Annotated in this window: 225 protein-coding genes, 3 tRNA genes and 4 pseudogenes (1 of these 232 only partly in view); 144 read left to right on the forward strand and 88 right to left on the reverse strand. The window is 61.7% G+C overall.

The features are described from left to right. The 4 genes and pseudogenes from HCZ30_RS08480 to recN all read left to right on the forward strand — a co-directional run. Positions 1-239 (forward strand): annotated as a pseudogene (locus HCZ30_RS08480) (cell division protein FtsZ); the annotation flags it as partial. A gap of 165 nt (positions 240-404) precedes the next feature. Then, positions 405-1,322 carry a UDP-3-O-acyl-N-acetylglucosamine deacetylase gene (lpxC, locus tag HCZ30_RS08485; RefSeq protein WP_167637864.1) on the forward strand — a complete coding sequence of 306 codons (918 nt, stop codon included), beginning with the start codon at positions 405-407 and terminating at the stop codon, positions 1,320-1,322. 131 nt (positions 1,323-1,453) lie between these two features. After that, positions 1,454-2,308, forward strand: coding sequence for an outer membrane protein assembly factor BamD (locus HCZ30_RS08490; RefSeq protein WP_167637865.1), 855 nt, complete (start codon positions 1,454-1,456; stop codon positions 2,306-2,308). 36 nt (positions 2,309-2,344) lie between these two features. After that, complete coding sequence (gene recN / locus HCZ30_RS08495; protein ID WP_167637866.1) at positions 2,345-3,991, forward strand: DNA repair protein RecN; 1,647 nt, start codon at positions 2,345-2,347, stop codon at positions 3,989-3,991. A gap of 245 nt (positions 3,992-4,236) precedes the next feature. On the opposite strand, the gene HCZ30_RS08500 is transcribed toward recN, so the two are convergent. Continuing rightward, positions 4,237-5,613, reverse strand: a complete 1,377-nt coding sequence (locus HCZ30_RS08500) for an FAD-binding oxidoreductase (RefSeq protein WP_167637867.1) — start codon at positions 5,611-5,613, stop codon at positions 4,237-4,239. Between the two features lie 107 nt (positions 5,614-5,720). On the opposite strand from HCZ30_RS08500, the gene HCZ30_RS08505 reads away from it, so the two are divergent. After that, entirely contained in the window at positions 5,721-7,361 is a 1,641-nt protein-coding gene (locus tag HCZ30_RS08505; RefSeq protein ID WP_167638121.1) for a chloride channel protein, read from the forward strand. Here the strand turns inward: HCZ30_RS08505 and HCZ30_RS08510 are convergent, their stop codons facing one another. The 5 genes from HCZ30_RS08510 to cobS all read right to left on the reverse strand — a co-directional run bounded on the left by HCZ30_RS08510 (position 7,362) and on the right by cobS (position 13,078). Continuing rightward, positions 7,362-7,703, reverse strand: a complete 342-nt coding sequence (locus tag HCZ30_RS08510) for a DUF427 domain-containing protein (RefSeq protein WP_167637868.1) — start codon at positions 7,701-7,703, stop codon at positions 7,362-7,364. It lies immediately after the preceding gene. Between the two features lie 62 nt (positions 7,704-7,765). After that, positions 7,766-9,553: an aminopeptidase P family protein gene (locus HCZ30_RS08515; RefSeq protein ID WP_167637869.1), complete on the reverse strand. Its 1,788-nt coding sequence runs from the start codon at positions 9,551-9,553 to the stop codon at positions 7,766-7,768. Between the two features lie 77 nt (positions 9,554-9,630). After that, the gene (cobT, locus tag HCZ30_RS08520) at positions 9,631-11,505 is read right to left on the reverse strand and encodes a cobaltochelatase subunit CobT (protein ID WP_167637870.1); all 1,875 of its coding nucleotides are present in this window, start codon (positions 11,503-11,505) and stop codon (positions 9,631-9,633) included. Positions 11,506-11,584: 79 nt separating this feature from the next. Next, positions 11,585-11,944, reverse strand: coding sequence for a hypothetical protein (locus HCZ30_RS08525; protein WP_167637871.1), 360 nt, complete (start codon positions 11,942-11,944; stop codon positions 11,585-11,587). Positions 11,945-12,106: 162 nt separating this feature from the next. Continuing rightward, entirely contained in the window at positions 12,107-13,078 is a 972-nt protein-coding gene (cobS, locus tag HCZ30_RS08530) for a cobaltochelatase subunit CobS (RefSeq protein ID WP_167637872.1), read from the reverse strand. A 172-nt stretch (positions 13,079-13,250) separates the two neighbouring features. On the opposite strand from cobS, the gene HCZ30_RS08535 reads away from it, so the two are divergent. Continuing rightward, positions 13,251-13,841, forward strand: coding sequence for a hypothetical protein (locus HCZ30_RS08535; RefSeq protein ID WP_167637873.1), 591 nt, complete (start codon positions 13,251-13,253; stop codon positions 13,839-13,841). Here the strand turns inward: HCZ30_RS08535 and HCZ30_RS08540 are convergent. Then, positions 13,831-14,472 (reverse strand): J domain-containing protein, encoded by a 642-nt coding sequence (locus tag HCZ30_RS08540; protein ID WP_167637874.1) that lies wholly within the window; start codon positions 14,470-14,472, stop codon positions 13,831-13,833. The two genes, HCZ30_RS08535 and HCZ30_RS08540, sit on opposite strands and share 11 nt — an antisense overlap. Before the next feature lie 77 nt (positions 14,473-14,549). On the opposite strand from HCZ30_RS08540, the gene HCZ30_RS08545 reads away from it, so the two are divergent. Further along, positions 14,550-14,804 (forward strand): BolA family protein, encoded by a 255-nt coding sequence (locus HCZ30_RS08545; protein ID WP_167637875.1) that lies wholly within the window; start codon positions 14,550-14,552, stop codon positions 14,802-14,804. On the opposite strand, the gene HCZ30_RS08550 is transcribed toward HCZ30_RS08545, so the two are convergent. Together HCZ30_RS08550 and HCZ30_RS08555 are read right to left on the reverse strand one after the other, a co-directional pair. Further along, positions 14,805-15,188 carry a DUF4177 domain-containing protein gene (locus HCZ30_RS08550; RefSeq protein ID WP_167637876.1) on the reverse strand — a complete coding sequence of 128 codons (384 nt, stop codon included), beginning with the start codon at positions 15,186-15,188 and terminating at the stop codon, positions 14,805-14,807. Between the two features lie 162 nt (positions 15,189-15,350). Beyond that, entirely contained in the window at positions 15,351-15,806 is a 456-nt protein-coding gene (locus HCZ30_RS08555; RefSeq protein WP_167637877.1) for a c-type cytochrome, read from the reverse strand. Positions 15,807-15,960: 154 nt separating this feature from the next. On the opposite strand from HCZ30_RS08555, the gene idi reads away from it, so the two are divergent. Both idi and HCZ30_RS08565 read left to right on the forward strand, forming a co-directional pair. Next, positions 15,961-16,470: an isopentenyl-diphosphate Delta-isomerase gene (gene idi, locus HCZ30_RS08560; RefSeq protein WP_167637878.1), complete on the forward strand. Its 510-nt coding sequence runs from the start codon at positions 15,961-15,963 to the stop codon at positions 16,468-16,470. A gap of 64 nt (positions 16,471-16,534) precedes the next feature. After that, positions 16,535-17,098 carry a hypothetical protein gene (locus tag HCZ30_RS08565; RefSeq protein WP_246212696.1) on the forward strand — a complete coding sequence of 188 codons (564 nt, stop codon included), beginning with the start codon at positions 16,535-16,537 and terminating at the stop codon, positions 17,096-17,098. Positions 17,099-17,167: 69 nt separating this feature from the next. Here HCZ30_RS08565 and gatB read toward each other — a convergent pair whose 3' ends face one another. After that, positions 17,168-18,679: an Asp-tRNA(Asn)/Glu-tRNA(Gln) amidotransferase subunit GatB gene (gatB, locus tag HCZ30_RS08570; RefSeq protein WP_167637879.1), complete on the reverse strand. Its 1,512-nt coding sequence runs from the start codon at positions 18,677-18,679 to the stop codon at positions 17,168-17,170. 181 nt (positions 18,680-18,860) lie between these two features. Between gatB and HCZ30_RS08575 the strand changes: the two genes are divergently transcribed. Together HCZ30_RS08575 and HCZ30_RS08580 are read left to right on the forward strand one after the other, a co-directional pair. Further along, complete coding sequence (locus tag HCZ30_RS08575) at positions 18,861-19,457, forward strand: transglycosylase SLT domain-containing protein (protein ID WP_167637880.1); 597 nt, start codon at positions 18,861-18,863, stop codon at positions 19,455-19,457. Positions 19,458-19,499: 42 nt separating this feature from the next. Next, complete coding sequence (locus tag HCZ30_RS08580) at positions 19,500-20,285, forward strand: transglycosylase SLT domain-containing protein (RefSeq protein ID WP_167637881.1); 786 nt, start codon at positions 19,500-19,502, stop codon at positions 20,283-20,285. On the opposite strand, the gene pepN is transcribed toward HCZ30_RS08580, so the two are convergent. Then, a complete protein-coding gene (gene pepN / locus HCZ30_RS08585; protein WP_167637882.1) occupies positions 20,282-22,834 on the reverse strand; it encodes an aminopeptidase N in 2,553 nt (850 codons plus the stop codon). The two genes, HCZ30_RS08580 and pepN, sit on opposite strands and share 4 nt — an antisense overlap. Positions 22,835-22,957: 123 nt before the next feature. Between pepN and HCZ30_RS08590 the strand changes: the two genes are divergently transcribed. Both HCZ30_RS08590 and HCZ30_RS08595 read left to right on the forward strand, forming a co-directional pair. Beyond that, positions 22,958-23,164, forward strand: a complete 207-nt coding sequence (locus HCZ30_RS08590; protein ID WP_167637863.1) for a hypothetical protein — start codon at positions 22,958-22,960, stop codon at positions 23,162-23,164. A 4-nt stretch (positions 23,165-23,168) separates the two neighbouring features. Beyond that, positions 23,169-23,321, forward strand: coding sequence for a DUF2256 domain-containing protein (locus HCZ30_RS08595; protein ID WP_167637883.1), 153 nt, complete (start codon positions 23,169-23,171; stop codon positions 23,319-23,321). Here HCZ30_RS08595 and HCZ30_RS08600 read toward each other — a convergent pair. Beyond that, complete coding sequence (locus tag HCZ30_RS08600; RefSeq protein ID WP_246212697.1) at positions 23,318-23,779, reverse strand: SRPBCC family protein; 462 nt, start codon at positions 23,777-23,779, stop codon at positions 23,318-23,320. The two genes, HCZ30_RS08595 and HCZ30_RS08600, sit on opposite strands and share 4 nt — an antisense overlap. Before the next feature lie 127 nt (positions 23,780-23,906). Between HCZ30_RS08600 and HCZ30_RS08605 the strand changes: the two genes are divergently transcribed. Together HCZ30_RS08605 and HCZ30_RS08610 are read left to right on the forward strand one after the other, a co-directional pair. Beyond that, on the forward strand, positions 23,907-24,335 hold the full coding sequence (locus HCZ30_RS08605; protein WP_167637885.1) for a GlcG/HbpS family heme-binding protein: 429 nt from the start codon (positions 23,907-23,909) through the stop codon (positions 24,333-24,335). Positions 24,336-24,436: 101 nt separating this feature from the next. Then, positions 24,437-25,210 (forward strand): gamma-glutamyl-gamma-aminobutyrate hydrolase family protein, encoded by a 774-nt coding sequence (locus HCZ30_RS08610; RefSeq protein ID WP_167637886.1) that lies wholly within the window; start codon positions 24,437-24,439, stop codon positions 25,208-25,210. On the opposite strand, the gene HCZ30_RS08615 is transcribed toward HCZ30_RS08610, so the two are convergent. The 3 genes from HCZ30_RS08615 to HCZ30_RS08625 all read right to left on the reverse strand — a co-directional run bounded on the left by HCZ30_RS08615 (position 25,207) and on the right by HCZ30_RS08625 (position 31,525). After that, positions 25,207-28,677 carry a Hint domain-containing protein gene (locus tag HCZ30_RS08615; protein WP_167637887.1) on the reverse strand — a complete coding sequence of 1,157 codons (3,471 nt, stop codon included), beginning with the start codon at positions 28,675-28,677 and terminating at the stop codon, positions 25,207-25,209. The genes HCZ30_RS08610 and HCZ30_RS08615 overlap by 4 nt on opposite strands. Before the next feature lie 150 nt (positions 28,678-28,827). Beyond that, positions 28,828-31,059 (reverse strand): xanthine dehydrogenase family protein molybdopterin-binding subunit, encoded by a 2,232-nt coding sequence (locus tag HCZ30_RS08620; RefSeq protein WP_167637888.1) that lies wholly within the window; start codon positions 31,057-31,059, stop codon positions 28,828-28,830. Position 31,060: 1 nt separating this feature from the next. Next, complete coding sequence (locus tag HCZ30_RS08625) at positions 31,061-31,525, reverse strand: (2Fe-2S)-binding protein (RefSeq protein WP_167637889.1); 465 nt, start codon at positions 31,523-31,525, stop codon at positions 31,061-31,063. Between the two features lie 64 nt (positions 31,526-31,589). Between HCZ30_RS08625 and HCZ30_RS08630 the strand changes: the two genes are divergently transcribed. Continuing rightward, on the forward strand, positions 31,590-32,210 hold the full coding sequence (locus HCZ30_RS08630; protein ID WP_217703041.1) for a TetR/AcrR family transcriptional regulator: 621 nt from the start codon (positions 31,590-31,592) through the stop codon (positions 32,208-32,210). On the opposite strand, the gene kynU is transcribed toward HCZ30_RS08630, so the two are convergent. After that, positions 32,207-33,400, reverse strand: a complete 1,194-nt coding sequence (kynU, locus tag HCZ30_RS08635; protein ID WP_167637891.1) for a kynureninase — start codon at positions 33,398-33,400, stop codon at positions 32,207-32,209. The two genes, HCZ30_RS08630 and kynU, sit on opposite strands and share 4 nt — an antisense overlap. 93 nt (positions 33,401-33,493) lie before the next feature. On the opposite strand from kynU, the gene HCZ30_RS08640 reads away from it, so the two are divergent. The 5 genes from HCZ30_RS08640 (at position 33,494) to HCZ30_RS08660 (ending at position 39,049) form a co-directional block, all read left to right on the forward strand. Beyond that, positions 33,494-33,943 (forward strand): methyltransferase family protein, encoded by a 450-nt coding sequence (locus HCZ30_RS08640; protein WP_167637892.1) that lies wholly within the window; start codon positions 33,494-33,496, stop codon positions 33,941-33,943. Positions 33,944-34,060: 117 nt separating this feature from the next. Continuing rightward, entirely contained in the window at positions 34,061-35,632 is a 1,572-nt protein-coding gene (locus HCZ30_RS08645) for a Re/Si-specific NAD(P)(+) transhydrogenase subunit alpha (RefSeq protein WP_167637893.1), read from the forward strand. Between the two features lie 13 nt (positions 35,633-35,645). After that, positions 35,646-37,121: an NAD(P)(+) transhydrogenase (Re/Si-specific) subunit beta gene (locus HCZ30_RS08650; RefSeq protein ID WP_167637894.1), complete on the forward strand. Its 1,476-nt coding sequence runs from the start codon at positions 35,646-35,648 to the stop codon at positions 37,119-37,121. 240 nt (positions 37,122-37,361) lie between these two features. Continuing rightward, the gene (locus HCZ30_RS08655; RefSeq protein ID WP_167637895.1) at positions 37,362-38,408 is read left to right on the forward strand and encodes a YeeE/YedE family protein; all 1,047 of its coding nucleotides are present in this window, start codon (positions 37,362-37,364) and stop codon (positions 38,406-38,408) included. A gap of 65 nt (positions 38,409-38,473) precedes the next feature. Beyond that, entirely contained in the window at positions 38,474-39,049 is a 576-nt protein-coding gene (locus HCZ30_RS08660) for a thioredoxin family protein (protein ID WP_167637896.1), read from the forward strand. Here HCZ30_RS08660 and HCZ30_RS08665 read toward each other — a convergent pair whose 3' ends face one another. Beyond that, the gene (locus HCZ30_RS08665; RefSeq protein WP_167637897.1) at positions 39,050-39,643 is read right to left on the reverse strand and encodes a pseudouridine synthase; all 594 of its coding nucleotides are present in this window, start codon (positions 39,641-39,643) and stop codon (positions 39,050-39,052) included. A gap of 294 nt (positions 39,644-39,937) precedes the next feature. Here HCZ30_RS08665 and HCZ30_RS08670 point away from each other — a divergent pair, with 294 nt between their 5' ends. The 7 genes from HCZ30_RS08670 (at position 39,938) to HCZ30_RS08700 (ending at position 47,578) form a co-directional block, all read left to right on the forward strand. Beyond that, positions 39,938-41,116: a type III PLP-dependent enzyme gene (locus HCZ30_RS08670; protein ID WP_167637898.1), complete on the forward strand. Its 1,179-nt coding sequence runs from the start codon at positions 39,938-39,940 to the stop codon at positions 41,114-41,116. 132 nt (positions 41,117-41,248) lie between these two features. Then, the gene (locus HCZ30_RS08675) at positions 41,249-42,532 is read left to right on the forward strand and encodes a DUF3422 family protein (protein ID WP_167638123.1); all 1,284 of its coding nucleotides are present in this window, start codon (positions 41,249-41,251) and stop codon (positions 42,530-42,532) included. Between the two features lie 57 nt (positions 42,533-42,589). Continuing rightward, positions 42,590-43,927 carry an NAD(P)/FAD-dependent oxidoreductase gene (locus HCZ30_RS08680; protein ID WP_167637899.1) on the forward strand — a complete coding sequence of 446 codons (1,338 nt, stop codon included), beginning with the start codon at positions 42,590-42,592 and terminating at the stop codon, positions 43,925-43,927. Between the two features lie 65 nt (positions 43,928-43,992). Continuing rightward, entirely contained in the window at positions 43,993-45,156 is a 1,164-nt protein-coding gene (locus HCZ30_RS08685) for a M20 aminoacylase family protein (RefSeq protein ID WP_167637900.1), read from the forward strand. Between the two features lie 10 nt (positions 45,157-45,166). After that, positions 45,167-46,090 (forward strand): Gfo/Idh/MocA family protein, encoded by a 924-nt coding sequence (locus HCZ30_RS08690; RefSeq protein WP_167637901.1) that lies wholly within the window; start codon positions 45,167-45,169, stop codon positions 46,088-46,090. Further along, the gene (locus tag HCZ30_RS08695) at positions 46,087-46,794 is read left to right on the forward strand and encodes a cytidylyltransferase domain-containing protein (RefSeq protein ID WP_167637902.1); all 708 of its coding nucleotides are present in this window, start codon (positions 46,087-46,089) and stop codon (positions 46,792-46,794) included. The genes HCZ30_RS08690 and HCZ30_RS08695 overlap by 4 nt, the downstream gene beginning before the upstream one ends. Next, entirely contained in the window at positions 46,787-47,578 is a 792-nt protein-coding gene (locus HCZ30_RS08700) for an SDR family NAD(P)-dependent oxidoreductase (protein WP_167637903.1), read from the forward strand. The genes HCZ30_RS08695 and HCZ30_RS08700 overlap by 8 nt, the downstream gene beginning before the upstream one ends. Here HCZ30_RS08700 and HCZ30_RS08705 read toward each other — a convergent pair. Genes HCZ30_RS08705 through neuC form a run of 3 tightly spaced genes read right to left on the reverse strand, consistent with a single transcriptional unit; the run spans position 47,565 to position 51,211 of the window. Then, positions 47,565-48,860, reverse strand: coding sequence for a 3-deoxy-D-manno-octulosonic acid transferase (locus HCZ30_RS08705; protein ID WP_167637904.1), 1,296 nt, complete (start codon positions 48,858-48,860; stop codon positions 47,565-47,567). The genes HCZ30_RS08700 and HCZ30_RS08705 overlap by 14 nt on opposite strands. Next, on the reverse strand, positions 48,853-50,097 hold the full coding sequence (locus HCZ30_RS08710; RefSeq protein ID WP_348640363.1) for a 3-deoxy-D-manno-octulosonic acid transferase: 1,245 nt from the start codon (positions 50,095-50,097) through the stop codon (positions 48,853-48,855). The genes HCZ30_RS08705 and HCZ30_RS08710 overlap by 8 nt, the downstream gene beginning before the upstream one ends. Next, the gene (gene neuC, locus HCZ30_RS08715) at positions 50,090-51,211 is read right to left on the reverse strand and encodes a UDP-N-acetylglucosamine 2-epimerase (RefSeq protein WP_167637906.1); all 1,122 of its coding nucleotides are present in this window, start codon (positions 51,209-51,211) and stop codon (positions 50,090-50,092) included. The genes HCZ30_RS08710 and neuC overlap by 8 nt, the downstream gene beginning before the upstream one ends. A 117-nt stretch (positions 51,212-51,328) precedes the next feature. Between neuC and HCZ30_RS08720 the strand changes: the two genes are divergently transcribed. Then, the gene (locus HCZ30_RS08720; protein WP_167637907.1) at positions 51,329-52,093 is read left to right on the forward strand and encodes a glycosyltransferase; all 765 of its coding nucleotides are present in this window, start codon (positions 51,329-51,331) and stop codon (positions 52,091-52,093) included. Continuing rightward, a complete protein-coding gene (locus tag HCZ30_RS08725; protein WP_167637908.1) occupies positions 52,090-52,725 on the forward strand; it encodes a glycosyltransferase family 29 protein in 636 nt (211 codons plus the stop codon). Before HCZ30_RS08720 ends, HCZ30_RS08725 begins: the two co-directional genes overlap by 4 nt. Here the strand turns inward: HCZ30_RS08725 and HCZ30_RS08730 are convergent, their stop codons facing one another. Together HCZ30_RS08730 and HCZ30_RS08735 are read right to left on the reverse strand one after the other, a co-directional pair. Beyond that, a complete protein-coding gene (locus tag HCZ30_RS08730; protein ID WP_167637909.1) occupies positions 52,726-54,192 on the reverse strand; it encodes a hypothetical protein in 1,467 nt (488 codons plus the stop codon). A gap of 62 nt (positions 54,193-54,254) precedes the next feature. Then, positions 54,255-55,283, reverse strand: a complete 1,029-nt coding sequence (locus HCZ30_RS08735) for an N-acetylneuraminate synthase family protein (protein ID WP_167637910.1) — start codon at positions 55,281-55,283, stop codon at positions 54,255-54,257. Positions 55,284-55,419: 136 nt separating this feature from the next. On the opposite strand from HCZ30_RS08735, the gene HCZ30_RS08740 reads away from it, so the two are divergent. After that, complete coding sequence (locus HCZ30_RS08740) at positions 55,420-56,094, forward strand: tyrosine-protein phosphatase (protein ID WP_167637911.1); 675 nt, start codon at positions 55,420-55,422, stop codon at positions 56,092-56,094. Here HCZ30_RS08740 and moaA read toward each other — a convergent pair. Then, complete coding sequence (gene moaA, locus HCZ30_RS08745; RefSeq protein ID WP_167637912.1) at positions 56,091-57,095, reverse strand: GTP 3',8-cyclase MoaA; 1,005 nt, start codon at positions 57,093-57,095, stop codon at positions 56,091-56,093. The genes HCZ30_RS08740 and moaA overlap by 4 nt on opposite strands. Positions 57,096-57,203: 108 nt before the next feature. Here moaA and HCZ30_RS08750 point away from each other — a divergent pair, with 108 nt between their 5' ends. After that, positions 57,204-57,704, forward strand: a complete 501-nt coding sequence (locus HCZ30_RS08750; RefSeq protein ID WP_167637913.1) for a D-galactarate dehydratase — start codon at positions 57,204-57,206, stop codon at positions 57,702-57,704. Here the strand turns inward: HCZ30_RS08750 and HCZ30_RS08755 are convergent. Genes HCZ30_RS08755 through glmU form a run of 5 tightly spaced genes read right to left on the reverse strand, consistent with a single transcriptional unit; the run spans position 57,692 to position 62,693 of the window. Then, a complete protein-coding gene (locus HCZ30_RS08755) occupies positions 57,692-58,384 on the reverse strand; it encodes a DNA alkylation repair protein (RefSeq protein ID WP_167638124.1) in 693 nt (230 codons plus the stop codon). The genes HCZ30_RS08750 and HCZ30_RS08755 overlap by 13 nt on opposite strands. Then, on the reverse strand, positions 58,377-58,970 hold the full coding sequence (locus HCZ30_RS08760) for a GNAT family N-acetyltransferase (RefSeq protein ID WP_217703042.1): 594 nt from the start codon (positions 58,968-58,970) through the stop codon (positions 58,377-58,379). Before HCZ30_RS08760 ends, HCZ30_RS08755 begins: the two co-directional genes overlap by 8 nt. Beyond that, positions 58,970-59,518: a pyridoxamine 5'-phosphate oxidase family protein gene (locus HCZ30_RS08765; protein ID WP_167637914.1), complete on the reverse strand. Its 549-nt coding sequence runs from the start codon at positions 59,516-59,518 to the stop codon at positions 58,970-58,972. The genes HCZ30_RS08760 and HCZ30_RS08765 overlap by 1 nt, the downstream gene beginning before the upstream one ends. After that, a complete protein-coding gene (gene glmS / locus HCZ30_RS08770; protein WP_167637915.1) occupies positions 59,519-61,336 on the reverse strand; it encodes a glutamine--fructose-6-phosphate transaminase (isomerizing) in 1,818 nt (605 codons plus the stop codon). It lies immediately after the preceding gene. A gap of 1 nt (position 61,337) precedes the next feature. Then, the gene (gene glmU / locus HCZ30_RS08775; protein ID WP_167637916.1) at positions 61,338-62,693 is read right to left on the reverse strand and encodes a bifunctional UDP-N-acetylglucosamine diphosphorylase/glucosamine-1-phosphate N-acetyltransferase GlmU; all 1,356 of its coding nucleotides are present in this window, start codon (positions 62,691-62,693) and stop codon (positions 61,338-61,340) included. Between the two features lie 114 nt (positions 62,694-62,807). On the opposite strand from glmU, the gene HCZ30_RS08780 reads away from it, so the two are divergent. The 4 genes from HCZ30_RS08780 (at position 62,808) to HCZ30_RS08795 (ending at position 65,753) form a co-directional block, all read left to right on the forward strand. Continuing rightward, positions 62,808-63,470, forward strand: a complete 663-nt coding sequence (locus HCZ30_RS08780) for an HAD-IA family hydrolase (protein ID WP_167637917.1) — start codon at positions 62,808-62,810, stop codon at positions 63,468-63,470. A 39-nt stretch (positions 63,471-63,509) separates the two neighbouring features. Next, positions 63,510-64,715, forward strand: a complete 1,206-nt coding sequence (locus HCZ30_RS08785; RefSeq protein ID WP_167638126.1) for a DegT/DnrJ/EryC1/StrS family aminotransferase — start codon at positions 63,510-63,512, stop codon at positions 64,713-64,715. Then, entirely contained in the window at positions 64,712-65,197 is a 486-nt protein-coding gene (locus HCZ30_RS08790) for a hypothetical protein (RefSeq protein ID WP_167637918.1), read from the forward strand. Before HCZ30_RS08785 ends, HCZ30_RS08790 begins: the two co-directional genes overlap by 4 nt. Positions 65,198-65,267: 70 nt before the next feature. Next, complete coding sequence (locus HCZ30_RS08795; RefSeq protein ID WP_167637919.1) at positions 65,268-65,753, forward strand: hypothetical protein; 486 nt, start codon at positions 65,268-65,270, stop codon at positions 65,751-65,753. Here the strand turns inward: HCZ30_RS08795 and HCZ30_RS08800 are convergent. Next, on the reverse strand, positions 65,750-66,487 hold the full coding sequence (locus HCZ30_RS08800; protein WP_167637920.1) for a GGDEF domain-containing protein: 738 nt from the start codon (positions 66,485-66,487) through the stop codon (positions 65,750-65,752). The two genes, HCZ30_RS08795 and HCZ30_RS08800, sit on opposite strands and share 4 nt — an antisense overlap. A gap of 169 nt (positions 66,488-66,656) precedes the next feature. On the opposite strand from HCZ30_RS08800, the gene HCZ30_RS08805 reads away from it, so the two are divergent. The 23 genes from HCZ30_RS08805 (at position 66,657) to HCZ30_RS08915 (ending at position 87,795) form a co-directional block, all read left to right on the forward strand. Then, entirely contained in the window at positions 66,657-67,022 is a 366-nt protein-coding gene (locus HCZ30_RS08805; protein WP_167637921.1) for an NADH-quinone oxidoreductase subunit A, read from the forward strand. Next, positions 67,022-67,546 (forward strand): NuoB/complex I 20 kDa subunit family protein, encoded by a 525-nt coding sequence (locus HCZ30_RS08810; protein WP_167638127.1) that lies wholly within the window; start codon positions 67,022-67,024, stop codon positions 67,544-67,546. The genes HCZ30_RS08805 and HCZ30_RS08810 overlap by 1 nt, the downstream gene beginning before the upstream one ends. Before the next feature lie 9 nt (positions 67,547-67,555). After that, the gene (locus tag HCZ30_RS08815) at positions 67,556-68,161 is read left to right on the forward strand and encodes an NADH-quinone oxidoreductase subunit C (RefSeq protein WP_167637922.1); all 606 of its coding nucleotides are present in this window, start codon (positions 67,556-67,558) and stop codon (positions 68,159-68,161) included. After that, entirely contained in the window at positions 68,161-69,375 is a 1,215-nt protein-coding gene (locus HCZ30_RS08820; RefSeq protein ID WP_167637923.1) for an NADH-quinone oxidoreductase subunit D, read from the forward strand. The genes HCZ30_RS08815 and HCZ30_RS08820 overlap by 1 nt, the downstream gene beginning before the upstream one ends. Before the next feature lie 62 nt (positions 69,376-69,437). Then, entirely contained in the window at positions 69,438-69,707 is a 270-nt protein-coding gene (locus HCZ30_RS08825) for a hypothetical protein (protein ID WP_167637924.1), read from the forward strand. Positions 69,708-69,765: 58 nt separating this feature from the next. Further along, a complete protein-coding gene (gene nuoE / locus HCZ30_RS08830; RefSeq protein WP_167637925.1) occupies positions 69,766-70,860 on the forward strand; it encodes an NADH-quinone oxidoreductase subunit NuoE in 1,095 nt (364 codons plus the stop codon). Between the two features lie 118 nt (positions 70,861-70,978). Next, the gene (locus tag HCZ30_RS08835) at positions 70,979-71,620 is read left to right on the forward strand and encodes a hypothetical protein (protein WP_167637926.1); all 642 of its coding nucleotides are present in this window, start codon (positions 70,979-70,981) and stop codon (positions 71,618-71,620) included. Next, positions 71,620-71,844 (forward strand): DUF5337 domain-containing protein, encoded by a 225-nt coding sequence (locus HCZ30_RS08840; RefSeq protein ID WP_167637927.1) that lies wholly within the window; start codon positions 71,620-71,622, stop codon positions 71,842-71,844. Before HCZ30_RS08835 ends, HCZ30_RS08840 begins: the two co-directional genes overlap by 1 nt. A gap of 3 nt (positions 71,845-71,847) precedes the next feature. Continuing rightward, the gene (gene nuoF, locus HCZ30_RS08845) at positions 71,848-73,128 is read left to right on the forward strand and encodes an NADH-quinone oxidoreductase subunit NuoF (RefSeq protein WP_167637928.1); all 1,281 of its coding nucleotides are present in this window, start codon (positions 71,848-71,850) and stop codon (positions 73,126-73,128) included. Positions 73,129-73,421: 293 nt separating this feature from the next. Then, the gene (locus HCZ30_RS08850) at positions 73,422-73,817 is read left to right on the forward strand and encodes a DUF5333 domain-containing protein (protein WP_167637929.1); all 396 of its coding nucleotides are present in this window, start codon (positions 73,422-73,424) and stop codon (positions 73,815-73,817) included. 298 nt (positions 73,818-74,115) lie between these two features. Continuing rightward, on the forward strand, positions 74,116-76,137 hold the full coding sequence (gene nuoG / locus HCZ30_RS08855) for an NADH-quinone oxidoreductase subunit NuoG (protein ID WP_167637930.1): 2,022 nt from the start codon (positions 74,116-74,118) through the stop codon (positions 76,135-76,137). Between the two features lie 4 nt (positions 76,138-76,141). Beyond that, positions 76,142-76,531, forward strand: a complete 390-nt coding sequence (locus tag HCZ30_RS16615; RefSeq protein ID WP_167637931.1) for a hypothetical protein — start codon at positions 76,142-76,144, stop codon at positions 76,529-76,531. Positions 76,532-76,541: 10 nt separating this feature from the next. Continuing rightward, entirely contained in the window at positions 76,542-77,579 is a 1,038-nt protein-coding gene (gene nuoH, locus HCZ30_RS08865) for an NADH-quinone oxidoreductase subunit NuoH (protein ID WP_167637932.1), read from the forward strand. A 3-nt stretch (positions 77,580-77,582) separates the two neighbouring features. Beyond that, positions 77,583-78,077, forward strand: a complete 495-nt coding sequence (gene nuoI / locus HCZ30_RS08870; RefSeq protein WP_167637933.1) for an NADH-quinone oxidoreductase subunit NuoI — start codon at positions 77,583-77,585, stop codon at positions 78,075-78,077. Next, complete coding sequence (locus HCZ30_RS08875; protein ID WP_167637934.1) at positions 78,074-78,487, forward strand: carboxymuconolactone decarboxylase family protein; 414 nt, start codon at positions 78,074-78,076, stop codon at positions 78,485-78,487. Before nuoI ends, HCZ30_RS08875 begins: the two co-directional genes overlap by 4 nt. Further along, complete coding sequence (locus HCZ30_RS08880) at positions 78,484-79,089, forward strand: NADH-quinone oxidoreductase subunit J (RefSeq protein WP_167637935.1); 606 nt, start codon at positions 78,484-78,486, stop codon at positions 79,087-79,089. Before HCZ30_RS08875 ends, HCZ30_RS08880 begins: the two co-directional genes overlap by 4 nt. Positions 79,090-79,129: 40 nt before the next feature. Further along, positions 79,130-79,435, forward strand: coding sequence for an NADH-quinone oxidoreductase subunit NuoK (gene nuoK / locus HCZ30_RS08885; protein WP_167637936.1), 306 nt, complete (start codon positions 79,130-79,132; stop codon positions 79,433-79,435). A 6-nt stretch (positions 79,436-79,441) separates the two neighbouring features. Then, on the forward strand, positions 79,442-81,556 hold the full coding sequence (gene nuoL / locus HCZ30_RS08890) for an NADH-quinone oxidoreductase subunit L (RefSeq protein ID WP_167637937.1): 2,115 nt from the start codon (positions 79,442-79,444) through the stop codon (positions 81,554-81,556). Further along, positions 81,556-83,145: an NADH-quinone oxidoreductase subunit M gene (locus HCZ30_RS08895; protein ID WP_167637938.1), complete on the forward strand. Its 1,590-nt coding sequence runs from the start codon at positions 81,556-81,558 to the stop codon at positions 83,143-83,145. The genes nuoL and HCZ30_RS08895 overlap by 1 nt, the downstream gene beginning before the upstream one ends. A gap of 12 nt (positions 83,146-83,157) precedes the next feature. Next, positions 83,158-84,594, forward strand: a complete 1,437-nt coding sequence (gene nuoN, locus HCZ30_RS08900) for an NADH-quinone oxidoreductase subunit NuoN (RefSeq protein ID WP_175581004.1) — start codon at positions 83,158-83,160, stop codon at positions 84,592-84,594. Next, positions 84,584-85,345: a biotin--[acetyl-CoA-carboxylase] ligase gene (locus HCZ30_RS08905; protein ID WP_167637939.1), complete on the forward strand. Its 762-nt coding sequence runs from the start codon at positions 84,584-84,586 to the stop codon at positions 85,343-85,345. The genes nuoN and HCZ30_RS08905 overlap by 11 nt, the downstream gene beginning before the upstream one ends. 12 nt (positions 85,346-85,357) lie before the next feature. Further along, positions 85,358-86,131 carry a type III pantothenate kinase gene (locus HCZ30_RS08910; RefSeq protein ID WP_167637940.1) on the forward strand — a complete coding sequence of 258 codons (774 nt, stop codon included), beginning with the start codon at positions 85,358-85,360 and terminating at the stop codon, positions 86,129-86,131. Continuing rightward, a complete protein-coding gene (locus tag HCZ30_RS08915) occupies positions 86,128-87,795 on the forward strand; it encodes a ribonuclease J (RefSeq protein ID WP_167637941.1) in 1,668 nt (555 codons plus the stop codon). The genes HCZ30_RS08910 and HCZ30_RS08915 overlap by 4 nt, the downstream gene beginning before the upstream one ends. On the opposite strand, the gene HCZ30_RS08920 is transcribed toward HCZ30_RS08915, so the two are convergent. Both HCZ30_RS08920 and HCZ30_RS08925 read right to left on the reverse strand, forming a co-directional pair. Beyond that, entirely contained in the window at positions 87,792-88,415 is a 624-nt protein-coding gene (locus HCZ30_RS08920; protein ID WP_167637942.1) for a hypothetical protein, read from the reverse strand. The genes HCZ30_RS08915 and HCZ30_RS08920 overlap by 4 nt on opposite strands. 2 nt (positions 88,416-88,417) lie before the next feature. Next, positions 88,418-89,884, reverse strand: coding sequence for a DEAD/DEAH box helicase (locus tag HCZ30_RS08925; RefSeq protein WP_167637943.1), 1,467 nt, complete (start codon positions 89,882-89,884; stop codon positions 88,418-88,420). A 275-nt stretch (positions 89,885-90,159) separates the two neighbouring features. On the opposite strand from HCZ30_RS08925, the gene HCZ30_RS08930 reads away from it, so the two are divergent. Continuing rightward, positions 90,160-90,822 (forward strand): hypothetical protein, encoded by a 663-nt coding sequence (locus tag HCZ30_RS08930; protein ID WP_167637944.1) that lies wholly within the window; start codon positions 90,160-90,162, stop codon positions 90,820-90,822. Here HCZ30_RS08930 and HCZ30_RS08935 read toward each other — a convergent pair. The 3 genes from HCZ30_RS08935 to HCZ30_RS08945 form a co-directional block, all read right to left on the reverse strand. Continuing rightward, complete coding sequence (locus HCZ30_RS08935; protein ID WP_167637945.1) at positions 90,819-92,426, reverse strand: peptide chain release factor 3; 1,608 nt, start codon at positions 92,424-92,426, stop codon at positions 90,819-90,821. The genes HCZ30_RS08930 and HCZ30_RS08935 overlap by 4 nt on opposite strands. A gap of 55 nt (positions 92,427-92,481) precedes the next feature. Beyond that, positions 92,482-93,669, reverse strand: a complete 1,188-nt coding sequence (locus HCZ30_RS08940; protein WP_167637946.1) for a globin-coupled sensor protein — start codon at positions 93,667-93,669, stop codon at positions 92,482-92,484. Between the two features lie 77 nt (positions 93,670-93,746). After that, positions 93,747-94,745, reverse strand: a complete 999-nt coding sequence (locus tag HCZ30_RS08945) for a Hint domain-containing protein (RefSeq protein WP_167637947.1) — start codon at positions 94,743-94,745, stop codon at positions 93,747-93,749. Positions 94,746-94,906: 161 nt separating this feature from the next. Here HCZ30_RS08945 and HCZ30_RS08950 point away from each other — a divergent pair, with 161 nt between their 5' ends. Further along, the gene (locus tag HCZ30_RS08950; RefSeq protein ID WP_246212698.1) at positions 94,907-95,992 is read left to right on the forward strand and encodes an ABC transporter ATP-binding protein; all 1,086 of its coding nucleotides are present in this window, start codon (positions 94,907-94,909) and stop codon (positions 95,990-95,992) included. Here the strand turns inward: HCZ30_RS08950 and HCZ30_RS08955 are convergent. Then, positions 95,989-96,627: a helix-turn-helix transcriptional regulator gene (locus HCZ30_RS08955; protein WP_167637948.1), complete on the reverse strand. Its 639-nt coding sequence runs from the start codon at positions 96,625-96,627 to the stop codon at positions 95,989-95,991. The two genes, HCZ30_RS08950 and HCZ30_RS08955, sit on opposite strands and share 4 nt — an antisense overlap. A 309-nt stretch (positions 96,628-96,936) precedes the next feature. On the opposite strand from HCZ30_RS08955, the gene HCZ30_RS08960 reads away from it, so the two are divergent. The 6 genes and pseudogenes from HCZ30_RS08960 (at position 96,937) to HCZ30_RS16620 (ending at position 102,055) form a co-directional block, all read left to right on the forward strand. After that, positions 96,937-97,728, forward strand: coding sequence for an ion transporter (locus HCZ30_RS08960; protein WP_348640364.1), 792 nt, complete (start codon positions 96,937-96,939; stop codon positions 97,726-97,728). Positions 97,729-97,847: 119 nt separating this feature from the next. Then, a complete protein-coding gene (locus HCZ30_RS16735) occupies positions 97,848-98,240 on the forward strand; it encodes a transporter substrate-binding domain-containing protein (RefSeq protein WP_167637949.1) in 393 nt (130 codons plus the stop codon). Beyond that, complete coding sequence (locus tag HCZ30_RS16740; protein WP_281352626.1) at positions 98,240-98,683, forward strand: substrate-binding periplasmic protein; 444 nt, start codon at positions 98,240-98,242, stop codon at positions 98,681-98,683. Before HCZ30_RS16735 ends, HCZ30_RS16740 begins: the two co-directional genes overlap by 1 nt. 28 nt (positions 98,684-98,711) lie before the next feature. Beyond that, a pseudogene (locus HCZ30_RS08980) lies at positions 98,712-99,803 on the forward strand (dicarboxylate/amino acid:cation symporter). Between the two features lie 205 nt (positions 99,804-100,008). Continuing rightward, the gene (locus HCZ30_RS08985; protein ID WP_167637953.1) at positions 100,009-100,743 is read left to right on the forward strand and encodes an aspartate/glutamate racemase family protein; all 735 of its coding nucleotides are present in this window, start codon (positions 100,009-100,011) and stop codon (positions 100,741-100,743) included. Then, positions 100,733-102,055, forward strand: a pseudogene (locus HCZ30_RS16620) (cation:dicarboxylate symporter family transporter). The gene HCZ30_RS08985 and the pseudogene HCZ30_RS16620 overlap by 11 nt, the downstream one beginning before the upstream one ends. Here HCZ30_RS16620 and HCZ30_RS09000 read toward each other — a convergent pair. Further along, a complete protein-coding gene (locus HCZ30_RS09000; RefSeq protein ID WP_167637956.1) occupies positions 102,052-103,077 on the reverse strand; it encodes a LacI family DNA-binding transcriptional regulator in 1,026 nt (341 codons plus the stop codon). The pseudogene HCZ30_RS16620 and the gene HCZ30_RS09000 overlap by 4 nt on opposite strands. Positions 103,078-103,216: 139 nt before the next feature. Between HCZ30_RS09000 and HCZ30_RS09005 the strand changes: the two genes are divergently transcribed. The 10 genes from HCZ30_RS09005 (at position 103,217) to HCZ30_RS09050 (ending at position 111,871) form a co-directional block, all read left to right on the forward strand. Next, positions 103,217-104,254 (forward strand): Gfo/Idh/MocA family protein, encoded by a 1,038-nt coding sequence (locus HCZ30_RS09005; RefSeq protein ID WP_167637957.1) that lies wholly within the window; start codon positions 103,217-103,219, stop codon positions 104,252-104,254. Beyond that, positions 104,251-105,183, forward strand: a complete 933-nt coding sequence (locus HCZ30_RS09010) for a sugar phosphate isomerase/epimerase family protein (RefSeq protein ID WP_167637958.1) — start codon at positions 104,251-104,253, stop codon at positions 105,181-105,183. Before HCZ30_RS09005 ends, HCZ30_RS09010 begins: the two co-directional genes overlap by 4 nt. A gap of 54 nt (positions 105,184-105,237) precedes the next feature. Then, on the forward strand, positions 105,238-106,446 hold the full coding sequence (locus HCZ30_RS09015) for an ABC transporter substrate-binding protein (protein WP_167637959.1): 1,209 nt from the start codon (positions 105,238-105,240) through the stop codon (positions 106,444-106,446). A gap of 66 nt (positions 106,447-106,512) precedes the next feature. After that, complete coding sequence (locus HCZ30_RS09020) at positions 106,513-107,415, forward strand: ABC transporter permease subunit (protein ID WP_167637960.1); 903 nt, start codon at positions 106,513-106,515, stop codon at positions 107,413-107,415. Positions 107,416-107,418: 3 nt separating this feature from the next. Beyond that, a complete protein-coding gene (locus tag HCZ30_RS09025) occupies positions 107,419-108,234 on the forward strand; it encodes a carbohydrate ABC transporter permease (RefSeq protein WP_167637961.1) in 816 nt (271 codons plus the stop codon). Further along, positions 108,231-109,295, forward strand: a complete 1,065-nt coding sequence (locus HCZ30_RS09030; protein WP_167637962.1) for an ABC transporter ATP-binding protein — start codon at positions 108,231-108,233, stop codon at positions 109,293-109,295. Before HCZ30_RS09025 ends, HCZ30_RS09030 begins: the two co-directional genes overlap by 4 nt. 213 nt (positions 109,296-109,508) lie before the next feature. Then, positions 109,509-109,718 (forward strand): twin-arginine translocase TatA/TatE family subunit, encoded by a 210-nt coding sequence (gene tatA, locus HCZ30_RS09035; protein WP_167637963.1) that lies wholly within the window; start codon positions 109,509-109,511, stop codon positions 109,716-109,718. Between the two features lie 25 nt (positions 109,719-109,743). Then, positions 109,744-110,208 carry a Sec-independent protein translocase protein TatB gene (gene tatB, locus HCZ30_RS09040; RefSeq protein ID WP_167637964.1) on the forward strand — a complete coding sequence of 155 codons (465 nt, stop codon included), beginning with the start codon at positions 109,744-109,746 and terminating at the stop codon, positions 110,206-110,208. Further along, positions 110,205-111,035, forward strand: a complete 831-nt coding sequence (tatC, locus tag HCZ30_RS09045; RefSeq protein WP_167637965.1) for a twin-arginine translocase subunit TatC — start codon at positions 110,205-110,207, stop codon at positions 111,033-111,035. The genes tatB and tatC overlap by 4 nt, the downstream gene beginning before the upstream one ends. 41 nt (positions 111,036-111,076) lie before the next feature. After that, positions 111,077-111,871, forward strand: coding sequence for an ATP-binding protein (locus tag HCZ30_RS09050; protein ID WP_167638130.1), 795 nt, complete (start codon positions 111,077-111,079; stop codon positions 111,869-111,871). A 32-nt stretch (positions 111,872-111,903) separates the two neighbouring features. Here the strand turns inward: HCZ30_RS09050 and HCZ30_RS09055 are convergent, their stop codons facing one another. From HCZ30_RS09055 to pyrC, 17 genes are all read right to left on the reverse strand, one after another. Beyond that, entirely contained in the window at positions 111,904-113,103 is a 1,200-nt protein-coding gene (locus tag HCZ30_RS09055) for a peptidoglycan DD-metalloendopeptidase family protein (protein ID WP_167637966.1), read from the reverse strand. A gap of 46 nt (positions 113,104-113,149) precedes the next feature. Further along, complete coding sequence (locus HCZ30_RS09060; RefSeq protein WP_348640366.1) at positions 113,150-113,788, reverse strand: protein-L-isoaspartate(D-aspartate) O-methyltransferase; 639 nt, start codon at positions 113,786-113,788, stop codon at positions 113,150-113,152. Then, complete coding sequence (gene surE / locus HCZ30_RS09065; RefSeq protein WP_167637967.1) at positions 113,785-114,570, reverse strand: 5'/3'-nucleotidase SurE; 786 nt, start codon at positions 114,568-114,570, stop codon at positions 113,785-113,787. Before surE ends, HCZ30_RS09060 begins: the two co-directional genes overlap by 4 nt. 126 nt (positions 114,571-114,696) lie before the next feature. Next, positions 114,697-115,350, reverse strand: a complete 654-nt coding sequence (locus HCZ30_RS09070) for an SDR family NAD(P)-dependent oxidoreductase (RefSeq protein WP_167637968.1) — start codon at positions 115,348-115,350, stop codon at positions 114,697-114,699. A 55-nt stretch (positions 115,351-115,405) separates the two neighbouring features. After that, positions 115,406-115,660: a pilus assembly protein PilP gene (locus HCZ30_RS09075; protein WP_167637969.1), complete on the reverse strand. Its 255-nt coding sequence runs from the start codon at positions 115,658-115,660 to the stop codon at positions 115,406-115,408. Positions 115,661-115,840: 180 nt separating this feature from the next. After that, the gene (gene purF, locus HCZ30_RS09080) at positions 115,841-117,295 is read right to left on the reverse strand and encodes an amidophosphoribosyltransferase (RefSeq protein WP_167638132.1); all 1,455 of its coding nucleotides are present in this window, start codon (positions 117,293-117,295) and stop codon (positions 115,841-115,843) included. A 111-nt stretch (positions 117,296-117,406) separates the two neighbouring features. Then, entirely contained in the window at positions 117,407-117,964 is a 558-nt protein-coding gene (locus HCZ30_RS09085; RefSeq protein WP_167637970.1) for a CvpA family protein, read from the reverse strand. 7 nt (positions 117,965-117,971) lie between these two features. After that, positions 117,972-119,348: a DNA repair protein RadA gene (radA, locus tag HCZ30_RS09090; protein WP_167637971.1), complete on the reverse strand. Its 1,377-nt coding sequence runs from the start codon at positions 119,346-119,348 to the stop codon at positions 117,972-117,974. Positions 119,349-119,390: 42 nt separating this feature from the next. Continuing rightward, entirely contained in the window at positions 119,391-119,837 is a 447-nt protein-coding gene (locus HCZ30_RS09095) for a paraquat-inducible protein A (protein WP_167637972.1), read from the reverse strand. 37 nt (positions 119,838-119,874) lie between these two features. Then, the gene (locus HCZ30_RS09100; protein ID WP_246212699.1) at positions 119,875-120,567 is read right to left on the reverse strand and encodes a DNA repair protein; all 693 of its coding nucleotides are present in this window, start codon (positions 120,565-120,567) and stop codon (positions 119,875-119,877) included. A gap of 166 nt (positions 120,568-120,733) precedes the next feature. Then, the gene (locus HCZ30_RS09105) at positions 120,734-121,480 is read right to left on the reverse strand and encodes an ABC transporter ATP-binding protein (protein WP_167637974.1); all 747 of its coding nucleotides are present in this window, start codon (positions 121,478-121,480) and stop codon (positions 120,734-120,736) included. Then, entirely contained in the window at positions 121,477-122,250 is a 774-nt protein-coding gene (locus HCZ30_RS09110; RefSeq protein WP_175581005.1) for an MlaE family ABC transporter permease, read from the reverse strand. Before HCZ30_RS09110 ends, HCZ30_RS09105 begins: the two co-directional genes overlap by 4 nt. 2 nt (positions 122,251-122,252) lie before the next feature. Next, a complete protein-coding gene (gene alr / locus HCZ30_RS09115) occupies positions 122,253-123,290 on the reverse strand; it encodes an alanine racemase (protein ID WP_167637975.1) in 1,038 nt (345 codons plus the stop codon). A 44-nt stretch (positions 123,291-123,334) separates the two neighbouring features. After that, positions 123,335-124,825 (reverse strand): replicative DNA helicase, encoded by a 1,491-nt coding sequence (locus HCZ30_RS09120; protein WP_167637976.1) that lies wholly within the window; start codon positions 124,823-124,825, stop codon positions 123,335-123,337. 196 nt (positions 124,826-125,021) lie between these two features. Then, positions 125,022-125,696 carry an orotate phosphoribosyltransferase gene (locus HCZ30_RS09125; protein WP_167637977.1) on the reverse strand — a complete coding sequence of 225 codons (675 nt, stop codon included), beginning with the start codon at positions 125,694-125,696 and terminating at the stop codon, positions 125,022-125,024. 103 nt (positions 125,697-125,799) lie between these two features. Beyond that, positions 125,800-127,143 (reverse strand): hypothetical protein, encoded by a 1,344-nt coding sequence (locus tag HCZ30_RS09130; protein ID WP_167637978.1) that lies wholly within the window; start codon positions 127,141-127,143, stop codon positions 125,800-125,802. 115 nt (positions 127,144-127,258) lie between these two features. Beyond that, a complete protein-coding gene (gene pyrC, locus HCZ30_RS09135) occupies positions 127,259-128,308 on the reverse strand; it encodes a dihydroorotase (RefSeq protein ID WP_167637979.1) in 1,050 nt (349 codons plus the stop codon). Between the two features lie 164 nt (positions 128,309-128,472). On the opposite strand from pyrC, the gene HCZ30_RS09140 reads away from it, so the two are divergent. Further along, entirely contained in the window at positions 128,473-128,697 is a 225-nt protein-coding gene (locus HCZ30_RS09140) for a DUF1127 domain-containing protein (RefSeq protein WP_167637980.1), read from the forward strand. 68 nt (positions 128,698-128,765) lie between these two features. Here HCZ30_RS09140 and HCZ30_RS09145 read toward each other — a convergent pair whose 3' ends face one another. Next, on the reverse strand, positions 128,766-129,719 hold the full coding sequence (locus tag HCZ30_RS09145; RefSeq protein WP_167637981.1) for a hypothetical protein: 954 nt from the start codon (positions 129,717-129,719) through the stop codon (positions 128,766-128,768). 182 nt (positions 129,720-129,901) lie between these two features. Between HCZ30_RS09145 and HCZ30_RS09150 the strand changes: the two genes are divergently transcribed. The 5 genes from HCZ30_RS09150 (at position 129,902) to HCZ30_RS09170 (ending at position 136,477) form a co-directional block, all read left to right on the forward strand. Continuing rightward, positions 129,902-130,807 (forward strand): AAA family ATPase, encoded by a 906-nt coding sequence (locus HCZ30_RS09150; protein WP_167637982.1) that lies wholly within the window; start codon positions 129,902-129,904, stop codon positions 130,805-130,807. A gap of 66 nt (positions 130,808-130,873) precedes the next feature. Then, positions 130,874-132,142, forward strand: a complete 1,269-nt coding sequence (locus HCZ30_RS09155) for a vWA domain-containing protein (RefSeq protein WP_167637983.1) — start codon at positions 130,874-130,876, stop codon at positions 132,140-132,142. A 120-nt stretch (positions 132,143-132,262) separates the two neighbouring features. Then, on the forward strand, positions 132,263-134,404 hold the full coding sequence (locus HCZ30_RS09160; RefSeq protein ID WP_167637984.1) for an OmpA family protein: 2,142 nt from the start codon (positions 132,263-132,265) through the stop codon (positions 134,402-134,404). A gap of 112 nt (positions 134,405-134,516) precedes the next feature. Then, positions 134,517-135,488, forward strand: coding sequence for an XdhC family protein (locus tag HCZ30_RS09165; protein WP_167637985.1), 972 nt, complete (start codon positions 134,517-134,519; stop codon positions 135,486-135,488). After that, entirely contained in the window at positions 135,485-136,477 is a 993-nt protein-coding gene (locus HCZ30_RS09170) for a molybdopterin-binding protein (RefSeq protein WP_167637986.1), read from the forward strand. The genes HCZ30_RS09165 and HCZ30_RS09170 overlap by 4 nt, the downstream gene beginning before the upstream one ends. 50 nt (positions 136,478-136,527) lie before the next feature. Here the strand turns inward: HCZ30_RS09170 and infC are convergent, their stop codons facing one another. Then, positions 136,528-137,043, reverse strand: a complete 516-nt coding sequence (infC, locus tag HCZ30_RS09175; protein ID WP_348640367.1) for a translation initiation factor IF-3 — start codon at positions 137,041-137,043, stop codon at positions 136,528-136,530. 449 nt (positions 137,044-137,492) lie between these two features. On the opposite strand from infC, the gene HCZ30_RS09180 reads away from it, so the two are divergent. Together HCZ30_RS09180 and HCZ30_RS09185 are read left to right on the forward strand one after the other, a co-directional pair. Then, positions 137,493-137,569 (forward strand) — tRNA-Asp (locus HCZ30_RS09180). 29 nt (positions 137,570-137,598) lie between these two features. Beyond that, positions 137,599-137,675 (forward strand) — tRNA-Asp (locus tag HCZ30_RS09185). 200 nt (positions 137,676-137,875) lie between these two features. Here HCZ30_RS09185 and HCZ30_RS09190 read toward each other — a convergent pair. Then, on the reverse strand, positions 137,876-139,732 hold the full coding sequence (locus tag HCZ30_RS09190; RefSeq protein ID WP_167637987.1) for an ABC-F family ATP-binding cassette domain-containing protein: 1,857 nt from the start codon (positions 139,730-139,732) through the stop codon (positions 137,876-137,878). A 196-nt stretch (positions 139,733-139,928) separates the two neighbouring features. On the opposite strand from HCZ30_RS09190, the gene ndk reads away from it, so the two are divergent. Beyond that, complete coding sequence (ndk, locus tag HCZ30_RS09195; protein WP_167637988.1) at positions 139,929-140,351, forward strand: nucleoside-diphosphate kinase; 423 nt, start codon at positions 139,929-139,931, stop codon at positions 140,349-140,351. 61 nt (positions 140,352-140,412) lie between these two features. Here the strand turns inward: ndk and HCZ30_RS09200 are convergent, their stop codons facing one another. From HCZ30_RS09200 to HCZ30_RS09210, 3 genes are all read right to left on the reverse strand, one after another. After that, entirely contained in the window at positions 140,413-140,811 is a 399-nt protein-coding gene (locus HCZ30_RS09200; protein WP_167637989.1) for a DUF4112 domain-containing protein, read from the reverse strand. Then, on the reverse strand, positions 140,783-140,941 hold the full coding sequence (locus tag HCZ30_RS09205) for a YqaE/Pmp3 family membrane protein (RefSeq protein ID WP_167637990.1): 159 nt from the start codon (positions 140,939-140,941) through the stop codon (positions 140,783-140,785). The genes HCZ30_RS09200 and HCZ30_RS09205 overlap by 29 nt, the downstream gene beginning before the upstream one ends. Before the next feature lie 92 nt (positions 140,942-141,033). Further along, positions 141,034-143,637: a hybrid sensor histidine kinase/response regulator gene (locus HCZ30_RS09210; RefSeq protein ID WP_167637991.1), complete on the reverse strand. Its 2,604-nt coding sequence runs from the start codon at positions 143,635-143,637 to the stop codon at positions 141,034-141,036. A gap of 639 nt (positions 143,638-144,276) precedes the next feature. On the opposite strand from HCZ30_RS09210, the gene urtA reads away from it, so the two are divergent. The 6 genes from urtA (at position 144,277) to kdsA (ending at position 151,265) form a co-directional block, all read left to right on the forward strand. Next, entirely contained in the window at positions 144,277-145,566 is a 1,290-nt protein-coding gene (gene urtA / locus HCZ30_RS09215; protein ID WP_167637992.1) for an urea ABC transporter substrate-binding protein, read from the forward strand. 73 nt (positions 145,567-145,639) lie between these two features. Further along, positions 145,640-147,574: an urea ABC transporter permease subunit UrtB gene (gene urtB, locus HCZ30_RS09220; protein ID WP_167637993.1), complete on the forward strand. Its 1,935-nt coding sequence runs from the start codon at positions 145,640-145,642 to the stop codon at positions 147,572-147,574. A 103-nt stretch (positions 147,575-147,677) separates the two neighbouring features. Next, positions 147,678-148,895 (forward strand): urea ABC transporter permease subunit UrtC, encoded by a 1,218-nt coding sequence (urtC, locus tag HCZ30_RS09225; protein ID WP_167637994.1) that lies wholly within the window; start codon positions 147,678-147,680, stop codon positions 148,893-148,895. After that, positions 148,892-149,632, forward strand: coding sequence for an urea ABC transporter ATP-binding protein UrtD (urtD, locus tag HCZ30_RS09230; RefSeq protein ID WP_167637995.1), 741 nt, complete (start codon positions 148,892-148,894; stop codon positions 149,630-149,632). The genes urtC and urtD overlap by 4 nt, the downstream gene beginning before the upstream one ends. A 2-nt stretch (positions 149,633-149,634) precedes the next feature. Continuing rightward, positions 149,635-150,330, forward strand: a complete 696-nt coding sequence (urtE, locus tag HCZ30_RS09235; RefSeq protein ID WP_167637996.1) for an urea ABC transporter ATP-binding subunit UrtE — start codon at positions 149,635-149,637, stop codon at positions 150,328-150,330. 116 nt (positions 150,331-150,446) lie between these two features. Continuing rightward, a complete protein-coding gene (gene kdsA, locus HCZ30_RS09240; protein ID WP_167637997.1) occupies positions 150,447-151,265 on the forward strand; it encodes a 3-deoxy-8-phosphooctulonate synthase in 819 nt (272 codons plus the stop codon). Here kdsA and HCZ30_RS16885 read toward each other — a convergent pair. Beyond that, positions 151,262-151,803: pseudogene (locus HCZ30_RS16885) on the reverse strand (RBBP9/YdeN family alpha/beta hydrolase). The gene kdsA and the pseudogene HCZ30_RS16885 overlap by 4 nt on opposite strands. A gap of 291 nt (positions 151,804-152,094) precedes the next feature. Between HCZ30_RS16885 and yajC the strand changes: the two are divergent. From yajC to HCZ30_RS09290, 9 genes are all read left to right on the forward strand, one after another. Continuing rightward, entirely contained in the window at positions 152,095-152,376 is a 282-nt protein-coding gene (yajC, locus tag HCZ30_RS09250) for a preprotein translocase subunit YajC (RefSeq protein ID WP_167637998.1), read from the forward strand. Between the two features lie 18 nt (positions 152,377-152,394). Next, positions 152,395-154,056, forward strand: coding sequence for a protein translocase subunit SecD (secD, locus tag HCZ30_RS09255; protein WP_167637999.1), 1,662 nt, complete (start codon positions 152,395-152,397; stop codon positions 154,054-154,056). Between the two features lies 1 nt (position 154,057). Beyond that, a complete protein-coding gene (gene secF / locus HCZ30_RS09260; protein ID WP_167638000.1) occupies positions 154,058-155,026 on the forward strand; it encodes a protein translocase subunit SecF in 969 nt (322 codons plus the stop codon). A gap of 67 nt (positions 155,027-155,093) precedes the next feature. After that, the gene (locus HCZ30_RS09265) at positions 155,094-155,447 is read left to right on the forward strand and encodes an Mth938-like domain-containing protein (protein WP_167638001.1); all 354 of its coding nucleotides are present in this window, start codon (positions 155,094-155,096) and stop codon (positions 155,445-155,447) included. 37 nt (positions 155,448-155,484) lie between these two features. Next, positions 155,485-156,102, forward strand: coding sequence for a heme ABC exporter ATP-binding protein CcmA (gene ccmA / locus HCZ30_RS09270; RefSeq protein WP_167638002.1), 618 nt, complete (start codon positions 155,485-155,487; stop codon positions 156,100-156,102). Beyond that, positions 156,099-156,755, forward strand: coding sequence for a heme exporter protein CcmB (gene ccmB, locus HCZ30_RS09275; RefSeq protein WP_167638003.1), 657 nt, complete (start codon positions 156,099-156,101; stop codon positions 156,753-156,755). Before ccmA ends, ccmB begins: the two co-directional genes overlap by 4 nt. Positions 156,756-156,799: 44 nt before the next feature. Continuing rightward, entirely contained in the window at positions 156,800-157,531 is a 732-nt protein-coding gene (gene ccmC / locus HCZ30_RS09280) for a heme ABC transporter permease CcmC (protein WP_167638004.1), read from the forward strand. Beyond that, entirely contained in the window at positions 157,528-157,674 is a 147-nt protein-coding gene (gene ccmD, locus HCZ30_RS09285) for a heme exporter protein CcmD (protein ID WP_167638005.1), read from the forward strand. Before ccmC ends, ccmD begins: the two co-directional genes overlap by 4 nt. Then, positions 157,667-158,206: a DsbE family thiol:disulfide interchange protein gene (locus HCZ30_RS09290; protein WP_167638006.1), complete on the forward strand. Its 540-nt coding sequence runs from the start codon at positions 157,667-157,669 to the stop codon at positions 158,204-158,206. The genes ccmD and HCZ30_RS09290 overlap by 8 nt, the downstream gene beginning before the upstream one ends. 3 nt (positions 158,207-158,209) lie before the next feature. On the opposite strand, the gene HCZ30_RS09295 is transcribed toward HCZ30_RS09290, so the two are convergent. Continuing rightward, positions 158,210-158,677 (reverse strand): DUF7684 family protein, encoded by a 468-nt coding sequence (locus HCZ30_RS09295; protein ID WP_167638007.1) that lies wholly within the window; start codon positions 158,675-158,677, stop codon positions 158,210-158,212. A 503-nt stretch (positions 158,678-159,180) separates the two neighbouring features. Then, entirely contained in the window at positions 159,181-161,934 is a 2,754-nt protein-coding gene (gene acnA, locus HCZ30_RS09300; RefSeq protein WP_167638008.1) for an aconitate hydratase AcnA, read from the reverse strand. Between the two features lie 235 nt (positions 161,935-162,169). On the opposite strand from acnA, the gene HCZ30_RS09305 reads away from it, so the two are divergent. After that, a complete protein-coding gene (locus HCZ30_RS09305) occupies positions 162,170-162,871 on the forward strand; it encodes a DUF1223 domain-containing protein (RefSeq protein ID WP_167638009.1) in 702 nt (233 codons plus the stop codon). Here HCZ30_RS09305 and HCZ30_RS09310 read toward each other — a convergent pair. The 3 genes from HCZ30_RS09310 to HCZ30_RS09320 all read right to left on the reverse strand — a co-directional run bounded on the left by HCZ30_RS09310 (position 162,823) and on the right by HCZ30_RS09320 (position 165,375). Next, entirely contained in the window at positions 162,823-163,740 is a 918-nt protein-coding gene (locus tag HCZ30_RS09310; RefSeq protein ID WP_167638010.1) for a lysophospholipid acyltransferase family protein, read from the reverse strand. The two genes, HCZ30_RS09305 and HCZ30_RS09310, sit on opposite strands and share 49 nt — an antisense overlap. A 66-nt stretch (positions 163,741-163,806) precedes the next feature. Continuing rightward, on the reverse strand, positions 163,807-164,823 hold the full coding sequence (locus HCZ30_RS09315; RefSeq protein ID WP_167638011.1) for a FliG C-terminal domain-containing protein: 1,017 nt from the start codon (positions 164,821-164,823) through the stop codon (positions 163,807-163,809). 69 nt (positions 164,824-164,892) lie between these two features. Further along, complete coding sequence (locus tag HCZ30_RS09320; protein WP_167638012.1) at positions 164,893-165,375, reverse strand: autoinducer binding domain-containing protein; 483 nt, start codon at positions 165,373-165,375, stop codon at positions 164,893-164,895. Positions 165,376-165,495: 120 nt separating this feature from the next. Here HCZ30_RS09320 and HCZ30_RS09325 point away from each other — a divergent pair, with 120 nt between their 5' ends. After that, positions 165,496-166,104, forward strand: coding sequence for a helix-turn-helix transcriptional regulator (locus HCZ30_RS09325; protein ID WP_348640369.1), 609 nt, complete (start codon positions 165,496-165,498; stop codon positions 166,102-166,104). 3 nt (positions 166,105-166,107) lie between these two features. Here the strand turns inward: HCZ30_RS09325 and argC are convergent, their stop codons facing one another. Beyond that, positions 166,108-167,010 (reverse strand): N-acetyl-gamma-glutamyl-phosphate reductase, encoded by a 903-nt coding sequence (gene argC / locus HCZ30_RS09330; RefSeq protein WP_167638013.1) that lies wholly within the window; start codon positions 167,008-167,010, stop codon positions 166,108-166,110. Positions 167,011-167,061: 51 nt separating this feature from the next. After that, entirely contained in the window at positions 167,062-168,366 is a 1,305-nt protein-coding gene (gene purB / locus HCZ30_RS09335; protein ID WP_167638014.1) for an adenylosuccinate lyase, read from the reverse strand. A gap of 177 nt (positions 168,367-168,543) precedes the next feature. On the opposite strand from purB, the gene HCZ30_RS09340 reads away from it, so the two are divergent. From HCZ30_RS09340 to HCZ30_RS09350, 3 genes are all read left to right on the forward strand, one after another. Next, positions 168,544-168,969 (forward strand): DUF6314 family protein, encoded by a 426-nt coding sequence (locus tag HCZ30_RS09340; protein ID WP_167638015.1) that lies wholly within the window; start codon positions 168,544-168,546, stop codon positions 168,967-168,969. Positions 168,970-169,041: 72 nt separating this feature from the next. After that, positions 169,042-169,926, forward strand: coding sequence for an endonuclease/exonuclease/phosphatase family protein (locus tag HCZ30_RS09345; RefSeq protein ID WP_167638016.1), 885 nt, complete (start codon positions 169,042-169,044; stop codon positions 169,924-169,926). Positions 169,927-169,957: 31 nt separating this feature from the next. Further along, positions 169,958-170,689, forward strand: a complete 732-nt coding sequence (locus HCZ30_RS09350; protein WP_167638017.1) for a heme-dependent oxidative N-demethylase family protein — start codon at positions 169,958-169,960, stop codon at positions 170,687-170,689. 55 nt (positions 170,690-170,744) lie between these two features. Here the strand turns inward: HCZ30_RS09350 and glnA are convergent, their stop codons facing one another. Then, positions 170,745-172,151: a type I glutamate--ammonia ligase gene (gene glnA, locus HCZ30_RS09355; protein ID WP_167638018.1), complete on the reverse strand. Its 1,407-nt coding sequence runs from the start codon at positions 172,149-172,151 to the stop codon at positions 170,745-170,747. 53 nt (positions 172,152-172,204) lie between these two features. Continuing rightward, a complete protein-coding gene (locus HCZ30_RS09360) occupies positions 172,205-172,543 on the reverse strand; it encodes a P-II family nitrogen regulator (RefSeq protein ID WP_167638019.1) in 339 nt (112 codons plus the stop codon). 175 nt (positions 172,544-172,718) lie between these two features. Between HCZ30_RS09360 and HCZ30_RS09365 the strand changes: the two genes are divergently transcribed. Further along, the gene (locus HCZ30_RS09365; protein ID WP_167638020.1) at positions 172,719-174,308 is read left to right on the forward strand and encodes an NAD(P)H-hydrate dehydratase; all 1,590 of its coding nucleotides are present in this window, start codon (positions 172,719-172,721) and stop codon (positions 174,306-174,308) included. Between the two features lie 91 nt (positions 174,309-174,399). On the opposite strand, the gene HCZ30_RS09370 is transcribed toward HCZ30_RS09365, so the two are convergent. After that, positions 174,400-174,804: a Hint domain-containing protein gene (locus HCZ30_RS09370; RefSeq protein WP_246212701.1), complete on the reverse strand. Its 405-nt coding sequence runs from the start codon at positions 174,802-174,804 to the stop codon at positions 174,400-174,402. Between the two features lie 246 nt (positions 174,805-175,050). On the opposite strand from HCZ30_RS09370, the gene HCZ30_RS09375 reads away from it, so the two are divergent. From HCZ30_RS09375 to HCZ30_RS09385, 3 genes are all read left to right on the forward strand, one after another. Continuing rightward, positions 175,051-175,135: transfer RNA gene (locus tag HCZ30_RS09375), tRNA-Leu, on the forward strand. Between the two features lie 125 nt (positions 175,136-175,260). Beyond that, positions 175,261-176,589 carry a trigger factor gene (gene tig / locus HCZ30_RS09380; protein WP_167638022.1) on the forward strand — a complete coding sequence of 443 codons (1,329 nt, stop codon included), beginning with the start codon at positions 175,261-175,263 and terminating at the stop codon, positions 176,587-176,589. 179 nt (positions 176,590-176,768) lie between these two features. Continuing rightward, positions 176,769-177,245, forward strand: coding sequence for a hypothetical protein (locus HCZ30_RS09385; RefSeq protein ID WP_167638023.1), 477 nt, complete (start codon positions 176,769-176,771; stop codon positions 177,243-177,245). A gap of 58 nt (positions 177,246-177,303) precedes the next feature. Here HCZ30_RS09385 and HCZ30_RS09390 read toward each other — a convergent pair whose 3' ends face one another. The 4 genes from HCZ30_RS09390 to rpsF all read right to left on the reverse strand — a co-directional run bounded on the left by HCZ30_RS09390 (position 177,304) and on the right by rpsF (position 180,628). After that, entirely contained in the window at positions 177,304-179,262 is a 1,959-nt protein-coding gene (locus tag HCZ30_RS09390; protein WP_167638024.1) for a bifunctional 2',3'-cyclic-nucleotide 2'-phosphodiesterase/3'-nucleotidase, read from the reverse strand. Between the two features lie 173 nt (positions 179,263-179,435). Continuing rightward, complete coding sequence (gene rplI, locus HCZ30_RS09395; protein WP_167638025.1) at positions 179,436-180,014, reverse strand: 50S ribosomal protein L9; 579 nt, start codon at positions 180,012-180,014, stop codon at positions 179,436-179,438. 13 nt (positions 180,015-180,027) lie between these two features. Next, complete coding sequence (gene rpsR / locus HCZ30_RS09400; protein WP_167638026.1) at positions 180,028-180,255, reverse strand: 30S ribosomal protein S18; 228 nt, start codon at positions 180,253-180,255, stop codon at positions 180,028-180,030. 19 nt (positions 180,256-180,274) lie between these two features. Further along, positions 180,275-180,628: a 30S ribosomal protein S6 gene (gene rpsF, locus HCZ30_RS09405; RefSeq protein ID WP_167638027.1), complete on the reverse strand. Its 354-nt coding sequence runs from the start codon at positions 180,626-180,628 to the stop codon at positions 180,275-180,277. 312 nt (positions 180,629-180,940) lie between these two features. On the opposite strand from rpsF, the gene HCZ30_RS09410 reads away from it, so the two are divergent. The 5 genes from HCZ30_RS09410 to HCZ30_RS09430 all read left to right on the forward strand — a co-directional run bounded on the left by HCZ30_RS09410 (position 180,941) and on the right by HCZ30_RS09430 (position 184,364). Further along, entirely contained in the window at positions 180,941-181,477 is a 537-nt protein-coding gene (locus tag HCZ30_RS09410) for a hypothetical protein (protein ID WP_167638028.1), read from the forward strand. Positions 181,478-181,562: 85 nt separating this feature from the next. After that, positions 181,563-182,501 (forward strand): ACP S-malonyltransferase, encoded by a 939-nt coding sequence (gene fabD / locus HCZ30_RS09415; RefSeq protein ID WP_167638029.1) that lies wholly within the window; start codon positions 181,563-181,565, stop codon positions 182,499-182,501. Between the two features lie 16 nt (positions 182,502-182,517). Further along, the gene (gene fabG / locus HCZ30_RS09420; RefSeq protein ID WP_167638030.1) at positions 182,518-183,255 is read left to right on the forward strand and encodes a 3-oxoacyl-[acyl-carrier-protein] reductase; all 738 of its coding nucleotides are present in this window, start codon (positions 182,518-182,520) and stop codon (positions 183,253-183,255) included. Positions 183,256-183,381: 126 nt separating this feature from the next. Further along, the gene (locus tag HCZ30_RS09425) at positions 183,382-183,972 is read left to right on the forward strand and encodes a TetR/AcrR family transcriptional regulator (protein WP_167638031.1); all 591 of its coding nucleotides are present in this window, start codon (positions 183,382-183,384) and stop codon (positions 183,970-183,972) included. Positions 183,973-184,130: 158 nt separating this feature from the next. Next, positions 184,131-184,364: an acyl carrier protein gene (locus HCZ30_RS09430; protein ID WP_167638032.1), complete on the forward strand. Its 234-nt coding sequence runs from the start codon at positions 184,131-184,133 to the stop codon at positions 184,362-184,364. A 72-nt stretch (positions 184,365-184,436) separates the two neighbouring features. Here the strand turns inward: HCZ30_RS09430 and HCZ30_RS09435 are convergent, their stop codons facing one another. Next, entirely contained in the window at positions 184,437-185,285 is an 849-nt protein-coding gene (locus tag HCZ30_RS09435; protein ID WP_167638033.1) for a PilZ domain-containing protein, read from the reverse strand. Between the two features lie 153 nt (positions 185,286-185,438). Here HCZ30_RS09435 and fabF point away from each other — a divergent pair, with 153 nt between their 5' ends. The 21 genes from fabF (at position 185,439) to cysE (ending at position 202,783) form a co-directional block, all read left to right on the forward strand. Next, positions 185,439-186,698 (forward strand): beta-ketoacyl-ACP synthase II, encoded by a 1,260-nt coding sequence (gene fabF / locus HCZ30_RS09440; RefSeq protein WP_167638034.1) that lies wholly within the window; start codon positions 185,439-185,441, stop codon positions 186,696-186,698. Continuing rightward, positions 186,699-187,856, forward strand: coding sequence for an endolytic transglycosylase MltG (gene mltG, locus HCZ30_RS09445; protein ID WP_167638035.1), 1,158 nt, complete (start codon positions 186,699-186,701; stop codon positions 187,854-187,856). Between the two features lie 132 nt (positions 187,857-187,988). Continuing rightward, complete coding sequence (locus HCZ30_RS09450; RefSeq protein ID WP_167638036.1) at positions 187,989-188,291, forward strand: hypothetical protein; 303 nt, start codon at positions 187,989-187,991, stop codon at positions 188,289-188,291. Further along, entirely contained in the window at positions 188,248-189,573 is a 1,326-nt protein-coding gene (locus HCZ30_RS09455; RefSeq protein ID WP_167638037.1) for a DNA-packaging protein, read from the forward strand. The genes HCZ30_RS09450 and HCZ30_RS09455 overlap by 44 nt, the downstream gene beginning before the upstream one ends. 145 nt (positions 189,574-189,718) lie before the next feature. After that, entirely contained in the window at positions 189,719-190,888 is a 1,170-nt protein-coding gene (locus HCZ30_RS09460; RefSeq protein ID WP_167638038.1) for a phage portal protein, read from the forward strand. Beyond that, positions 190,881-191,069 (forward strand): hypothetical protein, encoded by a 189-nt coding sequence (locus HCZ30_RS09465; RefSeq protein ID WP_167638039.1) that lies wholly within the window; start codon positions 190,881-190,883, stop codon positions 191,067-191,069. The genes HCZ30_RS09460 and HCZ30_RS09465 overlap by 8 nt, the downstream gene beginning before the upstream one ends. Positions 191,070-191,078: 9 nt before the next feature. Then, the gene (locus HCZ30_RS09470) at positions 191,079-191,618 is read left to right on the forward strand and encodes an HK97 family phage prohead protease (protein WP_167638040.1); all 540 of its coding nucleotides are present in this window, start codon (positions 191,079-191,081) and stop codon (positions 191,616-191,618) included. A 22-nt stretch (positions 191,619-191,640) separates the two neighbouring features. After that, positions 191,641-192,819, forward strand: a complete 1,179-nt coding sequence (locus tag HCZ30_RS09475; protein WP_167638041.1) for a phage major capsid protein — start codon at positions 191,641-191,643, stop codon at positions 192,817-192,819. 133 nt (positions 192,820-192,952) lie between these two features. Continuing rightward, a complete protein-coding gene (locus tag HCZ30_RS09480; RefSeq protein WP_167638042.1) occupies positions 192,953-193,546 on the forward strand; it encodes a head-tail connector protein in 594 nt (197 codons plus the stop codon). Continuing rightward, positions 193,543-193,827: a phage head completion protein gene (locus HCZ30_RS09485; RefSeq protein ID WP_167638043.1), complete on the forward strand. Its 285-nt coding sequence runs from the start codon at positions 193,543-193,545 to the stop codon at positions 193,825-193,827. Before HCZ30_RS09480 ends, HCZ30_RS09485 begins: the two co-directional genes overlap by 4 nt. Continuing rightward, positions 193,824-194,228, forward strand: coding sequence for a DUF3168 domain-containing protein (locus HCZ30_RS09490; protein ID WP_167638044.1), 405 nt, complete (start codon positions 193,824-193,826; stop codon positions 194,226-194,228). The genes HCZ30_RS09485 and HCZ30_RS09490 overlap by 4 nt, the downstream gene beginning before the upstream one ends. A gap of 33 nt (positions 194,229-194,261) precedes the next feature. Beyond that, on the forward strand, positions 194,262-194,678 hold the full coding sequence (locus tag HCZ30_RS09495; RefSeq protein WP_167638045.1) for a phage major tail protein, TP901-1 family: 417 nt from the start codon (positions 194,262-194,264) through the stop codon (positions 194,676-194,678). Next, the gene (locus HCZ30_RS09500; protein WP_167638046.1) at positions 194,678-194,992 is read left to right on the forward strand and encodes a gene transfer agent family protein; all 315 of its coding nucleotides are present in this window, start codon (positions 194,678-194,680) and stop codon (positions 194,990-194,992) included. Before HCZ30_RS09495 ends, HCZ30_RS09500 begins: the two co-directional genes overlap by 1 nt. Then, positions 194,992-195,186: a rcc01693 family protein gene (locus HCZ30_RS09505; RefSeq protein ID WP_167638047.1), complete on the forward strand. Its 195-nt coding sequence runs from the start codon at positions 194,992-194,994 to the stop codon at positions 195,184-195,186. The genes HCZ30_RS09500 and HCZ30_RS09505 overlap by 1 nt, the downstream gene beginning before the upstream one ends. Then, positions 195,179-195,808: a phage tail tape measure protein gene (locus HCZ30_RS09510; protein WP_167638048.1), complete on the forward strand. Its 630-nt coding sequence runs from the start codon at positions 195,179-195,181 to the stop codon at positions 195,806-195,808. The genes HCZ30_RS09505 and HCZ30_RS09510 overlap by 8 nt, the downstream gene beginning before the upstream one ends. Before the next feature lie 12 nt (positions 195,809-195,820). Further along, positions 195,821-196,450, forward strand: coding sequence for a DUF2460 domain-containing protein (locus HCZ30_RS09515; protein WP_167638049.1), 630 nt, complete (start codon positions 195,821-195,823; stop codon positions 196,448-196,450). Further along, on the forward strand, positions 196,447-197,310 hold the full coding sequence (locus HCZ30_RS09520) for a DUF2163 domain-containing protein (protein WP_167638050.1): 864 nt from the start codon (positions 196,447-196,449) through the stop codon (positions 197,308-197,310). Before HCZ30_RS09515 ends, HCZ30_RS09520 begins: the two co-directional genes overlap by 4 nt. Further along, positions 197,307-197,720: an NlpC/P60 family protein gene (locus tag HCZ30_RS09525; RefSeq protein WP_167638051.1), complete on the forward strand. Its 414-nt coding sequence runs from the start codon at positions 197,307-197,309 to the stop codon at positions 197,718-197,720. Before HCZ30_RS09520 ends, HCZ30_RS09525 begins: the two co-directional genes overlap by 4 nt. Further along, entirely contained in the window at positions 197,720-201,574 is a 3,855-nt protein-coding gene (locus HCZ30_RS09530; protein ID WP_167638052.1) for a baseplate multidomain protein megatron, read from the forward strand. Before HCZ30_RS09525 ends, HCZ30_RS09530 begins: the two co-directional genes overlap by 1 nt. Beyond that, complete coding sequence (locus HCZ30_RS09535) at positions 201,574-201,867, forward strand: hypothetical protein (protein ID WP_167638053.1); 294 nt, start codon at positions 201,574-201,576, stop codon at positions 201,865-201,867. The genes HCZ30_RS09530 and HCZ30_RS09535 overlap by 1 nt, the downstream gene beginning before the upstream one ends. A gap of 82 nt (positions 201,868-201,949) precedes the next feature. Further along, positions 201,950-202,783, forward strand: coding sequence for a serine O-acetyltransferase (cysE, locus tag HCZ30_RS09540; protein ID WP_167638054.1), 834 nt, complete (start codon positions 201,950-201,952; stop codon positions 202,781-202,783). Here the strand turns inward: cysE and HCZ30_RS09545 are convergent. Continuing rightward, entirely contained in the window at positions 202,780-203,109 is a 330-nt protein-coding gene (locus HCZ30_RS09545; RefSeq protein WP_167638055.1) for a carboxymuconolactone decarboxylase family protein, read from the reverse strand. The genes cysE and HCZ30_RS09545 overlap by 4 nt on opposite strands. A 117-nt stretch (positions 203,110-203,226) precedes the next feature. On the opposite strand from HCZ30_RS09545, the gene HCZ30_RS09550 reads away from it, so the two are divergent. Further along, complete coding sequence (locus tag HCZ30_RS09550; protein ID WP_167638056.1) at positions 203,227-203,733, forward strand: GNAT family N-acetyltransferase; 507 nt, start codon at positions 203,227-203,229, stop codon at positions 203,731-203,733. Positions 203,734-204,102: 369 nt separating this feature from the next. Here the strand turns inward: HCZ30_RS09550 and HCZ30_RS09555 are convergent, their stop codons facing one another. The 6 genes from HCZ30_RS09555 to HCZ30_RS09580 form a co-directional block, all read right to left on the reverse strand. Continuing rightward, positions 204,103-205,431 (reverse strand): pyruvate dehydrogenase complex dihydrolipoamide acetyltransferase, encoded by a 1,329-nt coding sequence (locus HCZ30_RS09555; RefSeq protein ID WP_167638057.1) that lies wholly within the window; start codon positions 205,429-205,431, stop codon positions 204,103-204,105. A gap of 12 nt (positions 205,432-205,443) precedes the next feature. Beyond that, complete coding sequence (locus HCZ30_RS09560) at positions 205,444-206,826, reverse strand: pyruvate dehydrogenase complex E1 component subunit beta (protein ID WP_167638058.1); 1,383 nt, start codon at positions 206,824-206,826, stop codon at positions 205,444-205,446. A 21-nt stretch (positions 206,827-206,847) separates the two neighbouring features. Then, positions 206,848-207,837 carry a pyruvate dehydrogenase (acetyl-transferring) E1 component subunit alpha gene (gene pdhA, locus HCZ30_RS09565; protein WP_167638059.1) on the reverse strand — a complete coding sequence of 330 codons (990 nt, stop codon included), beginning with the start codon at positions 207,835-207,837 and terminating at the stop codon, positions 206,848-206,850. Between the two features lie 252 nt (positions 207,838-208,089). Beyond that, entirely contained in the window at positions 208,090-208,392 is a 303-nt protein-coding gene (locus HCZ30_RS09570) for an FtsB family cell division protein (protein WP_167638060.1), read from the reverse strand. A gap of 152 nt (positions 208,393-208,544) precedes the next feature. Next, positions 208,545-209,432 (reverse strand): fructose bisphosphate aldolase, encoded by an 888-nt coding sequence (locus tag HCZ30_RS09575; RefSeq protein WP_167638061.1) that lies wholly within the window; start codon positions 209,430-209,432, stop codon positions 208,545-208,547. A gap of 116 nt (positions 209,433-209,548) precedes the next feature. Next, positions 209,549-210,730 (reverse strand): phosphoglycerate kinase, encoded by a 1,182-nt coding sequence (locus HCZ30_RS09580; protein ID WP_167638062.1) that lies wholly within the window; start codon positions 210,728-210,730, stop codon positions 209,549-209,551. 129 nt (positions 210,731-210,859) lie between these two features. Between HCZ30_RS09580 and HCZ30_RS09585 the strand changes: the two genes are divergently transcribed. Together HCZ30_RS09585 and HCZ30_RS09590 are read left to right on the forward strand one after the other, a co-directional pair. Continuing rightward, a complete protein-coding gene (locus tag HCZ30_RS09585; RefSeq protein ID WP_167638063.1) occupies positions 210,860-211,369 on the forward strand; it encodes a peptidylprolyl isomerase in 510 nt (169 codons plus the stop codon). Next, positions 211,362-211,916: a peptidylprolyl isomerase gene (locus HCZ30_RS09590; RefSeq protein ID WP_167638064.1), complete on the forward strand. Its 555-nt coding sequence runs from the start codon at positions 211,362-211,364 to the stop codon at positions 211,914-211,916. The genes HCZ30_RS09585 and HCZ30_RS09590 overlap by 8 nt, the downstream gene beginning before the upstream one ends. 124 nt (positions 211,917-212,040) lie before the next feature. On the opposite strand, the gene HCZ30_RS09595 is transcribed toward HCZ30_RS09590, so the two are convergent. Beyond that, positions 212,041-212,787: a DsbA family protein gene (locus tag HCZ30_RS09595; protein ID WP_167638065.1), complete on the reverse strand. Its 747-nt coding sequence runs from the start codon at positions 212,785-212,787 to the stop codon at positions 212,041-212,043. A gap of 127 nt (positions 212,788-212,914) precedes the next feature. On the opposite strand from HCZ30_RS09595, the gene HCZ30_RS09600 reads away from it, so the two are divergent. Both HCZ30_RS09600 and HCZ30_RS09605 read left to right on the forward strand, forming a co-directional pair. Continuing rightward, positions 212,915-214,060: a pyridoxal phosphate-dependent aminotransferase gene (locus HCZ30_RS09600; protein ID WP_167638066.1), complete on the forward strand. Its 1,146-nt coding sequence runs from the start codon at positions 212,915-212,917 to the stop codon at positions 214,058-214,060. Further along, on the forward strand, positions 214,057-215,277 hold the full coding sequence (locus HCZ30_RS09605; protein ID WP_246212703.1) for an N-acetylmuramoyl-L-alanine amidase: 1,221 nt from the start codon (positions 214,057-214,059) through the stop codon (positions 215,275-215,277). The genes HCZ30_RS09600 and HCZ30_RS09605 overlap by 4 nt, the downstream gene beginning before the upstream one ends. Here the strand turns inward: HCZ30_RS09605 and HCZ30_RS09610 are convergent. Further along, positions 215,264-215,878: a class I SAM-dependent DNA methyltransferase gene (locus tag HCZ30_RS09610; RefSeq protein ID WP_167638067.1), complete on the reverse strand. Its 615-nt coding sequence runs from the start codon at positions 215,876-215,878 to the stop codon at positions 215,264-215,266. The two genes, HCZ30_RS09605 and HCZ30_RS09610, sit on opposite strands and share 14 nt — an antisense overlap. 153 nt (positions 215,879-216,031) lie before the next feature. Here HCZ30_RS09610 and HCZ30_RS09615 point away from each other — a divergent pair, with 153 nt between their 5' ends. The 3 genes from HCZ30_RS09615 (at position 216,032) to HCZ30_RS09625 (ending at position 220,656) form a co-directional block, all read left to right on the forward strand. Then, complete coding sequence (locus tag HCZ30_RS09615) at positions 216,032-218,548, forward strand: penicillin-binding protein 1A (protein ID WP_348640370.1); 2,517 nt, start codon at positions 216,032-216,034, stop codon at positions 218,546-218,548. 96 nt (positions 218,549-218,644) lie between these two features. Then, positions 218,645-219,772 (forward strand): peptide chain release factor 2, encoded by a 1,128-nt coding sequence (gene prfB / locus HCZ30_RS09620; RefSeq protein WP_167638068.1) that lies wholly within the window; start codon positions 218,645-218,647, stop codon positions 219,770-219,772. A 101-nt stretch (positions 219,773-219,873) separates the two neighbouring features. Further along, positions 219,874-220,656 (forward strand): DUF2189 domain-containing protein, encoded by a 783-nt coding sequence (locus tag HCZ30_RS09625; RefSeq protein WP_167638069.1) that lies wholly within the window; start codon positions 219,874-219,876, stop codon positions 220,654-220,656. 55 nt (positions 220,657-220,711) lie between these two features. On the opposite strand, the gene HCZ30_RS09630 is transcribed toward HCZ30_RS09625, so the two are convergent. The 4 genes from HCZ30_RS09630 to bcp form a co-directional block, all read right to left on the reverse strand. Further along, a complete protein-coding gene (locus HCZ30_RS09630) occupies positions 220,712-221,224 on the reverse strand; it encodes a bactofilin family protein (protein ID WP_167638070.1) in 513 nt (170 codons plus the stop codon). Continuing rightward, positions 221,214-222,518, reverse strand: coding sequence for a M23 family metallopeptidase (locus tag HCZ30_RS09635; RefSeq protein ID WP_246212705.1), 1,305 nt, complete (start codon positions 222,516-222,518; stop codon positions 221,214-221,216). The genes HCZ30_RS09630 and HCZ30_RS09635 overlap by 11 nt, the downstream gene beginning before the upstream one ends. Before the next feature lie 126 nt (positions 222,519-222,644). Next, on the reverse strand, positions 222,645-223,505 hold the full coding sequence (locus tag HCZ30_RS09640; RefSeq protein WP_246212707.1) for a ferritin-like domain-containing protein: 861 nt from the start codon (positions 223,503-223,505) through the stop codon (positions 222,645-222,647). Between the two features lie 62 nt (positions 223,506-223,567). Then, positions 223,568-223,761: the 3' portion of a thioredoxin-dependent thiol peroxidase gene (bcp, locus tag HCZ30_RS09645; RefSeq protein WP_167638071.1), read on the reverse strand. Its footprint extends 280 nt past the window's final position; only the last 194 of its 474 coding nucleotides appear in the window; its start codon lies beyond the right edge, outside the window; its stop codon occupies positions 223,568-223,570.

Consider the following 223,761-nt stretch of genomic DNA (forward strand, 5'->3'; position numbering starts at 1 on the left):
CACCGAAGCCCGCAGCAGAGCCCGAACAGCGCCGTGGTTTCGGCCTGAACAACCTGCTTCACCGCATGGCTGGCCACAACGAAGGCCAACAGCAGCCGCGCGCGCCGCAGCAACCGCAGCCGCAAGTGCGTCAGGCACAGCAGCCGCAGGTCGCTCCGCCGCGCGAAGAAGCCTATGACAACGATGACGAGCAGGAACGGATCGAAATTCCCGCATTCCTGCGTCGCCAAGCCAACTAAGGCTGTTGCAATAGCTGAAACAAAGGCCGCCCACCGGGCGGCCTTTTGCTTTGAAAACAAGGTGTTTCGCCCATGTTTCGGAATGTTACAGCGCGTTGCAAAGAGTGAGTTGTACCTCCGCGCAAGTTTCCTTACCTGAAAGGAAAGTTAACGCGCGAGGAAGCCTTGCAGAAGACTCTGAACGAACTAGTGACCCTTGATGGTGTCGGACTCCACTCCGGCAAACCGGCGCGCCTTGTATTGAATCCGGCGCCGGCGGGGCATGGTATTGTCTTCCGTCGTAGCGATCTGACCGCCGACAACGAGATCGCCGCCCTTTGGTCCAACGTGAACCAAGAGCCGCTGAACACGCGCCTCGTGAACGAAGCAGGCGTTTCCGTTGCCACGATCGAGCACCTCATGGCTGCTCTCGCAGGTACGGGCATCAACAACGTCCTCGTTGAAATCGACGGTCCCGAAGTTCCGATCCTCGACGGTTCTGCCGCGCCCTTCGTCAAAGCGATCATGACCACCGGCATCAAGCGTCAGCCCGCGCCGCTCCGCGTCATCGAAGTGCTGGACACCATCGAAGTATTGAACGGCGACGCGGTTGCCCGCCTGTCGCCCGCGACGTCGCTCCAGATCGACTTCAGCATCGAATTCCCTGACGAGGCCATTGGCGCCCAAGCCAAGCAGCTCAACATGGCCAACGGCGCGTTCGTGCGCGAGCTGTGCGATAGCCGCACGTTCTGCCGCAACAGCGATGTCATCGCCATGCACAAAGCGGGGCTGGCCCTTGGCGGCTCGCTCGACAACGCTGTCGTCGTCGAAGGCGATCAGGTTCTGACGCCGGGCGGTCTGCGCCATGACGACGAAGCCGTCCGTCACAAGATGCTCGACGCTCTGGGTGACCTTTACACTGCTGGCGCACCGATCATTGGCCGCTACACCGGTGTTCGCGCCGGTCACGCGCTGACCAACAAGCTGCTGCGCGCGATGTTCGACACTCCGGGCGCTTGGCGCTGGGTGCATTGCGACGCAACCCTGTCGTCCCGCCTGCCGGGTGTTGGCGTTCGTCTCACCGACCTTGCGGCTGTTGCCTGACCTCTGTGCTTTGCGCCACAGATGCGTGATGCCAAAAGGCATTTTGCGCGGCATTTTTCTATGCTAGACCAACGCTGAACCGCGGCTATATGTCTGCGGACCAGTTAGCTAATTCACTTTGGGGGATGTTCATGTCAGGCCGAATTCGGGGCGTCACGTTGAGAACTTTCCTCGGTACTGCTGCTCTTTCGCTGACCGTGCTTGCAGGCTGCGGCGACTTTGATCCGCGTAGCGAAGGCGCGCTCGAAACCTACACCGCTGATGAAATCTTCGAGCGCGGCGAGTACGAGCTTGAACGGGGGCAGGCCGATAACGCCGCCTTTTACTTCGGTGAGATCGAGCGTCTCTATCCCTACGCGCAAATTACCCAGCGCGCGCTGATCATGCAGGCCTATGCGTACCACCGCGACAAGGATTACGAGGCAAGCCGCGCCGCTGCGCAGCGCTACCTCGATTTCTATCCGCGCACCGAAGATGCGGCCTACGCCCAGTACCTGCTGGCGCTGTCCTTCTACGACCAGATCGACGAGATCGGCCGCGATCAGGGTCTGACCTTCCAAGCGCTTCAGGCACTGCGCACCGTGATCGAACAGTATCCCGACAGCGAATACGCCAGCTCGGCCATGCTGAAATTCGACCTCGCGTTCGACCATCTCGCCGCCAAAGAGATGGAGATCGGTCGCTACTATCTCAAGCGCGGGCACTATATGGCTGCGGTTAACCGCTTCCGCGTGGTTGTCGAAAGCTTCCAGACCACTACCCACACGCCCGAGGCGCTGCACCGTCTGGTGGAAAGCTACCTCGCGCTTGGCTTGAACGACGAAGCCCGCACCGCCGGTGCGATCCTTGGTCATAACTATCAGGCGACGGCGTGGTATCAGGACAGCTACGATCTGCTCTCGGGGCAGGGGCTGGAGCCGAGCCTTGTCGGTGATAGCTGGCTTGCCGCTATCTACCGTCAGATGATCCGTGGCGAATGGCTGTAAGGAGCGGCGGTAAGTACGCCGCCGGACAAAATCACCATGCTGCGTGGTCTTGATATCAGAGACATGCTCATTATCGACCGGTTGGAGCTTGAGTTCCAGCCGGGTCTGAACGTGCTCACAGGTGAAACGGGCGCGGGCAAGTCGATCCTGCTGGACTCGCTCGGCTTTGTGCTCGGCTGGCGCGGACGTGCAGATCTGGTGCGTCAGGGTGCCGATCAGGGCGAAGTTGTCGCTGTGTTCGATATGCCCCGTGGTCACGCGGCCGAGGCTGTGCTGGACGAGGCTGGCATCGAGCATGAGGGCGAGCTGATCCTGCGCCGCGTCAATACCGCCGACGGACGAAAGACCGCGTGGGTCAACGACCGCCGCGTATCGGGCGAGGTGCTGCGCCAACTGTCCGAGACGTTGATCGAACTGCACGGCCAGCACGACGATCGCGGCCTGCTGAACCCGCGCGGGCATCGCCTGCTGCTGGACGATTTCGCGGGTGTCGGGCCGCTGCTCGATGCGTCCCGTGCTGCTTGGCGCGGCCTTGCAACTGCGCGCAAGGCACTGAACGCTGCCGAGGCGAAGATTGCCGAAACCAAGGCCGAGGAAGAGTTCCTACGCCACGCAGTAGGCGAGTTGGACAAGCTCGACCCGCAGCAGGGCGAGGAAGCCGAACTCGACCAGCGCCGCCGCCTGATGCAAGCGGCTGAAAAGATCCGCGCCGATGTCGCGCAGGCGTTGAACGCCGTTGGCAGCGACGGGGCAGAGGGCATGGCCGCCTCCGCGATCCGTTGGCTCGATGGCGCGGCGGACAAGGCCGAGGGCCGTCTGGACGAGCCGCTCGCCGCGCTGGCCCGCGCGATGGATGAACTCGACGCTGCGCAGCGTGGGATCGAAGATTGCCTCGACGCGCTCGAATTCAATCCCGCAGAGCTGGAGATGGCCGAGGAGCGCCTTTTTGCGATCCGTGGCCTCGCCCGCAAGCATGGCGTCATGCCGGACGAGCTGGCGACCTTTGCCGACAACTTGCGTGCCAAGCTTAATGTCCTCGACGGCGGCGAGCGCGATCTGGCTGCGCTGCGCGATGCCGTCGCAAAGGCTGAAAAAGACTACCAAGCCGCCGCCAACGCGCTGTCCGCCGCCCGTACCGAGGCCGCCGGTCGTCTGGATGCCGCGATGTCCGCAGAACTCGCGCCGCTCAAGATGGAGCGCGCCGTTTTCCGCACCAACGTCACCGAAGGCGAAGCCGGCCCTGATGGACGGGACGAAGTGGCCTTTACCGTCGCGACCAACCCCGGTGCGCCTGCTGGTCCGCTGAACAAGATCGCATCGGGCGGCGAACTCAGCCGTTTCCTTCTCGCGCTCAAGGTCTGCCTGTCCGAGGGCAACAGCGGCATCACGATGATCTTTGACGAGATCGACCGTGGTGTGGGCGGTGCGACCGCCGATGCGGTTGGGCGCCGTCTGGCCGAGCTCGCGAGTGGCGGACAGGTTCTGGTCGTCACGCACTCGCCGCAGGTCGCCGCGTTGGGCGGTCATCACTGGCGCGTGGAAAAACGCCAAACGGATACGCAAACCCTATCTACGGTGGTGCCGCTCGGAGAGGGTGATCGCGTCGACGAAATCGCGCGAATGATCTCGGGCGACCGTATCACGGACGAGGCACGCGCGGCCGCTCGTTCGCTGCTCGGCTAACGTCCGAAAATACGCCCGTTTTGAATGAAAAAGGCGGAGCCCGGGGGCCCCGCCGTTATTCAAAAAACTTTCCAGCACGCCACTCACGCATAACCGGTATAAAATTTGCCAACCCGTGGGTCGGAATACGTATTCTGTTCAACACGTTCTAGATAGCAGATTCGTGTAACGGTTTTCCAACGCAAACTGCACCTTCGGTTACAATCGACTAACCTTGTGAGTAGTTTTGCCTATTCTTTGTGCAATTACTCGCCTTGCGGGATTATCTTGCCTGGATTCAGGACACCTTTAGGGTCGAGTGACTGCTTCAGCGTTCCCATCACATCCCACGCTTCGCCATGCTCTGCCCGCATATAGCCGAGCTTACCCATGCCGATTCCGTGCTCACCCGTGACAGTGCCGCCCAGACGTAGCGCGCGTTCAGCCATGCGGTGTGACAGCGCCTTGGCCGCTGCCCGTTCGTCAGGGTTCGTCTCGTCGATCAGGATGGCGGAGTGGAAATTGCCATCGCCAACGTGCCCGAGGATCGGGGCAGGGATGCCGGTTTCCTCGATATCCGCGATGGTTTCGGTGACCGCTTCGGCAAGGCGGGAGATCGGCACGCACACATCTGTGACGATCGCGCGGCTTCCCGGACGGCTGGCGAGCATGGCGTAGTAAGCCTTGTGGCGGATGTCCCAGAGGCGCTTGCGGTCTTCCTCGCTCGTCGCCCAGTCGAAGTTCGTCGCACCGTGTTCACGGGCAATCTCGCCGAACTCTTCGGCTTGCTCGGCAACCGCGCTGTCCGAACCGTGGAATTCGACCAGAAGGTGCGGGACGGCGGGGAAATCGGTGCCGGAGTAGGCGTTGACGGCCTGCGTGCCTGCGGCGTCGACAAATTCGATCCGTGCCATCGGAATGCCCATCTGGATCGTCTCGATCACCGCATTCACCGCGCCGTCGATCGTGTCGAACGCACAAACGGCCGAAGACATCGCCATCGGCTGGCCATGAAGGCGCAGCGTCAGTTCGGTGATCAGGCCAAGCGTCCCTTCGGAGCCGACGAACATCGCGGTCAGGTCATAGCCGGCGGATGATTTGCGGGCGCGGGTGCCGGTGCGGATGATGCGGCCGTCGGCCAGCACGACCTCTAGGCCGATCACGTTGTCGCGCATGGTTCCGTAGCGCACGGCAGTCGTGCCGCTGGCGCGGGTCGCGGCCATACCGCCGAGAGTGGCGTTGGCTCCCGGATCGACCGGGAAAAACAGGCCTGTGGCCCGCAGGTCCACGTTCAGGTCTTCGCGGGTGACGCCCGGCTGGACGCGGACGTCCATATCCTCGGGCGAGACCTCGATAATCTTGTTCATGCGGGTGAAGTCGACGACCACGCCGCCCTTCACCGCCAGCGCGTGCCCTTCGAGGCTGGTGCCGACGCCCCAGCCCACCACGGGGCATTCGTGCTCGTTACAGATCTTCATGATCTGCGAGACTTCCTCGGTGCTATCGGGGTAGGCGACCGCATCGGGAGGCGTGAGTGGGAAATGGGACTCCGAACGTCCGTGATTATCCAGATCGCTCTTGGAGCGGCTAAGGCGTTCGCCTAGTAATTCGGATAGGGCGTCGACTGCTGCACTAATATTCATGGTTCCTCCCGTCGTCGTTGTACTTGTAAGTCAGGCTCAGGACAGGGAAAAGGGATCTCGTGACCGATCCGAAACCCAAATGGTTGAAATCCCAGCTCGACACGGCGATGGCCGAGGTTCGATCCTCGATCCGTACCGTCAGGACGAAGGGACCGAGCCAGGTGCAGTTCTGGTTGATCGCGCTTCTGATGGGGATTCTTGGCGGTCTTGCGGCTTTGGGCTTCCGCCTTAGCATCGATGCCATCCAGCGGTTCGTCTACCGCACCCACGAGCCGTCGACGTTGCACCGTTTCGCGTTCGATCTGCCGTGGTGGTGGCTCGTGCTGGTTGCGACCTGCGGCGGTCTGCTGGTGGGTCTGATCCTGCACTTCTTCACGCCCGATGGCCGCGTCCGCGCGGTGGCCGACGTCATCGAAGGCGCCGCGCTGCGGGAAGGCCGCGTGGACCGGAAAGCAGGCATCGCCTCCGCCTTTGCCAGCTTGATCACCCTCGGAACGGGCGGTTCGGCCGGCCGCGAAGGTCCGGTTGTCCACCTCGCCGCTGTGATCTCTACCTACATCTGCCGCCTGATGAACGCGAACGCGGTCAATTCGCGAGACCTCTTGGGCTGCGCCGTCGCCGCCGGTGTGTCCGCCAGTTTCAACGCCCCGATTGCCGGAGCAATCTTTGCGCTCGAAGTCGTCCTTCGCCACTTTGCCGTTCGTGCGTTCGCGCCCATCGCGATTGCCAGCGTCGCGGGCACTGTCATTTCGCGCATCATCCACGGCGATCTAACCGAGTACCAACTCTCTGCCGCGACGACGTTCGAGTTCTACGTCGAACTGCCCGCCTTCATGCTGCTCGGGCTCTTCAGCGGGATCATCGCGTTCGTTCTGATGAAGTCGATCTTCTTCATGGATACGCTCGGCACCAAGCTGCAAACTGCGACCAAGATGCCGCGCTATCTGCGTCCCGCCATCGCGGGGATGCTGCTCGGGCTGATCGCGACCCAGTACCCGCATATCATCGGCGTCGGCTACGGCATCACGTCGGACGCGCTGACGGGGCGGATCCTGTTCTGGCAGGCAATCATCTTTGTCATTGTCAAGATCATTGCGGTCGCCATCACCATGGGTGGCCGTATGGGCGGCGGCGTGTTCTCGCCCGCGCTGGGGATCGGTGCGATGTCGGGGCTGGCTTTCGGCATCGTGGCGACGGGCCTGCTGCCGACCTATTCGGGCAGCGCCACGCTTTATGCGCTGGCAGGCATGGGCGCAGTAGCCGCCGCTGTGCTCGGCGCGCCGATCTCGACCACGCTCATCGTGTTCGAACTCACCGGCGACTGGCAGACGGGTCTTGCGGTGATGGTGGCCGTGTCGCTGTCCACCGCAATTTCCTCGCGGCTGGTGGAGAAGTCGTTCTTCCTCACGCAGCTTGAACGCCGCAACATCCACGTCTCCGCCGGTCCACAGGCGTATCTGCTGTCAACGATCCGCGTAGGCGCGATGCTCCGTGCGACCGACACGCCAAACGGCGGCGATCCCGAACGGTGCGAGGCGCTGGTGAAAGAGGGGGCCTACATCGAATTCGGCGCGACGCTCGACCAAGCCATGCCGCTCTTTGATCGCACGGGCGAGGAATACATTCCTATCGTCATGCCCGCAAAAAACGGGGCGCTTCCCGAAGTGAGAGGCGCCCTGTTCCATGTTGATGCGCTCCGCGCGCTGAACCGCGCCATGGCAGCGGTTTCAGCGGAAGAACATTCCTGATCAGACTTGTTCGATGGTCACTTTCGACGGGTAGAACGCCATGTGTTCGGCGATCTGCTCCAGACCATCGCGGGTTTCTTCGAACGACCATGCTGCGTCGGCAATCGGGCCGCTTTTCGCGATGATCGAGAAGTAACGCGCCGTGCCCTTGTACGGGTCGGTGCTGACGGAGTCGTTGGGCTCGAAGAAAGCCATAGCGATGTCGCCGCGCGGGAAATAGATGACGGGGGTGTTTTCGCCCTCGGTCAGCTCCAACGCATTTTCGGTTTCGCCAATAACCGCACCACCGGCGCGAACGACCCACGTTCCGCCCGCGGGGCGGATTTTAATATGATCGACCACTTCGGTCTCCTTCCCTGAACTGTAACAGGCGGATAATAGTCCGCCTCTATATCAGTTTGACGTCAAAGCGGCGCACAGGCCGCTGACAGCCATCCTCGGGTGGGAAGATCGAGATGCGGACCCACTTTGTCCAGCACCTTCGCATGATATGCGTCAATCCACGCCACCTCCTCTTTGGAGAGGAGGGCCTTATCTATCAGCTTTCTTTCGAAAGGAACATAGGTAAGTGTCTCGAACCCCAACAAGTTGCGGTGGGCGTCGATGCCACCCTCTACATTTGCAACGAAGATGAGGTTTTCTACGCGGATACCGAACGCGCCGTTACGGTAGTATCCAGGCTCGTTCGACAACACCATGCCCGGCTGAAGAGGGATCTGCGCGGCGCGGCGCGAGATGCCGCAGGGGCCTTCGTGCACGCCGAGGTAAGCGCCGACGCCGTGACCGGTCCCATGGTCGTAGTCCATGCCCTCGGCCCAGAGGAACTGACGCGCCAGCGCATCGAGGTGCCCGCCGTTCACGCCGACGGGGAACCGCGCGCGGCTGACGGCGACCATGCCGCGCAGCACTTGGGTGTAGCAGTGACGCTCGTCCGCGCCTGCCTCACCAATGGCGAGCGTGCGGGTGATGTCCGTGGTGCCGTCCTGATATTGCGCACCGGAGTCGACGACGATCAGTTCGCCTGTCCCCAACGTACGGTTAGTTTCCTCGGTCACGCGGTAGTGGATCACCGCGCCGTTCGGACCTGCGCCCGAGATCGTATCGAAGCTGATGTCGCGCAGCGCGTTGGTGTCGCGGCGGAACCCTTCGAGCGTTTTCACAACGTCGATTTCAGTGATGCCGCTGGTGCTGTTCGCCTCGAACCACGCAAGGAAACGGCACATCGCAATCGCGTCGCGGTCGTGCGCGGCCTGCATTCCTGCAAGTTCGGTTGCGTTCTTGAGCGCCTTGGGCAGAACGCAAGGATCGCGGCCCTCGAAGGTCTCGACTTCGGCACCCGCCAGCGCCTCTGCCACGATCTGTGGGCAGGAGTTGGCGTCGATCAGCACGGGGCTGGATAGTTGGAGCAGCGCTGCTTCGAACCCTTCGAACGGTAGGACTGCAACGTCCTCGCCAAGGTGGTCCATGATCTCGTCCGCTTTGCCTTCGCGGGCGAACAGATCGCAGCGACCGGTGTCGTGCAGGATCGCGAAGGCGTGCGGGGCAGGGGTATGCGATACGTCCTCGCCGCGGATATTCAGCAGCCACGCAATCGAATCCGGTAGCGTGATGACCGCAGCGGTGGTGCCTGCCTCGCGCAGTCCTTCGGCAAGGCGTGTGCGCTTCGACGCGGCGCTTTCGCCCGCGAATTCCTCGGGCTGGGCAAAGAATTTGGCAGCGGGCGGGGCGGGTCGGTCGGTCCAGATTTTGTCGACCAGATTGTCCACGGCGCGTAGCTCGACGTCCGCTTTGTTATCGCGGAGCGTTTTGATCTCGTTCACTGGATGCAACCACGCGTCAAAGCCGATGATTTTGCCCGCAGCGTTCTGCTCCAGCCAGTCGCGGAGTGTCACTTCGGGCCAGTCGATGGGGGTGTAACAATCCTCAACCTGCTCGCGGACCTGCAAACGGTAGCGGCCATCGACGAATACGCCCGCCTGATCGGCAAGGATAATCGCGTAACCAGCCGAGCCGCTGAACCCCGTCAGCCACGCCAGACGGTCGTCGCAATCGGCCACGGTCTCACCTTGAAACATGTCCGAGCGCGGGACGATGAACCCGTCCAGCCCCTCTGTCTGCATCTGTTCGCGCAGCGCCGCCAGACGTTCGGGACCGTGTTTGCCGGAGTGGGTGTTGGTGAATTGCTGGAACATAATGTGCCCCTTTCAGAATAGAAGAAGGCCCCCGATTTGATGCCGAGGGCCTTATGATCAGGCTGTATGTGCCTGTATTATCGTGCTTTCGCCATGCCGAGGACCTGTGCCTTTTTGCGCGGGTCGCTGTCGAACAGGTTGGCGAGTTGTTCCGTCATCGCGCCTGCCAGCTGCTCGGCGTCGGTGATCGTCACCGCGCGCTGGTAGTAGCGGGTGACGTCGTGGCCGATACCGATGGCGTTGAGTTCCACCGCGCCGCGCTTTTCGATCATGGCGATCACGTCGCGCAGGTGCTTTTCAAGGTAGTTCGCGGGGTTGACCGACAGGGTGCTGTCATCGACCGGTGCGCCGTCCGAAATCACCATCAGGATCTTGCGCTGCTCGCGGCGTGCTAGCGTCCGGCGGTACGCCCATTCCAGCGCCTCGCCATCGATGTTTTCCTTCAGCAGACCCTCTTTCATCATCAGACCGAGGTTCGCACGGGTGCGGCGCATCGGGGCGTCTGCGGATTTATAGACGATGTGGCGCAGATCGTTGAGACGGCCCGGTTGCTGCGGACGGCCTTCGGCCAGCCACTTCTCGCGGCTCTGCCCGCCTTTCCACGCTTTGGTGGTGAAGCCCAGAACCTCGACCTTGACCGAGCAACGCTCCAGCGTGCGGGCCAGAACATCCGCACAGATCGCCGCGATCGAAATCGGACGGCCACGCATGGAGCCCGAGTTATCGAGCAGCAGCGTCACCACGGTATCGCGGAATTCGGTGTCCTTTTCCCACTTGAACGACAGTGGGGTGGTCGGGTTCGCAACGACGCGGGCAAGGCGGCCAGCGTCGAGGATGCCTTCTTCCTTGTCGAACTCCCACGAACGGTTCTGCTGTGCCTGAAGGCGGCGTTGCAGTTTGTTCGCAAGGCGCGACACGGCACCCTTCAGCGGCTCGAGCTGCTGGTCGAGGTAGGCGCGGAGACGCTCCAGTTCGGCAGCCTCGGCAAGCTCTTCGGCGCCGATCTCTTCATCGAAATCAGTGCGATAGACCTGATAGTTCGGGTCTGCATCGGAATAGGACGGCGGCGGAGGCGGGTCCATTGGAGCCTCGCTCTCGGGCATCTCGGACTCTTCGTCGAACTCGCTGTCGGCCATGTCGTCGGCGCTGACTTTGGCCTGCGACTGGTCCTGCTGCTGTTCCTGCTCCTGCTCGGGGCTGGCTTCGGTTTCCTCGTCGTCCGAGTTCTCCTCGCCCGGCGAATCCTGATCTTCCTCGTCCTGATCCTGTTCCTGCGCTTCGTCCTGCTGGTCTTCGTCTTCCTGATCGGGATCGTCGCCCAGCTGGTCGCCGTAGCCGAGGTCTTCGATCACCTGACGTGCGAATTTCGCGAATGCCTTCTGGTCGCCCAGCGAGCCTTGCAGGTTCTCCAGCGTCTCGCCTGCCTGATCCTCGATAAAGCCGCGCCACAGCTCCATCACGTTGTCCGCGCCTTTGGGCAGCGGGCGTCCGGTGGCGAGGTGACGGATCAGATAACCGGCAGCGACCGACAGCGGCGCGCCCGACGGTTCGGTGACTTGTTCGTAGCCCTTGCGGCGAGCTTCGGCGCCGATCTTGGCGTCAATGTTGCTCGCGGTGCCAGGCATGTAGCGGGCGCCCATCGCTTCGATCCGCGCGGTTTCCATCGCGTCATAGATATCGCGGGCCAGTTGGCCTTGCGGCAGATAGCGGTTCGACACGGCGGGGTCGTGGAATTTGTGACGCAGCGCGAGCGCATCGGCCGTGCCGCGGGCCAGCAGCACTTCGTCGCGGGTCATGCGGCGGCTGATTTGGGGCAGGCGGACCGAGTCCTTGGACAGCCCCGGAGGGTCCACCGAATAGGTGACCGCAAGCTCCGGATCGTCAGCCATTACCTTGGTGGCTTCGGCCAAAGCTTTCTTGAACGGATCAGCGGGATTGTCGCTCGGTTTCATGCAGTCTGCCTTGCGGATAGTGTTCCGCTGCAACCTAGACCGCGCCAAAGGGGATTGCCAGTGGGACCGCGCCTTTTCCTCAGCTCAGCATGAGCGCGCGGCACTCGGAAATCATGCGCTCCGCCTGCTCTGCCGCCCACGTCGCATCACGGCTGTCGCTGGCAAAGCGCGCACGGGTCAAAAGCCGCGATTGCGCGTATTTGGCGTTGATGCGCCACGCCAGTACATCGCGGCCCTTTTCGGGCGGCATAATCGCGTCGATCAGCCCGATCATGCGGGCGCGTTCAGCCTCGGTCTGTTCGGACAGCGGGCCGTCGAACATCCACTGGAATTCCATCAGGGCCGAGAGCCTGCCGGTGCATGTGGCGAAGATACGCAGGGGATCGCCGCTCAGGCCGACCGTCTGCGCCTGTCCCGAAAGGGGCAGCGAGAGGGCCATTGCAGTGGCCAACGCCAAAGTTCGCAAACTGCTCATACTTTAAGCATGTAGCGCGGCGCGCATGCACGCAAAGGTCCGGCGGGATAGCTATCCTTTTGCCCTGCCCAACGAAAAAGGCCCGCGCGGATCGCACGGGCCTTTCGTCAATTCTGGAGTGCCTGATCAGATCGCGATGCTGGCAGCCGATTCCGGCAGCTCTTCGTCAAAGCAGCGCTGGTAGAACTCGGCCACGGTCTGGCGTTCCAGCTCGTCACACTTGTTGAGGAAGGTGAGGCGGAACGCATAGCCGATGTCGCGGAAGATTTCCGCGTTCTGGGCCCAAGCGATAACGGTACGCGGCGACATGACGGTCGACAGATCGCCGTTCATGAACGCGGTACGGGTCAGGTCGGCAACGGTCACCATCTGGCTGATGTCCTTGCGGCCCCTTTCGTTGTTGTAGTGCGGCGCTTTCGACAGGATGATCGCGGTTTCCGCGTCGTGGCTGAGGTAGTTCAGCGTCGCGACAAGCGACCAGCGGTCCATCTGCGCTTGGTTGATCTGCTGGGTGCCGTGGTAGAGGCCGGTGGTGTCGCCCAGACCGACGGTGTTCGCGGTGGCGAACAGACGGAAGAACGGGTTCGGCGTGATGATCTCGTTCTGGTCGAGCAGGGTCAGCTTACCGTCGGTTTCCAGAACGCGCTGAATAACGAACATCACGTCGGCGCGGCCTGCATCGTACTCGTCGAACACGATCGCAGTCGGGTTGCGCAGCGCCCACGGCAGGATGCCTTCGTGGAATTCGGTGACCTGCTTGCCGTCTTTCAGCTTGATCGCGTCCTTACCGATGAGGTCGATACGGCTGATGTGGCTGTCGAGGTTCACGCGAACGGTCGGCCAGTTCAGGCGGGCGGCAACCTGTTCGATGTGAGTCGATTTACCCGTACCATGGTAGCCCTGAACCATGACGCGGCGATTGTAGCCGAAGCCTGCAAGAATGGCCAAAGTGGTGTCGGGATCGAATTTGTAGGTCGGATCAATGGCGGGGACGCGTTCGGTGCGTTCGGCAAAACCCTTGATCTTCATATCGGAGTCGATGCCGAAAACATCGCGGACATTGATTTCTTCGGTCGGCTTGGCGTTCTGGTCCAGCATGGAGCGCGGCTTTCGTTACGTCTTGGTTTCGGATGCAACATACAGCCGCAAACGACGAGGAAAAGGGGGGCGCTGACTATTTGGCAGAATTGCGGCAATAGGCACGTTTCGGAAACACTGAGTTTCACCTGATCTTGTCGCTATTCGTGCGGCGATCTGGCAAAGGTAGAACATGTTTTCTAGTGCTCGCTCCCTTTTCCGGATGACCCGCAACGGGTCGCTCACGCCGTTCCGCATTATTGTGGACGGCCAATGCGTGTGGCTGGCCCACGGTGCTGTCTTCGGCTTTTCGGCTGTGGCCGGTCTGCTGACGGCCCTGCGGCTTAAGCATTCGGGCGGGTTCCCCGATTTCGGCGCGTTTGATCTGTGGGTCACGCTGGCTTGCGGCTTCGGCGGTCTCGCTGCGCTTGTGCTCGCGGGTAACAAGATGGGTGGCAGCGGCGTGCGCGGTCTGGTGCGGGCGTTCTACGGTGCGCTCTGGATTACCTGCGTTGGTGCGATCATCGCTGGGACGCTGGCACTTCCGCTCTACGGTACGATGTTCGCGCCGCTGATGCTGGGCATCACCTTTGTCGGCTCGCCCGAACTGGCGCTTCTGTGGTTCGCGAACTTCCTCGCCATCCACGTTCTGATGTGGGGCTATCGTAGCAAGCAGGACCGCTTCTTCGAGCGCATAAAAGAAGCGGCGGCCGAACCCCGGCGCGCCGCTCCCAAATCCGATATTGCAGCGAAGTTTCCTCCGCTGACACCGGTCAATCCTTGAAGCTTCGGCTCGCTTTGATCTGATCCCAAGCCCAGACAACCTCGGTCAGCTGCTCTTCCTGAGAGCGGTCGCCGCCGTTCATGTCGGGGTGCAGAACCTTGATAAGGCCTTTGTAGATCTTGCGGATCTCGGCCTTGGTCATGGTGTCCCTCGCATCCAGCACCTCAAGCGCACGGCGCTCGGTCGAGGGCAGGCGGCGGGTGTGGCCGTTGCCGGCGGCATTGCCTTTGCCCGGATTGCGGGTCGCGTTTTCGCCCAGCACGGTGTGAGCGTCGTCGATACCCAGACGCGCCCACGCCTGTTCTTCCACGGACTTCTTGAACGCCTTGGTCTCACGACCCCAGACGCGATCCTTGTCGACCTGAGCCATATATTCGGCTTCGGTGGCAGTCTCGAAGAAGTTCCACTTCAGGTTATATTCGCGAACGTGCTCTTTGCAGAACCAGTAGAATTCATCCAGCACGTCCGGGCTTTTAGGAGCACGGAACTGGCCTGCTTCTTCGCAACCCTCGTGTTCACATACACGGGTCGACGTCTCAAACGCGCCCGTCATACCGCGCCGACCGCGCGGATTTTTCTTTTTGGAGCTCGACACGGACATGTCGAAACCAAAGGGGTCAGTCTTAGCCATGTGCAGCCTCATCTTTCCGACTCGGACACAGCACTTTAATAGATGGGTCCGAATATTGAAGGGGAATTGCGAAAATAATGGGTATTGCCAAAGAGATGGAAACGCGTCTGAGCGAAACTTTTGCGCCGACGCAACTCGAAGTTCATGACGAAAGCGAACAGCACATCGGACACGCCGGTTATCAGGAAGGCGGTGAGAGCCACTGGCGCATCGTCATCGCCGCCGAAGCGCTGAACGACATGAGCCGTATTGCCCGCCACCGCGCGATTCACGCGGCGCTGGGAAAGGACATCATCGACCGCATCCACGCACTGTCCATCGACGTGCGTTGATCAATCCTCGCTATCGTCCGCGGCGTGCTCCATACGGGGCTCATCGCGGCCGATGTGCGACGGCTTCGCAGCGATCTGCGGCTCGCTCGGTGCTTTCTTCTTCGCGGTGGCATCGACAGCCGACAGCGAACGCGCGGCAGAGCTGGTTTCGGTCAACTCGCGGCGAAACACCAGCACGGTGTGCACGATGGTTGCGCGCGAAAACAGACCCTTACGTTCATCACAAGGCAGGCTCTCGGAGCGTTGGAATTCCCAGCCACCACGGGCCATTTCATTGATTGCGGTCTCGACGGTCTGCGCAAAACGGTCGTCGCCCGACTTGGCGGATTTGATCTTTGCCGCGCGCTTGGGCGCAGGCACGACCTTGTATTCGTAATTCGACATCAAATGCCCTTTCAATGAACCGAGCCGGATTTACCAGCAAAGCGCGGCGCGACCAAGACCGGATCACCCTTCATTGAACCGATTGTCATCCCGCTGCACATGGAAAAGGCGACCCGAAGGCCGCCTCTCGAAACATAGAATGCCAATAATCCGTTTCGAGGATTATTGAGCCGATTCCTCGGCTTCTTCCGGTGCCGGAGCGAGCGAAGCGAGGTAAGCGATGATGTCTTCGGCATCCTCGGCCTTGCGCACGCGGAACGACATCTTCGAACGGGCACCACTGTCGCCGGTGGCGTCACGCAGCCAAGCGGTCGGGTCCTGAACGTAGGCCACCAGATCCTCGACGGTCCACTCAAGGCCGGCTTCGTTCGCAGCAAGAATGCCGTCGCCGTAGTTGAAGTCCGCGCCCATGTGCGCGACCGGAGCACCAACGATCCCGTAAAGGTTCGGACCGGTTTTGGTGTTGGCGCGACCGGCCAGAACTTCGCCTTCGTCGTCGACAACATGGTGGCAGCTTGCACACTGACGGAAAGCACGCTCGCCGGCGGCCGCGTCACCTTCGGCAAAAGCCGGAGCGGCGGCAATTGCCAGCAGGGCGGACAGTTTCAAAATTTGCATAAGAGTCTCCTCATCCGAGCCGGTCTTTTCGCGTCCGGCGTGCGTTGTTGCCTAGGTTAGTCCTTGCAGGAATGCACCGAAAGCCCCCGCGCCATTACGTCGCGTATGCAGTGGGGGCTGGAAAATCCTGCGGTAACTTGGCATAGCGCCACATATGGATACGCGCATACCTGCTTGGCTTGAAGACAACCTTCGTCCCCTTGACAAACTCGAGGTGCATCGTCGTGGCCTGCGCCATCCCGCGATCAGCGTTTTCATCGTATCCGAGCGCGGCATCCTCCTCCAGCGCCGCGCGGCGAGCAAGTATCACACCCCCGGTCTGTGGGCGAACACCTGCTGTACGCACCCCCATTGGGGCGAAAGCCCTGAACAATGTGCGGACCGCCGTCTGAAGGAAGAGCTAGGTATCTCGGGTGTCGACCTCGAATGGCGCGAGCAGATCGAGTACCGCGCCGATGTGGGCGGCGGGCTGATCGAGCACGAAGTCGTTGACGTCTACGTCGGCCACGGTGAGCCAAAGATCACCATCAATCCCGATGAGGTGTGGGAAACCCGCTGGATGCCGCTGGCGGAGCTTGAAGCGGATATCGCCGCTAACCCTTCGATCTACACCCCTTGGCTGCGCATCTATCTTGCGGAGCATAAGGATAAGATCCTCGGCTGAATTGCCGCATATACATTCACAAAATTAAATGTGATTGCTCTCTTCGCCTCATGAGGAGATCGCCATGTTCGCATCGTTTCATAACATCGCTTTAGTCACGGCCCTCGCCGGCAGTGCTGTCAGCAGCGTTCAGGCGGAGGGCATGGGCGATCACAAGGCGATGCACGACCGGATGCACGCAGGCGGCGGCCACGACATGACCAACATGCCGGGGCTGCGCGGGGTCGATGCAACGCCCGAGGAAAGCGCCGAGCTTGCGGTGATGTTCAACAACTTCGAAACCATCACCCGCATGGTCGAGGAACTGCCGAACGGCATCCGCACCGTCACCGCGTCGTCTGATCCCGAAGTCATGGACACGCTGGTCAGCCACGTCGTCGGCATGATCGCCCGCGTCGAGGATGGCCGCGATCCGCAGATCCTGATCCAGAGCCCGACGCTCGACATCTTCTTCGAACGCCCCGAAGCGATCACCACCGATATCGAAGTGACAGAGGAAGGCATCGTCGTCACCCAAACATCCGACGATCCCGAAATGGTCGCCGCACTGCACACCCACGCAGGCGAGGTGAGCGCGATGGCCGATCGCGGCATGGATGCGGTCCACGAGATGATGATGAACCGCTAAGAGCGCACCCCATTAAATGAAAACGGCGGCCCCGAGAGGCCGCCGTTCTGCATTCTAGCGTTGGAAAACTCAGATACCGAGCTTCTGCGCCACGATCTGGTTCACCGCAGCAGGATTCGCCTTGCCGCCGGTGGCCTTCATGACCTGACCGACGAACCAGCCAGCCAGCTTGGGGTTCTGCTTGGCCTTTTCGACCTGCGCGGGGTTGGCCGCGATGACTTCGTCAACGGCGGTCTCGATGGCGCCGGTGTCGGTGACCTGCTTCATGCCGCGCTCTTCGACCAGAGCTTCGGGGTCGCCGCCTTCGGTGTAGACGATCTCGAACAGGTCCTTGGCGATCTTGCCCGAGATGTCGCCCTTCGAAATCAGGCCGACGATCTTGCCGAGCTGTTCGGGCGACACGGGGCTGTCTTCGATGCCCTTGTCGTCCTTCTTCAGACGGCCGAACAGTTCGTTGATCACCCAGTTTGCCGACAGCTTGCCGTCGCGGCCTTCTGCGACCTTTTCAAAGAAGTTCGCATTCGCGACTTCTGCGGTCAGAACAGAAGCGTCGTAGTCCGACAGACCCATGTCGTTGATGAAACGGGCTTTCTTCTCGTCCGGCAGTTCCGGCAGCGATGCCGCGATGTCATCAACCCAAGCCTGCTCGATTTCGAGCGGCAGCAGGTCGGGGTCGGGGAAGTAGCGGTAATCGTGTGCTTCTTCCTTCGAACGCATCGAACGGGTTTCGTTTTTGTCCGGATCGTAGAGGCGGGTCTCCTGAACGATGGAACCGCCGTCCTCGATGATCGCGATCTGGCGACGGGCTTCATAGTCGATAGCCGCCTGGATAAAGCGCATCGAGTTCATGTTCTTGATCTCGCAGCGGGTGCCGAGAACACCGAAATCGCCGGTTTCCATGAACTTCTCGTAGTCACCCGGCTTGCAGACCGACACGTTGACGTCGGCGCGCAGGTTGCCGTTCTGCATGTTGCCATCGCAGGTGCCGAGGTAGCGCATGATCTGGCGCAGCTTGCCCACATAGCCAGCGGCTTCTTCGGGACCACGGATATCGGGGCGCGAGACGATTTCCATCAGCGCGACGCCGGTACGGTTGAGATCGACGAAGGACATGTTCGGGTCCATGTCGTGGATCGATTTACCAGCGTCCTGTTCGAGGTGGATACGCTCGATACGGACGAGGCGGGCCTTGCCGTCACCCATTTCGACCAGCACTTCACCTTCGCCCACGATGGGGTGGTAAAGCTGGGAAATCTGGTAACCCTGCGGAAGGTCCGGATAGAAGTAGTTCTTGCGGTCGAAAGCGGACCACAGATTGATCTCTGCCTTCAGGCCGAGGCCGGTACGGACAGCCTGCGCCACGCAACCTTCGTTGATGACAGGCAGCATACCCGGCATACCGGCATCCACGAATGCCACGTTCGAATTCGGCTCTGCGCCGAACTGGGTGGATGCGCCCGAGAAGAGCTTGGCTTTGGTCGCCACCTGGGCGTGGACCTCGAGACCGATAACAAGTTCCCAGTCGCCTTTTGCACCGGCGATTACCTTGGGTTTCGGGGCTTCATAGGTCAGGTCGAGCATATTTCGTTCCTTTTCCGCGTCGAAACTCTCTTAGAAGCTCGCTCGCACGTGGGCAAGGGGGGAGACCCGCCTATCGCTCGGCTATTCCCCGCCCATTGTCGCCGGTTTGGAACCAAATGACTCGACCGTTCTAAAATACCTGTCAGAACTCGGCGCCGGAGAAACTACGCTTGGTAGGAAAATGCGTTATTCTGGTGTCATTCTGTCCCTCGCTCTGTTGGCCGGCTGTGCCGAAAACATCCAGCAGCAGCCAGTTGTCGATGTCGCGGCGCCCGATGCACTCCCGCTGATGCGGTGGGATCACAGGCCTGAAGCTGACGAATGGACGGAGACGACGCTCGATGCGCTCCATACCTACGGCGCGACCCTTCTGTCCGAAGTTCCCAATGATATCGGCGAATGGTGCCCGCACTACGTCGAAGCCGACGCCGATGAACGCGCTGCATTCTGGTCCGGTGTTTTGTCCACCCTCGCCAAGCATGAAAGCACGTGGAACCCCGCAGCCTCGGGTGGCGGTGGCAAGTGGATCGGCCTCGTCCAGATCGCTCCGTCGACCGCGCGCGCCTATGGCTGCGACGCGACCACCGCTGCGGAACTGAAAGACGGCGCTGCGAACCTTGCCTGCGCGGTCAAGATCGCCGCAGTGACCGTGCCCCGTGACGGCTACGTCGGTTCGGGCCGCGAAGGGCTTGCCGCCGACTGGGCGCCATTCCTGAGCAGCCGCAAGCGCAGCGATATGGTCGAATGGACCCGCAATCAGGACTATTGTAGCGGCTAACAAGGATTGCCCGATGCGTCTTCTATCGGGCAAACTTGCCCTATGTTGACCAGAGCTCTCTGCCTCGCCGCGGCTTTACTGCCGATGGCCAATCAGGTTCGTGCCATACCGGACGAGGCTGTTTCGGGGATTCATCTTATCGACAATGCGCCTATTGCTGTCAGCGCACCGCAATTGCGACCGGAGCCGCCGCAGCTTGTCGCCGGTCCCGTGGTATCCGCGCAGCCGCCATTGCCGCGTCCGTTCTACGTGCCGCGCGCCCGTTGGGTCGGTCATGCGGACGGGGACGGGGACATGTGGACGATGGCGATGCTGACGGCGCTGGGCAATCATCCGCGCCCGCTGGAGTCCGTCATTCCCCGCGACATCGACCGCTTCTGCCCTGCCTACGCGGAAAACAATGATGCCAAGCGCAATGCGTTCTGGGTCGGTTTGATGTCTGCGCTCACGCGGTACGAAAGCACCTACAATCCCGAAGCGGTCGGCGGAGGCGGGCTGTGGTTCGGCCTTTTGCAGATCGCACCGCCGACAGCCCAGCACTTCGATTGCAAAGCCACCACTGGCGACGCGCTAAAACGTCCCATGGCGAACCTGCGCTGCGCCGCGCGGATCATGTCGTACACGGTGCGCCGCGATAACGCGATTGCGCTGCATGACGGGCGTTGGAGGGGGCTGGCCGCAGATTGGGGGCCGATGCGCAACGAAGCGATGGTCGATGCGATTGCGTCGTGGACGCGCGAGCAGGACTATTGCGTATCCTACAATATGCCTGCGCCGAGGGCGCGACCCGACTTCATCGAAGCCATGGCCGCGCCGCCCGAAGGTTAGGCTTTGAGCATACGCGACACCATCTCGTAGGTGTCGCGGCTCAGGTTTTCGGTTCCCAGAATACGTTCCAGCTCGCCGCGCATCTGCGCCTGACGCTCGGCGTCATAACGCTTCCATGTGTCGAACGCGGTGGTCATGCGGGCCGTCGTCTGCGGGTTGATCGCATCGAGCTTGATCAGCCAGTCGGCCAGCAGCGCATAGCCCGAACCGTCCGGATTGTGGAAACCGGCGGTGTTCGAGGTCAGGCCGCCGAACAGCGAACGGAAGCGGTTGGGGTTCTTCCAGTCGAACGCAGCGTGCTCGGTGAGGCGGCGGGCAATCCCGCTCGCGTCCTCGGGCGCGGCCAGCGCGGTCTGGAGGCTGAACCACTTGTCCATGACAAGGCGGTCGTTCTGCCAGCGGTGATGGAAGTCCGTGAGTTCTTCCTCACCCATGCCGATGGTGATCAGTGCAGAGAGCGCAGCCAGTTCCTGCGTCATGTTGTTGGCCGCAGCAAACTGGCGCTGGGCCGTCTGACCGCCGTCGACCAGCGTGATGTAGGCCAGCGCCGCGTTGGTCAGCGACCGCTTGCCGCTGCTGACGGCATCGGGCGAGTACTCACCCTGCACCTGATGGGCAAAGTAGAGGTCTGCCAGCGTGTCGTTGCAGTGCTCCGCAATCGCGCGCTTCAGGCGGTCACGCTCGGCGTGGATTTCCCACGGATCGGGCGTCTCGCCAGCACCGGCGAGGGTCTGGGCAAGGTCATCGACGCTCGGAAGACCCAAAAGCAGGGCGCGGAACGCGGGCTCGAGGCTCTCGTCCTTGATTGCGCTTTCCAGCGCGGCAAGGAAATCGGCGTTCGGCTCGGCGTTGTTGGTGATCATGTCGATCAGCGTGTTACGCGCCAGCGTTCGCCCCGCTTCCCACTTGTTGAACGCATCGGTGTCGTGGGCGAGCAGGAACTCGCGATCCTTGTCCGACTGGTCGATGTGCAGCACGACGGGGGCCGAGAAGTCGCGCAGGACCGACGGAATCGGCTTTGCGCCCAGACCGTCAAACGTGAAGGTCTGCTCTTCTTCGGTCAGTTCCAGCACGGTGGTCGGAACAATTTCGTCACCGTTGGGGGACAGAAGGCCGACGGCCACAGGAATGACCATCGGTTTCTTGGTGTCCTGACCCGGCGACGGCTTGTGAACCTGGCGGAGCGTCAGCGCATAGGTGCCGTCCTCGAAGCTGTCGCTGACGTGGACGTGCGGGGTGCCCGCTTGGCTGTACCACAGCTTGAACTGGGACAGATCGCGGCCGGTCGAATCCTCGAACACCTTGATCCAGTCTTCGATGGTCGCAGCCTCGCCGTCGTGACGGTCGAAGTACAGGTCGAGCGCCTTTTTATACGCCTCGTCACCCACCAGACGCTTGAGCATACCGATAACTTCGGCGCCCTTTTCGTAGACGGTGACGGTGTAGAAGTTGTTGATCTCGACAAAGCTTTCGGGACGCACGGGGTGCGCCAGCGGGCCTTGGTCCTCGCGGAACTGGCGCGCGCGCAACATGATCGCGTCGTCGATGCGCTTGACCGCGTGCGAGCGCATGTCGCCAGTGAAGGACTGGTCGCGGAATACGGTCAGACCTTCCTTCAGGCACAGCTGGAACCAGTCGCGGCAGGTGATGCGGTTGCCGGTCCAGTTATGGAAATACTCGTGCGCGATGATCGCCTCGATCCGCTCGAAGTTCGCATCGGTCGACGTCTCGGGCGAGGCCAGAACGCAGGACGAGTTGAAGATATTGAGACCCTTGTTCTCCATCGCGCCCATGTTGAAATCGTCAACGGCCACAATGTTGAACACGTCGAGGTCGTACTCGCGACCGTAGACGTCTTCGTCCCATTTCATCGAACGCTTCAGCGCCTCGAGGCCGAAGGCACACTTGCCCAGATCGGCTTCGCGGACCCAGATGTTCAGGTCGACTTTCTTGCCCGACATGGTGGTGAAATCGCCCGAATAGTTGACGAGCTCACCAGCAACGAGCGCGAAGAGGTACGCGGGCTTCGGCCACGGGTCGTGCCACTCGGCAACGCCATTATCCATCTTCACTGGGTTGCCGTTCGACAGCAGCACCGGCAGATCGCTTTCGATGCGGACGGTAAAGACGCTCATCACATCGGGGCGGTCGGGGTAGTAGGTGATTTTGCGGAAACCCTCGGCCTCGCACTGGGTGCAGTACATGCCGTTCGACATATAGAGACCTTCGAGCGCGGTATTGGTCTCGGGGCTGATTTCAACCTCGGATTCCCAAACGAACGGATCGTTCGGTGCGTTGGCGCGCAGACCCTCAGCGGAGATCTCGGGCGAGATGTCGGCGCCGTTAATCTTGGCCGAAATCAGCGTCATATTCTCGCCATGCAAGAAAAACTCGCCGTCTTTCGCATCAGGGTTGGGGCTGAACTTGATTTTCGAAATTACGCGGGTCTGAGTCGGGTGAAGCCGGAACGTCAGCTCGACGGCTTCGACAATGTAACCGAACGGTTTGTAATCGCTCAGATAAATAGTCTGCGGGGTAGCATCTTTCATTCAAATCTCCTGCTGCGATCTCGCACGAGCGAGTTGATTGCAGTTCTTATTGTCCTAGCTAGGTAGGCCGTAACCAGATGGCCTTCAACGGGCCGGGATCATATGAATTAAAGAGGTCAATCCATGTCAGCTCCTGACACCAATCTCAAGAAACAGGAAAAGCGTCATAGCGGTCCGCTCATCGGTATGGGCATCGCAGTCGCCATTGTCGTCGTCGTCTTCTTTGCGTGGATGGGCGGCGTGTTCTCGGGTGGTATGCCTGCCGACACCGTCGCGCCGGGTACCGATACCGAAGCCACGACGGTCGATCCGGTCACCAACGGCGGCTGACACCATGGCGCGTATGCGCAAAAAATCCGACCTGCCGCAGAAAGTCTGCGAATCCTGCGGCAGGCCATTCTCGTGGCGCAAGAAGTGGGCAAAGGACTGGGAAAACGTCCGTTATTGCTCCGACCGTTGCCGCGCCGAGCGTAGACCCAAGGCCTAGTCCAGCGTTTGCGCGTATTCGACCAACTGGTCGACCACCGTTCCCCAACCTTCAAAGAACCCCATCTCTTTGTGCTTTGCCGCGCTTTCGGCGTTCCGGTGACGGACGGTGATCGTATAAATCGTGCCGCCATCGTCGGCGTCCGACAGCTCTACGATCGCGGTCATGAACGGCTCTGGCGACGGTTTCCATCCGGTCGTGTAAGCATCGGTAAACACCAGCTTTTCATTGGGAATGACTTCCAGCCACACGCCGCCGTTTTCCATCACGGTGCCGTCGATATCGAACGTCGTGTTGAACGCGCCGCCGGGGCGCAGGTCGATCACGCAGTCGATCACCTTGTGAGGGCGCGGGACGAAGAACTGTTTGAGGTGCTCGGGCGTGGTCCAGCAAGCAAAGACTTTCTCGCGCGAAACGGGCAGGGTGCGGGTAAAGGAAAGGTCGGTTTCTTCGGCCATTTTGGCCTCCATCAAATGTAACGCGCAAACTGTCGCACAGGTTGAAGAACTTGCAAACGAAACTTGCCGCTGGCGCCTGACGTCGGCGGTGATAGGCTCTTCCAAAATCTGACTGGAGGACCCGCTTATGACCGCTCTCAACCTCGCCGCTGCCCGCAAAATCGTCGAAGTGACGCTGCAAACCGCCCGCGACCACGGCTTCAAGCCGATGTCCGTCGTTGTTCTGGATGCAGGCGGCCACGTCGTCGCGTTCGAGCGTGAGGACGGCTCTTCCGCTGGCCGCTTCGAAATCGCCCGCGGTAAGGCCAACGGCTGCATCATGCTTGGCATGGGCGGACGTGCGCAAATGGCTCGCGCCGAACAGCAGGCGTATTTCATGGGCGCGATCAACGGCCTCTTTGACGGCAAAGTCGTTCCGGTTCCGGGCGGCGTTCTGGTCCGCGACGGCGAAGGCACCCTGATCGGCGCGGTCGGCGTGACCGGCGATACCAGCGACAACGATGCAACTTGTGCCCTCGCAGGCATCAAAGCTGCGGGTTTTGTGGGCGAAGACTGATCCACTCAGTGCTTTGACGCAGACTAACCGCGCATTTCAAAGTCCTTTTGCGTGCGTCGTTTCATGGTTATTTCTGCTGTAAGAGCGAAAGGACCACGTAAATGGCGCGCCCAATCATCGGGATCATCAGCAACAACGAACTCGTCAACGGCCAGTACCCCGCCCACACCGGCGGGCAGATGAACAGTCAGGCGATCTCCAAGGTCGCGGACTGCATCCCGTTCCTCATTCCCGCCGACCCCACGGTCGTCACAGTCGAGGAACTGCTGGAAACCTGTGACGGCTTTCTGCTGACGGGTGGTCGCCCGAACGTGCACCCCAGCCAGTACGGCGAAGATCCCACGCCCGCGTATGGCGATTTCGACGAAAACCGCGATGCGATCACGCTGCCGCTGGTGCGTGCCTGCGTCGAGCGCGGCCAGCCGATCATGGGCATCTGCCGCGGTTTCCAAGAGGTGAATGTCGCGATGGGCGGGTCCTTGTATCCCGAAATCCGCGACCTTCCCGGACGCGATAACCACCGTATGCCGCCCGACGGCACGCTGGAGGAGAAGTTCGCCCTCCGCCATTGCGTATCGCTCAGCGAAGACGGCCCGTTTGCCGCGCTGCTCGGGAGTGCGAAGGTGATGACCAACACGCTGCACGGGCAGGGCATCAAGGAACCCGGCAGCCGCGTGGTGGTCGACGGCTACGCGCCCGACGGCACGCCCGAGGCGATCTACATCAAGGACGCGCCGGGCTTTACCATGTCGGTCCAGTGGCACCCCGAATGGAACGCTGCGAACGATCCGGTGTCCCGCCCGCTGTTCGAAGCGCTGGGCGATGCGGCCCGCAAGTGGCAGGCCGCAAAAACCGCAGTCCTCGCCTCAGCCTAAGCCGCGTAAATCCCAGCCGGCAGCTTCGGTTTCGCTGGCATGATGAGCTGGGCTTCGTGACGCTTCAGGCAGCGACGCGCGGTATCACCATAGGCGTCGGGACTGGCGCGCAGTTCGGGGAACAGACCGAAGAGTTCTTCGCGCGCGGCATCCGTAACAGCCGACAGACCGATTTCACCCGGATGGAAGCTCTCGCTCGCCGCGCCGTTGGCATAGACGATCTCGTGCTGGTCGAACATCATGTGGAAATAGGTGACAAAGCCGCCTTGCTGCACGGTCACATGCGCGTCGTCGATCATGTGCTTCGCCGTGACGAGAACCTCGTCATCGCCAAAGTGCAGTTCAGCCAGATAGCCGTCCAGCAGCATCCGGTGCTGCGGTGACACCAGCAGATCACGCTCCAGCGTCGGCAGAGCATCCTTGCTAATCCGGATCGGTGCAAAGTTGTCGAACGCGGGCACGGTACGGTGCTGGATCCAGCGGATCGGCTGGATGCCGTTGTCGCGGGTGATGACCAGATCGCCTTGCTCCAGCGTTTCGATCGCGCGCGCACCGAAAGGCGTAAGGATCATCGTGCCGGGGGTGAAGCAGATGATGTTCTCGATGTTGTCATAGGTGAGGGTCGAGCCGTTCTTGAGCTGGACCGAACCGCTATAGCTGCCGTCGGGATTCTGGTTGCGCACCAGCGTCGACATATCGGCCATTTCGCCGAGGTAGAGCGTATCACCGTCGCCGTCGTCATCCTCGGACCCGCCGTAGATGTGGATATCAGCGGGCTCATCGCCGGTGTCGGTGACGTAGAGATCGTCGTTGCCGCGCTGGCCGTAGGCACTGTCACCCGAGCCGACGTAAATATCGTCGTCACCGGTGTTTCCATAGAGCGTATCCGCGCCCGCGCCGCCGTAGATCGTATCCGCACCGCCGCCGCCGTAGACAACGTCGTCGCCTGCGCCCGCATAGACGATGTCATCACCGCCCTGAGCGTCGATGGTGTCGGCGTTGCGCTCGCCGCCTTTGAAGTTGTCGTCGTGATCGACGCGGTCGCCGTCGGGGTCACCGGCGTAGTCAAAGTCGATGACGTCCGCGCCGTCGGAGCCTTCAATCGTGCCGTCGGTGTCGGGAATCCCGACTGAGAGCAGCGCGACGGGGTCCTGCATCGTCGCGGGCGAGACGCCGTAGAGCGTCAGGGATTCGCCGTTCGGGAACAGCAGACGGGCGTTGCCGCCGTAGTCTTCGACCGTGACGTCCCAGATGTTTACCGGATTGCCGTTGGCGTCGTGCATGCCCGAGACGTCGATCTTGTCCTGGGCATAGTAGGTGCCGTCGGGCTGTAGCTGCGGCGAGGCAAAGCCGTAGATCAGGTCGTGGCCGTCGCCATCGGCAAAGTAGATGGTGTCCGACGAATTGTCCGCGCCGCCCGTGAGCGTGTTGCCGATCACGAAAATGTCGTCGCCCGCGCCGCCGTCGACGTAGTCGCTGCCCGCGCCGGTGGACACGTAGTCCGCGCCGTCCGAGGCAAGCACCGTGTCGTCGCCAGCCCCGAGGAGTAGCGCCTCGATTTCCGAGAAGTCGGCCTCGTTCGTGCCGTCGGAAATTGTGCCGGTTTCGGGAGCCGAGAAATCGACCGTGACGCCGTTCGAAAGGCCCGTCGCGTCGATGGCGTCGCCGAAATCGACCTCGGCTCCTTCGCCGCCGACCAGTGTGTCATGGCCGAAGTTGTCGCTCAGTCGGAAAACGTCCGAGCCGTCGCCACCATAGACGCGGTCGTCGCCCGTGCCGCCGTCCAGCGTATCGTTCTGGGTGCCGCCGTCGATATAGTCGTTGCCCGCGCCGCCCGCGATGGAGTCCGCGCCGACCTCCCCGATGAGGTTATCGTTGCCGTCTCCGCCGTCGATGGAATCGCCGCCCGAGGTACCCCAGACCTGGTCGTTGCCTGCGCCCGCGTAGATGGTCGACGCCGTGTTGTGGGCATATCCGCCAACGTCATCGATGGTGTCGTCGCCGTCACCGCCGTAGACGGTATCCGCGCCTTCGCCGTAGAAAATGCGGTCATTGCCCGCGCCGCCGTAGATCGTGTCCGCACCGTCGCCCGCATAGATCAGGTCGGCATCGTTGCCACCCGAAATCCAGTCCGCACCGGCACCGGCGTAGATCGTATCCTGACCGAGGCCGCCTTCGACGGTGTCGCCGATGGTGGTGTCTGGCAGGGTCTCGAAGTGGACATCGGTGATATAGATCGCGTTCTGGTCGCCCGTGCCGGAGACCTGATTGAACTCGATCTCGATACGGCTAACGGGGCCCGCGATTTCAACCTTGACCGAGCCAGTCCCACTCCATTGCGTGGTGCTCGGGTTGTTCGCCGTGACAGTCGCGGTCGTGCCGTCGGTGACGATGTGGCCCGAGGCGCCGGTCAGGTCGACATAGACCGGATTGCCGTTGGCATCATAGGCGCGGATAATCACCTGATCGGTAAATTCGGCCGTGTCGATATCGTTGATGCGGAAGTTGACGTTGGAGACGTTGTCCTGAAGGCCGGAGCCGTCCTGCGCGTCGAACGTCAGCGTCGAGGTGGAAACATTCTCGCCGCCCTGACCGCGAATATACACGGCAGAGTAGGGGTCATACGGTTCACCGTTCTCGGTATAGAGCGGCGAAATGCTCCTGGCAGAGTCGCCGACATATGTCTTCGTTTCCTGAAGGACGCCGTCGTTCTTCTGCGTGAACGTGACGTTCATCGAGCCGGTGTTCTGCGTGAACCCGCCTGAAATATCCTGTTGGGCGCCGGACTGATCGAAGTTAGTCCAGCTGAAGTATTCCTTTTCGCCCACGGTATGGGCGTCGATCACGTCATTGCCAGCGCCGCCGTCGATCGAATCCTGACCTGCACCGCCGTAGATGGAGTCGTTGCCCGCGCCGCCGAAAATCGTGTCCTGACCCGCGCCGCCGTAGACAGTGTCGTCACCGTCGCCCGCAATAACGCGGTCGTTGCCGCCGCCCGCGCGGACCAAGTCTTTGCCCGTGCCCGCGTTGATCGTGTCATTGCCCTTGCCAGAGAACACGCGGTCATTGCCGCCGTAGGTGTTGATGACGTCGTTGCCGCCGCCGGAGGCTTGCTCGACGCCTCGGCCATCCCAGTAGTAGTCGGCGTCGTTGCTGCCGTTGAACGTGTTGTTCGACGCATCACCCTTGGGAATGGAGTTCAGATAGTCCCGCGTCGCATCATCCAGCGTGACGTAAACAAGGTTTTGCGGGAACGATGATGAGGGGACGAACACGACTTCGCCAGTTGAGGCCACATGATACGTGCCGCTGACGGTTGTCGCGACCGTTTGGCCGCTGCTGTTGACGTAGTAGACCGTGACGTTGCCAGAATAAATAGGCTCGAGCGCGTCGTAGGTCGCGTTCTTGAGGTTCAGGTAAGGACCAAGCGATCCATTATTGAGCTTAAAACCGGTAATATCGGCCATGCGTCTTCCATCCTTTGTGTGCCTAAGAATGAGGTGGCACACCTATTCATTTGGATGGGTATTAAGCGCGAAAGGCGTAAATATGAGGCTAATGGGGCGATTCAGTGGCAGCGGAAAACGCTCCGCCACCACAGATTTTTATCTACAATCTTAATTAATTAGAGCGTATTCTTCAGAAAGCGGTAGGCTCCGCGCCCGCTTGCCCGTTAGAGCGAACAGCGCATTGGCCAGCGCCGCCGCCGCAGGGGGAGTGCCCGGCTCGCCGACACCGCTGACGCGGCCCGCGTTCTCCAGAACGCGCACCTCGAATGCGGGGGCGTTGTACATCCGCACCGCATCATAGTCGGGGAAGTTGTACTGCTGCACCTCGCCGTCCTCGAAAGTGATCCGCCCGTGGAGCGCCGCCGAAAGGCCGTAGATACAACCGCCGGTCATCTGCGCTTCGATATTGCGCGGGTCCAGCGCAACGCCGGGATCGCAAGCAATCCAGACCTTGTTCATCCTGATGCCCGAGTCTGTCTCCGCAATCTCCATTACCTGCGCGACGGGCGTGCCGAAGGAGTAGGTGAACGCCACACCCCGCGCCGTGCCTGCGGGTAGGGCGCTGCCCCAGTTGGACATCTCCGCGACGGCCTCGATCACCTTGGCAGAAGGTGCGTGCTCGGGGCGGACCATATCCAGACGGAACTGCAGCGGATCTGCACCCGCCGCAACTGCCAACTCGTCGATGAAGCAATCGGTGAAGAAGCCGTTGTAGCTCGCACCGACCGACCGCCAGAAGCCCATCGGAACGCTGATATCCGCGATATGCGCCGTGGTGCGGTAGTTGGGGATCGCGAAGGGCTGGTCGTGCATGCCTGCCGTGAGCTCGGCATCCGGACCGCTCATGTTCATGCCCATCATGCGGCCAATCGCCTGATGGGTGGCGGACGGCGAGGACACCTTGGCATCCAGCAGCACCGGCTTCCCGCCGTCGACAACCCCGCGCATCCGCGCGATCGCGGCGGGACGATAGTAGTCGTGGCGCATGTCTTCTTCACGCGACCACGTCACCTGAACGGGGACATCCGGCATTTCGTGCGCGACGCGGGCCGCGATAACGGCATAGTCAAACTCGCCGCGCCGCCCGAAACCGCCGCCCATGAGCGTGGTGTGAACGGTCACTGCATCCGCATCCAGACCGACCGCCTCGGCGCAGCCGTCGCGCACCCTGACGGGGGCTTGGGTCGGGGCCCAGACCTCCAGCGCGTCGCCGGTATAGAGAGCGGTGGCGTTCATCGGCTCCATCGTCGCGTGGGCGAGGAACGGCACGGTGTATTCCGCCATGACTTCGGTGCCGGCGACGTCCTGCGTGACATCGCCTTCGTCGCGGCCCGTGTTGTTCGGCTCGGTATCAAAACCCGCGACCAGCGCGGCATTGTGCTGCTCGGTGCTGCCGTCATAACTCGCATCCGCCCAAGTGATCGACACGGCCTCTGCTGCCTGAATGGCAAGCCAAGTGTTCTGCGCGATGACAGCGATGCCGTCTCCGAGGTCGATGATTTTCTCTACCCCGTCCATCAGGATCGCGTCCGAGGCATCGAACGTCACCATCCCTGCGCGGCGCGGGCTCATGCGGACGGTGGCGAACTTCATCCCCGGAACGCGCACGTCGATGCCGAACGTCGCGGTGCCGGTGGACTTGCCGACCATATCGGTGCGCGGCTGCGAGGTGCGTAGGACCTTCCAATCGGACGGATCGCGCAGCGCAACCTCGCGCGGCTCCAGTCCCGCGACCTCACCCGCCAGATCGGCATAGGGAATGCGGGTGCCGTCGGGCGCGACGACGGCGCCGTTATCGGTGCCGAGGCGGTCTGCTGCCACGTTCAAGCGCTTCGCTGCGGCCTCTTTCAGCATCTCGCGGGCCTGCGCGCCTGCCTCGCGCATCTTCACATAGCCGTCCTTGGTCGAGGACGAGCCGCCGGTGATCTGCATGTTGAAGAACTTGGCCGCATTACCGATGAAATGCGCCGCGTCCTCCTGCCAGTCCTTGCGCTTGTACTCGAGGACGGGGAAGGCGGCGCCCATGATTGCTTGGTTAAAGTAGGCCTTCGCGGGCGGGCCGTGAATGACGGTGACATCCTCGACAGCCACGTCGAGCTCTTCGGCCACCAGCGCGGCGAGGGTGGTGGAAATGCCCTGACCCATTTCAGCGCGCGGAGCCACGACGGTCACGCCATTGCCATCCACGATGACATAGGGGTTCAGCGCCGCGCCTTCGGTGGGCTTCAGCGGGTTCGGAGGCGTTTCGACCAGTTTGTAATAGCCGAAGGCCGCGCCACCGGTGACGGCGACAGCGCCGAACAGGAACGTGCGGCGGGCGATTTTACCGATGCGGGACATCTTATGCCTCCTTCATGCGCTGGGCGGCGTCATGGATTGCGGCGCGGATGCGCGGATAGGTTCCGCAGCGGCAGAGGTTGCCTTGCATCGCATCGTCGATGTCCTGATCGCTGGGGGCGGGGTTCTCGGCCAGCAGGGCGGCGGCTTGCATGATCTGGCCCGACTGGCAGTAGCCGCATTGGGCGACCTGATGATCGATCCACGCCTGCTGGATGGTCGCGACATTGTCCGGCGTGCCCACGCCTTCGATCGTGGTGACTTCGCCCCAGACATCGGCCACGGCGACCTGACAGGACCGCACGGCCTCACCGTCGATCTGCACCGTGCAGGCGCCGCAAGCGGCAACGCCGCAGCCGTATTTGGTGCCGGTCATGCCCAGCTCGTCGCGCAGCACCCACAAAAGGGGCACGTTGTCCGGCGTGTCGACGCGGTGCGTCCGGCCGTTGATTGTCAGCGAATGGGCCATCTGTCCCTCCGTTATCCCGTTTCTGACAAAATGGGCGCAAAGTGTCACGGTGTCAATTGACAAAATGAACGCGAAATGTCAGTTGGTCGGTATGGACACGATATCACTCAAATCAGATCCGCGCGTGCAGGCGATCATGGACGCCGCCATCGTTGCGTTCAGCCAGTACGGTTATCGGCGGACCTCGATGGAGGATATCGCCAAGGGCGCGGGCATGTCGCGGGCTGCGCTGTACCTGCATTACCGCAATAAAGAAGACATTTTCCGCTCTCTGACCGTGCTCTACCTCGCGCATGGAGCGGAGGCGCTAGAACGGGAACTGACCCCAGCCCGCGACCCGTCGGAGGCGATCCTTGCCGTGTTCGAGGCGGCTGGTGGTCCCGCGATTGAACTGATGCTGTCCACGACTCACGGGCAGGAACTGCTGGAGGCGAAGAGCTCCGTCGCGGCGGCAGAAATCGCCGAGTGGGCGGCGCTCTTGCGCACCAAGGTCGCCGCATGGCTGACCAAAGAGGCGGGGGCCAACCGCATCAGCCTGCGTGAGACGGACAACAGCGCCGAGGATATGGCGCTGCTGATCCAGCGTCTGTGGTTCGGGATTAAGGAGCAGGTTGACAACTTTGACGCCTATCAAGCCTCGATCCGCCAGATTGCGGGCCTTCTGGGGCGCGGGCTGAAGGTTTAAGTGACTGCGGCGCGGGTCTGGTACTTCGCGTCTTTCCACAGCTCGTTGTTCATGACGTCCGCGATGATCTCGACCGCTTTGTCGATGTCGTCCTCATTCAGATACAGAGGCGTGATGCCGAAGCGCATGATGTCGGGCGCGCGGAAATCGCCGATCACACCGCGATCAATGACGGCCTGCATCGCGGCGTAGCCGTCGGGGAAGGCGAAGGACACCTGCGAGCCGCGCGCCTGCGGGTCGCGCGGGCTGACGAGGGTGAGGGCAGGGCAGGCGGCCTCGACACCTTTGATGAAACGTTCGGACAGTTCGATGGACCGCGCGCGCAGGTCGGCCATATCCACCTGATCCCAGACATCCAGTGCAGCCCCCAGCGCGGCGAGCGCCAGTACGGGTGGGGTGCCGCAGCGCATCCGGTCGATGCCATCGCCTGCGCGGTAGTCCAGATCGAAGGCGAACGGCGCCTCGTGGCCCAGCCAGCCCGACAGCGCGGGGCGGCACTGGTCGGCCAGATCGGGGCGGACATAGATGAATGCGGGCGCGCCCGGACCGCCGTTGATGAATTTGTAGGTGCAGCCCACGGCGAAATCGACGCCGGTGCCGCCAAGGTCGACCTCGATCGCGCCGGCGGAATGCGCGAGATCCCAGATGACCAGAGCGCCCGCGTCATGGGCGCGCTCGATGATCGCTGCCATGTCGTGCTTGCGGCCCGTGCGGTAGTCGACCTCGGTGATCATGACGACGGCGACGGTCTCGTCGATGTTTGCCAGCACGTCTTCGGGCGCGACGGTTTTGAGCTCGTGCCCTTTGTCGAGCGTCCGCGCGATGCCCTGCGCCATATAGAGGTCGGACGGGAAGTTGCCCGTGTCCGACAGGATCACGCGGCGACCCTCACGCAGTTCCAGCGCAGAGGCCAGCGCCTGATGCACCTTGATCGAGAGCGTGTCGCCCATGACGATGGACCCCTTCGGGGCGCCAACCAACTTTCCAACGCGGTCGCCGATCAGACGCGGCTCTTCCATCCAGCCCGCGCGATTCCACGCGGTGATGAGCATTTCGCCCCATTCATCCTGCATTCTGGCTGCAACTTTGGTCTTCGCTGCGGTCGGGAGTGGCCCGAGCGAATTTCCGTCCAGATAAATCACCCCCTCGGGCAGGTCGAAGGCTTTACGGGTTGCTGCAAAATCGGTCATCGGGCGGCTACTTTCGTCATAAGGGTATTTGGCCGCACCCTCATACGTCTTTGATCCCGTGACAAGGCACACGTCGCGTTGCACTGTGCACGTATGAAGTGGATCGACATACCGCCCATCTGGTGGGCCGCCTTCGTTGCCCTGTCCTGGTGGATCGGGCGCGCAGAGCTTTTCGGGCTGTCATTCGGCGGTGACTGGATCGGCCTTCTGGCCGGCATTTTCATCGGTGGCGGCCTTATTCTTATTGCTCTTGCAGCATTGGAGATGCGCAAGCAGCGCACCACGATCATCCCGCATATGGAGGCCGACAGGCTCGTTCAGTCGGGCATCTTCAGGCGTACGCGCAATCCGATTTACCTTGGTGACGCGCTGATGCTGCTGGGGTTCATCCTGCGGTTCGACGCGCCCTTGGCGCTGCCGCTTCTGCCGGTGTTTGTGTGGATCATCGAACGTCGCTTCATCATTCCCGAAGAAGACAGACTGCGCAGAAAGTTCAGAATGGACTTCGCACGGTACTGCGAAAAGACCCGCCGTTGGTTGTGAGCGCAAACATGTGACACATTTCGCGGCATACTAAAGAATACAGGTAAGCACGTTCTTGTGAAATATAATTACCTTCGCTAATTCGTCTGTGATGCAAATATTTTAAGGGGGACTGTCGTGAAAATCGGCGCACCTAAGGAGATACTCGACGGCGAGAACCGGGTCGCAATGACTCCGGCCTCGGCCAAGGATCTGCAGAAACTAGGCTACGATTGCCTTATCCAGTCCGGAGCCGGTGAGAACGCGGGCTTTTCCGACGATCTGTATCGTGAAGCCGGTGTTGAAGTTGTCGACGGTGCCAAGGCGCTGTTCGATGCCGCCGACGTCGTGGCCAAGGTCCGCATTCCGACCACCGAAGAAATCGGTATGCTCCGCAAGGACCAGCTGCTGATCACCTTCTTCAACCCCGGTGCCAACGAAGAGGGCCTCAAGCTCGCTTCGGAAAAGGGTGCCAGCGTTATCGCTATGGAAATGGTGCCGCGTATCTCGCGCGCGCAGAAAATGGACGCCCTGTCGTCGATGGCGAACATCGCGGGTTACCGCGCTGTTATCGAAGCCGGTAACAACTTTGGCCGCTTCTTCACCGGTCAGGTCACTGCCGCCGGTAAGGTCCCGCCCGCTAAGGTTCTGGTTGTAGGCGCCGGTGTTGCCGGTCTGGCCGCAATCGGTACGTCGACCTCGCTAGGCGCAATCACCTACGCATTCGACGTTCGTCCCGAAGTGGCCGAGCAGGTTGAATCGATGGGCGCAGAGTTCGTCTACCTCGACTTCGAGGAAGAACAGCAGGACGGCGCTTCGACGGGTGGTTACGCTTCGGTCCAGTCCGAAGAGTTCCGCAACGCACAGCTCAAGAAGTTCCGCGAACTGGCTCCTGAAGTCGATATCGTCATCACCACCGCGCTGATCCCGAACCGCGAAGCTCCCGAGCTTTGGACCAAGGACATGGTGGAAGCCATGAAGCCGGGTTCGGTTATCGTCGACCTCGCCGCCGAAAAGGGCGGTAACTGCAAGATGACCGTCGCGGACGAGAAGTTCGTCACCGAGAACGGCGTCACCATCATCGGCTACACCGACTTCCCGTCGCGTATGGCTGCGCAGGCGTCGACGCTCTACGCGACCAACATCCGCCACATGATGTCTGACCTCACCCCCGAGAAGGACGGTGTGGTTAACCACAACATGGAAGACGACGTGATCCGTTCGTCGACTGTGACCCATGACGGCGCGATCACCTTCCCGCCGCCGCCGCTGAAGGTTCAGGCGATTGCTGCCAAGTCGCAGGAAAAGCCGAAAGAGCTGACGCCGGACGAAAAGAAGGCCAAGGAAGCAGCCGCTTTCAAAGCCCAGACCAAGAGCCAAGTTACGCTTCTCGCCGTCGGCGGCGCGCTGATGCTGCTGGCCGGTCTCTATGCTCCGGCCTCGTTCATGCAGCACTTCATCGTATTCGTGCTGTCGGTCTTCATCGGCTTCCAGGTCATCTGGAACGTTGCGCACTCGCTGCACACCCCGCTGATGGCTGTGACCAACGCGATTTCGTCGATCATCATCCTTGGTGCTCTGATGCAGATCGGGTCGGGTTCGTTCCTCGTTATCATCCTCGCTGCCCTGTCGGTCTTCATGGCCGGTATCAACATCTTCGGCGGCTTCCTCGTGACACGGCGTATGCTCGCCATGTTCCAGAAATCGTAAGGAGTAGGGGACAATGGAATTCGGTTTCACCATCGCGGCCTACGTCGTCGCCGCTGTTCTCTTCATCCTGTCGCTGGGCGGTCTGTCCGGTCAGGAAAGCGCCAAGCGCGCTGTCTGGTACGGCATTGTGGGCATGGGACTCGCCATTGCCGCAACGCTCGTCGGTCCGGGTTCGGGCTTCTGGCTGCTGTCGCTGATCCTCATAGCTGCCGGCGGTGCAATTGGTTATCAGGTCGCCACGAAGGTCCAGATGACCGAGATGCCGCAGCTTGTGGCTGCCATGCACTCGCTCGTCGGTCTGGCTGCGGTTTTTGTGGGCTATGTCGCGCACTTTGAACTGAGCCACGTCATGGACGTCATGGCCGGCATGTCCTCGACCCTGTCGGAAGAGGGCAAGCAGATCATGCTGCACGAAATGGACCTCGGTGCATTCGCGGAGCTTCTGGCACACAAGACCGCCGTCGAGCAGAACATCCTGCGCGTCGAGCTGTTCCTCGGTATCTTCATCGGTGCCGTGACCTTTACCGGTTCGGTCATCGCCTACGGCAAGCTGGCTGGCAAAGTCACCTCGAAGGCCGAAAAGCTGCCGGGTGGTCACATCCTGAACGCCGCTGCGGCTGCGCTCTCGGTGATCTGTCTGATCTGGTACTTCAACACCGGCGGCTTCTTCCCGCTGTTCCTGATGACGCTCGCTGCGCTGTTCATCGGCTATCACCTGATCATGGGCATCGGCGGCGCCGACATGCCGGTCGTGGTGTCGATGCTCAACTCCTACTCGGGCTGGGCGGCGGCTGCTATCGGCTTCAGCCTTGGCAACGACCTTCTGATCGTTGTTGGTGCTCTGGTCGGCTCGTCGGGTGCGATCCTGTCGTACATCATGTGTAAGGCAATGAACCGTTCGTTCGTATCGGTAATCCTCGGCGGCTTCGGTGGCACCACCGGTCCGGCAATGGAAGTCGAAGGCGAGCAGATCGCAATCGACGCCGACGGCGTTGCACAGTCGCTCGAAGATGCCGACAGCGTTGTCATCGTTCCGGGTTACGGTATGGCCGTTGCGCAAGCACAGCAGAATGTCGCTGAACTGACCCGCCGCCTGCGTGCGAAGGGCAAGGAAGTCCGCTTTGCGATCCACCCCGTTGCCGGTCGTCTGCCGGGTCACATGAACGTGCTTCTCGCCGAAGCCAAGGTGCCCTACGACATCGTGCTGGAAATGGACGAGATCAACGACGACTTCCCCGAGACCGACGTTGTGATCGTTATCGGCTCGAACGACATCGTGAATCCGGCCGCTCAGGAAGATCCGAACTCGCCCATCGCTGGTATGCCGGTTCTAGAAGTCTGGAAAGCGAAACAGGTGTTCGTGTCCAAGCGCGGTCAGGGCACCGGTTACTCGGGCATCGAGAACCCGCTGTTCTACAAGGAAAACACCCGCATGTTCTACGGCGACGCGAAGAAGTCGCTGGACGAGCTGCTCGGCAAAATCCAGTAAGACAAGCGCAATCAAGACAGGAAAGCCCCGCTCCGGCGGGGCTTTTTCTTTGTGCGGGGCAAATTAGGGAGCCTTTACCACCGGGGCGGAACAATCACTTCTGACCGTTGGTATTCATATTTATGAATTAGTGATTCCGTTCTGCCTGTACGGCCATACCGAAACATTTGTTCTTTGCGCGGCCCTTGCGCGTCCGAAAGGATAGCCCTAGGTGGTCCTCCGAATTTTCGGAGAATACCCATGTACGAAACTCTGCCTTTCGAAAACTATACTCCCGCCGAACTGTCGGTTTGGCTCGGTCTGATTGTCGGTGTTCTGTTTGGTGCGCTGGCGCTCGTCAGCGGTTTCTGTCTGCGTCGCGCAATTGCAGGTGACAAAGGCGAGCGTGCGGCGGCTGGTGCGGCTTGGGCGTTGGCCCTCGCGGTCGCTGTGATCGGCACGCAGTATGTTGTGTCCCTCGGTGTGCTGGACCTCGGCGGTCACCGCTTCATGACCGGCGATCTGCCGATTGTCGCGATTGTCGGCGGCGGTCTGCTGTTCGGTATCGGCATGGTGCTGGCCCGTGGTTGCGCCGCCCGTCTGACCGTTCTGGCGGCATCGGGGAACCTGCGCGCGGCAACTGTCGTGCTGGTGTTCGCCGTTGTGGCCCACGCCACGCTCAAGGGCCTGCTGTCCTCTTGGCGCGTTGCTGCGGGGTCGGTGACTGTGCCTTACGGCGGCACCCTTCCGCTACCGGGTTGGCTCTGGGGTGTTGCCTTTGCTGCGCTGGCCATCGCGCTGATCGTGAAATCGCGCGCAAGCTGGACCACCCTCGTGCCTGCCGCGCTGCTGGGCCTGCTGGTGCCAGCCGCTTGGGCCGGTACGGGTTACGTGCTGAACGATCCCTTCGACCCTATCACCATCGAGAGCCTCGCTTTCACCTCCACTTGGACCGAGAGCCTGTTCTACGTCATCGCCTCGACCGCCGTTGCGCCGACCTTCGGCACCGCGCTGATCGCTGGTACGCTAGTCGGATCGCTGGTCATCTCGCTGCTGACGGGCCGTTTCCAGTGGCAGAGCTTCGAAAGCGCGGGCCAGACCGGTCGCTACCTCGCGGGTGCTGCGCTGATGGGCTTCGGCGGTGTTCTGGCTGGCGGCTGCACCATCGGTGCGGGTCTGGCTGGCGTGCCGCTTCTGTCGGTCGCTGCGGTCCTCGCGCTGGTCTCCATGATTGCAGGTGCGCGTATTACCGCAGTCCTGCTTGAGCGCCGCGCGTCGATCTCCCCCGCGCTGGTGCCCGCCGAATAAGCCCGCATTTCGGGAAATTCGATAAACGTGCTATGATCCTCCCCGCGATAGGGGAGGATTTTTTCATGAAGCGTAGACGTTTTGTGATGGGCGCGGCTGCCACTGTTCTCGCTGGCTCCGCGCGCGCCGACGTGGTTATGAGGGATGACGGGCTGCACGATCAGCCGTTTTTCCTCGATAGCTTTCTCGAACTGCAATACGACCTCGAAGACGCCGACGCCGCAGGGAAGGGGCTGATTATCCTCGTCGAGCAGCGCGGCTGCCCGTATTGCAAGGAACTGCACGAGGTAAACTTCGAGCGGCCAGAGATCACCGACTACCTCACCGCCAATTTCGACGTGGTGCAACTCGACCTGTGGGGCTCGCGCGGGATGGTTGGGTTCGATGGTGTGGAGCGCGAGGAGAAGAGCCAGATCGCCTCATGGGGCGTCAGTTTTACGCCCACCCAGATGTTCTACACGCTGGAGGACGGCGCCCCGAAAGAGGTGTTCCGGATGCCCGGTTACTTCAAACCGTTCCACCATATGTCCGCGCTGGAATACGTGGCGACGGGTGCTTACGCGGACCAGCCTTTCCAGCGGTTCTTGCAGGACAAGTTCGCAGCATTGGCAGAGCAGGGGATCGACCCAGAGGTCTGGTGATCAGTATTTGCGCTTGAAACGGCGTTTGGGCTGCGGTTTGGGCGCGGCCACTTCGACCTCGCGCCATTCACCAGGGGCGAGGCCAGCCACGCTCCATTCCCCAATCTGCCACCGCACGAGCCGCAGCGTCGGCAGACCCACGGCGGCGGTCATGCGGCGAACCTGACGGTTGCGGCCTTCGGTGATCGTCATCTCGATCCAGCGGTCGGGAATCGACTTGCGGAAACGGACGGGCGGATTGCGCTCCCACAGATCGGGCGGGTCGATCAGGCGGACCTTCGCAGGGCGGCAGGGGCCGTCGTTCAGCGCAACGCCATCGCGCAGCGGCTGGAGGTCGGCGTCGCTCGGATCGCCCTCGACCTGCACCAGATAGGTCTTCGGCTCTTTGTACTTCGGATTGCTGATCGCCGCCTGAAGCGGTCCGTGATCCGTCAGCAGCAAAAGCCCCTCGGAATCGCGGTCGAGTCGCCCCGCCGGATAGACCGATGGAATCGTCAGATGGTCGCTGAGCGTCGCGCGCGGTGTCGGATTCTTGGTATCCGTGAACTGCGAGAGCACATCGAAGGGTTTGTTGAACAGGATCAGTCTGGCCATACCATTCCTCTACACGGAGCAGCTGCGGTTTGGCGAGGGGATCTTTTGATCAAAACCGACGGAAAAATGACGGTTTTGATCATAAAAACCAGTGCTTTGGCGCCGACCGGAAAGTTTTTTCGGGGCGCACCAAAATTTTTGTTGAAAACGCACTACGTTTAGATCAAACGCCCGCTCCAAGACGCCAACGCACGCGCCTCTGGCCGGTAAAGCAGTTACGCTGAACGTGTTACAGCAGCGACGGTAACGTCTCCATTGGAAGTGAGCGGTCATATATGGCCGGGTCTATAGGAGATGACCATGACTTATGCTGTAGCAGGGGCGCAATCCGCCTCTCAGCACCCCATGTCCGCACGTCTGGACGCTTACGTCGCCAATAACGAATTCGACCGTCCGACCCTGATCGTCGACGTCGATCGCGTGGAAGAGCAGTTCAACGCTCTCAAAGCAGGTCTGGGCCGCGCTGACATCCACTACGCTGTCAAAGCCAACCCCGCTCTGGAAATCATCAGCCGCCTCGTGTCGCTCGGCTCGCACTTCGATGCCGCATCGCGCGGCGAGATCGAAATCTGCCTGTCGCAGGGTGCCCGTCCCGAGACCATCTCGTTCGGCAACACCATCAAGCGTCCGGCGGACATCGCGTGGGCTTACAACGCTGGCATCCGCCTGTTCGCCGCCGACGCCGACGAAGAGCTGGAAAAGATCGCAGAGCACGCACCCGGCTCTGACGTATACATCCGCCTGATCGTCGAAGTCAGCCAGGCCGACTGGCCGCTGACCCGCAAGTTCGGCTGCGACAAGGACACCGCGATCCGCCTTCTGGACGTCGCCAAGTCGCTCGGCCTGAACCCTGTCGGTTTCTCGTTCCACGTCGGTTCGCAGACCCGCAAGGCAGAGATGTGGGAGCCGTCGCTCGACGCGCTCGCAGAGATCTGGCACGCAGGCAAAGCAGCCGGTCACGACCTGACCCTGCTGAACATCGGTGGCGGTTTCCCTGCCTTCTACGGCGAGGCCATTCAGGCACCGACCGACTACGCCGCTGCGGTCATGGAAATGATCAACGCCAAGTTCGGCGACGTTGCCACCATCATGGCAGAGCCGGGCCGCGGCATGGTTGCCGAAGCCGGTGTGATCGCCTGCGAAGTGCTGCTCGTGTCCCGCAAGTCGGACCGCGACGTTCACCGCTGGGTCTACCTGTCGATCGGCCGTTTCTCGGGTCTGGCAGAGACCGAAGGCGAGGCGATCCGCTACCAGTTCGAAACCCCGCGTGACAACGACGCAATGGGTCCGTGCATCATGGCCGGTCCGTCCTGCGACTCCGCCGACGTTCTGTACGAAAAGCGCCCGATGCCGCTGCCGCTGACCCTGAAGGCCGGCGACCGCGTTCTGATCCGCAACACGGGTGCCTACACCTCGACCTACTCGTCGGTCTGTTTCAACGGCTTCCCTCCGCTGGACGTGGTTTGCATCTGACCACCTGACATGAAAAGCGGCACACGGTATACCATCGTGTGCCGCTAAATATTTAAAAACACTGCAAAAATCGTTTTGCGTGCGCGGGAAGCCCCGCTAGTGTCCATCGTTATAGACTGAGCGCTGATGACGATGACACCGATCCAAGACCACGACCTCCGCTATCCTTTGTCGAACGAGCTTCACGCCCGTCCGTTTCCCGTCATGTCCGCACCGGGCCGTGCGGCCTATCTCGCGATCAAACCCGCGAACGGCAACAAAGGCCGCGACAGGGATGCGGAACGCGCGCACCTCATCGCGCTGCTCGACCGTTTCGGCGCGTCGCATCCGCAGCCGGGGGCGACGCACTATTTCGGCCAGATCGGAAAGCACTGGCTGAAGTGGGAAAGCCACACCGAATTCGTGACCTACACCATCATCGGTGACGGCGTGGCCGAGCGTCCGTTCGACGCCGGAACCTTCCGCCTGTTCCCCGACGACTGGCTCGCGGGTGCGCCGGGGGTGCGGATCACCTCGGCCCTTATCCGCATCGAAGCGATGCCGACCGAGGACGACATGGTGCAGCGCATCGACGACTGGTTCGTGGGCGAGAGCCTCGCCGTCAGCTGGTGCGTCGACCGTCATCTGGTGATCGCGGGCGATTACCGCATCGACTCCGCCGGTCACATGCGTTTCGCGGTCTTCGCCGCCCCGCATTGCGGCAAGCGCCGTATCGGACGCGTGGTGCAGCGGCTGTGCGAGATCGAAACCTACAAGACGATGGCGATGCTCGGCTTTGCGGAAGCGCGGGAGATCTCTCCCAAACTAGGCGACACCGAAACGCGGCTGCTGGACCTTGTGACAGGCATGACGTCGGACCAGATCGAACCGTCGGAGACGCTCCATGCGCTGCTCGGCGTGTCGGCTGAACTGGAAAAGATGGTCGCCCAGACCTCGTTCCGTTTCGGCGCGACGGCGGCTTATGAAAACATCGTCAACGACCGGATCGAGGTCCTGCGCGAAGAACGCTTCGGCGGGCGCCAGATGTTCAGCGAGTTCATGAAACGCCGTTTCGATCCCGCGATGCGCACCGTCAAATCGACCGAAGCGCGGATGCGCGACGTCTCGACCCGCGCCATGCGCGCCGCCGACCTGCTGCGCACCCGTGTGGACGTGGACCGCTCGGCCCAGAACCAAGCGCTGCTGACCAGCATGGACCGCCGTTCGGACCTGCAACTGCGGCTCCAGCACACGGTTGAAGGGCTCTCTGTCGTAGCGATCAGCTACTACGCGCTAAACCTCGTGCTCTACATGCTCGCCCCAGCGGAGAAGCTGCTGCACATCGAGAAATACTGGCTCTACGCCACTGTCACGCCCGTCGTGGTGATTGCGGTGTGGTTGACGCTGCGGCGCATCCAGAAGTCGATGGCCCACTAAGTAATTGTGCTTGCGGGCTTTCACGGCGCGGGGCAGCCTGAGCGTGGAGGCCCCGCCATGATTTTCCCGATTCACGACAAATCCCCGATTGAACACGATGCACCGCTGCCCGTTGCGGCGGACTGCGTTGTCATTGGCGGCGGCGTTGTCGGCGTCATGACCGCGTGGGAACTGGCGCGAAAGAACCTGCGCGTGGTGCTCTTGGAAAAAGGCCGCGTGGCGGGAGAGCAGTCCTCGCGAAACTGGGGTTGGATCAGGGCGCAGGGGCGCGATCCGGCGGAACTGCCGATTGTCCTTGAAGCGCAAACGATGTGGCGCGAGATGGCAGAGGAAGCGGGCGAGAATATCGGCCTGCGCCAAGGCGGCACCGCCTACATGGCCCGCACAGAAGACGAGATGCAGGCTTACGAGAAATGGATCGGCTACGCCCGCGATGTGGGGCTGGACACCCGCATGGTCACGCTGGGCGAGGTCGGCAAGTTTATCCCGTCGAAGCGCTGGATCGGCGCGATGTACACCCCGTCCGACATGAAGGCCGAACCTTGGAAGGCCGTCCCCGCGATGGCCCGCGCCGCCGTCAGGGCAGGGGTGACGATCATCGAAAACTGCGCTGTACGCGGGCTGGATATGGCGACGGGCAAGGTCGCGGGCGTTGCGACCGAAAAGGGCCGCATCAGAGCGGATGCCGTGGTGCTGGCCGGCGGGGCGTGGTCCTCGCTGTTCCTGCGCAAGCATGGCGTTTCGGTCCCGCAGTTGTCGGTCCGCGCGACGGTCTCCGCAACCAAACCTCTGCCCGAGGTTTTCGCGGGCGGAGGGGTCGATGACGAATTCGCGTTCCGCCACCGCGCCGACGGGGGCTATTCGCTGGCCGCCTCGGATAACCACACGTTCTTCATCGGGCCGGATGCATTCCGCGCGCTGCCGAAGTACCTCAAGCAGCTCGCCGCCGATCCCAAGGGGAACAGCTATCGCCCGACCGCGCCCAAGGGCTTCCCCGATGCGTGGACGACGCAGCGCAAGTGGGCCGATGACGAGGTCACGCCGTTCGAGCGGATGCGCATCCTCAACCCCGCGCCGGATATGGAGCGCGTTGAACTCACCCGCGCCCGTTTCGAGCGCGCATTCCCGCAGCTCGGCAAGGTCGAGATCGCGACCGCTTGGGCGGGAATGATCGACACGATGCCGGACGTGGTGCCGATCATCGACCACGTCCCAATGCTCCCCGGCCTGACGCTGGCGACAGGGATGAGCGGCCACGGTTTCGGAATCGGACCTGGCGTCGGGCGGGTGACGGCGCGGCTCGTGGCGGGCGAGGACCCGCAGTACGACCTCACGCGCTTCCGTTTTGACCGGTTCAGCGACGGATCGCCCATCGAACTGGGCCCGAGCCTCTGATCCCGCTTGCGGCTAGGGCGGCCATGCTTCACCCTATAGGCAAATTTTAAGAAATGGAGGGCACCTTGCCCGTCAAAAACCGCCTTGCCGAACTGCATTCCGAAATCACCGAATGGCGACGTGATTTCCATGAGAACCCCGAAATCCTGTTCGAGACGCACCGCACCTCGGCGCGCGTGGCCGAACTGCTGACCGCGTTCGGTTGTGACGAAGTCACGACCGGCATCGGGCGCACGGGCGTGGTTGGCGTCATCAAAGGCAAAACCGACACGCGCGGCGCTGTCATCGGCCTGCGCGCCGATATGGACGCGCTGCCGATCCTTGAGGCGACCAATCTGCCCTACGCGTCCAAGACCGAGGGCGCGATGCATGCCTGCGGCCACGATGGTCACACCGCAATGCTGCTGGGCGCTGCGAAGTACCTGACCGAGACTCGCAATTTCGACGGCACGGTCGTGGTGATCTTCCAGCCCGCCGAAGAAGGCGGCGGGGGTGGCCGCGAGATGTGCGAAGACGGCATGATGGACCGCTGGGGCGTTCAGGAAGTCTACGGCATGCACAACTGGCCCGGAATGCCGCTCGGCAAATTCGCGATCCGTCCGGGATCGTTCTTTGCCGCGACCGACCAGTTCGAGATCTTCGTCAAAGGCAAAGGCGGCCACGCTGCCAAGCCTCACGAGGGCATCGACCCCGTTGTGACCGCTTCGCAGATCGTCTCGTCCCTGCAATCCATCGCGTCCCGCAACGTCGATCCGGTGGAGCAGGTGGTCGTCTCTGTGACGTCGGTCGAAACCAGCTCCAAGGCGTTCAACGTCATCCCGCAGCAGGTCCACCTCAAGGGCACCGTCCGCACGCTGACCGCCGAGAACCGCGATCTGGCGCAGGCGCGTCTGACCAAGCTCGCGCAGTCGGTGGCCGAAGGCTTCGGCGCGGAAGCAGAGGTCAAATACTATCGCGGCTATCCGGTCATGGTGAACCACGAAGAGCAGACCGAGTTCGCGGCCGAGGTCGCCAAGGGTATCTCCGGCCAGTGTGATGAGGCTCCGCTCATCATGGGCGGCGAGGATTTCGCCTACATGCTGGAGGAACGTCCGGGGGCGTACATCCTTGTGGGTAACGGCGATACCGCGCCCGTCCACCACCCCGAGTATAACTTCAACGACGATGCCATTCCCGCCGGCACCAGCTGGTGGGCAGAGATCGTCGAGCGGCGGATGCCGGCAGCCTGACGGGGGAGCCATGCGGATCAAGGTCATCGGTGCGGGCTCCATCGGGCGCCGCCATCACGACAACCTTTTGTCGCTGGGCATCGACAGCACGCTGGTGCCGTGGCGCGAGTACAGCCCTGCGGTGATGGACGATGCGGACGCGGTGGTGATCGCCACCGCGACCGACGTACGTGTCGGCCCGATCGGTGACGCAGCAGAGCGCAATCTGCCGATGTACATCGAAAAGCCCGTCGCCTTCCGCCCCGAAGACCTCGTGCGGATCGAGCATATGAGCCGCGAGGTCGCTGAAAAGTCGGTTGTGGGCCTGATGATGCGCTATCACCCCGCGTTCCGCCTCCTCGCCGATCAGGATGTCAGCGACGCAGTGCGGTTCTCGCTCGATATCGGGCATGACGTGACGCAGTGGCGGCAGAACTGGCTGTTTTCCGAAAGCTACGCGGCAAAGCCCAACGGCGGCGGCGTGCTGCTCGACCTCTGCCACGAGATCGACATGGCCTCCGTCCTGTTTCCGGGACTGATGCTGGAGGGCGTCTATTGCCTCGGCCACGACAGCTATCCCGAGGTCGATATGTCCTCTCGTCTGACGCTCGTGTCGCCCAAGGGAGCGGCGGGCAGTGTGGGGATGGATTATCTGACGCCGAAGCTGCACCGCCGTGCGGTCGTTTATGGTTATGAGCGGATGTACGACTTCGACTTTGCAGCGCAACACTATGTCATCACTGACGAAAACGGCCCGCGCACGGTTGGCCGCGAGATGGAGCGCAACGAGATGTTCGTCGGCATCACCGGCGACTGGCTGCGTATCCTGCGCGGTGAAGAACCCGAAAACAGGCTCGTTCCCCGTCTTGACCGTGTGAGTGAAAGCACGGCACTGACGGCAACAGCATGGGCTGCGCGGCAGTTCTACGGGACGATTGAAAAGGAAATTCCATGATCCTCGGTCATATCGGCGTGCGGGCAGGCTCCAAGGGCGTGCCGCGCAAGAATTTCAAACCGATTTGCGGCAAGCCCCTGATCGACTGGTCGCTGGAGCAACTGCTGGAGCACGCGCAGGTGGACGCCGTTGTCGTTTCGACCGACGACGAAGAGATCTACGAACACGCGGTTGCCAAGGGCACGCTCGCCATCGGTCTGCGCCCCGACCACCTCGCCACGGATGGCGCGGGCAAATGGGGCGTCTGGCAGCACGCGCTGGAAGCGTCCGAGGCGCTGATCGGCAAGGTCGACGCGTTCCTCGACCTTGATGCCACATCGCCGCTGCGGTTGCCGTCGGACATCACGGACGCGCTGGCGCTCTATGAGGCGGAAAAGCCCGACATGGTGATGTCCTGCTGCGAGGCGCGCAAGAACCCGTATTTCAACCTCGTCGAACCTGACGAGACAGGGGCGCTACATGTGTCCAAACCGCTCCCCGGCGGTGTGGTGGCGCGTCAGGCGGCGCCGACCGTCTTTGAGCATGCGGCGAGCACCTATGTCGTCAAACCCGACTATCTGAAGACCGAGAAGTCGCTCTACGAGGGCCGCGTGATCCCCTACATCATGCCGACCGAGCGCTGTGTCGACATCGACAGCCCGTTCGATTTCAAGCTCGTCGAATTCCTGCTGACTGAACAACTGAAAGAGGCCGCGAATGGCTGATCAACTCAAAGGCCGCACCGTATTCATCACCGGCTCGGGCGGCGTGCTCGGCTCGACCTATGTGCGCCGCATGCTGGACGAGGGCGCGCGCGTCATCGCCTCCGACCTCAAGGGCCACCGCGCCGACGCGCTGATCGAAAAGCACGGCGCGAACGAGAACTTCCGTTTCTATGACCTCGATGTGGGCGACGAAGACGGCTGCACCGAGATTTTCCAGCGCATCCTCAAGGACGGTTGGGAGCCGAACGTGGTCCTCAACAACGCTGCGATTACAGGCGAGCTGTTGATGGGCGCGGGCAAGCCGTTCCCCGATTTCGCCGACACCAGTGTCGAGGATTTCGAGCGCACTCTGCGCACCAACCTCACCGGCGCGTTCATGATCGCCCGCCAGATGGACCGCGATATCGTCGGCAAATGGCCGTGCACGCTGGTCAACGTCGCGTCGATGTACGCGCTGAACGGTGCGCACCACCCGATCTATGACGGGATGCCATTCAAGAACTTCTCGGCCTACGGCGTGACCAAAGCGGGTATCCACGGCCTGACCGTCTGGCTCGCGGGCTACTGGGCGCCGCGCAAGGCGACCGTGAACACCATCGCGCCGGGTGCGGTGTTCAACAACCACTCCGAAGAATTCCAGAAGCGCGTGGGCGAGCTGATCATGGCTGGCCGCATGTGCGAACCGGACGAAATCGCGGACGTAATGCTGTTCCTCGCCAGCCCGCAGTCGGGCTACATGACGGGCCAGCTCGTGAATGTGGACGGCGGCTTCAGCGCGTGGTGAACTGTTTCACCGCTTGAAGCGTTTTCTTCACAGCGCCCGTATGGGCCGCGAAAAATGCGTTGATAGTATCGGCGCTGGCTTTCGGGCCGGCCTCGATTGCTTTGATAAGCTCGGCTTCGGTCTGGACGTGCGTGCAGACGCCCGCCGCGATGGCTTCGACGGCGGGATACTCGATGGTCCAGATCTCAGGGCCGACGATGACAGGTTTCTTGAGCGCGAGCGGCTCGATCACGTTATGCGCGCCGTGGGGCGTGAAGCCGCCGCCGACAATCGCTTCGTCCGACATGGCAAGGTAGAAGTACATCTCGCCGAGGCTGTCACCAAGCAGCACATCAATCTCGGGCGCTTGGCCGGAATACATCAAATCCGCATCGAAAGTCGTTGATCTCTCAGCCACTTTTAGGCCCGCCGCGCGGAGCATCTCGCCCACCTCGGCGAACCGTTCGGGCTTGCGCGGGACATAGACAAAGAGCGGCGCGTCGGGGCCGCGCGTGGCTTTGATCGCGGCGACGTAGGTGTCGTCTTCGCCCTCGACGGCTGAGGTGATGGTGATCACGCGGCGGTGCGGCGCGAGCCATTGGCGGGCGGTTTCGCCGCGCTCCACCAGATGCGGCGGGATGGGTTGTTCGAACCGTGTCTCGCCCGTCACCGCGATATGCTCGACGCCGATAGAGGCGAAGCGGTCGCGTTGCAGATCGGATTTGACCAGCGCGCCCGCAAAGCCGCGCATCAGATCCGCGCGGGCTTTGGTTTTGGTGGTGTCGCGCAGGTAGCTTTTCGATGGGTACTGGGCGTTGCACATGAAGAGCGGCACGCCCTTGCGGCGGCACTCCATAATCATGACGGGCCAGATTTCGATCTCCATCACCAGCCCGTATTTGGGGGCGAAGGCGTTGAAAAAACGGCGGAACGTCCAGCGATATTCGAACGGTACCCAGACGGGGCGGAGGTTGCCTGACGCAATGTCGGCGGCAAACACACGCTCCGCCTCGCGGCGACCGGCGGGGGTGAAATGGGTGGTGACGACCTTTTCGCCGCGATCCAGAAGCTCGCGGATCAGCGGCACGGCGGATCGCAGCTCGCCCAGCGATACGGCATGGACCCAGACGGCATTCGGCATCGGGGCGTAGCTGCCGAAACGTTCGCCGAGGTGCTGGCCGTAGAGGGCATCCTTGCGCGCACGCCGCCAGAGGTAGACCATGATCAGCGGGAAGCCGACGATCCAGATCAGACGATAGAGCAGCATCCAGCGGCGCAAACGGAAGGTCGGAAAATCAGCCATCGATCAGTTCCAGCAGGCGAGCGGCGAGCGCGGCCTTTCGGTCGAATTCGGCACTGCGGGTGGCTTCGGCCTTGGCGCGGGTGCGGGTAGTGTCGGCGAGGGCCGCGATGATCTCCTGCGCGCTGGTGGCCAGCGTTGCGCCGCCGTCCGACAGCGCGGCGTAGTCGTTGGCAAAGTTCGCCGTGCGCGGGCCGTGGATGACCGCGCAGCCGAGTGCGATGGCCTCCCACGGGTTATGGCCTTCGATGTCCGAAAACGTGCCGCCGATCAGCGCGGCGTCGGCGAGGCGATACCACAGGCCAAGCTGCCCAAAGGTATCGGCAACGATCACGTCGACGGCGGTGTCGGGCAGGCCATCCGACCAACGCGCGGCGGTCAGACCCTCGGCGCGGCAGGTCGTCAGGATGTCATCAACGCGGCCAAGAAGGCGCGGCGCGATGACCAGAGTGCGTTGGCCTTTAAGCTGCTTTTGCGCGGCAATCGCCAGCGCCTCGTCTGCCGGATGGGACGGCGCGTTGACCCAGAACGGGCCGCGCGGGGCAAGCTGCGCGCGCGCCTCCGGCCAATCGGCGAGGGGCGGGGCCACGGGTTTAAGCGAGCCGGAAACGGAAACCTCAGCCGCACCGAGCGCCTTCAGGTTCTGCGCTGTGTCGTCCTCCTGCGCGTCGATCAGCGACATGCAGTCCAGCGCGGCTTTGTAGAGCTTGTGCGCCCGCTGCCGCTTTGCCAGCGCTGCGCCGTTCAGGCGGGCGTTGACCATCGCTTGCGGAATGCCGCGCGCGGCAGCGTCCCAGACGATACCCGGCCAGAGGTCCTGCTCGGCCCAGATGCCCAAGTTCGGCTGCCAGTAGTCCAGAAACGCGCCAGAGGCTTTGGGCGTGTCCAGCGGCAGGAACTGGTGGATCGTGCCCTCGATCGGGTTGTTCGCGAAGGCCGTAGCGGAGGACGCCGCCGAGGACGTGATGAGCACGTTCAAATCCGGCCGCGCCGAGCGCATGAGTGAAACCAGACCGCGCAGGGCCAGCACCTCGCCCACGCCGACGCCGTGCATCCAGACCAGCGGCCCGTTGGGGCGGCCCGTCGACGGCTGGCCGAGCTTTTCGTGCCAGCGGTCGGGGTCCTCTTTGCCCTTCGCGAGCCGCGACCGCAGAATGCGCGGCGCGAAGGGTTCGATCAGGCGCGTGGAGGTGCGGTAAAACCGCATCGCACGCGGCATGGTGCGGTGGGGGTCAGCCACGGTCCGCAAATGCCTTTTGCATGTCGAGCGCCCAGAAGTCGGGGTCGTTCAGGATCTCGACAAAGCGGTCGGCGGCGCGGCCTTCGCCAAACGCATCGTGACGCGGGAAACGCTTGCCCCAGATGTCCGACAGGAAGCCGCTGATCGTCTCGGTATCGTAGGCCGACACATGCGTGATGCTGTCCGCGACCGAGCGGTTGGTCTGGCGCGTGCCGACATCGAGCGACGGCGTGCCGAGGAACGGGGCCTCGCGGACGCCCGCGCTGGAGTTGCCGATCATCGCGGATGCGTTCTTCATCAGCTCCGAGAAATGCGCGAAACGCATCGACGGCAGGACGTGGAAACGGTCTCGGGGCAGGGTGTCGATCACCGCGCGGATGTCGTCCGAACCGGGGTCGTTGTTCGGCGCGATCAAAACGAAGTTCCGGCCCGAAGCGGTCAGCGCCTCGTAAAGCGACTTGGCCTGCGCGCCCATCGTGTCCGCTTCGGACGTGACGGGGTGGAAAACCACGATGCCGAAGTCGTCGAACGGAATGCCGTAGCGCGCCTTCACGTCTTCCATCGACACGCCCGAGGGCTTCGAATGGAAATCCAGCTCCGGAGAGCCGATGACGTGGATCGCCTGTTCCGGCTCGCCCAGTGCCATCACGCGGCGGCCAGCATCGGCCGAGGACACGAAGTGGTAGGTCGAAAGCTTCGAATTACAGTGGCGGAAAATCTCGTCGATGGTGCCCGACACCTCGCCGCCTTCGATATGGGCGGAGCGGTAGTAGTTCGTCGCGCAGACAAGAGCGCAGGCCAACGCCTCCACGCGGTCGCCGTGAAGGACCACCAGATCGGGCTGGAATTCGAGGCAGTAGTCCGAAAACCCGATGACCGTCTTGGCAAGGATCATGTCCTGCGGATCGCCTTCGCGCTGGTTCAGGAATTCGTGGACAGCGACGCCCGGCACGCGGTGAACCTCGATTTTGGTCAGACCGTACTGGCGCAGCATGTGCATACCAGTGACAAAGAACGACACGTCGAAACCCGCATCGCGGGCCGCGATGGCAAGGGGTTCGAGTTTGCCGAAATCGGCGCGGGTGCCGGTTACAAACAGGATCTTACGGGTCATGGCGCCTCGGTCATCAGTTGCTTGGAACATAGGAAAATCGGGCAGCAACGGCAATCACTTGCGGTAGACAATCCGCCCCCTCGTGCCTAAGTTCGCCGCAAACCGGACGGAGGCGTTATGGAACGCGTAGTGATGTGCATGAAATGGGGTACGCTTTACGGCCCCGACTACGTGAACGTGCTGTACCGCGCGGCAAAGGCCAATATCACCGGCCCGTTCCGCTTTGTCTGTCTGACCGACGACACCGACGGCTTCCTGCCCGAGATCGAAGCCTTTCCGATCCCCGATCTGGGCCTTACCGATTTCGACTGGAAAAAAGGTGGCTGGCCGAAAATTTCGGTGTTCCAGCGTGACCTCTACGGTCTGACGGGACGCTGCCTGTTCGTTGACCTCGACACGGTGATTTGCGGATCGCTCGACGAGATGTTCGACTACCCCGCCGATTTCGTGGGCATCGACACCGGCCCGACGTGGGGCAAGCCGACGTCGGACGGAAAGCCTCTGCTTGGCACCGGTATCTTCGTGTTCAACCTCGGCCAGTACCCCGAGATCGTGGACGAATTCGTGGCCGATCCGCAGGCGGTTGTGACCAAATACCGGATCGAACAGATCTACGTGCAGGACCGTATCGAGGGCATTGAATATTGGCCTGCCGACTGGGTGCGCAGCTTCAAATACCACCAGCGCCAGCCCGCGCTGGTCGGCCTCGTCGTGCCGCCCAAAGCGCCGACCGCCAAGAACAAGATCATCGCGTTCCACGGCGATCCTCGCCCGATCGAGTTGGTCAATGGCGGTCTGTGGGGGATTGCGCCGCACCTCGGCTATGGCCGCGTGAAGTGGGCCTACGACTACTGGACCGGCAACGGCGGAAAGCCTCAATGAGCAAGCTGAGCGCATGGCCTCGCCGCTATCTTTGGCAAGCGCCGCGCGGCTGGGTTCTGAAACTGACCGGCAATTCGGACGCGCGGATGCGCGATGCCATCGCAGGTAAATCGGTGTGCATCGTGGGGAACGCGAAATCTCTTCTGGCGACCGACTTCGGCGCGGAGATCGACGCGCATGACGTGATCATCCGCCTGAACAAAGGCTTTGTCACCACGCCTGCCGCCCAAGGCACCCGCACCGATATGGTCGGCCTGACGCCCGAATTGACCGAGGCCGAAACGGCCGAGAAATTCCAGCCGCGCTATTTCCTGATGCTGATCCCCAAGATGCGGCATTACCGTTTTTACGGGCGGCAAAACGTGCGGAACACGCTGTTCTACCGCTTCCGCGACTGGCTGGACGACCGTAACCTGATCGGTCGCCGTCCGTCTTCGGGCTTTATGGCGATCAGCTGGATGGTCCGTCTGGGCGCTGCGAAGTCGATCACGCTCTACGGTTTCGACTTCGGCGCGACGCCGACCTACTACAATCCCGACGGCTACAAGACGCCGCACAACTACGACCGCGAACGCGAGATCGTGCTGGGCTGGGAAAAGGAAGGGCGGATCAGGATCGTCCGCCCCGCCTGATCATTTGTGGAACGTCAGCGGCACGTCGCCCTTGAGCAGGCCGAGCGTGGTGCGAGCGACTTCTTCGAGGTTCTCCTCGGCGTCATAGCTTTCGGTATTCTCCAGATACACCTGTTCGATCACGCCGTGGTGGCAGCGGGCGAGTAGCGCGCCCGCTTCCTTGCACAGCTGGTCGTGGTCGAAGGTCGACGCGGCGACGGCCTCGAAATCCATGCCTTCCTCGAAACGGTGAATACCAGGCAGGCGCTTGTACCACGCGTTGCCGAAGATCACCGCAGGGCGCCCCTTGCGGACGGCTTCCCACGCGGCGGTGCCGGTGACGGTCGCGACGAACTGCGCGCGGTCGGAGAGTTCATGCGTCGACAGGTCGGACGGCACAAACTTCACGCCCTTTATCCGGTTCAGGCGGTGCCAGAACAGCGGTCCGCGGGCATATGCGCCCTGACGCGGGTTCTCTTTGACGAGGATTTCCCAGCCATCGGGCAGATGGCGGGCGAGCGCTTCGATCATCAAGACCTGATCGCGCCACGGCCCGCCGAGCGCCGAGGTCGACATCTCCGGCTGGTTATGGAGCGGGACGTAGATGAACTTGCCCGACAGGTCGATGTCCTGATTTTCATACTGCGCGAGGTGCTCGAAATAGGCCAGTTCGCTCTCGTGGAAGAACTTCGCGAAAGGATCGCGCCAGTCGGGTAGGGCGCCGTAGATCGCCTTCATCCGCTTGAGTGTCCGCACGATGTAAGCGGGGTTCAGCAGTTTCGCGGGGTCTTTGCGCAGCATGTAGGTTATGAAGTTGCCGACAGCCTTGCGGTTCAGTTTGCCGCGCGTGGATTCTTTCTGCCAGCGGTCGTCCATGTAGAACAGATGCGGCTTGGAGCCTTTCTCGATCTCCATCGGGGGCGCGTCCGAGCCCGCAGCCTCGAAATCACCGAGGTCTTCGATCTTTTCGACCGAGAAATAGAGCGAGGGGAAAATCGTCTGGCACAGCACGATGGTCTTCAGCCCCATCGCCTTCGCGACCTGATAGAGCACCGTGTCATAGCCGAGGTGCGGGACGTTGTAGAACAGCGCGTGCGTCGCGCCGCTGTCCGCGATCTGCTGGGCCACGGCGTCGGTCAGGATGTGATAGTAATCCAGATAATCCTGAAGGTTGTTCAGGTCATGCGAGCGGTACTGGTAGGCGGGACCGGTGCGGTGGAACTGGTCCACGGCGGTTTCCATCATGCGGCGGAATTCGTCGGAGCCGAGAAGTTCGAAATTCGCGCCTTTGACGACGTGATCCTTCATCAGATGGCCCATCTTTCCGTCGCGGACTTCCATCCGTTGCAGGCAGGGCGCGTGGAAATCGGCATCGCGGTCGCCGAAGTGGAGGGCGATTTCCACCTCTCCGTTCGACATTTCGACCAGCCGGTCCATGAAGGCTTTACGGTGTTTGCCGCGCGCGTCGCAAAGAAGTCGGATGGTCATATGTCACACTGCCGATTGGTCTCGGCAGTGTGGATAGCATAGCTCATTGCGGATTAAACTGATTAATCCAGAAATTCCCAACGAAGTTGCTGGTTGCGCGTCACGGCGCGGTTCAGCTTTTTACCGACGACTTCGTCGAACTTGTAACCGGGGATTTCGCCCGAACCCGGACGGCGGGCCCAGATGTCCTCTTCGCCGATAACGTGCCCTTCGGGAAGGTCCTTATCGGCGACGACCGATGCGCGGGCAAAGGCGTAGACGGGCTCTTCAGCCTCGGTGCGCTGCTTGGGATTGTTGGCTGCGACCCAGATTTCCTTGGAGCGGTCAACGATGTGGCGCAGTTCCGACGGGTCCATCGAATTGATGATGTCGGGGCCCTTGCGGTAGCGCGTATCGGTGTAGTGACGTTCGAGGATGCAGGCACCCAGCGCGACGGAAGCCAGCGCCATTTCCGGCCCGATCGAGTGGTCGGAGAAGCCGACGACAGCATTCGGGAATGCGTTTTTGAGGTCGGTGACACCGCGCAGTGACACGATCTCTGCAGGCGAGGGGTAGAGGTTGGTGCATTCGAGCAGCGCGTACTCGACGCCTTCGTCCTCGAGGATCTGGACCGACGCACGGATGGTTTCGATCGTCTGCATACCGGTCGACATGATGACCGGCTTTCCCTTGCGGGCGATGTGACGGATGAGCGGCAGGTTGTCCGCTTCGCCCGAACCGATCTTGTAGGCAGGCACGTCCAGCGTTTCGAGGAAATCACATGCCGCGCGGCTGAACGGGGTCGAAATCCAGATCATGCCGAGCTCTTCGGTGTAGCGCTTAAGCTCCGCTTCGTCCTCCTGCGACAGGGCGCAGGCTTCCATGACGTGCCAGATCGACACATCGGCGTTCGGCGGAAAGATCGACTTGGCCTCTTCGGTCATTTCGTCTTCGATTATGTGGGTCTGGTGCTTGATCATCTCGCAACCGGCTCCGGCAGCGAGGCGCACCATTTCCTTGGCCACGGACAGGTCGCCGCCGTGGTTGATGCCGATTTCGGCTATAACGAGCGGGGGATGATCGGGTCCGATCTTGCGGCCTGCGATTTCCATGAAATGCCTCCATTCAATGTTGCGTTCAGGAGTATGTGCTAACGCTGCGCTCTTCAATTGCGTTTTCGTTGCGCAGCGGTTGCAATTCAAAGCCATGTACCTCATGTGACACCCGCAACTGCAAAGAGGGGCCGCAATGGTCAAAAAGCTCGTCCAGAGGATCAAGGCTTGGGAGAAAGCCAAGCATAAATCCTACGAACGGCCCATCGAAACCGACGAGGACCGCGCCCGCGCGCAGTTTTTCGCCAAGTGGATCGACCACGGTTTCCTGCGCACGCGCTGGACCAACTTTGTGCAGATTGCCCCCGGTGTTTACCGCTCCAACCACCCGCATCCCGAAAGGGTCGAGGGGTTCAAGGCGATCGGCATCAAGACGCTGCTGAACCTGCGCGGCGGTAAATTGATCCCGACATCGCTGCTGTCGGCAGAGGCCGCGACCAAGCACGGCATCACCCCGATCACCGTCGGCATGTCCGCGCGCGCCGCGCCGCGGGCCGAGACGGTTCTTCAATTGCTCGACGTGTTCGAGACCATCGAAAAGCCGTTCGTGATGCACTGCAAATCGGGCGCGGACCGCACGGGGCTGGCGTCTGTCATCTACCTCTACGAATTCGAGAAGCTGCCGAAAGAAGTCGCGATGAAGCAGCTCAGCGCGCGCTACTGGCACTTCAAATGGTCGAAAACGGGCGTGCTGGACCTGTTCCTCGAAAGCTACTTCAAACGGCACGAGGAAACGGGCATCTCCATGCGGGACTGGCTCCAGGCGGAGTACGACCGCGAAGCGACCGACAGGGCGTTCCGGAAAGGTTAACCGCCCGTGTGGCTCATGTGGCGGGACACGCGGCCATCGACGCTCTGACGTGAGTAGTCGAAATCGTGGCCTTTGGGCTTCAGCCCGATGGCGCGGCGGATCGCGGCTTCGAGGTGCGCATCATCGTCCGATGCACGGAGCGGAGCGCGCAGGTCCGAATGGCCTTCCTGACCAAGGCAGGTGTAGATCTCTCCGGTACAGGTGATCCGCACGCGGTTGCAGCTTTCGCAGAAATTATGGGACAGCGGCGTGATGAAACCGATCTTCTGGCCGGTCTCCTCAAGACGGACATAGCGGGCAGGGCCGCCCGACCGTTCGGCCAGATCTGTGACGGTGAAGTTCTTCTCCAGCTCGCCGCGCAGATCGCGCAGGGACCAGTACTGGCCAAGACGGTCCTCGTTCCCGATATCGCCCATCGGCATGACCTCGATAAAGGTCAGGTCAATGTCACGCTCGGCGCACCACGACTGGATGTCGAACAGCTCGTCTTCGTTGAAGCCCTTGAGCGCCACGCAGTTCAGTTTGACACGCAGACCCGCAGCCTGCGCCGCGTCGATGCCCTTCAGCACTTGGGGCAGGCGGCCCCAGCGGGTGATGTCGGCGAATTTCTTTTCGTCCAGCGTATCGAGCGACACGTTGATCCGTTTGACCCCCGCATCCGCCAGATCCTGCGCGTATTTCGCAAGCTGGCTGCCGTTGGTCGTGACGGTCAGTTCCTTCAGCGCGCCCGAGTCCAGATGGCGGGTCATCGAGCGGAAGAACGTCATGATATCGCGGCGCACCAGAGGCTCGCCGCCAGTGATGCGCAGCTTCTCGACTCCGAGGCCGATGAAGGTGCTGCACAAACGGTCGAGTTCTTCGAGCGTCAGCAGGTCTTTCTTGGGCAGAAACTGCATGTTTTCGGACATGCAATACACGCAGCGAAAGTCGCACCGGTCCGTGACGGAAACACGGAGGTAGCGGATGGCACGGTCGAAGGGATCAAGGAGTGGCTGCGTCATGGAACGAAGGTAGGGCCGCCCTATGTGGGGTGCAAGGAAGAAGATTGCACGATGGGCTGGACTTAGGTCGGGCGCGCCTCACATCTTGGCTACCGGAGGTTACATATAATGAATTTCAAACCTGTTTTTGCCGCAACTGCATTTGCACTCACCGTTGCCGGCTGTACCAATATGGCGGTCGAAGAGCCCGCTCCCGCCCCAGAACCGGCACCCGTTCTGGAGCCGATGCCCGAGCCGCCCGTCATGACCGAAAGCGGCTTCCCGTCCCGCGCGCCGTCCGCACTGCCGGGCACCAGCGCAACACCGATCGGCAGCTACGACACCGCATCGAACGAAGAGCGCGCAGCTGCGACCTCCGAACCGACCGGCAATGCCGCTCTGGGCACCACGCTCGCAACGCTCGGCTCGCCGACCGAAACGGGCTACTGGGTCAAAACGGACCTCGTGGCCTCCGCCCAATCGGGCAGCGTGGCCTACAACGGCAAGACCGTGAACGTCGAACTGCGTCCGCTCACCGGTAGCGGCGGCAGCCAGCTCAGCCTGTCGGCGATGCGCGAGTTGGGCGCACCGCTCACCGATATCGTGGAAGTTCAGGTTTACGCGGGCTGATCTTTCTTGATCAGGCGCAGCGCCTCCTTGCGGGCAAAGGCTTTCATGTCCTGCCCGTGCTCGTCGATAAATGCGCGGACCCGCTCAGGGTCGCGCTTCGACAGATCGCGAAGCCACCAGCCGATGGCCTTCTGGATGAACCAGTCGCGATCCTCGACATAGCCAGCCGCCCAGCCCAGAACGCGCTCGCGGATGGCGATGTCTTCTTCCTTCGGAAACTTGATCTTGGTCCACGGCAGCGTCATTACGAGCGCTGCACGTTTGGTCCACATATGCTCCGAGGTCGTCCATGCCTCCAGATCGTCGATGCGTGACGGATCGGCGACGAGGCGCTTTTCGCCCGCCTTGCTAACGTGATCGGCAATCGCCCAGCCGTCGAAATCGGGCACCCACGATTTGATCAGGTCCCACGCGCCTTCATCCTCTGGACGGATGCGCGCCTGTTCCAGCATCTTGGCCGCCAGAATGCGGGCTTCGTGGATGTTTGACTCCCAAAGGCCCTGACAGATCTCCAGACGCTCCTCGAGCGTGACCTGTTCGCGGATTTCCTTGGCGATGTCCGTCAGCAACGGCACCTTCACAGCCAGAACATCGCGGTTCGTTTTGTGGTAGGCTTTCAGCTCGGGCACATCGGCAGGTTCGCCAAGGGCGCGCAGGCGGATGATCAGGGTTTTATGCATCACGCGGCTTTTCCAGTTTGTAGGTGAGGTGCTGGCGGATGGTCGGCCATTCGTGGTTCAGGATCGAATAGACCGCCGTGTCGCGGATCATGCCGTCCTTGCCGATCTTGTGCGAGCGCAGGATGCCGTCGAGCTTTGCGCCGAGGCGTTCGATCGCCGCACGGCTCTGGTGGTTCATGAAGTGTGTGCGGAATTCGACCGCGATGCAGTCCAGTTCCTCGAACGCGTGACCGAGCAGCAGGCGCTTGGCCTCGGTGTTCATTGGGCCGCGCTGGACGGCCTTGCGATAGAATGTGTGACCAATTTCCAAGCGGCGGTTGGTGGCGTCGATGTTCACGTATGTCGTCATGCCGACCGCTTTGCCATCGGGGGTGCAGATGACGAAAGGCAGCATCGCGCCGGCCTCTTGCAGACCCAGACGGCGCTCGATTTCGGCGTCGACACCTGCGACGGCCGGAATGGCGGTGTACCAGAGGTTCCACAGCTCGCCGTCGGCAACGGCCTCACGGATATCGTCAGCGTGGTCGCGCGAAAGGGGTTCGAGCACGACGTGCGTGCCGCGAAGCGTGACAGGTTGTGGCCACATCAGAGGTGTTCTTTCATTCCGGTGTCTTTGTTGTCGATCGTCAGGAGGTTCTTCTCCTCCCAGTAATCGTGGATGCCTTCGGCGCCCTTGGTCTCGCTCCATTTGTCGAGCGTGTCGCGCTGACCTTTGAAGTCGAAGTAGGGGACGGCGTAGCCACAGGAGGTCTGCACCATCTCCACGGTCATGTCGTAGATCTGGCGCGCGCCGATGTGCGGCGTGAAGTGCGCGTCAAGCTCTGCCCATTCCGCATCGTCGCGGTGGATGGTCTTGGCCGAGCCGTAGGCGCGCAGGATCAGCGGCTGGCTTTCAAAGCCGCACCACATCACGGTCATGCGGTTGACGCCCCGCAGGTGCGCCGCGGTTTCGTTGCCCGAACCGGTCAGGTTCCGCCAGATCAGGCGGTTCGGACCGAGGATGCGAAGCGCGTCGCTGCCCTTGGGCGAGACGTTGACGCGTCCATCTACATCGGCGCTGCCGACAAAGAACATGTGCTGCTTTTCAACGAACTTGCGGGTGTGATCTTCGAAACCTGCGAACTGTTTTGCCATTTACTCCACCGTGACCGACTTTGCGAGGTTACGCGGCTGGTCCACATCGGTGCCTTTGGCGACAGCCGTATAGTAGGCGAGCATCTGCGCGGGCAGCGCATAGAGGACGGGCGACAGGAACGGGTCGACCTCGGGCATGACGAGGCTTTCCCACACGCCGTCACCGGCTTCTTCGATGCCCTTCGCGTCCGAAATCAGCAGCACACGTCCGCCGCGCGCCATGACCTCCTGCATGTTGGAAATCGTCTTGTCGAACAGACCGTCACGCGGCGCCATCACGATAACCGGAACGTGCTTGTCCACCAGCGCGATAGGGCCGTGCTTCAGTTCGCCCGACGCATAGGCTTCGGCGTGGATGTAGCTGATTTCCTTGAGTTTCAGCGCGCCTTCAAGGGCCAGCGGATACATGATGCCGCGACCGAGGAAAAGGATGTCCTTCGCCTCCGCCAGCTTCAGCGCCAGCGCCTCGCAGCGGCTTTCGATGGTCAGGGCGGAGTTCATCAGACCCGGCAGCGAACGGAGCGCGGCGATGCGCTCGGCCAGTTGTTCGTCATTCAGACGGCCACGCTGGCGGGCCGCTTCGAGCGCCAGAACCGCAAGCGTCATCAGCTGGTTGGTGAACGCTTTGGTCGAGGCCACGCCGACCTCGACGCCAGCGAGGATCGGCAGCACCAGATCGCTTTCACGCGCGATGGAGCTTTCGGTCGAGTTCACGGCTGCAACGATCTTGTCCGCTTTGCCCGCGCAGTAGCGCAGCGCGGCGAGGGTATCGGCGGTCTCGCCCGACTGGCTGACGAACAGCGCTACGGTGCCGTCGGTGATCGGGGGCTCGCGGTAGCGGAATTCGGAGGCCACGTCGATTTCGACCGGAATGCCGGCGACCTGCTCGAACCAGTATTTGGCGACGTAGCAGGCATAGAACGCCGTGCCGCAAGCGACCATGGTCAGGCGGTTGATCGCGGTGAAGTCGAGGCCCGCGTCAGGCAGGACGATTTCATTGCGGCGGATGTAGTGGTTCAGAACCTCGGTCGAAACGGTCGGCTGCTCGGCGATTTCCTTCGCCATGAAGTGCTTGTAGCCACCTTTGTCGATGTTGGTGTTCGCGATGCTGACCTTCTTGACGGCGCGGGAGACCTGCTCGCCGTTCAGATCACGGATTTCCAGCGTCTCGCGGGTCAGGATCGCCCAGTCACCTTCTTCGAGGTAGGTGATGCGGTCGGTGAGCGGGGACAGCGCAATCGCGTCCGAGCCGACGAACATCTCGCCGTCGCCGTGACCGATGGCTAGCGGAGAGCCCTGACGGGCGGCAATCATCAGATCGTTTTCGCCCTCAAACAGCAGACAGATCGCATAGGCGCCTTCGAGGCGGCCGATGGTTTCCTTCGCGGCTTCACGCGGGGCAAGCCCCTGATCGAGGTAATACTGCGCCAGCATCGCCACGGTTTCTGTATCCGTGTCGGTCGCGTGGCCCATTCCGGCCTTGGCGAGGAACTCACGCAGTTCGCGGAAGTTCTCGATGATGCCGTTGTGGACGACAGCCACAGGGCCCGAACGGTGCGGGTGCGCGTTTTCGATGGTCGCAGCGCCGTGGGTTGCCCAGCGGGTGTGACCGATGCCCGATTTGCCCGCGAGCGGTTCGTGCACCAGAAGGTCCGACAGGTTCGCCAGCTTGCCGACGGCGCGGCGGCGATCCAGATGACCTTCGCAAACAGTCGCGATGCCCGCGCTGTCATAGCCGCGATATTCGAGCCGCTTGAGGGCTTCGACCAGCAGAGGGGCAGCCTCGTGGTTGCCCAGAACTCCTACGATGCCACACATATCAGGCTCCTTTGGTCTGCTTGGCTTTCTTGGCCAGCAGCATATCGAAAAGTTTGCTTGCGAAACCGGCTTTGTTTTCCTGATGGGTGCGGCCGATGGCCATTGCGTCGTCGGGAATGTCCTTGGTCACGACGGTGCCGGTCGCGGTCATGGCGCGGTTGCCGACGGTGACGGGGGCGACCAGCATGGTGTCCGAGCCGATGAAGGCGTCAGCACCGATGGTGGTCTTGTGCTTGAAGACACCATCGTAGTTACAGGTGATCGTGCCTGCGCCGACGTTGGTGCGGCGACCGATGGAGGCATCACCGATGTAGGACAGGTGGTTCACCTTCGCGCCTTCGTCGATAACGGCGTTCTTGATCTCGACGAAGTTGCCGATGTGGGTGTCCTCGTTCAGCTCCGCACCGGGGCGGAGGCGGGCGAAGGGGCCGACCATCGCGCCGCGGCTGACGTGGCACCCTTCGAGGTGCGAGAACGCGCGAATTCGGGCACCCGATTCAATGGTGACGCGCGGGCCGAAGACCACGTTGGGCTCGATGATCGCGTCGCGACCGATGACGGTGTCATGGGCGAAAATCACGGTCTCGGGCGCGTGCATGGTGACGCCGTTGTCCATCGCCTCGTTGCGCATGTTGGTCTGGAACATGACCTCTGCGCGGGCCAGTTCGGCGCGGGTGTTGACGCCCAGTGTTTCTTCTTCGGGGCAGCGGACCACGGTGGCGTTCAGGCCGTCCTCGCGGGCGAGGCCTACGACGTCGGTCAGGTAGTATTCGCCCGACGCGTTGTCGTTGCCGACCTTGTCGAGAAGGCCAAAAAGCGTGACCGCGTCAGCGCAAAGAACGCCGGAGTTACAAAGGCTTATGGCGCGCTGTTCGTCCGTTGCGTCCTTGAATTCGACGATGGCCTTGAGGTCGTCGCCTTCGGTTTCCAGACGGCCATAGCGGACGGTCGGATCGAACACGTCGAAGCCCAGCACGACGACATCATGGGTGCGGCGCGCCCACAGCATCTTCTCCAGCGTTTCGGTCGTGATGAACGGCGTGTCACCATAAAGAACAAAGACGTCGCCTTCGAAGCCCTCCAGCGCCTCGCGGGCTTGCAGCACAGCGTGGCCGGTGCCGAGCTGTTCGGCCTGAAGCGCCACAGCGGTATCGGGGTTCCAGTCCTTCACGGCCTTCTCGACGCGTTCGGCACCGTTGCCGGTGACGACGACGATGCGTTCGGGGTCCAGAGCCTCTCCGGCCTTCATGGCGTGTACGACGAGCGGGGCGCCGGCGACTTCGTGCAGAACCTTCGGGGTGTCCGAGTTCATGCGCGTGCCCATGCCGGCAGCCAGAACGATAAGTGAAATGCTCATATCGGCCTCTAAATAATTTTGCCTGTGTATGGCGTCAGCCATCCCATACCGCAAGGTTTGGGGGTTCACATCACCTTTCCGTTCGTTACACCTAGGAAAAAATACAGGATCATCATGCCTACAGTAGTTTTCGACCTCGATGGAACGCTGGCCGATACGAGCCGCGATCTGGTGAATGCGGCCAACCACTGCTTCCGCGGTCTGGGCCTTGGCGATGTGCTCGACCCTGTATCGGATGCGGGAACGGCGCTGCGGGGCGGGCGGGCGATGCTGACGCTCGGGTTTTCGCGCACCCAGAGCCATCCGCCCGAAGAGATCGACCGCCAGTATCCGATCCTGCTGGAGGCGTACGGCAATGATATCTGTACCCACACGGTGCTCTATCCCAATGCGATGCAGGCAGTGTCCGAGCTGAAGGACGCGGGTTTCAAGGTGTCGATCTGCACCAACAAACCGCAGGGTCTGGCGATTGATGTGCTGACCAAGCTGGGCGTGCTGAGCGAGTTCCATTCGCTGATCGGCGCGGACACGCTGCCCGTTCGCAAACCCGACCCCGAGCCCCTGCGCGAAGCGGTCCGCCGTGCTGGCGGTGATCCTGCGCGATGCCTGCTCGTGGGCGATTCCGATACCGACTTCAAAACCGCCCGGGCGGCAGGTGTTCCGTCGGTGCTGGTGACGTTCTCGCCCGCGGGCCGCTCGGTTGCCGCATTGGGGCCTGATGCTTTGCTGGACGATTTTTCCGACCTTCCGGCAATTGCGGCGCGGCTGATCGGCTGAGCCCTTGACCGTATCGGGCGGATGATCCACCGTCCGCCCATGGACGAGATTTTCAAAGGTAAATTCACCCAGCAGGAGCCGATCCCCAACGAGGGGATCGCAGCCGCCATCGACGTCATGCAAAGCGGTCGCTTGCACCGCTACAACACGATCGACGGAGAGATCGCGCAGGCCGCCCAGTTGGAAGAGGAGTTCGCCGCGCAGGTCGGTTCCCGCTACTGTCTCGCGGTCGCTTCGGGCGGCTACGCGCTGACCACGGCGATGCGCGCTTCGGGCGTGAAGCCGGGCGATACGGTCCTGACGAATGCCTTCACCTTGGCCCCGGTGCCGGGCGCGATTGCCTCGATTGGCGCGACCCCGATCTATGTCGGCGTGACCGAAGGTCTGGTCATCGACCTCGACGATCTGCGGGCCAAGGTCAGCCGCTCGAAATACCTACTGCTCTCCCACATGCGCGGGCATATCTGTGACATGGACGAGCTGATGCGCATCTGCGGCGCGGCTGGTGTTACCGTGATCGAGGACTGTGCGCACACGATGGGCGCCAACTGGAACGGCACGCCGTCGGGGCGCTTCGGGCATTTCGGCTGCTATTCGACGCAGACCTACAAGCACATGAACTCGGGCGAGGGCGGTCTGCTGGTGTCCGATGATGCCGAAGCGATGGCCCGCGCGATTATGCTCTCGGGCAGCTACATGCTGTTCGACCGCCACCGCGCCGCGCCGCCGCCCGAGACGTTCAAGCGGATCAAATACGAAACGCCGAATATCTCTGGCCGGATGGACAACCTGCGCGCCGCGATCCTGCGGCCTCAGTTGCGCAGGCTCTCCGAGCAATGCGGCAAGTGGAACGCCCGTTATCGCGTGGTCGAGGCGGGGCTGAAAGCGACCCCCGGTCTGTCACTGATCGAAAGACCCGAGGAAGAGGGCTTTGTCGCCTCATCCTTCCAGTTCCTGCTGCTCGACTGGGATGCGCGCCAGATCAAAGAGGTCGTCGACCGCTGCGCCAAGCGCGGGGTCGAGATCAAATGGTTCGGCGGGGCGGAGCCCACGGGCTTTACCTCTCGCTATGACAGTTGGCAGTACGCGCCCTATGAACGGATGCCCGCGACCGACCGCGTGCTGAGCGGCATTCTGGACCTCAGGTTGCCGTTGACCTTTTCCCTCGATGATTGTGCAATGATCGCCCGTATCATTCGCGCCGAAGTGAGCGCTGTCTGGCAACAGGAGGCCGCCGACCAGTGACCCGTGAGGAGGTAGAGGAGGAAATCCGCGCCGATCTGGCGAAGCTGAACTGTGCCCAGAGTAACTTCAGCCTTCCCGATTGCGCGCCCGCCGATCCGCATGTGCTGGGGCAGGGGCCTGAATTCACATATGTCTATCGCGATACCCGGCGCACTGTGGACGGGGCCGAGCTGGTGTTTCTGTTCGTCGAACAGATGACTGTAAAGCTGGTGCGTGATGCCGAAGAACTGACCCGCGCGGCGAAAAAAGCCGGACTGTTGGCGCGACTTCGCACGAAGCGCGGCGGGTTCGGGTGCGGGGCGGATAACTACTCGCGCCAGACTTGGATGGAGGGCCACGTCCGCCTGATGTCCGCCGTTCACGAAGGCTGGGGCACCCGCGTTGCGCTGAACTACGAGATGATGCTGCGCAAATTCCCCCTCACGCAAGAAGAGCGGACGAACAGCCGCAAGCTCGATCTGTCGGCCTACGGCGTCGAATGACGATTCGAATTGCCGCATTGATCGCGCTGGGTAATTCGCGGATATAGCGGCAACTGACCGAGAGGACGCTATGGCCAAGATGCCCGAAGAGGGCCGTTTCGAATACGGCAAGATGGACAAGCACACCGGCGCGCAGTGGGTTCACGTCACGCCCGAAATGGCGCGCGCGCATCCTCAGGGGCGTCTGAACCTCGCGCTGTGGCTGATCGTGATGGTCTTCGCGCTGATCGGTTTCACTTTCATCTATGGCTTTTTCGTCGCCGGCGGTGTCACGAGCCTGATCCAAGGGCTGCTCGCGCTCTTCACTGCAATCACGCTGGCCATGCGTGCGCCGATTGCGGTTATGCTGGCTGCCGCGCAGATCTTCCTCAATATTCTGCTCCAGCTTTTAGGCGGTACGTTGAAGGACCTGAGCAACATGAGTCCCGAATACGGCATTCTGACGCTCGTGATCCTCATCTTCTCCGGCCTTTCTCTGTTCTACCTGATCGAAGGCGAGCGTCCGAACCTGATCTATCGCCATCGGTTCCGCTCCTATCGCGGCAAGCAGGACTAAGCGGCCCTGTAGCACGCGCGGCCTTCGGATTTGGCGCGAGTCAGCGCCGAGTCGGCCGCGTTGAGCGCTTCGTCCAGCGTCGTGTGCGGGCCGGCGCGCGTCATCCCGACCGAAAAGGTGAGCGGCACGCGGCTCGATCCGCAGTTGATCGACGTGCCTTCGCTCAGCCGCTTTGCCACTTTCTCAGCATCGGCCACCGATAGCCCCGGCATGAAGATTGCGAATTCTTCGCCGCCGAGCCGTCCGATCTCGTCGGTGTGACGGATAAACCCGCGGATATGTTCGGCCAGCGTTTCGAGGCACATGTCCCCCACCGTATGCCCGTATTCATCGTTGATGCGCCTGAAATTGTCGGCGTTGAGCAACAGCATCGTGCCCGTCGAACGGGTCAGCGCCTCTGCCGCGCGCTTCACGAACGTGGGGCGGTTGGGAAAGCGGGTCAGCAGGTCGGTCTCGGATAGCAGCGCCATCCGGTCGACCATTTGCAGGTGATTGTTGCGCTGCCAGACCACCAGAGCCACGAGGGGCAGGGCGGTCAGGGCGCAAAGGACCAGCCATCCGAGCTCTCCGCCGCCGAAGATGTGGGTGATCCTGTGGCCCCCGCCGACCGTAGAAATGAACAAAGCCAGCAGGCAGAGCCCTGCGGCGATCATGGTCATCGGTGTGCGCGGCGAGAGGAGGGTGTGAATGACTCGCAATTCGATGGTCTCCGTCGAAACTTGAGCCGAAAGCATAGCAATTGTTCCTTAATGCCTGATTACCGGCAAGGAATCTGTGTTTAGGGATCAAAAACCGGCCCTCCGGAGCCGCGCCTTGGTTGACCCTCTGCCGCCCTAGCGGTAAAGCCATGACAAACATACGGACCCGCAGCGGTGCGGGGCGTGCCTTGAGAAAGGACAAATCGTGGAAGACATGCTTCGCGAATATCTCCCCATCGTCGTTTTTATCGGCCTGGCAATCGTGCTCGGCCTGATTCTGGTGCTTGCAGCGGTGATTGTCGCTGTGCGTAACCCCGATCCGGAAAAAGTGTCGGCCTACGAATGCGGCTTTAACGCATTCGACGACGCGCGGATGAAATTCGACGTGCGCTTCTACCTCGTCTCGATTCTTTTCATCATCTTCGACCTCGAAGTCGCGTTCCTGTTCCCTTGGGCGGTCGCATTCAAGGATCTGAGCATGGTTGGTTTCTGGTCGATGATGGTGTTCCTCGCCGTGCTCACCGCCGGCTTTGCATATGAATGGAAGAAGGGAGCTCTGGAATGGGAGTGATGACCGGCGCCAACACGGCTGGCGTGGACAAGGAAGTCGTCACGCAGGGCCTGAACCGCGAGCTGCAGGACAAGGGTTTCCTTGTCACCTCGACGGCTGACGTTATCAACTGGGCCCGTACCGGCTCGCTGCACTGGATGACCTTCGGTCTGGCCTGCTGCGCTGTCGAGATGATGCACACCTCGATGCCGCGCTACGACATCGAACGTTACGGTACCGCACCGCGCGCATCCCCGCGCCAGTCGGACCTGATGATCGTTGCAGGCACGCTGACCAACAAGATGGCTCCGGCGCTCCGCAAGGTGTACGACCAGATGCCGGAACCGCGCTACGTGATCTCGATGGGGTCGTGCGCGAACGGCGGTGGGTACTACCACTATTCCTACTCGGTGGTTCGCGGCTGTGACCGCATTGTTCCGGTCGACGTTTACGTTCCGGGCTGCCCTCCGACCGCCGAAGCTCTGATGTATGGTATCCTCCAGCTTCAGCGCAAAATCCGCCGCACCGGCACAATCGTGCGTTAAGGAGCCGATATGTCCGAAGCACTCAAAGAGCTGGGCGCACTGCTCGAACTGAAAAAGACCGACGCCGTCGTGTCGTGGGATGTCACCCACGGCGAGCTGAACGTCGATGTCGCCCCGTCGCAACTGGTGGCCTTCGTCGAGTTTCTGAAGACCGACGCGTCCTGCCAATTCTCGTCGCTGGTCGACATCACTGCGGTCGACTATCCGGGCCGTGCCAAGCGTTTCGACGTCGTTTACCACTTCCTGTCGATGTACCAGAACCACCGCATCCGCCTGCGCGTTTCGGTGCGCGAGGACCAGATGGTTCCGTCGATCGTCGACGTTCACCCCTCGGCCAACTGGTTCGAGCGTGAAGTGTTCGACATGTTCGGCATTCTCTTCTCGGGTCACCCCGACCTGCGCCGCATCCTGACCGACTACGGTTTCCGTGGTTATCCGCTGCGCAAGGACTTCCCGACCACCGGTTACACCGAAGTTCGCTACGACGAAGCGCAGAAGCGCGTTGTCTACGAGCCGGTAAAGCTGGTTCAGGAATACCGTCAGTTCGATTTCATGTCCCCGTGGGAAGGTGCTGAATACATCCTTCCGGGCGACGAAAAGGAAGGGGCCAAGTGATGGACGGCGCCAAAGGTTTCGAAGACGCCCTGACCGGCGAACAGAAAATCCGCAACTTCAACATCAACTTCGGTCCGCAGCACCCTGCGGCACACGGCGTTCTGCGTCTGGTGCTCGAACTTGACGGCGAGATCGTCGAGCGTTGCGACCCGCATATCGGCCTGCTGCACCGTGGCACCGAAAAGCTGATGGAAAGCCGCACGTACCTGCAAAACCTGCCGTACTTCGACCGCCTCGACTACGTGGCGCCGATGAACCAGGAGCACGCATGGTGCCTCGCGATCGAAAAGCTGACCGGCGTCGAAGTTCCGCGCCGCGCTTCGCTGATCCGTGTTCTCTACTCAGAAATCGGCCGCGTTCTGAACCACCTTCTGAACGTGACCACTCAGGCTATGGACGTTGGTGCGCTGACGCCGCCGCTCTGGGGCTTCGAAGAGCGCGAAAAGCTGATGATCTTCTACGAACGCGCCTGCGGTGCCCGCCTCCACGCGGCGTACTTCCGTCCCGGCGGTGTTCACCAGGATTTGCCTGACGCGCTGCTCGACGACATCGATGCTTGGGCCGATCACTTCCCGAACGTTCTGGACGATATCGACGGCCTGCTGACTGAAAACCGCATTTTCAAGCAGCGTAACGTCAACATCGGCATCGTGAACGAGCAGGAAATCCAGGATTGGGGCTTCTCGGGCGTTATGGTCCGTGGTTCGGGCCTCGCTTGGGACCTTCGCCGTGCGCAGCCTTACGAATGCTACGACGAGTTCGAGTTCCAGATCCCCGTCGGCAAGAACGGCGACTGCTATGACCGCTACCTCGTCCGTATGGAAGAGATGCGCCAGTCGACCTCGATCATCAAGCAGGCCACTGCCAAGCTGCGCGTCGAGCGCGGTGACGTTCTGGCCCGCGGCAAGATCACTCCGCCGAAGCGTAGCGATATGAAGACCTCGATGGAATCGCTGATCCATCACTTCAAGCTCTACACCGAAGGCTTCCACGTCCCCGAGGGCGAGGTTTACGCTTGCGTTGAAGCCCCGAAGGGTGAATTCGGCGTCTACCTCAAGGCCGACGGCACCAACAAGCCGTACCGCGCCAAGCTGCGCGCACCGGGTTACCTGCACCTGCAGGCGATGGACCACATCGCGACCGGTCACCAGCTGGCCGACGTGGCTGCGATCATCGGTACGATGGACGTCGTGTTCGGCGAGATCGACCGCTAAACAGTTTGCGCCGCCGACCTTTCGGGGTCGGCGGTCTTCTGTCCTACGGAAAGGGCAGTGAAATGAGAAAGAACATCGCCGGTATCGCGCTTGCCCTCGTGGCGACTGCGGCGCTGGCCGGAAGTCAGGAAAACGTTGACGCGCTGGTCGTTGCGATAGAAAACGGCGGCTGTGTCATGACCAACGAAAACCGCGCCACCATTCTGGCGGCATCGCGGTTGACCGAGGAAGAGGCTTTCGACGCGGAACAGACGCTTTATGCCGAAGGTCTCGCGGTTCTCGAACCAAACGGGAGCATGTCGCTCCAGACAGGGACGTGTAGCGCGTCCTGACACTTAGAAACCAAGGCTGTGCGCAGCGCGCCGCCGCCAAGACCGGAGCCAGAGCCTGATGCTTCGCCGTTTGCACCACGAACAGCCCGCTTCTTTTGCCTTTACGGCTGAAAACCAAGCCTGGGCCGAAGCCCAGATGACCAAATATCCCGAAGGCCGTCAGGCTTCGGCGATCATTCCGCTTCTGTGGCGTGCCCAAGAACAAGAAGGCTGGCTGACCCGTCCGGCAATCGAATACATCGCGGACATGCTCGGCATGGCGTACATTCGTGCGCTCGAAGTCGCGACCTTCTACTTCATGTTCCAGCTCCAGCCGACCGGTTCGATCGCTCACATCCAGATCTGCGGCACCCTGTCGTGCATGATCTGCGGTGCGGAAGACTTGATCGCCGTCTGCAAAGAGAAGATCAACGCTCATCCGTTCACGCTGTCGGCTGACGGCAAGTTCACGTGGGAAGAGGTCGAATGCCTCGGTTCCTGCACGAACGCGCCGATGGCCCAGATCGGCAAGGACTATTACGAAGACCTCACCGCCGACAAACTGCGCTGGCTGCTCGACGAGCTGGCCGCCGGTAACGTTCCGGTTCCGGGACCGCAGAACGGCCGCTATGCAGCAGAGCCGCTGTCCGGCCTGACCTCGCTGACCGACCACGAAAGCGGCAAGCAGCAGTACAACGCTTCGGCCCAGCTGGCTGTCGACATCGGCGACACCGTCAAGCGTATCGACGGCACCGAAGTTCCGCTGCTGACCCCGTGGCTCGGCAAGCAGGGCACCGCGAAGGCGACCCAGAAGCAGATCGAAGAAAACGAACCGAAGCCTGCCGAAGGCAAGCCGGTCGACGAAACCGGTGTGACCGTTCAGGAAGCCACCGTCGACGGCAACGGCCGTCCGGAAGCCGACGTTCAGGTCGAAGGCACCCAGCCCGAACTGCTCGACGCTCCGCGTGACGGCGGCGCCGACGATCTGAAAAAGATCGCCGGCATCGGTCCGAAAGCCGAAGAGCAGCTGAACGGCATCGGTGTCTACCACTACGCCCAGATCGCTTCGTGGAGCGAAGACGAGGCGACCTGGATCAACACCCGCCTGAACTACAAAGGCCGCGTCGAGCGTGAAAACTGGATCGGCCAAGCCAAGGATCTGGCTGGTAACTGATTGGTAGGGCAGGGAAAACTCTGCCCCGTTCCATCGGGCCGCTTTTCACAGGAGTAGGATCATAACCCGTTCCGCATCGACCACTGCCTGCCAGCGCAACTGCTGGATCGCCGCTGCGGTGATCGGGCTGATCGCTGCTGTCTTGTCGGGTTTCGGTCTGGTGATGGCGATCATCGCTGGCATCATCGTCGGCGCGGTCGCGGGTTTCTTGCTGAACTACTTCTTTTGTGACGACGAAGCGCCAGAGGCCGAAGAGCCTGTGGAAGTCGCCGAACCCGAAGTGGTGGTGGAACCCGAAGTGGTTGCCGAGCCCGATCCGGAGCTTCCAGAAAGCGATGAGACAGGCATCGCACCCGAGGTCTCCGAAGCCGCCGAAGCTATCACGACCGAAGTCGAAATCGAGCCCGCGCAAGGCACCGACGATGGCGAGGACGAAGGCACGACCGCTGACGAAGTGACAGGCGAAGGAGTCCGCCCTGCTGCGCTCGACGAGCCGCGTGAAGGCGATGCCGACGACCTCAAGGTCATCGAAGGCATCGGCCCGAAGCTCGAAGCGACGCTGAATATGAACGGCATCTATCATTACGATCAGATTGCCGCGTGGACCGACGAAGAAGTCGTGTGGATGGACAACAACCTCCCCCGCTTTAAAGGCCGCGTGACCCGCGACAACTGGGTCGAACAAGCTAAACTGGTGCTGAAACTCGGCGTTGCCGGTTTCCGCGCTCGCGCCAAAACCAACGATGTTGAAGGTCAGTAATGCCGAACGACCCGAAAAATGCTAGTGGTGCAGACGGACGGCGCGCGGCGCTGTTTCTCGCCGGTGTCGGCATCTTCTGGATCGTCGCGACTTTTGTTGGCCGGCAACTGGGGCTGTCCCAAAGGACGCGCGCCCTTTTCGATCTTATAGCCCTTGCAGGTTTTGTCTGGGCTTTATGGATGACTTATGGCATCTGGCGCTCACGCCAGAATGATGAAGGATGAGCCATGCTCAAGGATCAGGACCGGATTTTCACCAATATCTATGGTATGCATGAACGCACTCTGAAGGGTGCGATGTCTCGTGGCCATTGGGACGGTACGGCAGGTATCATCCAGAAGGGCCGTGACTGGATCATCGACGAGATGAAGGCTTCGGGTCTTCGCGGCCGTGGCGGTGCGGGCTTCCCCACCGGTCTGAAGTGGTCCTTCATGCCCAAGGAATCGGACGGTCGTCCGTCGTACCTCGTCGTGAACGCCGACGAATCGGAGCCGGGCACCTGTAAGGACCGCGAGATCATGCGCCATGATCCGCACACCCTGATCGAAGGCTGCCTGATCGCGTCCTTCGCAATGAACGCACACGCTTGCTACATCTACCTGCGCGGCGAATACATCCGTGAGCGCGAGGCGCTTCAGGCTGCTATCGACGAAGCCTACGACGCGGGTCTTCTGGGCAAGAACGCTGCCGGTTCGGGCTATGACTTTGATCTCTACCTGCACCACGGTGCTGGCGCTTACATCTGCGGCGAAGAAACCGCGCTTATCGAAAGCCTCGAAGGCAAGAAGGGTATGCCCCGCATGAAGCCGCCGTTCCCGGCTGGCGCGGGCCTCTACGGCTGCCCGACCACCGTGAACAACGTCGAATCGATTGCTGTTGTGCCGACTATCCTGCGCCGCGGCGCGTCGTGGTTCTCGGGCTTCGGTCGTCAGAACAACGCTGGCACCAAACTGTTCGCGATCTCGGGCCATGTGAACAATCCGTGCGTCGTCGAAGAAGAGATGTCGATCTCCTTTGAAGAGCTGATCGAAAAGCACTGCGGCGGCATCCGTGGCGGCTGGGACAACCTGCTGGCCGTTATTCCGGGTGGCTCGTCCGTTCCCTGCGTTCGCGGCGAGAAAATGAAAGACGCCATCATGGACTTCGACTACCTGCGCGGCGAACTCGGTTCGGGCCTCGGCACCGCAGCCGTCATCGTGATGGACAAGTCGACCGACATCATCAAAGCGATCTGGCGCCTGTCGAAGTTCTACAAGCACGAGAGCTGCGGCCAGTGCACCCCGTGCCGTGAAGGCACCGGCTGGATGATGCGCGTGATGGAGCGTCTCGTTCAGGGCAACGCTTCGGTCGAAGAAATTGATATGCTGTTCAACGTGACCAAGCAGGTCGAAGGACACACGATTTGTGCGCTCGGCGACGCTGCTGCATGGCCGATTCAGGGTCTGATCCGCAACTTCCGCGACGTGATCGAAGACCGCGTGAATGGCAAGAGCATCGCTGCTGAATAATTAAGCAGAACAGTGACTTACCGTAAGGCAGCCTTCGGGCTGCCTTTTGCGTTTCTGTGCATTCTCGCAGGTCGGGAAAACCACTATCGTATTCAGATGCTCTGATGTGTAGTGACGTCTGGTTCGTCTTGCGACGGGCGCTAGTCCACTCACGGACCAAGCGGCCTGCACTCTGGAAAACAGGGGCAGGCCGCGGCTCCTTTCGGCCTCTGCAATCACGTTTTGGCGGGGTGATATTGAATAGCGGTAGGTGTCGCTCCATTTCTTGCCCCGCATTCAACGAAAGGACGACCATGCGCAGACTCATTCTTCCGACCCTGCTTGCAGCGACTATCGCAACGGCGTCGGGCGCGCAGACGCCGCTCAAGGACGTGACTGAAATCAGCGAGGGCCTGATTGCCGCCGGTATGGCAATCGAAATCGCCGACAATTGCGACAACATCAGCGTTCGCCTGATCCGTGGGTATTCCTACCTCAACGGCCTTAAAAGCCGTGCCCGCGATCTGGGCTACAGCGCTGACGAGATTGATGCCTACGTGGACGACAAGGTTGAGAAAGCCCGCCTCGAAGACATCGCCCGCGAGCGCCTTGCCACAAAGGGTGCAGTGTCCGGAAACAACGCGACCTATTGCGCCGTAGGGCAGGCCGAAATGGCCGCGAACACGACCGTCGGTTCGTTAATCCACTGAATCAGTCGGATAAAAGGCCCGCCCCATCGGCGGGCCTTTTTGTATCTTAGCCGAGTCTTTCGGTAACATGCTGTAAATCTAATATATTTGCGGCAACTGCTTCGAAAGGCCGATGCAAGCCATATTCTCGGGTATTTGGTGCGCTCTTTTCGGATATGCCGTGAATTTTCCACGCCTTTTGGTGTCGTAACGACTGGCGTAGCGCGGCAAGCCGCGTTAGAACGCCCGCGACCGAGTGCCTAATCGTGCATTGCGCGATCGGCATTGCGTCGGAGCGACAAGAACCAAAAGGCTGGCCATGTCCGATTTGAAAAAAATCATCATCGACGGGATTGAGCTGGAAGTACCGGGTGCCATGACGCTGATTCAGGCTTGTGAAGAAGCCGGAATCGAAGTCCCGCGCTTCTGCTACCACGAGCGTCTGTCCATCGCGGGCAACTGCCGCATGTGCCTCGTCGAGGTCGTAGGTGGTCCGCCGAAGCCCGCTGCTTCGTGCGCGATGCAGGTCAAAGACCTCCGTCCTGGACCGGAAGGTCAGCCGCCGGTCGTCAAGACGAACTCTCCGATGGTGAAGAAAGCACGCGAAGGCGTGATGGAATTCCTTCTCATCAACCACCCGCTGGATTGCCCGATCTGCGACCAAGGTGGTGAATGTGACCTTCAGGACCAGGCGATGGCCTACGGTGTCGACTTCTCGCGTTTCCGCGAACCGAAGCGCGCTGTGGACGACCTCGATCTGGGCCCGCTGGTCGAAACCCACATGACTCGCTGCATCAGCTGCACCCGCTGCGTCCGTTTCACTTCGGAAGTCGCAGGCATCACCCAGATGGGCCAGACCGGCCGAGGTGAAGATGCAGAGATCACCAGCTACCTGAACCAGACCCTCGATTCGAACATGCAGGGTAACATCATCGACCTCTGCCCGGTCGGTGCGCTGGTTTCCAAGCCCTACGCTTTTACCGCCCGTCCGTGGGAACTGACCAAGACCGAAACCATCGACGTGATGGACGCTCTGGGGTCGAACATCCGCGTCGATACCAAAGGCCGTCAGGTCATGCGTATCCTGCCGCGTAACCACGACGGCGTGAACGAAGAATGGATTTCGGACAAGTCGCGCTTCGTCTGGGACGGTCTACGTCGCCAGCGTCTCGATACGCCGTACATCCGTGAGAACGGCAAGCTCCGCAAAGCAACATGGGGCGAGGCTCTCGAAGCCGCCGCTGCTGCGATGAAGGGCAAGAAGGTTGCGGGCCTTGTCGGCGATCTCGCACCGGTCGAAGCGGCTTACAGCCTCAAGCAGCTTGTTGAATCGCTCGGCGGCACAGTCGAATCGCGCACCGACAACGCGAAGCTTCCCGCAGACAACCGCTCGGCTTATGTCGGCACCGCGTCGATCGAAGATATCGACAGCGCCGATATGATCTTCCTCATCGGCACCAACCCGCGTGTCGAAGCTCCGGTTCTGAACGCCCGTATCCGCAAGGCATGGCTTCGTGGTGCGACGGTCGGAATGATCGGTGAAGCCGCAGATCTGACCTATGACTACACCCATATCGGCACCGACCGCGCAGCGCTCGACAAGCTGATGGGAATGGACCATTCGGACAAGAAGGACCTCAAGGGCGTTATGATCATCGGTCAGGGCGCGCTTCAGGAAGCAGACGGGACTGCCGTTCTCGGCACCGCAATGCAGCTTGCAGAGAAGGGAAGTTCCAAGTTCCTTGTTCTGCACACCGCTGCAAGCCGCGTAGGCGCACTTGATGTCGGCGCTGTCACCGAAGGCGGCCTCGACGCTGCGCTAAACGGTGCCGAAGTCGTCTACAACCTCGGCGCTGACGAAGTTGAAGTCGGCGAAGGTGCGACCGTGATCTATCAGGGCTCGCATGGCGACCGCGGTGCACACCGCGCCGACATCATCCTGCCGGCTGCTGCCTACACCGAAGAAAACGGCCTGTTCGTGAACACCGAAGGCCGCCCGCAGCTCGCGCTCCGCGCTTGCTTCGCTCCGGGTGAAGCCAAAGAAAACTGGGCGATCCTTCGCGCACTGTCCGCCGAGCTCGGCGCGACCCTGCCGTGGGACAGCCTCGCACAGCTCCGCCAGAAGCTGGTTGCCGACGTTCCGCACCTCGCTCAGATCGACGAAGTTGTCGAAAACGAGTGGGCACCGCTGGAAACCGGCAAACTGGGCGACGCGACCTTCCGCAATGTGGTCAAGGATTTCTACCTGACCAATCCGATTGCACGCGCATCGCAGCTGATGGCCGAACTTTCCGCGCAGGCCAAAGCCCGCGCTGCCGAGCCCAAGGTTGCGGCTGAATAAGATAATGCGGGCAGCGGTCATCGCATCGCTGTTTCTCGCGGGGTGCACAGCATCCCAAAGCGCTATCGGTGGGGCAGGCGATTTTCGCCCGGACTACCAGGGGGCCGAAACACGGCTCCTCGACGGCGACCTGGTGAATTTCCGGGTCAGGATGTCAGGCGCTCGCGGGCCTTCGGACGTCACGAAGTACGCCGAATGCGCCGCTGCACAATATGCGTTGATCCGTGGCTACGGGTTTGCGCGGCACATACGCACCACGGTCGAAGAAGACTTCGGGATCTGGGTCGCGGATGCTGTCTACACTATCTCGCCGGCGCTTCCGCGCGGGCTCAGGACAATAGACGCCGAAGTTACGGTAGCCGATTGTGGCGTATCGGGAATACCGACGGTGTAAGGGGACGAATATGGTTGAATTCTTCACCACGACCAACCTTGGGATCCTGCTGCTGACTCTCGGTCAGTGCCTTCTGGTCCTCGTGCCGCTTCTGGTGGCACTGGCCTTCCTGATGTACGCGGACCGCAAGGTCTGGGCTGCTGTCCAGATGCGCAAGGGCCCGAACATCGTTGGCGCGTTCGGTCTGCTGCAGTCCTTTGCGGACTTTTTGAAGTACATCGTTAAAGAGGTCGTCGTACCGGCCGGCGCGGACAAGTTTGTCTTCTTCCTCGCGCCGCTGATTTCGTTCGTTATGGCCGTGATCGCCTGGGCGGTTATCCCGTTCAACGACGGTTGGGTGCTGGCCGACATCAACGTCGCCATCCTCTACGTCTTTGCGATCTCGTCGCTCGAAGTTTACGGCGTCATCATGGGCGGCTGGGCTTCGAACTCGAAGTATCCGTTCCTCGGCTCGCTGCGTTCGGCAGCACAGATGATTTCTTACGAAGTCTCGATCGGTCTGATCATCGTTGGTGTGATCATCTCGACCGGTTCGATGAACTTCGGCGACATCGTTCGTGCGCAGGACGGCTACGGTATCCTGTCGTGGTACTGGCTGCCGCACTTCCCGATGCTTTTCCTCTTCTTCATCTCGGCTCTGGCTGAAACCAACCGTCCGCCGTTCGACCTTCCCGAAGCGGAATCGGAACTGGTTGCCGGTTATCAGGTGGAATACTCGTCGACCCCGTTCCTGCTGTTCATGATCGGCGAACTGACCGCAGTCGTGCTGATGTGCGCACTCGTGTCGCTGCTGTTCCTCGGCGGCTGGCTGTCCCCGATCGAGTTCCTGCCGGACGGCATCCTGTGGATGATTATCAAGATGGTGTTCTGCTTCTTCATCTTCGCGATGGTGAAGGCGATCACTCCGCGCTACCGCTACGACCAGCTGATGCGTCTGGGTTGGAAAGTCTTCCTGCCGATGTCGCTGGCTTGGGTGGTGCTCGTTTCCTTCCTCGCAAAATACGAAGTCCTCGGTGCTTTCTGGGCCCGCTGGACGATCGGAGGCTGATCCATGACGCAGATCGATTACGGCCGCGCCGCCAAATACTTCCTGCTGGCGGACTTCGCAAAAGGCTTCAAGCTGGGGTTCAAGTACTTCTTCGCTCCCAAGGCGACGATCAACTACCCGCACGAAAAAGGCCCGCTGTCCCCGCGTTTCCGCGGCGAGCACGCGCTGCGTCGCTACCCGAACGGCGAAGAACGCTGCATTGCATGTAAGCTGTGCGAAGCAATCTGTCCGGCTCAGGCGATCACCATCGACGCGGAACCCCGCGAAGACGGCTCGCGCCGCACCACGCGCTATGACATCGACATGACCAAGTGCATCTACTGCGGCTTCTGTCAGGAAGCCTGCCCGGTGGATGCGATTGTCGAAGGTCCGAACTTCGAATTCTCGACCGAGACTCGCGAAGAGCTCTTCTACGACAAAGAGAAGCTGCTTTCGAACGGCGAACGTTGGGAAGCCGAAATCGCCCGCAATCTCGAAATGGATGCGCCGTACCGATGACCGACTCCAAGAACCCCTTTGAAGCCATGATGAAGGCGGGGCAGGACTGGGCCAAGTCGCTCAATCCGGCGCTGGAATCGTTTATGCCCAAGGGGTTCGAGACGCTCTGGCCCACCATGCCTTCCGAAATGATGGAAGCGATGATGGGCAAGACCTTCAACCCTGAAGGTCTGGATGCCAAGACACGCCTTCTGCTGACCCTGATGGGCCTGACCATTCTGGGCGCTCAAGCAGAATCGCAAATTCGCCTGACCGTCCGCCATGCGCGCGAGGCGGGGGCAACCAAACAGGAGATCGCCGAGACCATCGCACAAGCCGCGATGTTCGGAGGCGTCCCCGCAATGACCAAGGCCATGACACTCGCGAACGAAGCGATGGCCGAGGACACGAAAAAGGACCGCGACGAATGAGTGTAGCTGATATCGCATTTTACGCCTTTGCGCTGACGACTGTCGCGGGCGGGCTGTTCACGGTGCTGAGCCGTAACCCCGTCCACTCGGTGCTCTGGCTGATCCTCGCCTTCCTTTCGTCGGCGGGGCTTTTCGTCCTGCTGGGCGCGGAATTCATCGCCATGCTGCTGATAATCGTCTACGTCGGCGCCGTCGCGGTTCTGTTCCTCTTCGTGGTCATGATGCTCGACATCGACTTTGCCGCACTGAAGGCAGAGATGGCCCGCTACATGCCGCTCGCTCTGCTGATCGGCTTGGTCATCATCATCCAGCTCGCCATGGCTTACGGCGCTTGGGATTACTCCACCGGCTTCGAGACGCGCCTCGCTGCGCCCGCCGGTGACGTTCACAACACCGCCGCACTGGGCCTGCTGGTCTACGATAAATACCTGATGCTCTTCCAACTGGCCGGTCTGATCCTGTTGGTCGCCATGATCGGCGCCATCGTTCTGACCCTTCGCCACCGCAAGGACGTCAAGCGTCAGGACGTGCTCGCCCAGCTCTACCGTGACCCTGCTAAGGCCATGGAGCTGAAAGACATCAAACCGGGGCAGGGCCTGTAATGCCAAATTTCGCGCACAAGCAAAGCGAGGGACGGAACAAATGATCGGAATTGAACACTATCTGACGGTGGCTGCGGCCCTGTTCGTGATCGGGATCTTCGGCCTGTTCCTGAACCGCAAGAATATCATCATCCTGCTGATGTCGATCGAACTGATCCTGCTGGCCTGCAACATCAACTTCGTCGCGTTCTCGTCCTACCTGAACGACCTCGTGGGCCAGGTGTTCACGCTGTTCGTCCTGACCGTCGCTGCTGCCGAAGCGGCCATCGGTCTGGCCATTCTGGTTTGTTTCTTCCGCAACCGCGGGACCATCGACGTTGAAGACGTCAACGTGATGAAAGGCTGATCCGACATGGAAAAGATTGTTCTTCTTGCTCCTCTTGTCGGAGCCCTTATCGCCGGCTTCGGCTGGCGACTGACCGGTGAAAAGGCCGCTCAGATCATTACGACCGGTATTCTGTTTCTCTGTGCGCTGCTGAGCTGGATCCTGTTCCTCGGCTTCGACGGAAACGCCTACCACATCAACCTGCTGCGCTGGATCGAATCCGGCGACCTTCAGACGTCGTGGGCGATCCGCATCGACCGTCTGACGCTGATCATGCTGATCGTCGTCAACACCGTGTCGTCGCTCGTTCACCTCTACTCGATGGGCTACATGGCCCACGACGAGAACTGGGGCCATCACGAACACTACAAGGCACGCTTCTTTGCGTACCTGTCGTTCTTTACCTTCGCCATGCTCATGCTGGTCACCTCGGACAACCTCGTCCAGATGTTCTTCGGCTGGGAAGGCGTAGGTGTCGCATCCTACCTGCTGATCGGCTTCTACTATAAGAAGCCGAGCGCGAACGCTGCGGCGATGAAAGCATTCGTCGTCAACCGCGTCGGTGACTTCGGCTTCGCTCTGGGCATCTTCGGTCTGTTCATGCTGACCGGCTCGATCGACTTCGACACCATCTTCGCGAATGTCGGCACCATCGCAGACACCGAGATCAGCTTCCTGTGGCGCGAGTGGAATGCGGCAAACCTTCTGGCCTTCCTGCTCTTCGTAGGTGCCATGGGTAAGTCGGCGCAGCTCATCCTGCACACTTGGCTGCCGGACGCGATGGAAGGCCCCACCCCTGTTTCGGCCCTCATCCACGCAGCGACCATGGTGACCGCGGGCGTCTTCCTCGTCTGCCGCATGTCGCCGCTGTTCGAATATGCACCGGAAACCAAGTCGTTCATCATGTACCTCGGCGCGACCACTGCGTTCTTCGCAGCCACCGTCGGCCTCGTGCAGAACGACATCAAGCGCGTCATCGCTTACTCGACCTGTTCGCAGCTCGGCTACATGTTCGTAGCTGCTGGTGCTGGCGTCTACGGTGCGGCGATGTTCCACCTCTTCACGCACGCTTTCTTCAAGGCGATGCTGTTCCTCGGCGCCGGTTCGGTCATCCACGCGATGCACCACGAACAGGACATGCGGAACTACGGCGGTCTGCGTAAGAAGATCCCGCTGACCTTCTGGGCCATGGTTATCGGTACTCTCGCCATCACCGGCGTCGGCATCCCGCTCACCACCATCGGTTTCGCTGGCTTCCTCTCGAAGGACGCTATCATCGAAAGCGCCCACGCTTCGGGTAACGGCTACGCCTTCTGGATGTTGGTCATCGCGGCTCTGTTCACCTCGTTCTACTCTTGGCGTCTGATCTTCATGACGTTCTTCGGTAAGCCGCGCGGTGATCACCATGCACACGACCACGCTCACGAAAGCCCGCTGGTCATGACCATTCCGCTCGGCGTGCTGGCTCTGGGTGCGATCTTCGCTGGTATGATCTGGCTGAACCCGTTCTTCGGTGATCATGACAAGATGACCAAGTTCTTCGGTATGCCGCACCATGAAGTTGCCGCAGCTGAAGGCCACGGCGAAGAAGCTGCCGCCGACGATCACGGCGCTGTCGCTACCGAAGAGGTCGCCGCTGCTGATCACGGCGAAGAAGCTGCTCACGGCGATGCCGGTCACGAGGCTGCATTCGGCGCGATCTACATGTCGGAAGCTTCGAACGAAGTTCTCGACGAAGCGCACCACTCGCCGGTCTGGGTGAAGACGAGCCCGTTCTTCGCCATGCTGATCGGTCTGTTCGTCGCTTGGCTGTTCTACATCCGCGACACGTCGCTGCCGCGCAAGCTCGCTGCGAACCAGCCGATGCTTTACAACTTCCTGCTCAATAAATGGTACTTCGACGAACTCTATGACGCCATGTTCGTACGTCCGTCGAAGCGCATCGGTGCCTTCCTCTGGAAGAAGGGCGACGAGGCCACCATCGACGGCGGGATTAACGGTGTAGCTCTGGGCATCGTCCCGTGGCTGACCCGCCTCGCAGGCCGCGCCCAGTCCGGCTATGTGTTCACTTACGCCTTCGCGATGGTTCTGGGCATCGCAGTAATTCTGACCTGGGTGACGCTCACCGGGGGATCGCACTAATGGAAAACCTTCTCTCGATCGTAACCTTCATTCCGCTGCTGGCAGCAGGCATTCTGGCCCTGTTCCTGCGCGGTGACGACGAAGGCGCCCGCCGGAATGCAAAGTGGGTGGCGATGATCGCCACTCTCGCAACCTTCTTCGTGTCGCTGTTCATCCTCGGCGGCTTCGACAGCTCGAACACCGGTTTCCAGTTCGTAGAAGACCACGAATGGCTGATGGGCCTGCACTACCGCATGGGTGTTGACGGGATTTCGGTCCTGTTCGTGATTCTCACCACGTTCCTCATGCCGCTGGTCATCTGGTCGGCCTGGGATGTGACCCACCGCGTCAAGGAATACATGATTGCGTTCCTCGTGCTCGAAGCGCTGATGCTCGGCGTGTTCATGGCACTGGACCTCGTTCTCTTCTACGTCTTCTTCGAAGCTGGCCTGATCCCGATGTTCCTCATCATCGGCATCTGGGGCGGTGCGAACCGTATCTACGCTTCGTTCAAGTTCTTCCTCTACACCTTCCTCGGCTCGATCCTGATGCTGGTCGCCATGATCGTCATGTACGCTCAGGCTGGCACCACCTGTATCGGTGCTTGCGGTGAAGGCACGACCGCGCTGCTCGACTACGAGTTCGCTTCGACCACTTTCTCGGTTCTGGGCATCACCGTCACCGGCGGCCTCCAGACCATGCTGTTCCTTGCGTTCTTCGCATCGTTCGCGGTGAAGATGCCGATGTGGCCGGTTCACACTTGGCTGCCGGACGCCCACGTTCAGGCGCCGACCGCTGGCTCGGTTATCCTTGCTGCGATCCTGCTGAAGATGGGCGGCTACGGCTTCCTGCGCTTCTCGCTGCCGATGTTCCCCGTTGGCGCTGACGTGCTGCAGGACTTCGTCCTCTGGATCTCGGCTATCGCGATTGTCTACACCTCGCTGGTCGCTCTGGTGCAGGAAGACATGAAGAAGCTGATCGCTTACTCGTCCGTTGCCCACATGGGTTACGTGACCATGGGTATCTTCGCGATGAACCAGCAGGGCCTTGACGGCGCGATCTTCCAGATGCTGTCGCACGGCTTCATCTCGGGCGCCCTCTTCCTCTGCGTCGGCGTGATCTACGACCGTATGCACACCCGCGACATCGACGCCTACGGCGGTCTCGTGAACAAGATGCCGGCCTATGCGCTCGTGTTCATGTTCTTCACTATGGCGAACGTCGGCCTTCCGGGCACCTCGGGTTTCGTCGGTGAATTCCTGACGCTTATGGGTACCTTCAAGGTCAACACCTGGGTCGCTGCGGTTGCTGCGCTCGGCGTGATCTTCTCGGCGGCTTATGCGCTGTGGCTCTACCGCCGCGTCGTCATGGGCGAGCTGATCAAGGAAAGCCTGAAGTCGATCAAGGACATGACCCGCCGCGAAAAGCTGATCTTTGCACCGCTCGTCTTCATGACCCTTCTGCTGGGTATCTATCCGGCGTCCGTCACCAACATTATCAGCCCGAGCGTCGCCGCTCTGGTCGAGCAAGTTGAAACCGCGAAGGCCGATGCAGGCCTGATGCATGAAACCGCCGAAGCCGACCACGCCGCGCCGGCAGCCGCGCACTAAGGAGCAGGGAAAATGATCTCTCAAGACCTTCAGATCGTTCTGCCGGAGATTCTTCTGGCGCTCTACGCGATGGCCGCGCTGCTCATTGCTGTCTACACCGGCAAGGACAAGGTCGCCTCGGTCGTCAACTGGGCTACGGTCGCTGTCTTCCTCGTGCTGGCCTTCTGGATCGGTGTTTCCGGTTCGGGCGATCAGACCGCCTTCGACGGCATGTTCAACGACGACGCCTTCGCACGCTTCGGCAAGGTAACGATCCTCATCTCCGCCGCTGCGGTGCTGGCGATCAGCCGTGATTACATGTCGCGCCGCGGTCTGCTGCGCTTCGAATACCCGGTGCTCGTCGCTCTCGCGACCGTCGGTATGATGGTCATGGTTTCGGCTGGCGACCTGATGGCGCTCTACATGGGCCTCGAACTGCAATCTCTCGCGCTCTACGTCGTGGCTTCGCTGCGTCGTGACAGCGTGAAGTCGACCGAAGCGGGTATGAAGTACTTCGTCCTCGGCGCGCTGTCGTCGGGTCTGCTGCTCTACGGTGCATCGCTGACCTACGGCTTCACCGGCACCACGCTGTTCTCGGGCATCATTGCGGCGACCGGCGACGAAGTGTCGATCGGCCTGCTGTTCGGCCTCGTGTTCATGTTCGCTGCCTTCGCCTTCAAGGTTTCGGCCGCACCGTTCCACATGTGGACCCCGGACGTTTACGAAGGTTCGCCGACCCCGGTCACCGCGTTCTTCGCAACCGCACCGAAGGTTGCCGCAATGGGCCTCTTCGCCCGCGTTGCATTCGACGCATTCGGCGGCATCGTCGGTGACTGGCAGCAGATCGTGTCGCTCGTTGCGATCCTGTCGATGTTCATCGGTGGTATCGCGGCTATCGGTCAGCGCAACATCAAGCGCCTGATGGCTTACTCGTCGATCGCTCACATGGGCTTCGCGCTGATGGGCCTCGCTGCCGGTACAGCCGCTGGCGTCCAGTCGATGCTGATCTACATGGCGATCTACGTGACCATGAACATCGGTACCTTCGCGTTCATCCTGTCGATGGAGAAGGACGGCACCCCCGTCGCCGACATCAACATGCTGAAGATGTACTCGCGCCAGCAACCGCTCCGCGCCATGGCTCTGCTGTTCCTGATGTTCAGCCTTGCCGGCGTGCCGCCGTTCCTCGGCTTCTTCGCCAAGTTCGGCGTGTTCACCGCAGCGCTGTCGTCGGGCCTCGTCTGGCTCGCCGTTCTGGGCGGTATCGCGTCGGTCATCGGTGCGTTCTACTACCTGCGCATCGTGTTCTACATGTACTTCGGTGAAGAGAAGGACGGTCTGGACAGCACCATGTCGCCGGTCGCCTGGGCTGCTCTGATGGCATCGGCTGCGATCATGCTGCTGGGTCTGTTCAACCTCTTCGGTATCGAAGGCATTGCAGCCGCTGCGGCGCAGTCGCTTGTCAACTGAACTTGATGCTGGGCCGCACTGGCCCGAAGGCTACGACCTCGTTGTTCTGGACGAGGTCGACAGCACAATGGCCGAGGCTGCCCGTAGGGCGGCCTCGATCCGTGTTCCGACATGGATCATGGCGCTGCGTCAGACCGCTGGCCGCGGTCGCAGGGGCAGGGCGTGGGACAACCCCGTTGGCAACCTCGCCGCCACTTTAATTTCCAAGCCCGACCTGACCCCGATGGACGCCGCCCTGCGGTCGTTTCTCGCGGCCAACGCGCTGTTCGAGGCGCTCGCGCTTTATGTCGACCGCACGCGGCTCGCGACCAAGTGGCCCAACGACGTACTGCTCGACGGCGGCAAGGTCGCTGGCATCCTGCTGGAGAGCAGCGGGGCAGGGAGCCGCATCAGCTGGTTGTCGATCGGGATCGGTGTGAACCTCGCCCACACACCCCGCGCGGCAGAAGGCGCGACCTTCGCGCCCGTGAGCCTGTTCGAGGCCATCGAAAAAACCATCGAGCCCGAAGAGTTCCTCGCCGCGCTCGCCAATGCCTACGCCACTCAGGAACAGAAGCTGCTCTACTTCGGTTTCGAACGCATTCGCCGCGATTGGCTGTCGCAAGCGGCCCGCCTCGGCGAACAGATCACCGCCCGCACCACCAACGACGAATTCACCGGCACGTTCGACGGGATCGACGACGACGGCAACCTCATCCTTGTCACCGCCAAAGGCCCTAAGGTCATCGCGGCTGCGGACGTCTATTTCTAACGGAGGATCGCCGTGCTTCTGACGATTGATTGCGGCAACACCAACACTGTCTTCTCGATCTGGAACGGGTCGGAGTTCATCGCCACATGGCGCACCTCGACCGAGCACCAGCGGACTGCGGACCAGTACTTCGTCTGGCTTTCGACGCTGATGGGCCACAAGAAGATCGACGTGAATATCAACTCCGTCATCATCTCGTCCACCGTGCCGCGCGTGGTGTTCAACCTGCGTGTCCTTGCCGACCGCTACTTCAACTGCCGACCGCTCGTGGTGGGTAGACCCGACTGCCTGCTGCCCGTGATGCCCCGCGTTGACGAAGGCACGACGGTCGGTCCTGACCGGCTTGTGAACTCCGCCGGTGCCTATGATCGATTTGGTGGCAACCTGATCGTTGTAGATTTCGGAACCGCCACTACATTCGATGTTGTAGCCGATGACGGCGCTTATGTTGGCGGGGTCATTGCGCCCGGTGTGAACCTTAGTCTAGAGGCGTTGCACCGCGCTGCTGCTGCGCTACCTCACGTCGATATCAGCCGCCCGCAAGGCGTGGTCGGCACGAACACCGTGAGCTGTATGCAGTCGGGTATTTTTTGGGGCTACGTTGGCCTCGTCAAAGAGATTTGCGCTCGCATCCGCGCCGAACGGGATGCGCCGATGAAAATCATCGGAACGGGTGGATTGGCTCGGCTCTTCGAGCAGGCCGATCTGCTTTTTGATGAAATCGAAGATGATCTGACCATGCACGGTCTGACGGTCATCCATGAGTTTAATAAGGATAACACATGAGCAGTGAACGCTTGATTTACCTCCCCCTCGGCGGGGCAGGAGAGATCGGGATGAATGCCTACGTCTACGGCTACGGCAAGCCCGATCAGGAACGCCTGATCGTCGTGGACCTCGGCGTGACCTTCCCCGATATGGACAGCACCCCCGGTGTTGATCTGATTTTCCCCGATATGACCTGGCTCGAAGAGCGCAAGGACCGGATCGAGGGTATCTTCATCACCCACGCGCACGAAGACCACGTCGGCGCTGTAGGTCTGCTGTGGGAGCGTCTGGGCGCGCCGATCTATGCGCGCACCTTCACGTCGAACATCGCGCGCCGCAAGCTGGACGAAAAGATGCTGCCCGACGGCATCGTCCACGTCGTTGGTGCCTATCCGGCCGTGACCGAGCTTGGCCCGTTCAAGGTCTCCGTCGCGCCGATCAGCCACTCGATCCCCGAAAGCGGCGGTCTGGTGATCGACACGCCTGCGGGCCGCGTCGTGCACTCGGGCGACTTCAAGATCGACCACACCCCCGTCGTCGGCGAGCCCTTCGACGAAGAGATGTGGGCGGAGATCGCCAAGGACGGCGTCAAGGCGCTCGTCTGCGACTCGACCAACGTGTTCTCGCCCAATCCGGGCCGCAGCGAGGCCGAGCTTGCGGGACCGCTGACCGACTTCATCAAGGACCAGCCGGGCATGGTCGTCGCGACCACCTTCGCGTCGAACATCGCACGTCTGAAGACGCTGGCGATTGCGGCCAAGAAAGCCGGTCGTTCGATCTGTCTGCTGGGCCGCGCCATGCGCCGTATGGTCGAAGCGGGTATCGAGACGGGCATCCTTCAGGATTTCCCGTCGGTCATCAGCCCAGAGGACGCGCATCACGTCCCGCGCGAAAACCTCATGCTGATCGTCACCGGTTCGCAGGGTGAACGCCGCGCGGCATCGGCTCAGTTGTCGCAGGGCAAATACCTCGGCCTCTCGCTGAAAGAGGGCGACACGTTCCTGTTCTCGTCCAAGGTCATTCCGGGTAACGAGCGCGGCGTGATCCGCATCATGAACAACCTGTCCGAAAAGGGCGTCGAGGTTGTCGATGATCGCGGCGGTCTCTACCACGTTTCGGGCCACGCGAACCGTCCCGACCTGCAAAAGATGCACGAGATCATCCATCCGGAGATCATCATCCCGATGCACGGCGAACACCGCCACCTGCGTGAACACGCGAAGATCGCAGAGGCCAACGGCTATGCCTCGACCGTCGCGGTCAACGGCACGATGATCGACCTGACCGGCCACAAACCGAGCGTTTGCGGCTTTGTCGAAACGGGCCGTACCTATCTCGACGGTACGGTTCAGATCGGTGCGATGGATGGTATCGTCCGCGACCGTATCCGCATGGCGCTGAATGGGCAGGTGACGGTCACGCTGCTGATCGACGAAAACGACGAACCGCTGGGTGATCCGTGGTGCGAACTGAACGGTGTGGCCGAACTGGGCCGCTCCTCTGCGCCGCTCGTTGACGTGCTGGAAGAGGATCTGTCGCAGTACCTCAACCGTGCCGACGACAAGACGCTGTTGAACGATGACGCGCTCGAAAAAGAGCTGTCGCGTATTGTGCGCAACGTTTGCAACAACGAGATCGGCAAAAAGCCCGAAGTCACGGTGATCATCAGCCGACTGGCTTAAAGCCCGCAAGCAAAGGCGGCACCGTTGACAGCGATCAGCGCAACGGTGCCGGCTGTCGCCAGTTCAGGCGCATTCAGCGCAGCGAGCATCACCTTGGACGCAATCGCGTTCGCTTGGCTCTGCGCAAAAGCCTCCGACCCCATGACCATCGTCGCGCCGAGCGTTTCCGCGCGGGCGATTTCGCCTATGGATGGCGGCTCTCCGAAAAGGTGAGTCAGGCGGCCAGATATGTCGTTGAGCTCGTCCGCGGTGCCTTCGATGCGCTCGCAGACGGTTTTGACGCACATTCCGCGAAAATTGCGCTCTCCTGGCACCAGCAGGTAGCCGACGTCGCTGTCCTCCAGGTCGAGGCAGTAGCCGTTCGGCGTATAGGTCTCGGTCAAGCTCGCCATGAACGTCAGTGTGACGTCGGACGTGCAAGTCGGTTCGCGGTCGGTGAGGGAGCGGAAGAGGTTGCTGGGGGCGCGATACCACGCCTCGCCCGAGCTGACTTCGAGGTCATCATCGACAAACTGGTCGCTGTCGATGGAGATATCCATGCCGTGGACGCGGACAGTGCAGGTTTCGGCCTGCACCGCCGATCCAATCAGAACTGCCAGCAAAATTGCCAGCCAGCGCATCATTAGCTCGCGAGAGCCCGACGCTCGGCAAAGCTCAGACGGATAAAGGTCGGAGCATCGTCGCCCATACCGATAATCATGTCTTCGCGCTTGCCGCGACGATTGTTGTTGTGCTTCGGACGGTCGTTCTTGTGCTCGTGCTGCTTCGGAGCGTCGGCCTTCTTTTCAGGCTTCGGCTGCTCGGCTGCTTGCTGCGGCTTGGCCTCTTCGGCCTGCTGCTGCGGAGCGTCGTCCTTCTTGGCGCGGCGCGAACGGCTGCGCTTGGGCTTTTCGCGCTGTTCCTGATCCGCGTTCTCGTCGACCTTGCCGGAGGACTCCGACTTGGCCGGATTTTCGATGCGCGGGATTTCCATCTGCACGAGCTTTTCGACGGCCTCGAAATACTTCTCGTCACGCGGCGTACAGATCATCATCGCGGTGCCCTTGCGGCCAGCGCGGCCGGTACGGCCGATGCGGTGCACGTAGTCTTCGGCGTGCGACGGAACGTCAAAGTTGAAGACGTGGCTCACAGCAGGGATGTCGAGGCCGCGTGCAGCAACGTCGGAGGCGCAGAGGATGCGCAGATCGCCGTTGCGGAACTTGTCGAGCGTTTCCATACGCTGCTTCTGTTCCAGATCGCCGTGGATCGCAGCGGCGTTATAGCCGTACTTGCGCAGCGACTTGGCCGTGATGTCCACGTCGGTCTTGCGGTTGCAGAACACGATTGCGTTGGTGCAGGCGTCGCCTTCGGCATCGATCAGCGCGCGCAGGACGCGGCGTTTCTCGCTGCCTTCACGGTCGCGGCGGCTGGCTTTGAACATGCAGACGGACTGCTTGATGTTCTCGGACGTCGTCGCCTGACGGGCAACCTCGATCCGCTCGGGCGCCTGAAGGAAGGTGTTGGTGATGCGTTCGATCTCCGGCGCCATGGTGGCCGAGAAGAACAACGTCTGACGGGTGAACGGCGTCAGTTGGAAGATGCGTTCGATGTCGGGAATGAAGCCCATGTCGAGCATACGGTCGGCTTCGTCGACGACCATGATCTGGACGCCGGTCAGCAGCAGCTTGCCACGCTCGAAATGGTCAAGCAGGCGGCCGGGGGTGGCGATCAGAACGTCCACACCGCGATCAATCGCAGCGTCCTGTTCCTTGAAGCTCACACCGCCAATCAGCAGCGCCTTGGTCAGTTTGGTGTTCTTGGCGTAAACGTCGAAGTTCTCTGCCACCTGAGCCGCGAGTTCGCGCGTCGGGCAGAGAACGAGGCTGCGGGGCATACGCGCACGTGCGCGGCCACGGCCAAGAAGGGTAATCATCGGCAGCGTGAAGCTGGCGGTTTTGCCGGTGCCCGTCTGGGCGATGCCGAGAACATCGCGGCCCTGAAGGGCGGGCGGAATCGCTCCTGCCTGAATTGGGGTCGGGCTTTCGTATCCGGCGTCTGCGACAGCCTTGAGAACCTTAGGATCAAGGTTCAGATCGGTAAATTTGGTCATGCGTGTCCATTGCTGCGGTCGGGCGGTCCAGACCAGCGGGTTTATGGGACGCAACTTGCCAACGCGCCCCGCGGCGTAAAATCCCCTTTGGGATTGGGCTCACTTATCGTTTTTGCGATGCAACGTCAATAAAACTGAGTTTTACCCCAGGTTAGGGGTAGCAATCGCCCCGATACGCACCAGTTTTAGAATGGTTGGTCTATTAGCGGCAGCAGAAAACTTCCCGTTTCGGTTGTCGATTTTACAGTCAAAGGAGAGAAGAGAGGCCGGAATAGATGGGATTAGGCATTACGAAACCAGCAGGGTTTGCGATTGCTGCGGCATTCATCGCACTGGTTGGACTCGTGCTCAACATCTTCTTCCCGCACTACGCTTCAGCTCTGCAACTCCGAGCTGACTGGCCGCCGTTCCTGTCGATCACCGCGTTCGGATTGCTTCTGGCGTCCCTTGCGACGCTGACGATTTCGCGGTTTTCGATGCTGGACAACGTGATCTTCTACACGGCCTCGATCTGGATTCTGGTGATGGCGAAGCTGCGGATCATCCTGCAATTCGCCTATCCCGAGATGCCGTGGAACGCGGCCTATAGCTTTGACAACAGCCCGTTCGTGCTGATGTCCGTCACTTCGGCTATCGCGTTCTTGTTCCTTGCGCTGTCGCTGCTGATGTTCGCATTGCCGTTCGTGCACCGCCTGTTTTACGCCTACGTCCTGGCGGTCCTGTCCTGCGTCGCGCTGACGGGATACGCGATCGGGCGATATTTCGTGTTCCCCGCAACGGGCGAGGAGTTTGCAACGGGTCTGTCGCTCTGCGGGCTGGTCAGTTTCGTGCTGTTGTTCGGCGCTATCGCCATTCAGGCCAAGCGCCGCCGCCGCGAGGACAAGAACGAGGTCAAAGAAAAAGCCGTCGAGGTTCCCGACGGCTTTGAGTGGCGTTAGACCATCATTTCCTTGGTCGCTGTCAGCTTGATGTCGGGATAGTCCCGCTCGACGCGGTCGATGTCCCACTGGAGGCGCGTCAGGAAGACCACATCGCCGTCGTTGTCGTGGCTGATGTGCTGCTTGTTCGCGCTGATGAATTTCTCCACCGCCATCTTGTCACCATTCACCCAGCGGGCCGAGGTGAACTGCGACGGCTCGAATCGGACGGGCAGGCCGTATTCCAGCTCGATGCGGCTAGCGAGAACCTCGAACTGGAGCGCGCCGACAACACCCACGATAAAGCCGGAGCCGAAGGCGGGTTTGAACACCTTCGCAGCGCCTTCTTCGGCGAACTGCATCAGCGCCTTTTCGAGGTGCTTGGCCTTCATCGGGTCGCCCGCACGGCAGTTTTGCAGCAATTCCGGCGCGAACGACGGGATGCCGGTGACTTTGAGGCTCTCGCCCTCGGTCAGCGTGTCACCGATGCGCAGCTGGCCGTGGTTCGGGATGCCGATAATGTCGCCGGCCCAAGCCTCTTCGGCAAGCTCGCGGTCGGAGGCGAGGAATAGCACGGGGTTCGAAATCGCCATCGGCTTTTTCGTGCGGACGTGGGTCATTTTCATGCCGCGCTCGAAATGGCCAGAGGCCAGACGCACGAACGCCACGCGGTCGCGGTGCTTGGGGTCCATGTTGGCCTGCACCTTGAAGACAAAGCCGGTGACTTTGGTCTCGTCGGGGGCGATCTGGCGGGGATCGGCCGACTGGGGCTGCGGCTCTGGGCCGTAGTTGCCGATGCCGGTCATGAGTTCCTTGACACCGAACGAGTTGATGGCCGAACCGAACCAGATCGGGGTCATCGTCCCTTCGAGCACCGCCTGCGGGTCCAGCTTGGGCAGCAGTTCGCGGGCCATCTCGACCTCTTCGCGGAGCTGTTCGACCAAGTGCGCAGGGACGTGCTCTTCGAGCTTGGGGTCGTCCAGACCTTCGATCTTGATCGAATCCGCCACGCGGTTGCGATCCGAGCGGTCCATCAGTTCGAGGCGGTTGTTCAGCATGTCGTAGCAACCGAGGAAATCGCGGCCGACACCGATGGGCCACGACGCGGGTGTCACGTCGATGGCGAGGTTTTCCTGAATTTCGTCGATGATTTCGAAGGTGTCGCGGCTTTCGCGGTCCATCTTGTTACAGAAGGTCAGGATCGGCAGGTCGCGCAGGCGGCACACCTCGAACAGCTTCTGCGTCTGGCTTTCCACACCCTTCGCGCCGTCGATCACCATGACCGCAGCGTCCACCGCCGTCAGCGTGCGGTAGGTGTCTTCGGAGAAGTCCGAGTGACCGGGCGTATCGACGAGGTTGAAGCGGTAGTTGCCGAAATCGAACGACATTGCCGACGCGGAGACCGAGATACCGCGGTCCTTTTCCATCTGCATGAAGTCCGAACGCGTGCGGCGCGCTTCGCCTTTTGCACGGACCTGACCCGCCATCTGGATCGCGCCACCGAAAAGCAGGAACTTTTCGGTCAGAGTCGTCTTACCGGCGTCGGGGTGCGAAATAATCGCGAACGTCCGGCGGCGGGCGATCTCGGGCGGAAGGGCGGGGCGGTTCGAGGCGGTGTCCAACATGCCCGCGCATATATTCTCGCGGGCATGTTCTGGCAAGCGACTGTGTGCTGTCGCGTCAGTTTGAGGTGCTGATGCTGCGCAGGAAACGCTCTGCCGTGCTGCGCAGATTGCGCGCCTGTTCGGCGACGTTCTGGCTGCCGACGCGCGACTGGTCGACGCCCGAACGCACGATGGTGCCGAGGGTCGAGCTCTGATCTTCGAGCGCCTTGCTGATGTCGGTCGAGGTGGAGTTCACCTCTTGCACGCGGGTGAGGATGTTGGTGACGTTCTCGACGGCCTTATCGGTCTCGCTGCGGATTTCGCCGATCTGGTTGTTGATATTCTCGGTCACCGTCGTGGTCTGGGCCGCAAGGTTCTTCACCTCACCCGCAACCACATTAAAGCCGCGACCGACAGCACCGGCGCGTGCCGCCTCGATCGAGGCGTTCAGCGCAAGGAGGTTGGTCTGGTTGGCAATGTCCGAGATCAAGCGGACCGCATCGGAAATCGTGTCCACCTTCTTTGCCAGACGGGTCATCTGTTCGTTGGCGTTCTGGGCGAGGGACGCAGCACTGTCGGACTTTATGTTCGCATCGCGCATCCGGCCGCGAATTTCCTGCATGGAGGTCGTCAGGTCATTCGCCGCTTCGGCCGCTTCGCACACCACGTCCGAGGTCTGCTGCGCCGTGCCTGCTAGCGTGTCGACGATGTTGCCTAGCGTGGAGTTGAACTCGTCACCCAGCTTCTGGCGCACTTCATTGGCGACATTGTTGACCTGCGCGAAATACGCGGCGGTCATCATGTCCATATCCAGCGAAATCGCGCAGGAAATGGCAGTCGCAAGTTTCTTGTTCACGATGCCAAACCGGCCATAACCGCCATATCTGATGAAGCGCGCACGCAGGAGGTTGTAGGACGCGTTCTGGATCGACGGGTCGAGTTTGATCTTGGTGTGCAGATGCGCGATCTTTTTCACCGACTCCTGATAGCCCTCACCGAAGTCGCCGTTGATGACGAACGTCCAGTGTTCCTTGAAGCGATTCACAACGTGGTCCGTCTTGTTCTCGGTCACGGTGATGCGCGGCATGAAGTCGGTATGCTCTGCGATATACGCGAGCAGGTCGCTCAGGACCGGGTCGATAGCCTTGGTCAGTCTGGCGGAGTTCTTACGAAGAACCGCGCAAGTCGCATCGTCCAGACCGTGAAGTCGCAGGCGGCGACGCATGTCGATCTGGTTAAAATGTCCGCTATCCAGCATACTCATTCCGTTGTCTTAGGCTTCGTCAGCCCTGAAAACGGCAGTTTCCAAAGAAATTTCAGTATACTTATGGGTAAGTGACCCTAGGTAGAGGACGCTTTGCGCAGTCGCTCAACCGCCTTGGCGTCCTTCATCAGCTCTTCTTCGATCTCGTAATCGAGGTGATGACGGTGCTTGTGACCAAGGCTGCGGATCTCGTTGGGGAGCGCCGCACGGGTACGCGGGTCGATCATCAGGGATTCTGCGGCGATGCCTTCGGCGTAGATGATCTGGTGGTCGTCGAACAGCAGCTGGAAGTAATCCACGTAGCCGCCATCCTGCTGGACGACGCTATCACCGTTGATAAGGTGACGGACCTTGACCAGCACCTCTGCGCGGCCTGCGCCGACCTGATCCTGACGCTGATAGACGAACAGGCGGTGCTCTGGGCTGAGCAGCAGGTCGTTGGCGTTGTTCAGCGCGCCCTTGCGGATCAGCACCGGCGCGAACTGGCCCGTCGCGCGGAGCGTTGTTTGACCAACCCAGCGGATTTGTTGCGCGCCGTCGTCGCGGGTCAGCAGGCGGTCACCGACCTTGAGGTCTTCGATCGGTCGCTGCTCGCCCGACGCCATCGTGATGCGGGTGCCGCGCGCAAAGGACACGCAGGCCATTTCGGCAAAACGGGGCAGGGCGGCGTTCCGGTCGATGCCGACAAGGCGGTATTCGGTGTCGGGCACCATCTTGGACAGCGGGAGGAGGTAGATCGCCTCCACCTCGTCATCCTCAACCTCGACCAGCACGACGGCTTCGTGCGTGTGACTGTCCGACCCCATCAGCGTGAGCATACAATCAAGGAAGATACGGTTGCCCGCGCCGCCCGTTTCGCTCTGCCCGTCGATAGTCAGGATCTTGCCATCGGCGCTGTAAACCACGGTCAGCATCGACCGCTGCGCCGAGTGGGCCAGTTGGTAGATGTCGTCCATCAGCAGCTCGTCGGCAAAGGACAGGCTGTCACCCTCGGCCACGCCGTTTACCACGACAAACTCTTCGGCACGGAAAACCGGAAGGGTCTGCGATGTATTCGGCTCGGGCGTTTTGGGCATAAGTGAAGTGCTACTGCTGTTGTCTCAACGGGAATTACGTCGTTCTCCCAGTGATAGATCAAAGGTTCCCAATGGAAAAGGGAGCAGTGCGGCTTGCTCTTGGATAGGGGGATTGCTACGAGGTCTAAACCCGATCTCTTCTGTCGGAATAGGATAGGCCTTTGCCCGAGCAACAGCACCCGCGTCTGGAAATTCGGAACATCAAGCGACAGTTCGACGGCGAATCGGTCGTGGATGACGTGTCGCTCAAGGTGATGCCGGGGCAGGTGACCTGTCTTTTGGGGCCGTCCGGCTGCGGTAAATCCACGACGCTGCGCATCATCGCGGGCGTGGACATGCAGGACAGCGGGCAAATCTACGTCGACGGCAATCTGGTCTGCGACACCGTGTTCCGTGTCCCGCCCGAGGGTCGCTCTATCGGGCTCATGTTTCAGGACTTCGCGCTGTTCCCGCACCTGTCGGTCGCTGGTAACATCGCGTTCGGCCTCAAGGGCGGTATCCGTCCGAACCGCGCGCGGATCGAAGAACTGCTGAGCAAGGTCGATCTGCTGCGCCACATCGACAGCTACCCTCACGAGCTTTCGGGCGGCGAACAGCAGCGTGTCGCTCTGGCCCGTGCGCTCGCGCCGCGTCCGCGCATCATGCTCATGGACGAGCCGTTCAGCGGCCTCGACAACCGCCTGCGTGACGGCATCCGTGACCAGACGCTCGAAGTGCTCAAGGACGAAGGCACCGCTGTTCTGCTCGTCACCCACGAGCCAGCCGAAGCGATGCGCATGGCGGACGAGATCGCGCTGATGCGCAACGGCCGCATCGTCCAGCAAGGCGCACCGTATAACATCTATAACGCGCCGAAGGACCGTGCCGCTGCGGCTTTCTTCAGCGATGTCAACGTGATCACGGGCAAAGTGAAAGGCGCGCTCACCGAAACGCCCTTTGGCCAGTTCCTGACGCCTGGTGTGCCAGACGGCACCGAGGTGGAGATCGTCATCCGCCCGCAGCACCTGCGCATCGACTTCGACCGCAATGGCCGCGGTCCGAATCCGACGACCACCGACGGCGTGCCTGCGCGCGGCGTTGTCGTTCGTTCGCGCTTCATGGGGGCCGAAAGCCTTGTGGAGTTCAAGATGGACTTCGACGGCTCGATCCTGAAGGCACAGGTGCCGAACGTGTTCATGCCCAAGCCCGGCACCGCGCTGTGGCTGATGATCAAACGCGACCGCTGCTTCGTCTTCCCGAAGGTCTAGCGCTTGTAGTCGGAGAGGCGCTTGCCGTCCTCTTCGATAAAGAGCTGTGGGAGCGTTTTCAGCGCCGTGATCTGGTCCAGCCGGACCTCGTCGAAATCACGCTTCACCTCGCACCAAACCAGCACCGTCCAGAGCCGCCCCCAGTAATCCAACCTTAGCGGGCGTGCCGTCCGCGTGCCGGTGTCCGTCGTGACGGACAGCTTCTGCCGCGCGCGGATCGCCTGACGGATGAACGGGAGCCAGCGATACCCGAGCGCCGCATCCGCAAAGGGATAGATCGTCCGATCGCCCGTCGTCGCATCCTCCGGCAGCACCTCGTCGATCTTCCCAGCCAAGGACTGCGCCGCCCGCTCAAGGTCGGGATCGCCCGACTGCCCGAGCGCCGCCAGCCCGAGGTGCAGCGCCTCCAGCTCATCCATCGTCATGTTGATCGGGGGCAGGGTGATCTGCGAGGTGATGTGATACCCCACGCCGCGCTCGCCCTCCACCGGCACGCCGGAGGCTGCGAGTTTGTCCATGTCGCGATAGATCGTCCGCAGGCTGACATCGAGCGCCTCCGCAAGGTCTTCACCCTTATGAAGCTTCCCGTCCCTGAGCATAGTGACGAGCTGCATGAGACGGTCGTTGCGGCGCATGATTCCCCCTTGGTGCCGCCCATTAGACCACGGATTTGGCCGAGCGCCAGATTAGACGCACCGAAAGCTGTGGTCGTTCAAATTCGGGGTGACGGTTTTCGGGAATGCAATTAGAAGAAGATTTCTCACCAGTCCCGCATGCGTCGTTAAATGAACTTCGATTGGTGGACGTAAATCCACCAGCTAACGTTCTTGAAAAATAGCCAGTTCATTCGCTCGGATCAAAAGGCAAAGAAAATGATCAGTCAATTCCGGTAGCGTCTTTATCGCGCTCTCGAAATTCCGAGCCATTCGGACCGCGCATTTCTGGTGATCGAAATTACGCTCGTCGTGATGATCCTGACGAGCGTCGTCGCCGCCGCGCTGGAAACCGTGCCGCAGCTAATGACGCTCTTCGCGCCCGAGTTCATGATCTTCGACATCGGCGTCACGATGATTTTTACTGCCGAATACATCGCCCGCGTCTGGGTCGCGGCAGAGGCTGATCCTGATCGGCCCGCGTGGCGCGTCCGGCTGGAGTATATGCGCTCCCCCATGGCGCTGATCGACCTGATCGCGATCCTGCCGTTCTACCTGACGCTCTTTCTGCCCGCCGACCTTCAGGTGCTCCGCGTTCTGCGGCTGCTCCGTATCTATAAACTCGCGCGCTATTCACCCGCGCTTACGGGGCTGATGACGGTCATTCGCGACGAAGCGGCCACACTTCTTGCGGCGTTCTCGGTCCTGACGATCCTCCTCATCCTCGCCGCCGTGACAAGCTCCGCGAGGAGTTCCGCGAAGCCCTTGAGGACGGCCAGATCGACATCACCGAAGGCCGCGCCACCGAGGCGTTGCGCCGCGAGCTCGGCATCAACAAAGAGGTCGCGCAGGGCATCTATAAAGAGGTCCAGCGCAAGCAGAAAAACCGCACCTGCACGTGTCCGGAGTGCGGCCACGAATTCTAGCCTCGGCGGGCCCTGCGGCTCACAATACTCATTCCATGGTATTGCCGCGGTGCGAAAGTATTCTGATCCACTCACTATTCTTCGAGGACGATCAATAAATCTGCCCGCGCTACCCGTAAGGGCCAAGGCGCTTGCGCAAGAAATAGAGGCATCATGAAAACAGGGCGACATTCTTAGAGTTTCCAAAGAGATTCCGGTTTAGAAATCCGGCCGGAAACATTTTGCGGAGTTGCCCGAAACTTGACCATCAGCGAACGAGTTAAGGCGGACGAACCTATGCAAATTCGGCAACTTTTCGCAGCCATTTTTTCGACTAGTTTCATTCTTGCGGCTCCGCCGGACGCCAAAGCGCAGGACGGCCTGCCCGACCTCGCCGCAATAAAGGAAGCCGGACAGCTCGTTGTCGCGATGACCTCTTTCGATAATGCCCCGTTCTATGTTGAGGACCACGGCCACGTCACCGGCATCGACGCCGAACTGGCAGAGGCCATCGCCTCCGCGCTGGGCGTCGAGGTGGAATTCGACCGCTCTGCCGAAACGTTCAACGGCGTGGTCGACCTTGTCCATAGCGGAGAGGCAGATATCGCGATTTCCAAAATTAGCCGCACATATCCCGCGCTCAAATCGTTGCCTTTTCATACCCTTACGTGCGTTTGCGGAACGCGCTGATGTTCAGCCGCCTCAAGCTCGCGCAGAACCTTCAGGGCCGCGATCTCGGTTATTACATCCGCCATTTCGACGGCTCGCTTGGTGTGATCCAGAATTCCTCCTTCGCGACGTTCGCGCGGACTGACTTCCCCGATGCGAACATTGTGGCCTATCCGACATGGGAGCAGGTGGTCGAAGCGACGACCTACGGTGATGTCGATGCCGCTTACGGCGACGAGTTCGAGATCCGCCGGATTACCGTAGACCACCCCGAAACCTCGATTAGTCTGCGAACTGTCGCGATCACCGATGCGCAGGACGCAATTTCGGTTGTGGTGCCGTGGGACGCGCCGCGTCTTCTGGCCATCGTGAACCAGGTGATTGACAACCAGCCCGAGGCGATGACGGCCGACGATGTGAACGATCTCTACCGGTTGTCGGTCGAAACGGAAGGAGGACACTGACATGGCGTTCTCGTTCCCCAAACTGCTGATGAACCCGATTTTCATCCTTGCGGTGCTTGTCCTCGCGGTAGTCGCGGGCCTGAATTTCCCCGAGTTTTCACTCAGCCTCGGCCAGATCGGTGGCTATTATATCAGTCTGCTAAAGATGATCGTTCTGCCCTATCTGTTCGTCTCCATCACCTCGGGTATTGCCCGCGTGGTCGCTAATCCGAACTCCGCCCGCTACACGTGGTGACTGGTTGTGAACTATCCGCTGGCCATGCTGCTGGCCGCGCTTATTGCCCTCGGCGCCAGCCTGATCGTCGCGCTTGCGGGTAATGTCGACCGCAATACGATGATGGAGCTCGGCAGCATTCTGATCGGCGAGCAAACCGTCCATATCGAGACCGACACAGAGGTCACTTTTGCGGACACCGGCCACGATAGCGAAGGTCACGGCGGCCCGCCGTTTGTCGAACATTTCGTGCCGAACAACATCTTCGAGGCTTTGAGCGTAGGCGACAGCCTGAAGGTCGTGATCTTCTGCATCATCTTCGGTTGGGCGCTGGCGCGTATTGTCGATGAGGGCAGAAATTCGATCCTCGAACTGTTCGACATCGTCCAATTGGCCTGCACGCAGGTGATCAGGTGGCTCAACCTGTTGCTGCCGCTCGCACTGTTTTCGATGGTGTCGTCGCAGGTCGCAGGATTTGGCCTCAGTACGTTGGAGTCGCTGGGCGCTTTCGTCACGGTGCAGTACGCGACGGGAATCGCGATCATCCTGCTCTGCGCGCTGCTGATTTCAAACCGCGCGGGCGTGTCGCCGATGGCTGCAATCAGCAACCTGCGCGAAACGATCGTACTGGCGATCTCGACCCGTTCGAGCTTTGCCTGCATCCCGATTGCAGTGAATGAACTGACGGAAAAGCTCCGTTTCGACCGCTCGGGAACCGACCTCGTCATGCCGCTCGGCATTACGATCTGCCGCATTGGTGCGGTGCCTTACTTCGTCATCGGCACCATATTCATCTCCGAGGTTTACAACGTCGAAATGGGGTTCGAGCAATACTTCATCCTCGTTACCGCTTCGGTCGCTGCGGGTTTTTCGTCCAGCGGCGCGACGGGGCCGATGGGGGGCTGATCAGTATCGTGGCCGATGGCCTCGGTCTGCCTGTTTAAGCCGCGATTGTCCTCTTTATCGCGGTCGACCCGATCATCGACGTCATCCGCACCCTCGTGCTGGTCTACGGCAATTGCGCACTGACTGCGCTCATCGTCCCGCGCGAAGACGACAAGGATGTCGAGATCGAAGACATCGATACCTCCGCTGCCGTAGGGGCGAGCAGTTGACTGCGCTCCTCGGGGTTTTTGGCGGAATGGGACCGGCGGCGACAGTCGACTTTCTGGACAAGCTGACCAAACTGATTCCCGCCGCTTGTGATCAGGATCACCTACCGGTGCTGACGTTCAGCGATCCCACATTGCCCGACCGCTCCGCCGCGATAGAAGGACGGGGCGAAAGCCCCGAATTGCGGCTGATCGCCGGTATCCGTCTGCTGGAGGCGGCGGGCGCCAAGGCCATCGCGATCCCTTGCAATACTGCCCACTATTGGCACACCGTCATGACTGATGCGAGTTCCGTTCCCGTACTCAGCACCATTGATGCCACAGCCGAGGCCGTCGCGCGCAATGTCGCCGTGACCTCGCGCATCGGCGTCCTCGCGACCGAAGGCACGATCCTCGCGCGGCTCTATCAACGGCCCCTCATTGAAGCGGGTTTCATCGCCGAAGCGCTGACGCCCTCGCTTCGCGCGCAGTTCTGCGACGCAGGTCTGCGCAAGGTCAAAGAGGGCAAGATAGACGAAGCGCGCCACCTGCTGACCCACGCCTTGCAGGAATTCCACCGCGCCGGATGCCGCCATGTGATCCTCGGCTGCACCGAAGCCTCGGTCGTTGCAGGTCTCGAGACAACTGCCTGCGGTGTCGAGCTCATCGACAGCAACCTTTCGCTCGCGCGAAAGGCGCTGCGCCATCTGGGACGTGAACCCATCGAATTCAGGGAGATTTCCGTTGACGCATGAAGCCCACAACCGGTCTCCCCGTGCCAAATTCTTCCGTCACCTGGGCGGCGGCCCCGCCGTTGTCGTATCCGCTGCTGCGGGTCTCTATGCAGGGATGCGCTGGCATTGGGGCGATCTCCCTGACCAGTTCATCGAGATTTACATCGCGCTCTACCGCATGATGGCGCTTCCTTTCCTTGTTCTGACAATCCTCTATGCGATTTCCCGCATTCGCGCCCGAGGCGATGGCCACCATCCGGGCCTCTGGGCGATCATCCTTCTGCCTTCCGCCATGATGATCGCAGCCGCATCTTCGATCATCATCTCCTTCATGGTGCTCAAAAACTCTGAAGATACGGTTACCAAGGGGATCGGTCCCGTTGTGGCCGCCTTTGAAAAATCGGCGACCAGCTTCAACGAGGTCTCTTTGTCGTCCAGCGAAGACGAGGAGCACGTGTCGATCCTGCTTCAGACGATATCGGAGTTCGTGCCGGACAACGTGTTCAAGGCTCTCTCCGAAATGGACCTCGGTCAGACGATCATCTTCCTGATCATCTTCGCTATCGCCGTCCTCAACATCCCCGTCATGAAGCGCGAACGGTAAATTTTTTTCGTCGGTGCTGTCCGCCGCCCGTTCGAGACGATGATGGAGAAAATGCAGATTTTCATTCCGATCATGGTGTTTTTCTATGCGATCCACGCCTCGCACGTCGTCTCTGCTGATGACTTCGAGGCGCTGCGCCTGCTGTTCCGCGTGATCCTGATCGCAAGCCTGTTCCTCTGCGTCGCCTCCGTTCTGATCGTCTCGGCCATCGAACGTAAGTCGCCGTTGACCGTCGCGAACAACATGAAGGACGGCATTATGGCGGGCGTCCTCGCGGTGACAGAGGAAGCATCGCTCGCCAACATGCTGGAAAAAATCCGCCAGTCGGGTGTCAGCCAGGAGGAAGAGGACGGTCAGGAGGTCATTGCGTCCCTCGGCCTCGCGATGGGACGCTTCGGCATGATCACCCTGATCGCATCGGTCCTGACCTTCACTGTGGCTGTCTACGGCGTCACGCCGACGCCCGAGCTACTGGTCAGCATGTTCTTTATGTCGATCCCGTCGGCTGTGCTGATCACCGGCCTTAACGGTCCCGGCGTTCTGGCCGCCGCGCTGACCCTTTGCGGCAGTGTCCTTGGCCTCCCGATCGAGGCGCTGCTCGTGCTGGTGATCCTGCTGGAGCCGTTGCTGGAACTCCTGCTGATCCCCGTGTCGGTCACGATGACAAACGCGCTCATGGTGCTGATGACCGCGCTTAGGCCCGAACTGGACGCTGAGGAGGCGGCCTAGCTCTTCGTCCAGTAGGGCGCGGCTATGCTGCTCGTCAGGTGCAGTTGCGCGGGCCATATCATCTTGGCCTGTGGGGTTTCATTCTTTAGCAGCCGCAGCGTTTCGGCGGAAAGAGCGCGGCCAAGCGCCTCCAGATCAATGTCGAACGCCGTCACGGCAGGATCAAGGAAGCGCAGGTGGTGCGACCGGCGGAATGTCGCGACAGATAGTTCGGGGCCGGCCTTGAGCTTCTGTTCTGCCAGCACCGCATACACGCCGAGCGCCATCATCTCGTGGTTCAGAAGCACCGCGCTGGGCCGGTCGTCCATAGCGAGGATCTGTTTGGTCACCGCAGCGCCGCCAGCTTCGCCAAGTTCGCAGGTCATCAGCAGTTCGGGGTCGAAAGGGATGCCCAGCTTGCGGTGGGTTTTCTCGTAAGCCTCGCGCAGCACATAAGCGATGTTGGAGTCCGCAGGCGGCACGGTCGCAGCGATGCGCGTGTGGCCAAGGCGGTGCAGCATCCCGACCGCTTCATCGATGAACCCCTCGAAATCGAGGTCGATCCACGGATGCTGGTCTGCGTACTTCGACCGGCCAAGGGCGAGGAAGGGGATGTTCGATTCCAGTAACATCTTGATGCGGGCATCGTCGTGACGCGTCGCGGTCAACACTAGCGCGTCGGCCATACCGCGGGCAATGACCCGCTTGAGGAAATCGGTCGGGTCCATCGATGAATGGCACGGCAGGATCACGAGGTCGTAATTCGCCTCGCTCAGCGCGGCCTGCATCTGGTCGATGACGCGCATGAAAAAGTTGTCGCCGGGGCGGTCGGTGGAGTGGCCGGTTTCCATCATGAAGGCGATGGTCTGCGTCGAGCCTCTGCGCAAAGAACGCCCTGAAGCGTTCGGCGAATATCCCAGAGACACCGCAGCATCGAGCACGCGCTTGCGGGTTTTCTCGTTAACGTCGCGTTTGTTGTTCAATGCACGAGAGACGGTTCCGATAGATAAATCAAGGTGTTGCGCAAGTTCCTTGATGTTCATCCGGTCTATCCTTCGGCGATTTCGTAAACGTTTCCGAAAATCTTATTGACATAAAACGGCGCGCAACACTAGTGTCGTAAACGTTTACGGAATCTGCGTCCGGAGGTTGAATGGCGCGCGATTCCAAAGGGAGGAATTCATGCAAACTGCCGTTTTGGTAGGTTGTGGAGCTATGTCGGAAGGCTGGCTCCGAGCCATAACGCACGTCAATTCGAAGGGCGAAAAGGTCCGTCTGGTGGGCTTTGTCGACCTCGATGCGGACCTCGCTGCCAAGCGGGCAGAGGCATGGGGTTGGACCGAGGCTAAGACCGGATCGGGCCTCGCCGCCATGCTGGAGGAGACCAAGCCCGACGTCGTGTTCGACATCGTTGTGCCTGTTGCGCGTTCGACCGTCGTGACCACTGCGTTCGACCACGGCTGTGACGTGCTTTCGGAAAAGCCGATGGCGAACACGCTGGAAGAGGCCAAGGCGCTTTTGACCGCCCGCAATGCCTCGGGCCGTCTGCACGCCGTCATCCAAAACCGCCGCTATCTGGACGGCATCCGCCGCGCCAAGAACTTCCTTGAAAGTGGCGCCATCGGCGAAGTGGCCGAGGTCCATTGCGATTTCTTCATCGCGCCGCACTTCGGCGGTTTCCGCGAGGAAATGCAGCACGTCCTGCTGCTCGACATGGCGATCCACACGTTCGACGCCGCGCGTTTCGTCTCAGGCATCGAACCCCGCCGCGTTGTCTGCGTCGAGAGTAACCCCGACCATTCGTGGTACAGCCACGGCGCCAGCGCCAACGCGATTTTCGAATGTGAAAACAACAAGCTGCTGACCTATCGCGGCTCCTGGTGTGCCGAAGGCGCGCCGACCGACTGGGAAGCCACTTGGCGCATCGTCGGCAGCAAAGGCACCCTGATCTGGGACGGCAACAACGGTTTCCGCGCAGAACGCCCCGCCAAGCGCGACGGTCTGCTGGCCGAGATGGAAGAGATCGCCGTGCCCGAATTGCCGCCGCTGTCCGACACGGGCCACGCAGGCGTCATCGCCGATTTTCTGGCGGCACGGGAGAGCGGCACAGCGCCGCTCACCGACAGCCGCGACAATTACCGGTCACTCGCCATGACTTTCGCCGCCATCGAGAGCGCGGAAGGTGGGTGCTTTATCGACATCGAGGAGGAAGAATTATGAGCGATCCAGCGAAAGCCATCAGGGTCGGAACAATGGTCGCCGCGTCCGGCGGCGAGGCCGCGACCCGTATCGGCGAGATTGCGGACATGGGGTTCGAAAGCTTCGAGCCGTTTTTCTGGCAGACCACGAACGGGCAGGACCTTGCCGAGCTTGGCAAGCGCTGCGTCGATGCCATCGGCGACCGCGATATCACGATCTCGACCCTCGGCATGTTCGGCAACCCGCTGGAGAACGATCCGCTTGATCAGGACACGCTTCAGGGCTGGAAGGACTGCATCGACAACGCCCACCATTTCGGTGCGACCTGCATCGCCGGCTTTACCGGCCGCGTGCGTGGCAAACCGCTCGAAGAGAGCCTGCCGCAGTACAAAAAGGTCTGGTCCGAGCTTGCGAAACGCGCCGCCGACAAGGGCGTGAAGATCGCCTTCGAGAACTGCGCCATGGATGGCAACTGGCAGACCGGCGACTGGAATATTGCCCATAATCCAGATGCTTGGGAACTGATGTTCAACGAGACGCCGGACGACAACCTCGGCCTCGAATGGGAGCCGTGCCACCAGCTCGTCTACCTCATCGACCCGCTGCCGCAGATCCGCAAATGGGCCGACAAGATTTTCCACGTTCACGGCAAGGACGCCACCGTCCGCCACGACGTTATCCGCGAGCACGGCATCTTCGGCAAGCATCCGTTCGTGTTCATGCGCACCCCCGGTTTCGGGGACAGCAACTGGACCGACATCATCAGCGAACTGCGACTGGCGGGCTACCAAGGCTCGATCGACATCGAAGGCTGGCACGACCCCGTGTACCGCGACGAGCTGGAGATGACCGGTCAGGTCCACGCGCTCAAGTACCTCAAAAATTGCCGAGGTGGGGCCTTCATTCCCGGTTCCGGCAAATACGAAGGCGGCGACCCCTCACTTCTGTGAGGGCAACCCCGTCCGACAATTCCACCGTCCAATTTAAAGGGAGGAGACCTTATTATGGACATGAAATATTACGCTCTGCTGACCACTGGACTTGTCTCGCTGGCCACGGCATCCGCCGCCCAGCAGGTCGAACTGGATCTCTGGACCATCGATGATCCGGGTGAATACCACTACGTCATGGCCGACGAGTTCATGGAAGCGCACCCCGATATCAAGATCAACGTGCGCACCGTCCAGTTCGAGGACATGGTCAACGACCTCGCACGCGGCGTTGCCTCGGGCGATGCGCCGGACATCACCTACATCGACAACCCCGAGGTCGCGCTGTTCGCCTCGCGCGGTCTACTGCTCGACCTGTCGGAGTATATCGAAGCGTCCGACGTGGTGAACGCCGAAGACATCTTCCCCGGTCCGCTGTCGTCCGTGACCTACGAGGGCGGTATCTACGGTCTGCCGCGCGGCGCGAACACCATCGCGCTCTACTACAACGCCGACATGTACCGTGACGCGGGCCTCGACCCCGACAACCCGCCGTCGACATGGGCCGAGCTCTATGACGCGGCCAAGGCGCTGACCAAGCCCGAGGAAAACGTCTACGGCCTCGCGTTCTCTGCCGTGGCGACGGAAGAGGGCACGTTCCAGTTCCTGCCGTGGCTCCAGATGACCGGCGGCGACTATAACAACGTCAACACCGAAGGCGCTGTCGAGGCGCTGAACATGTGGAAAGCGTTCATCGACGAAGGCATCGCATCCCCCGACACGCTGATCCGCGGTCAGTGGGACAGCACCGGCACCTTCAACGCAGGTCAGGCGGCAATGTCGATCTCCGGCCCGTGGGAATTGCCGCGTATGAGCAGCGAAGCAGACTTCGACTTCCGCGCCACCATGCTGCCCGCACCAAGCGCGGATGCGGAACGTGCTTCGGCCCTCGGCGAAGGTGACAACGTGATCCTCGCATCCTCGGACAATCCGGACGAGGCGTTCATGTTCCTCGAATTCCTGATGGCGAACATGGACCGCGTCTGGAACGAGTTCGGCTATCTTCCGGCGTCGGACGTTGAAGTCACCGATCCGAAGTACCCCGAAATCTACGCGGTCTTCGAGGAATCGATGAAGTATGCGCGCAACCGTGGTCCGCACCCCGAGTGGCCGCGCATCAGCCAAGCCATTCAAGGCGCGATCCAATCCACTCTGACAGGTCAGGCCAGCGCCGAAGACGCGCTTGCCGATGCACAGAGCCGGATCGACCGCGTCCTGAACTAACCATCCTCCCAAGGATGGGGCGGGCTCGAGCAATCGGGTCCGCCTCACTTAAGAAAGGATCTGGATGTGCTTGTTTTCAAGAACACTTTTCGCGACGGGGTCGGCTTCGACGCCATCCTTGTGACGCTGGCGCTCGGCTACCTCGTTCTCTTTTCCGCATTCCCGCTGGTCTATAACCTCGTGATGTCGTTCCAGGAGGTCGACCTGTTTTCGCTGGCGTCCTTCGACCGTCCGTTTGTCGGTCTGGACAACTACGAGGACGTGCTGACCCGCACCGAAGCATCGAGCATTTTCTTCAACACCGTGAAATTCGTCGGCATCTCGGTCGTCGCGCAACTCGTCGTCGGCTTTGCGCTCGCGATGTTCTTCCAGCTCGATTTCCCGCTGAACACATGGCTGCGTGGTCTGTTCCTCGCCGGTTGGATCATGCCCGCACTGGTCGTCGGCGCAGTCTGGAGCTGGATTTTCGCAGGTGACTTCGGCGTGCTGAACTACATGCTGCAAGCGCTGGGGATTACGGATGCCAAGATCTTCTGGCTCTCCAATCCCGACGTCGCGCTCTATTCCGTCATCATCGCGAATATCTGGCTCGGCGTGCCGTTCAACATGATCCTCCTGTCGGTCGGACTGGCGGGCATTCCCGAGGACGTCTACGAGGCCGCACAGCTCGACGGCGCCAGCCGCATCCAGCGGTTCTTCACGATCACGCTGCCGATGATGCGTGCCCAGCTTGGCGCGGTAATCTCGCTCGGTGTGATCTTCACGCTCCAGCAGTTCGACCTCTTTGCGGCGCTGACCCAAGGCGGCCCCGCAAATTCCTCCAATGTCTTCCAGTATTGGAGCTGGCAACTGTCGTTCCAGTATTACGAGATCGGCGTCGGCTCGGTCATTTCGGTGCTGATGATCCTCTTCGTGGTCTTCGTCGCAGCGATCTACGTCCGTTCCACCCGTCATGAACAGGTGATGTGAGCCATGTTGAAACGCTATTCACTCCTCGCCCTCGCGCTGGTTTTCGTCAGCATCTACCTGTTCCCGCTCTACTGGATGTACGTCACAGCCCTGAAGACGGGCACCGAGATCTTTGCCTTCCCGCCGACCTTCTGGCCCGAAGATCCGCAATGGATGGTGGCCGAGGTCTGGTCGCGTCTGAAGATGGACGTGTACCTCAAGAACTCGTTGCTAATCGCACTCGGCACCACGGCCATCGTGATCCTGACGGGGACGGGCTGCGCCTACGTCCTGTCGCGCATCCGCAATCGCTGGATGGACGCGGTGCTGTTCGTCGTCCTGATGATGCAGGTGCTGCCATCCTCGCTGATGGTCACGCCGATCTTCGTGGCGTTCAATCAGGTCGGCCTGAACGAATTCCCGCGGACCTCCGTGATCCTAGCCCAAGCGGCGAAGGTCCTACCGCTCTATATCGTGCTGTGCCGCGCCACGTTCGTTCAGGTCCCGCGAGAGCTGGAAGAGGCCGCGCTGGTCGACGGCAACTCCCGCGTCGGTGCGTTCCTGTCGATCATCGTGCCATTGGCCCGCAACGGCATCCTCGTCACCTCGGTCCTGATTTTCCTGCAAAGCTTCGGTGAATACGTCTATTCCCGCTCGCTCATCACCCAACGCGCGCTCCAGCCCGCCACGGTCGGTCTGCAGTCCTTCATGGGGCCGAACACCTCCGACTGGTCGGGCGTGATGACCTATTCGGCCATCTACGTGACGCCCATCCTTATCGTTTTCGTCCTGCTGCAACGCCAGATCGTCAGTGGCTTGACCTCGGGAGCCTTGAAATGACCTCTCAGATCCAACTTAGAAACATCGAAAAGCACTACGGCGCTTACCACGCCCTGCGCGACATCAGCCTCGACATCCCCGAAGGCGCGTTCGTCGCGCTGGTCGGCCCGTCGGGCTGCGGCAAATCCACATTGCTGCGCACCATCGCGGGGCTTGAGGGTATCTCCAGCGGCGAGATGATTATCGGCGATCAGGACGTGACGAAGCTGGCCCCGCGCGAGCGTGACCTCGCGATGGTGTTCCAGAGCTACGCGCTCTATCCCCACATGACCGTCCGCAGGAACTTGTCCTATGCGATGCGTTTGAAGCGTCGCCCGAAGGCCGAGATCGCCGAAGCCGTCGACCAGATTGCCAAGATCACAGGTCTTAGCGAATTGCTCGACCGTTATCCGCGAGAGTTGTCGGGCGGGCAGCGCCAGCGTGTCGCGATGGGGCGCGCCATCATTCGCCAGCCGCGCGCGTTTCTCTTTGACGAGCCGCTGTCGAACCTCGACGCTGCTTTGCGCGTCCACATGCGCTCCGAAATCCGTCAATTGCACAACCGCATCGGCGCGACTTCGGTCTATGTGACACACGATCAGATCGAGGCGATGACGATGGCCGATACTGTCGTGGTGATGCGGGCAGGGCTGATTGAACAGGTCGGCGCACCGCTCGACCTCTATGACCGTCCCGCAAACAAGTTCGTGGCGGGCTTCATCGGTTCGCCCGCGATGAACTTCGTCGATGGTCGCATTTCGGGCGATGGCGGTAGCGTCGAACTCGATCTAGCGGGCGCTCCGTCGCTGGCACTTGCGCGCCCCGCAACGCCGGGACAGCGGGTGTCGGTCGGTCTGCGCCCCGAACATCTTGAGGTCGGCGCGCAGGGCAACAGCTTGACGCTTCCCGTTGCGCTTGTCGAACGGACCGGTGCGTCGAGCTACGTGCTGACCGATACGCCGAGCAAGATCCTTGTCTGCACGGCGGGACGGGTGGGCGATGACGTTGGTCAGATCATCGTGTCGATTGCACCCGAGAACATCCACCTTTTCGATGCTGAGACAGGCATCGCCCTGCGTTGAGTCACCACTCACCGGATTGCCCCTCGGGAGGGGGCAATCCACAACCGCTCAATGCAACTGACAACTTTTTGTCACTAAATTCCCCAAACAAACCTGTGAGGCGGCGAAATTCGCCGAAGTCTTGCTTCCGCTTCCGCAGCGCGGCGCATAGCTTGATCCCAGAGATTACATCAGGAGCGCCGATGGGCGGCTCCGGGAACGGGAGACAGAACTATGCTCAACAACATCGGCCCCATGGGCATCATCCTCATCGCAGTCGTCGTGCTCGTGCTCTTCGGTCGCGGCAAGATTTCGTCGGTCATGGGCGAAGTCGGCAAGGGTATCACTTCGTTCAAGAAGGGTATCAGCGAAGGCCAGGACGAGGTCGAGTCGCAGAAGGCTGCCGAAGCCAAGGACGTGACCCCCGAGAACGAAAAAGTCTGATTTTCGCTAGTTAAGGACAGCCGATATGTTTGGCATGGGCTGGAGCGAGATGATCCTCGTCGGGATCGTCGCTCTCATTGTTGTGGGACCGGAAGAACTGCCGAACCTGTTCCGCACAGTTGGCCAGTACGTCGGCAAAGCCAAAGGCATGGCGCGGGAATTTTCCCGCGCGATGGATCAGGCTGCCGACCAAACCCAACTTAAAGACATCAGCAATACTTTGAAGTCGACCAACCAGACTTTGAAGGCTGCAACGAACCCCGGCAAGTTCGGGCTTGATCAGGCAAAGAAAACGTTCACCGCACCCGAACCTCTGAGCCCCGAGCGGCAGGAGACCAAGGAAAAGATGAACGCGGCAATGGCAAAGGCAGCCGAGGACCGTCAGGCCCGTGAAGCCGCCGCAAGCGAAGCGGACGAGGATCTGGCAGACTTTGACGATTTCGACACGCCCGAAGCCCCGCCGCAGAAAAAGACCGAGGCAGGTGAATGAGCAACGCTGACGAAATCGAAGACTCCTCTGCACCGCTGATCGAACACCTCGCCGAACTGCGCACGCGTCTGATCCGCTCGCTCGGCGCGTTCGTCGTGGCGATGCTGATCTGCTTTACCGTCTGGAAACCGATTTTCGACTTCCTGACCGCGCCGCTGTGTAGCGCGCTCGAAGTCGATGGGCAGGAAAGCTGTGGCCTCGTGATGATCGCCCTGCAAGAAGGCTTCTTCGTTGCGGTGTCCATCTCGCTGCTGGGCGGTCTGTTCCTCGCGTTCCCCGTCATCAGCTACCAGATGTGGCGCTTCGTGGCGCCGGGCCTCTACAAGTCCGAAAAGAACGCGTTTCTGCCGTTCTTGATCGCTTCGCCGGTCATGTTCCTGCTGGGCGCTGCGTTTGCCTATTACGTGATTACGCCGATGGCCTTCACGTTCTTCCTCGGCTTCCAGCAATCGAGCGGGGAGATCGCTGGCGCCGACACGGCGGGCATCGACTTCCTCGGCTCGGCGCAGTCGTACCTGTCGCTGACGATCAAATTCATTGTGGCGTTCGGTCTTTGTTTCCAGCTGCCGGTTCTGCTCACGCTGATGGGCAAAGCGGGTCTGGTGTCGGCTGACGGTCTGCGCGGCGTGCGGAAATACGCGATGGTCGGCATTTTGGTACTTGCCGCTCTGGCGACCCCGCCGGACGTCATCAGCCAGATCGTGCTCTTCACGGTGGTCTACGGCCTCTATGAAATTTCGATCCAGCTTGTCGCCCGCGTCGAGAAGAAGCGCATCTCGAAACTCAAGGCCGAAGGACTCTGGGTCGAGGACGAGGAAGAAGAGTGAATACCGAAGAACTGAACCGTATTGCAGAGGCGTTGGAGCGTATGGCTCCGGCGCCTCTCGGCGCTCCGGCGTTCGATGCCGAGGCATTCGTCTGGCAGACCGCACCGGACCGCCTGACACCCGTTGAAAAGGTCAGCCGCGTGGATGTGTCGCTGCTGGTCGGTGTGAACCGTTCGCGCGATACGCTGCTGGCGAACACCGTACAATTCGCCAAGGGTCTGCCCGCCAACAACGCGCTTCTCTGGGGTGCGCGCGGCATGGGAAAATCCAGCCTTGTCAAAGCCATCCACGGCAAAGTTGCGGCAGAGCAGAAGGGCCTCAAGATCGTCGAGATCCAGCGCGAGGATCTGCCGAGTATTGGCCGTTGCCTCAACCTGCTGCGGGGCCGTCCCGAGCGGTTTATCCTGTTCTGCGATGACCTGTCGTTCAGCCACGATGACGCGCATTACAAGTCGCTCAAGGCCGTTCTTGACGGCGGTATCGAAGGGCGTCCGGATAACGTCGTGCTCTACGCGACGTCCAACCGCCGCCACCTGATGCCGCGCGATATGATCGAGAACGAACGCTCGTCGGCCATCAATCCCGCCGAAGCGGTCGAGGAAAAGGTGTCGCTGTCCGACCGTTTCGGCCTATGGCTCGGCTTCCATCCTTGCGATCAGGACGAATACTTGTCGATGATCCGCGGCTATTGCGATCACCACGGGGTGGAGATCGACGACGAAACGCTCCGCGCCGAGGCCATCGAATGGCAGGCAACGCGCGGCAGCAGATCGGGCCGTGTGGCGTGGCAGTACTTCACCGACCTCGCGGGCCGCAAAGGCGTCACGCTGAAATAAAGAAGGGCGGGGAAATCCCCGCCCTTTGTCTTTTAAGGAAGGTAATCTTCGGGGTTCGCGGCCTTCATACCCGAGAGGCGCACCTCGAAGTGGACCACCGGCGTGTCGTTCGAGCGGACCTCGCCCAGCTTCTGGCCCTTCGACACGTCCTGCTTTTCGGTGATCGCGAGGTTGTCGAGGTTGGTGTAGACCGTCAGCAGATCGGTGGCGTGGCGCACGACCACAACCGCGTTGCCAGACGTATCCTTCGAAATCGCGGCAATCGTACCGGAAGCGGCAGCGACGACTTCGGCGCCAGCGGTCGACTGGATGTCGATACCTTCGTTCGTGCCCGCGCTGAACGTGCGCACGATGGTACCGCGCACCGGCATCAGCAGCGGCGCGTCAGAGCTTGCTTGGGTCGAGGTGTTGCCCAGATCGGGGCTCTCGACGGGCGCAGGTGCGCTGGCCGCTGGAGCGGTCGCAATCGGGCTTTCCTCCGGCAACGGAGCCGAAGCCGACGGCGGGACGGGCGTTGCGCTGCCTGCACCGGGAGCTTCGGCAGCGGCGGTCGTTGCCGGAATGTCGTCGCCCTGCGGGACAAGCAGGAACTGGCCTTCGCGGACCGACAGGTTCGAATCCAGCGAGTTCCACTCGGCCACAGCACGCACCGGCACGTTATACAGGCGGGCGATCGAATAGGCGGTTTCGCCGCGCTTGACTTGGTGACGGATCGGCTCGTCGCTCGGTGCGACAACGTCAGGCGCGGCGGCGGGCATACCGCTCGGCTGCGTGGTCGGGGTCACGGTCTGCGGGCCTGCACGGTCGATGGCGGAAGCGGCGAGGGTCGTCACATCAACGCTATCGCCAGCAATCACGGTGCTCGCACCTGCGCCTGCGCGGACGGTCTGACTGCTCGGGATCGCGAGCAGTTCGTCGCGGCGCATGACGGTCGCGGGGGTCACGCCGTTGTAGCTTGCAAGCGCAACGGCATCGATACCGAGGCGGTCAGCGACCTGCTGCACGGTGTCGCCGCGCTGCGCGACGGCCACCTGATAGGTCGGATAGCTGATGAGGCCGTTTGCGTCCGGCTCGGGACGTGCGCCGATGTTGCGGGCGGCGGACGATGTGTCGAACGCCGAGCTTTTGCCGCCCAGATCGCGCATGTCAAAGTCCAGCGGTTCATTACATGCGGTCAACGCCAGCATGGCGCAGCCGGAGAGGAGCAGGGGACCAAAAGAAGTCACTCGCATTTCACTCGATCCTCGTTCTCAACCCCGTTTTCCGGGGCTTTTCGGTTTAGTCGCCCATGCCCTCGACTAGCGGGACAAAGCGGACCTGACGGAGTTCGTCGTATTCGTAGCCTGTGTCTGTCCGCGTCACGCGGATCAGGTTCTGCACCGCGTCGGACTGGCCGACCGGCACCACCATGATACCCCCAACACGCAGCTGGGCCAAGAGCAGCGGCGGCGGATCTTCGGCCGCGGCGGTCACAAGTATGCGGTCAAATGGCGCGTGTTCGGGCAAACCGTAGCTGCCATCGCCCGCAAACGGGATGATATTGCCCAGATCGAGCTCTTCGAAGACGCCGCGCGCCTCGCTCACGATCCTGCGATAACGGTCGATCGTGTAGACGCGGCGGGCAAGGTGGCTGAGGATCGCGGCCTGATAGCCGGAGCCCGTGCCGATCTCGAGCACCTTGTCGCGGTTCGATACCTGAAGCGCCTGCGTCATGAGGCCGACGACGCTCGGTTGACTGATCGTCTGGCCCGAACTGATCGGCAGCGGCATGTCGTCGTAGGCGCGATCCGCAAAGATACCGCGCACGAACTTGGCGCGGTCGACTTTTTCCATCGCCGTCAAAACGCGTCCGTCAGTGACCCCCTTGGAGCGGAGGGCATAGACGAACTGCATTTTGGTTTCGGCGTCGAATGTCACGCGAGTGCCTTTTCCAGTTCGGCCATCGCGTCATGTGCGGTCAGTTCGGCGCGCATCGGCGTGACCGAGATATAGCCGTCCAGATTCGCTTCGACATCGGTGCCGGGCAGGGTGCGGACCTGCTGGTTACCGCCGCGAACCCACATGAAGCGGCGGCCCGAAGGCGCTACGGCAGGCTCGGCCGAGAAGGACGTGCCACGGCGGAAGCCCTGCTTGACGACCTTTGTGCCTTTGACGGCAGCGGCGGGGATCGGCGGGAAATTCACGTTGTAGAACAGGCGGTAGTCCTCGTCGTCCCACGTCCCGTGGTCGAGCAGCTTTTGCACAACGGCAGCGCCGTGCGCAGCGGCGGCTTCGAACGGCTGATCGAGGTCTTTGTTCTCCACCCCGAAGAACTGGGACATTGCGATGCCTTTGACGCCTTGCAGTGCAGCCTCGACGATCGCGCCGATGGTGCCGGAGTACATCACGTTTTCGCCCGCATTATTGCCGCGGTTCACACCGGACAGCACCAGATCGGGCTTGTTGTCTTTCAGCACATCGTAAAGCCCCGCCAGCACGCAGTCGGCAGGAGAGCCTTCGGCGGCAAAGCGGCGCTCGCCGAGCTTCGCGATCATAGTGGGGTGGGTGTAGCTGATGCAGTGACCGACGCCCGACTGTTCGAACGCGGGTGCGACGGTCCAGACCTCGCCATCCGGGCCGGCAACGGTTTCGGCGATGGCTTGCAGGACTTCGAGCCCCGGTGCGTTGATGCCGTCGTCGTTCGTAATGAGAATGCGCATGTGGCCCCCTTTTGCTCCTTTCCTAAGGACGAGAAGGCCATGCGGCAAGCTTTACGGACTGCAAATAATCCCCGATGTGGCCGCAATGCGTAAGTGCTGACCACATGGGGGAAATTCCGTGCCGGATCAGTCCAGAATTTGCGGCAGAAGGCGCGCAGCTTCCGCGTGAATGTTAGCCAGCTTTTCGCGGTTTTCACCAGGGAAGAAACGGCCGCGCACGGCGGTCGGCATCGGATCGGGCGTCACGATGCGCACATGCGGGCCGGTCTTGACGCTTTCGGTCTGCCAGCTGCGCGCCATCGCGATCTGTGCCGCCTTGGTCGAGCCGTATGCACCAAAGAACGCCTCGCCAGCGCGCGGATCGTCAAAGAACGCAGCGCGGCCATCGGCGCCGAGCAGAGGCGCGATGTAGCTGATGAGGCGCGCAGTCGATTTGATGTTGGTTTCAACCGACTTGTCGAAGTCCTTTGCAGGCATGTGACCGGCAGGGGACAGCGGAGCCGCGAAAACAGCCGTGTGCATCCACACGTCCAGTTTGCCCCAGCGATCAAAGATCGAACGGCAAAGCTGCTGCATGGCCGCATCGACGTTGATGTCCATCGGCGCAAGCGTCGCCTGTCCGCCCGCGGCTTTGATCCGGTCGTCCAGTTCTTCAAGCGCGCCGGTGGTCTTGCCAACAGCGATGATGTGGTGGGTCGGTGCCAGTGCTTCGGCCAGTGCAGAACCAAGTCCGCGCGAAGCGCCGGTGATCAGTGCGGTGGGGCGATTATCTTGCGTCATAAGCCCATTTGGCACCAAGAGGACACGGGCGCAATAGCGCCCGTGTCCAATGCCGCTAGTTCGGCATCTGAATTCCGCTCAACTGGCCGTTGGCCGTGAACAGAACCTGCTGCTCGGTGATCTGCGTCACCTGCCCGTAGATCGTCTGGTCGCCGACTGCGAGTTGCTGGATGTGTCCATCCGTCATCCGCACCACGGCCACATTGCCGCTCGGCCCGCTGAACGTCCCGATCAGCGCGATATTGTCGTAGGAAAAAACGTCCGCCTGCGTCGCCGCTTGCGCGACGACACTGTTCGTGCCTGTCGTCATGGAATTTGTCCCGTCTTGAGTGTCCGAGGCAGCAGATGCCACGGCTGCGGGCGGGATGAAACCAACACAAATGTGAGGAGAGCAATGTTGGCAGACTTCTGCCAATCGCTGCAAAAATCTGCCGATCGTCCCTATTCCAAAGAAGAAGGGGCCCGCGTGCGGACCCCTTCGTTCGGATAGTTATTCGGCTGCGGTCTTGAAGCCTTTGTCGAGCATATCGCTGGGCGGGACCGGATAGTCGCCAGAGAAGCAGGCATCGCAGTACGCGGGATTCGCAGGATCGCGGCCCTCTGCCACGCCAACGGCGCGATACAGACCGTCGAGCGAGATGAAGCGCAGGCTGTCCACGCCGAGGTATTTGCACATCTCGTCTTCAGACATGTTCGCCGCCAGCAGCTTTTCACGCTGCGGCGTGTCCACACCGTAGAAGCACGGCCACGCGGTCGGCGGGGAGGCGATGCGGAAGTGCACCTCTGCCGCGCCCGCGTCGAGGAGCATGTCCTTGATCTTGCGCGAGGTGGTGCCGCGCACAACCGAGTCGTCCACGAGGATGATGCGCTTACCTGCGATCAGGGCGCGGTTCACGTTCAGCTTCAGACGTACACCCATGTTGCGGATGGCATCGGTCGGCTCGATGAAGGTGCGGCCCATGTACTGGTTGCGGATAATGCCCATACCGTAGGGAATGCCGCTTTCCTGACTGTAACCGATCGCAGCGGGCGTGCCCGAATCCGGCACGGGGCAGACGAGGTCGGCTTCGACAGGCGCTTCGCGGGCCAGTTCGACACCGATCTGGCTGCGGGTCTCGTAGACCGAACGACCACCGAGGATCGAGTCGGGACGCGAGAAATAGACGTGCTCGAAGATGCAGAAGCGCGACTTTTTCGGGCGGAACGGGAAGAAGCTCTGCACGCCGTCCTTGGCGGAGATGACGACCATCTCGCCCGGTTCGATTTCGCGAACGAACTCGGCACCGATGATGTCGAGCGCACAGGTTTCGGACGCCAGCGCCCAACCGTCGCCGACTTTACCCAGCACCAGCGGGCGAACGCCCAGCGGGTCACGAACACCCATCAATTTGGTGCGTGTCATGCCCAGAACGGAAAAAGCGCCCTCGGCTTTGCGGAGCGCTTCTTCGAAACGGTCGGGGATATTCTTGCCCATCGAACGGGCCATCAGGTGGATGATGCATTCCGAGTCAGAGTTCGACTGGAAGATCGCACCTTGCGAGATCAGGTCGCGGCGCAGGGCTTCGGCATTGGTGAGGTTGCCGTTGTGCGCAATCGCGGCGCCGCCCATCGAGAATTCGCCGAAGAACGGCTGAACGTCGCGGATGGCGGTCTGACCCTTGTTACCCGCGGTCGAATAACGGACGTGGCCGATACCGACGTTGCCGGGCAGGGTCCTGAGAATTTCGGAATCGGTGAAGTTGTCCCGAACGTAGCCCATGCGGCGGGCCGAGTTAAAACCTTGTTCGTGATCGTAGGTCACGATCCCGCCCGCTTCCTGTCCGCGGTGTTGAAGCGCGTGTAGGCCGAGGGCAATGAAGTTAGCAGCGTCGGACACACCGACTACGCCGAAAATGCCGCACTCCTCTTTCAGTTTATCATCATCGAAAGGGTGGGCAGGGGGCATCGTCTTGGACACGAGGGAGGGCTCCGAATCCGTGAATGGGTTGCGGCCCCCTGATAGTCGGTCAGGGGGCTGGTGTCACGAAACTATCATACACTTTTCGAGGAACTTGGCTTACTCGGCCACACAGGTGAGCAGAAGCTCGTTGTAACGGGCGGTCAGCCACTCCAGAGCGGCGCTCGGATCCTGATCCTGAATGTCGTCGGTGGTGTCGTTGAAGACAGCGGCCGCGCGGCTGTTGTCGACAGCGGCGATGCCTTGGCTCGACAGGATGGTGTTGTAGAGGAAAAACGCTACAGCCACGAGCACGATGCCGCGGGCCACACCGAAGAGGAAGCCGAGGATCTGGTCGATCGAGTCGAGCGCGGTTTTACGCACGACGGTCGACAGGAGCGGCGTGAAGAACGACACGACAGCCAGCGCGATGGCGAAGGCGACCGCGAAGCCCGCGATGATCTTCAGCTCGCAGCTTCCGTCGATCTGGTCACCGACGACCGGCAGGTTGCCAACAACGTCACCGGCGGGGGCGGCAAAGGTGAATGCGACCACTGCGGCTGCGACCCAGCCCACGATGGCCATCGTTTCGCGGACGATGCCGCGGCTGTACGCCAGAAGGGCAGAGACCACGACAACCGCGGCGACGATCCCATCTACGACGGTAAAGCTATCCATATTCTATTTATCCCCCTGCCTCTCGCGGGCCGAAAACGTCTGTCACAAATCCGAGCACGTCCTGCACTTGCCGCAGATTCATGTCCGGTGCCGCCGCCCGTTTAGGCAGGCGGGGTAATATCGCCGTCGTGAAACCAAGTTTTTGCGCTTCTTTCAACCGATTTTCGGTTTGTACGACCTGACGAAGCTGCCCAGATAGGGCGATTTCGCCGAAAAGACAGCAGTCCGCTGGCAAAGCCGCGTCTTCCCTAGCGGAAATCAGCGCCGCAGCGACCGCCAGATCGGCGGCGGGCTCGGTAATCCGCAGGCCGCCGGCCACGTTCAGGTAGACGTCCAGCCCCGCGAACGCGACGCCGCAGCGCGATTCCAGCACGGCGAGGATCATGGCGAGGCGTCCGCCATCCCAGCCCACGACCGACCGCCGCGCCTGCGGGGTCGGTGAGGGCGAGACAAGCGCCTGAATTTCGCACAGCATCGGGCGCGTGCCTTCAATGCCCGCAAATACCACCGATCCCGGAGTGGGCTGGCCGCGTTCGGACAGGAACAGGGCCGAGGGGTTTTTGACCTCCGCCAGCCCCTTGCCCGTCATCTCGAACACGCCGATCTCGTCCGACGGGCCGAAGCGGTTCTTGACCGCCCGCAGCACGCGGAACTGGTGACCGCGCTCACCTTCGAAATAAAGGACGGTATCAACCATGTGCTCCACCACACGCGGACCGGCGAGCGAGCCTTCTTTGGTCACGTGGCCGACCATGATGGTGGCGATGCCCTGTTTTTTGGCAAACGTCGTCAATTCGTGCGCCGAAGCGCGAACCTGACTGACCGATCCTGGCGCGCTATCGACCGTGTCGGCCCACATCGTCTGGATCGAGTCGATAATCACGAGGTCGGGTTGCTCCTTTTCGAGCGTCGTGACGATATCCCGCAGGTTGGATTCGGCAGCGAGCATGACGGGCGATTGCTCCAGCCCGAGCCGCCGCGCGCGCATCTGCACCTGCTGGGTGCTTTCTTCGCCCGTAATATAGATGACCTTCATCCCGTTCCGCGCAAACCGCGCCGCCGCTTGAAGCAGCAGGGTCGATTTGCCGATGCCGGGATCGCCGCCGACCAGAATGGCCGATGCCTTCACCAGACCGCCGCCCAGAACGCGGTCCAATTCGCCGACGCCCGCTTCGGTGCGGGGCGGTTCGGGGTCCTGGTTCGCAAGGTGCGTCAGTGTGATCTGCTGGCCGCGCTTGCCCGACAGGCTCTTGGAGCCGTGGCCCGTCGCCAGCGGTTTTTGTTCGTGGATGGAGTTCCATGCCCCGCAGGTTTCGCAGCGACCCGACCACTTGGAATAGGACGCATCACATTCGGAGCAGATAAACGCTTTTTCTTTCGCCATGAGGAGGTTGTGGCCTATCGGCAGGGCGGCGGCAACGGGAAATCAGCGCCGCTTTGTTCCCATCGATGTGGCGACCGAAACCAGCACGCAGCCGGTAAAGAGGTAGAGCCCCCACGCGACCTCGAACCGGCCGACGCCGATGCCTTTCGCGACGACCACATAAAGCGCCAGCAGGAACACGTCCGCCATCGCCAGTTTCGCCAGCCAGAATAGAACGGGCTTCACTGCTTTGTCCAATAGGCCGAAACCCATGAGCACCATGCCGAGCGCCTTCATAAACGGCGCGAAGACGGCGAGGAACGTGACGAGCAGGGCAAGGTAGACGTCGCTTTCCCAAAGGCTCTGCAAGCCCGAGATGACCGAGATTTCCTTCATTGAAAACAACGGCAAAAGCGCCGCCCGAAGGAGCGGCGCGAACCACGCGACAGGAAACAGGACCAAGAGCGCGGGGTTGAGGTAGGTCAGGATCGAAGGGGTGCGGCGTGCCATGCGTCATCAAAGACAGGGCAGCGCCGCAGGGGCAAGGTTATTCGGCAGCCGGTTTCATCGGCATTTGAACGATCTTGTGGTCCGGCTCGGGCGGCTCGAAGCCATAACCAAGGTGCGGCAGTACGCTCTGCAATTCGCCGTCGAGCTTTTCGAGCTGGCTGGCGACTGCTGTTTCTTCTGCCTCGACCTGATCGGCCCACTGGCGCAGCTCGCGACAGATGTGCATCGCATCAACGATTTGCTCCTGATGGCGCTCGGCTTCTTCCTGACGTTGGCGAAGGAACTCCTTGGCCCGCTTCACCTTTTCGTCACCGTAGACATCAGCCAGTTCGCGGGCCTTTTCGCCCATCTGCGATGCCACGGTCAGAACGTCCATTTCCATCGTGCGCAGATCGGGATGGTCTCGCAGATAATGGAGGCGTTCGCGCACCGCGTCGAATTCGCTGCTGAGCGTGAAAACACCAGCGCGATCAGCGGTGTGGCAGACGTGGTAGGCCCGCGCCACGTCGTCCATATTCACCTCGAATTTGCGGTGCGATTTTTCGAGGTCCATCACCCGTTTGCTGGTCGGAATGAAGAACAGCAGCGAGGCCATGATCAAGGTGAACGCGAGCTGCACCAACATGCCCGCGTTGGTGACGATCACGTCGCCGAATGTCAGCGGAAGGGTGAGCCAAGGGGTGATCTGGGCCGCGCAGAGGAGGGCGTATCCGATGGTCACGGCGTTCATGACAATCAACATGCCGAAGGAACAGCTGTGCAAGCAGCGAACGATAAACCGAGTAGTCGATTGCTGCGCCATCGCCAGCCTCTCAAACAATTAAACAACGTTAATGATTGAATGGTAGGGTGGCGGTTCGCCTGTTTCCAAAAATATTTGAAGAAAAGTTATCTTCTTAACGAACGGTCTCGATCGGACCGTGGGCCCGGCCGTGGATGAACTGGTCGACGTAGGGATCGTTCGACGCATCCATTTCGGAGATCGGGCCTTCCCAGCGGATCTTGCCTTTATGGAGCATCGCCACGCGGTCCGCGATGGCGCGGACGCTGGACATATCGTGGGTGATCGTGATCGCGGTTGCGCCCATCTCTGACACGATTTCGCGGATCAAGTCGTTGATAACGCCGGACATAATCGGATCGAGGCCGGTGGTCGGCTCGTCAAAGAAAATGATCTCTGGGTTCGCGGCAATCGCGCGGGCGAGGCTCACGCGCTTCTGCATCCCGCCCGACAATTCGGCGGGCAAACGGTCTGCCACGTCAGGCGTCAGACCCACGCGGCGGAGCTTTTCGATGGCGATGTCGCGGGCTTCTGCTTTGGGTCTTTTCAGCTCTCCACGCAAGAGGCGAAAAGCGACGTTTTGCCAGACGGGAAGCGAGTCAAACAGCGCGCCGCCCTGAAAAAGCATCCCGAAACGGGCGAGGAATTCGTCGCGTGGCTGGGTCGTGATGTCCTTGCCCGCTACCTCGATCCTGCCGCTGTCGGGCGTGACGAGGCCGAGGATGCACTTCAGCAGGACAGACTTGCCCGTACCCGAACCACCGATCACGACGGTCGAAGTACCCTTGGCCACCTCAAGGTTCACACCGCGCAGGACAGCATTGCTGCCGAACGACTTCTGGACTTCGCTCAAACGTATCATGCGGAGAAGAACGCCTCCGTCAGGATGAAGTTGGCAGCGAGGATCAGAACGGCAGCGGCGACGACCGACTGTTTGGTCGCTTGGCCCACGCCCTGCGCGCCGCGGCCCGAGTTCATGCCGTAATAGCAGCCCATCAGCGCCGCGATGAAACCGAAGGCCGCGCCTTTGATCAGCGAGGACGCGACATCGTGGAATTCGAGGAAGTTCACCGTGTTGGTGATGTAGTTCGCGGCATTGAAGCCCAGACGCTCGGTCCCGACGACGAAACCGCCGAGGATGCCGATGACGTCGCCGATGCCCACGAGGATCGGCATCACCAGCGTCGCCGCAAGCACGCGGGGCAGGGTGAGGTACTTTGCCGGATTAGTGGACAAGGTAGTCAGCGCGTCGATCTGCTCGGTCACATGCATCGTTGCGATTTCAGCGGCAAGCGACGAGGTCACGCGCGCCGCGATCATCAGGCCGACCAGAACGGGACCAAGTTCACGCACCATACCGATGGCAACGATCTGCGGCACAACAGCTTCGGCACTGAAACGCGCACCACCCGAGTAAATCTGGAGCGCAAGCGCACCGCCAGTAAACAGCGCGGTCAGGCCGACGACGGGCAGGGAATAGAACCCGATTTGCATGATCGCCACACCGAATTCGCGCCAGTAGAACGGCGGACGGACCATGTGGCTGATCGTATCGGCCGCAAAAATCGTCACCCGCCCGATAATCGCCAGAGCCATGATGACAGCGCGGCCAACCGCGCGGAGGGCGTTCATGATCACGACGCGATAAAGCGCCGCTGATAGCGCCCACCCAGTGATGTCAGAATTTCGTACCCGATGGTGCCGCCGATTTCGGCCAGATCGTCGACCGTCTGCGTCGGGCAAAGCAGGCTGAGGTAATCCGGCGTCTCTTCGAGGTCGGTGATGTCTACGGTGATCAGGTCCATCGACACGCGGCCAACGAGCGGCACGGGCGTCGAGCCGTGCCAGAACTTCGCGCGGTTGGAAATCGAACGGATGATGCCGTCGGCATAACCGCCCGAAACGGTCGCGATGCGGCTGGCGCGCTTGGCCTGCCACGAATTGCCGTAGCCGACGACTTCGCCTTCGGTCAGATCGCGCACCTGAATGACCGGCAGGTCGAGGTGAACGACCGGCTTGGCCTGCTCGAACGGCATACCGCCATACATCCCGATACCGGGACGGGTCAGATCGAAGTGATAGTCCTTGCCCAGCAGGATGCCGCCCGTGGCGGACAGCGAGCGCGGAACGCCGACTCCATCGGTCATCTTGCGGAAGACGCCGAGCTGGTACTCGTTCATCGGATGATCGGGCTCGTCCGCACAAGCGAGGTGGGACATGATGAGGCGCGGGCGCTGCTGCATCGCGATCGACGCGACGGCGGCCCATTCGGCCCACTCCATCCCGAGGCGGTTCATGCCCGTATCGAGTTGGATGCCGAACGGATGGCCGGGCAGGGCCTCGAAATGGCGCGTCAACTGATCGACCGAATTCAGCATCGGGATCAGGTTGAGTTGCAGGATGGCTTCGGTATCGCCCTGCATGTGGCCCGAAAATACGTGGATGTCCTTTTCCGGACCTACGGATTCGCGAACGCGGCGGCCTTCTTCGACCGTTGCCACGAAGAACTTCGCGACGCCCATGCCGGCAAGGGCCGCAGCCACACGGCCCGACCCCAGCCCGTAGGCGTTTGCTTTTACCACAGCGCCGGTTTCGCAGGCGGTCATCGCATCAAGCGAACGCCAGTTGGAAAGCAGCGCGGAAAGATCGATTGTCAGACGTCCAGTAGCCATATCGCCCTTGTCTTATGGCTTCGCTGCAGGAGCAAGAGGGAAAATCAGTACCCCTCGACCGCGTCCTGCTGCCAAGGTTTGACCAAGTTGCCGAAGCGGGTGAATTTGCCTTCGAACGACAGGTCCACGGTGCCGATCGGACCGTGACGCTGTTTGCCGATGATGACTTCGGCCCGTCCGTGCAGGCGGTTCATGCGGTCCTGCCATTCGGGGAAGGTCGGGCTGTCTTCGGACGGCTTTTCACGTTCGACGTAATATTCCTCGCGGAACACGAACATAACAACGTCGGCGTCCTGCTCGATCGAGCCCGATTCACGAAGGTCCGACAGCTGCGGGCGCTTATCGTCGCGGCTTTCCACTGTACGCGAGAGCTGGGACAGCGCGACGACGGGGATGTTGAGTTCCTTGGCAATCGCTTTCAGGCCCATCGAAATCTCGCCGATTTCCTGAACGCGGTTATCGCCGCGACCCGAGCCGCGCAGCAGTTGAAGGTAGTCGACGATCAGCACATCGAGGCCATGCGTCCGCTTCAGACGGCGGGCGCGGGCGGCAACCTGGTTGATCGGCAGCGCAGGCGTGTCGTCGATGAACAGCGGGCAGCTTTCGAGTTCTTTTGCGGCCTCGACGAAGCGGCGGAATTCCTGCTCGGTCATGTCACCGCGTCGGATCTGTTCGGACGGTACTTCGGACGCTTCGGACAGAATACGTGCGGCAAGTTGTTCGGCGCTCATTTCGAGGCTGAAGAAGCCTACAACGCCGCCTTCGACCGCGCCTTCAGTCCCGTCCGGCTTGCGGCCCTTGCGGAACGCTTTGGCGATGTTGAACGCCACGTTGGTCGCGAGCGAGGTCTTACCCATCGACGGACGACCCGCGAGGATCAGAAGATCCGACGGGTGCAGGCCGCCGAGCTTTTTGTCCATGTCGATCAGGCCGGTCGAGATGCCCGACAGCTGGCCCTCACGCTGGTAGGCCGCATTGGCGCTGTTGACCGCCTGAGTGACCGCCTTGACGAAGCTGGTAAAGCCGGTCTCCGACTTACCTTTTTCCGCCAGCGAATAGAGGCGCTGTTCCGCCTTGCCGATCTGTTCGGCAGCGTCCGAGTCGACCTGAACGCGGCTGGCTTCGGCCACGATGTCTTTGCCGACGCCGATCAGTTCGCGGCGGATCGCGAGGTCATAGATCAGCTGGGCGTAGTCTTTGGCCGCAAAGGCCGAAATCGCAGAACCCGCCAGCTTCAGCAGATAAGTCGCGCCGCCCAGTTCGTTCAGACCGGGGTGGTCTTTCATATAGGCTTTGAGCGTGACGGGCGAGGCCAGCGCGTTCACGGAAATACGGGCCGCAGCGGTCTGGAAAATCTCTCGGTGGACAGGGTCAAAGAAGTGGTCCGCCGTGATGATCGAAGCCACACGGTCGAAGATGTCATTGTTCGTCAGGATCGCACCCAGAAGCTGCTGCTCAGCCTCGATGGAGTGCGGCACCGGATCTTCTGCTTTGTCTTCCGATCCGCTTGCGTTGAATACGGCGATCTCGCTCATCACAGTCCTGTCACGGTTTTTATGCTGCCCCAGTGAGCAGAGGGTCTACCCCGAGGGTACGTCCGACTTCAAATAGTATAACTCTGTGGATAACCTGTGCAAAACACAAACGCCCCCAAATGAGGGGGCGCTTAGGTTAGTTGCTGCTATATCTTGCGGAAACTCCGCGATTATCCTGACGGATAATTTATAGGGCTTAGGCGTGGGCCGCCGACCATGCCGCCGGATCGCGCAGATACGACTCGACCTCGGCCAGCGTTTCGGCGTCGAACGCCTCGCGTTCCTTGGCAACTTCGAGCACATCCCACCACGTGCAGAGGCTGATCAGCTGCACGCCGTGATCGCCGAGGGTTTTCTCCACGCCCTCGAAAATGCCGTAGTAGAAGATTACCGCAGTGGCCGAGCAGGTCGCGCCGGTGTCGCGGATCGCATCGACGAACGACAGCTTGGAGCCGCCATCGGTGGTCAGGTCTTCCACGAGCAGCACGCGCTGGCCTTCGGACATTGCGCCTTCGATACGGGCGTTCCGGCCGTAGCCCTTGGGCTTTTTACGAACGTAGGTCATCGGCAGGGCAAGGCGTTCTGCGACCATGGCCGCGAACGGGATGCCAGCGGTCTCGCCGCCTGCGATATTGTCGAATGCTTCGAAACCCGCTTCGCGCATGATCGAGACCGAGAGGAAATCCATCAGTGTCGAGCGGATGCGCGGGAAGGAGATCAGTTTGCGGCAGTCCACGTAGGTCGGGGCTTTCTTGCCCGAAGCGTGGGTGAACGGCTCTTTGGCGTTGAAGGACACAGCGCCGATCTCAAGCAGCATACCTGCCGACAGGCGGGCGATCTCGGACTTCGACGGGAAGGAGGAGGGGATCATGGCAGCGTCCTTTCGGTAAGGTTTCGCTGGGTCATTAGACGCATTCGCCCCAGTTTGAAAGACTGCAAAAGGCAGCGCCCGTATAGGCGCTGCCTTTCTATGATCAGAAGACGAACGCGTCTTCGGTAAGGTCGTCGAGCGAAACCTTGTTGACCTTGATCGTCAGGTTCAGCTCGTTGTCAGTGATGATGACGGCTTTCTTCGTTTCGCGGACGTGGTTGGCCATCAGGTCGTCATAGCTGTCGATGCTGCCATTCGCGCCTTTGAACGAAATCAGGTCGCCTTCGCTCAGTTCGAAATCCTTGATGATGTTCTTGTGTTTTGCTTCGGAGAAGTGGAACTGGTCCGCGCCCGAGCCGCCGGTCATCACGTCCTTGCCGCCGCCAGCGTAGAGCTCGTCGTCACCGCCGCCGCCGTTCATCTTGTCCTTGCCGGAGAGGCCCCAGAAGATGTTGGCGTTGTCATCGCCCATGAACTTGTCGCTGTTATAGGTGCCCTCGACGTTTTCGATAGAAACGAGCATCTCTTCGTTGCCCCAGCCATCGGTCCCGATGCCTTTGGACAGGTCGACATTGATGCCTTGGTCGCCGCCAGCGCCTTGGTCGTAGCGGAAGCTGACGGTGTCATTGCCGCCCTTACCGTCGTAGTAGTCCGCGCCGCCGTAGCCTTCGAAGGTGTCGTCACGCTTGCTGCCGAGGAATTCGTCGCTGTACATCGAGCCGGTCACCCACTCGACCTTCACGATCTTGTCGCGGTCGCCGTAGCCATCAATGACGAACTTCTTGCCGAGGTTCACCGAAATGCCGCTCGAATCCCTGTGGTAGAGCGCGACGTCAAACCCTTTGCCGCCGTTGAAATAGTCATTGCCCGCAGAGCTGAACATCCAGTCTTCGCCCTTGCCGCCGTAGTAGCGATCCTTGCCGCCGGCGCCGTAGAAGGTGTCGTCTTCATAGGTGTCGGTCGGGTTGAGGTCGCTCCAAGAGAAGAGCGTACCCGGCGCGATATCACCGGTCGGGTAGGAGACGTTGGTAATCGCGCCGTCGATGTCAGCATAATCGCTGAGCGAGGCTACCCGCAGCGGGTCACCGTCAACGACAAAGTAGAAGACGACCGGTTCGTAGTCGTCGAAGCTGTCGTAAATTTCCAGCTGAAAGATGGTGGTCGCGTAGTCCTGACCAGACATGGACCAGTCGATGACAAACAGATGCTCGGACGTGTCCAGCTCATTAACGTTTGCGTCGTCATACTCGCCGCCCGTGAACTGCGCGCCGTAGAAATTGCCACCGTTATCAAGGTTCAGTCTGATCTCGCCGTCGCCCCAAGTCTCGTAGGAGATCTGCGATTTCTCCGGTGCGGTAACCGTCAGTTCCGCACCGCCCAGAAACTCGATGGGCTCATAGCGATCGTCGAACGAAATCCCCACGCCCTGAAACGAATAGGTGGTCATGTGCTTACCTCAAAAAAACGCGGCCCCCAATTGGACCGCGTACTTTTTCGAGCTGTGTGGATATTTTCTCAACAACTTTGACATGTAAGAGGCTGTCTAGTCATGAGAACCTTACTCAGGATACCTGCCAATGTAGTGGGAAGCCCGGATCGAACACCGTAACCGGTCCTGCGCCGGTCATAATTTGTGGAGGATATTCCACGGGTTCGCCCTTGGTGAGGGTGATAGTCTCCTCGTTCGGCTCCATGCGGTAGAAGCGCGGACCATTCAGCGAGGCGAAGGCTTCGAGCTTTTTCAGGCGGCCTGCGGCTTCGAAGACTTCGGCGAGGCAGGACATGGTGTTCGGCGCGGTAAAGCAGCCCGCACAGCCACATGCCTGAAGTTTGTTCGGGTCGGTGTGCGGCGCCGAGTCGGTGCCGAGGAAGAAACGCTGGTCGCCCGAAGTCGCAGCCTCGACCAATGCCACGCGGTGGTTTTCGCGCTTGGCCACCGGCAGGCAGTAGTAGTGCGGCTTGATACCGCCCGCGAGGATGTGGTTGCGGTTGATGATCAGGTGGTGCGTCGTGATCGTCGCGGCGAGGTTCTTGGTGTGATCGCGCACGTAATCAACGGCATCCTGGGTCGTGACGTGCTCCATCACCACGCGCAGGTCAGGGACCTTTTTGCGGATCGGGTGGAGTACGCGGTCGATAAACACGGCCTCGCGGTCAAAAATGTCGATGTCGTGGTTGGTGACTTCGCCGTGGACGCAGAGCGGCATGCCGATCTCGGCCATCTTTTCCAGCACGGGGCGGACCTTGTCAAAATCGCGCACGCCCGAAGCCGAATTAGTGGTCGCGCCGGCAGGGTACAGTTTGACCGAAGTCGCGATACCAGCAGCGTGGGCAGCGGCAACATCCTCGGGGTCGGTCTCTTCGGTGAGGTACAGCACCATCAGCGGCTTGAACGACATGCCTTCGGGCAGCGCCGCCATGATCCGGTCGCGGTATGCTGCGGCCTGCGCACCCGTCACAACGGGCGGCACGAGGTTCGGCATCACGATAGCGCGGCCGAAATGGGCGGCGGTGTGTGGCAGGACGCCTTCGAGCATCGCACCGTCACGCAGGTGAAGGTGCCAGTCATCGGGGCGGCGGATCGTCAGGCGGGTGGGTGCTGTCTCGGTCATGATCCACGCAATACACCGTCCCGAAAGACTGCGCCACACAAACAGACCGCAGAGAAGGGCCATGCGCCTGCTGCAATGCGGCATTTCCCTATTGTCTGTTTCCGCATAGCTCCACACGGGCTATTTATAGGTCAACGCATATGACATATTCAGGAGCCGCTAAAATGGCCTACACTGCAACCCACGCTGACCTCTCTGCACCGCGCGAAGGCTTCTTCACCAAGCTGGGTCGTGCATTCGTTCAAGCGATGGAAAGCCAGCACGACCTTCCGCGTCGCCGCGAGGAAATCATCAAGCTGAACAACATGTCGGACGCCGAACTGGCACAGCGCGGCATCTCGCGCGACGGTATTGCCCGCCACGTATTCCGCGATATGTTGTACGTCTGATCCATCAGGACAGACCTACGAAAAAGGGAGCCAGCGGCTCCCTTTTTGTTTTTCCGATGTGGCCCGTTTTACTGGGCGGCCCGAGTCGCGTTCATCTTTTCCTCGCGCGCGGCCTTCTCCTCGATCTGGCGCAGGCGCTGGGCAAAGTAGGGGCGTTTGCCCTCCGACAGTACATATCGGCAGATCGCGGCAGCGCGGCTGTAATCGCGCTTGCGCTCCAGCCAGCCAACGAACTGGCGCAGATACGGCACGAAATCGCGGCGTGAGCGGTAAAGCTCCGCAAAAGATGCCGCCGTCAGATCGCCGTTCATCGCGTATTCCATAAGGGGCAGCAGAATCCCCATCTCGTCGAGGTTATGATCCAGCTTCGTGCCCATGCGCGGCATCCGCAGCTTGGTCACGTTCGAGCGGGTAAACAGCGCCGCGTGCATCGCGTCGAGGTCTTCTTGAGGGTCGAACACGACATAGGTGTGCTGCGTGGCGTCGATCATATCGGGCGCAAAGCCGTAGCGTGTCGAAAAGTCAGTGCGGCGCGCTTCCAGATAGCGGCGGTCCCAATTGGCGATCTGCGGATCGAGCGTCGCCACAGGGCGGATCGACAGAACCCGCGAGCCGGGGGCGGCAACCGCATAAGCACCCGCAGCATAGCCGCCACGGTGGGTGCCAAAGAACAGAACCTCGTCGAAATCCTCGAAGAAGCCATCGTCCGTCAATCGGTCGAAATACTGATAGAGCCGCAGATCGCGGAACCAGCTCTCGCCGCGCGCCACGATCGCAAGGTGTGACCAGCCAAAGTCGCGGGCGGCCTGAAAACCACGCGGCTCCATGACTTCGGACTGTTCGCAAATCTCGGGAAAGGTCTCGAATGTCACGAGCAGCTTCTTGCCCTGATCGATGAAAGCGGCTGCATGATTCGCGCCGACCCGTTCGAAATGCCCGTGTTCTTCGGCCACATCGTCCAGTGCGTCGAACCAGTCCTCATTCGAAAGACCGGCAAAATCGGTTGTAAGTTCAATACTCACGTCACATCCTTTGCCTCAAGGGCGTACTACCTAACCATTCTGCAGGCTAAGCCTAGATTAGGGCGGAATTGCGCTCAAGGCGCGACCGCTCTGCGCTCTATGAACGGCAAATTCATGCGACTTATGCAGGGCTTGAACGAATTTTGCCACAAGGCAGCATGGAGGTTGAATCGGAGGAGTTCATGACTATCGACAGTATCGACGACGTGCAGTCCATGCTCGCGGGCGAAGGCTACATCTGTGGCCGCGCCCTTGCGACCGTGACCTTTCTATCGCTCAAACTCGGTCGCCCGCTATTTCTGGAGGGAGAAGCAGGCACTGGAAAAACCGAAATCGCCAAGGCGATCGCCAGCGCGCTGGGCCGCAAACTGATCCGCTTGCAATGCTACGAAGGGCTCGACGCGGCCTCAGCGGTCTATGAATGGAATTTCGCCGCGCAGATGATCGCGATCCGCACCGCCGAAGCGGCGGGCGGCGCCGACCGCAAGGCGCTACAGTCCGAGCTCTTCAACGAGGATTTCCTGATCGAACGCCCGCTGCTCGAAGCGATGCGCCCCCATGAAGGCGGCGCGCCCGTTCTGCTCATCGACGAAATCGACCGCACCGACGAGCCGTTCGAGGCGTTCCTCCTCGAAGCGCTCTCCGATTTCCAAGTCACCGTGCCCGAGCTGGGCACGATCAAGGCGCAGGAGCCGCCCATCGTCATACTGACCTCCAACCGCACGCGCGAGGTTCATGACGCCCTGAAACGCCGCTGTCTCTATCACTGGGTCGATTACCCCACCTTCGACCGCGAGCTGGACATCCTCCACGCCCGCGCGCCCGAAGCGCAGGAAACGCTCAGCAAAGAGGTCGTCGCCTTCGTCCAGAAACTTCGCACCGAAGACCTCTTCAAAAAACCTGGGGTGGCAGAAACCATCGACTGGGCGAAATGTCTGCTCGCGCTCGACGTCATTGACCTCAGCCCCGAGGTTATCGCCGACACCCTTGGCGCGATCCTCAAATATCAGGACGACATCGCCCGTATCGAAGGCTCCGAAGCGCAGCGCCTCCTCAAAGAAGCCCGCGCGGACCTCGCGCCCGTCTGATGCTTCATTCTGACAAAAATACCTTCGGGGGGTGCGGGGGGCAGACAGCCCCCCGCCGCGACGCCAATGGCTGAGTACATCCCGCTCGATATTCCGGAGGACGGCAAGCTCGCGCATAACATCGCGCACTTCGCCCGTGCCCTGCGCAAGGCAGGCATCCCCGTCGGCCCCGGCCGTGTGATCGACGCCATTCGCGCCGTGGAGGCGGCGGGGTTTACGCGCAAGAACGACTTCTACTGGACGCTGGAGGCGTGTTTCTGCACGCGCCCCGAACACCGCACGATCTACGGGCAGGTGTTCCGCCTCTATTGGCGCGACCCACGCTACCTCGAACATATGATGGCGATGATGCTGCCGTCCGTGCGCGGCGTGCAGGAAGACCGCAAAGCCAAAGCCGCCGAAAAGCGCGCGGCAGAGGCGCTGCTGGATGACCAAAACATCCCCATGCCTCAGCCGGAAGAGGACAAAAATGAAGAGGCGCTGATCGACATCGACGCCTCCCGCACGATCTCGACCGAGGAACGGTTGAAAACGCTCGACTTCGAACAGATGTCGATCGAGGAGATGGCGCAGGCGAAACGCATCCTCGCCAAAATGACCCTGCCGATCCGCCCCGTGCAAAGCAGGCGGACCACCGCCGGACACGGCCAGATCCCCGATTGGCGCGGCACGCTGCGTCAGTCGATGCGCAAGGGCGGCGAAATCCAGAGCTTCGCGACTCGCCATAAACGCGAACGCTATCCGAACCTCGTCGTGCTCTGCGATATCTCCGGCTCCATGAGCCAGTATTCCCGCGCCGTGCTGCATTTCGTGCACGCCGTCGCCAATGCCAAAGGGCAGGGCTGGGCCAAAATCCACGCCTTCACCTTCGGCACGCGGCTCACCAACATCACCCGCCACCTCAAGCACAAAGACGTCGATGCCGCGCTGGCCGCCGTCGGGGCCGAGGCGCAGGACTGGCAGGGCGGCACACGCATCGGGGAGTGTATCGACCGCTTCAACCGCGACTGGTCGCGGCGGGTTCTGGGGCAGGGCGCTGTGGTGCTTCTGATCACCGACGGGCTCGACCGCGATCCCGAAGGCGGGCTGGGCAAAGCGATGGAGCGGCTCGGGCTATCGTCACGTCAACTAATCTGGCTGAACCCGCTCCTCAGATGGGACGGCTTCGCGCCCAAAGCCCGCGGGATCGTTGAAATGCTGCCCCATGTGACCAGCTTCCGCGCGGGCCACAATATCGCATCATTGCAAGGTCTTGCCGAGGCGATCTCGGACGCGAAGGACGGCGGGGACAAAGCGCGGCTGATGGCAATGGTCGATCGGCACAAAGGCGCTTAACAGGGGAACCTCGCGAAGAATTTCACATCTCCTGATGGATCAAAAGCGGTCTGGCGCGCGTTGCTTTGGCAATTCGGCGCGTCTGGTCCTGCCAGATGACGTCCACTCAAAGGAGTTCATATGCCCCGTAATTCATCCCGTGCCACGACCGCTCTGGTGGCCTCGCTTTCCCTGATTGTCCCCAACGCCTCTTTCCTTGGTGCCGCTCACGCGCAAGAACTGACCACCACGCCGGATGGCGAGCCCGCTGTTCTGCTCTGCGAAGGTGGCATCATCCCGCCGTGCGAAAACGGCGAGCCGACGGCTATCCCGCTCGCAGATCCGGCGCTGGTCGACGCGCTGGGTCAGGACAAGATTGTCGAGCTGACCAAACAGAGCCAAGAGGAAATGGGTGACATCGCCCCCGCCGAACCGGCAAACGAAAATGCTGCCGAACCGGCGACCGGCGACGAACCGGCTCAGGCTAATCCGCAGGCGGACGCTGCTATGGAACAGGCTGCGGAACCTGCCGAGCCGGTCGCCGAAGAGGCAACCGCTGACGAAACCGATGCTGTAGAGGCCCAAGAATCCGCTGATGGTGCTGCCGAGGAAATGGCACCGGAGATGACAGACGCTGAAGCTGCTCCGGCTGAAGGTGAAGCCGTCGAAGGCGAGATGGACGCCGAAGTTCAGGCTGAAATCGAAGCCCAGAGCGAAGCCGCTCCGGCCGCTGATGAAGCGACTTCGGAAGATGCCGTAGAAGTCGAAGCCGAAGCCACCGAAGACGGCTCGGTCGAAGCTGAAGCCAGCGAAGAAGCAGAAGCCGCACAGGAAGAGATGGCTCCGGAAACCACCGAAGCTGAAGCTGCACCGGCTGAAGAAGGCGAAATGAACGCCGACGCAGAAGCCGAGATGGAAGCTGACGCCGAGATGGGCGCCGAAGCTGAAACCACCGCCGAAGCCGAAATGACCGAAGAAGAAACTGCTTCGGAAGAAGCTGCTCCGGCCAAGGAAGTTTCGGACGAAGTAGCTCAGCAGATCGCCGAAGAGCAGGCCGCTCTTGAACAGGCTCAGCAGGATATGGCTGACCAGATCGCAGAGATGCAGGCAGAGATGTCGGCTGCGACCGACGCTGAAGCCACCACCGACGAAGAAGCTGCTGCCGCTGACGAAGGCGCAGAAGAAGTCGCTGCTGACGACGAACCGGCTGTAGACCCGACCGCAGAGGAAGAGGAGGCTGCTCCGCTCGCCGCTTCGGACGAGAACGCAACTGACGCCGAAGTCACCGAAGAGACGCTGACCGAAGAGCAGGTTCGCTCGTCGGACGAAGATTTCGAGCCCACTTCGGCCAACAACGCTGAAGCCAGCGAAGATAACGGTGGTCTGAGCAACTTCGAGAAGGCCCTTCTGGTCGGTCTCGGTGCTGTGGCTGTAGGCTCGCTGCTCGACAACGGTGAAGAAGTTGTCGGCAACACCGGCGACCGCGTTATCGTTCAGGGCCCCAATGGTCTGCAAATCTACAAGAACGACGATGCTCTGCTGAACCAGGCAGGCAACGACGTAAAGACCGAAACCTTTGCTGACGGCTCGACCCGTACCACCGTGACCCGTCCGGATGGCACGCAGGTTCTGACCATCCGCGATGACCTCGGCCGTGTTGTGACCCGTGCACGTATCCTGACCGACGGCACCCGCATCAACCTCATCACCGACGCAGAGCGCGCCGCTGAGCCGGTTGACGTTGCTTCGCTCCGCGAAACCACTCGTCCGGCACCGAGCTACTCGGTCAACGACGCGGACGTTGCACGTCTGATCGCCGCTCTTCAGGCCCAGAAGCCGCAGAACGTCGACCGTAGCTACTCGCTCCGTCAGGTTCGCGAAATCCGTTCGGTCCGCGAACTCGTTCCGGCCATTGATCTGGACACCATCAACTTCGCAACCGGCTCGGCTGCGATCTCGCAAGCTGAAATCACCAGCCTCGTACGTATGGGCCTGCTGATCGAAGACATGGTTCAGAAAAACCCGAACGAGATCTTCCTTGTTGAAGGTCACACCGACGCTGTCGGCTCGGACGTCAACAACCTCGGCCTGTCGGACCGCCGCGCGGAAAGCGTTGCACTGGCAATGACCGAGTACTTCGACATCCCGCCGGAAAACCTCGTCGTACAGGGTTACGGTGAACGTTACCTGAAGGTGAACACCGAATCCGCAGAGCAGGCGAACCGTCGCGCCACGATCCGCCGGATCACGCCGCTCCTCGATCAGGTTGCAAGCGCTCAGTAAGAACTGACAAAGGCGGGCCCTTCGGGGCCCGTTCTTTTTTGCGCGTAAGACTACGGTAGGAGTTGAACCGCGTTGCGGCTTCTCTCATCTTGAAAGGGGTAGGGAGGCTATCATGACAGACAGAACCGACATCCCCGCGCTTGCGCTGGAGTGGCATAACAGCGGACGCGGCGCTGTGCTGGCCACTGTCGTCGAAACTTGGGGCTCCGCGCCCCGTCCCATCGGCAGTCAACTGGTCATCGACCGCGATGGCGCGATGGAGGGCTCTGTCTCGGGCGGCTGCGTCGAAGGCGCGGTCATCACCGAAGCCATGGACGCCGTCGACGACGGCAAAACCCGCCTTCTGACATTCGGCGTATCGGACGATCAGGCTTTCGCCGTCGGCCTCGCGTGTGGCGGCCAGATCCGCGTGCTGGTGGAACCCGTTGGCGGCGAAGCGCTGTCCGCCGATCTGCTCAAAGAATTGGTGGATGCCCGCGCTGCCCGCAAGCAGGTTGCCTACGTGGCCGATCTGGAAAGCGACGACCGTAAGCTCGCCGATGCCTCCGCCTATGCCGAGCGATTCCGCAGCGACAAATCTGGTGTCGAGGAAGACGGCAGAACCTTCGTCGCGATCCACAACCCGCCGCTTCGGATGCTGATCGTCGGTGCGGTCCACATCGCCCAGCCGCTCGTCCAGATGGCGCGCGCCTGCGGATATGACCCCGTGCTGATCGACCCGCGCCCGGTTTTCGGCTCCGAAGAGCGATTCCCCGGTGAGATGATCTCAGACGATTGGCCGGATGAGGCGATGGAGGCGCTGGGCCTCGACCCGCGCACGGCCGTTGTCACGCTAACCCACGATCCCAAACTCGACGACCCCGCCATCCGCGCTGCGCTGTTGTCGGATGTGTTCTACCTAGGCTGCCTCGGCTCCACGCGGACCCACGCCAAGCGGGTCGAACGGCTGGTACAGGACGGTTTTTCAGCGGCGCAGATCGCCCGCATTCATGGACCCGTCGGGCTGAACATCGGCGCCAAATCCCCCGCCGAAATCGCTGTGAGCATCATGGCGCAAGTGACTGAAGTTCTGAGAAAAGCATGAAGTTCGGCCCATCGCCCGTTGCCGAAGCCGAGGGCGAGATCGCTGCCCACTCCATCCGCCTGCCGTCCCGCAAGCTGCAAAAGGGCAAGGAACTCACGGCCGCCGACATTGCCGACCTACAAACGGCGGGAATTACCGAAGTCATTGTCGCGCGTCTCGGGCCGGATGACTTGGACGAGAACACGGCTGCCGAGCGGATCGCCGCTGCATTGGTCAGCGATCCAGCAGCACAGAATATCCGCGTTACCAAAGCCGCAACAGGCCGCGTGAACCTTCACGCCACCCGCGCCGGAGTCGTCGGCTTCGATCCCGCCCGCATCCACGCCGCCAACGCCATCGACCCGATGATCACTATCGCCACGCTGCCGCACTGCAAGCGCGTCGAAGCGGGCGCCATGATTGCCACGGTCAAGATCATCGCCTACGGAGTCGCCGCCACGAACGTCGCCAAAGCCGCCGAGGCGTTGGACACCGCGATGACCGTCCACGCGCCGCGCTACCAAAGCGCCACGCTGATCGAAACCGTGATCGACGGCACCACACATAGCGACAAGGGCCGTCGTGCCACGAACACCCGCCTGTCGCGGCTGGACGTCGCCCTGACGCCCCGCAGCAAAGTCGCCCACAAAACCGAAGTCATCGCAGAGGCCATCAAACAGGCCGAAGGAGAGGTCATCCTGATTCTGACCGCCTCGGCCACCTCCGACATCGCGGACGTGGCCCCCAGCGCCGTCAGAATGGCCGGAGGCGCAGTCGAACGCTTCGGGATGCCCGTCGATCCGGGAAACCTGCTGTTCATTGGCAGCTTTGATGGCCGCCCCGTCATCGGCCTGCCGGGATGCGCGCGTTCGCCAGCGCTCAATGGTGCCGACTGGGTGTTGGAACGGACGCTTTGCGGAATCGGGGTCACCGACGCGGAAATCGCTGCAATGGGGGTGGGCGGCCTCCTGAAAGAAATGCCGACCCGCCCGAAACCGCGCAGCACATAAACAAAAGGCCGCCCGAAAGGCGGCCTGTCGTTACTGCAAGAGAACCAAGATTACTTGGCCAGCGGTCCGATCATCATGACCATCTGACGGCCTTCCATCTTCGGCATGTTCTCGACCTTGCCGTTCTCCTTGACGTCTTCGGAGATACGCTGAAGCAGCTCGCGGCCAAGATCCTGGTGAGCCATCTCGCGACCACGGAAACGCAGGGTGACTTTCACCTTGTCCCCGTTGTCGAGGAACTTGAGCACATTGCGCATTTTGACATCATAGTCGTGGGTGTCGGTTCCCGGACGGAACTTGACCTCTTTGACTTCGATGACCTTCTGCTTCTTGCGCGCCTCGGCCTCTTTCTTCTGGGTCTCGTACTTGTACTTACCGTAATCCATGATCTTGCAGACCGGCGGCTTCGCGTTGGGCGAAATTTCTACCAGGTCGAGACCGGCTTGTTCGGCCATGTCGAGAGCTTTCTCGGGCGTCACAACACCTACGTTTTCACCCTCGGCGCCGATCAGGCGAACTTCGGGGCAACGGATGCGATCATTGATGCGGGGTCCAGTGTCACGCACCGGTGGTGCGTTATGAGGTCTACGGGCTATGGCCTTTGTCCTTTTTATAGTCAACGAATTTTGGCGTGCAAACTAGTGCCGGCGCACCACTTAGGCAAGCCGCAAAAGCGGATTCGCCAGTATAAGAGTACCGATTTGCCTAGATTTCTGCGCAACGCGCTGCGGCGCACGCCGGCGCCGCTCGTAGGGGAGAGATGGGGACAGGCAGTGCCGGTTTCAACCTGCCTTGTTTTCTTGCAGTTTTCCCGACCGGATCTGGAATCCGCTGAATCTCCAGAAAATCACCACTGCCATAAAGCCCTGAAACAAAGAGATTTTTGGCCGTTTCCAAACGAATTCATCATCCGGTTCGATTTGTTGCACTTTTTTGTCAGAGGGCGCTTGACGCCACCCCGCACTCCGCTTAGAAGGCCCCACATCCGGTGACACACCGGACAGCACATAGGCGAGCGGTTGTAGCTCAGTTGGTTAGAGTACCGGCCTGTCACGCCGGGGGTCGCGGGTTCGAGCCCCGTCAACCGCGCCACTGCTGAAAAAAGTGTCACGAAGATGAGTGCGGTTGTAGCTCAGTTGGTTAGAGTACCGGCCTGTCACGCCGGGGGTCGCGGGTTCGAGCCCCGTCAACCGCGCCACTTCTTCTTCAAAAAGCGCCTACGGTTCGCCGTAAGGCGCTTTTTTGCTTTTGGCGGTCAGAACGCGAAAGGGGCTCTGCCCCTCGGCCTGCGGCCTCACCCCGAGGTATTTTTGTCAGAATGAAGACGCGGGTTCCGCCTTTGTGCCCGAAATATCCCGGGGGAGCGCGAAGCGCGGGGGCAGAGCCCCCGTTACGTTATCAGCTTTCGGCTTCTTCGAGCTTTTCAAGCGCTTCCATCCACAGCGCTTCTGCGCGCTCTGTGGCATCCACCGCTTCGGCCCATTTGCGATTCAGCTTTTCCAGTTTGGCGCTGTTGTTGTCCTCGTATAGCGCAGGGTCGGCAAGCTCGCCCGCCACGCGGTCGCGGATCTCGTTGATTTTCTCGATGCGCTCTTCGCATTTGCGGACCTCTGCGCGGAGGGCGAGGATCGTGTTGCGGTCGGCCTTTTGCGGCTTGGGCTTTGTGGCGGCTGCGGCGGTTTTCTCGGCCGGTTTTTCCGAGGACAGCAGCATCTTGCGGTATGCGTCAAGGTCGTCGTCGTAGGGCGAGACCTGTCCGTCCTTCACCAGCCATAGGCGATCGGCCACGAGGCTGAGGAGGTGCATGTCGTGGCTAACGAGGATGACCGCGCCGTTGTAGGCTGTCAGCGCCTCGACCAGCGCCTCGCGGCTTTCGATGTCGAGGTGGTTGGTGGGTTCGTCGAGGATGAGAAGGTGCGGCGCGTCCAGCGTCGCGAGGAGCAGCGACAGGCGTGCCTTCTGGCCTCCCGAAAGGCGACCGACCTCGGTTTCGACCTGCGCGGCCATCAGGCCGAATCCGGCGAGGCGGGCGCGCAGCTTCGACGGCGTCTGGTCGGGCAGTTCGCGTTGGAGGTGCTGGAGCGGGGTTTCCTCGACTCGCAACTCGTCCACCTGATGCTGCGCGAAGAAACCGATGCGGAGTTTGCTGGACGAGACCTTCTCGCCTTCCATCAGCTCCAGACGGTCCGAGAGCAGCTTGGACAGGGTCGATTTGCCTTCTCCGTTGCGGCCGAGAAGCGCAATGCGGTCGTCCTGGTCGATGCGCAGGTTCAGGCGGGACAGGACCGCTTTGCCGTCATAGCCGATCTTGCCGCCTTCGACGCGGATGATCGGCGGCGACAGCGGTTCGGGCGAGGGGAAGGTAAACACGGTCCGCGCGGCGTCTTCGGGCACGCGGATGGTCTCCATCTTCTCAAGCATTTTCACGCGGGACTGGGCCTGCTTGGCCTTGGTCGCTTTGGCTTTGAAACGGTCGACGAAGGATTGCAGGTGGGCGCGCTTGGCGTCCTGCTTTTTCGCGGCCTGCTCCAGGACAGCGCGCTGTTCGGCGCGCTGGCGGACGAAGCTGTCGTAGGTGCCGGTCCAGTAGGTCAGTTTCTTGTCATTCAGGTGCAGGATGCCCGTCACCGAACGGTTCAGCAGTTCGCGGTCGTGGCTGACGATGACCACTGTGTGCGGGTAGCGCGTCAGGTAGTTCTCCAGCCACAGCGCACCTTCGAGGTCGAGGTAGTTGGTAGGTTCGTCGAGCAGCAGCAGGTCAGGCTCCGAGAACAGCACTGCCGCTAGCGCGACGCGCATCCGCCAACCGCCGGAGAAGGCGGAGCAGGGCATCTTCTGCTCTTCGTCGGTGAACCCGAGACCTTTGAGGATCGAGGAGGCGCGGGCTTCGGCGCTCCACGCGTCGATGTCGGCAAGGCGGGTCTGGATTTCGGCGATGCGGGTGCCGTCGGTTGCAGTCTCCGCCTCGGCCATTAGCGATGCACGCTCGGTGTCGGCAGCCAGCACGGTGTCGATCAGGGACACTTCGTTACCGGGGACCTCCTGACTGACGCCGCCGATCCGCCAGCCGCGCGGCAGGTCGATGTCACCTGTGTCGAGGTGCAGCTCCTGCCGGATCAGCTTGAACAGCGTCGTCTTGCCGGTGCCGTTACGCCCGACGAGACCGACCTTGTGGCCGGTAGGAATGACAGCAGAGGCGTGCTCGATCAGAACACGGCCTTCGATGGAATAGGAGATATCGTCGAGGCGTAGCATGGCTTGCTGCTAGCAGGTTCGCATTTGCTGGGAAAGAGGCGCCGCACCCCCGATCCGCACAAGCGAAATGCGTCATTTGCGTTAAGTTGCCAGACCAGCCGCGTTTGACCGCTTTTCTTGAGCGCTGACACATGTTAGGGCAGCGCCAATTTCCAACCCGCCCCCGTACGTGGGGCCGCTGCATATAGAGGCTAACATGGCTGTCGAACGCACCCTCTCGATCATCAAACCCGATGCCACCGAGCGTAACCTGACCGGCAAAATCGTTGCCAAGTTCGAAGACGCTGGCCTGCGCGTCGTCGCTTCGAAGCGCATCCACCTGACCCCGGCTCAGGCTGGCCAGTTCTACGCTGTTCACGCCGAGCGTCCGTTCTACGGCGAACTTTGCGAATTCATGGCGTCGGCTCCGGTCGTTGTTCAGGTTCTGGAAGGCGAAGGCGCCATCTCGAAGAACCGCGAAGTCATGGGCGCAACCAACCCGGCAGACGCTGCCGAAGGCACTATCCGCGCTGAATTCGCAAAGTCGGTTGGCGAGAACTCGGTACACGGTTCGGACGCTCCGGAAACCGCAAAAGAAGAAATCGCTTTCTTCTTCTCGGGTCTCGAACTGGTCGGCTAATCGCCGCTTCGATCCGAAGACAAAAGAAAAGCCCGCGAGCATCACTCGCGGGCTTTTTTCGTTATTGGTCAGCCGTTTCGCGGAAGGGAGACGGTAGTCCGTGCATCCCGTGTAGGAGTTCCACATTGCGGCGGTTGGACTTGAAGCCCACGTCCAGCAAGTCGCCGAGCAGCGGGATCCAACCGATAATCCAGTCGATGCCGATATTCCCGATCATCTGCGCCAACAGGCGGTTGGATGCGCCCATCTTTCGGGCCTTTGCCAGAATGTAGAGCGACGGGGCCATAGTCAGCGTATCGCCAACACCGGGGATGAGGCCGAGGATCGTATCCCACCCGAAACGGATGCCGGCGATCTTGTACCGGCTATCCATCATGCGGGCGATTTTCGTGAGACGATCCAGCTCGTCAAGCCGCGGCGTGACGATCGGCTCAGTCGCGAAGGATGATGTAGAGGGCATGGATGATCCCCGGAATATAGCCAAGAAGCGTCAGCAGCAGGTTGATCCAGAACTGGAGGCCAAGGCCGACCTGAAGGAACACGCCGAGGGGCGGAATGAAGATGGCGATAAGTACGCGTACGAGATCCATAATAAGTTCTTCCGTTGGAATTGCTTTGTTGCATTACCAACGGGGCGACACGCGCATTGGTTCCCGTTTTCGTGAGATAGATTTGTGCGGCCTTATTCGTCCGCTCCCGCTTCGACAGCTTCCGCCGCTGCGGCAGTACGTTTGCGGCGGGCGAATTCTTCGCGCAGGAAACGCATAAGCTGCGCATCTTCGAGCGGCTTGGTCATGATGTGCGAGGCGCCGACCATTTCGAACTGGCGCATGTCGTCTCCCACCACAGCCGCAGTCAGGCCGATAATAGGCAGATCGTTGCCTTCCTCGCGCAGGGTGCGGATCAGTTCTGCGCCGTTCATTTCGGGCATGTAGAGGTCAGTAATCAGGACATCCGGCGGGTCCTGATGGATCAGCTCCAGCGCGCGGCGACCCGTGGGCGCGGTGATGACGCTGCCCATGTATTTGCGCAGGCGGGCCGACGTAACCTCGGCCACCAGTGCGTTGTCCTCCGCCAGAACGACACGCAGGCTGGCGAAGTCCAGATCGGCGGCGTCGGGATCGTCCGCATCGGGCAGGAGCGTGCCGTCGGCCAGCGGCTCGGGCAGGCGGATGTGATAGCCCGCACCGCCTTCGGGGGCGGGGAAGTATTCGACATGGCCGCCAAGCACATGCGCAGAGCTTTTGACGATATAGAGGCCCAGGCCGCTGCCGTCGGGACGGTTTCGCGGATCATCACCCGTGCCGCGCTGGAACGGCTGGAACAGGCGCTCGACCTGATCGGGCGGGATGCCGACGCCGTCATCGCTGATCGACCAGACACCGATGCGGCTGCTGTCCTCGACGTTATAGGCCGAGCGGTAGCTGATGGTGATCGTCGTACACTGCGAGTGGATGATGGCGTTGCGGATGAGGTTGCCGAGGATCTGCTTGATCCGGACATTGTCGCCCATACAGGTCTCGTTCGCCCCGTCGCCAAGGCGCAGGCGGATCAGCACTTCTGCGGCTTCGGCCTGCATCTCGAAAGTGTTCTTGATCGACTCGGCCAGTTCGAACGGCACAAACGGCACGAGGTTCACCGGCAGGTTCTTCTCGGGGTTCACCGCCTGACGCATGTCGGTCAGCACACCAAGAAGCTGGTCGGTCGACTCGCGCAGGCGGGCGTGGAGGCGGTCGTAGTCCACCTGCGGCTCGTCCATATCGTCGATCAGCATGGAGATGATAGACGCGGGCGTCCGAAGTTCGTGGCTGATGATCGAGAACAGCTGCTTTTGCTTGTCGTTATTGCTCGACAACTCGGCCATCGTCTCGCGCAGGGCTTTTTCCTGAAGGTGTTCGCCTGTTACATCGACCACAAGGCCGAGGATGCTGCGCTCGTTTCGCTGGCCGCGCTCGTTCCAGAGGAACAAACGCAAGGTGCGCGACAGGCTGCTGGTGGGCGAGTCCTTGAGGCGGGCGAGCAGCGTTTTACTGTCCGCGCCATTGCCGAACATCATGTCCCGCAACTCTTCCTGCTGTTCGGGCGGAAACTGCCGCATCATCGACGTCAGGTCGATTTCGGACCCGAGGTTGAGCATCCGCTGGGTCACAGGGTCGACGCTGACCAGACGGTTGTGCAGGTCGATCGAAAACACGCCGACGCCCGCGTTGTTGCGGACGGTATTCAGGCGGCGGATCGAGCCCATCTGCTTTTCACGCCGGTAGTGGTCGTGGCTGCGGATGGCGAGCAGCAGCATGATGATGAAGAACGCGCCGAGCGAGTAGATCTCCAGCACCAGTTCGGCGCGGGTTTCGGGCGGCTCGATGTCGATGACGGCTCCGGTCAGGCCGATGTAGAACATCAGACCGACCGTGAGGGTGGGGATCACCAGCGCGAACGGCAAAAGGATTGCCAGCAGACCGCAAAGCGCCAGCGCGTCCCACGTCTCGTCGAGCCGGAACCCGTTGTTACCGAGGAGCGCCAGCAGCGGGAACAGCGCGGCATAGGGCAGGGCGCGAATGACATGTTCTTCGCGCGGGATACGCAGGATGCCGATCAGCAGGCCCATGATTGTGATGCCGCCATAGGCCGATTTCACGAACGCTTCAAAGGTGTAGCCCGCATCCAGCCCGATACTTTGCGCCGCGTTAGGCGAGTGGATGAGAGCGGTGTTGATGAACACCGGCACCATCAGACACAGGAACAGCGCGAACACAGGCCCCGAGGTAATCGACAGCACGAGGTCGAGCAGGAACGGTTCGAACGCGCGGTGTAGCATAACGTGAAGCGCGCGGGCACACATGCCCAGCAGGATCGACACCAGCAGGTTCGCGCCAAGACCGATCCAGAGCAGAGCAATGAACTCCGAGGTTTCGCCCGCGATGGTATAGCCGCGCATGGCGATAAACGGCGTTACGGCATAGAAGAGGGCGAAAGTGACGATCGGTATCCAGATATAACGCCTGGGATAGATAAAGACGCCCAGCACCACGGTCACGCCGGCCACGTGCGGAAAAAGGTCCGTCAGCGCATCGCCGCTATGTTCGATGGCGTGGCCACGCGTCAGCATGACGACCCAGAACATCATGAAGATACCGTAGATCAGGCTCAGCCGGACCGGCTTGTCTTCGATTTGTTCGCGGATGCGGTAAATGTGCGAGCGTTCGGTATCCTGAAACAGGTAGAAGTCGGTTGCATCGGTGCGCTTCCGGTTCTTCTTTCTACTCTGATTTTGGCCGAACAACATTAGTTCAGATCCCGGTCACTCTTCGGTGGTTACTGGCACTACCCTAGTCGCCATATCTGCCAACCTAAACTCACCCTCAACGGGCTAGGAGCATAAGACAAATACTCCTTGGTATAGTCCGGCGGAAGTCAGGCTTTCCGGCGGGCGACGTCGCAATTTCAAGAACATAGAAGTCGCTTGATCCATTTATGAGTACTTAGGTGCTGCCTAATCAACCTTTGATTTACTGTTACTATATCATTCTCTCATGTGCGGATTCGAGGATGTGTCCCTGATGTCAGGCACAAAAGGACGAAATCGGATGACGATTGGCCGCTTTCGAGCGCCGTGACCTCACGGAACCGTTATCGACGTGTCTATTTATTGGGCAGTTTTGCGCATGTTGGTGAATTTTTGAACATGCATTCCTGAATCAAGTTCTCAGCATGCGGCGGGATTTGCGCTGCGGACGTACCGTCAGGCACCTTCTGCCCTGCGGGTATCACCGCCCGCCAAAACCGCCGCGCGAAGGGTCAATCCTGGCAGACCACTCCCTTCGACGCGACTTCAGCAACAAGGCTGCAGTCCGACTGTAACCGACCGGTTTCTGTTTGCACAGAGGCCCGGATGGAAGACGGCTGCGCCAACAGGGGACTACCTATGTTCAAGAAATTCATGCTGCCCGCTCTTTCCTCCGCTGCGCTGATCGCCGGTGCGGGCGCCGCTTTCGCCGAATGTGAAGCGCCGATCAAGGTCGGTGTCCTGCACTCGCTCTCCGGCACGATGGCCATCTCCGAAACCACCCTCAAAGACACCATGCTGATGCTGGTCGAAGCCCAGAACGCCAAGGGCGGTCTGCTGGGTTGTGAACTCGAAGCCGTTGTCGTCGACCCCGCGTCCGACTGGCCGCTCTTCGCTGAAAAGGCCCGCGAGCTTCTGACCGTTCACGAAGTCGACGTCATCTTCGGCAACTGGACCTCGGTTTCGCGTAAATCGGTTCTGCCGGTCATCGAAGAACTGAACGGCCTTCTGTTCTACCCCGTCCAGTACGAAGGCGAAGAGTCCTCGCGCAACGTATTCTACACCGGCGCCGCTCCGAACCAGCAGGCTATTCCGGCTGTCGACTACTTCCTCGAAGAACTCGGCGTAGAGAAGTTCGCGCTGCTCGGCACCGACTACGTCTACCCGCGCACCACCAACAACATCCTCGAAGCCTACCTTCAGGACAACGGCATCGCTGCCGAAGATATTTTCGTCAACTACACCCCGTTCGGCCAGTCGGACTGGGCGACCATCGTGTCCGACGTCGTTGCGCTGGGCGCTGACGGCAAGTCGGTCGGCGTGATCTCGACCATCAACGGCGACGCGAACATCGGCTTCTACAAAGAACTCGCGGCTCAGGGCGTTTCGGCAGAAGACATTCCGGTCGTCGCATTCTCGGTCGGTGAAGAAGAGCTTTCGGGCCTCGACACCTCGAACCTCGTCGGCCACCTCGCTGCATGGAACTACTTCATGTCGGCAGATACCGAAGAGAACGCGTCCTTCATCGACGAATGGCACGCCTTCATCGGTGACGACGCGCGCGTGACCAACGACCCGATGGAAGCTCACTACATCGGCTTCAACATGTGGGTTCAGGCGGTCGAGGAAATCGGCACCACCGACGTTGACGCCGTCATCGACGCAATGCCGGGCCAGACCTTCCCGAACCTGACCGGCTCGACCGCTGAAATGCTGCCGAACCACCACCTGACCAAGCCGGTCCTGATCGGTGAAATCCTCGAAGACGGCCAATTCGACATCATCTCGCAGACCGAGCCGGTCGCAGGTGACGCATGGACCGACTTCCTGCCGGAATCGGCTGTCCTGGAATCGGATTGGGTCGACCTCAAGTGCGGCATGTACAACACCGAAACCGAGACCTGCGTCCAGCTGACCTCGAACTACTGATCCTGTGATCAAGGGCAGGGGCGCGCGTCGCCCCTTGCCACCCTCCCCGAATACCCTTTCAAGGAGACGCGAGATGTTCCGCGCCCTTCTGCTCGCCTGCGCTCTGACCGTCTCGGCTGTCTGCGCATCGGCTCAGGACCTGCAATCGGTCCTTCAGGAAGACCCCGCCCTCTATAACAAACCTTCCCGCGGCACGACCGCCGACGCTGTCGAGGCCCTTCTGGCTTCCGGCGCGTACGATGTCGCCACTTTCCTCGAACGCTGGCAGGGCAAAGAGGTCTGGCAGCACGACGATGGCCGCTTCGTTTATGTCACCGACAGCGATCCCTACACGCTGATCGACATCGACACAGGCGAGGAGATCGGCACCGCCGACAAGGGCGAGCTTACCCAGATCAAACCGAACGCAGGTGTGCGCGGCGTGATTGGCTCGGCGCTGGTACGTTTCCAGCTGTCCGACCCTGATCCCGCCCGCCGCATCGCCGCGCTCGACGCCATCAACCGCGACGGTTCCGCAGAACATCTCGAACCGCTCGCCGCCTCGCTCGAAGGCGAAACCGACCCCGACATCGCCGCCCGCAAGGAGCGCCTGCTGTCGCTGCTCACTGCCCGTTTCGGCGATACCACAGAAGCCCGCGTCGAGGCGATCAATTCGCTGGCCGAAGGCGTCAGCCTCGACAGCCGCGCGGCGCTGAACCAGATCCTCACCACCCGTTCCAGCGTCGCTGCCGAAGTGCCCGAAGGCACCAACGTCGCCCGCATCCGGAAGGTCGATGACACCTTCACCGTCGATGCCGCCTACGCCGAACTGGCCTCCGCCGGCCTCGCCCCGACCACCGTGAGCGATGCCGATGTGAAATCGGCCCTCACCGCGCACATCGTTGACGGCGAGGTCGCCGGCGTCCCCGTCGCCCAGATGAACGACCCCGCCGCCCGCATTCGTGCCTACCAGTCGCTCGTCGACGCAGGGCAGGCCGCGCCCTTCGTGCCGCCCGCCGACCGCGAGGCCGCCGTCAAAGCGCACATTTTCTTCGACGCCTACGTCGAACCCGATGCAGCCGTCACCGATGCCGCCTACGCCGCGATGCGCGACGTGGACCTCAAGGTCAGCGCGATGCAGACCGCCGACATCGCGCTCGATGCGGTGTCCTTGGCGTCGATCTACTTCCTCGCAGCCATCGGCCTTGCCATCACCTTCGGCGTGATGGGCGTCATCAACATGGCCCACGGCGAATTCATCATGATGGGCGCCTACACCGGATACGTCGTGCAGCAGGTGATCCCAGATTACACCGTCTCGATCATCGTGGCCCTGCCGCTGGCGTTCTGCGTCACCTTCGCGGCCGGCGTCGCGATGGAGCGTCTGGTGATCCGCCACCTCTACAAACGCCCGCTGGAAACACTCCTTGCCACCTTCGGCATCTCGATCGCGCTCCAGCAGATCGCCAAGAACATCTTCGGCACCCAAGCCCGCCCGCTGACTTCGCCCGGTTGGCTGGACGGCGCGCTCGTATTCAACGACGTGGTCTCCATCAGCTACATCCGCATCGCGATCTTCGTGCTGGCGCTGATCTTCCTCGCGCTGATCCTCTTCGTGCTGAAGCGCACTCGCCTCGGCCTCGAGGTCCGCGCCGTCACACAGAACCCCGGTATGGCCGCATCGATGGGCATCAACCCCGACCGCATCAACATGCTGACCTTCGGCCTCGGCTCGGGCATCGCAGGGATCGCAGGCGTCGCTATCGGCCTTTATGCCAAAGTGACCAGCGAAATGGGCGCCGACTACATCGTCCAGAGCTTCATGACCGTCGTCGTCGGCGGTGTGGGCAACGTCTGGGGCACGCTCGCTGGCGCGTCGCTGATCGGTTTCCTGCAAAAGGGTATCGAGTGGTTCAACCCGTCCAACACGCTGGCGGCGCAGACCTACATGATCCTCTTCATCATTATCTTCATCCAGTTCCGTCCCAAGGGCATCGTCGCCCTCAAGGGCCGCGCGGCGGGGAACTGAGCATGACCTGTCATTCACTCTGGCAAAAATACCTCGGGGGGACCGGGGGGCTGGCCCCCCGTGCGTCCTTGAACGTCCGCGCAAACCCCGCAGGAGAGACCCAATGAACAAAACCCTCCTTGCATCGAACCGCTCGGTCCTGATCTTCCTTCTGGTCCTCGCGATCTTCACCGTGGCCGTCACGCTCATGGCGCAGGCAACGGGCTTCGGTCTGATCTCGACCAGCTTCGTCAAAACGCTCGGCAAGACGCTGTGCCTTTGTATCATCGCCATCGCGATGGATGTGGTCTGGGGCTACTGCGGCATCCTCAGCCTTGGCCACTTCGCCTTTTTCGGGATCGGAGGCTACGCTGTCGGCATGTGGCTGATGTATGCGCGCACCGAGGAAATCGTGGCCGCGTCCCTTGCCAACCAGCCGCTACCCGCCACCGCGCAAGAGGTCTCGGACGCCATCGGGACGCAGATTTTCGGCGTGGTCGGTAGTTCCGAACTTCCCGCGCTTTGGATGTTCGCGCACTCGCTGCCGCTGCAACTCCTCGCCGTACTGATCGTGCCGGGACTGCTGGCACTGGTCTTCGGCTGGCTCGCGTTCCGCAGCCGCGTGACGGGCGTCTATCTGTCGATCCTAACGCAGGCGATGACCCTCGCGCTGTCGCTGTATCTCTTCCAGAACGACAGCGGACTGCGTGGTAACAACGGCCTGTCAGGCCTCCAGAACATCCCCGGCGTTTCGGCGGGTCAGGACTGGGTGTCTGTCTGGTTTTTCTGGGCCTCGGCGCTTGCGCTGGCGCTGGCGTATATCCTCTTCGCCTTCGTCACATCGGGCAAGATGGGCAGCGTGATCCGCGCGATCCGAGACGACGAATCCCGCGTGAGGTTCCTTGGCTATCACGTTGAAACCTATAAGCTCTTCGTCTTTACCCTCACCGCGATGGTGGCTGGGGTCGCAGGGGCGCTCTATTACCCGCAAGCGGGCATCATCAACCCTGCCGAGATCGCGCCGATCGCCTCGATCTACCTTGCGGTCTGGGTGGCGATCGGTGGTCGCGGTCGCCTCTATGGCGCGGTCATCGGCGCCACGTTTGTCTCGCTCCTGTCGTCGTGGTTCACGGGCGGCGGAGCCCCCGCGATCAACCTCGGTTTCTACAAGATCGTCTGGACCGACTGGTGGCTCGTACTGCTCGGCTTCTCGTTCGTGGCGGTGACGCTGTTCTTCCCGCAGGGCATCGGCGGCCTCTTTGACTACGTCGCGGTCAAGCGCAATGCGAACTACGGCCCCGATGACGGCAGCTGGCGCGCAGAAGAAGGAAAACCGGAATGAGCAGACTTCTCGAAGTATCCGGCGTGTCCAAGACCTTCGACGGCTTCCGCGCCATCAACAACCTCTCGATCGCCGTCGACGAACCCGAGCTCCGCGCCGTGATCGGCCCCAACGGGGCGGGCAAGACCACGTTCATGGACATCATCACCGGCAAGACCAAGCCGGACGAGGGTACCGTTGTTTTCGGGGACAAATCGATCAGCCTTGTGGGCATGTCCGAAAGCAAGATCGCCCGCGAAGGCATCGGCCGCAAATTCCAGAAGCCGACCGTGTTCGAGGCGCAGACCGTGCGCGAGAACCTCGCCATGGCTTTGAAGAATGATCGCGGCCCGTTCGACGTGCTGTTCTACAAAAAGAACCGTGACGACAGCGCCCGCATTCTGGAACTGGCCGAGGAAATCGGCCTCGCAGATCAACTGGACCGGATGTCGGGCGAGTTGTCCCACGGCCAGAAGCAGTGGCTGGAAATCGGGATGCTGTTGGCGCAGGACCCGCGTCTGCTGCTTGTGGACGAGCCCGCTGCGGGGATGACGCCGGCGGAGCGCGAGCAGACGACCGATCTGCTGAAGCGCGCCGCGAAAACCCGTGCCGTGGTGGTCGTCGAGCACGATATGGAGTTCGTCCGCCGCCTCAACTGCAAAGTCACTGTCCTGCACGAAGGATCGGTGCTGGCCGAGGGCAGCCTCGACCACGTCACCGCCAACCCGCAGGTCATCGAAGTCTATCTGGGGCGCTGAACATGCTCGAAATCGAAAATCTCACGCTGAAATACGGTCAGAGCCAGATCCTCAACGGCATTTCCATGACCGCCGAGGCGGGGCAGGTCACCGCCGTCATGGGCACGAACGGGGTCGGGAAGACCTCGCTGCTCAAGGCTATCGCAGGCCGCCATCCCTACGAGGACGGTCGCATCGTGCTGGACGGGAAGGAGCTCAAGCACCTCACCGCTTTCGGAGCTGCGCGGGCAGGGATCGCCTATGTCCCGCAGGGCCGCGAGGTGTTCCCGCTGATGACCGTGCAGGAAAATCTGGAGAGCGGGTTTGCCTGCCTTGATCGTAACGAGCGCGGTGTCCCTGACCGGATATTCGAGCTGTTCCCGATCCTGAAAGACTTCCTGCATCGCCGCGGCGGCGACCTTTCGGGCGGCCAGCAGCAACAGCTTGCCATCGCCCGCGCGCTCATCACGCGGCCGCGCGTCCTGCTGCTCGACGAGCCGACCGAGGGCATCCAGCCCAACATCATCCAGCAGATCGGGCGCGTCATTGCCCAGCTGCGCGAAGAGGGCGAGATCGCTGTGGTGCTGGTGGAGCAGTACTTCGATTTTGCTTTCGATCTGGCGGATGACTTCTACGCGGTGAACCGTGGATCGGTCGTGCTGCACGAGCCCAAGGCCACGCTGGCGCGAGAGGTTCTGCTGGAGCGCGTGTCGATCTGACGGAGCGGGGGCCAGCCCCCGCACCCCCGGGATATTTGAAGCACAAAGGCAGCAGCGATGGACGCAGCCTTTGTGCGTGTCTATATGCAGGGCAAGCCAATTCAAGGAGAGCGCCCATGCATCGCGTCACCATCGGAAACGTCGAAGTCGCCAACGATCTGCCCTTCGCGCTGATCGCGGGGCCGTGCCAGCTCGAAAGCCTCGACCATGCGCGTATGCTGGCGGAGCGGATTGCGGAAGCCTGCGCTGCGACCGGTACTGGCTTTATTTTCAAGGGCTCGTACGACAAGGCGAACCGTTCGTCGCTGGGCGGCAAGCGCGGACTGGGTGCCGAGAAGGGCCTCGAGATTCTGTCGAAAATCCGTGACGAGTTCGGCTGTCCGGTCATCACCGACGTGCACGAGACGCACCACTGCGCGATGGCGGCCGAGTTCTGTGACATCCTGCAGATTCCGGCGTTCCTCTGCCGTCAGACCGACCTGCTGCTCGCTGCCGGTGAGACCGGCAAGGCGATCAACGTCAAAAAGGGCCAGTTCCTTGCGCCTTGGGACATGAAGAACGTCGCGGCGAAGATCGAGAGTACGGGAAATACCAACATCATGCTTTGCGAGCGCGGCACGTCTTTTGGGTACAACACGCTTGTGAGCGATTTCCGCGGTCTGCCGACCATGGCGGAGACGGGTTATCCTGTTGTGTTCGATGCGACGCACTCGGTCCAGCAACCGGGCGGGAACGGCAACTCGTCGGGCGGTGATCGCCGCATGGTGCCGCCGCTGGCGCGTGCGGCTGTGGCTGTGGGCTGTGCGGCGTTGTTTATCGAGACGCACGAAGACCCCGATAACGCACCTTCGGACGGTCCGAACATGGTGCGTATCGAAGAGCTTCAGCCGCTGCTGCAAAAGCTGCGCGCGCTGGACGACGTCGCAAAGGGCTAAGCCTCGGCCAAGTTAGCCGCGAAGGTTTCGAACAAAGCATATCCGGCGGGCCAATCTGCGAGTCCGCTGGAGACATTCACGTGGCCGAGCGGGCCGAGGTTTATGAACCTTGCCTGCCAGTCTGCCGCGATATTTTCCGCAAATTGGATTGAGGCGTAGGGATCGTCCGTGCTGGCCGCAACCAGTGTCGGCGCGCGGAGCGGTGTGCGCAGCACGTCGATGAAGCTCTGGTTCACCGCCGGAAACTTGGGGCCGAGGGGATCGGGCGGGCGACGGAGAAGATGCCTTTGATCGTGCGGTCATGCGAGGCGCAGTAACGCGCGGCGAGCAGGCAGCCGAGGGAATGGGCGACGAGGATGGGCGGCGTCGGGGCTGCGGCGACCGCAGCATCTAGCGCGGCGAGCCAGTCAGTGAGATCGGGCTCGTCCCAGTTCGACGGCGCAAATCGGGTTATCCCGGGGTGTTTGGCTTCCCAAAGGCTCTGCCAGTGGTCAGGGCCGGAGCCGCCGATGCCGGGGACAGTGATGATCGGGGTCATGGAGCCTCGCGCGTGCCAGTGATTTGCGGCGAGCAGATCGCTGCGATTGTACCGCTGCCAGCCCAGTTCGAGGGTGGAGCGGGGGCGCTGCCCCCTCGGCCTTGCGGCCTCACCCCCGAGGTATTTTTGTCAGAATGAAGAGGGGCGGGCAGGGCGGCCCGCTTGAATATGCAAAATCGCCTTCACACATTGCTTTGAGCGTCCGTGCTGCGGTTGCCAATCCCGTGGCGCCGTCATAACGTGCCGCGACTTTGCGGGGAGCCCCCGCCAGACTTAGACGAGGAGCGCCCGATGGAGGCCATTCAAGGTATTATTCCCTTTATCCTGATCTTTGCGATCATGTACTTCCTGCTGATCCGTCCGCAGCAAAAGAAGCTGAAGGAACACCAGAACATGGTGGCGGCGCTGCGCCGCGGTGATCAGGTTGTCACGCAGGGCGGCATCATCGGCAAGGTATCGAAGGTCAAAGACGACAACGAGGTCGAGATCGAGATCGCTTCGGGCGTCAACGTCCGCGTCGTGCGTTCAACCATTTCGCAGGTGGTGAACCGCACCGAACCCGCGAACAGCTAAGCGGCGAACACCCCGGATATGCTACATATTGCACGCTTCAAGCAGGTGCTCATCGTTCTGGCCTGTTTGGCCGGGGTGATTTTCACGCTGCCCAATTTTTTCTATTCTCGGGTCGAGACGCATAACGATGCGGCCAAGGATATAGAGAACGGCATCACCAATGCCGAGCTCGAGGCCGATCTGGCGCAGTGGCCGTCGTGGCTGCCCTCCGACATTGTGAACCTCGGCCTCGACCTTCGCGGCGGCGCACAGCTGCTGGCGGAGGTGCGTGTCGAGGACGTCTACGAGACCACCATGGACGGCATGTGGCCGCAGGTGCGTGACGTTCTGGTGGCCGAACGTGATACCATCGGCGCGATCCGCCGTCAGGAATCGGCCCCTGGTACGCTAGCGATCCGCGTGGCCAATGAAGACGGCGTTGTACGCGCTGTCGAACTGGTGCGCGGTCTGGCGAGCCCTGTGACCTCTGTCACCGGCGCGGGTCAGTCGAGCCTCACGGTGTCGGCTAATGGCAACCTTGTCACGGTCGAGCTGTCCGAAGCCCAGAAGGCCGTCAGCGACGAGCTCACCGTGCGTCAGGCGTTGGAGATCATCCGCAACCGTATCGACGCGGCGGGCACCCGCGAGCCGTCGATCCAGCGGACCGGTGACCGCCGTATCCTCATTGAGGTTCCGGGCGCGAAGTCGGCGCAGGAACTCAAGGGCTGGATCGGCACCACCGCGCAGCTCGGTTTCCACGAAGTCATCAGCACCACCGGCGACGAGAACGCAGAGCCGGGTGTCGGGAACTTCCTTGCGCCCGATGTCGAGCGTGAGGGCGTTTACTACATCCTGTCGCGCACGGCTGTCGTCTCGGGCGATCAATTGACTGACTCGCAGCCGACCTTCGACCAGAACGGTCGTCCGGCTGTGGACTTCCGTTTCAACCCCGGCGGTGCGCGCGCGTTCGGTGCCTATACCTCCAACAACATCGGCCGTCCGTTCGCGATTGTGCTCGATGACGAGGTGATCTCGGCCCCGACGATCCAGAGCGCCATCACCGGTGGTTCGGGTATCATCACCGGCTCCTTCACTGTCGAAGAGACGACCAACCTCGCGGTTCTGCTGCGGGCGGGCGCGCTGCCTGCGGGTCTCGACTTCCTCGAAGAGCGCACCGTGGGACCGGAACTGGGTGCGGACAGCATCCGTTCGGGCCAGATCGCGGCTGTCGTCGGTTTCGTCGCCGTGATGATCTTTATGGGTCTGTCCTATGGCCTGTTCGGCTGGATCGCCAACATCGCGCTCATTCTGAACGTGGCGATGATCATCGGTATCCTTTCGCTGCTGGGCGCCACGCTCACGCTGCCGGGTATCGCGGGTATCGTGCTGACGATGGGTATGGCCGTGGACGCCAACGTGCTGGTCTACGAACGTATCCGCGAAGAACTGAAGACAGCCAAAGGTCCGGCCCGCGCTATCGAGCTGGGCTACGAGCGTGCGATGTCGGCCATTCTGGACGCCAACATCACCACGATCATGACGGCGGCTATTCTGTGGTTCGTCGGCTCCGGTCCGGTTCGCGGATTCGCGACAACACTGGGGATCGGTATTCTGACCTCGGTCTTTACCGCGATCTTCGTGACCCGTCTGTTCATCGTTTGGTGGTTCCAGCGCCGCCGCCCGAAAACCATCGAGGTGTAACATGCGGCTCCGTCTGATTCCCCAAGAAACCAACTTCAACTTCTTCAAAGCGGCCCGCTACACGTTCGGCGCGTCGGTCATCGCGGTCATCGCGTCGATCATTCTGTTCCTCGTTCTGGGACTGAATTTCGGCATCGACTTCCGCGGCGGCACGACCATCCGTACCGACTCGACCAGTGAGGTATCGGTGGCCGATTACCGCGCCGCAATCGATCCGCTCGGTCTGGGCGATGTGGTCATCACAGAAGTCTTCGATCCGACCTTCGCGGCGGACGAGCACGTCGCGATGATCCGTATTCAGGCGCAAGAAGGTCAGGAAAGCATCTCGGCAGAAATCGTCGAGCAAGTCGAAGCGGCGCTGCAAACCGTCGATCCATCCATCACCTTCCCGTCGGTCGAATCCGTCGGTCCGAAGGTGTCGGGAGAGCTGATAAACACCGCGATCTACGCCGTTCTGGCTGCAATCGTGGCGATCGTGATCTACATCTGGGCGCGCTTCGAATGGCAGTTCGCGCTCGGCGCGGTTGCGGCTCTGATCCACGACGTTGTGCTGACCATCGGCCTGTGGTCGATATTTCAGCTCAAGTTCGACCTCGCGACCATCGCCGCGCTGCTGACCATCGTCGGCTACTCGATCAACGATACCGTGGTGGTCTTCGACCGTGCCCGCGAGAACCTGATCAAGTACAAGAAGATGCCGCTGATCGACGTTCTGAACCTCTCGGCCAACGAGACGCTCAGCCGTACCGTGATGACCTCCGGCACCACGCTGCTGGCGCTCATCGCGCTGCTAGTACTGGGCGGCGACGTGATCCGCGGCTTCGTGCTGGCGATTACGTGGGGCATCGTCGTCGGTACGTATTCGTCGATCTATGTGGCGAAAAACATTGTTCTGATGCTTGGCGTCAAACGTGACTGGTCGAAGGAAAAGAAACCTTCCGGAAACCAGTTCATGGACATTGATGCATAAGTTTGTCGGGGCCCTTTCGGGCCCCGATGCTTTCTGCGACAATGTCCGCAGAACCAAAGAGGCCGTCATGCGACTGAACGAAATCGAATACAACGATGCCAAGCCAGTGGACGGCTATGGACCCGGTTTCTTCCGCATCGGCGGTAAGGTGTTCGAAGGTCCGGTCATCGTTTCGTCCGCAGGCATCAAATCGTGGGGCGGCTACGACGACACCGCCGCGCTGCTGGCGCTCAAGGACAAGGTCGACGTGTTCTTCATCGGCACGGGCGAGGAAATCGCCCACCTTCCCAAAGAATTTCGCGAGGTGATGGAGGAGGCCGGAATCGGCGCCGAACCCATGTCCTCGCCCGCCGCGTGCCGCACCTACAACGTGCTTCTGTCCGAAGGCCGCCGCGTCGCTTTGGCGCTGTTGCCTGTCTGAGCTTTGCGCATCGCGCGGGATAGGTTAGAGCGTTGGTATGGAACTCAAAGTCTCTGATCTGACGGTCGCGCGCGGCGGTATTCCCGTACTGGAAAACGTGTCTTTCACGGTTCCGGCTGGGCAGGCGCTTGTGCTGCGCGGTGCCAACGGGATCGGCAAGACGACCCTCCTGCGCACGCTCGCCGGACTCCAACCCGAACAGAGCGGCCAGATCGATTGCCCCGAGGATGAAAGCGCCTACGCCAGCCACGCGGACGGCGTGAAATCACAGCTGACGGTCGAGGAAAACCTGCGCTTCTGGGCCGATGTCTACGGCAATCAGGTGCCGGACACGATTTACGAACAATTCGACCTTGTTGACCTGCGCCAGCGCGCTGCGGGGACGCTTTCGGCAGGTCAGAAACGCCGCCTTGGCCTGTCGCGCCTCGGTGTGATCGGGCGCAAGGTGCTGTTCCTCGATGAGCCCACCGTGTCGCTCGACCGCTTTTCGGTGAAGCTGTTCGCGGACTTCCTCCAGCATCAGCACCTCAATCAGGGCGGCATTGCCGTCATCGCGACCCACATCGACCTCGGCCTCGACGCGCCCGAAATGGATCTCGAACCGTTCCGCGCGGCCCCCGACGCCGCTGGCGGCAGTGACGAGGCGTTCCTGTGATCGCACTTCTGCTCCGTGATCTGCGGCTTGCGGTGAGGGCGGGCGGGGGCTTCGGCCTCGGCCTCGCGTTCTTCCTCATCGTTATCGTGCTGGTGCCCTTCGGTGTTGGCCCCGACAAAACCGTGCTGGAGCCCATCGCTCCCGGTATCCTCTGGGTCGCGGCGCTGCTGTCGTGCCTCCTGTCGCTCGACCGCATCTTTGCGCTCGACTTCGAGGACGGCTCGCTCGCGCTGCTGGCCACGTCGCCGCTGCCGCTTGAAGCGGCCTCCGTCACCAAAGCTGTGGCCCACTGGCTCACCACGGGCCTGCCGCTGACCATCGCGGCGCCCGCGCTCGGCGTGCTGCTGCACATGAAAACAGACGCCTACGCCTATCTCACGCTGTCGCTCGCTCTGGGCACGCCTGCGCTGTCGATTATCGGCGCTTTCGGCGCGGCGCTCACCGTGGGCCTAAAGCGCGGCGGCCTGCTGCTCTCGCTCCTCGTCCTACCGCTCTATGTGCCCACGCTGGTTTTCGGCGCAGAGGCCGTGCGCCGCGGGGCAGAGGGAATGGACGCCACCACACCATTCGTCATGCTCGCCGGTATCACCTTCGGCGCATTTGCCCTGCTGCCCTTCGCAAGTGGCGCGGCACTTCGCGTCAATCTGAAGTGATCGGGGATTGAGCCGCCACCGTAATACGGGGATAAGAGGAACCTATGTCGATCTGGGAATACGCAAACCCGAAGAAGTTCATGGCGACCACCACGCCGATCATCCCGTGGGTGCTGGGCATTGCGCTTGCCGCGATGTTCGTCGGCCTCGTCTGGGGGCTTCTGTTCACGCCTGACGCCGAGAATTTCGGCGCGTCGGTCAAGATCCTCTTTGTCCACGTCCCGACCGCGCTCATGGCCATCAACGCATGGTTCATGATGTTCGTCGCCTCGCTGATATGGCTGATCCGCCGTCACCACGTCTCCGCGCTCGCCGCGAAGGCCGCAGCGCCCATCGGCGCGACCATGACGCTCATCGCGCTCATCACCGGCGCGATTTGGGGCCAGCCCACGTGGGGCACATGGTGGCAATGGGAGCCGCGCCTGACGTCGTTCCTGATCCTGTTCCTGTTCTACCTCGGCTACATGGCGCTCTGGTCCGCGATCGAGGACAACGACACCGCAGCCGACCTGACCAGCGTCCTCTGCCTCGTCGGGTCGATCTTCGCGCTGCTGTCGCGCTACGCCGTCCGGTTCTGGAGCAACGGTCTCCATCAGGATTCGACCTTCTCGGCCGACAAGGAAACCCACATCGACCCGTCCTTCTGGTACCCGTCCGTCATCGCGATGCTGGGCTTCGGCCTGCTGTTCCTCGCGCTGGTCCTGATCCGTACCAATACCGAAATCCGCCTTCGCCGCGCTGACGCGCTGGAGGCCCGCCAACGGAGGTCCGCATGATCGACTTCGGCAAACACACATTCCACGTCTGGGCCTGCTACGGTGTCACCGTGACCCTCGTTGCAGCGCTCGTCATCCAGTCGCTGACGCAGAGCCGCAAGGCCAAGCTGCGTCTGGCACGCGTGGAGGCCAAGAATGGCTAAGATCCCTGTTCTGGCGCTGATCCCGCCCGTGGCCTTCGCGGCTATCGCGGGCCTGTTCCTCGGTCAGATGTACTTTGGCGACGGAGACGACCTGCCGTCCATGCTGATCGGCAAAGACGCCCCCGCGCTGCCCGATCAGGGCCTGACGGGCGAGCCTGTGCTCAGCGACGAGGACCTCCGCAGCGGAGAGCTGACGCTCGTGAACTTCTGGGCCAGCTGGTGCCCGCCGTGCCGCGCAGAGCATCCGGTACTGACCGAGATGGCAGAGGGCGGTATCCGCATTGCGGGCGTGAACTTCCGTGACGAGGAGGGCGCCGCGCTCGAATACCTCGACGAAGAAGGTAACCCTTTCTTCGCCTCGGCCTTCGATCCGCGCGGACGTGTGAGCATCGACTGGGGCGTGACCGCTCCGCCCGAGACATTCATCGTGGATGGCGACGGCAAAGTGCTGTTCCGCTTTGCCGGCCCGTTGCTGGGGGCCGACTACGAAAACCGGTTCTTGCCGGAGCTTGAAAAGGCGATGGCCGAGTAGACCTCAGCAGGCTAGCGCGGCCTGCATCCCGTAATCCGCTGCGGCGCGGTGCGCCATCGACGTCAGGTCGTAGCGGAATGCGGGGCGGCCGATTTCCAGAGTGATCATCAGGTCCACGCCTTCGATCTCCAGATCGTTCATGTGGGCCGATGCAAAGGCGAACACGTCGTCGATGGCGCGGTTCGACTGCGAGCTGACAACGATGTCGGGGATCGTCTCGGAGCGTTCCTCGGTCATGATTGCGAAGGCGTTGGCCGCCTCGGTGCAATCCTGCCAGTCCTCGGCATCCTCACCCCAGATATTCGCCTGCACGCAGCTTCCCGTTGCCATGATTTCGGTCACGGCGCGGCGGAAGCGATCCGACGTCTCTTCGTGGGCGATCAGGACCAGAGCGTAGGGACGCTCCATGGGAAGCTTCGGAAGCTGGCCGTCGGCCTTGATGCGCAGGTGGTGCAGTTGAATATTATCCATGCCCTTGAGTCATCACCATAAAAGGGATTCGGCAAACCGGACTCGGGGGGAATCCTGTGGACATAGCTGACTCAGCGGGGGGTAAGCCTGTGGATATGTTTAAGAGGCGGTTAACCGGCGATTCCGGTGACCTCCGACACCCCGAAAACAACTCACGAGCCCTGTGGATAACTTTGGGTATAACCCCTCAGAACGCAGGAAAACCTTGTGGATAAGTCGTGGAGAAACTGTGGGCTGAAACGAAGAGCGACGGCCACCGGGCAGCGACCGTCGCTTCGAGCGCGCGCAGCGCTCTTGCGCACCTTGCACCGCAAACCGAGCACTGGGAAACCGAAAAACACGGGTGCATTGCGCGCTTAATTGAGTTCTCACGCTTGGGCGAGTCCTGTCAATCTTTTTTAGAGTGAAAATTCGCATTCTCCATGCATCCTAGAGGAGAACGAAAAGTCCCATAAAAAAAGGCCCCGCCGAAGCGGAGCCTTTTGATTTCTATCCGGAATTTATCAGGACTTGGCGAGGTTACGCAGCACGTAGTGCAGCACGCCGCCGTTTTCGATGTACTCGATTTCCGGAGCCGTATCGATGCGGCAGCGGACGTCGATGGTCTTGGACTCGCCGTTCGCGTAGGTGATCACCGCCTTGAGGACTTCCAGCGGACGCACCGTTGTCAGACCCTCAATGGTGACGGTTTCGTCGCCGGTCAGGTTCAGCGAAACACGGGTATCGCCTTCGGTGAATTCGAACGGGATCACGCCCATGCCAACGAGGTTCGAGCGGTGGATACGTTCGAACGATTCCGCGATGACGGCCTTCACGCCGAGCAGGGCAGTACCCTTGGCAGCCCAGTCACGCGACGAACCAGCACCGTACTGTTCGCCGCCGAAGATGACGAGCGGGGTGCCCTGTTCCTGATAGGCCATCGACGCGTCGAAGACCGAAGTCTGCTCGCCATCCGGACCCTTGGTGTAACCACCTTCGACGCCGTTGAGCATCTCGTTCTTGATGCGGATGTTGGCGAAGGTGCCGCGCATCATGATCTCGTGGTTACCACGGCGCGAACCGTAGCTGTTGAAGTCCTTCGGAGCGACCTGACGTTCCAGCAGGTACTTACCGGCCGGAGTGGTGTCCTTGAACGAACCAGCGGGCGAGATGTGGTCGGTGGTGACCATGTCGCCGAGGATGAGGAGGACTTTGGCGTTTTCGATGTTCTTGATCGAGCCTTTGTCCTCGGACATGCCTTGGAAGTACGGCGGGTTCTGGATGTAGGTCGACGAAGCCGGCCAGTCGTAGGTCTCACCTTCGGTGGTCTCGACGCCCTGCCACTTCTCGTCGCCCTTGAAGACGTCAGCGTACTTGCTGAGGAACGCTTCGCGGGTCACGGTTCTTTCGACCAGTTCGGCGATCTCGGCGTTGGTCGGCCAGATGTCCTTCAGGTACACGTCCTGACCGTCTTTACCCTGACCGAGCGGCTCGGTGGTGAGGTCGATGTTCATGTCACCTGCCAGCGCGTATGCGACGACGAGCGGCGGCGACGCGAGGTAGTTGGCACGAACGTCCGGCGAAATGCGGCCTTCGAAGTTACGGTTGCCCGACAGGACCGAAGTCGCGATCAGGTCGCCCTCGGCGATGGCTTCGGACAGTTCCGGAGCGATCGGGCCCGAGTTACCGATACAGGTAGTGCAGCCGTAGCCGACGAGGTTGAAGCCGATCGCATCGAGATCTTCCTGAAGACCGGCGGCCTTGAGGTACTCGGTCACGACCTGCGAACCCGGTGCGAGCGAGGTTTTGACCCACGGCTTGCGGTCCAGACCCAGTTCACGAGCCTTGCGGGCCACGAGGCCAGCGCCGATCAGAACGTAGGGGTTCGAGGTGTTGGTGCACGAGGTGATCGACGCGATCACGACCGAACCGTCACGCAGCGCGTAGTCCTGACCTTTGACAGCCTGCGACTTGCGCGGGTCTTTTTCTTCGATCGGGGTCGGGGTCGGTGCTTCGGCTTCCATGGCTTCGGCAGCCATCGAGGTGTCGATACCGCGGTAGTCGTTGACGACGTTCATGAACGACGATGCAGCCTGCGTGAGTGCAACGTAGTCCTGCGGACGCTTCGGACCCGAGATCGCCGGAACGATGGTGTTCATGTCCAGCTCGAGGGTGGACGAGTAGATCGGATCGTAATTCTCGTCGCGCCAGAAGCCATTTTCCTTGGCGTAGGCTTCGACCAGAGCGATGCGGTCTTTGTCGCGGCCGGTCTGCTCGAGGTAGTGCAGGGTTTCGTTGTCGATCGGGAAGAAACCACAGGTCGCACCGTATTCCGGAGCCATGTTCGCGATAGTCGCACGCTGTGCGAGCGGCAGATTGTCGAGGCCTTCGCCGTAGAATTCGACGAACTTGCCGACAACGCCGTGCTTACGCAGCATTTCGACGACCTTCAGAACGAGGTCGGTGCCGGTGGTGCCTTCGACCATCTCGCCGGTCAGCTTGAAGCCGACGACTTCGGGGATCAGCATGGAGATCGGCTGGCCGAGCATTGCAGCTTCGGCTTCGATGCCGCCAACGCCCCAACCCAGAACAGCAAGACCGTTCACCATGGTGGTGTGCGAGTCGGTGCCGACGAGGGTGTCGGGGTAGGCGACTTCGTTGCCGTCCTGATCGGTGTCGGTCCAGACGGTCTGTGCGAGGTATTCGACGTTAACCTGGTGACAGATACCGGTGCCCGGCGGAACAACGCGGAAGTTGTTGAACGCGTTCTGACCCCACTTGAGGAACTGGTAACGCTCCATGTTGCGTTCGTATTCCAGATCGACGTTCTTCTGGAACGCGCGCGGGTTACCGAATTCGTCGATCATGACCGAGTGGTCGATGACGAGGTCGACGGGGACCAGCGGGTTGATCTTCTTGGGGTCGCCGCCCAGTGCCTTAATGCCGTCGCGCATAGCGGCGAGGTCGACAACAGCCGGAACACCGGTGAAGTCCTGCATCAGAACGCGGGCAGGGCGGTATGCGATTTCGCGCGGGTTCTTACCGCCGAGGGTCGCCCATTCGGCAAACGCCTTGATATCGTCTACGGAAACCGAGAAGCCGTCGTCTTCGAAACGCAGCAGGTTTTCGAGAACCACCTTGAGCGAGGCGGGCAGCTTGGTGAAATCACCGAGGCCTGCTTCGGTAGCGGCAGGGATAGAATAGTAGGAAACCGACTTGTCGCCGACGCTGAGCGTGCGGCGTGTCTTGGCGGTATCTTGGCCGACCTGAATGGGCATAGGATACTTCCTTATGTTTGGCGTTGGCTGTTCTGGGCTGCTTTTGCCCTATGAATAAAACCCGATCAAGGGAGATCTTGGTGTTTTGTATACCATTGCACACAAATACTCTCAAGAGGTGCGAATGGGCGAATTTGCAACGCATGACATTGTGTCACAACCCTCGCAATTCATTGATTGGCCTGTCTGGCGGGGCTGGGTTATGCCGAACCTACCCAAGTATACGGACTGTTTCATGACATCACGTAGCCTGCTTCTCTGTCTCGGGCTTTTGAGCATTACTCCGCTTCCCGCGTTGGCCGAGGATCAACCCGTCGTCGTCGAGCTTTTCACGTCGCAGGGTTGCAACTCGTGTCCGCCCGCCGATGCGCTGTTCGAACGCCTTGCACAGAACGACGATGTCATCGCCCTGTCGCTCCACGTCGACTACTGGGATTACATAGGCTGGGCCGACAGTTTTGCGAAACCGGAGTTCACCGAGCGCCAGAAAAACTACGCCCGCGCCGCCGGTGCCCGTTCGATCTACACCCCGCAGTTCATCATCGGTGGCCGTGATCAGGTCGTCGGTGCAGAGCCGATGCCGCTTGTTGAAAGCATCCACCGTCAGGACCGCAGCGCTGTGACCGTAACGCTGGATGTCGAACGTGAGGGCGGCATGATCGAAGTGGACGCCACCGCACAGCAGAGCTTTGCCCAGCCGCTGATCGTGCAGGTCGTGCGCTTCATGCCGCACGCTGAGGTCGCCATCGAGCGCGGCGAAAATGCAGGCAAGCGCGTGGGTTACGCCAATATCGTCACGGATTGGGACGTGGTGAGCGAATGGAATACCCAGTCGCCACTCGATCTGGAAGTCGCCGTCGAAGGCGACGAGCCCGCCGTCGTGATCGTTCAGGAACCGGGGCCGGGCGCGATCGTCGCCGCAGCCCGCGCTTTCTGAGGTTTCCAGCGGTTGTGAACCCAGAACCACTGCTCGGGATGCGCAGTCACATGCGCCTCTAGGCGGCGAGTCATTTCGGTCATCATGGTTGCGGCATCGGTGTGGGCGATGGGCTCTTCGATGAACACCTCAAAGCCGTTCGCCGTCCGCACTGCAAAGTAGGGTACCACCAGCGCGTCCATCCGGAGCGCAATGTCCGCCGCAGAGGTCGCCGTCATCGCCTCATGGCCGAGGAAATCCACCAGCACCCCTTCGGGGACCGCCACGTCGAACAGCAGTGTGCCCATGCCGCCCGATTTGAGGTGCCGTGCAAAACCCGCCGTTCCGCGGCGCCCTTGCGCGAAAACGGGGCCGGACATTTCGGTCATCGTCTTGGCGTAGTGCTCGTTCACCAGCTTGTTCTTCATCGGACGGTAGAGGCCGCCGATCTCGTAGCCCATCGCGGTCAGCACCTGACGCGGCACTTCGTGGTTGGAAAAGTGACCCGTCACGAACAGCACCGGACGACCCGCCGCCTTGGCCTCCGCAATATGTGGCAGGCCGGCACCATGAACCGGCGCGCCGTTGAGCCGTTCACCAAGCTCGCGCCATGAATAATTCTCGATCAGCGTACGGCCCATGTTGTCCAGCACGCCGTCCGCAACGCGGCGACGCTCGGCCTCCGCCATGTCGGGATAGATCAGCGCAAGGTTTTTCATCGCGCGTTTACGGTAGCCCGCGAGCGGCCCGATCACCTTGCGCACCACCGACCCCATGAGCGCGGTGCGCCGCTCGAACGGCATCTTCATCAGCCCGCCGATCAACGTCCGCAGAACGGCGTCGATCAAACGGTCGGAAAGCGTGCCTTTGTCAGTGGTGTCAGAGCTCATGTCGGGTCTTTCTGTGTTGCCTTCCAGATAGACCGTGGCCCCGTGTTTCTCAAGAAGTGCGGTGCGTCATGCCTCCTCCATCCTGTGAATCAACGTGACCTCGCCGCGTTCGACCAGTTCGCGCAGGGCTGTCATCATGAGGTTCTGCGCGTCCTCTGCCTCCGCCGCCGACATGGGGGGCAGTTCCGCGATTTCCTCGGACAGCTGCGCGGCCATGCGTTTCGACATATTGCCGAGGATGTAGTCGGTGACCTCCTGCGCATCCCCCGCAGCGGCCAGAGCGCGGACGAGGTCGGGTTGCGCCATCGCCTTTGCCAGTTTGGGCATGTCGGGCGGAGCGATACGGGCGGGGATGTCGGAAAAGGTAAAGATCGCGCGCCGCACCTCGCTGGCGAAGGCTTCGTCTTCCTGCCGCAACTCCTGCAGCACAGCGTCCCGCGTGCCGCTGCGCGAAGCGGTGAGGATCTCGCCCAGCCGAGTCGGGGCGGGGGCTTTGAACACGGGCACCTCCGTCGCGCCGTAGTCCATCAGCAAGGCGCGCCCGATGTCGTTCACCGTGTCCACATGGACGTCGGCCGTGAAGGACATCGCATAGGTGATCCGCCGCGCCAGCGAGCCGTGGATGAGGCCGAGCACTTCTGCCGCCTTGGGAATCGGCAATTTCGACAGGGTGATCGCGCCGACCTCTACCGCTTCGCGCTGCATGATCCGCGCGAGGTCGTGTTCTGGAAGGGCCGCGATGACGGGCCATGGATCGCCGCCCGAAAGCTCCTCTTTGATCCGGCTGGCCGCGCTGGGGCTCAGGTGGCTCGACAGCGTGGTCAGCGCCGCGCCCATCCCTTGCGGACCGCTCAGCCCCATAGCGTCAAGCTCAGTGACAAACTCGTCGATCACCGCGTCCATCGTCACGCGATCGACGATCCCCAGCGCCGCAAGCTGCCGCGTCAGTTCAAGCTGCACCTCGTCGGGCAGTTGCGACAGGGCCATCCGCTGCCCGTCGGTAATCAGAAGCTGCACGATCAGCGCCGCTTTCTGTTTGCGGGTCAGGTCGCGTTGAAAAAGAACACCACTGCCGTCAGGCATGACAAACTCCATCCGGTTTGGGCCAGAATAGCGCCCAATCCTGAACGAAGCGTTAGCGGTCGGCGGAAATCAGCGACCTTGGTACTCTGCCATGAGTTGTTTGATTTCGGCGATCTCTGCGGGTTGCTCTTTGGGATCGACGGCGGTCAGATCGTGCAGGTCCTGCGTGATTTGCAGCAGCTCTGCCATCTCGCTTTCGGTAAATTCGCGGTCGCCGCGCGCGTAGCCGCAAATCGAACGGGCCTGGCCCGTTTTGACCGAACAGACGCAGCCGAACCGCAGCCCGTGTGCCGCAGCTTCTTTAAAAACAGTGTGATCGCCCACATCAGGCGCGTCGGACCAGCGCAGGGTGCCTTCGTTCTCGAACGACCAGATGACCATCGGATCGGTCATCACGTGGTTATCCTTGTTGTATTTATCGGCCCAGACCTTGGGGAATGTCACAAAGAGGTAGGCGGGTGCGACACTGATCTGCACACCGAGCGAGAAGCCCGCTTCGGCCAATGCATCGGCTCTTTTGAGTAGGCTGTTGATTGCCTGCTTGCGAGACATAGTTAATTTTCCACTCGCCCAATAGTTGCGGTCGATGCTAAGAAAAGCATTATGCTGTTAATTCAACTATAGTGTGCGTATCCAAACGTCAAAACAGAACAAAGGCGGTAAGCGGTTCTCGTGCTGCAAAACACCATGAACACCGACGACCTTGTAGACGAATTGGAGCAACTGGCTCCCGCGGGATACTACGTCGCGCTTCGTCTCGGTTTTGCGTTTCCGCAGAAGGAAATGAACTCGCTGCCGAGCGAGTGGATCGAGCATTATGGTTCTCATGGATATCTGCTGCGCGATCCTGCGGTGCGTTGGGCCTACACCAATCACGGCGCGATCCGCTGGAATGAACTTGACACCGGCGACCGCACGATCTTTGACCGCGCGTCGGAGTTCGGGCTGAAGTACGGGACCGTTGCGGCGGTGGACGATGCGCCGAAATCCTTCGTCTACGGTGTCCGCGCAGACCGCGAGCACACCGATACCGAGGTCGAGCGGATGTACGAGATCATCACGCTCCTCCACGACTGGAGCGCGCCGCCGGAAAACCTCACTGCGGCAGAGCTGGAAGCGCTCGGCATGATCAAGGACGGGATGCGTCTGAAGCAGATCGCTTACGAACTGGGTGTGACCGAAGGTGCGGTAAAGCAGCGTCTGAAGAACGCTAAAACAAAACTGCGCGCCCAGACGAGCGCGCAGGCAGCGGCTAAAGCCGCGACTTACGGAATTCTGTAAGCCTTAGAGGCCAGCGTCCTCGGCAGCGCCGATCATCAGATTGAGGTTCTGCACGGCAGCACCAGAAGCACCTTTCCCAAGGTTGTCGAGCGTCGCGGTCAGCGTGATGATGCCCGCCTCGTCGTTGCCGTGAACCGACACGTCCATATAGTTCGTGTTGTTCAGCTTGGTCGCTTGGGTGCGGGCCTCTGCCGGAACGACGTTGATGAACTTCTGACCCTCGTAGAAGGCGGCCATAGCGTCGTTGATCTGACCCACGGTCGCGTTCGCAATCTGGTCGGTGTGCAGGTGAAGCTGCACGATCATGCCTTGGGCGAAGTTGCCGACCGACGGCTGGAATGCGGGCTGACGGTCGAGGCGACCGAAGCGCATGATTTCCGGCACGTGCTTGTGGCCTTGGTTCGAGGCATAGAGGAAAAAATCGCCCGCAGTGCCGTCGTCGAATTCGCCGATCAGGGCCTTGCCGCCGCCAGTGTAGCCCGACACGCCCGTAAGCACGACAGAGGCGTCAGACGCCAGCAGGCCAGCGTCACGCAGCGGGCGGAGCAGGGCGATGGAACCCGTCGCATAGCAGCCCACGTTGGCCACGCGGTCGGCGTGCTGGATCGCGGCGCGCTGGTTAGGCAGTTCGGCCATGCCGTAGACCCAGCCTTCGGCCACGCGGTGCGCGGTGGAGGCGTCGATGATGCGGGTATCGCCAGCGAGCTTGACCGCTTCGATGGCGGCATCGTCAGGCAGGCAGAGGATGGCAACGTCGGCTTCGGCAAATGCCTCTGCACGCGCGGCGGGGTCTTTGCGGCGCTCGTGATCGACTGAAACCAGAGTGATGTCGTCACGGGTTTCCAGACGCTCGCGAATTTGAAGGCCGGTGGTGCCGGCTTCGCCGTCGATAAAGACCTTTGCCATACTCATACCTCCTGAAAATGGAATGACGCGCCCGAAGGCGCGCCTGTCAGCTTATTCGCCGAATACACGCTTGAAGATAGTGTCGACGTGCTTGGTGTGATAGTCCATGTCGAACTTTTCGTTGATGCCGTCTTCGCCCAAAGCGGCGACAACATCAGCGTCGGCAAGCAGTTGTTCGCGGAAGTCCACACGCTCTTCCCAGACCTTCAGCGCGTTACGCTGAACCATCGAGTAAGCGTCTTCACGCGAAACGCCGGCTTGGGTCAGCGCCAGCAGAACGCGCTGCGACATGACCAGACCCGGGAACTTGTTCATGTTGTCGAGCATGTTCTGCGGGAAGACGAGCATCTTGTCGATCACGCCGGTCAGGCGGGCAATCGCGAAGTCGAGGGTGATGGTCGCATCGGGGCCGATCGCACGCTCGACCGAGGAGTGCGAGATATCGCGCTCGTGCCACAGGGCCACGTTTTCCATCGCCGGAATGACGGCCATACGAACGAGGCGGGCAAGGCCGGTCAGGTTTTCGGTCAGAACGGGGTTCTTCTTGTGCGGCATCGCCGACGAGCCCTTCTGGCCCATCGAGAAGAATTCCGCGCCTTCCAGCACTTCGGTGCGCTGCATGTGGCGGATTTCGATGGCGACGTTTTCGATCGACGAGGCGATGACGCCGAGGGTCGCGAAGAACATGGCGTGACGGTCACGCGGAATGACCTGCGTGCTTATCGGCTCCGGCGAGAGGCCCATCTTTTCGCAGACGTGCTCTTCGACGCGCGGGTCGATGTTCGCGAAGGTGCCGACAGCGCCCGAGATCGCGCCGGTCGCGATTTCTTCGCGGGCGAGCTTGAGGCGGGCAAGGTTACGGTCCATTTCGGCGTAGAAACGCGCGAAGGTCAGGCCCATGGTTGTCGGCTCGGCGTGGATGCCGTGGCTGCGGCCAACGCGAACGGTGTTCTTGTGCTCCATCGCGCGCTTTTTCAGCGCGGCGAGCAGACCTTCGAGGTCTTTGATGAGGATGTCCGAAGCGCGGACCAGCTGAACGTTCAGGCAGGTGTCCAGAACGTCCGAGGAGGTCATGCCCTGGTGGACGAAACGGGCTTCTTCCGAACCGACGTGCTCTGCAAGGTGGGTGAGGAACGCGATGACGTCGTGCTTGGTGACGGCTTCGATCTCGTCGATACGAGCCACATCGAATTCGACGTCCTTGGCTTTCCAGACGGCATCCGCGTTTTCACGCGGGATCACGCCGAGGTCGGCCTGCGCGTCACATGCGTGGGCTTCGATCTCGTACCAGATTTTGAATTTGGTGGCGGGCTCCCAAAGAGCAACCATTTCGGGGCGGGAATAGCGAGGGATCATGGGCAGCGGCCTTTTCCAGCGTTTCGTCGTCGCGCGCGTCTTACTCTCGGTAACGTCAGGTCACAAGCTATGTGCCGCAAAATAACGCCGCAGAGGCGCAGATAAGCAGCATTCTTGCGCCATGTGGCATTTCGGAATTGCGAATGCTAACCCAAGCGCGAAACGACAGGGCCCGACATGACCGCACCTGACCTGATGAAATTCGCCGGCCGCTGGAACCTGACGCGCCGCATCGACGACCGCCTTTCGGGCGGCACGGGCACACTGACAGGCGTGGCGGAGTTCACGTCGCAAGGCGACCGCCTCCTTTACAGCGAAACCGGCCAGCTCAGGATCGGAGACGCCCCACCGATGGAGGCCACGCGCCGCTACATCTGGCAGACCGCAGTGGATCGGATCGAGGTGCTTTTCGACGACGGCCGCCCGTTCCATTTCTTCACCGCAAACGGGCAGGGCGCAGGCACCGACCACCTGTGCGGCGCGGACCTCTACCGCGTGTCCTACGACTTTACCGCATGGCCCGAATGGACGGCGGAATGGACGGTCGCGGGGCCGCGCAAGGACTACATTATGGCCTCCCGCTATGTGCTGCTGAACACGTAAAATTCAGCCGCCGCATATTGCCGCTTTTGCAGGTGTGTGACAGATATTACGCATCTTTGGGGCGAGACATTCATGCGCATCTTTACGTTGCTGGTCGCAGTAGCCGGTCTGGTGGTTCTTGGAGCCACCCACTTGGGCCGTATCTGGCCGCTCGCCGACAGCCTCGCCGTGGGCCGCCTCGTGCTTTATGCCGTTGGTTTGCTGGTCATGATCGCCCTCCTGATGCAGCGTCAACGCAAGATGGCGGGCGTGGTTCTACTCGCCGTCGCCGTCTCCGCGATCGTCACCTATCGCGACAATTCCGGCGGCGCGGTTGCCATGCCGGGGCCGCTGACGCTCTACCAGAAAAACATGCTGTGGAACGGCGAAACGCCGGACATGATCGTCAAGGACATCCGCGCATCGGGCGCCGATTTCGTCACGCTTCAGGAGGTCTCCAGCCTCAACCGCGATGCGCTCGCCGCGCTGAACGGCAAATACCCGTATCAAGCAAGCTGCGCGAGCCAAGGCAACGGCGGCATCATGATCCTGTCGCGCTTCCCGCTGATGACCTCGGACCTCGACTGTTCCGCTGGGTCGGGCCTGATCGTGTCGCAGGCCACGCTGGCGGACGGCTCGCAGCTTTGGGTCGCCTCGGTCCACCTCAACTGGCCCTATCCGTTCTCGCAGGACGTCCAGATCAACAAGATCGAACACGGCCTGCGTCAGCTTGACGGGCCGGTGGTCTTGGGCGGCGACTTCAACATGGTCGCTTGGGGCGCATCGGTGCAACGCGTGGCCGAAGCCGCCGAGTCCACCCGTGTGGGCGGCTACTGGCAGACCTTCCGCGGTTTCGGTGATCGCATCCCGCTCGCCATCGACCACGTCATGGTCCCCGAAGGCTGGCACGGCGTCGCCCAGATCCGCGACCCGCTCGGGTCCGATCACAACGGCCTCTTGGTGCATTTCGGACGCTGACAAAGCCTTTGCCATCGCGCAATGTCGCGTCATGGCTAGAGTGATCCTTCAATCCCGCATTCCCGACGACCAACGCGAAGCCGCCGCCGCGCGGCTGCCCGCAATGCGTCCCGTCGAGATGGCAAACTGGCTGGTGGTGGACGACGCCTACGCCGCGCAGATCGCCTATAAGGTCCACCTGATGGAGACATCGCGGGACAACGTCTGCCGCACGCTCGAAGGCGCGGAACCGGCGGTGCAAGAACTGCTGGACACGATCCTCGCCAACCTCGCCGAACGTCCTGATTTCACCGTGGGCGATGCCGTCACATGCCCCGATGGGCGAGAGGTGCAGATCGACCGCAGCGACCCCTTCATGACGCTCGCCCAGCTCGTGCAGGAAGACCTCTGCCTCATGGAAAAGCACGGCGATGAACACGTTCTGACCGCCGCGATCCTCGGCTTTCCCGCTGCGTGGACGCTGGCCGAGAAAATCGGCCGCCCGCTCACCGGCATCCACATCCCCGTGCCGCCCTACGACGACAACGTCGCCAAGCGGGTGCAGCGTCTGTTCGACGGCATCCAGCCGGGCAGGGCGATCTGGCGGGCGAACCTGCACACCTACGCGGACCCCGAACTGCACCACCGCCGGACCGAAAACGACCCGCGCCCCTACGTGGAAGAAGCGAACTTCGAACGCAGTGAACGCCAGACGCTCGTGCGGTTGCCAAAAACAGGCGCCGTAGTGTTTTCGATCCACACATGCATGTCGCCAAAAGCCTGAGCCTCAACGCAAAAAGGGCGCCCGAAGGCGCCCTTTCCAGTCAAATCCCGAAGGATTAGACCGAGTAATACATCTGGTACTCGACCGGGTGCGGGGTGTGCTCGTAGGAGTACACTTCTTCCCACTTGAGGGCGATGTAGCCGTCCAGCTGGTCCTTGGTGAACACGTCGCCTGCGAGCAGGAACTCGTGATCTGCTTCCAGAGCTTCCAGAGCTTCACGCAGCGAACCACAAACGGTCGGGATCTGCGCCAGTTCTTCTGCCGGCAGGTCGTAAAGGTCCTTGTCCGAAGCAGCGCCCGGATCGATCTTGTTCTTGATGCCGTCGATGCCAGCCATGAGCAGAGCAGCGAATGCGAGGTACGGGTTTGCAGCCGGATCCGGGAAGCGGGCTTCGACGCGCTTTGCTTTCGGCGACTGGGTCCACGGAATACGGACGCAACCCGAACGGTTACGAGCCGAGTACGCACGCAGAACCGGAGCTTCGAAGCCCGGGATCAGACGCTTGTAGGAGTTGGTCGACGGGTTGGTCAGCGCGTTCAGAGCCTTGGCGTGCTTGAGGATACCGCCGATGAAGTACAGAGCTTCCTGCGAGAGGTCAGCGTACTTGTCGCCAGCGAAGAGCGGCTTGCCTTCTTTCCAGATCGACATGTTCACGTGCATGCCCGAACCGTTGTCGCCAGCCATCGGCTTCGGCATGAAGGTTGCGGTCTTGCCGTAAGCAGCAGCCACGTTGTGGATAACGTACTTGTACTTCTGGATGTTGTCGGCCTGCTCGACCAGACCGCCGAAGATCATGCCGAGTTCGTGCTGACAGGTCGCAACTTCGTGGTGGTGCTTGTCGACCTTGATGCCCATGCGCTTCATGGTCGAGAGCATCTCGCCGCGGATGTCCTGAGCTTCGTCGATCGGGTTGACCGGGAAGTAGCCGCCCTTGTGGCCGGCGCGGTGTGCGAGGTTGCCGCCTTCGACTTCTGCATCGGTGTTCCATGCAGCAGCTTCAGCGTCGATCTCGTAGCCGACTTTGGCCGGAGTGACCGAGTAGCGAACGTTGTCGAACAGGAAGAATTCAGCTTCCGGACCGAAGTATGCCGCATCGCCGACGCCCGACGACTTGAGGAAAGCTTCAGCTTTCTTGGCAACCTGACGCGGGCAGCGGTCGTAGGCTTCTTCGGTGTCCGGCTCAACGACGTCACAGTGAACTGCGATGGTCTTTTCGGCGTAGAACGGGTCGATGTAGACCGACGAAACGTCCGGCATCAGTTTCATGTCCGACTGGTCGATCGACTTCCAGCCAGCAATGGACGAACCATCGAACATGAAGCCTTCTTCCAGGAAGTCTTCGTCAACAAGATCAGCAACGACGGTGACGTGCTGCAGCTTGCCCTTCGGGTCGGTGAAACGGATGTCGACGTATTCGACGCCTTCATCCTTGATAAGTGCGAGAACTTCCTGGTTGTTCATCCCTAGTTCCTCTTGGATTGAAATCTTTTCGGTAGGGTTACGCGGTAACGTGCTCAGAGAGCGTCGTCACCAGCTTCGCCGGTACGGATACGGATTGCCTGTTCGATCGGGGAAACAAAGATTTTGCCATCGCCGATCTTGTCGGTTTTTGCCGCTCCGATGATCGCGTCGATAGCAGCATCGACCTGATCATCCGACAAAACGATCTCGATTTTCACCTTGGGGAGAAAATCGACGACGTATTCTGCACCACGGTAGAGTTCGGTGTGGCCCTTCTGACGTCCGAAGCCCTTGACCTCGACCACGGACAGACCCTGGATGCCGGCATCCTGAAGAGCTTCCTTGACCTCGTCGAGCTTGAAAGGCTTGATGATCGCCTCAATTTTTTTCATGGACGCGACTCCCTCCACTTGGTGTTCGTTAGGCGTCAGATCATTTCTGCGAAGTCGGCACAATCCGGTAGTCTGACGCAGCCCGAACTGACCCGCGGAATCCATACGCGGTGATTAAAAAATGTGCAATACGCCCCGCGAGTGGGCAGTTTTGAATCGAAGGTTGATTAATCCGATGTCTTTCCTGCTGACCGCTGCCCAAATGCGCGCCAACGAGGCCCGTGCGATGAATTCCGGTGCAGTGAAGAGCATCGACCTGATGGAGCGCGCGGGGCAGGGCGTTGTCGATGCCATTTTGAGCCGTTGGCCTGAAATGTCAGGAACTTCGGGTCGCGCTTTGATCCTCTGCGGACCCGGAAACAACGGCGGAGACGGCTTCGTGGTCGCCCGCCTGCTGCACGATCGCGGCTGGAACGTCGACGTCCGTCTCTTCGGCGAGATCGCAAAGCTGCCCCCCGATGCCCGCACCAATTGCGACCGCTGGCTGAAGCGCGGCACGATCATTTCGTGGCAGACGCAACCCAAGGGCTGGGGCAACGTCCAGCTCATCGACCCCGTGGACGAACACCAGACCCCGCCCGACTGGTCGCCTGTGCCCGTCGCAGATCCGTGGCAATACACACTGATCGTCGATGCGCTCTTCGGTATCGGCCTGAGCCGTCCGCTGGATTTCAAGGAAGGTTTCAGCGCCCATCTGCCCGAATGCGACCTGCGCGACGAACCGGCCCGTCCCAAGGTCGTCGCCATCGACATCCCCAGCGGCCTCAACTCCGACACGGGCCACGTCCCCGAGGACGCCGATGCCCTCTGGGCCGACCTCACCGTGACCTTCAACGCCATGAAACCCGGTCACGTCCTGGCCGATGGCCCGTTCTATTGCGGGCACACAGTCATCGAAGATATCGGCCTGAAAAACGGTGAAAACATCGCCCGCCTGATTGAAGCGCCCAGCTTCTTTCTCAGCAAAACAACAGGCCACAAATTCGGCTACGGCCACGCCCTAATCCTGTCGGGCAACAAAGGCAAATGCGGCGCCTCCCGCATGTCCGCCCGCGCGGCGCTCCGTGTCGGGGCAGGGCTCGTGACCCTCGGCTGCCCCGAAGACGCGCTGGCCGAAAACGCCGCCCACCTCGACGCGATCATGCTCGAAGTCATCAACGATGCGACCTCGCTCACCAACTACCTCAAGGACGACCGCCTGAACGCCATCGGCCTCGGCCCCGCGCTCGGCACCTCGGACCGCGAAAAAGCCATCGTTGCCACCGTCCTAGATGCCAACCGCGCCACGGTCCTCGACGCCGATGCCCTCACTCTCATTGCAAGGAACGAAGACCTCTTCGCCAGACTCCACCCAAGATGCGTCCTCACCCCGCACGGCGGCGAATTCGCGCGTCTCTTCCCCGATCTCGCCGAGGACCTCAAAAACGGCGCCTCCAAAATCGAGGTCACCCAGCAAGCCGCGCACAAAGCAAACTGCTCCATCCTCCTCAAAGGCGCCGACACCGTCATCGCCTCCCCGGACGGCCAGACTTCGGTCCACGCCGCCGCCTACGACCGCGCCGCCCCGTGGCTCGCAACCGCAGGCTCGGGTGATGTCCTCTCCGGTCTCATCACCGGATGTCTCGCCCGCGGGGCAGACCCCCACCAAGCCGCCGAAACCGGCGCATGGCTCCACACCGAAGCCGCCCTCGCATTCGGCCCCGGCCTCATCGCCGAAGACCTGCCGGATCAGATCCCGCAGGTCCTTCGCAGCTTGGGCGCCTGATCTTCATTCTGACAAAAATACCTCCGCCGGAGGCAACAAAGCCGCCCGAAGGCGGCTTCACCAAACTCTGTCGCGCCGCAAGGCGCGGCCGTTAGATATCCGCCGTGGCCAGCTCGATGCCGTCGGCATAGATGATGTGCTGCTCGTCGAACACCAGCTCGAACGCCATCTCGGTACGGTCGGGCAGGCGGGACACGAACTCGCCGTCCAGCAGCTTGTGGGCGGGCACCAGCGCGGTGGGCGAGCCATACAGCGCCTCCGCCCGCCAGTCGCGAATGTGAATCAGCGTATCGCTCGGCAGCACCATGTCGCGCTCGGGGCGCGTGTGGCCAAGGCTGCCTGCCTTGATACGGATCGGGCAAAACGTGGCTTTGGTCCGGCGCACTTCGCGCAGGATAGCCATGCCGGAGTCGCGCGTAATGACGCGATCGCCAGGCGAAAGGGATTCGACCGGCAGTTCGCCGTCGAGCGTAAATACGATAGTACCAGTTAACATTCCGGACACGTTCTGTCCCCCGGTCTTGACCACCGGACACTCTAGAAGTTGGTTGAACATGGCGATTTTCGCTCTTCTTGTCTGCCCACGTTCCAGATTGGGGCTAAATGTGGCAACAATACGGCCCGAGTGGGGAATTCTGCCCAATTCTGCACATTCGTAATGAGAACGGGCGTTTAGCAGCACAGCGATGCACAAAATTCGCTCTGGCGTCCGGCGAAACTGTTTGCTATCTCCGCCGTCGATGCGGGTGTGGCGAAATTGGTAGACGCACCAGATTTAGGTTCTGGCGCCGCAAGGCGTGGGGGTTCAAGTCCCTCCACCCGCACCACCTTCCCCCGGACAGGTAAATGACGCGTGTTTCGCCTTGCATGGTGGCGTATCCCCCAATAGAAGGGCGTCTGATTTAGGTGGCCGCTTCGCGCGGCCTGAACGAGACGTAAAAGGACGCAAACGATGCAGGTCACCGAGACCCTCAACGAAGGCCTCAAGCGCGGCTACACCATCACCGTCACCAACGACGAGCTGGAAGCCAAGGTAAACGAAAAGCTGACCGAGGCTCAGCCCGAAATCGAAATGAAGGGCTTCCGCAAGGGCAAAGTGCCGATGGCTATGCTGAAGAAGCAGTTCGGCCAGCGCCTTCTTGGTGAGTCGATGCAGGAAGCTATCGATGGCGCCATGAACGAGCACCTCGAACAGTCCGGCGATCGTCCCGCTGCCCAGCCGCAGATGAAGATGACCAACGAAGACTGGAAAGAAGGCGACGACGTTGTCGTAGAGGTTTCCTACGAAACCCTGCCGACCATTCCGGACGTCGATTTCTCGAAAGTCGAACTCGAGCGTCTGGTCGTCAAAGCAGACGACGCTTCGGTTGACGAAGCTCTCCAGAACCTCGCTTCGACCTCGAAGTCCTTCGCACCGAAGCGCAACGGCAAGGCTGCCGACGGCGACCAGGTCATCTTCGACTTCGTTGGTAAAGTAGACGGCGAAGCCTTCGAAGGCGGCACCGCAGAAGACTACCCGCTGGTACTGGGCTCCGGCTCGTTCATCCCGGGCTTCGAAGACGGTCTGATCGGCGTCAAAGCCAAAGAAGAGCGCGACGTCGAAGTCACCTTCCCGGAGAACTACCAAGCAGAGAACCTCGCTGGTAAGGCCGCTGTCTTCTCTTGCACCGTCAAGGAAGTGAAGAAGCCGGTTGACGCCGAAGTCGACGACGAGCTGGCCAAGAAGTTCGGCGCAGAAGACCTCGCAGGTCTGAAAGCACAGATCGCCGAGCGTCTGGAGCACGAATACACCGGCGCATCGCGCGCTATCGTCAAGCGCTCGCTGCTCGACGCTCTGGACGGCGTTGTGTCGTTCGACCTGCCGCAGTCGCTGGTCGACGCAGAAGCCAACCAGATCGCTCACCAGCTGTGGCACGAAGAGCACCCGGAAGTCGAAGGTCACAACCACGACGCCATCGAGCCGACCGAAGAACACAAGTCGCTTGCAGAGCGCCGCGTGAAGCTCGGCCTCCTGCTCGCTGAAGTCGGCCAGAAAGCCGAGATTCAGGTTACCGACGCCGAACTGACCCAAGCTGTCATGAACCAGGCACGTCAGTACCCGGGTCAGGAACGCCAGTTCTTCGAATTCGTCCAGCAGAACGCCCAGTTCCGCCAGCAGCTTCAGGCTCCGATCTTCGAAGACAAGGTTGTCGACCACATCCTGACCGTCGCAAAAGTCGACGAAAAGGAAGTCTCGAAGGACGACCTTCAGAAAGCTGTTGAAGCTCTCGAAGACGAATAATCGTCTGAACACGTTAAGGAAAAAGGCGCCTTTGGGCGCCTTTTTTCGTTCAAAGTCGGGAAAACTAGACCAATTTTTCTCATACAACGGGTTCTCATAATATTTCCCTTGGGTAAGCTGTTCTCATGAAATCCGGTTTCGACCGGACTGGGGGCGAACGACATCTAAGGGGCGAGATGATGAAAAAAATTTTGACTGCCGCACTCATTTGGGCCGGTCTTGCAGGCGCTGCTGCGGCTTGCCCGAACTACGAACTCGGCGCTGGCGAGGCATATGATGCAAGCGGAAGGCAGCTCTACGAGCAGCGCCGTTTCAGCGTTATCGCGGGCGGCGACAATTACATCTGGGACTGTAAGTACATCCGTCCGGGCACCGATCAGGGCGCGGGTTACTTCCCGTCGGCGCCTGACTTCCGTTTCTTCCTGTCCGACATGGGGCCGTACAAACTGGAGATCAGCGTGATCTCGGATTGCGACGCGGCGCTGCTGATCAACACCGCTTCGGGCAACTGGTACTATGACGACGATGACAACGGGAACCTTGATCCCAAGATCGTTCTGACACGTCCCGCGAACGGCCAGATCGACATCTGGATCGGCACCTATGACGGCGAATACTGCGACGCGGCTCTTTATATGGAGACCTTCCGCAAGTAATCGCACCCGCCATTCTAGCGGAGAGGGGCGGCCATCTGGCCGCCCCGATCTTTTTTTTTTACAGGTCGATTTTGAAACGCGCGAAGCCCTCGGGGCCTTCGCCTGCTTCTTCCATCGTCACGCCCTCGACGTCATCCATGTACTGCTTTGCAGCCGGACCGGTGTCGAACAGAACCGTGGTGCCTTCCATCGGCGCGAACGACCAGTTGGCATCGGCGCTCGGGCTGATGGTGCCCTGATCGACGATGTAACGGACGATGATATCGCGGTTGGTGTCGGGCCCTTCGAACACGATGGTCGAGCCGTCTGCACCCGGGAAGTGACCGCCGCCACCTGCGCGGTAGTTGTTGGTCGCCACGATGAATTCCTGAGCCGGATCAATCGGTTCGCCGTTGTACTGGAGGTTCACGATGCGGTTCGTGCCTTCGTTGATGACGTTGCCATCACGGTCGAACATCATCGGCTGGCTCAGGTCGATCTGGTAGGTCACGCCGTCGATGACGTCGAAGTTGTAGGACGGGAAATCGGGGTTCAGCAGAACCTGATCCTGCGCACCCGGCTCGATCTGGTTGAACATGCCTGCCGAACGTTCCAGCCACAGTTTGACCTGCTCGCCGGTGATGCGGACAGCGCGGATGGTGTTCGGATAGAGGTAAAGGTCGGCCACGTTTTTGATCGCGATCGGGCCGGTCGGCACGTCGGTGAAGTACTCCGGACCGCCACGACCACCAGCCTTGAACGGCGCGGCAGCGGACAGCAGCGGAAGATCCGCGTGCTCGGTGCCTTGCAGCATCTGCTCGATGTACCACGTCTGCGCGTTCGACACGATCTGCACGGATGGATCGTCAGCAACCAGCGCGAAATAGCTGTAGAGCGGCGCGTCAGTTTCGCCCACGGCGCGGCGCACGTACTCCAGCGTCGCTTCGTGGTCGTCCATTGCAGCCGCTTCGACCTCGGCGTCGCTCTCGACGGTCGGGGTGATCGAGCGGTCTTCGCCGCGCATGTAGATCGGGCGGGCTTCGACGTCGCTGTCGACCACGACCCACGTGTCACCGTCACGTTCGAGCAGCAGGTCCACCAGACCCATGTGGCTGCCCCAGAAACCGGCCATCACGCCCGGCTTGCCCGAGATCAGACCGTTTTCGGCGTCCACGCCGTCCCATTCCGCATAGTCGGGGCCGGGGAATACGAGGTGGCTGTGGCCAGTCATGATTGCGTCGATCCCGTCAACAGCGGCGAGCGGGATCGCGGCGTTTTCCATGCCGTCTTCCCATTCGGCAGACCCGATACCGGTGTGGGCGAGGGCGATGATGATCTCTGCACCTTCTTCCTTCATCTGCGGGATGTAGGCTTTGGCGGTTTCGACGATGTCGCGGACTTCGACGTTGCCTTCGAGGTTCTTGCGGTCCCACGTCATGATCTGCGGCGGCACGAAACCGATGAGGCCGATCTTGATCGGGAAGGTGTTGCCGTCGCCATCGGTGAGGTCTTTTTCAACTATGGTGTAAGGGGCAACCAGCGTCTGGTCCTCGGTCGGGGTCGCGCCTTTGGTGGTGGCGACGTTCGCGCACAGAACGGGGAAGTTCGCGGTTTCGACCGACTTCATCAGGAAATCGAGGCCGTAGTTGAACTCGTGGTTGCCCAGCGTCGAGGCTTCATAGCCCAGCGTGTTCATCGCGGCGATCACGGGGTGGACGTCGCCTTCGCTCATGCCCTTTTCATAGGCCATGTAGTCGCCCAGCGGGTTGCCCTGAAGAAAGTCGCCGTTATCGACGAGGAACGTGTTGCTGGCTTCGGCGCGGATGTTTTCGATGATCGACGCGGTTCGGGCCAGACCCACGGTGTCCGACGGCTTGTCGGCGTAATAGTCGTAGGGGAAGACGTGAACGTGCACGTCGGTGGTTTCGAGAATACGCAGGTGCGCCTGATTTGTCGCAGCTTTTACTGAAAACGGGTGCATCGCGATCATGCCGGCAGTACCGGCAAGGAAACCGCGACGTGAGAGATTGAATTTCATGGGAGCCCCACTGTTTGCAATTCATTCGAAATTGAATGGTGGGGGAATGCTAAGCCCATCGTGTGACAGGGCGATGATGCTTTTTGACCAAACGGTCAGTTGACGTCACGGGAGCCGCAACGAAAAAGGCCGCGGACAATGCCGCGGCCTCAAACTTGTGCAGGAAGAGAAGATTACTCTTCGTCTTCGTCGCCAGCAGCTGCGCCGACTTCGTCGAACAGCTCAGCGATTTCCGACTCAGCAGCGGCTTCTTCTTCAGCAGCCAGTTCCTGGATCGATTTGCCCGAAGCCTGAAGTTCGGCTTCTTCTTTCGAGCGAGCAACGTTGATTTCGATCGAAACCGAAACTTCCGGGTGCAGAACGATGGTGACGGTGTGCAGACCGAGGTCCTTGACCGCGCCGTTCAGCACAACCTGCTTCTTGTCGACCGAGAAACCCTCTGCGGTTGCAGTTTCGGCGATGTCACGGGTGGTGACGGAGCCGTACAGAGCGCCCGAGTCCGAAGCGGAGCGAATCACAACGAACTGCTGGCCGTCCAGACGTTCGCCGAGAGCTTCTGCTTCTTTTTTGGTTTCGAGGTTGCGTGCTTCAAGCTGAGCCTTGTCGGCGTCGAACTTGGCCTTGTTTGCTTCGTTAGCGCGCAGGGCCTTGCCTTGCGGCAGAAGGAAGTTGCGAGCGTAGCCGTCTTTGACAGCGACGATGTCGCCCATCTGGCCGAGCTTGGCAACGCGTTCGAGAAGGATAACGTCCATGAGTTCTGTCTCCTTACTTCACAGCGTAGGGCAGGAGGGCCAGAAAACGTGCGCGCTTGATGGCCTGGGCCAGTTTACGCTGGTTCTTGCCGCTAACTGCGGTGATGCGTGCCGGAACGATCTTGCCGCGCTCAGAGATGTAGCGCTGCAGAAGACGGGTGTCTTTGTAGTCGATCTTCGGAGCGTTTTCGCCCTCGAACGGATCGGTCTTACGGCGACGGAAAAACGGTTTGGTAGCCATTACTTAGGTCCTTTCTCGATCAACGACGTTCGCGACGGTTGTCACGTTCGTCACGCTTCTGCATCTGAACCGACGGGCCTTCTACGTGCTCATCGACCTTGATGGTCAGAACGCGCATAACGTCGTCGTGCAGGCGCATCAGGCGTTCCATTTCCTGAACGGCCGACGACGGTGCATCGGTGCGCAGGAAGGCATAGTGGCCCTTGCGGTTTTTGTTGATCTTGTAGGCCATCGTCTTCACGCCCCAGTACTCCGAACCAACGACCTTACCGCCGTTGTCCGAGAGGACGGTGCCAAAATGTTCGATGAGACCTTCGGCTTGCGCGTTGGACAGATCCTGACGCGAAATGAAGACATGCTCGTACAGCGGCATGTATGCTCCTGTTCTGTTCGGCGCATTTCATAGGACGGGCGAACCTTCCGCTCCCATCCACGAGAGACTGCGCAGTTCATACCGTGCGCGGAAGGATGCGGCCTTATACAGGCGATCCTCAGGATTACAAGGCAATTATCGCCCCGATCTTGCCCGTACAACCTGCCGTAGAAACAACCTTGAATTGTCACGGTATGAGTCTACTCGTGACAGGTTTTCGCCACATTGGAAGAGTTATTCTAGCAGTATTCACTCGTAGGTAATGTCATGAATGCATTAACACACAGACAAGCTTTCTTCGAGCCGCCCTTTATGCCGGCTCTTTCGGATCAGATTCAATCGATCCGCGTCGACGAAATGCGCTGGGGTTATATTCTCCACCGTGGCGCAAACAGTCAGCCCAACGACGTCATGCCGCTCGTTGCCACGTTCTTCTCTGTCGCGTTCGGGATCGCGGCACTGGCGACGTGGATGATCCCCGGCGTGATGTTCAACGGCGCTGCGGTCGGCATCAAACTCGCTCTTTCCACGGCCATGGTCGCCGGTACGGTCGGCCTTCGCCGCTATTCGCGCCGCTCGGGCTATGCCAGCGTCGAAATCGACGTCTTCAAACGTGAGGTCCGCGAAATCGTCACCCGTTGTTCGGGCAAGGCGCATGTCGTCTCGCGCTACCAGTTCCCCGAAATCGGCGGCGTTTTCATCCGTCGCAGCCGCTCCAGCGGCGATGCTTCGCTCGTTCTGCGCTATAAGAAGACGTCGATCGGCACCGAAATCGCCAGCGGCAGCCTGTGGGAAATGGAAGCCCTTCGCGACCGGATCGGCCACGATCTTCTGGCGAACCGTCCCTGACGCGCCCCTTTTTTGGGCGCGACTTTCTTGAGGTAACTCTCCCGACACGTTAAGGCAGTGGAAAGTTGACCAAAGGAAAGCACTCATGCGGGCATTCGTATTTCCGGGGCAGGGCGCCCAAGCCATTGGAATGGGCAAGGCACTGGCCGAGGCCTATCCGGCCGCACGCGCCGTCTTTGAAGAAGTAGACGAGGCTCTGGGCGAAAGCCTGTCGGGCCTCATCTGGGAAGGCGACATCGAAACGCTGACCCTGACCAAGAACGCACAGCCTGCGCTGATGGCGACCTCGCTCGCCGCGATGAAAGCGCTCGAGGCCGAAGGCGTGACCATCGCCGCTGCGAACTACGTCGCAGGCCATTCACTGGGCGAATATTCCGCGCTGGCCGCTGCCGGTGCGCTGAGCATCGCCGACACCGCGCGCCTGCTGCGCATCCGGGGCACCGCGATGCAAGAGGCCGTTCCGGTCGGCGTCGGCGCAATGGCCGCTCTGCTGGGCCTCGGTTTCGACGACGCCCGCGCTGTGGCCGAAGAAGCTGCGCAAGGGCAGGTCTGTCAGGCCGCCAACGACAATGACCCTTCGCAGGTCGTCGTGTCGGGCCACAAGGAAGCCGTCGAGCGCGCTCTTGAAATCGCCAAGGCAAAGGGCGCCAAGCGCGCGCTGCTCCTGCCGGTGTCCGCACCGTTCCACTGCGCCCTGATGAAGCCCGCCGCCGATGTGATGGCGGAAGCTCTGGACGATGTGGACATCAACGAACCTGTCGTTCCGGTCATCGCCAACGTCCGCGCAGCCCCGGTGTCGGACCCGCAGCTCATCCGCAACCTTCTGGTCGAGCAGGTCACCGGCTCGGTCCGCTGGCGTGAAAGCGTGCAGTGGATGGCCGACAACGGCGTCACCGAGGCGTGGGAAATCGGCGCGGGCAAGGCTCTTTCGGGCATGATCAAGCGCATCTCCAAAGACATCACCACCCGCGCTGTCGGCACGCCCGAAGACGTCGTCGCTGCGCGCGACGCGCTGAACGCCTAATATAAAGGACATCATCATGTTTGATCTGACCGGCAAAAACGCCCTTATCACAGGCGCTTCGGGCGGTATCGGCGGCGCCATCGCCAAGGCGCTGCACGCCGCTGGCGCGACCGTCACCATCTCGGGCACACGTCAGGGCCCGCTGGACGAACTGGCCGCCGAACTGGGTGACCGCGTTCACGTCCTGACCTGTAACCTCTCTGACGCCGACGCCGTCAACGCGCTGCCGAAAGCCGCCGCTGACGCTATGGGTTCGGTCGATATCCTCGTGAACAACGCGGGCATCACCAAGGACAACCTCTTCATGCGCATGTCGGAAGAAGAGTGGGCCAGCGTTCTGGAGGTCAACCTGACCTCGACCATGCGCCTGTGCAAAGGCGTCGTACGCGGCATGATGAAGTCCCGCTGGGGCCGCATTGTGAACATCTCGTCGATCGTCGGCGCCACCGGCAACCCCGGTCAGGCGAACTATGCCGCGTCGAAAGCGGGCATGGTCGGCATGTCGAAGTCCATCGCCTATGAGGTCGCCAGCCGCGGTATCACCGTGAACTGCGTCGCGCCGGGCTTTATCGCGACGGCGATGACCGACAAGCTGAACGACGACCAGAAGGCCAAGATCAACGATCAGATTCCCGCCGCCCGCATGGGCACGCCAGAAGAAATCGCCGCTGCGGTTCTTTATCTGGCGTCGAATGAGGCCGGATACGTCACTGGATCGACCGTTCACGTCAACGGCGGAATGGCTATGCTCTAACTTACGCTAGGTAAGTTACATATTCTTATGAATAGGGGGTAGCGTTTCGCTGCCCCTTTTTTGTACAAGCGTTCCATAAAAAAATTGAAAGACTGTAAGTAACATATATTCCTTTACGGAGACCTCATGGGACGCAAGCCGGGATTTACCGACGAGCAGGTCTTTGTGTGGCTTTCGGAGCATTTGGCACAAGCTCCGGGAGTAACGGTTCAACAAGTGTCTAAAGGAACCGGAGTATCCGTTGGTTCGCTCTACCATCGGTACGGTTCCATGGAAGGCCTTCTGGCCGAAGCATGGATTTGGGCGCAGGATCATTTTTCGCGCCTTATCGTGCCTTTGCTGAAGGCTGACGGCGAACGTGCGGCTACCCGCGCGGCGCTCGAAGTGTTGAATTTCGTCAACGCGAACAAAGCCGCAGCAACGCTGCTCTTCCTCGTGCCGGAGCGCTATCTCGTGCGTCCGGGTCTTGACCTGTCGATCATGGATCGTGTGGCCGAGGCGAGGGACCTTCTCGCATCCTCAATTAGCGATTTTGCTAGTCGGATCAATCACATCGCAGAGACTGTCGAACTGGCTGTGTTGCAGCTTCCGGCATCGCTCGCGGAAAAATACCTGCCGCACGGTACAATTCCGGCGCAAGCTGAACTATATGTGCGCAAGACATGCAGGATGATCCTGAGCAACCCTCTGGAAATCGAAGAAGTAGAGCACGCTTGAAAGCGTTTGCCTCTGGGGAATTCTCTGCTATAGCCCACTGAGATTTGCCGCAGAGGGGTCACCCTCTGCAATGGTGGCGCCCCCCCGCGGGCATTTGAACCGCCCCGACGGGGCAAGCTAAAAGAACGGGCAAAAGCCCAAATTAAGAGGACTAGGACATGAGCGACGTCGCTGATCGTGTACGCAAGATCGTTGTTGAGCACCTGGGTGTTGAAGAAGAAAAAGTGACTGAGAACGCTTCGTTCATCGACGATCTCGGCGCAGACAGCCTCGACACCGTTGAGCTGGTAATGGCATTCGAAGAAGAGTTCGGCATCGAGATCCCGGACGATGCAGCCGAAACCATCCAGACCTTCGGCGACGCAGTCAAGTTCATCTCGGAAGCCAAGTAATTCTGGCCTCTACATGAATACGGAAACGGCACCCCACGGGGTGCCGTTTTTGTTTGTGGGGTCAGTATAAGTTCAGGTCGCGGCGACCTTGGTCCTGACGATGGGTTTGCTGGCGCCTTGAGGCAGAACGCCCATCAACTCGCGCCGCGACAGCAGCCTTTCGAACCGCAGCCCGCAGGCATAGGCGTTCTGCCACGCCGCGCGGCCGGTGATCTTGATCCCCGCGAATTCCAGCGTCATCGGTGCCGCCAGTTTCTGAGTAGAGCAGGGCGGGCGGTCGATTTTTGCGCCCCCGCGGCTGAGGTCATGCAGCCGCATATCGTAGCTTTCCTTGCCGATTGTCACCTTGGCCGACAGGTTCACGAAATACCGGTCACTCAGCGCATCGCGGCGGATCAGATGCCTGATCCACGCCGCAAGGCCGATGAGCGCGGCGATCACACCCATCGCGGTCAGGCTTTCGCGGCTGAGGGCAATCCGCAGCGCCTCCAGCACGAAATGCCGTTCATTGCCGCTATGGATATCCACCGCGACGCCGTGACAGTCGAGCATCGCAAGCGCACCGATAGCGCGGGCCACGGCCACGCGCACATCGTGGTCCTGGGCGCGCAGTTTGATGCTATCGGGCCCGTCGGCGGCCACGGTCGCCGAAACTGCCGCAAGAGCGAGCGCCAGTTTGTCCGCTGCGTCCTCCAGTTCCGTGCCCGCGAGCGTTGCGTGCAACCCGTCGGGGTCGAACCGCGTGAGGTGGGACAATGTGGTGGCCAGCGCGCCTTCCCAAGCGTCACCATCCGCCGTCGCCAGCGCGGATTGCGCAGCAAAGAGCCGCAACAGATCGTTCGAGGTGCGGCACACCTCTACGGCACGGCCCCAAATGGGAATCATGCACAGGATAATCGCGAGAATTAAACGACCCGACATCTGGCCCCCGCAGCAGTTCGCCCCTAGATTGCCACAAAGCGGTTAAGGTGGAGTAAACCCGCCTTGAGATATGACCATGTTGCTCACGCCCTTGCCCCGCGACTTCGCATTGCGCTATCAGGAGCCAACAGAATTCAGAGGTGAGGGCATAATATGCGCCGTGTCGTTGTAACCGGATTGGGCCTTGTAACCCCGTTGGCCGATGGTGTCGAAGAAAGCTGGACGCGCATCCTTGATGGCCAGTCGGGCGCAGGACCGATCACCCAGTTCGATCCCGAGGGCCTTGCCACGACCTACGCTTGCGAAGTCAAGCGCGGTGACGGCACCGATGGCACCTTCGATGCCAACAAGTACATGCAACCCAAAGAGCAGCGCAAAGTGGATGACTTCATCCTCTTCGGCGTTGCGGCGGCCCAGCAGGCTGTGGAAGATTCGGGTTGGAAGCCGGAAACCGACGAAGACAAGGAACGCACCGGCGTTCTGATCGGCTCGGGTATCGGTGGTCTGAAGTCCATCGCCGACACCGCTGTCATGATCGAAGAAAAAGGCCCGCGCCGCGTGTCGCCGTTCTTCATCCCCGGCGCGCTGATCAACCTGATCTCGGGTCAGGTGTCGATCAAATACGGCTTCAAGGGTCCGAACCACTCGGTCGTGACCGCCTGTTCGACCGGCGCCCACGCCATCGGCGACGCGGCCCGTCTCATCAAATACGGCGCGGCTGACGTCATGGTTGCCGGCGGCGCGGAAGCCGCGATCTGCAAGATCGGCATCGCGGGCTTCAATGCTTGTAAAGCGCTTTCCACCAAGGGCGCGGAAGATCCGGCCAAGGCCAGCCGTCCCTACGACGCAGACCGTGACGGCTTTGTCATGGGCGAGGGCGCGGGCATGTTGGTTCTCGAAGACTACGAACACGCCAAGGCGCGCGGCGCGAAAATCTACGCCGAAGTGCTCGGCTACGGCATGTCGGGCGACGCCTACCACATCACCGCTCCGTCGGAAGACGGCGAAGGCGCTGGCCGCTGCATGGCTGCCGCTCTGAAAGACGCGGGTCTGGAGCCGTCGAAGGTCGACTACATCAACGCCCACGGTACCTCGACCATGGCCGACACCATCGAGCTTGGCGCGGTCGAGCGTATGCTCGGCGATCACGCGAAGAACGTCACCATGTCCTCGACCAAGTCGATGACAGGTCACCTTCTGGGCGCTGCCGGTGCGATCGAAGCGGTCTTCTCGATCCTCGCGATCCGCGATCAGGTGGCTCCGCCGACCATCAACCTCGACAACCCCGCTGTCGAAACCGCCGTCGACCTCGCACCGAACAAGAAGGTCGAGCGCAAGATCGACGTCGCCCTGTCGAACTCCTTCGGCTTTGGCGGCACGAACGCTTCGGTCATCTTCGGGAAAGTCGACTAAATGTGGCGTAACCTCGCGTCCAACGCGCTGACGCTGTTCATCGTCGTGCTGTTTCTGCTCGGCGGCGTCATTCTGTGGGGCCAGCGTGCCTATCAGGAACCGGGGCCGCTGGCGCAGGCGATGTGCCTCGAAGTGCCCCCGAACTCCGGTATCCGCCGTGTCGCGGCGGAGCTGGAGAACATGGACGCGATCTCCTCGCGTATGATCTTCAACATCGCCACCGATGTGGGTGACAAGAACGCCGACCTGAAGGCCGGTAGCTTCCTGATCCCGGCAGGCGCGTCGATGGAAGAGATCATCACAGAGATCACCGGCACGGGTCAAAGCACCTGCGGCACCCAAGTGGTCTACGTGATCGGTGTGAACCGTGCCTTCGTCCGCGTGAACGAGCTGGACCCCGAAACCCGCGAGTTCGATGCTGTGGCAGAGTTCGACATCGGCGCGGCTGACGTGCCTTCCGAATACGCCGAAGTACGCGGCCAGCAGGACACCCGTTACGCTGTGAACGTCGTCGAAGGCGGCACCAGCTACAACATCGTGCAGGCGCTGAACGGCATCGACGCGCTGGAAGGCGAGATCACCGAGATCCCCGCCGAAGGCTCGCTCGCTCCGCAGTATTACGAGTTCCAGCCCGGTGACAGCGTGACGGCTCTCGTGCAGCAGATGGAAGACAAGCAGGTCGCCAACCTCGCTGCCGCATGGGAACAGCGAGACGACGATCTGCCCTACGACACGCCCGAAGAGGCGCTCATCATGGCGTCGATCGTTGAAAAGGAAACCGGCATCGCCTCGGAACGCCCGCAGGTCGCCAGCGTCTTTATCAACCGTCTGCGTCAGGGGATGCGTCTGCAAACCGACCCGACTGTCATCTATGGCGTGACGAACGGCGAAGGCGTGCTGGGCCGCGGTCTGCGCCGCAGCGAACTGGACCGTCAGACCCCGTATAACACCTACCTGATCGACGGTCTGCCGCCGACGCCCATCGCCAACCCTGGTATGGATGCGATCATGGCAGCGGTGAAGCCGGACGAGACGGACTACATCTTCTTCGTCGCCAAAACGCTGAACCCCGCCGATGGCCACGTGTTCTCGACCAACCTGTCGGACCACAATGACAACGTCGCAGCCTTCCGCGCTCTCGAAGCGGCGGCGAACTGATCGGACGGGGCGTTAACCTCAAATATGCAAGCTCCGGCTATTGTCACTGACAGGCTGGACGCAAACGAAAGCGGTCCTTCGGGGCCGCTTTTTCGTTTCCGCTCTACTGGCGGAGCCATTGAGGCAGGCAACATGACGCAAGCTGAAGATCACCGGACCGCCGACAAACGGCGGCTGGACGAAATGATCGAGATCTACGAAAGCGCGGTGCAGTCCGTGCGCCAGTTGATCGCAAGGATCGACGCCGGAGACGAGGAGGTGCCCAAGAAACTGGGTGCCCAGATCTCCACACTCTTCGATCTCTACGTCCGCATCCGCAAGGGACAGGACGACTTCAACGAAAAATTCGGGAAAGCAGATGCAGACATCACCGATATCGCGCGCATCAGGGATGAAATCGGGCGCAAGCTTGATCGCATCCGCGAGCGCGGCTGAACAGAAGCGCTTTCTGGACGAACTGGAGGAGGCAGAGCTGACCGCTCTGCCTTTTCTGTTCGAGTTCTGGGCGCTTGGCCACCAGCTCCCGCCCGCAGGCGACTGGCGCACATGGGTCATCTTGGGCGGTCGCGGAGCGGGCAAAACGCGGGCAGGGGCCGAATGGGTGCGTTCGGTGGTGGAAAGCGGCACCGCGAAACGCATCGCCATCGTGGGGGAGACCAACGACCAAGCCCGCGAGGTGATGGTCTTTGGCGACAGCGGCATCATCGCCTGCTGCCCGCCGGACAACCGCCCCGAATGGATCGCGGGCCGCAGGATGCTGGTCTGGCCGAACGGCGCGTCGGCGCAGGTGTTCTCGGCCTTCGATCCCGAGGCCCTGCGCGGCCCCCAGTTCGACGCGGTCTGGGCTGACGAGATCGCCAAGTGGAAACGCGGGCAGGAGACGTGGGACATGATCCAGTTCGGCCTCCGTCTGGGCGACGACCCGCGCGCCTGCGTGACCACCACGCCGCGCAACGCGGCGGTGCTGAAGGAACTGCTGGACCGCTCCAGCACCGCCGTTACCCACGCCCCGACCCACGCCAACCGCGCCAACCTCGCGGCGGGTTTCCTTGAAGAAGTCGAGCGCCGCTACGCAGGCACACGCCTCGGGCGGCAGGAGCTTGACGGCGTGCTGCTGGCGGACGTCGAAGGCGCGCTCTGGACCTCTGCGGGGCTGGAGGGGGCGCGGCTGGACCACGCGCCCGTACTGGACCGCATCGTCGTCGCCGTAGACCCGCCTGTGACGGGCCACAAACGCTCGGACGCCTGCGGGATCATCGTCGCGGGCGTGACGATGACCGGCCCGCCGCGCGACTGGAGGGCCTACGTGCTGGAGGACGCCTCGGTGCAAGGCGCCTTGCCCCACGTCTGGGCCAAGGCCGCCGTGGACGCCTACCGCCGCCACGGCGCGGACCGTCTGGTGGCAGAGGTTAACCAAGGCGGCGCGCTGGTCGAGGAGGTCGTGCGCCAGATCGACCCGCTTGTGTCCTACCGCGCCGTCCGCGCCGCCACAGGCAAAAGCGCCCGCGCCGAACCCGTCGCGGCGCTCTATGAACAGGGCCGCGTGGCGCACCTGCGGGGGGTCGGCGATCTGGAGGACCAGATGTGCCGCATGACCATGCAGGGCTATGACGGGCAGGGCTCGCCCGACCGCGTCGATGCGCTGGTCTGGGCGCTGCATGAGTTGCTGATCGGTCCCGCTGCCAACTGGCGCGCTCCGCGTGTGAGGGGGCTGTAGCTGCGCCCTTGCGGGCTTGCGGCCTCCGGCGGAGGTATTTTTGTCAGAATGAAGAGGCGGGGGCACCGTACGGTGCCTTCGCCGCATTTTAAGAGGAATGGCGGATAACGGTTTCATCGGATCGGGCGGGATCAAGGAGAAGCCAATGTTTGACTTTCTGAAACGCGGCGCGGCACAGGTGCCCGAGGCAAAGGCATCCGCCACAGGGCGCGTTGTTGCCATGGGCGCGGGCCGCGTTGTCTGGTCGCCGCGTGATACCGCGTCACTGACCAAGCAGGGCTTTACTGGTAATCCGGTCGGGTTTCGCGCGGTAAAGATGATTTCCGAGGCCGCTGCCGCGCTGCCGCTGGTCTATCAGGACCGCGAACGCCGTTATGAGGAGCACCCCGTCGCGGGTCTCTTGCAGCGTCCCAATGGCGGGCAGGGCCGCGCCGCGTTTCTGGAGGCAGTCTACGGCCAGCTTCTGCTGACGGGGAACGCCTATCTGGAGGCCGTCGGCGCGGACGATCTGCCGCTGGAGCTGCATGTGCTGCGCTCCGACCGCATGAGCCTCGTTCCTGGCGCTGACGGCTGGCCCGTGGCCTATGATTACGCCGTTGGCGGGCGCAAGCATCGTTTCGCCCTCGGCGACGGTCCTAGCCCCATCTGCCACATCCGCAGCTTCCACCCGCAGGACGACCATTACGGCCTCTCGCCGATGGAGGCCGCCGCGACGGCCGTGGACGTGCACAACAGCGCCTCGCGTTGGTCGAAGGCGCTGCTCGATAATGCCGCGCGTCCGTCGGGTGCGATCGTCTACAACGGTGCTGACGGGCAGGGCACCATGACCGCCGATCAGTACGACCGCCTGCTCCACGAGATGGAGACCATGCACCAAGGCGCGCGTAATGCGGGGCGTCCGATGCTGCTCGAAGGGGGGCTCGACTGGAAACCGATGGGGTTCAGCCCGTCGGATATGGAGTTCCAGAAAACCAAGGAAGCCGCCGCGCGCGAGATTGCCACCGCCTTTGGTGTGCCGCCGATGATGCTCGGCATTCCAGGGGATGCGACCTACGCCAATTATCAGGAGGCAAACCGCGCATTTTATCGCCTCACCGTCATGCCGCTGGCATCGCGGGTCACGGGGGTCATTGCAGACTGGCTGTCCGATTTCACCGGCGAGCGCATCGACATGCGTCCCGACCCCGACCAGATCCCCGCACTGGCGGCCGAACGCGAAGCGGCGTGGCGGCGTGTGAGCGATGCGAGTTTCCTCACCGACGCGGAGAAGCGCGCATTGCTGGGCCTGCCTGCGCTGGAGGTGACGCATGGGTGATGTCGTTGACCTCAAACCCCGCGAGGAGCCGCCCGCCACCGATTTCTGGTTCGCCCAGCTCGATCTGCGCTTGGGCCGTATCGAAACCGTCATCACGCGGCTGGCCCGTCAGGTCTGGCTGGTGATGTGCGCCGTGCTGGCGCTGACGCTGGCGACGCTTGTCAGTCAGATCGCCGGATAAGGAGAGACCATGCTTGAACACAAATTCACGGCCCTTGGCGGGGACGTTGCCCTGACCGACGGGCATGTCATCGCGGGCTACGCCTCGCTCTTCGGGGCGGTTGATCAGGGCGGCGATATCGTCGAGCGGGGGGCCTATGCGGCCTCGCTGAAACGGCTCGCGGCCAAAGGCGGCGCGGTCAAGATGCTCTGGCAGCACGACCCCGCGCAGCCCATCGGCATCTGGGACGAAGTAACCGAGGACGACCGCGGCCTCCGTGTCAAAGGCCGTCTGCTGACCGACGTTGCCAAAGGCCGCGAGGCTGCCGCACTGATCGAGGCTGGCGCCATCGACGGGCTCTCCATCGGGTACCGCACGCTCAAGGCATCCAAGGATGCGCAGGGCCGCCGTCTGCTGACCGAGCTCGACCTGTGGGAGGTGTCTCTCGTGACCTTCCCGATGCTGCCCGAGGCGCGCGTTGCCGCCAAGGGTGACACCCCCGAACACACCGCGCTGCGCGATGTGGCAGATGCGTTCCGCAGCGCCGCACGGATTTTCGCCAAGGGCTGAGCCCGCTTTCGAAAGGACAGGAATGGAACACCCCGAGATCAAATCCCGGGCCGGAGAAGACGTGTCTCCGGCCGAGGACATGAAATCCGCGCTGAGCGATTTCATGAGCGAATTCAAAACCTTTTCCGACGGCATTGATGCCAGATTTCAACAGCAGGAAGACCGGATGACCAAACTCGACCGTAAATCGCTGATCGCAGCACGCCCCGTACTCTCGGCAGGCGCACATGAAGAAGTCCCGCACCAGAAGGCGTTCGCCGCCTACCTGCGTTCGGGCGATGACGAGGGCCTGCGTGACCTGCCGCTCGAAGGCAAGGCGATGTCCTCGACCGTGGCTGCCGACGGCGGCTATCTGGTGGACCCGCAGACCTCGGACCACATCAAATCGGCGCTGAATTCGACCGCGTCGCTGCGCGCCGTCGCCTCCATCGTGACAGTCGAGGCGACCTCGTATGACCTCCTGATCGACCACGCCGACATGGGCGCGGGCTGGGCGAACGAGGACACCGCCACCGGCGAGACCGCGGCCCCGCAGATCGACCGCATCACCATCCCGCTCAACGAACTCTCGGCCATGCCGAAGGTCTCGCAGCGCCTTCTGGATGACAGCGCGTTCGACATCGAAAACTGGCTGGCCTCGCGCATCGCGGACAAGTTCGCCCGTTCCGAAGCTTCGGCCTTTGTCGCGGGCAATGGCGCCGACAAACCCAAGGGCTTCCTGACCTATCCCGTCACCCCGAATGCGGCGTGGGAGTGGGGCAAGATCGGCTATGTCTCCACCGGCGTGTCGGGCGGCATCGAGACCGGCGATCCGATCATCGAACTGGTCTATGCCCTCGGCGCCGAATACCGCGCGGGCGCGAGCTTCGTGATGAACTCGAAAACCGCCGGCACTGTCCGCAAGCTCAAGGACGCCGACGGCCGTTTCCTGTGGTCGGACGGCCTGAGCCAGGGCGAACCTGCACGCCTCATGGGCTATCCGGTCCTCATCGCCGAGGACATGCCTGACGTCGCCGCAGGTGCCAATGCGATTGCCTTTGGTGACTTCGCGCAGGGCTACACCATCGCCGAACGCCCCGACGTGCGCCTGCTGCGCGATCCGTTCTCGGCCAAGCCGCACGTTCTGTTCTACGCGACCAAGCGCGTCGGCGGTGCCGTCAGTGACTTCAAGGCGATCAAGCTGCTGAAGTTCGCAGCCTGAGCCACCCCATAGGCAGGCGATCCTCCCCGCCTGCCTGACCGGACGCGCCCGCATTGTCCAGCTGTTCCCTCCGTCCGAGCAGTGTCGGGATTTGCGTCCGGTCTCCTTTCCACGCCGCCTTCGGAGACCTTCCATGATGCTGACAGAACAGACACCGGTGCCCGCCGCGGCCCTTCCGGTGGCCCAATTCAAAGACCACCTGCGTCTGGGTGCCGATCTCCCCGAGGACGGCTCCGGCGATGCCCCGCTGCAAAGCTGCCTGCGCGCCGCTATCGCCGCGATCGAGGCCCGCACCGGCCGCATCCTGATTTCGCGCCCGTTCACGTGGGTCATCGGCCAGTGGCGCAATCCGTCCGAACAGACGCTCCCCGTGCAGCCCGTGTCCGACGTGACAGCCATCCGCCTTGTGGACCGCGCAGGAGGCGAGACCACCGCCAGCGGCTTTGCGCTCGCGCCCGGTTTTCGCGGCCCGTTCCTGATCGCGCTGGGACTGGAGCTGCCGCACATCCCCGCTGGCGGCTACGCCCGCGTGGAACTGACCGCAGGCTACGGCACCACCTTCGACGCGATCCCCGCCGATCTGGCGCAGGCGGTGCTGATGCTCGCCGCGCACTACTACGATTTCCGCCACGGCCAAGCGGTCGAACGCGCCACGTTCCCGCCCGCCGTCGCCGCCATCACCGCGCGTTTCCAGCCGATCCGCATGACCGCAGGAGCCCGCCCGTGAAAGCGCCCGTCCTGAACACGCCTCTCACGCTGCAAACCCGCACCCGCACGCCCGACGATGCGGGCGGCTATGCCGAGGGTTGGACCGATGTCGCGACCGTCTGGGCCGCCGTCGATGCCCGCGCCAGCGCTTCCGGCACCTCGCTGCGCATCATGGCCCGCAATGACATCCGCCCCGCGCGGCACGACCGCATCCTCAGCGGCGGACGCAGCTACACGGTCAACGCTGTGGCCGATGCGCAGCGCGGTTTCCTGCTCTGCTTCGCGAAGGAGGACACATGACCTACGCGCTTTCCGCCGCCCTGCAAGCTGCGGTTTTCCAGCAGCTCTACACCGACCCCGAGGTCGTCCGTCACCTCGGCTCCCACATCTATGACGCGCTGCCCTTCGGCACCGCGCCGCAGCTCTATGCGCAGCTTGGCCCCGAAACGGTGAAGGACGCATCCGATGCCACGGGCCACGGTGCCCAGCACGATTTCACCGTGTCCGTCGTCACCACGCAGGCAGGCTTCACCGCCGCGAAAGAGGCCGCCGCCGCGATCTGCATCGCGCTCGAAAACCCGCTCACGCTCACCGCCGGACACCTCGTCTCGCTCGCCTTCACCCGTGCCGTGGCCGCCCGTCAGGGCGACGACACCCGCCGCATCGACCTGCGCTTCCGTGCGCGCACCCAGCTTAACTGAGGCCCGTAAGCCTCTGACACAAGGAGATTTTCTATGGTAGCGCAGAATGGCAAAGACCTTCTGATCAAGATCGACATGACCGGCGACGGCCAGTTCGTTACCGCCGCTGGCCTGCGTGCCACGCGCATCAGCTTCAACGCCGAAACCGTCGATGTCACATCGCTCGAAAGTCAGGGCGGCTGGCGCGAACTCTTGGGCGGCGCGGGCGTCAAATCCGCGTCCATCTCCGGCTCCGGCGTGTTCAAGGACGCCGACACCGACGAACGCGCCCGCCAGATTTTCTTTGACGGCGTGACCCCCGAATTTCAGGTGATCATTCCCGACTTCGGGACCGTGCAGGGCGCGTTCCTGATCACCTCGATCGAATACGCGGGGAGCCACAACGGCGAGGCCACCTACGAGCTTTCGCTCGCCTCCGCTGGCGCGCTGACCTTCACGGCGGCCTCGTAATGGCGAACCCCCACGCGGGCGAAGTCGCGCTCTCCATCGACGGCCAGACCCATACCTGCAAACTCACGCTCGGCGCACTGGCCGAGCTGGAGGCGACCTTGGGCGCCGGATCGCTCGTCGATCTGGTCGCCCGGTTCGAGGCCGGTCACTACACCTCCGCCGATGTGATGGCGCTGGTCGTGGCCGGCCTGCGGGGCGGCGGCTGGCAGGGGCAGGCGTCCGACCTTCTGACCGCCGACATCGCGGACGGACCCATCGGCGCGGCCCGCGCGGCGGCGCAAATGCTCGCCCGCGCCTTCACGCCGCCCGCCTGATGGACTGGGCGGGTCTCCTCCGAACCGGTTTGCGCGTCCTGCGCCTCAAACCGGCCGAGTTCTGGGCGCTCACGCCTGCCGAACTGATGCTGATGCTCGGCACGGACGCCAGCACGCCCGTCATGGGCCGCGACCGCCTGTCAGAGCTGTCGCGCCTCTATCCCGACACCCCGAACGGAGGGCCAGATGCCTGACTTCGACGACCTTGACGACCAGCTCGCGGACACCTCCGCCATGACCAGCGCGTTCGGCGACGAACTGCGCGGGCTGCGCAGCACCCTGTCGGACACGACCCGAGACATTGCGGGCCTCGAACGCGGTCTCTCCACCGGCCTGCGCAAAGCCTTCGACGGCGTGATCTTCGACGGGCAGAAGCTCGGCGACGCGCTCACGGGCCTCGCCCAGCAGCTTGGCAAGACCGTCTACAACAGCGCGATGAAGCCCGTCACCGATCACTTCGGCGGTCTCATGGCGGACGGCGTCGGCGCGCTTGTGTCGGGCATTCTGCCCTTCGCCAACGGCGCGCCGTTTTCCCAAGGCCGCGTCATGCCCTTTGCCAAGGGCGGCGTGGTCAGCAGCCCCACGACCTTCGCCATGCGGGGCGGCACGGGCCTCATGGGCGAGGCAGGGCCAGAGGCCATCATGCCCCTCACGCGCGGTGCCGATGGCCGTCTTGGTGTGCGTGCGCAGGGCGGTGGGTCCGTGAACGTCACCATGAACATCACCACGCCCGACGTGCAGGGCTTTGCCCGCAGCCGCGACCAGATCGCCGCCCAGATGTCCCGCGCCTTGGGTCGCGGCCAGCGCAACCGCTAAGGAGACCCCGCCATGTTCCACGACGTGCGCTTTCCCGCATCGCTTTCCTTCGGCTCCGTCGGCGGCCCCGAACGCCGGACCGAGGTCGTGACCCTCGCCAACGGCTATGAGGAACGCAACAGCCCGTGGGCGCACTCGCGCCGCCGCTATGACGCGGGCGTGGGTCTGCGTTCGCTCGATGATGTCGAGGCGCTGATTGCCTTCTTCGAGGCCCGCCGCGGCCAGCTTTTCGGCTTCCGCTGGAAGGACTGGAGCGACTACAAATCCTGCCTTCCGTCGATGGAGCCAAGCGGCCTCGACCAGCACATCGGCACGGGCGATGAAGTCGCCACCGACTTCCAACTCGTCAAGCGCTACGCCTCCGGCCACGTCACCTACGACCGGCCCGTGACCAAGCCCGTTCTGGGCACCGTTCTCGTCACTATCGGCGGTATCCCGCAGTCGGAAAGTATAGATTATACAGTAAATTACACGGCGGGCCTCATCCGGTTTATCCACGCCCCCGACGTCGGTGCGGACATCCGCGCGGGCTTCGAATTCGACGTGCCCGTGCGCTTTGATACCGACCGCATCCAGACCTCCGTCGCCAGTTTCCGCGCCGGAGATGTCCCCGCAGTTCCCGTGGTGGAGGTCCGCGTATGACCCTCTCGGATCACCTGAAAACCGGCATTACAACCATCGCCCGCGCATGGGCCGTCACCCGCAAGGACGGCCTCGTTCTGGGCTTCACTGACCACGACCGCGACCTCCGTTTCGACGGTATTACCTTCCGCGCTGGCGCTGGCCTCACCGCCCGCGCGCTCGAACAATCGACGGGCCTTTCGGTCGATAATTCCGAGGCGATCGGCACCCTTTCTGACGCCGCCATCACCGAAGAGGACATCGCCGCAGGCCGCTACGACGGTGCGGGCGTCACCTTCTGGCACGTCAACTGGGCCGACACCTCCCAGCGCAAACGCATCTTTCGCGGCAGCATCGGAGAGATCCGCCGCGCCGGTCCCGAATTCCAAGCCGAACTGCGCGGTCTCGCCGAGGCGCTCAACACCCCCCAGGGCCGCGTCTACCAGCGCGATTGCAGCGCCTTGCTCGGCGACGCGCAATGCCTCGTGGACACCGCCGATCCCGCCTTCAGCGTCACCGTGACACCCACCATGATCACCGCCACCGAACTCACCTTCACCGGCCTCGACACCTACGCCCCGCGCTGGTTCGAAAAGGGCAACCTCACGGTCCAACAAGGCCCCGCCAAGGGCCTCATCGGTCTCATCAAAGCAGACCGTTTCACCGGCCTTGGCCGCACCATCGAACTCTGGGAGCCGATCCGCACCCTCGGCCTGCACGAGGTCCGCCTCACCGCAGGCTGTGACAAGCGCATGTCTACCTGCCGGTACAAGTTCGCGAACCTCAAGAACTACCGCGGTTTTCCCGACATTCCCGGTGACGACTGGCTGATCTCCAGCCCGCTGCGCGCGGGCAATCACAACGGCGGTTCGCTGCGATGATCGTAGCAGAGGCCCGCCGTTGGATCGGCACCCCGTACCGCCATCAGGCCAGTTGCCTCGGCGCGGGCTGCGATTGCCTCGGCCTGATTATCGGCGTCTGGCAGGCTTGCGTCGGCCCGCTCCCGCAGGACATTCCGCCCTATGCGGCGGGCTGGACGGGCGCGGACGACCTCATGCCCGCGCTCGCCCGCCACCTCATCCCCAAAACGCAGGCAGATACAGGCGACATCCTCCTGTTCCGTATGAAAGACGGCCAGCCCGCCCGCCACGCCGCGATCCAGTCGGCCACGGGCGAGGACGCCGCGTTCATCCATTCCTGCTCCGGTCACGGCGTTGTCGAAAGCCGCCTGACACCCCCTTGGGCCCGCCGTATCGCGGCCCGTTTCGCATTCCCGAAAGGAGACATCTGATGGCCACTCTGGTTCTTGCAGCGGCAGGCTCCGCAATCGGCGGCGCGGTCGGCGGCACGGTGCTGGGCCTTTCCGCCGCCGCGCTCGGTCAGGCGGCAGGTGCCGCGCTCGGCCAGATGATCGACCAGCGGCTCCTCGGCGGCTCCCAAGCGGTCGAGGCAGGCCGCATCGACCGTCTGCGCCTCACCTCCGCCAACGAAGGCTCCGTCATCCCGCAGATCTACGGTCGCACCCGCGTCGCGGGCCAAGTCATCTGGGCGACCCGTTTCCTTGAGGACCAGACGACGACGGGAGGCGGCAAAAACGCGCCCACCGTCACCGAATACAGCTACACCGTCAGCCTCGCCATCGCGCTCTGCGAGGGCGAGATTTCGGGCATTGGCCGCATCTGGGCCGACGGAGCCGAGATCGCCGTCGATGACCTCGCGATCCGCGTTTACAAAGGCACCGAAACCCAGCGCCCCGATCCCCGCATCGAAGCGGTCGAGGGGCAGGGCGCGGCACCCGCCTATCGCGGCACGGCCTACGTGGTGATCGAGGACATGCCCCTTGGCCGCTTTGGCAACCGCGTCCCCCAACTGTCGTTCGAGGTCTTCCGCCCCTCCGCCTCGGGCGAGGTCGCGGACCTTGTGAACGGCGTTGCCCTGATCCCCGGCACCGGCGAATACGCTCTCGCCACGACCCCCGTGAATGCGCAGGACGGCCTCGGTGCCTACCGCTCGCTCAACATCAACTCTCCGTCCGGCAAGTCCGATCTGGAGACCTCCCTCGACGCCCTCGAATGCGAACTGCCGAACGCCAAAAGCGTGTCGGTCATCGTGTCGTGGTTCGGCAACGACCTGCGCTGCGGGACCTGCCGCATCGGCCCCCGCGCCGAGAACGACCAGCAAGACCCCGAGGCGATGGCGTGGACCGTCTCTGGCGCGGACCGCACCGCCGCTGGTCTCGTGCCCTATGACGGAGGCCGCGCGGTCTACGGCGGCACGCCCTGCGATGCCTCCGTGATCGAAGCCATCCGCGCCATCACCGCCCGCGGCATGTCCGCGATGTTCTACCCGTTCATCCTGATGGAGCAGATGGCACAGAACACGCTCCCCGACCCCTGGGGCAGCGACACCCAGCCCGCGCTGCCGTGGCGTGGCCGCATCACCACCAGCCTCGCGCCGGACCAGCCCGGAAGCCCCGACGGAACGCGAACCGCCCGTGACGAGGTAGACGCTTTCTTCGGCACCGCGCAGGTGTCCGACTTCGCGCTGAGCGGCGACCGCGTCACCTATACCGGCCCGCTTGAGTGGTCCTATCGCCGCTTCATTCTGCACTACGCGCATCTTTGCGCCATCGCGGGGGGCGTCGCGTCTTTCTGCATCGGGTCCGAGATGAGGAGCCTCACGCAAATCCGCGATAATAAAGGCTTTCCTGCCGTCGAGCATCTTCGCCAACTCGCCGCCGAGGTGCGTGAAATCCTCCCCGATGCGCAAATCGGCTACGCCGCCGACTGGTCGGAATATCACGGCTACCAGCCCGCTGGCACGGCAGACAAGCTGTTCCACCTCGACCCGCTCTGGGCCGACGCGAACGTCGATTTCATCGGCATCGACAACTACATGCCGCTATCGGATTGGCGGGACGGGAACGACCACGCGGACGCCGCGTGGGGCGCGATCCACAACGCCGATTACCTCGCTGCCAACATCGAAGGCGGAGAGATGTACGACTGGTTCTACCACTCGCCCGAGGCCCGCGACGCCCAGATCCGCACCCCGATCACGGACGGCCAGAACGAGCCGTGGATCTGGCGCGCCAAGGACATCCGGAACTGGTGGCTGAACCCGCACTACGACCGCGTGGACGGCATCCGCTCGGACACCCCGACCGCGTGGGAGCCGCAGAGCAAACCGATCGTCTTCACCGAACTTGGCTGCGCCGCGATCGACAAGGCGACCAACCAGCCGAACAAATTCCTCGACCCCAAATCCTCGGAAAGCTCGCTGCCGCACTATTCGAACGGCGGGCGCGATGACCTGATCCAGACGCAATACCTGCGCGCCATGCACGGCCACTACGGGCAGGCGGCGAACAACCCCGTGTCGGCGCTCTACAACGGCCCGATGGTCGACATGACCCGCGCCCACGTCTGGGCGTGGGACAGCCGCCCGTTCCCGCATTTCCCCGCGAACGCCGCCGTCTGGGCGGACGGTGACAATTATGCGCGCGGCCACTGGCTGAACGGTCGCGCGGCGTCGCGCACCTTGGCCTCCGTCGTGACCGAGGTCTGCGCCCGCTCTGGCGTGACGGACGTGGACACCAGCCGCCTCTACGGCATCGTGCGGGGCTATGCCTCGGACGCGCTGACCGCACGCGCGGCGCTGCAACCGCTGCAACTGGCGTTCGGCTTCGACGTGGTAGACCGCGACGGCAAGCTGACGTTCATCTCCCGCACCACGGCTACCGGAGAACCCCTCGACGAAAACCTCCTCGCGTTGCCGGATGACGCCGCCACCGCCGTCGAACGCTCCCGTTCGTCCGAGGCCGAGGTCGCGGGCCGCATCCGTCTGGGCTATGTGGAAAGCGGCGGCGACTATCAGGACCGCAGCGCAGAGGCGATCCACGCCGACGACACCACCCGCACGGCCTCGCGCAGTGAACTGCCCCTCGTCCTGACGGCGGGCGAGGCTGGGCAGATCGCCGACCGCTGGCTGTCGGAGGCCCGCGTCGCCCGCGAGGTGCTCCGCTTCGCGCTGCCCCCGTCGCAAAGCCACCTCGGCGCGGGCGATACGGTCAGCCTGAACGGCATCAGCTATCGCATTGACCGCATCACCCACGCAGGGTTGGCCGAGGTCGAAGCGGTCCAGATCTCCCCGAACATCTACGCGCCGTCTCCCGCGACCGACGACGTGGTGACGATGCGCGATTTCGTGGCGCCTGTGCCTGTGACGGGCCTGTTCCTCGACCTGCCGGTGATGGACGGTGAGGCGCCGCACACTCCGCATTTCGCGGCGCTTGGCGTCCCGTGGCCGGGGGCGGTGTTGCTCTGGCATGGGGAGGATGACGAGGATTACACGCTTGCGCAGACCCACTATACATCCGCCATCGCGGGCGAGCTTCTCGACCCGCTGCCGCCCGCAGGATGCGCCACATGGGATCGCGGCCCTGCGGTGCGGATCAAACTGGCCAAGGGCGCGCTGTCCTCGCGCAAGGTGGCGGGGCTGCTGAGCGGCAAGAACCTCGCCGCTGTGGGGGATGGCTCCACGGGCGGGTGGGAGCTGCTCCAGTTCCGCAAAGCGACCCTTGTCGCGCCCGACACCTACGCGATTGAAACGCGGCTCAGAGGGCGCTTCGGCACGGACGATATCGCGCTCTACGGTCACGAGGCGGGCAGTCTCTTCGTGCTGATCGACAAGGCCGTGCAGCCCGTTGATTACCCCGAAACCCTGCGCGGCGTGGCGCGGCATTACCGATATGGCCCCGCGATGCGCGCGCCCGACGATCCCGCGTTCCGCCATGTGGAGGTCGCCTGCGAAGGGCGCGGCCTGCGTCCCTATGCGCCCTGTCATGTCCGGCAGACCGATGACCCGAACGGCGGGCACCGCATCACGTGGATCAGGCGCACCCGTCTGGGCGGCGATGATTGGGCGGGGACGGATGTGCCGCTTTCAGAGGAGAAGGAAGAATACCGCGTCCGCATCTGGGTGAACGGGCAGATGACCCGCGAAGAGGTCACGAACGCGCCCGATTGGCACTACGAATCCCACCTGATGCAGGCCGACTCGGCGGGGGCGGGATATGACGTGGAGCTGGCCCAGATGTCCGCCCGTTTCGGCGCGGGCGCGGCGCGATACCTGAAGGTGGCATAATGCGGCCCGTCATTCTGGCAGATCTGGAGGCGGTGGCGAGCGTTCTGCTCGCCGCCCCGAAAGAGCATTGGCGGACCCTTTCGCTGGCCATTATCGAGGCCGCGCGGATCGCGGACAAATACCGCAAGAACACCGGCAAACGTCACCCACATTGGGGAAACGGCTCGCTTGTCGATGCCGTGCAAAGCCGCACGCGGGCCGATCTGCCGCGTCCGGGTGATCCGCAATACCTCAGCGCCGTACAATGTGTTGTGAGCGCGGTTCTGGAACGGCGTGACCATAACTTTCGGTGAACAGGCCCATCACGGGTTTGAACTTTCGCCGGAGGCGCTATCTGTTGTACAAGGCCGCAGAAGACAAACGTGGAGCCGCGCTATGGCAAACCCGAACCTGAACCTCGCTCATGTCGATCCCGTCTGGGACCGCATCTGCAAAGAGGCCGAAAACGCGATCCTCGAAGAGCCGCTCATGGGCAGCCTTCTGCATCAGGGTGTCTTGCACCATCCGACGTTTCAGGACGCGCTGGCTTACCGTTTGTCGATGAAACTCGCATCGTCCGAAATGTCCGAGCAGCTCCTGCGCGAGATTGCCGACGACGTTTACGAGACCGACGAGGATATCGTCGCTGCCGCCCGTGCGGACCTCGTGGCGACCGTCGAACGTGATCCGGCGGCGCACCGTCTGCTGCAACCGCTGCTTTACCACAAGGGCTATCAGGCCGTGCAGGCATACCGCCTCGGTCATTCGCTGTGGAATCAGGGGCGCAAGGATCTGGCGTACTTCCTCCAGATGCGTGTGTCGGAGACCTTCGGCGTCGATATCCACCCCGCCGCCCGTATCGGCCGCGGCCTGATGATCGACCACGCGCATTCCATCGTGATCGGTGAAACCGCTGTCGTCGGTGACAACGTGTCGATGCTGCACTCGGTGACGCTTGGCGGAACCGGCAAGGAAGAAGAAGACCGCCACCCGAAAATCGGTGACGGCGTTCTGATCGGTGCCGGTGCCAAGGTTCTTGGCAACATCCGTATCGGCAACCGCAGCCGTATCGCTGCCGGTTCGGTCGTTCTGCACGAAGTGCCGTGCTGCAAGACCGTGGCCGGTGTTCCGGCCAAGATCGTTGGCGAAGCGGGTTGTGACCAGCCTTCGGTGTCGATGGATCAACTGCTGAACAAGTGCGCCGGACAGCAGTCCAAATACGAAGGTTAAAGCTGGTCGAAGGCCTCTAGCGCCTTCATCCCGTACATATAGCCGGGGCCACCGCCCATGAGGATCGCGACCGAGACCGTCTCTGCGACCTCTTCCTTGGTGGCGCCGGCTTTTTTTGCGCCCTGCATGTGGAACCCGATGCAGTCGCCGCAGTGGGTCACGGTGCCCACCAGAACCGCCATAAGTTCCTTGGTTTTGACGTCCAGTGCGCCGTCTTTCAGCGTGGCCTGATGCATCTGCGTAAAGGCCGCGCCCGCATCGGGGTGCAATTTGCGAAAATCGCGGGTGAGGGCGGCTGTGTTTGCCAGCTCGGGCTTCCAATCCATGATCGTCTCCGTTCATATCTGTTGGTTGCTGAGTACCACCGGCGAGTCGCCTCGCCTTTGCGTTAAATCAAACTTTTCAAATATTTCGGGGCCGCTGCGCCCATGACGGGGAAGACCATGGACATTCGTGATGCCATTGATGCGGACGCCGCTGTCCTGACGGAGATTTACAACCATGAAGTCGCCAACGGCACGGCGCTGTGGAACGTGAAGCCTGTCGATGAGGCGCAGCGTCTGGCGTTTCTGGCGGACCGGAGGGCGGCAGGGCTGCCCGTGCTCGTGGCAGAGATCGACGGCGAGGTGGCGGGCTACGCCAGTTACGGCCCGTTCCGCCCGCAGGACGGCTTTCATCAGACGATGGAACATTCGGTCTATCTGCGCCCCACCTTCCAAGGCCGCGGCATTGGTCCGGCATTGATGGAGGCGCTGATCGTTCGTGCGCGGGACGGGGGCGTCCATGCGCTCGTCGGGGCGATTGACGGGGTGAACACCGGCTCGATCCGTCTGCACGAACGGCTCGGGTTTACCGAAGTCGGGCGGCTTCCCCAGACGGGGCAGAAGTTCGGGCGCTGGCTCGATCTGGTGTTGATGCAACTGACGCTGGATGACCGCCCCGCGCCGTAAAACAAAAATGCGCCTCCGGCGAGGAAACCGGAGGCGCGAGGTCGCCGCTGTCAATGTGGGGACACAGACGGCTACAGGGGATCATATGCACGTCTCTGCAAACCGCAGTTAAGCGGGGAAAGAGCTAGGGTGGGAGCCCTTTCCCTTTTTGCGATGGGCCTGCCTGACCTCTATGCACAAACGGCTGGGTGGGGCATCGCAGTACCGAAGCACTCGTGAAACGACTGCGGCTCATGGAGACGCCCTTGATACGTGCCAGCGGGAGCGTTCCGTCGCGAAATTCGGGTTTATTCTCAGAAAATTAGCGAAGGCCGCCAGAAACGAAAAAGCCCCGCCGGAGCGGGGCTTTCGCGTGGAATGTCGAGAAGCTTACGCCAGCATGGCGATCGGATTCTCGAGGTTTTCCTTGATGGCGTTCAGCAGGTTCGCACCCAGTGCGCCGTCGATCACACGGTGGTCGACCGAGAGCGTGACGGACATGACCGTCGCCGCTTTGATCTGGCCTTCGGCGTCCACGACCGGCTTCTTCACGCCCGCGCCAACGGCGAGGATCGCGGAGTGCGGCGGGTTGATGATGGCGTCGAAGTTGTCGATGCCGAACATGCCGAGGTTGGAGATCGCGAAGGAACCGCCCTGATATTCGTGCGGTGCCAGCTTGCGATCACGCGCACGCTTGGCGAGGTCCTTCATCTCTGCCGAGAGGGCCGAGAGCGACTTGCTGTCCGAGTCCTTGAGAACCGGCGTGAAGAGGCCGCCTTCGATGGCGACGGCTACTGCAACGTCCGACTTCTTGAACTTCAGGGTGCGGTCGCCAGCCCAGACGGCGTTGGCTTCCGGAACCTGCTGGAGCGCAAGGGCGCAGGCCTTGATGATGAAGTCGTTGACCGACAGCTTCACACCGCGGTCGCCGAGCTTGGCGTTGAGCTGTGAGCGGAACGCCAGCAGTTCGTCCAGTTCGATGTCGCGGCGCAGGTAGAAGTGCGGGACCGACTGCTTGGCCTCGGTGAGGCGGGCAGCGATGGTCTTGCGCATACCGTCGAGTTTGACCTCTTCGAAGTCGGTGCCTTCGTACATCTTGAGCACGGCTTCGGTCGACGGACCCGATGCAACGGCGGCAGCGGGAGCGGCCTTCGGTGCGTCTGCCTTGGCGGCAGCGGGGGCGTCGGCTTTCGGCCCAGCGGTCGCGTTTTCGACGTCGGCCTTGACGATGCGGCCCTTCGGACCCGAGCCCGAAATCGCGGTCAGGTCGAGACCCTTCTGCGCAGCGATGCGGCGGGCGAGGGGCGATGCGAAAACGCGCTCGCCGTCCTTCTTCGGTGCAGCCGGAGCCGGTGCGGCATCGTCCTTGGCCGGAGCCGAGGTGGCGACTGCCGGTGTGGCAGCCTCCGCGATGGCCTTGTCGGTTGCCGGAGCGTCACCGCCGGGCGTGCTGACCTTGATGTCGTCGGCGCTTTCGCCTTCTTCGAGCATGACGGCGATAGGGGTGTTGACCTTTACGCCTTCGGTGCCCTCTGCGATGAGGATCTTGCCGACGACGCCTTCGTCAACGGCTTCGAATTCCATCGTCGCTTTGTCGGTTTCGATCTCTGCGATCACGTCGCCCGAGGAGACGGTGTCACCCTCTTTGACGTTCCACTTTGCCAGCGTGCCTTCCTCCATGGTGGGGGACAGGGCGGGCATGAGAATTTCGATTGCCATGTCTCTGTCTCCTTAGCGGTAGGTCACTTGCTTCACAGCGTCGATCACCTCTTGGGTGGTGACGAGCGCGTGCTTTTCGAGGTTCGCAGCGTAGGGCATCGGAACGTCCTTGCCGGTGCAGTTCAGGACCGGAGCGTCGAGGTAATCGAACGCGTGGGTCATGACGTATGCCGACAGGTGGTTGCCGATGGAGCCGACGGGCCAGCCTTCTTCGACGGTGACCATGCGGTTGGTCTTCATGACCGAAGCCAGCACGGTGTCATAGTCCAGCGGACGCAGGGTGCGCAGGTCGATGACTTCGGCGTCGATGCCTTCTTCGGCCAGCTTTTCAGCGGCTTCCATGGCGTAGGTCATGCCGATACCGAACGAAACGATGGACACGTCCTTGCCCTGCTTGGCGACGCGCGCCTTGCCGAGCGGAACGGTGTAGTCCTCGATCTCCGGCACGTCGAAGGACTTACCGTAGAGGATCTCGTTTTCGAGGAAGATGACCGGGTTCGGGTCACGGATGGCCGACTTCATCAGACCTTTGTAGTCCGACGCGGTGTAGGGCATCACGACCTTGAGGCCGGGGATCATCGAGTACCAAGCGGCGTAGTCCTGGCTGTGCTGGGCGCCAACGCGGGCGGCTGCACCGTTCGGACCACGGAACACCATCGGCGCACCCATCTGGCCGCCGGACATGTAGAGCGTCTTGGCTGCCGAGTTGATCAGGTGGTCGATGGCCTGCATGGCAAAGTTGAAGGTCATGAATTCCACGATCGGACGCAGACCCGCAAAGGCGGCGCCAGTGGCGATACCTGCAAAGCCGTGCTCGGTGATCGGGGTGTCGATGACGCGGCGTGCGCCGAATTCATCCAGCAGACCCTGCGAGATTTTGTAGGCGCCTTGGTATTCGGCGACTTCTTCACCCATCAGGAACACACGGTCATCGCCGCGCATTTCTTCGGCCATCGCGTCGCGGAGTGCTTCGCGGACGGTCTGGGTTTTGACGGAAGTGCCTTCCGGCCAGTCCGGTGTCAGGTCGAGCTGCGGGACGTCCTTGGCAGGAGCGGCAGCAGCAGGAGCCGAAGCGTGGGTTTCAGCGGGCGCTTCTTCTTTCTCTTCTGCCGGAGCGGAGGAGGAGGATGCGACGGCTGCGTCGGCGTCTTCGCCTTCTTCGAGCAGAACGGCGATCGCGGTGTTGACCTTCACGCCTTCGGTGCCTTCGGCGATCAGGATCTTGCCCATGATGCCTTCGTCGACCGCTTCGAATTCCATCGTGGCCTTGTCGGTCTCGATTTCGGCGATGATGTCACCGGCGGAAACGGTGTCACCTTCTTTTTTCAGCCACTTGGCCAGCGTGCCTTCTTCCATCGTCGGAGAGAGGGCGGGCATCAGAATTTCGGTTGCCATGGTGTGTAATCCTCCCTCGACTTACGCGTAAATGTCCGTCCACAGCTCTTCGAGCGCGGGTTCGGGGCTTTCTTTCGCGAATTCAGCCGAAGCGTTCACGACGTCCTTGATTTCTTTGTCGATGGCCTTGAGGTCTTCCTCGGTGGCGTGGTTGCCGGTGAGGAGCATCGAACGGATACCCTCGATCGGGTCACGCTCTTCGCGCATCTTCTGCACTTCCTCGCGGGTCCGGTATTTGGCCGGGTCCGACATGGAGTGACCGCGGTAGCGGTAGGTTTTCACTTCGAGGATGTAGGGGCCTTTGCCTGCGCGGCAGTGGGCAACGGCGCGCTCGCCGGCTTCCTTCACTGCGAGGACCGACATGCCGTCAACCTCTTCGCCAGCGATGCCGTAAGCCTTGCCGCGTTCGAAGAGCGACGGGGACTTGGTCGAGCGGGCGACCGAGGTGCCCATGGCGTACTGGTTGTTCTCGATCACGAAAACGACCGGAAGATCCCAAAGCTGCGCCATGTTGTAGGTCTCGTAGACCTGACCCTGGTTGGCAGCGCCGTCACCGAAGTAGGTGAAGGTCACGTTGTCGGTGCCGTTGTATTTGTCGGCAAATGCGAGGCCGGCGCCGAGCGGAACCTGGGCTGCAACGATGCCGTGGCCACCATAGAAATGCTTCTCTTTCGAGAACATGTGCATGGAGCCGCCTTTACCCTTGGAGTAGCCGCCTTCGCGGCCGGTCAGCTCGGCCATGACGCCGTTGGCTTCCATGCCGCAAGCCAGCATGTGGCCGTGGTCGCGGTACGAGGTGATGCGCTTGTCGCCTTCCTTGGCGGTCGCTTCGAGGCCGACGACGACCGCTTCCTGACCAATGTAGAGGTGACAGAAGCCGCCGATCAGACCCATGCCGTAAAGCTGGCCTGCCTTTTCTTCGAAGCGGCGGATGAGAAGCATGTCGCGGTAGTAGCCAAGAAGCTCTTCCTTCGACACGTTAGCCTGAGGGGCTGGTTTCTTCGCGGCCATAGGTCCTCCGTCCTTTGCTGGCGAAATACAAAGTAGTTTAACTTTAAACTATCCCATACAGGATCATCCCGCTTGAGGCGAGAGTCAATGTTTGTCTGAAGCGGGAAGGTGGGTTGCATTGCACGCAAGGCAAGCATTTGCCCTTATTTCGTGCGGATATTCGCCGGAAAACAGGTCAGGGGCGCTGCCCCTCTGGCGCTGCGCGCCATTCACCCCGGGATATTTGGGGCACAAAGGTGAGGGGCGCGGAGCTTAGCGGGTGACGACGATTTCGTCGGCGCGGATCATGCCGAGCACGTCGCGGGCGCGTTCATCCAGAAGGTCGAGGTCGAGGAATTCGTCCGACAGGCGGTGGGTGAGGTTTTCCATGCGGGCGACTTCGATGTTGATCGCATCAAGGTCGGTGCGCAGATCGCGGGCTTTGGCATCGACTTCGGCGCGGCGGAATACGCCGTATTCACCCTGCACGGCGGCGAAGGCGAAGTAGAGCGCGAGCATGAGCGCGCCGGTGAAGTAGATGAAGACCCCGAAACCGGGGCGTTTGCTGCGATTCATGTTTGCCTCAAGGTGCCTCTGACGGGCGATTGAGACCACATTCGCACAGGCGAATCGCTTTGTGAATCCCCCAAAAGCGCAGGATCGTTCACTTTTTTGACTATCGGGGGAAATGTGGCCCGCAGGACTCAGGTCGTGCGGGCCTTGTGGTTTTAGGTGATCGAGGCGGTGTAGATGCTGTCGATCGCGGTGGCGATGGTGGCGTTGAATTCTTCGTCCGATTGCTGGGCGCTGATGCCTTCGGCCAGACCGCGCGAGAAGCTGGCGATCATGCCGTTCTGGCGGGTGAGGATGTCGTTCGCCTCATCGCGGCCGTAGCCGCCCGAGAGCGCGACGACGCGCATCACGCGTGGGTGGGCGATCAGGTCTGCGTAGACGTTGTCGGTGGAGGGCAGGGAGAGTTTGAGCATCACCTGCTTGTCTTCGGGCATCGCATCCAGATGCTTGAGGATTTCCGCCTTCAGCATCGCTTCGGCTTCGACCTTGTCGGAGATGGTGATGGTAATTTCGGGCTCGAGGATCGGCATGAGGCCAGCGGCGAGGACCTGATCGGCCACTTCGAACTGCTGGTCCACGATGGCTTTGATGCCTTCGGCGTTGGCGGCGTTGATGACCGAGCGTTCCTTGGTGCCGAAGATGCCTTTGGCGGCGGCGCGGGCGAGGAGGGCGTCGAGGCCCGCCATCGGCTTGAGGAGCTGGACGCCGTTTTCTTCGTCCATGAGGCCCTTGTCGATCTTCAGGAAGGGTACGACCTGCTTTTCGTTCCAGAGGTATTCGGCGGTCGGGGTGCCGTCGATGTCGCGGTCCATGGTCATCTCAAACAGGATCGCGCCGAGGACCTTGTCGCCGGTGAAAGCGGGGGCCTTGATGATGCGTGCGCGCATGGCGTGCATCAGGTCGAACATCTCTTCTTCGGTAGAATAGGCATCGTCGGAGATGCCGTAACCGCGCAGGGCCTTGGGGGTGGAGCCGCCGGACTGATCGAGCGCTGCGATAAAGCCGCCGGCGTTGCTGACCTTGTCGGCCATCTGCGTATTCATTTGTAAAACCTCATGAAATATACATTTCCGAGGACCCGAGAGGGCCTTCACCCCGGTTGTAAGTAACCGGGGTGAAGCTATCAATTCTGGTTACGCTAACCGTTAGCGTTAAAGTGTCATTCCTGATTGAGAGCTTTGACACCGGGCAATTCCTTGCCCTCCATCCATTCCAGAAACGCACCACCTGCGGTCGAGATGTAGGTGAAGTCCTCGGCGGCGCCTGCCTTGTTCAGCGCGGCCACGGTATCACCGCCGCCTGCGACCGACACGAGGGTGCCTGCCTTGGTGGCTTCGGCGGCCTTTTTGGCGGCTGCGTTGGTGGCTGCGTCGAAGGGCTCGATCTCGAACGCGCCGAGCGGGCCGTTCCAGATCAGGGTCTTGGCGTTGTCGAAGATGCCGGAGATGTACGCGACGGTCTCGGGACCTGCGTCGAGGATCATGCCGTCATCGGCCACGCTTTCGGGAACGACGGTGTCGTTTTCTGCGCCTGCCTTGAATTCCTTGGCGACGACGACGTCGCGCGGCAGGACGATTTCGCAGCCTGCGGCTTCGGCCTTGCTCAGGATCTCGCGGGCGGTGTCGGCGAGGTCATGTTCGCACAGCGATTTGCCGACGTTGATGCCTTGGGCAGCGAGGAAGGTGTTGGCCATGCCGCCACCGATGACGAGGTGATCAACCTTGCCGACGAGGTTGCCCAGCAGGTCCAGCTTGGTCGAGACCTTGGCGCCGCCGACGATGGCGACGACGGGGCGGGCGGGGTTGCCGAGAGCTTTGTCGAGCGCTTCGAGTTCTTCCTGCATCAGGCGGCCAGCGCAGGGGGGCAGCAGCTTGGCGACGCCTTCGGTCGAGGCGTGGGCGCGGTGCGCGGCGGAGAACGCATCGTTGACGTAAACATCACCGAGCGAGGCGAGGAATTTGGCCATCTCGGGATCGTTCTTTTCCTCGCCAGCGGCAAAGCGGGTGTTTTCGACCAGAACGACGGCATCCTGCGGCAGGGCGTCGATGTCGGCGCGGGAGGGCTTCTCAACGAAGGTCACGTCGGTACCCAGAGCTTTTTCCAGCGCGGGAACGGTGATCTTCAGCGACATTTCCGGAACGACCTGACCCTTGGGGCGGCCGAAGTGGGCGAGCATGATCGGCGTGCCGCCCTTGGCGAGGATGTCCTTGATGGTCGGCACGATGCGGTCGATGCGGGTCGTGTCGGTCACATTGCCGTTTTCTACGGGAACGTTGATGTCAACGCGGACCAATACGCGCTTACCGTCCAGTTCCATTTCGTCGAGTGTTTTCCAAGCCATAATCGCCTCCTGCATAAAATCACAGCACCGTCGTGGATAAGGCCTTTCGTCTCGGGGTCAAGGACGATCCCTTGGCATTCCGCAGTACGGGCCTTATGTTTTCGCAAATAGCAAAAAAGGAGGGCCGTTGTGGCCGAAATCAAAGATCCCGAAAACACCGTCATCGTCGAACTGAAAGACGGTAATGTTGTGATCGAACTGCTGCCGGACGTTGCACCCAAGCACGCCGAGCGCATGAAGGAACTGGCGCGCGCAGGCAAGTACGACGGCGTCGTCTTCCACCGCGTGATCGACGGCTTCATGGCGCAGACTGGTGACGTTGCCAACGGCAACAAGGACAGCGACAGCTTCAACATCGGCCGCGCTGGCACCGGCGGCTCGGACCTTCCCGACCTTCCGGCTGAATTCTCCAAGCTGCCGCACGACCGCGGTACCCTTGGCGCAGCCCGTTCGATGAACCCGAACTCGGCCAACAGCCAGTTCTTCATCAACTTCAAGGACAACCATTTCCTCAACGGCCAGTACACCGTCTACGGCCGCGTCATCGAGGGCATGGAGCACGTCGACAAGATCGTTCGCGGCGAGCCGCCGGTCGATCCCGACAAGATGATCTCGGTCAAGGTTGCTGCCGATGCTTAAGCTCGCCGCAGCCTTTACCCTGCTGGCAGCGCCGGCATTCGCGACCGGCCTCGACGTCACTGTCGAGGGCGAGGGCGCGAACGGCACCTTCCACATCGACCTGTTCGAAGATGTGGCGCCCCAGCACGTCGAGCGCATCACCCGCCTTGCCGAAGAGGGCGCCTATGACGGCGTCGTCTTCCACCGCGTGATCGAGGGCTTCATGGCCCAGACCGGCGACGTGGAATACGGCAAGATGGGCGGCGACATGCGCCGTGCGGGCATGGGCGGTTCGGAGTATCCGGACCTTCCGGCAGAGTTCTCGGACGAACTGAGCTTTGATCGCGGCGTGGTGGGTATGGCCCGCTCGCAGGATCCGAACTCGGCCAACAGCCAGTTCTTCATCATGTTCGAACCCGGTCCGTTCCTGAACGGTCAGTACACCATCGTCGGCGGCGTGACCGAAGGCATGGAGGTCGTTGACCAGATCAAGCGCGGCATGGGCCCGAACGGCGCGGTCATCGGCCAGCCGGACATGATGAAAACCGTCACTGTCACCGAAGAATAAGTTTTCCATCTTTGGAAAACAGAGCGGGGCCCATGCGGGCCCCGTTTTCGTTTATGGGGCAGGGGCTTTGCCCCTCTGGCGCTGCGCGCCATTCACCCCAAGGTATTTTTGTCAGAATGAAGCGTCAGTCGGCGCGCTGTTCTTCGACCGTTTGCTGCATCGCGGCCAACGGCATGTAGCCGCGGACCATTTCGTCTTCGACCACGAAGGTGGGGGTGCCGGAGATTTGCAGGATCTGGGCGAGTTCCATGTTGGCTTGCAGGACGGCGGTGACCTCGTTCGAGGTGGCGCGTTCGAGGATCGCGTCGCTGTCGAGGCCGAAGGTGTCTGCCAGTTGCGCGAGGCTGTCGGGCGTGATGTCGCCGCGGAATTCCATCAGCGTGTCGTGGACCAGTTTGTAGGTTTCGTCGTCATAGAGCTGGTGGGCGGCGATGGCGAAGCGGCTGGCGAGGACGGAGGCTTCGCCGAGGATCGGGAATTCCTTCACGATGAAGCGGATGTTGCCGTCGGTCTCGACGAGTTCCTCGACTTCGGGGAACGCGCGTTTGCAGTAGCCGCAGCGGTAGTCCATGAACTCGACGATGGTGATGTCGCCGTCCGGATTGCCGCCGACCCACGAGTGGCCGTCGTTATAGAGCGCGTCCATGTTGGCTTGGGCGAGGTTGCGATCCGCGACCGCTTCGGCCTGTGCCTGACGCTGTTCGAGGACGCCGTAGGCTTCGATCAGCACTTCGGGGTTTTCCAGCAGGTAGGCGCGGACTTCGGCGCCGAAGGCCTCGCGTTCGGCGTCGGTCATTTGGTCGATGTCGGTCGCTGCGGCAGAGGTGGCAAGACCGAGGCCGAGGGCGAAGGAAAGGGCGAGGCGCTTCATAGTGTCTCCGGTTTGTGTGCTGGCGAAGTTCTGCATATGTTGCCTGTGATGTCACCCCCTCGGATTGACGCAGACGCGGGGCGAGGGCAAACAGATGGCAGAGCAGAAGAACCATAAGAGGCAGCACATGCGGACTTCAAGGCGTGGCGCCGTTGATCCCTTTATCGTGATGGACGTCATGGAGGCCGCCCGCAAGGCGGAGGTCTCGGGGCAGCATATCATCCATATGGAAGTCGGCCAGCCGGGCACCGGTGCGCCGCGCCAGGCGGTCGAGAAATTGCAGCGCGACATGGACGGCGGGCCGTTGGGGTACACCGTGGCGCTGGGGCTGCCGGAACTGCGCCGCCGCATCGCGCAGCACTATGGCGACTGGTACGACGTGGACATGGACCCAGAGCGGATCGTCGTCACGGCGGGCGCGTCGGGTGCGTTCCTGCTGGCGTTCACGGCGCTGTTTGACACGGGCGAGCGCGTGGGGCTGGGGGCTCCGTGCTATCCGTCCTATCGGCAGATCCTGAAATCGTTTGATATCACGCCTGTGGATATTCCGACGACGCTAGAGGCGCGGTTCCAGCCTGTGCCGACGGATGTGGCGGCGCATGATCTGCAGGGTCTCATTGTGGCGTCGCCGGCGAACCCCACAGGCACCATGTTGCGCAAGGACGAGATGGCGGCACTGGTGGCGGCCTGTCAGGACGCGGACGCGGCGTTCATCTCGGACGAGATCTATCACGGGCTGGACTATGGCCAGAAGGCGGTGACGGCTGCGTCTGTCACGGACGAGGCTTATGTTATCAACTCGTTCTCCAAGTATTTCAGCATGACGGGCTGGCGTGTGGGCTGGATGGTTGTGCCAGAGGACCATGTGCGCGTGGTGGAGCGGATCGCGCAGAACCAGTTCATCTGTCCGTCCCACGCCGCCCAGCGGCTGGCGTTCCATGCGATGGATTGCACCGAAGAGCTGGACATCAACATCGCCACCTATGCCGCGAGCCGTCAGCTGCTGATCGACGGGCTGCCGAAGATTGGCCTCGGTAAATTCGCGCCGCCCGAGGGGGCGTTTTATTTCTATATCGACGTGTCCGAATACACCGATGACAGCCTCGCCTTTGCTGGGCAGATCCTTGAGGAAGCGGGCGTTGCGGTGACGCCGGGGCTCGATTTTGACACGGTTGAGGGGAAGCACTGGCTGCGTCTGTCCTATGCGCGCTCAACCGAAGACATTGCGGAGGGCCTGCGCCGATTGGGCACCTTCATGGAGGCGCGCCGATGATCCGCCGTTTGATGGGAGCCGCGCTGGCTTGCGTGCTGGCGGGGCAGGTGGCCGCGCAGGATTTCACCGGCCTTGCGCGGGTGGATATGAACGGAAGCGCGGTCACGGACCTGCGCTTTGGCGTCGAGGTTGATCTGGAACTGTCGCAGCCCGTGCCGTGGCGCGTGTTCACGCTGGGTGATCCGATGCGGCTGGTGATCGATTTCCGCGAGATCGACTGGCGGGGCGTGACCCAAGAGGGCCTTCAGAAATCGACGCGTGTGACGGACCTGCGGTTCGGATCGCTGCGCCCCGGTTGGTCGCGGATGATCCTCGACCTCAAGGAGCCGCTGGCGATCGACACGGCGGGCATGGCGGTTGATCCTGTGACCAATGCGGCGGATCTGACGATCCGTCTGGCGCCGACGACCGAGGCCGAATTCAAGGCGAGCGCCGGTGCGCCGCCCGATCCGGGTTGGGACATGATGGCGGGTGTGGACCTCAAGGCCGAACTGCCGGTGATCGACGACGGGCTGCTGACAGTGGCCATCGACCCCGGTCACGGCGGTATTGATCCCGGAGCCGAGCGCGGCGGTCTGCAAGAGGCCAACGTCATGCTGCGTCTGGGCCGCGAGGTGGCGGAGACGATCAACCGTCAGGCAGGCATGAAGGCCGTGCTGACCCGCAACGAGGATGTGTTCGTGCCGCTCGAAGAGCGGATGACCATCGCGCGGGCGGCGGGGGCGGATGTGTTCATTTCGCTCCACGCGGATGCGCTGGAAGGGGACGATGTGACCTCGGGCGCGTCGATCTACACGCTGTCGGACGATGCCGAGAGCGAAGCCTCGCAGCGCATGGCCGAACGTCATGACCGGAGCGATCTGGTCACGGGCCTCGACCTCAGCGGGCATGATGACACGATTGCGACGGTGCTGATGGACATGGCGCGGGTCGAAACCGCGCCGAAAACCGAGGCGCTGGCCGACACGCTGATCCGGTCGCTGGGGAACACCGGCGCGTCCGTCAATTCGCGTCCGCACCGCAAAGCCTATCTGGCGGTGCTCAATGCCGCCGATTTCCCGTCGGTGCTGATCGAGGTCGGTTTCCTGTCGAACGAAGGCGACCGCAACACGCTGGAAACGCCAGAAGGCCGCGCGCGGATTGTGGCGGGGATTGTGCTGGGGCTCCAGCGATGGGCGGACGCCGAAGAGGCGCGTGCGCCCCTTATGCGCCAGTAAACTTGGCGAGCCAGACCGAGTGACCCCCGCAGTCGGGGTCCTCGGGAACGAACATCAGTTCCTCGAACCCGTGGCGCGTCAGCAGATCGCGGTACGCCTCGGGCGAGAGGGACGCGTGATAGACGGCCTCTCCGACGACTTCGCCCATCTCTACGCCCTCATCGGGGCCGCTGGTGAACATCAGGATGGTGTCGGGGGCGGCGTGCTGCGCGAAGACGGCGAACATCTGCCGCTGGTCGGCGGGCGAGAGGTGGAAAAAACTGTCCCACGCCAGAATGGCGCTGAACGTGCGGCCAAGGTCGAGGCCACGCATGTCAGCGGTGTGCACCGTGGCCGTCGGCAGGTTCTGCGCGAAAAGGTCGGTCATCCGCGGCGCACCGTCGACGCCGGTGATGTGCGCGCCTCTGTCCGCGAGATAGGTCGCAATGGGACGGCCCGACCCGCAGCCGAGGTCCAGCACCGTGCGTTTGCCTTTGTTCCGAGGGGCAGCGGCCAGCATCCGGTCCAGCCACGCGCGTTCGGTCAGGCGGCGGTCACGGTAGCGATCCCAGTCGCCTGCGATACGGTCGTAGACCGCAAGAGTAGTTTCAGGAGTGCTCATCGTTCCCGCGGCAATAGTTGTTCGGGCCAACAGATAGCCCGACAGTCGCCCAAGGCGAAAGACGGTTAATTACCACAAATTGACCGAAGGCGTTTTGACCAGCGGATTTTTGCACCATATAAGCAGGCGACGAGCCAACGGGGGTCCATACACGTGCTTCGCTTTATCATGTCATTCTTCGGCGCCATTTTCACCATGGCGACGCTTGGCATTATCATGTGCGCGCTGGGCCTCGGCGCAGTTTTTACGTTCTACGGCAGGGACTTGCCGAGCTATCAGACGCTCTCGCAGTACACGCCGAAAACCATCTCGCGGGTTTATAACGGCGAGGGCCGGATCATCGACGAATTCGCCGCAGAGCGCCGTCTGTTCGTACCTGCCGAAGAAATTCCCGACATCGTGAAGTACGCCTTCGTTTCGGCGGAAGACCAGAATTTCTACACCCACCCCGGTTATGACATCCGCGGCATCGTTGCCGCCGCCGTCGAGGCGGTGCAATCGCGCGGTTCGGACATTCGCGGTGCGTCGACCATCACCCAGCAGGTGATGAAGAACTTCCTTCTGTCCTCCGACCGGACTGCCGAACGTAAGATCAAGGAACTGATCCTGTCGGTGCGCATCGAGCGCGTGATGTCGAAGGACCAGATCATCGAGCTTTATCTGAACGAGATTTTCCTCGGTCAGAACTCCTACGGTGTGGCCGCTGCCGCGCAATCCTATTTCAACAAGCCGCTTAGCGATCTGACGCCGGGCGAGGCTGCGTATCTGGCCGCGCTCGCACAGCGCCCCGGTAACCTGCACCCCGTTCGCCAGTACGACGATGCGGTTGACCGCCGGAACTACGTTCTGCGCCGCATGGCCATCGACGGTTATATCTCGCAGGAGGTTTCGCAGTCCGAGCGTGAGGCGCCGCTGCGCACCGTGCAGTCGGGCGACTATGACAGCTTCCGTTCGACCCTGCCGCCGCGCGGCTACTTCACCGACGAAATCCGCCGTCAGCTGTCGCGCAACTTCGGTGAGGACGAGTTCTTCTCGGGCGGTCTGTCGATCCGTGCAACCGTCGACCCCGAGCTTCAGACCGAGGCCGAACTGTCGCTCCAGCAGGCGCTGGAAGAATATGACCGTGCGCGCGGCGATTGGCGCGGTACGGGCAGGACCATTGCCGCCGAAGCACTGGCGAACGAGGCCGACTGGCGGTCCGCGCTGGCAAGCCTTGATGTGCCGCGTGACGTCGCGCTTGGCGGTCGGTGGTATCCCGCCGTTGTCCGCGCCGTCGAGGAAAACCAGCTCGTGATCGGTGTCGAGGACGTGCAGGAGACCGAGGCAGAGCCGCAGGTCGTGCCGCGTGATGACATCCAGTGGATGTCGGGCGATTTCTTTGAAAACTTTGCCGAAGGCGACGTGGTGCTGGTGCGCCGCATGACCTCGGACAGCGACGGATCGTTCATCCGCTGGACGCTGCGCCAAGTGCCGCAGGTCGAAGGCGCGTTCATGGCGATGGACGTCGATACGGGCCGTGTTCTGGCGATGCAGGGCGGCTTCTCGTACCAGTCGTCGGAACTGAACCGCGCCACGCAGGCAGAGCGCCAGCCGGGTTCGGCATTCAAGCCGTTCGTCTACGCCGCCGCGCTGGATTCGGGCTACACGCCTGCAACCATCGTCGTCGACGCTCCCATCGAGATTGACACGCCGCAAGGCCTCTGGCGTCCGCAGAATGCGTCGAACCAGTACTACGGCCCGACGCCGTTGCGGACCGGTATCGAACAGTCGCGTAACCTGATGACCATCCGTCTGGCGCAGGAAGTCGGCATGGATACCGTCAAGGAATATGCCGAGCGTTTCGGCGTCTATGACAACATGGGTCCTTACCTGTCGGCCTCGCTGGGTGCCGAGGAAACCACGCTTTATAAGCTGGTCGGTGCCTACGCCATGTTCGCCAACGGCGGCGAGCGCGTGGAGCCGACCCTCGTTGACCGTGTGCAGGACCGCTACGGCGATACCGTCTACCGTCACGAGAGCCGCACCTGCGTCGACTGTAGCATCCCGCAGCTTCCCGCAGGGGAGGCGCCGCAGATCGACTCCAACCGTGACCGCATCATGAACGCTGTGACCGCGTACCAGTTGACCTCGATGCTTCAGGGCGTTGTGCAGCGCGGTACCGCATCGCGCACCGTCAACCTGCCGGTTCCGACCGCAGGTAAGACGGGTACCACCAACGACTCCAAGGACGTTTGGTTCGTCGGCTTCACCTCGAACATCGTGGCGGGCTGCTACATCGGTTACGACACCCCGCGTTCGCTGATCGGCGGCTCGGGCGGCGGCTTCTGTGGCCCTGTGTTCCAGCGCTTCATGGAGAAAGCCATCGTGACCTACGGCGGCGGCCCGTTCGAGGTGCCGGACGAGTGTAACTTCATCAACATCGACCGCTTCACCGGCGGCCGCCTGTCGGACGGCGCATCGGGCGACAACGTGGTGCGCGAATGTTTCCGCGGCGGCGAAGAGCCCCTGTTCGGCATCCAGTTCGACGGCGGCTTTGCGATGTCGGCCGACCTGCCGCTGGTGGACGAAGTTCCCCAGACCACCCGTCAGGTGCGCAGCTCGGACGGCAGCACCGCGACCGTGGGCCCGAACGCGTCCTTCGGCACCCTGTCGTCGGGCGGTCTGTACTGATCGCCTTGCCCGCAGGCCGAATGAACGCTAAGACGCGTTGATCATAAAGGGGCCGTTCCGCACGGCCCCCATTCCCAGACTGACAAGAGTAGAACAATGCGCGCCGAAACGCAGAACATCGTGAACGCCATCGAAAAGTCACTCGCCCTGCTGGCGCAGCGGATGGACTGGGAAACTGCGGCCTACCGGCTCGAAGAATTCAACGCCCGCGTCGAAGACCCGACCCTCTGGGACGATCCCGATGCAGCACAGAAACTCATGCGCGAGCGCCAGATGCTCGTCGATGCCATGGATAACTACAAAGGCATCAAGCAGGAGATGGACGACAACATCGAGCTCATCGAACTGGGCGAGATGGAAGACGACGCCGAAGTCGTCAAGGATGCCGAAAACGCGCTGAAGGCGCTGAAGGAAACCGCTGCCCAGAAAGAGCTCGAAGCGCTTCTGGACGGCGAGGCCGACGGCAACGATACATTCCTCGAAGTCCACTCGGGCGCTGGCGGTACGGAGTCCTGTGACTGGGCGTCGATCCTTGCCCGCATGTACGTCCGCTGGGCGGAAAAGAAGGGCTACAAGGTCGAGATGCAGTCCGAAACACCGGGCGAAGAAGCAGGCATCAAGTCCGTCACCTACAAGATCAGCGGCCCGAATGCTTACGGCTGGCTCAAGTCGGAGTCGGGCGTTCACCGTCTGGTGCGTATTTCGCCCTACGACTCGGCGGCGCGCCGTCACACTTCGTTCAGCTCGGTTTGGGTCTATCCGGTCGTCGACGACAACATCGAGATCGACGTTCAGGCCAACGACATCCGCATCGACACCTACCGTTCGTCCGGTGCGGGCGGTCAGCACGTTAACACCACCGACTCGGCGGTGCGTATCACGCACATCCCGACCGGCATCGTGGTGACCTCTTCGGAGAAATCGCAGCACCAGAACCGTGATATCGCGATGAAGGCCCTGAAATCGCGCCTCTACCAGATGGAGCTCGACCGCCGGAACGCCGACATCAACGCCGCACACGAAGCCAAAGGCGACGCAGGCTGGGGCAACCAGATCCGCTCGTACGTGCTTCAGCCGTACCAGATGGTCAAAGACCTGCGTACCAGCTTTGAAACCTCGGATACCCAAGGCGTGCTGGACGGCGATCTGGACGGCCTGATGGGCGCGACCCTGTCGATGGGCGTGGCGGGCATGTCCCGCGCGGACGCCAACGCCGAAGACTGATGCGCGCGGCGTTGGCGCGCCGCTTTCCCAAACGCACATCGCAAATACATTTTTGCGCCGCTGCCTTTCCCGCTTAGCCTGAGGGGGAGGGAGAGCCGTTTATGACGAAGTTGGTCGACACGCCGCCGGCGTCACAGTTGCCATTGGTCGGCACCGTCACGGTGAACGACATTTTCGCGTCGCTCAGGGCAGGGATCCATGATTTCCGCCGCGCGCCGCAGTTCGGGCTGTTCTTCTCTGCTGTCTATGTGGTGATCGGGTTCGCGATGGTGATGCTCGGCGCGGGGCATGTGAGCTGGGTGCTCGCGACCTCGCTTGGGTTCCCGCTAGCGGCACCGTTCGCGGCTGTCGGTCTCTATGAGGTGTCCCGCAGGCTGGAGAGCGGGCAGCCGCTAGCGTGGCCGGAGGTGCTCGGCGTTGTCTGGCAGGAACGCACCCGCCAGATCCCGTGGATGGGCGCGATCATCGTGATCTACTTCCTGTTCTGGACGTTCCTCGCCCACATGCTGTTCGCGCTGACGATGGGCCTGTCGGTGGTGCGCAACATCTCCAGCAGCTACGAGATGTTCTTCACGTCCACCGGCCTGACGATGATCGCGGTGGAACTGGCGGTCGGCGCGGTGCTGGCGTTTCTGCTGTTTTCGATGACGGTGGTGAGCCTGCCGCTGCTGTTGGAAAAAGAGGTCGATTTCGTCTCCGCCATGCTGCTGTCGATCAAGGTCGTGGCCTCAAACCTCGCGGTGATGCTGATCTGGGCGGCGATCATCGCGGTGCTGTCACTCATCGCCCTCGCGCCCGCGTTCCTCGGGCTGATGGTGGTACTGCCCGTGCTGGGTCACGCGACTTGGCATCTGTACCGGCGGGCGCTGTACGATCCTGTGTGAGCAACAAAAAAGGCGCCGCAGTGGGCGCCTTTCGTTTTTCCGATGATCCCGAGGATCAGCTGTTCGCTTCGTCCGATGCGACTGCCGGCATCTTGGGCTTTGCGCCGCCGGTGGTGCTGAGCGGGTCGTCCTGACGCTGGACCGAGCCTTCGAAGTGGGCGCCGGATTCGATCGCGATGGTCTTGTGGATGATGTCGCCTTCGACGCGGGCGGTCGAGGTGAGGCGGACCTTCAGGCCACGGACGCGGCCGATGATGCGGCCGTTGATCACGACGTCGTCTGCAACGACTTCGCCCTTGATGGTGGCGCTTTCGCCGATGGTCAGCAGGTGGGCGCGGATGTCGCCGTCGACCTGACCTTCGACCTGGATGTCACCGGAGGTCTTGAGGTTGCCTTTGACGTGCAGATCCGACGAAAGGATCGATGCGGGCGGCTTGGCTTTGGGTGCGGTCGAGGCCAGCTTGCTGTCGGTCGGGGCAGGGCTGGACGGCTTCGACGAAAGGGGCGACGGGGTCGGGGTTTCGGTCGCTTTGGGGCCAGGTTCGTTGATCTTGCTTTTAGAAAACATCTTGTCCAGCTCTTATGTAAGTCATCGGGTTTAGTGGCGATCCGTTCACGCGGATCTCGTAGTGCAGGTGCGGTCCAGTCGATCGTCCGGAATTCCCCATATCACCGATCCGGTCTCCAAGCGAGACTCTTTGACCGACACTGACTTTAATGTCGTTTAGGTGGCCGAAGCGGGTTTCGATTCCGAAGTCGTGTTGGATCTTGATCAGACGACCATAGCCCGACGACCAGCCCGCGAATGTCACAACACCGTCAGCGGTGGCGTAGATCGGAGTGCCGATCGGGCCGGCCATGTCGGTGCCCTCGTGCATACGGCCCCAGCGGCGACCGAAGCCCGAACTGTAGCGGAAGCCCGATTTGACGGGCATGGCAAACGGCGCGTGCTCTGCGGCGATGCGGTAGAGGTCGATGCGTTCGAGCGAGTCCATAATGGCGTTCGCGCGTTCGGCGTCGGGGTTGTAGTTTTCGTCGTCGAGCGGATTGACCGGAATGCGCGGACCGCCAAGGCCAGAATACCCGCGCTGGACCTGATTGATCAGGGTGTCGGGGTTGAGGCCAGCGGCGCGGAACATGTTGTCCAGCGGCTCGACCGAGATTTTCAGCGCTTCTTCGATCTGGCGGAAGATGGCTTCGTTCTGGTCCTGCATCAGGCGCAGTTCCAGTTCGGCCTCTGCCGCGCGGTCGAGCGCGCCTTGGGCGTCGGCTTCGATCTGGTCGCGCTCTGCGGCGGTTTCGGCCAGCGCGGCGGCCAGAAGGTCGAGCGTTTCGTCGCCAGCACCGCCCGCTTGCGCGGCGGCGGGGTCGTAGCCTTCGGCGGACATGGCGGTGACGCGCTGCTGAAGCTCGCGGCGTTCGCTCAGCGTGCGGCGCAGGTTGCTCTGGATCACGTCAATGCCGGTGGACAGCTCGCGGCGCTCGTCTTCGGAGGCCAGAAGCTGCGACTGCATGATGGAGATCTGTTCGAGCGCGGAAGAGAAACGGTCCTGCGCGGCGGCGGCTTCGGCCACGCGGCGGTCGCGTTCGTCGGACAGGGCATTCACGCGGTTTTCGTATTCGATCTGGTCACGGCGGGCCTGCGCGCGGAAGTTACCGGCGCCGATTGAGTCCATCATGATGATCGCGGTGGCGATGATCGTCCAAGCCACCAGCATCGTTCCTGCCACCCAGATCAGTAGCTGGGTTTCGGAGCGGAGCCTGATAAACCGTGTTTCGTTGTCCGAACGCAGAAAAAGTCGACGTTCGGGAAAGTGCCGTTCCAGTGCGTGGTGCACTTTGGCCATCATGCGAGATCGCAAGAGCCTGTCCCCATCATTCTTTATTCCCGCGGGGCGTCCCGTCGTCCCGCGCGGTCTTGTTAGGACATGGTGTGGAGGCGCTGCAACAGTTTTGCGCAGAAGTGGCGGAAAAGACTCGGGATTCCGCTATTTTGCGCGAATTTCTGCCGAGGCTTTGTTGCCCAAAGCGGTGCGGTCCGGCGTCTCTTCGGAGAGCGGCCAGTAGAAGTCCGGCGGGATGCCTGCCTCGGCGCGTTTCTCTTCGTTGAAGGGCGGTTTCAGGACGCCGTGGAAGTAGTGGCGCACGAGGCGGTGGAATTCGTCCTTGGGGTCGAGGTCATGACGCCCGCAGAGGAAGTGGAACCACTTGGAGCCGTAGGCGACGTGGTGGACCTCTTCGGAGTAGATGACTTCCAGCGCGCTGACGGCGTTCGTCGCCTCGGCCTTGCGGAAAATCTCGATCATGCCTGGCGTCACGTCGAGGCCGCGCGCCTCCAGCACCATCGGCACCACAGCGAGGCGGCCCATGATGTCCTCGGCGGTATCTTCGGCAGAGCGCCACATGCCCGCGTGGGCGGGCAGTGCGCCGTAGTGGCTGCCCATGTCTTCAAGACAGTCGCATATCAGGTTGAAATGCTTGGACTCTTCGTCTGCGGACTTCACCCAGTCGTCATAGAACCCGATGGGCATTTTGATGTGACCGAAGCGGGCGATGATGTCCCAGTGCAGGTCCACCGCGTTCAGTTCGATATGCGCAACGGCGTGGAGCAGCGCGATGCGGCCCGCCTCGGAGCCTGTGCGGCGGCGGGGTACATCGCGGGGAGCCATCAGCGCCGGCTTTTCGGGCCGCGCGGGACGGAGCGGCGGGGTGCCGATGCCGACCGCGATCGGCTCGCCGCCATTGCGGGAGGCGACCCATTCAGCGGCGTATTTGCGCGAAAGGGCGGTCTTGGCGCGGCCATCGGCGGTGCTGAGGACTTCGCAGGCCATTTCGGTCAACGTCGGCATGGTCGGCTCCCTGAAGATTTTGGACGACGCGGGAAGTGCCGCGTCATCCGCCAGAGGTCAAGTCAGAGGGCTTTGACGGCCTCCAGAACCTCTTCGGCGTGACCGGCCACTTTGACCTTGGGCCAGACCTTGGCGACTTTGCCGTCCGCATCAATGAGGAACGTGGCGCGTTCGATGCCCATGTAGGTCTTGCCGTACATGCTCTTTTCGACCCAGACGCCGTAGCGTTCGCACATATCGCTTTCCTCGTCGGACA

Source organism: Marivivens donghaensis, from assembly GCF_011806565.1.
Classification (GTDB): Bacteria; Pseudomonadota; Alphaproteobacteria; order Rhodobacterales; family Rhodobacteraceae; genus Marivivens; species Marivivens donghaensis_A.

Coding starts and splice junctions, on each gene's coding strand:
- HCZ30_RS08490 (WP_167637865.1), top strand. CDS start 1,454: ATGTCAGGCCGAATTCGGGGCGTCACGTTGAGAACTTTCCTCGGTACT.
- recN (WP_167637866.1), top strand. CDS start 2,345: ATGCTGCGTGGTCTTGATATCAGAGACATGCTCATTATCGACCGGTTG.
- HCZ30_RS08500 (WP_167637867.1), bottom strand. CDS start 5,613: ATGAATATTAGTGCAGCAGTCGACGCCCTATCCGAATTACTAGGCGAA.
- HCZ30_RS08505 (WP_167638121.1), top strand. CDS start 5,721: ATGGCCGAGGTTCGATCCTCGATCCGTACCGTCAGGACGAAGGGACCG.
- HCZ30_RS08515 (WP_167637869.1), bottom strand. CDS start 9,553: ATGTTCCAGCAATTCACCAACACCCACTCCGGCAAACACGGTCCCGAA.
- cobT (WP_167637870.1), bottom strand. CDS start 11,505: ATGAAACCGAGCGACAATCCCGCTGATCCGTTCAAGAAAGCTTTGGCC.
- HCZ30_RS08525 (WP_167637871.1), bottom strand. CDS start 11,944: ATGGCCCTCTCGCTGCCCCTTTCGGGACAGGCGCAGACGGTCGGCCTG.
- cobS (WP_167637872.1), bottom strand. CDS start 13,078: ATGCTGGACCAGAACGCCAAGCCGACCGAAGAAATCAATGTCCGCGAT.
- HCZ30_RS08535 (WP_167637873.1), top strand. CDS start 13,251: ATGTTTTCTAGTGCTCGCTCCCTTTTCCGGATGACCCGCAACGGGTCG.
- HCZ30_RS08540 (WP_167637874.1), bottom strand. CDS start 14,472: ATGGCTAAGACTGACCCCTTTGGTTTCGACATGTCCGTGTCGAGCTCC.
- HCZ30_RS08545 (WP_167637875.1), top strand. CDS start 14,550: ATGGGTATTGCCAAAGAGATGGAAACGCGTCTGAGCGAAACTTTTGCG.
- HCZ30_RS08550 (WP_167637876.1), bottom strand. CDS start 15,188: ATGTCGAATTACGAATACAAGGTCGTGCCTGCGCCCAAGCGCGCGGCA.
- HCZ30_RS08555 (WP_167637877.1), bottom strand. CDS start 15,806: ATGCAAATTTTGAAACTGTCCGCCCTGCTGGCAATTGCCGCCGCTCCG.
- idi (WP_167637878.1), top strand. CDS start 15,961: ATGGATACGCGCATACCTGCTTGGCTTGAAGACAACCTTCGTCCCCTT.
- HCZ30_RS08565 (WP_246212696.1), top strand. CDS start 16,535: ATGTTCGCATCGTTTCATAACATCGCTTTAGTCACGGCCCTCGCCGGC.
- gatB (WP_167637879.1), bottom strand. CDS start 18,679: ATGCTCGACCTGACCTATGAAGCCCCGAAACCCAAGGTAATCGCCGGT.
- HCZ30_RS08575 (WP_167637880.1), top strand. CDS start 18,861: ATGCGTTATTCTGGTGTCATTCTGTCCCTCGCTCTGTTGGCCGGCTGT.
- HCZ30_RS08580 (WP_167637881.1), top strand. CDS start 19,500: ATGTTGACCAGAGCTCTCTGCCTCGCCGCGGCTTTACTGCCGATGGCC.
- pepN (WP_167637882.1), bottom strand. CDS start 22,834: ATGAAAGATGCTACCCCGCAGACTATTTATCTGAGCGATTACAAACCG.
- HCZ30_RS08590 (WP_167637863.1), top strand. CDS start 22,958: ATGTCAGCTCCTGACACCAATCTCAAGAAACAGGAAAAGCGTCATAGC.
- HCZ30_RS08595 (WP_167637883.1), top strand. CDS start 23,169: ATGGCGCGTATGCGCAAAAAATCCGACCTGCCGCAGAAAGTCTGCGAA.
- HCZ30_RS08600 (WP_246212697.1), bottom strand. CDS start 23,779: ATGGCCGAAGAAACCGACCTTTCCTTTACCCGCACCCTGCCCGTTTCG.
- HCZ30_RS08605 (WP_167637885.1), top strand. CDS start 23,907: ATGACCGCTCTCAACCTCGCCGCTGCCCGCAAAATCGTCGAAGTGACG.
- HCZ30_RS08610 (WP_167637886.1), top strand. CDS start 24,437: ATGGCGCGCCCAATCATCGGGATCATCAGCAACAACGAACTCGTCAAC.
- HCZ30_RS08615 (WP_167637887.1), bottom strand. CDS start 28,677: ATGGCCGATATTACCGGTTTTAAGCTCAATAATGGATCGCTTGGTCCT.
- HCZ30_RS08620 (WP_167637888.1), bottom strand. CDS start 31,059: ATGTCCCGCATCGGTAAAATCGCCCGCCGCACGTTCCTGTTCGGCGCT.
- HCZ30_RS08625 (WP_167637889.1), bottom strand. CDS start 31,525: ATGGCCCATTCGCTGACAATCAACGGCCGGACGCACCGCGTCGACACG.
- HCZ30_RS08630 (WP_217703041.1), top strand. CDS start 31,590: ATGAACGCGAAATGTCAGTTGGTCGGTATGGACACGATATCACTCAAA.
- kynU (WP_167637891.1), bottom strand. CDS start 33,400: ATGACCGATTTTGCAGCAACCCGTAAAGCCTTCGACCTGCCCGAGGGG.
- HCZ30_RS08640 (WP_167637892.1), top strand. CDS start 33,494: ATGAAGTGGATCGACATACCGCCCATCTGGTGGGCCGCCTTCGTTGCC.
- HCZ30_RS08650 (WP_167637894.1), top strand. CDS start 35,646: ATGGAATTCGGTTTCACCATCGCGGCCTACGTCGTCGCCGCTGTTCTC.
- HCZ30_RS08655 (WP_167637895.1), top strand. CDS start 37,362: ATGTACGAAACTCTGCCTTTCGAAAACTATACTCCCGCCGAACTGTCG.
- HCZ30_RS08660 (WP_167637896.1), top strand. CDS start 38,474: ATGAAGCGTAGACGTTTTGTGATGGGCGCGGCTGCCACTGTTCTCGCT.
- HCZ30_RS08665 (WP_167637897.1), bottom strand. CDS start 39,643: ATGGCCAGACTGATCCTGTTCAACAAACCCTTCGATGTGCTCTCGCAG.
- HCZ30_RS08670 (WP_167637898.1), top strand. CDS start 39,938: ATGACCATGACTTATGCTGTAGCAGGGGCGCAATCCGCCTCTCAGCAC.
- HCZ30_RS08675 (WP_167638123.1), top strand. CDS start 41,249: ATGACACCGATCCAAGACCACGACCTCCGCTATCCTTTGTCGAACGAG.
- HCZ30_RS08680 (WP_167637899.1), top strand. CDS start 42,590: ATGATTTTCCCGATTCACGACAAATCCCCGATTGAACACGATGCACCG.
- HCZ30_RS08690 (WP_167637901.1), top strand. CDS start 45,167: ATGCGGATCAAGGTCATCGGTGCGGGCTCCATCGGGCGCCGCCATCAC.
- HCZ30_RS08695 (WP_167637902.1), top strand. CDS start 46,087: ATGATCCTCGGTCATATCGGCGTGCGGGCAGGCTCCAAGGGCGTGCCG.
- HCZ30_RS08700 (WP_167637903.1), top strand. CDS start 46,787: ATGGCTGATCAACTCAAAGGCCGCACCGTATTCATCACCGGCTCGGGC.
- HCZ30_RS08705 (WP_167637904.1), bottom strand. CDS start 48,860: ATGGCTGATTTTCCGACCTTCCGTTTGCGCCGCTGGATGCTGCTCTAT.
- neuC (WP_167637906.1), bottom strand. CDS start 51,211: ATGACCCGTAAGATCCTGTTTGTAACCGGCACCCGCGCCGATTTCGGC.
- HCZ30_RS08720 (WP_167637907.1), top strand. CDS start 51,329: ATGGAACGCGTAGTGATGTGCATGAAATGGGGTACGCTTTACGGCCCC.
- HCZ30_RS08725 (WP_167637908.1), top strand. CDS start 52,090: ATGAGCAAGCTGAGCGCATGGCCTCGCCGCTATCTTTGGCAAGCGCCG.
- HCZ30_RS08730 (WP_167637909.1), bottom strand. CDS start 54,192: ATGACCATCCGACTTCTTTGCGACGCGCGCGGCAAACACCGTAAAGCC.
- HCZ30_RS08735 (WP_167637910.1), bottom strand. CDS start 55,283: ATGGAAATCGCAGGCCGCAAGATCGGACCCGATCATCCCCCGCTCGTT.
- HCZ30_RS08740 (WP_167637911.1), top strand. CDS start 55,420: ATGGTCAAAAAGCTCGTCCAGAGGATCAAGGCTTGGGAGAAAGCCAAG.
- moaA (WP_167637912.1), bottom strand. CDS start 57,095: ATGACGCAGCCACTCCTTGATCCCTTCGACCGTGCCATCCGCTACCTC.
- HCZ30_RS08750 (WP_167637913.1), top strand. CDS start 57,204: ATGAATTTCAAACCTGTTTTTGCCGCAACTGCATTTGCACTCACCGTT.
- HCZ30_RS08755 (WP_167638124.1), bottom strand. CDS start 58,384: ATGCATAAAACCCTGATCATCCGCCTGCGCGCCCTTGGCGAACCTGCC.
- HCZ30_RS08760 (WP_217703042.1), bottom strand. CDS start 58,970: ATGTGGCCACAACCTGTCACGCTTCGCGGCACGCACGTCGTGCTCGAA.
- HCZ30_RS08765 (WP_167637914.1), bottom strand. CDS start 59,518: ATGGCAAAACAGTTCGCAGGTTTCGAAGATCACACCCGCAAGTTCGTT.
- glmS (WP_167637915.1), bottom strand. CDS start 61,336: ATGTGTGGCATCGTAGGAGTTCTGGGCAACCACGAGGCTGCCCCTCTG.
- glmU (WP_167637916.1), bottom strand. CDS start 62,693: ATGAGCATTTCACTTATCGTTCTGGCTGCCGGCATGGGCACGCGCATG.
- HCZ30_RS08780 (WP_167637917.1), top strand. CDS start 62,808: ATGCCTACAGTAGTTTTCGACCTCGATGGAACGCTGGCCGATACGAGC.
- HCZ30_RS08785 (WP_167638126.1), top strand. CDS start 63,510: ATGGACGAGATTTTCAAAGGTAAATTCACCCAGCAGGAGCCGATCCCC.
- HCZ30_RS08795 (WP_167637919.1), top strand. CDS start 65,268: ATGGCCAAGATGCCCGAAGAGGGCCGTTTCGAATACGGCAAGATGGAC.
- HCZ30_RS08800 (WP_167637920.1), bottom strand. CDS start 66,487: ATGCTTTCGGCTCAAGTTTCGACGGAGACCATCGAATTGCGAGTCATT.
- HCZ30_RS08810 (WP_167638127.1), top strand. CDS start 67,022: ATGACCGGCGCCAACACGGCTGGCGTGGACAAGGAAGTCGTCACGCAG.
- HCZ30_RS08815 (WP_167637922.1), top strand. CDS start 67,556: ATGTCCGAAGCACTCAAAGAGCTGGGCGCACTGCTCGAACTGAAAAAG.
- HCZ30_RS08820 (WP_167637923.1), top strand. CDS start 68,161: ATGGACGGCGCCAAAGGTTTCGAAGACGCCCTGACCGGCGAACAGAAA.
- HCZ30_RS08825 (WP_167637924.1), top strand. CDS start 69,438: ATGAGAAAGAACATCGCCGGTATCGCGCTTGCCCTCGTGGCGACTGCG.
- nuoE (WP_167637925.1), top strand. CDS start 69,766: ATGCTTCGCCGTTTGCACCACGAACAGCCCGCTTCTTTTGCCTTTACG.
- HCZ30_RS08840 (WP_167637927.1), top strand. CDS start 71,620: ATGCCGAACGACCCGAAAAATGCTAGTGGTGCAGACGGACGGCGCGCG.
- nuoF (WP_167637928.1), top strand. CDS start 71,848: ATGCTCAAGGATCAGGACCGGATTTTCACCAATATCTATGGTATGCAT.
- HCZ30_RS08850 (WP_167637929.1), top strand. CDS start 73,422: ATGCGCAGACTCATTCTTCCGACCCTGCTTGCAGCGACTATCGCAACG.
- nuoG (WP_167637930.1), top strand. CDS start 74,116: ATGTCCGATTTGAAAAAAATCATCATCGACGGGATTGAGCTGGAAGTA.
- HCZ30_RS16615 (WP_167637931.1), top strand. CDS start 76,142: ATGCGGGCAGCGGTCATCGCATCGCTGTTTCTCGCGGGGTGCACAGCA.
- nuoH (WP_167637932.1), top strand. CDS start 76,542: ATGGTTGAATTCTTCACCACGACCAACCTTGGGATCCTGCTGCTGACT.
- nuoI (WP_167637933.1), top strand. CDS start 77,583: ATGACGCAGATCGATTACGGCCGCGCCGCCAAATACTTCCTGCTGGCG.
- HCZ30_RS08875 (WP_167637934.1), top strand. CDS start 78,074: ATGACCGACTCCAAGAACCCCTTTGAAGCCATGATGAAGGCGGGGCAG.
- HCZ30_RS08880 (WP_167637935.1), top strand. CDS start 78,484: ATGAGTGTAGCTGATATCGCATTTTACGCCTTTGCGCTGACGACTGTC.
- nuoK (WP_167637936.1), top strand. CDS start 79,130: ATGATCGGAATTGAACACTATCTGACGGTGGCTGCGGCCCTGTTCGTG.
- nuoL (WP_167637937.1), top strand. CDS start 79,442: ATGGAAAAGATTGTTCTTCTTGCTCCTCTTGTCGGAGCCCTTATCGCC.
- HCZ30_RS08895 (WP_167637938.1), top strand. CDS start 81,556: ATGGAAAACCTTCTCTCGATCGTAACCTTCATTCCGCTGCTGGCAGCA.
- nuoN (WP_175581004.1), top strand. CDS start 83,158: ATGATCTCTCAAGACCTTCAGATCGTTCTGCCGGAGATTCTTCTGGCG.
- HCZ30_RS08915 (WP_167637941.1), top strand. CDS start 86,128: ATGAGCAGTGAACGCTTGATTTACCTCCCCCTCGGCGGGGCAGGAGAG.
- HCZ30_RS08920 (WP_167637942.1), bottom strand. CDS start 88,415: ATGCGCTGGCTGGCAATTTTGCTGGCAGTTCTGATTGGATCGGCGGTG.
- HCZ30_RS08925 (WP_167637943.1), bottom strand. CDS start 89,884: ATGACCAAATTTACCGATCTGAACCTTGATCCTAAGGTTCTCAAGGCT.
- HCZ30_RS08930 (WP_167637944.1), top strand. CDS start 90,160: ATGGGATTAGGCATTACGAAACCAGCAGGGTTTGCGATTGCTGCGGCA.
- HCZ30_RS08935 (WP_167637945.1), bottom strand. CDS start 92,426: ATGTTGGACACCGCCTCGAACCGCCCCGCCCTTCCGCCCGAGATCGCC.
- HCZ30_RS08940 (WP_167637946.1), bottom strand. CDS start 93,669: ATGAGTATGCTGGATAGCGGACATTTTAACCAGATCGACATGCGTCGC.
- HCZ30_RS08945 (WP_167637947.1), bottom strand. CDS start 94,745: ATGCCCAAAACGCCCGAGCCGAATACATCGCAGACCCTTCCGGTTTTC.
- HCZ30_RS08955 (WP_167637948.1), bottom strand. CDS start 96,627: ATGCGCCGCAACGACCGTCTCATGCAGCTCGTCACTATGCTCAGGGAC.
- HCZ30_RS16735 (WP_167637949.1), top strand. CDS start 97,848: ATGCAAATTCGGCAACTTTTCGCAGCCATTTTTTCGACTAGTTTCATT.
- HCZ30_RS16740 (WP_281352626.1), top strand. CDS start 98,240: ATGTTCAGCCGCCTCAAGCTCGCGCAGAACCTTCAGGGCCGCGATCTC.
- HCZ30_RS09000 (WP_167637956.1), bottom strand. CDS start 103,077: ATGAACATCAAGGAACTTGCGCAACACCTTGATTTATCTATCGGAACC.
- HCZ30_RS09005 (WP_167637957.1), top strand. CDS start 103,217: ATGCAAACTGCCGTTTTGGTAGGTTGTGGAGCTATGTCGGAAGGCTGG.
- HCZ30_RS09010 (WP_167637958.1), top strand. CDS start 104,251: ATGAGCGATCCAGCGAAAGCCATCAGGGTCGGAACAATGGTCGCCGCG.
- HCZ30_RS09015 (WP_167637959.1), top strand. CDS start 105,238: ATGGACATGAAATATTACGCTCTGCTGACCACTGGACTTGTCTCGCTG.
- HCZ30_RS09025 (WP_167637961.1), top strand. CDS start 107,419: ATGTTGAAACGCTATTCACTCCTCGCCCTCGCGCTGGTTTTCGTCAGC.
- HCZ30_RS09030 (WP_167637962.1), top strand. CDS start 108,231: ATGACCTCTCAGATCCAACTTAGAAACATCGAAAAGCACTACGGCGCT.
- tatA (WP_167637963.1), top strand. CDS start 109,509: ATGCTCAACAACATCGGCCCCATGGGCATCATCCTCATCGCAGTCGTC.
- tatB (WP_167637964.1), top strand. CDS start 109,744: ATGTTTGGCATGGGCTGGAGCGAGATGATCCTCGTCGGGATCGTCGCT.
- tatC (WP_167637965.1), top strand. CDS start 110,205: ATGAGCAACGCTGACGAAATCGAAGACTCCTCTGCACCGCTGATCGAA.
- HCZ30_RS09050 (WP_167638130.1), top strand. CDS start 111,077: ATGGCTCCGGCGCCTCTCGGCGCTCCGGCGTTCGATGCCGAGGCATTC.
- HCZ30_RS09055 (WP_167637966.1), bottom strand. CDS start 113,103: ATGCGAGTGACTTCTTTTGGTCCCCTGCTCCTCTCCGGCTGCGCCATG.
- surE (WP_167637967.1), bottom strand. CDS start 114,570: ATGCGCATTCTCATTACGAACGACGACGGCATCAACGCACCGGGGCTC.
- HCZ30_RS09070 (WP_167637968.1), bottom strand. CDS start 115,350: ATGACGCAAGATAATCGCCCCACCGCACTGATCACCGGCGCTTCGCGC.
- HCZ30_RS09075 (WP_167637969.1), bottom strand. CDS start 115,660: ATGACGACAGGCACGAACAGTGTCGTCGCGCAAGCGGCGACGCAGGCG.
- purF (WP_167638132.1), bottom strand. CDS start 117,295: ATGCCCCCTGCCCACCCTTTCGATGATGATAAACTGAAAGAGGAGTGC.
- HCZ30_RS09085 (WP_167637970.1), bottom strand. CDS start 117,964: ATGGATAGCTTTACCGTCGTAGATGGGATCGTCGCCGCGGTTGTCGTG.
- radA (WP_167637971.1), bottom strand. CDS start 119,348: ATGGCGAAAGAAAAAGCGTTTATCTGCTCCGAATGTGATGCGTCCTAT.
- HCZ30_RS09095 (WP_167637972.1), bottom strand. CDS start 119,837: ATGGCACGCCGCACCCCTTCGATCCTGACCTACCTCAACCCCGCGCTC.
- HCZ30_RS09100 (WP_246212699.1), bottom strand. CDS start 120,567: ATGAACGCCGTGACCATCGGATACGCCCTCCTCTGCGCGGCCCAGATC.
- HCZ30_RS09105 (WP_167637974.1), bottom strand. CDS start 121,480: ATGATACGTTTGAGCGAAGTCCAGAAGTCGTTCGGCAGCAATGCTGTC.
- HCZ30_RS09110 (WP_175581005.1), bottom strand. CDS start 122,250: ATGAACGCCCTCCGCGCGGTTGGCCGCGCTGTCATCATGGCTCTGGCG.
- alr (WP_167637975.1), bottom strand. CDS start 123,290: ATGGCTACTGGACGTCTGACAATCGATCTTTCCGCGCTGCTTTCCAAC.
- HCZ30_RS09120 (WP_167637976.1), bottom strand. CDS start 124,825: ATGAGCGAGATCGCCGTATTCAACGCAAGCGGATCGGAAGACAAAGCA.
- HCZ30_RS09125 (WP_167637977.1), bottom strand. CDS start 125,696: ATGATCCCCTCCTCCTTCCCGTCGAAGTCCGAGATCGCCCGCCTGTCG.
- HCZ30_RS09130 (WP_167637978.1), bottom strand. CDS start 127,143: ATGACCACCTATTCGTTTCAGGGCGTGGGGATTTCGTTCGACGATCGC.
- pyrC (WP_167637979.1), bottom strand. CDS start 128,308: ATGACCGAGACAGCACCCACCCGCCTGACGATCCGCCGCCCCGATGAC.
- HCZ30_RS09140 (WP_167637980.1), top strand. CDS start 128,473: ATGGCCTACACTGCAACCCACGCTGACCTCTCTGCACCGCGCGAAGGC.
- HCZ30_RS09150 (WP_167637982.1), top strand. CDS start 129,902: ATGACTATCGACAGTATCGACGACGTGCAGTCCATGCTCGCGGGCGAA.
- HCZ30_RS09155 (WP_167637983.1), top strand. CDS start 130,874: ATGGCTGAGTACATCCCGCTCGATATTCCGGAGGACGGCAAGCTCGCG.
- HCZ30_RS09160 (WP_167637984.1), top strand. CDS start 132,263: ATGCCCCGTAATTCATCCCGTGCCACGACCGCTCTGGTGGCCTCGCTT.
- HCZ30_RS09165 (WP_167637985.1), top strand. CDS start 134,517: ATGACAGACAGAACCGACATCCCCGCGCTTGCGCTGGAGTGGCATAAC.
- HCZ30_RS09170 (WP_167637986.1), top strand. CDS start 135,485: ATGAAGTTCGGCCCATCGCCCGTTGCCGAAGCCGAGGGCGAGATCGCT.
- HCZ30_RS09190 (WP_167637987.1), bottom strand. CDS start 139,732: ATGCTACGCCTCGACGATATCTCCTATTCCATCGAAGGCCGTGTTCTG.
- ndk (WP_167637988.1), top strand. CDS start 139,929: ATGGCTGTCGAACGCACCCTCTCGATCATCAAACCCGATGCCACCGAG.
- HCZ30_RS09200 (WP_167637989.1), bottom strand. CDS start 140,811: ATGCCCTCTACATCATCCTTCGCGACTGAGCCGATCGTCACGCCGCGG.
- HCZ30_RS09205 (WP_167637990.1), bottom strand. CDS start 140,941: ATGGATCTCGTACGCGTACTTATCGCCATCTTCATTCCGCCCCTCGGC.
- HCZ30_RS09210 (WP_167637991.1), bottom strand. CDS start 143,637: ATGTTGTTCGGCCAAAATCAGAGTAGAAAGAAGAACCGGAAGCGCACC.
- urtA (WP_167637992.1), top strand. CDS start 144,277: ATGTTCAAGAAATTCATGCTGCCCGCTCTTTCCTCCGCTGCGCTGATC.
- urtB (WP_167637993.1), top strand. CDS start 145,640: ATGTTCCGCGCCCTTCTGCTCGCCTGCGCTCTGACCGTCTCGGCTGTC.
- urtC (WP_167637994.1), top strand. CDS start 147,678: ATGAACAAAACCCTCCTTGCATCGAACCGCTCGGTCCTGATCTTCCTT.
- urtD (WP_167637995.1), top strand. CDS start 148,892: ATGAGCAGACTTCTCGAAGTATCCGGCGTGTCCAAGACCTTCGACGGC.
- urtE (WP_167637996.1), top strand. CDS start 149,635: ATGCTCGAAATCGAAAATCTCACGCTGAAATACGGTCAGAGCCAGATC.
- kdsA (WP_167637997.1), top strand. CDS start 150,447: ATGCATCGCGTCACCATCGGAAACGTCGAAGTCGCCAACGATCTGCCC.
- yajC (WP_167637998.1), top strand. CDS start 152,095: ATGGAGGCCATTCAAGGTATTATTCCCTTTATCCTGATCTTTGCGATC.
- secD (WP_167637999.1), top strand. CDS start 152,395: ATGCTACATATTGCACGCTTCAAGCAGGTGCTCATCGTTCTGGCCTGT.
- secF (WP_167638000.1), top strand. CDS start 154,058: ATGCGGCTCCGTCTGATTCCCCAAGAAACCAACTTCAACTTCTTCAAA.
- HCZ30_RS09265 (WP_167638001.1), top strand. CDS start 155,094: ATGCGACTGAACGAAATCGAATACAACGATGCCAAGCCAGTGGACGGC.
- ccmA (WP_167638002.1), top strand. CDS start 155,485: ATGGAACTCAAAGTCTCTGATCTGACGGTCGCGCGCGGCGGTATTCCC.
- ccmC (WP_167638004.1), top strand. CDS start 156,800: ATGTCGATCTGGGAATACGCAAACCCGAAGAAGTTCATGGCGACCACC.
- ccmD (WP_167638005.1), top strand. CDS start 157,528: ATGATCGACTTCGGCAAACACACATTCCACGTCTGGGCCTGCTACGGT.
- HCZ30_RS09290 (WP_167638006.1), top strand. CDS start 157,667: ATGGCTAAGATCCCTGTTCTGGCGCTGATCCCGCCCGTGGCCTTCGCG.
- HCZ30_RS09295 (WP_167638007.1), bottom strand. CDS start 158,677: ATGGATAATATTCAACTGCACCACCTGCGCATCAAGGCCGACGGCCAG.
- acnA (WP_167638008.1), bottom strand. CDS start 161,934: ATGCCCATTCAGGTCGGCCAAGATACCGCCAAGACACGCCGCACGCTC.
- HCZ30_RS09305 (WP_167638009.1), top strand. CDS start 162,170: ATGACATCACGTAGCCTGCTTCTCTGTCTCGGGCTTTTGAGCATTACT.
- HCZ30_RS09310 (WP_167638010.1), bottom strand. CDS start 163,740: ATGAGCTCTGACACCACTGACAAAGGCACGCTTTCCGACCGTTTGATC.
- HCZ30_RS09315 (WP_167638011.1), bottom strand. CDS start 164,823: ATGCCTGACGGCAGTGGTGTTCTTTTTCAACGCGACCTGACCCGCAAA.
- HCZ30_RS09320 (WP_167638012.1), bottom strand. CDS start 165,375: ATGTCTCGCAAGCAGGCAATCAACAGCCTACTCAAAAGAGCCGATGCA.
- argC (WP_167638013.1), bottom strand. CDS start 167,010: ATGGCAAAGGTCTTTATCGACGGCGAAGCCGGCACCACCGGCCTTCAA.
- purB (WP_167638014.1), bottom strand. CDS start 168,366: ATGATCCCTCGCTATTCCCGCCCCGAAATGGTTGCTCTTTGGGAGCCC.
- HCZ30_RS09340 (WP_167638015.1), top strand. CDS start 168,544: ATGACCGCACCTGACCTGATGAAATTCGCCGGCCGCTGGAACCTGACG.
- HCZ30_RS09345 (WP_167638016.1), top strand. CDS start 169,042: ATGCGCATCTTTACGTTGCTGGTCGCAGTAGCCGGTCTGGTGGTTCTT.
- HCZ30_RS09350 (WP_167638017.1), top strand. CDS start 169,958: ATGGCTAGAGTGATCCTTCAATCCCGCATTCCCGACGACCAACGCGAA.
- glnA (WP_167638018.1), bottom strand. CDS start 172,151: ATGAACAACCAGGAAGTTCTCGCACTTATCAAGGATGAAGGCGTCGAA.
- HCZ30_RS09360 (WP_167638019.1), bottom strand. CDS start 172,543: ATGAAAAAAATTGAGGCGATCATCAAGCCTTTCAAGCTCGACGAGGTC.
- HCZ30_RS09365 (WP_167638020.1), top strand. CDS start 172,719: ATGTCTTTCCTGCTGACCGCTGCCCAAATGCGCGCCAACGAGGCCCGT.
- HCZ30_RS09370 (WP_246212701.1), bottom strand. CDS start 174,804: ATGTTAACTGGTACTATCGTATTTACGCTCGACGGCGAACTGCCGGTC.
- tig (WP_167638022.1), top strand. CDS start 175,261: ATGCAGGTCACCGAGACCCTCAACGAAGGCCTCAAGCGCGGCTACACC.
- HCZ30_RS09385 (WP_167638023.1), top strand. CDS start 176,769: ATGAAAAAAATTTTGACTGCCGCACTCATTTGGGCCGGTCTTGCAGGC.
- HCZ30_RS09390 (WP_167638024.1), bottom strand. CDS start 179,262: ATGAAATTCAATCTCTCACGTCGCGGTTTCCTTGCCGGTACTGCCGGC.
- rplI (WP_167638025.1), bottom strand. CDS start 180,014: ATGGACGTTATCCTTCTCGAACGCGTTGCCAAGCTCGGCCAGATGGGC.
- rpsR (WP_167638026.1), bottom strand. CDS start 180,255: ATGGCTACCAAACCGTTTTTCCGTCGCCGTAAGACCGATCCGTTCGAG.
- rpsF (WP_167638027.1), bottom strand. CDS start 180,628: ATGCCGCTGTACGAGCATGTCTTCATTTCGCGTCAGGATCTGTCCAAC.
- HCZ30_RS09410 (WP_167638028.1), top strand. CDS start 180,941: ATGCCGGCTCTTTCGGATCAGATTCAATCGATCCGCGTCGACGAAATG.
- fabD (WP_167638029.1), top strand. CDS start 181,563: ATGCGGGCATTCGTATTTCCGGGGCAGGGCGCCCAAGCCATTGGAATG.
- fabG (WP_167638030.1), top strand. CDS start 182,518: ATGTTTGATCTGACCGGCAAAAACGCCCTTATCACAGGCGCTTCGGGC.
- HCZ30_RS09425 (WP_167638031.1), top strand. CDS start 183,382: ATGGGACGCAAGCCGGGATTTACCGACGAGCAGGTCTTTGTGTGGCTT.
- HCZ30_RS09430 (WP_167638032.1), top strand. CDS start 184,131: ATGAGCGACGTCGCTGATCGTGTACGCAAGATCGTTGTTGAGCACCTG.
- HCZ30_RS09435 (WP_167638033.1), bottom strand. CDS start 185,285: ATGTCGGGTCGTTTAATTCTCGCGATTATCCTGTGCATGATTCCCATT.
- fabF (WP_167638034.1), top strand. CDS start 185,439: ATGCGCCGTGTCGTTGTAACCGGATTGGGCCTTGTAACCCCGTTGGCC.
- mltG (WP_167638035.1), top strand. CDS start 186,699: ATGTGGCGTAACCTCGCGTCCAACGCGCTGACGCTGTTCATCGTCGTG.
- HCZ30_RS09450 (WP_167638036.1), top strand. CDS start 187,989: ATGACGCAAGCTGAAGATCACCGGACCGCCGACAAACGGCGGCTGGAC.
- HCZ30_RS09455 (WP_167638037.1), top strand. CDS start 188,248: ATGAAATCGGGCGCAAGCTTGATCGCATCCGCGAGCGCGGCTGAACAG.
- HCZ30_RS09460 (WP_167638038.1), top strand. CDS start 189,719: ATGTTTGACTTTCTGAAACGCGGCGCGGCACAGGTGCCCGAGGCAAAG.
- HCZ30_RS09465 (WP_167638039.1), top strand. CDS start 190,881: ATGGGTGATGTCGTTGACCTCAAACCCCGCGAGGAGCCGCCCGCCACC.
- HCZ30_RS09470 (WP_167638040.1), top strand. CDS start 191,079: ATGCTTGAACACAAATTCACGGCCCTTGGCGGGGACGTTGCCCTGACC.
- HCZ30_RS09475 (WP_167638041.1), top strand. CDS start 191,641: ATGGAACACCCCGAGATCAAATCCCGGGCCGGAGAAGACGTGTCTCCG.
- HCZ30_RS09480 (WP_167638042.1), top strand. CDS start 192,953: ATGATGCTGACAGAACAGACACCGGTGCCCGCCGCGGCCCTTCCGGTG.
- HCZ30_RS09490 (WP_167638044.1), top strand. CDS start 193,824: ATGACCTACGCGCTTTCCGCCGCCCTGCAAGCTGCGGTTTTCCAGCAG.
- HCZ30_RS09495 (WP_167638045.1), top strand. CDS start 194,262: ATGGTAGCGCAGAATGGCAAAGACCTTCTGATCAAGATCGACATGACC.
- HCZ30_RS09500 (WP_167638046.1), top strand. CDS start 194,678: ATGGCGAACCCCCACGCGGGCGAAGTCGCGCTCTCCATCGACGGCCAG.
- HCZ30_RS09505 (WP_167638047.1), top strand. CDS start 194,992: ATGGACTGGGCGGGTCTCCTCCGAACCGGTTTGCGCGTCCTGCGCCTC.
- HCZ30_RS09510 (WP_167638048.1), top strand. CDS start 195,179: ATGCCTGACTTCGACGACCTTGACGACCAGCTCGCGGACACCTCCGCC.
- HCZ30_RS09515 (WP_167638049.1), top strand. CDS start 195,821: ATGTTCCACGACGTGCGCTTTCCCGCATCGCTTTCCTTCGGCTCCGTC.
- HCZ30_RS09520 (WP_167638050.1), top strand. CDS start 196,447: ATGACCCTCTCGGATCACCTGAAAACCGGCATTACAACCATCGCCCGC.
- HCZ30_RS09525 (WP_167638051.1), top strand. CDS start 197,307: ATGATCGTAGCAGAGGCCCGCCGTTGGATCGGCACCCCGTACCGCCAT.
- HCZ30_RS09530 (WP_167638052.1), top strand. CDS start 197,720: ATGGCCACTCTGGTTCTTGCAGCGGCAGGCTCCGCAATCGGCGGCGCG.
- HCZ30_RS09535 (WP_167638053.1), top strand. CDS start 201,574: ATGCGGCCCGTCATTCTGGCAGATCTGGAGGCGGTGGCGAGCGTTCTG.
- cysE (WP_167638054.1), top strand. CDS start 201,950: ATGGCAAACCCGAACCTGAACCTCGCTCATGTCGATCCCGTCTGGGAC.
- HCZ30_RS09545 (WP_167638055.1), bottom strand. CDS start 203,109: ATGGATTGGAAGCCCGAGCTGGCAAACACAGCCGCCCTCACCCGCGAT.
- HCZ30_RS09550 (WP_167638056.1), top strand. CDS start 203,227: ATGGACATTCGTGATGCCATTGATGCGGACGCCGCTGTCCTGACGGAG.
- HCZ30_RS09555 (WP_167638057.1), bottom strand. CDS start 205,431: ATGGCAATCGAAATTCTCATGCCCGCCCTGTCCCCCACCATGGAGGAA.
- HCZ30_RS09560 (WP_167638058.1), bottom strand. CDS start 206,826: ATGGCAACCGAAATTCTGATGCCCGCCCTCTCTCCGACGATGGAAGAA.
- pdhA (WP_167638059.1), bottom strand. CDS start 207,837: ATGGCCGCGAAGAAACCAGCCCCTCAGGCTAACGTGTCGAAGGAAGAG.
- HCZ30_RS09570 (WP_167638060.1), bottom strand. CDS start 208,392: ATGAATCGCAGCAAACGCCCCGGTTTCGGGGTCTTCATCTACTTCACC.
- HCZ30_RS09575 (WP_167638061.1), bottom strand. CDS start 209,432: ATGAATACGCAGATGGCCGACAAGGTCAGCAACGCCGGCGGCTTTATC.
- HCZ30_RS09580 (WP_167638062.1), bottom strand. CDS start 210,730: ATGGCTTGGAAAACACTCGACGAAATGGAACTGGACGGTAAGCGCGTA.
- HCZ30_RS09590 (WP_167638064.1), top strand. CDS start 211,362: ATGCTTAAGCTCGCCGCAGCCTTTACCCTGCTGGCAGCGCCGGCATTC.
- HCZ30_RS09595 (WP_167638065.1), bottom strand. CDS start 212,787: ATGAAGCGCCTCGCCCTTTCCTTCGCCCTCGGCCTCGGTCTTGCCACC.
- HCZ30_RS09600 (WP_167638066.1), top strand. CDS start 212,915: ATGCGGACTTCAAGGCGTGGCGCCGTTGATCCCTTTATCGTGATGGAC.
- HCZ30_RS09605 (WP_246212703.1), top strand. CDS start 214,057: ATGATCCGCCGTTTGATGGGAGCCGCGCTGGCTTGCGTGCTGGCGGGG.
- HCZ30_RS09610 (WP_167638067.1), bottom strand. CDS start 215,878: ATGAGCACTCCTGAAACTACTCTTGCGGTCTACGACCGTATCGCAGGC.
- prfB (WP_167638068.1), top strand. CDS start 218,645: ATGCGCGCCGAAACGCAGAACATCGTGAACGCCATCGAAAAGTCACTC.
- HCZ30_RS09625 (WP_167638069.1), top strand. CDS start 219,874: ATGACGAAGTTGGTCGACACGCCGCCGGCGTCACAGTTGCCATTGGTC.
- HCZ30_RS09630 (WP_167638070.1), bottom strand. CDS start 221,224: ATGTTTTCTAAAAGCAAGATCAACGAACCTGGCCCCAAAGCGACCGAA.
- HCZ30_RS09640 (WP_246212707.1), bottom strand. CDS start 223,505: ATGCCGACGTTGACCGAAATGGCCTGCGAAGTCCTCAGCACCGCCGAT.